The sequence below is a fragment of the Methylorubrum thiocyanatum genome (assembly GCA_014138645.1).
Taxonomy (GTDB): domain Bacteria; phylum Pseudomonadota; class Alphaproteobacteria; order Rhizobiales; family Beijerinckiaceae; genus Methylobacterium; species Methylobacterium thiocyanatum.
On sequence record JACJIB010000011.1, the window covers coordinates 1 to 165,271 of the forward strand.

Sequence of the window (165,271 nt, forward strand, 5' to 3'; positions counted from 1 at the left end):
GTGGCGCCCGATCCGCGAGGGCCGCTATTCCGGCGAGCGCCTCGGCCTCGCGCAAAAGAGCGCGTGAGCCTGATGGATATCCTGATCCTCGGCGGCGCCGGGCAGGTCGGCACGGAGCTTCAGGCCTTCCCCTGGCCCGAAGGCGTGCGGGTGCACGCGCCCGACCGCCAGAGCCTCGACATCACCGACGAGGCGGCCGTCGCCGCCGCACTTGACGCCCGTCGCTACGCGGCGGTGATCAACTCGGCCGCCTACACTGCGGTGGACCGGGCCGAGAGTGAGGTCGCGGCGGCGTGGCGGCTCAACGCGCTGGCCCCGGCGATCCTCGCCGCCGAGACGCGCAAGCGGACCATCCCCCTCGTCCACGTCTCGACCGACTACGTGTTCGACGGCTCGGGCGAGTGCTTCTACGCCCCCGATGCGCCGGTGAACCCGCAAAGCGTCTACGGCGCCAGCAAGGCGGCGGGCGAGATGGCGGTGCGCAGCGCCAACCCGCGCCACGTCATCGTCCGCACCGCCTGGGTGGTGAGCCCGCACCGGGGCAATTTCGTCAAGACGATGCTGCGGTTGGCAAACGAGCGGGAGCGGCTCACCGTGGTGGACGACCAGCACGGCTGCCCGACCTCGGCCGCCGACCTCGCGGGCGCGCTTGCCGCCATCGCCCTGCGGATGGCGGGTGACGAGGCGGCGCCGACCGGCACCGTCCACTGCGTCAACGACGGCGCGACCACGTGGTGCGACTTCGCCCGCGCCATCGTCGCGGGCGCGGCCCGGCGCGGCGGGCGCAGCGTTCCGGTCGAGGGCATCCCAACGTCGGCCTACCCGACGCCGGCCCGGCGCCCGGCCAATTCCCGCCTCTCGACCCAGAGCCTGACCGACGCCTACGGCCTCGCGCCGCGCGGCTGGGAGGCGGCGCTCGACGACATCCTCGACCGGCTGGTCGGGCCGGTCCGCTCCCACTGATCAGGACGTGTTTGCCATGAAGGGCATCGTGCTCGCCGGCGGCTCCGGCACAAGGCTGCACCCGGCCACGCTCGCGATCAACAAGCAGCTGCTGCCGGTCTACGACAAGCCGATGATCTACTATCCGATCTCGGTGCTGATGCTGGCGGGCATCCGCGAGATCCTGATCATCTCGAGCCCGGAGCATCTCGGCAACTACCAGCGCCTGCTCGGCACCGGCGAGCAGTTCGGCCTGACCTTCTCCTACGCGGTGCAGCCGCGCCCCGAGGGTCTGGCCCAGGCCTTCCTCATCGGCCGCGACTTCGTCGGCGCCGACGACGTGGCGCTGGTGCTGGGCGACAACCTGTTCTTCGGCAACGGCATGAGCGAACTGCTCGCCAGGGCACGCGCCCGCACGAGCGGGGCGACGGTGTTCGCCTACCACGTCGATCATCCCGAGGCCTACGGCGTCGTCACCCTCGACGAGGCCGGCCGCCCGCTGCGGCTGGTGGAGAAGCCGAAGACGCCGGAGAGCCCCTGGGCGGTGACGGGGCTGTACTTCTACGACAATCAGGTGCTCGACATCGCCGCCGCCGTGACGCCCTCCGACCGGGGCGAACTCGAGATCACGAGCGTCAACCAAGCCTATCTCGAGCGCGGCGAGCTTCATGTCGAGCGGATGAGCCGCGGCTACGCGTGGCTCGATACCGGCACGCATGACAGCCTCTTGGAAGCCGCCGAGTTCGTGCGGGTGCTGCAGCACCGGCAGGGGCTCCAGGTCGCCTGCCTGGAGGAGATCGCCTACCTTCAGGGCTTCATCGGCCGCGCGCAGTTGCAGGCGCGCGGCGAGCTATTCGCCAAGACCCATTACGGCCAGAACCTGCTGCGGCTCGCCCGCGAAGGCCGCCGGCCCGATCAGGACTTCTAACGGACGAACCCTGGCCCGCGCCGGTCAGCGCTCGCCCTGAAGCAGGACGGCGCCGGTATAGGTCTCGGCGACCTCGCAGAACGGCACGCCGCCGGCTGTGAGCACCGCCTCGACCGAGAACAGCGGCTCGGCCGGTCCCGGCATTCCGGCCCGCTCGGGCCGCCACAGCATCGTCAGCGACCGGTTGCGCCGGCTCGGATCGAGCGGGCGCACGACACGGCCGAAGGGCGCCTGCGTGCCGTCGAGCGCCGCGTTCATCGCGGGCGTCAGGCGGCTCGGGACGTACCAGTTGTCGGCTTCCGACAGGACGTGGGTGCCGCAGGTCAGCCGCACCCGGCGATATCGCACGGGCTCGTCCGGCCCCACGGCCAGCCGCTCGCGCCGCGCCGCGCCGGGGGGCTTGTCCGGGCCGGGGACGCGCACGGCGACGATCCGCGGATCGGGGCTGAGCCCGCGTTCGGCGCACCACGCTTCGAGGACGGCGGTGGCGCTCGGCGCGGCCAGCAGCCGGGCGCTCAGCGTTTCGATCAAGGCGCGCGCCTCGGACCCATCCTGCGCCTCCCGGCTCGTATCGGCGGCCGCATCAGCGGCTTGCGCCCGCGCGGTGCCGGAATCGGCCGGCGGCACCGCCGCGCCGAGCGCCGCGAGCCCCATCGTCAGCATCCGTGTGGCTGTCGGCTCCATCGTGCAGCGCAATACGTCGCCGGCCCGGAAAGGTCCATCGCGGACCGGGAATGGTCCCCTACTTGGCGTCGGGCGGCACGGCGGTCGCGAGCGGGCCGGCGGGGGCAAGCGGGAAGGCGACCTTGCAGCGCTGCCCGCCCGGCAGCTTGAAATCCGGGTTCGGCAATTCGAGGCGCACGCCGAAGGTGCCGCTCGCCGCGTCGAACACCTGATCGACCACGCTGACCTTCGCCGCGTAGGCGCCGCCGATCGGCTGGTCGAGTTCGACGGTCGCGGTCATGCCGAGCGCGATTTCCTTCCAGCGCGCGACCGGCAGATAGGCCTCGACGTAGAGCGGATCGAGCTGAACCAGGGTGAAGATCGCGCTGTCCTGGCGCACGAACTCGCCCGCCGACATCAACCGCTCGGTGACGATGCCGCGGATCGGGCTGCGGATCATCCGCAGTTCGAGCTGCGCCTCAGCGCGCTGAAGCTCGATGCCGTTGAGCTTGTGCTTCAGGATCTCGGTCTGGAGGTCGCGCCGGCCGATCTCGTAATCGGCCTCGACCTGATCGAGCTTCTCCTGGGTGACGATGCCCTTCGAGAGCTGGTTCTGGCGGTCGAGGCGCCGCTTGTAGAGTTCGACGCGGGTCTGCTGCGCCTCGATGCCGGCCCGCGATTCCGACTGCGCCCGCGACAGGGCGACGTTGGCCTCCTCCACGCTCGAATCGAGCCGGGCGATGATGTCGCCGGCATTCACCGTGGCGCCGCGATTGACCGGAACGCTCTTGAGGATGCCGAGGGTGGCGGAGCCGATCTTCAGCTTCTGCGCCGGCTCGACGACGCAATCGACGCGGGCCTCGAGGCGGGCCTCCTGGGCCTGCGCCGCGGTGGCGGTGAGGCAGAGGGCCGCAAGGGCCGCACGGATCCCGGCTCGTCGCGTTCCGGCCTGAAGCGTCATTGCGAACAATCCTTACTCAGCGTGGCCGGCAAAAGCCAAAATGCGGTCCTGCATCTGGTCGGAATGCAGGAGGTCGGCGCGCATGCGCCCGTGCAGGTGTTCGGTGCGCCGTTGCGCGTGGCGCAGCAGGCGGCGGCCGAAGGCTTGGCCGTGCTTCGGGCCGAGCAGCACCATGATGCGCCGGGCGAGCCCGCGGCCGATGAGCCCGCTCTCCATCAGCGGATCATCGAGGGAGAGGATCGCCTGGAAGCAGCCCGGCTCACCCTGGCGGCCGCTGCGGCCGGCGAGCTGGTCGTCGATGCGCCGCGCATCCTGCCGCTCGACCATGATGACGTGCAGGCCGCCGCGTTCGGCAATGCCGGGGCCGAGCTTGATGTCGGTGCCGCGCCCGGCCATGTTCGTCGCCACCGTGATGCGGCCGTGCTGCCCGGCTTGCCCGACGATGGCGGCCTCCTGGCCGTCCTGGGCCGCGCTCAGCACCGTGTGCGGCAGGCCGGCTTCGGTGAGATAGGCGCTCGCCCGCGCGGAGGCGCCGACCGATCGGGTGCCGACGAGGACGGGGCAGCCGCGCGCGTGCAGTTCGGCGATGCGCGCCGTCACCCGCCGCCACTTCGCCGCCTCGTCCGGCAGCACCTCGTCGGGGAGGTGGCGCCGCTGCACCGGCCGATGCGTCGGGATGCGCACAACCGGCAGGCGGTAGACGGTCCAGAACTCGGCGGCGACGCCGCGAGTCGTGCCGGTCATGCCCGAGAGCCGGGGATAGCGGCGGAAGAAGCGCTGATAGGTCATCCGCGCCAGCGTCGAGCGGGCGCCCGACAGGTCGCAGCCCTCCTTGTGCTCGACCATCTGGTGCAGGCCGTCGCTCCAGCTCCGGTCCGGCATCACCCGGCCCGTATTGGCATCGACGATCACCACCTTGCCGTCGCGCAGGATGTAGTGCTCGTCGCGGTGGAACAGGTGCAGCGCCGAGAGCGCCTGACGCACCAGTCCCTCGCGGGTGACGCGCCCGCGCCAGGCGGAATCCTGGCCGGGGGCCTCGCTCTCGGCCAAGTCGGCGATCCGCTCGCGGCCGGGATCGGTGAGGACGATCCGGTGCTCGGCCGCCTCGATCCGATAGTCTTCGGGGCTCGACAGCGCGCCTGCGATCTCCATGGCGCGGGCGAGCACCTCGGTGCCGAATTGCGAGCCGGCCGGGGCCGAGATGATGAGCGGCGTGCGCGCCTCGTCGATCAGCACGCTGTCGGCCTCGTCGACGATGGCGAAGTGCAGGCCGCGCAGGCGGAGCTGCGCGAGGCGGCTCGCGCGCGCGTGCATGTTCTCGAGCTTCAGCCGCACGTCGCTGGCGCGCTGGCCCAGAGCGATGCGGTCGCGCAGATAGTCGAAGGCGAGATCCTTGTTGGTGCAGTAGGTGATGTGGCAGGCATAGGCCTGCGCCCGCTCCGGCTGCTCCTGCTTCTCCTTGATCACGCCGACGGTGAGCCCGAGGGCGGCGTAGAGGGGGCGCATCTCCTCGGCGTCGCGCTCGGCGAGGTAGTCGTTGACGGTGACGACGTGAACGGACAGGCCGGCCAGAGCCGCCGCGCCCGCGGCCAGCGTCGCCGTCAGCGTCTTACCCTCGCCTGTGGCCATCTGGGCGATGCGGCCGTCGAGGAGGGCGGCGGCGCCCATCATCTGCACGCCGTAATGGCGCTGGCCCTTCACCCGGCCCGACATCTCGCGGATCAGGGCGAAGGCCTCGGCGATGTCGGCATCGCGAAAGGTTTTTCGCGCCCGCAGGGCCGCGGTGATCGCCTGGATGCGGAGATGCAGCGCCGCCTCGGAGAGTGCCGCGATCTCCTCGGACCGTGCCAGGGCGTTGCGGGCGATCCGCGCGTAGCGGCGCGCGGCCCAGCCGGCGAGTCCGACCCGGACGCGGCCGACGACCTTCGCTGCGGCCTGATCGAGGCGGCTCGCCTTGAGCGGCTTGCGCTCGGAATAGGCGCGGACCGGCGGCAGGCGGAAGGCGGCCCCGGTGGGGGCGAGATCCCCTGCGGGTGCCAGACCGGAGGCAAGGGCGAGGGGATCAGACACGGAACTGACTCAGGAACACTTGGCGCAGGCTGCGCAGCGCCCGCCACGCGATCGGCTCCGCCCCGTGATCGAACCGGACATAGACCCGCTCGCCGAGCACGTTGAAGGGCAGGCCGCCGGCAAGCTGCACGTCGAAGACGAAGATGCTCTGGAGCGCCACCGGCTTCTGCGGGTTGCTGGCATCGACCGCGATGGTGCCGCCGCCCTGCGTCGCGAGGGCGAGGCTCGGGATCTCCTGCTGCGCGCCCGGCACTTCCCGCAGGATCGATCCGGCGCGCACCGCCTCGGGCCGCTCGGCGAGCCGCGCGGCGACGCCCTGCGTGCGGCTGCGGATCAGGTCCACATCGGTCTGCGGCACCACCACCCGCACCACGGGATCGTCGGCGGTGAGCACGTAGCCGATGCGCTCGCCCCGGCGCAGGTAGCGCCCCGGCAGATCGACGGCGCCCGGCACGATCAGCCGGCCGCCTTGCGCCGCCCGCACGGTGAGGGCCGCCTGCCGCTCGCGGTAGACCCGCAGGATCTCCTGCGTGCTGCCGATCTGCTCCTGGAGGATCTGCGCCTGAACCCGGTCGCCGAGACGGGCGGCGTCGTAGCGCAGGCGCAGTTCGACGAGCTGCGCCTCCAGCACGGCGACGCGACTGTCGAGGCTCGGATCCTCCAGCTTCGCAAGCGCCTCGCCGGCCTGCGCGTCGCGGCCGGGCTCCACCAGCAGCGTGGTGAGAATGCCGTCGGTGCCGGTGCGGATCTGCGTGTCGTCGGGAGCCCAGACGACGCCCTGCGCCATGGTCGTGTAGGGCAGGGGGACCACGAACAGCAGCGCGAAGGCCGCCCCCGCCGCCGCGCTCGTGAGCAGGACCGCCCGGCCGCGGCGCCGGTGCAGCTTCGGATCGGTCAGGATGAACTTGAGGCCCTTCACCAGCGGCGAGACCACGGTGCCGAACAGCGCGAGGAGAGCCAGCAGCACGCCGAAGACGAAGTACTGCGTGGCGATGAAGCTCGCGATCGCGATCGAGACCGTGGTGCGGTAGACGAAGGCGGCCACCGCGTAGACGAACAGCCAGGGCCGCTCGCCGGCCGCCGTGACCGGACTCGTGGCGCCCTCGATTGTCAGCACATAGCGCTCGATCAGGTAGAAGACGTAGCGGTTGGCGCGCGAGCCGAGATTGGGGATCTCGATCAGGTCGGCGAAGATGTAGTAGCCGTCGAAGCGCAGGAGCGGATTGCCGTTGAACAGCAGCGTGGAGACGCTGCCGATCACCATCACGTTGAAGGCCGCCGCCCGCACGAGACCGGGCTCGGCCGTGGCCCAGACGATGGCGGCCAAGCCCGCCAGGAACAGCTCGACGAAGATGCCGGCCGCCGCCACCATCATCCGCTGCCACTTGCTGGGGAAGGCGGCCGAGGTCGAGGCGTCGACGTAGGGGGCGGGGAACAGCACGAGCAGCATGACGCCGACCTCGTGCACCTCGCCGCCCCAGGCCTTGGCGGCGCAGGCGTGCCCCGCCTCGTGCAGGGCCTTGATGACGGGGTAGAGGGCCATCATCAGCGCGACGTTCTGCGCCGAGAGCATCTGGCCGGCGACGTCGCCGGTCAGCTCGCCCGCATGCAGGGCGGCCACGACGAGGCCGGTGACCACGACGGCGAGCCAGACCGCGAAGCCCCAGATCGAGAAGAGCGGCCGGAAGAGCGGTGCGAGCCGGTCGAGGACCGGATCGGGATCGAACAGCGGGAAGCGCAGGGCCAGCGGGTTCTTGACCCGGGCGATCAGGGTGCGGCGCGCGGTGGATTCCGAGCGCTCGGCGAGTTCGGCGAGATCCGGCGGCAGGTCGCCCTGGAGCAGGTCCGAGCCGTGGAGCTGCGAAATCAGGCGGATCGTGTCGTCCTGGGTCGGCGGGTCGTCCTCGTTGCGCCGGGCGGCGGCCTCCCACACCTCCTGCAGGGTGCGGCGCCCGTCCATCAGGCAGAGGATCAAATTGGCGGCGGGCGAGAGGCGGTGGAAACGCCCGGTCTGGTGATCCTGCAGGACGTACCAGACCTCACCGCGAAAACTCTGCCGGTGGATCTCGGCGTGGCGGCGCAGCCGCGGGCGCAGGGGCGCGACGCGGTACCACGATTGGCTGAACAGGGACTGGGACATGCCTCAATCCCTCACGGCCACCAGTGCCAGAGGGCGAGGCGCGCCCAGTCGACGATGGGGCGTGCCCAGATCCAGGCGAGCAGGCGCCGGTCGACATCAACCTTGGCGATGCCCTCCATGCCCGGCCGAAGCCGCGTGGCGCCGTCGGCGATCCGGCCCTCGACGCGGAACAGGTTGCGGCCGTTCTTGGCCTCGGCCACGGGGGTGATGGTCTGGATCATCAGCGCCTGGGGCTGGTCGGGCAGGGAGGTCGCGAGCATGTGCCCGGTCTGGCCCTCGTGCAGGTCGGCGATGACGCGCTCGTCGACGCTCAGGACGACGCGATAGCTGTCCAGCGGCGCGATCTCGAACAGCACCTGACCGCGGCTGACGGCGCCGCCGATGGATTGCGAGAGGTCGCCGGAGACGATCAGACCGTCGAAGGGGGCGGTGAACTTCGAGCGCGCGATCTGCTCGTCGAGGAGGCGGATCTGCGCCTCGGCCTGATCGATCTGGCTCTTCACCACGTTGATCGTGGCGGGTTGGCGCGTGGCGAGGGCCTTGTCGTACTCGTAGGTGCGCTGCTGGCGTTCCGTGACCCAGCGCAGGCGTTCCAGGGCGAGATCCCGGTCCTCCAGGGCGGCGAGGAGGTCGCCCTTGCGCACCGTGTCGCCGGCCCGGTGCCCGGCGGTCTTCAGGTAGCCGTCGTAGGAGGCGACGACGGAGCGGCGCACGAGCCCCTCGACGCGGGCGTCGGCGGTGACGCGGTAATCGGTCTGGATCACCGAGAGCGCCAGGACGAGGGCGAGCGCGGCGGCCAGCCCGAGCTTGAGCCCGGTGCGGTTCGGGCCGAACACCAGCCGCGCGCCGTTCATCACCGCGTCGGCGGCCTTGAGGACGAGCCAGCGGTCGTTCTGCCGCTTGTCCTCCAGCACCGGGCCGATGGCGGCGGCGCAGGCGCTCACCTGCTCGACCGTCTCCAGGCTGAACGGCTGGTCGGCGGGCCGCTCCAGGGTGATCGCGCCGACGAAGCGGTCATCGACCAGCATCGGCACGGTCAGCACCCGGCCGCCATATTGCAGGCGCGCGAGATCGGCATGCGCCGTCGTGACGGTGGCCTCGGTCTCGGGCGCCGGGAACAGGATCAGGCTGCGCTGGTCGATCGCCTCGTTCATGCAGGCGCCGAGCCGGCGCACGAGGTTCATCTCGCGGCCGAACTGGGCCGAATGCGAGATCGCCGTGATCCGCGCGCTGCCACGCCGCACGAAGCCGATCGCCGCCCGCTGGCAGGAGAAGGCGATGGCGAGGTCCGTCACCGCGGCGGTGCAGGCGGCGGAGAAGCGCGACTGCTCCAAGACCCCCGCGAGCAGGTCGAGGACGGAGCGCGAGCGCGACAGCGTCCGGCGCTCGTCCCGCCCGATCAGCTCGGCCTGTTTGGCGACGAGCCAGGCGCTGCCCCACTGCACCTGACGGATCGCACCGCGCAGCTCGTCCTTGTCGAGGCTGTCGAGGGCGAAGGCGGTGACGGCAAAGCAGGCGTCGTCGAGCGCCAGCGGCAGCGCGATCCAGGCGCCGGAGCCCTGCGGCGTGCCCGGAAGCGGCCCGTTCTCCGCCATCGCCTGCACGACCGGCCGGTTCTCCCGCAGGGCGGCTTCCGCCGTCTCGCGCAGGCCGCCCTCGCACTCGGTCTGGGCCGGAAACACCGCGAGCGGTGCGAGGCCCACCGAGGTGCCCGGCAGCAGGACGCAGGCCCGCTTCGCACCGAGCATCGGCGCCTGGAGCGTGAGCCACGCCTCCGCCGCCGCCTGGAGTGTCGGTGAGGTCCGGAGAACCTGCCATAGGGCCGGCTCCAGCAGGGACAGGCGTGCGGCCGGGCCCGGTGCGGACGCGCCCTCCACCGCCAAACGCTCGCTCATGGCCCCCGGATTCCTTGACTGACCCTGCTCGGGGTCTTGCTGCGGTAAGGGCCCGGCCGCCGTGCCGTGACGCGTCGGCGGCGGGGCATCGCGGGTCAGGCGTCGAGGTCGAGCCGCCCGTGCCGGTTCTCGTACTCGGTCAGCACGCCGCCGAGGACCGAGTGGAGGCGCTTGGCCGCGAGCGGGGTGAGGATGACGCGGTTGGAGAGATCCACCACCACGCTCTCGGTCTCGGCGAGGTTCCAGGTCCGGTTGGTGCCGAAGAACAGATCGACCTGCTCGCGGGTGCCCTGCACGTTCACCACGTTGGCGAACTGCGTCGACATGCTGTCCTCGCGCCACTCGATCGCGCGCACCTGATCGGCGCCACCGGCCTTGCTGCTCTCGCTCACGACTGCTCCCCCATCTGCGCGCTGTCTCGCGCGGCGTTGGCCTGATCCTCTCGCGATCACCCCGTGGCCGAAGCCGGAGCGGAGCGCGGAGCCCAAGTCCTCATCAAGACATGACACGAATAAAGCCGCCTTTGAACGACGGCTTGCCTTGCGATCTCAGCGAAACCAAGTCGCCTTGCATTTATGGCACACAGGGCGATAGGAGCTATTGCACGGTTTGTGCGATTCGATCACGAATGGAATGTGGCGGCGACAATGGCCACGAAGAAAATTGCGTTGACCCAGCGTCTCAATTCAAAGCTTCCTTCCCGTTTCAGGTTTCATCGGGCGTTCGTCCGTCGCGTCTGCCCGGCCTTGCGCTGATGTCGGACGAGGCGCGGTCCGAACGACCCGGATCGGATTTCCCGAGGGTGGACCGCTTCCTCGAGAGCGAAGCCGCCGCCCATGCCCTGACCTTCGCCCTCGCCTCGGGATTGATCGACCGGCTCGCGCGCCGCGCGGAGATCGAGGCGGCGGAGCTCGCCGCCGCGCTTCGCCTCGACCCGCCGCAAGCCGCCTGCCTGACCGGCCTCCTCATCGGAGCCGGCATTGCATCCGAGCCCGCGCCCGGCCGGATCGGGCTGAGCCCGGCGTTCCGCGCCGTGCTGCCCTGCCGCGACCTGATCGAGGCGAAGCTCGCCTTCGCCGCCGCCGCCGCGGAGGATCTGCGCCGGCATTTTCCCGCCTTCGTCGCGGACCTGCCGGCCTTCATGGCGGCCTCGCGTACCTTCGAGCTGTTCCGCTACGACCGCTGCTTCGCGGTCACCCCCGAGAACCTCGCCGCGACCCGGCGCTGGGTCGCCTACACCACCTGCCTCACCCGCTACGAGGCCGGGCCCTGCCTCGACCGGATCGAACTGGGGGGCCATCGGCGCCTGCTCGATCTCGGCGGCAACAGCGGCGAGTTCGCTGCCCAGGCCTGTCGACGCGCCCCGGCCCTGACCGCGACGGTGATCGACCTGCCCGTCGTCTGCGCGCTGGGTGCGGAAAACCTCGCCGGCCGGCCGGAAGGCGCGCGCGTCGCGTTCCGGCCCTGCGACATGCGGCGCGATCCCCTGCCCGAGGGACACGACCTCGTGACCTTCAAGTCGGTCCTGCACGACTGGCCGGAGGACGAGGCCCGCGCCCTGATCGCCCGCGCGGCGCAGGTCCTGGCGCCGGGCGGCCGCCTCGTGATCTACGAGCGGGCGCCGATGCGCCTGCACGAGCGCGCGCCCGGCTATATCCAGTCCGCCGACCTCGTGTTCCAGCCCTTCTTCCGCGATGCCGACCTCTATACCGAGACGCTGGCCGCCGCCGGCCTCGTCGAGAGCAGCGTGCGGAGCCTCGATCTCGAGACGCCGTTTCACCTGATCGAGGCGCACAAACCCGGCGGTGCCCCGTGAGCGGGCCCTTCGTCCTCGCCGTGGCCGGGCCGCCGGGCAGCGGGAAATCGACCCTGTCGTACGCCCTGTCGGAGACCTTCGGCGGCGCGCCCGTCCTCGCCTACGACGCCTACGAGGCGGTCACCACCTGGCCGCCGGAACAGGTGGCGGCGTGGCTGGCCCGCGGCGCGCCCTTCGACGCGCTGCCCGTGCCGGGGCTCGCCGAGGATCTCGCGCGGCTGCGTCGCGGCGAGCCGGTGCCGGATCGCGAGCGCGGCGGTACCCTGCGCCCGGCGCGGCGCGGCGCCGGGCGGCCCGTGATTGTCCTCGACACCCTGCTCGGCCGGGCCCATCCCGGCACCGGGAGGCAGATCGACCATCTCGTCTGGCTCGACCTGCCGCTCGACATCGCGCTGGCGCGCAAGCTGCGCAGCTTCACCGAGGGGGCGCGGCGCGAGCCCTCCGCCGCCTCGCGGCTGCTCGGCGCGCTCGACGCCTATCTCGGCCGCTACGACACGCTGCTGCATCCGACCTACGCACTCCAGCGCGACCGGATCCGGCCGGCGGCCGACCAGGTCCTCGGCGCCGGCACGCCCGCCGAGCACGTCGCCGCCATCCGGTCCGCAATCCAACCCATCCTCATGGCCGCCCCGACGCCGACGGCGTATGGGGGCGCGGAGCCCTAGTCCGATGCTCAGGTCCGAACGCTCCGTGCCGCCGCGCCTCGTCATCGCCGGCGGCGGACCCGCCGGCTCGATCGCCGCCGCCTATCTGCGCCGGATCCTGCGCCGGGCGGGCTGGAGCGTGACGCTGGTCGCCCCCGAACCGGCGGCGGGCCCGTCCGTGGCGCTGGCGACCCGCCCGGCCTTCACCCGCTTCCGGCAGGGCTTCGACATCGACGAGGCGATCTTCCTGCGCCGCTGCGCCGGCACCTACCGGCTCGCCAGCCGCTTCGAGGATTGGTTCGCGGGGGGGCGGGGGCATTGGCACCCGTTCGGGGCCTGCGGGCCGCGGATCGCCGGACGCGACCTGTTCCATTACTGGCTGAAGCTGCGCGAGAGCGGCGCCCGCCGGGAGGCGGGCGACTACGCCGACTACGCACCCCAGACCCTGATGGCGGCGGAGGGGCGCGGACCCCGCCCGCAGGCGGGCACCTCCTCGCTGGTCCAGTCGGGCGATTACGGCTACCACCTCGACCGCGCCGGGCTCGTCCGCGTCTTCCGCGAGATCGCGCTGTCCGAGGGCATCCGCGCCGTCCCGGGCCGCGTCCGGGGGATCGAGCGCGACCCCTACGGCGACGTCGCCGCCCTCCTCCTCGACGGGGGGGAGCGGATCGAGGGCGACGTCTTCCTCGACTGCACCGGGGCGGCGGCGCAACTCGTCGGCACGGCCCTGGGTGAACCGTGGATCGCCGAGGGCGGCGCCGGGGACCGCATCGCCTATCTGTCGACGGCGCGCGAACCGGAGCCCGCCCCCTTCACCCTCTATCGCGGCCGTCCGGAGGGCTGGGTCGCCGCGCTGCCGCTCGCCGGACGCTCCGACCACGCCCTCGTCTACGACGGCCGCACCACGCCGCCGGAGACGGCGCAGGCCCTCTTGCGGGCCGCCTCCGGCTGCGAGGACGGCGGCGTCTGCGATGCGGAGCTCCGCCGCGGCCGGCGCCGCGCCCCGTGGCAGCGCAACGTCGTCGCCGTGGGCGCCGCGGCCGGTGCGGTCGAGCCGCTGATGGGCTTCGGCCTCGACCTCGTCCTCGCCGCTCTCGAAGCGTTCGTCGCCTACCTGCCGCGGGGAGGGCGGGCGGCCGAGGTTCTGCGCCGCGCCTACGCCGCGCGGATGAACCGTCTCCACGACGACGCCGAGCAGGCGGTCGCCGCGCATTACGTCCTCGGCCGCCGTCCCGAGCCGTTCTGGGCCGCCGCCCGCGCCGCCGCCGTTCCCGAGCGCCTCGCCGATCGCCTCGACCTCTACGAACTGGCCGGCCATGTCGAGCCGGAGGCCGACGCCGTCTTCGGCGAGGGCGACCACTACCTCCTGTTCGCGGGCGCCGACTTCCTGCCGCGCCGGCCCTTCGCTCCGGTCGATGTCGGCGACGGACGCGAGATCGAGCGGCTTCTCGCGGGGGTCAGGGCCCGCTCGGCCCAGGTCGCGCAGACCATGGCGCCCCATGCCGACCTTCTCGAAGGGCTGCACGGCCGGGCCCCCGCCGGCCCCACGGTTCAGGTGGCGGCGGCGGCTGCCAAGGACAGCGCCGCCCGGCACGGCCCGCAGAGCCTGCGGCGGAGCCCGGAGGGGGCCCGCCTCGCCGACCTCGTCGCCGGCCTCGGCCAGCCTTTCGGCTACGAGCGCTCGGTGAAGGCCACGCCGGCCGGGCTGCAGACCGAACGCTTCCTCGTCAGCCTCCACCGCACCAGTCTCGGCCTCGACCCCGCCAAGACCCTCGATGCCCTGGCCGAAGCGCTCGGGCTGCCCGCACCGGAGCGGGCGGAGGCCGCCGGCCTGATCGTGGGCGCCGACCTGCTCCATCTCGGCTACGAGGCGGGGCCCTCGAGCGCGCTCTACAAGCTCTACGTCGAATGGTCGGCGCGGGCCGACGCGGCGTGGCACGAAACCGACGCGGCAGGCGCCGCGGGCGCGGAGCCAATCCTCGTTCATCGCGCCTACAAGTGGCGGGTGGAGGGATCGGCGCCGCCGGTGGTGACGCTCTACCACTGGCCGCGGGTGCGCACGCCCGGCGAGATCGAGGCGCGGCTCGCACGCCTCGGCGAATCCTGGGACGGCGCGGGCGCATCCCTGCTCGGTACGGCCCGGGACATCCTCCGGCTGGCGCGGGAGCACGGGCACGGCGCGGTCCACTATCTCGAAGCCCGGGAGGAACCGGGGCCGCGCCTCTCCTACGACCTCAACCTCTACGCCTGCGGTCTGACGATGGGCGAGGCGGAGATGGTGATCGGTCAGGCCATCGTCGATCTCGGCGTTCCGCCGCCGGACGCCGCGGCGGTGCTGGCCGAGCGGCGCGGCGAGGCCCTCGGACACGTGGCCGGCGGCGTCGGGCGCGACGGCATCCCCTTTCTCACCGTCTATTCCGGCATGGCGGAGGCATGAGCCCGCTGGATCCCGCCCGTATGGAGATGGCGGCGGTGGGCGACCGCTACGCCGATTACTGCCTGTGGGACTACGAGCCGGTCGGGCCGACGGCGGGGCGCCTGCGGCAGGTGAGCCTGCTCTGGCACTCCCTGGCCTGCGCGGGCGCCGATCCCCGGCTCTTCGCAATCTGCGACGCCCTGCGTAACGGCCTCGGGCCCGGCCGCAGCGTCTGGGGTGCCAAGCGGCGGGACGGCGTCACCACCTGGGAATTCTACTTCTACGACTATGCCCGGCTGGACCGGACCGTCTCGATCGAGCGCGTGCTGGGGATCCTGGCGCCGTTCGTTCCCTGCGGTCTGCGCTATGCGGGAGCGCGGCCGTACTTCATGTTCTCCCTCGACCTCGACGACGCGCTCGCCCGCGGGGAGCGTGGCCTGGAGCGGCTCAACATCTATGTCGGCAATCCGGGCAGCAGCGTCTCGTCGGGCTTGAGCTACGGTTTGACCCGTGACGGGCTCGTCTTCGACAACCTCTACAGTTTCTTCGACGCGGCCCGCGAGCGCGACGCGATCCGGGCCAAGACCGCCTGCTCGGCCCATCTCGACATGCCCGGCCTCGATCTCGACGCGATCCTGTGGCCCGACCTGATGACCTGCGGAGTCGTGGTCGTGGCCAACAAGCGCCTGTGCGACAGCGTCTACTTCTCGCGCATCGGCATCGACGGGTTGATCGCCTTCCTCGACCGGCTCGCCTATCCGCCCGCGATCCGCGACTTCGTGCGGAGCGAGCGGCGGCGCCTGTCGCACCTGCTGTTCGATGTCGGGATCGACTACGCCTTCGTCGACGGCCGGCTGACCGTGACGAAGAGCGCGTATTACGGTCTCCTCTGAAGGGGCGGTGCAACGACATGGGACGCTACGACCACGCGGCTTACGTCTCCCTGACGATGGAGTTCCGCTGCAACCTCAAATGCGTCCACTGCATGATCGAGGGCACGATGGATCGGCTCGCGCCGGAATCCAACGCGCATTTCGAGGAGATCCTCGCCCGCAACGCGCGCGAGCGGCGCTGGACCGGGCTGATCCTGACGGGTTCCGAGATCACCCTGCGGCGCGACCTGCCCGACCTCGCCCGGCGGGCCAGGGCGAGCGGCTTCGCGCATGTCCGCATCCAGACCCACGGCATGCATCTCGGCCAGCCGAGCTTCTGTCGCCGGCTGGTCGAGGCGGGCGTGGACGAGTTCTTCGTCTCCATCGCCGGCAGCGATGCCGCCAGCCACGATGCCCTGACCCTGGTGCCCGGCTCGTTCGACCGGGCTCTGCGCGGCCTCGAGACGCTCGATGCGATCGAGGGCGTCGAAACGCTCACCAACACCGTCGTCACCGAGCGCAGCTACCGCCTCCTGCCCGCGCTCGTCGCGCGGCTCGCCCACCTCAAGCGCCTGACCCAGATGGAGTTCTGGGTCTATTTCCCGATGTCCGAGCGCGACGAGAAGGGCCTCGTGGCGCGTCACGCCGAGGTGCTGCCCTATCTGCGCGAGGCGGTCCTGCGCGCCCGGGCGCTGGGGCGCGCCGTCGAGGTGAAGAACTTCCCGGAATGCCTGCTCGGCGAGATCGGCGACGCCCTCGTCAACGGCCAGCCGGAACTGCACATCGACCCGGATTTCTGGCGCGAATTCGAGCGCAACGGCTTCTATCAGTGCGTACACCGGGACGCGTGCGCCTCTCGCGAATGCCTCGGGCTGAACACGGCCTATATCGAGAAGTTCGGGCTCGAAGCCGAGGCGCTGCGTCCGCTGCAAAGCCCGGTGCGGCGCGCGTGGAGCCGTGCGTCCGCCTGAGTGCCGTCGGGCCCGTCAGCTGCGGGTGCCGAGCCGGGGCCACCAGTCGCGCAGAAGGTCGAGATCGCTCCGCTGGTCCTTCTGGGCCAGGGCCACCTGCTCGGCCCGGAACTCACTCGCGGTGATGCCGAATTGGGCGCGGAAGCTGCGGCTGAAATGGACCTTACCGCGGAACCCGAAATCGGCCGCGAGCCGGGAGAGGCGCCGCGTCTCCAGCGGGTCGCTGAGGGCGGCCCGGACCGCGAGCAGCCGCCGTTCCTGGACCGAGCGCATGATGCCGCCATAGGGGGCGAACATCCGGTAGAGCGTCGCCCGCGACACGCCGATCTCGTTGGCGATCATCTCCGGCGACAGGTCCGGCGAGGCGAGATGGGTGCGGATCGTCTGCTCGGCCAGCGCCAGATGGCTGGTGGCGAGCACCGGCGTCTCGACGATCGCCTCGGCGCGGGACGGGTCGAGGAGCGCACGGAGGAAGTCGAGCGTCTGCGTGACGACCTCCTCGACATCCGCCACTTCGAGGAGCGTGCTGCGCTCGCGCAGCGCGGTCAGATGCGCGGCGAGCAGACGGTTGCGGACCGGATCGAGCCGTGGCGGGAGCGGCGCGCCGGTCACCTCGGGCAGCAGTGCCCGCGGGACGATCAGCGCCACCGTATCCGAGGATGCCGCGAGCGTATCGACCTCCTGGGCAAGATCGATGATCGCGACCTGTGCGGACCAGATCGTGGTCTGATGGCCGCTGATGAGGCCGTTGAAGCCGCCGACATTGTAGAGATGGAAGAGGATATGATCCGGGGTGCGGGCGATCAGATCCCGGTCGCGGCGGTAGCTCTGCGCCCCGAAGACGACCCGTGCCACCATGATGTCGCCGATCACGGCCCCGCTTGCGGAGCCGGTCGGGCTCTGCTGGCCCGGATGGAACGCCCGCGGCTCGAACAGCGGTCCGACGACGCCTTTCCAGATCTCCGCCGCGGCCGCGTGCGGCAGGCCGGTCGTGAGATAATCAAGTCGCAGGAGGGAAGACACAGGAGGATCGATTTCCGAGGAGGTATGGTGCGACTTTTCTTGGCCTTGGAAACCATGAAGTCGGTGACGAATGACACGCAGAACGCTGCGTTGCGCAGTCGGATAACTGAATTCAGGGCGAAAAAATCAGGAGGGCGATAGCATATAACGACACCAGGGGCCGCCGAAAGAATTTCGACTCAGCGTCTCCGCTCTGTCCGTAATGATCAACACTTGTATTTCTCTTATATGGCGTGCTTCTCCGGCGAAATTAAAAACGCGGCAATATGTTTCAAGAGGGTGAGCCCTCCGTTCGGACGGCTCGAACGGCTTCGCATGATCTCCCGTGCACCGATCCTCGTCTTGCAGGAACGACCGGAAAATCCCGAGTGACTGGAATGGCTGACGGATCTGCGAAGGTTCGGGGCAGTGCTGGCCGCCGACGCGGCAGGGCGCGTGTGCAATGTCTTCGCGCGGCTCCTGTCCTGAGACGGCACGACGCGAAACCGTGATTTCATCCTGATGAGCGAATAGTGCCCCGGCTCGATCTTCGAACGGGTCGGCATTTCCGTTCACTGGGAGTGGTTCGAGGTTGCACTTGGTTATAGCGGCGCGGTTCGCCCGCGGGCTCGATGACAAAATCGCGGCCGTGATCTGTCTTTTTTTGCGACGAACTCGCCGACGAGAGTGAATGTGCTGAGCTCGACCGTGCGATCGCCGGCCTCAGAGGTCTCGATTATAATCTACGTAATCGAGCGGCGTGCGTCTGAGACGCTGGATCAATCGAAAAGCCGTGCCGCCACTCCGCAACGAACGACGCGACTGGTATGCAGCGATACGCGAAGATGCGGGAACCGCACGAGCGTCGCAATGTGGGGTCGGAATGAGTAAGCAGCTTCTCATCTATGAGCGCGCCGTGCCGGTGACCCGGCAGCGTCATGGGTCATGGTCGGTCAAGGCCGGCGCATCGTTCGATTTCGCGCGCAGCGTCAATTCGGTGCCGCTGATGGTGGCCGAATTTGCGAACTCGGCGGCGGAATACACCATCGTCTTCGGCGGCGCCGAAGACGAGATCATTCCGGTGGCTCTGCTCGGCATCCGCGACAGTGAGAACCTCTACGTCTCCGATTCCGGTGCCTGGGCCGGCAACTACGTGCCCGCCTTCCTGCGCCGCTACCCGTTCGTGTTCTCCAGCGACAACGCGAACGAAGCCGACGCCACCTTCACGCTCTGCGTCGACGAGGAGTTCTCCGGCTGCAACGACGAGGGGCGCGGCGAGCGCCTGTTCGATGCCGACGGCGAGCGCACCCAGTACCTGCAGAACGTCCTCGGCTTCCTCCAAGCCTATCAGGTGCAGTTCCAGCGCACGAAGCTGTTCGTGAAGCGCCTCCAGGAATTCGGCCTGCTCGAGCCGATGCAGGCGCAGTTCACCCTGCGCAGCGGTCAGCGCTCGACGCTGTCGGGCTTCAGCGTGGTCAACCGGGATCGCCTGAAGGCGCTGTCGCCCGAGCAGCTCTCCGAGCTGATGCAGGCGGACGAGATGGAGCTCGTCTATCTGCACCTCGCCTCCCTGCGGAACCTGACGCCAATCGCCGAGCGGATCGGCGGACCGGTCGATGCCGCACCGGCGACGGACACGGCCCCCGCCTCGCCCGCCGACTTCGAGACCTCGGGCAACGCCTGATCCGACGATCATGCCGGCCTCGAGCGGGGCCGGCATGATGCACAGGAACCGGCGCCCGTTCAGGGGCCGGCTCACCTTTCGAAGACTGATTGCGACTCTCCCGGCCACCTTCCCGTGGGTCGGGCGATGCTGTCTGCTGCGCGCCTGAAGGCGCGCGCGTCCCGTTCTGGAGTGCGCGGCAATGGCTTTTCCGTTCAAGTCGGAAGGCTTCTGGGGCCCCCTGTTCCGCCGTCGCGACCGCGCGCGGACGACGGTGGCACATGTTGAGACGCCGCGCTCCCCGCGGCCGTCGAAGCGCCAGCTCGTGCTTCGCCTCAAGGCGAAGGCCGACCGCCTGTTCAACCGCGATCGGCTGATCTTCGATCCGCTCGAGCCCCGCGTCCTGCTCGACGGAACCGCGGCCTACCAGATCAACGTTCCGCTCGACGCGCAGACGGCGGAGCACAAGGTTCTCGTCGAACTGATCGAGATGAATCAGGCCGCGACGCGGGACGCGGACAGGGTTCAGCAGGTCCAAGTCTTCGACTATACCGGCGGACAGAAAGGTAGTCGCCTCCACACCTTCGGTGATCTCGACGCGACCAACAAGGCGTTCACGATCACTGGGACGAGCGACAAGGATCGCATCGTCGTCGATGTCGCCTCGTTCGAGCGGCTGACCGGCAGCACGAAGCCGATCCTGACCTTCAGTGACGTCACCACCGACAGCGGCGACACGATCGAGCTTCTCAACCGGGCCAAGAGCGCCGACAGTACCGGCGCCACCTTTACGCTCGGAGGCCGGGACACCGGCACGATCACGGCCGGGAAGTTCGAAGGCAATTTCAGCGGCATCGGCAATCTGGTCGGTGCCGCAGGCGCCGACGATACGTTGATCGCCGGATCATCGACCGGCATCCTCAGCGGCGCCTTCGGCGGCGGCAAGCGCAGCCTTCAGATCGATTTCTCCAGCCTCACGTCCGCCATTGATGCGACGCTGAAGCGGGCGGTGGACCCGGACACGTACCTCCTACAGCGGTCGAGCCAAGCAGACAGCGCTGCGGCGACCTTCGCGCCGATCGCCTTCACTGCGCCCTCGACCAATCTGGGCGTCCTGCTCGGCACCGGCGACGACACCCTGCGCCTCGAAACGCTGCCGCCGGGGCCGTCCTTCACCGTCTCGGGCGGTGCGGGCGCCGACGCCATCGTCTTCGATACCGCGCTGGCGGTGGCCACGGGCGATGTTGCCCTCACCTTCGACGGCGGGGAGGGCGACGACAGAATCGACCTGAACAAGGATCTCGAGGCGGTCGCCGGCAGGCTCGCGGTCACGTTCCTGGGTGGCGCCGGAAGCAACGGCCTCAACATCGGCGCGGGGGCCCAGATCAAGGCCAGCGACAGCGTCGTCCTGACGGCGGAGGCCACCGTGGCGCCGACGCTTCCGGCGAGCGGCAGCGATCGAACCGTCGTCAGCGCCGCCCGGATGGGCGTCGTCGTCAATCAGGGCGCGGTGATCAGCGGCACGTCGGTTGCGATCAAGGTCGCAAGTTCGACCAGCATCGCCAACGGCGACACCGATACCAACACGGCGAAGCTCTCCGTCGAGTCGGACACCGCGGCCACGATCAGCCTCGCCGGCCGGATCGAGACCGCGGGCGAGGCCGCGCTCACGACGAACATCACCAATTCCGTGACCCTCACCTCGACCCTCGCCTCGCAGTTGCGGGACGTCTCGGTCAGACAGACGAACCTCTCCACGATCGCCGTCGGCGCCCAGGGCGCGGTGAACGGCGGAACCGTGAAGCTCGCCGCCGACACGAAGGCGAACGTCACCATCAAGGCGATCGGCCTCGTCCTCCCGGGCCTCGAGACGATCACCAACGCGGCCAAGCTGACCGGTGATTCGCTGTCGGCGATCCTGAAGGGCGAGGCCGATCTCGGCGCCGTCCTCAAGTCGACGGACAACGGCCAAGTCGATTCGATCGCCGAACTCGCGGCCAAGGGCTTCATCAAGAAGGCGAAGACCTCGATCCAGAACGAGACGCGCGTCACGGTCGCCGACGGCGGTCAGGTCAAGCAGACGGGCACCGGAACGGTAACCGGCAGCGACGCGGCCCTCCTCATCGCGGCCACCGACGACACCGTGGCGCGCACCCTTCTGGTGGCCACCGACGGCGTGAAGGCGCCGGTGATCGGCGGCACGCTCGATCTGCCGGGGATGCTGAATCCGTTCGCGCTCAGCGCCGAGCAGCAGGTCAAGCGCGTCACCGCCGTCGATGTCGGGGTCGCCTCCGACCAGGTGCTGCCGGGCAGCATCCCGAGCGCTGCGGATGCCAAGATCATCGACGCGGCCGGGGCAGTGGCGCTCCAGGCCGGCAATTCCGGAACGGTGATCTCCCGCGTGCGCGCCGCGACGGTCTCCGTGGACGATCTCGACAATCCGACCAAGACGTCTGCCGGCGACGGCGGCGAGGATTGGGACGGTGAGCCGTCCGACAACTCGCTGCCCGCGCCGATCAAGACCGGCTATGCGGACAACACCGTCGATGACACCGTGCGCGTGGTCCTGCGCGGTGTCTCCGTCTCCGCCGCCGCGCTGCGGGCCGCCGCCGCCAACGTGACGACGGTCGAGGCGCGGGCGATCCAGGCGCAGAACACCCTGAAGGGCAGCACCGCCGCGACCGCCGAGGTCTCGCGGCTGCTGGCGCGCACGGGCGCCCTGTCGCTCACCGCGATCGACGCCGCCAGCGCCATGGCGATCGCCGAACCGGTCGATACCGAGACCCAACAGGACACCACTGACCCGTCGAAGACGCCCGAGCAGCAGAAGGCGCAGGAGGACGCGGAGAAGGCGGCGCGCGAGTTCCTCGGCATCGCCCGCGGTTCGGCCATCAACCTCGCCGAGCGTGACGTGACGGCCGCGCTCACCGGCAGCGAGGCGAACGCCGCGACCGACGTCGCGCTCGTGGCCCAGAACAGCCTGGAACTCGTGGCCGAGGCGCAGGCGACGGGGGTCGCCAGCATCCTCGGCGCGGCGGGCACCATCGCCGTCAACATCGTGCTCGGCAGCACCAACGCCGCCATCGTCGGCGGGAACGTGAAGGCCGCGGCCGGCGACGTCGTGGTCAATGCCGCCGACACCTCCACCATCGACGCCCGCGCCCGGACCACGGTCGATACCGCCTCCCGCGACGGCCAGCTCGGCGTCACGGTCCCGGCCATCGGTGCCGCGGCGGCCTTCAACATCGTCGGCTACGCGCTCGACGGGATGGGCTCCTCGAACATCATCCCGAAGATCCTCAGCGCCTCGGTCGATACCGTCCTCGGCACCGGCCTGCTGACGGCTGCGGCCACGCAGGCGATCCGGGCACGGATCGAGGGGGCGACCGTCGAGGCGGGCGGGCGCGTGCAGGTCACCGCGACGAGCGCGGGCCTCGTCAACTCCACCGTCAGCAACACCGTCGCCAACACCACGCCCGAGCAGACGCTCCTCCAGAATGCGACGGCCGAGGCCAAGCGCACCGCCATCAACCAAGTGAAGGCCACGCTCAGGAAGCCGGGCTCCGGGGCCACGCAGAACAGCCTCGCCACGGCCAAGACCGCCAGTTTCGGCGGCATCATCTCCACGAACCGGATCGCGCGGGCAGCCTCGGCCGAGATCATCGCGCGGGGGACGGGGAGCGGGTCCACCGCGTCCACGGTGACCGGTGGCGGCGCGCTCGACGTCTTCGCCACGGACCGGGCGACCATCAACGCCAACGTGAAGCTCGTCGCGTCCAGCCAGGCCGCGAGCGACGGTGGCCTCGATCCGAACCTGATGCGGACCCCGTCCAGCGACCGGGCCGGCAATGGCCTGGGCGATTCCGCTAAGCAGGGGGCGGGCAATACGTTCACGTCGCTCAAGCAGCGGAGCAAGCAGCTGGTCACCCCGTCCCAGTGGGGCCAGGGCGTGACCAAGCCGGATGCGGCCAACAAGACGGCCGAATTGAAGCTCGGCAAGCGCATCCTCCTCGACTTCCCCGAGGCGCTGAACTCCACCCCGATCGTGACACGGACGCTGAGCGCCGTTCCCCTTGGCCTCGGTGACGCGCTGAACAGCCGGCTGCCGTCCGCCAAGCCCAACACGCAGGTCGTCGCGAAGGACGGGGTGGTGCTCGTCAGTCCCGGCCACCCCTCCGGCAAGGGAGAGGTGAACACCTACTACCGCTACAAGCCACTCACGGCCTCCGCACCGCTCGACCTCAGCAAGGTCGATTTCACCGACACGACGACGTGGGAGAAGATCGGCGAGCGCGGCATCGTCTACGAGTGGATGGGGGCGGACGGAGTCACGCTCGAACTCAAGAGAGCGGTTTACAGTGACCGCGACAACTGGCGTCGCGTCGGTGACGGAGAAACGCAGCCCGGCAAGACGACCGGTTCCGGCGCGACGGCCATGGGCGGCATCGTCTCGCGCAACGACATCCGCGGCGGTGCGACGGCGGTCATTTCCGGAAACGCCGCGATCAATGCCGGCAGCGTCACGGTCACCGCTGAGCGCAACGCGGTGATCACGGCCCGGGCCGACGCGACCGTCGAGGCCATCGCCACCATCCGCGAGCAGCAGGGCCGGACGGCCGACGACAAGCCGGGCACCGGCACGCCGAGCCCGGTCCCGGGCCAGACCTCGCTGTTCGACCGCGGCAAGGCCGACGGGACGCAGAACTCGGCCTCCAACGCCCTCGCAGTCAACGCCGTCATCGCCACCAACGCCATCCTCTCGACGGCAACCGCCCGCATCGACGGCTCGACCGTCACGACGACGACGGCCGGAGACGGCGCCGTCTCGGTGAGCGCGACGACCGGCGGCGCCATCACCTCCACGGTCGACGCGCAGGTGACGGCGGCGGCGAGCGGCCCGGCCGGCTCGGGCGACGCGCCCGCGACGACCGGCACGGCGGCGCCTGCGACGACCACGGCGCGGGCGGCCGGGCTGCAGCTCGCCTTCAACGCCATCGGCTTCGACCTGGGCAATCTCGGCTTCGCGACGCTCGATGCCCTCGTCGGCACCAATCTCGGTCAGGCGGCGGCGCAGCAGGCCGTGGCCGAGATCACGAATTCCACGGTGAGGGCCGCGGGGGCGATCGGCGTGACCGCGCAATCCAGCGGTGTGATCGACGCGACGCTCGGCAATAAGGTGACGGCGTCCGCCCGTGCGGCCAGCGTCGATGCGCTCGCCGTCTCCGGCATCGTCGCGATGAACCGGGTGAGCGGTGCCGCGCGCGCGACGATCGATGCGTCGGGCAAGACGGTGTCGGGCACCGATGTGACGGTCGCGGCCAACGATACGGTCAGGATCAGCAGCACCACCACGGTCGGCGCGTCGGCCTCCGCCGTGAGCACCGGTTCCGTGAGCGGCGTCGACAAGAGCGCCGAGGCGCTGCTCGGTGAGTACAATTACACGACCAAGTCCGGAAAGCGGGCGATCAAGTTCGGCGAGAAGATCCGCCTCAGCGACACCTGGAGCGGCAAGGGCGAGAAGGGCGCCGTGTACCAGTACATGGGCCCCGATTTCACGACCGCCGTCGATCTCGGCGGAATCAAGGGACAGCCGGATAAGGACGGCAAGTTCGAGCCCGTCGATCCGCGGCTCGATTACGGCAATTTCGCCTACTGGAAGAAGCTCGACGCCACCAACGTGGCGCCCGGTACCAGCGGGGCGCAGCCGCGTGTCGGCAAAATCTCCTCGACCGGCCTCGGCGGAATCTTTGCGCGCAACGACGTCTCCGGCAAGGCCGAGGCGTCGATCGTGGATACCGGGCTGACGCCCCGCGGCGACGTCTCGGTCACCGCGACATCGACCGGCGCCATCAAGGCGCTCGACGCGAGCGTGGTTCGCGGCGGGACGGCGGTCAACGGCGTGCTCGTCTCCAACAACGTGCTCAACGGCGCCACCGCCTTCATCAAGGACACGCTGCTCGACGGCGGCAACGTCGATGGGTCGGGCGCGCGCACCAGCAGCGGCGGCTCCGTCACGGTCACCGCCACCAACACCTCCGAGATCGACGCCAGCGCCACGGGTAAGACGGCCGGTGAAGGCAATGTCGCGCTCGGCTTCACCCTGGCGTTCAACACGGTCGGCTTCGCCCAGCAGAACCCGCTCTTCAACATCGTCGACACGATCGTCGGCGATCCGCTGATCGCCACCGCGACGAAATCCGAGCAGCCCGCTGGCGCGACCGCCTTCATCACCGGCGCCCGGGCGATCAAGGCCGGGCGCGACGTCACCGTCGCGGCCGACAGCCGTGCGCAGATCAAGGCGGTGGCCGGCAGCGAGGTGTCGCAGGCCGACAGCGCCTCCACCGTCCACAAGGCGGAGACCGGGGCGCAGGGGATCTCGGCCGGTGCCGTGCTCGCCTCCAACAAGGTCAGCGCCCGGGCGGAGGCCTATATCGGCGCCGAGACGGAAGCCGCGCAGCCTTCCGGCTCCCCGGCCAGCGTGACCTCGACCGGCGGCAGCATCTTCGTCACGGCGACGAACCTGAACGGCATCGACGCGTCGAGCACGGTGATCTCCTCGTCGGCCGTGTCGGGCAGCGTCGCGGAGCTAGCGAAGAAGGCCGTCGCGACCGCGCAGAACATCTACGACTACACGACGAAGTCGGGCGAGCGGGCGCTCAAGACCGGCGACCGTGTCCGGTTGGGCCAGGATTACAGCGGCGGCGCCGGTCCGCAGGGCGAGGATCCTGCGATCAAGGGGCAGGTTTACATCTACATCGGTGCGTCCGGGAAGGTGGATCTCGGTGCCGCCACCACGAACTTCGCCGACGCGAAGAAGTGGTTCGCGGTCTCGGAGGGGGCGACGGTCTCGACGAAGCCGGCCACCGCGACGACGGGCAATACGCCACCGACCGGTAACACGTCTCCGACGGGATCGACGCCTGCGGCGACCCAGGAGTCGGTAACGGTCACCTCGGCTGATGGGAAGACCGCCACCACCGTCACCCGGCTGAAGGCGCGCTACACCACCAACGATTTCAATCCGATCCTGCGCACCGGCGAGACGGTGCTGTTCAAGACGAACAACAAGGGCGCGAAGGGCACCGTCGGGACGATCTATATCTATCGCGGCCCCGACAACACCGAGGTCAACCTCCAGACCGCGGACTACACCAGCGACAACTGGATTCCGGCCGCGGCCAAGTCGGTGATGCCGGCGATCGACAAGGTCTCCGACGTCACGGCGCCGGCCACGAAGACGGGCACCACCGTCACCCCGCCTTCGACGACCCGGACCCCGGCCTCCTCCTCCAAGTCGATCGGCGGCCTCATCGTCTTCAACGAGGTGAATGGCGGCGCCACCGCCCGCATCACCGATGCCACCGTGAAGGCCGATACCGATCTCACGGTCTCGGCCAAGGATGCGGCCAACATCGCCGCCACGCTCATCAGCACGGTGACCGCCTCCGGCGGCGCCTCGTTCACTTCGAAGCCTCCGGCGGGCACCACCGCCGGCACCGCGCCCGGCGACGGAACGGTGATCGCCGCCAATGGTCTGGCCGCGACCAACGTCGTGCGCGGCGGCGCCGCGGCCTCGGTGCTGCGCGCCACGGTCGAGGCGACGCGGGGCGATCTCGCCGTCCGCGCCGAGAACACGGCCGGCATCGACGCGCGGCTGCGCGCCTCGTCCACGACTTCGGGCGGCGGCCAGGGCGGCGTTTCGGCGGCGGTGACGCTCGCCTTCAACTCGGTGGGCTACGAGACGCAGAACCTGCTGTTCAACACCATCGACGCGCTGATCGGCTCGCCGACGCTGTCCGACGCCTTCGGCGCGGAGACCGGCTCGGGCGCCACCGCGACGATCCTCCGGTCGCAGGCCACGGCGGGGGGCGACATCACCGTCGCGGCCGTGTCGGAAACCAAGATCAACGCGACCGTCAGCAACGCCGCCCAGTCCTCGACCGACTCGATGAAGGGTTCGGGCGGCACGGGCTTCGGCGTCGTGCTCGTCTCGAACAAGGTGAGCGGACGCGCGACCGCGCGCATCGACAACACCGGCGACACCGGCAAGACCGTCAGCGCGGATCACGCCGTGACCGTCTCGGCGACGGATGCCGCCTCGATCACTTCCAATGCGCAGATCGTGACGAGTTCCACCGTCGTGAAGACGGATGGCGGCACGCTGACGAATCAGGCCAAGCTCAATAAGTTCCTGCCGTCCGACTTCTCGACCAACCCCAACGAGGTGCAGTCGGCGACGATCCAGTCGAACCTGATCAAGAACCGCGCGGATCTGCTTCCGGCCGAGATTAACAAGCTCGAAGCCGAGATGTGGTCCCAGGTCGCGCGGATCAAGCAGGAGGTGCTCGAACTGCAGGCCCGGCCGAGCCGGATCGCGCAGCAGTTCGACAGCGCCAAGCTGATGCTCAAGAGCCGACCGGACGCGAGCAACTATCTCAAGAGCGTCTACACGACGCTCGCCGACGCGATGGACGCGGCCATTGCCAACGTGCCCGCCAACAACCGGACCGATCTCAAGAAGAATCTTACGGACGCGGTGCGGGAGCTGCGCAAGGAGACGCTGGGCAACGTCCTCGACAACGCCGCCGCCGACGCTGCGCGCGACACGGCCTACAAATTTGCGGCGGAGGCCGCGCGTCTCGGCCTGATCGACGATGCCGCCCTGCGCGCGAGCCCGATCGAGGCCAGCCGGACCGTGGGCGAGATGATCGGCCGCGAGGTCAGCATCATGCGCGCCAACCTCGAGGCGGTGATCCAGATCGAGGCGCTGCGGACCAAGCTCAACGATTATCTCGCCCCGCTCGGTCTCAGCACCGACGTGATCGGCATCCTCGACCTGACCGCGTTCGGTCAGGTGAAGAAGACGGCAAACCCGCAGGACGTGACCTTCGGCGCGCGCGTGCGCATCTCCGCGGATTTTGCGAACAGCGCCAACGCCGCTCCCTACAAGACCAGCGACGGCAAGGAGGTCTCGATCAAGACCGGGGATACGGTCTGGGACGACGGCCTCAACGTGGTCGGGGTCGATTCGGTCTACAAGTATGTCGGCGAGACGACGCTGCTGAAGCAGCAGCCGAGCAAGATCAACTTCAACAGCACGACGAACGGAAAGGCCGATTGGGTCAAGATCGCGTTCAAGCCGGATTCCTTTGCGGCGAACGAGATCTACATCTACATGGGCGAGGCGGCGAACATCGATCTAGCCGCGCAGGATTACAGCGACAAGACGCTGTGGAAGCGCGCGCTCGATTCGAACTTCATCCCCGACAAGTTCGTGATCCCGGGCTCGACCCCTGCCTCGGGTCAGCCGGCCCCGGCGACGACCGACCCGACGACGCCGTTGCCGGCAGGCGATCCGTCGGCGAACAATCCGCAGCCCACCGTCATGCCGCAGAACGCGCCCGCGCTCGCCATCGGCGGCCTCGTGGTGGTCAACAGCGTCCATGGCGGCGCCACCGCGACGATCACCAAGGCCGACATCGCCACCGGCACGGGCGCCGTCATGGTGACGGCGAGCGAGAAGGCGACGATCACCGCGACCGCCGACAGTGCGGCGACGGTGAAGTCCGCGGATTCCTACGCGAAGACGGCGCCGGCCAGCACGGGCACGGGGACCGGCACCGCTCCGACCGCCGCACCCGGCACGCCCGGCGTAGGCACGCAGACCCAGACGAAGAGCCTCGCGCTCGGCGGCATCATCGCCACCAACAGCGTCCTGGGCTCGGCGGCGGCATCGATCGTCGACAGCACGGTGCTCACCGGCAAGAACCTCGCGGCAGGGACGAGCGTGGGCGGCGTGGCGGTGACCGCCTCCAACACCGCGACGATCGATGCCAGCACCAAGACCAGCGCCACGAGCGACGGCGCCGCGCTGGCGCTCACGCTCGCCTTCAACACCGTCGGCTGGAAGGACCAGAACGTCCTGTTCCGTGCAGCGGACACGATCACCGGTCAGCCGCTGATCGCGGGCGCCTTCCAGAACGACACCGATCCGGCCGGCGCCAGCGCACAGATCCTGCGCAGCGCGGTGACGACGGGGACGGACGGCGCGGTCACCGTGGCCGCGGAAGCGAATGCGGGCATCAAGTCGGCCATCCTCAACAAGTCGAGCTCGTCCGAGAACGTCCTCAAGGATGCCAGCGCCTACGCGCTCGGCTTCGTGCTCACCGGCAACATGGTGAACACCCGCGCGCTCGCCACGATCGACAACACCGGTACGGCGAACACGATCGATGCCGGCGGCGCGCTGAGCATCCGAGCCGACAGTGCGGGCACGATCAGTGCGAAGAACGCGCTCTCGGCGCTGGCCAGCCTCACGAAGGCGTCGCTGCTGGAGGACTTCGCCGATAAGATCCTGTCGAACTACGACTATACCCGATCTTCCGGCGAGAAGAACCTCACCTTCGGCGATCTCGTCTACGACTGGGACACTTCGGTCGATCGGGTCTACGGCGTCGATAAGGTCTATGTCTATATCGGCGCGGACGCGCCGGTCGTTCTCAAGGACGCTGACTTCAGCGATACGACGAAGTGGCGTCTCAACAACGCCCGCGAGTTCCTCAAATTCCTGCCACCGGGCGTGCTGAACCTCGGCGAGAGCATGGATCCGGCTTCGTCCGGCAGCCAGCCAGCGACGGGCTCACCGTCCGCCTCCACGACGACGACCGCGAAGCCCTACGCGGTTGCGGTCAGCGGCATCCTCGTCTCGAACGACGTGCGCTCCACGGCCGAGGCGAGCCTCACGAACGCCGACGTCACGCGGGCCGGCGACGTCACGGTCGGGGCGACCCAGACGGGCAAGATCGAGGCTTCGGTCACGAGCAAGGTCCAGTCGAAGCTGAAGCCCGGCACCAAGCCCGGAACGAAGGAAGCTATCGCCGTCGGCGCCGTGATCGCGGCCAACGTCGTGACGGGGTCGAGCACGGCGACCGTCACCGGTTCGAAGCTCGGCGCCGGCAACGGCAAGACCGTGGGCAACGTCACGGTCGAGGCGGCGAACACCGGCACGATCACCGCGACCATCAGCAGCATTGTCGAGTCGTCGAAGACCGCCGTCGGCGTCACGGCCGCCTTCAACAAGATCGGCACGTCGAGCCAGAACGTCCTGTTCGACCTCACCGACGCGATTCTCGGCACCGATCTCGGCACCGTCATCCAGGGGGCCAACGCCTTCGCGGCGACGGCCTCCATTTCGGGCCAGCCGATCAATGCGACCGGTCGGGTCAAGGTCTCCGCCCTGTCGAAGGCGACGATCGCCGCCGACATCAAGAACGCCGTCACCACGGTCGGCGCCGAGGTCACCGGCGTCGGGGCCGTGGTCGGCCTCAATTTCGCGCGCCTGGCCACGTCGGCCACCTTGTCCGGCATGAACAGCGTCACGGCGTCCGGCGTCGCGGTGAGCGCACTGAGCCAGTCGAAGATCGATGCCGTCGTCACCGCGCCGGTGACCTCCGTCGCTTATCGGACACCCTCGACGGATCCGAACGCGCCGCCGTCGGGTGAAGGGCCCAAGGCCGGCCACACGATCTCCGTCGGCATGAGCATCGCCCGCAACACGATCGTCGACACCGCGCTCGTCGCAGGGATCGACGAGGTCGGGACGGTGACCGCGACCGCGGGCGACGTGCGGGTGATCGCCGGCAGCGGCGCCACCATCAACGCGACGGCGACGGCGACCGCGGTCGCCCTGCTGTTCAGCACCGAGGAGAACAAGAACGTCGGCGTCGCCGTCGGCGGCGCGCTCGGCTTCAACACGATCCTCGGCGGCGTCGACGCGCATATCACCAATACCCGGACCGCCCTGATCGAGGCCCGCGGCAACGCCGCGCCGGACGCGAAGGGCGAGGGTGGCCAGGGCAACATCACCGTCTCGGCCACGAACACGTCCAGCATCACGGCCAAGATCGAGGCCGCGGCGGCGGCGGTGATCGTCGGAAAGGGCGCCTCGCAGGCGGTCGCCGTCGGCGTCACCCTCGCCTTCAACATGATCGGCTTCTACGGCAGCGGCCTGCCGACCGGCACGGACTTCAAGAACGGCACCGACCGCTCCCTCAACGTCACCGCGGGCGTCTCCGGCACGCGCCTGAGCGCCCGACGCAAGGTCACGGTCGAGGCGACCTCGGCGAGCACCATCACGGCGACGACGCTCGCCGCCGCGGTCGCGGTCGGCGCGTCGACGGGGGGGAGCAGCGGAACCCAGGACGCCACCATCGCCGGGTCCGGCGGCGGGCTCTATGTCGGCAACAAGATCGTCACGGCGACGAAAGCCGTCATCGACGGCACCAGCAGCACCGACGACGGCGTAAGCGGCGACACGAACGGCATCACCGTCGCCGCCGCCGACCGTTCGATCATCAAGGCGACCTCGGTCGCGCTCGCCGTGTCGGCGAATTTCAGCGGCAAGTCGAGCGGCTCCACCACGCAGCCGAACGTGGCCATCGGCGCGGCGGTCGCCAACAACGAGATCCAGAGCGACGTCACCGCCCGGATCCTGAACGTCGCCGATCTGGCGGGTTCGGGCCCCGTGCAACTCTCCGCGACACGCAGCGCAGACATCTTCGCGCGCACCTTCGCCGCCGCGGTCGGCGCGCAGGTCTCCGGGCAGGGCAGCGGCTTCGGCGTGACCGGGGGCGGCGCGACCGCTCTCAACACGATCGGCGGCTCGACGATCGCCGAACTGTCCGGTTCGGTGGTCGGCAAGGGAACGGGGACGGACCCCAAGGCCGGAAGCCTCGACGTCACGGCGACTGACACCGCCACGATCGCGGCGCTGACCGGAGCCCTAGCGCTCACCGTCAGCGGCTCCGTCGAAGGCAAGGCCAGCGGCGTCGCGGTCGGCGCCTCGGTCGCCAACAACGTAATCGGGTCCGGCGCCGCGGTCCGCGCGACCCTCTCCGGCACGCCCGTGCGGGCAACCGGTGCGGTCACCGTGTCCGCCCGCTCGAACCAGACCGTCAACGCGATCACCGTCGCCACGGCTGTCGGCGTCTCGGCCAGCGGAACCGACAAGACCGTGGCGGTGAGCCTTGGCGGCTCGGCCGCCCGGAATCTCATCGACATCGCCACGACGGCCGAGATTCTCGGTGCCGTCGCCATCCAGGCCGGAAGCCTCTCGGTTCAGGCCGACAACAGCTCGACCATCGCCTCGCTCGTCGGCGCGGCCTCGATCGCCGCCACCTTCGGTTCCACCGACGCCGTTTCGGTCGCGCTCGCGGCGAGCATCGCCCTCAACCGGATCGCCGGCAACGTCAGCGCCAGCGTCACGGACGCCACGGTGACGACGCTCTCGGGCGGCGTCAGCATCGCCGCCACGCGCACGGGAACGATCAGCACCGTCGCGGCGGCGGCGAGCGTCGCCGTGGGGGCCGGCGGCGACAAGGGCGTCGGCGTCTCCGGCGCCGGCGTCGCGGCGGTCAACCAGATCGACAGCAGCACCACGGCCTCGGCCGGAAACGCCACGCTCGACGCCCAGGGCGCGGTGGCCGTCTCGGCCTCGAGCATCGCGACGATCACGGCCGACATCGTCAGCGCGGCCCTCTCCGTCGGCGGCGGTTCCGCCAGCGCGGGCGCCGGCGCCCTCGGCGTGTCCATCGCCTACAACGAGATCGGACGCTGGACCGCCTACGACGAAGCCAACAACCGTCTGAGCGAGAGCCCGGCCCTGGGCGGCCGCGCCAAGGTCTCGGCCACCCTCACGAACAGCACGGTCAAGGCGGCCGGCGAATTGTCGGTGCGGGCCGCGAGCGGCAACACCGTCACCACCAACATCGCCGCGATCGCCGTCGGCGTCACCGCGTCCGGGGACAAGGCCGGGGCGGTGACCCTCGGCGGCACCTTCGCGATGAGCAGCATCGGCCTCGCGACCGAGGCCACCATCGACGGCGACCGGACGGGTTCCGGGCCGGGCCTCGATGCGGCGAGCGCGGTCGTCTCGGCGCAGGACGCCTCGACGATCACGACTCGGGCTCTCTCGGCGAGCCTCGCGCTGGCGGCCGCGGGCAGCACCGCAGTTTCCGTCGCGATCGGCGGCAGCGTCGCACTCAACACCATCGCCAACGACGTTTCGGCGAATGTGAAGAACGTCGATCGCGGCCTGAAGACGGCCAGCGCGATCCTGATCGAGGCGCGATCGAAGGGCGCGCTCACGGCGAACGCGGCCTCGGCGGCGATCAGCCTGTCCGGCTCCGGCTCGAACGCCGTCGCGGTGAGCGCCGCGGTCACCTACGCCCGCAACGTCATCACCACGGGCACCCATGCCCGGGGGACCGACAGCAGCTTCACCACCACCGGCACGGGCGGGGACATCACCGTCACGGCCGAGGCATCGACCCAGATCGATGCGGCGATCCTGGCCGCGGCTTTGGCCGCGGGCGTCAGCGGCAGCAACGGCGTCGGCGTCGGCATCGGTGCCGCGGTCGCCGAGAACCGCATCGGCAACTGGTCGCAGTCGGGCAGCGGCAAGGACACCAGCTTCACGCTGGCCGGCAACGGCGGCACCGCGGTCGAGGCGATCCTGAGCGGCAGCTCCGTCAAGGCGGCGGGGGCGCTCATCGTCGCCGCCAACTCGTCCCAGGCGATCACGGCCAAGGTCGCGGCGGCGTCGGCGGCCATCGGCGGCGGCGGTTCGGCCGGCGTCGGCGTGGCGGCGGCCGGCGTCACCGTCGTCAACGCCATCGCGGTGGCGACCCGCGCCATTATCGACGGCGACGGGGCAACCGGCATCGAGGCCGGCAGCATCCGGGTGAGCGCTGCCGACGCCTCCACCATCGACGCCTTTGCCGGCTCCGCCTCGCTCGCGGGCTCCGGCGGCGGCTCGGCCGGCGTCTCGGTCGCGGTTGGCTTCACCCTGGCACTCAACACCATCGCTGGCGGCGTCGAGGCCGGCATCGCCAATGCGGACACCCTGCTGCGAACGACGGGTGCGGCTTCGGTCAAGGTCAACGACGATCCGCTGAACGGCGACACGGTGAACGGCGTTCTGGTGAGCGCCTCGCGTGCCGGCCGCATCTACGCGGCGGCGGCGGCGGCGGCGATCAGCATCGCGGGCGGCGGCTCGGCCGGCGTCGGCGTCTCGGGGGGCGGCGCCTTCGCCGCGAACCGCATCCTCGGTTCCGTCAACGCGACGGTGGATGCGAGCAAGATCACGACGGCGGCCGGCGGCGGCCTCACGGTGAGTGCGGGCGCCTCCTCCGACATCACGGCGATCATCTCCGCAGCGGCCGCCTCCGCCGGCGGCGGCGGGTCCGCGGGCGTCGGCGTCGCCCTCGGCGCCAGCGGCGCCGAGAACCGGATCGGCACGTGGACGACGAGCGGCACCGACGAGGCGCGCACCGATACGTTCGCCGAGAGCGGGGCCGCGTCCGTTCGGGCGTCGATCAAGGCCTCGACCCTCGACATCGCCGGAGCGCTGAAGGTCGAGGCGACGGCGACCCAGAAGATCTCCGCGACCCTCGTTGCCGCTGCGGCCGCCATCCAGGGCGGCGGCGCGGCGGGCGTTTCGGTGAGCGCCGCCGGCGCGGTGGCCGCCAACGCCATCGGCGTCATCACCGCGGCGACCATCGACGGCGAGCAGAGCGGTTCACGCTCGAACGTGACGGCGGGCAGCGTCACCGTCTCCGCCGCGAACACGGCGCAGATCTCGGCGGTCGTCGGCGCCGCCTCGCTCTCGGGCGCCGGCGGCGGTGCGGCGGGCGTGGGCGTGGCGGTGGGCTTCGCGCTCGCCATCAACAGCATCGCGGGCGGGGTCCAGGCCTCGATCGGCCACGAGCGGGCCGGCACGAGCACGGTGACGACGCGCAGCGGCGGTGTCACCGTCGCGGCGCGCAACGATGCGCGGATCCGGGCCGCCTCGGCGGCAGCGGCCGTCTCGATCGGTGGCGGCGGGGCGGCCGGCGTCTCGGTGAGCGGCGGCGGTGCGGCCGCCTCCAACGTCATCACGCTGAAGACCAGCGCCGCCGTGGCCAACGGCGCGCTCACCGTCCGCGGCGGCAAGTCCGCGGTGACGGCGAGCGCCAGTGGAACGATCGAGGCGCTGATCACGGCCGCCGCCGCGGCGGCCGGCGGCGGTGGCGCGGCCGGTGTCGGCGTCGCGGTCGGCGTCGGCGTGGCGCGCAACGCGATCGGCGCGGGCAACGAGACCCGCGCCACGCTCCGGAACACGAGCGTCGATTCGAACGGCGCGCTCGACGTGACCGCGACCTCGAACCAGACGATCCGGGCGGCGGTGGCGGCAGTGTCCGCCTCGCTCCAGGGGGGTGGTGCGGCCGGTGTCGCCGTCGTCGGAAACGGCGTCGGCGCCTACAACACCATCGCCACCACGACGAGCGCGACCATCGACGGCGCCGGCGCCTCCGGCATCTCGGCGACGCAGATCGCGCTCGCCGCTAAGGACACCTCAAACATCGCGGCGGTCGTCGGCTCGGCCGGCATCGCCGGCAGCGGCGGCGGCGCGGCCAGCGTCGGCGTGACGGTGTCGGTCTCGCAGGCCACCAACACCATCGGCAATACCGTCGAAGCGGCGATCCGCAACGCGGTGAACGGCGTCACCTCGACCTCCGGGGACATCTCGGTCGAGGCCGAGAGCGGCGGCACGATCCAGGCGATCGCGTCGGCGGCCTCCGTCAGCGTCGGCGGCGCGGGCGTCGCCAACGTCCAGGTGGCCGGCGGCGGTGCCGCAGCGCTCAACATCATCACCACGAGCACGCGTGCGGCCATCGAGAAGGCCTTGGGCCAGTCGGCGCTCAACCGGGTCACGAGCGGCGCGGGCCTGCGGGTCGGCGCCAAGAGCAGCCAGGACATCGACGCCGCGGTGGCCGCGCTCTCCGCCGCCGGCGGCGGGGCCGGCATCGCAAGCGTTCCGGTGGCGATCGGCCTGTCGGGTGCGCAGAACATCATCGGCAAGTGGACGACCACCGATGATAAGGGGGACCGGCTCGATCAGCCGACGCTCAAACCCGACGGCAGCGCCAAGGTCGAGGCGGTGATCGCCGACACGGTGGCGGATGCGGCCGGCACCGTTGCGGTGACGGCGACGTCGGCCGGCTCGATCGACGCCACCGTCGCGGCCGCCTCCTTCGTCGCGACCGGCGCCCTGGTCGGCGTCGGCGTGGCCGGCTCGGGAAGCTATTCCGGCAACGCGATCAGCTTCGCCACCCATGCGGCGATCACCGGCGCTTCGACGAGCGTGACCGGTGCCGACGTGTCGGTGCTGGCCGCCAATCGCTCGGCGATCACCGTCGATGTCGGCGCGGCGGCCGTGGCGGCGGCCGGCGGCGTCGTCGGCGTGGCACCGTCGATCGGTGTGGCCACGGCCCTGAACGTGATCAACAACGCGGTGACGGCGCGGATCGACGGCGCCGCGGTGAAGACGCGTACGGCGTCGACGGGTACCGGCACGATCCGGGTGGCGGCGCAGGTTCCTGCGGACGACCCGAGCACCGCCGGCTTCGACGGCGCGAGCATCCGCGCCCGCGTCGCCGCGGCCGCCGTCGCGCTCTCTGGCGGCGGCGTCGCCGTTTCGGTGGCGGGCGGGGGCGCCGTCGCGACCAACATGATCGGCGGCACCACCCGCGCCAGCGTCACCAATGCCCGGCTGACCGCCGTCGGCGACGTCGCGATCGGTGCCGAGAACAACAGCCGGATCGAGGCCGAGGTCGCCGCGCTCGCGGCCGGTGCCAGCATCGGCGGCGTCGCGGTCGGCGCCAGCATCGGCACCGGCGTCGCCGTCAACCTCATCGGCGGCACGATCGACCAGACCGTCGACGGGAAGACGAAGACGACCAGCTCGGCGGACCTCGTCATCGAGGCGCTGTCGCAGGACACGACGATCGACGCCAAGGGCAATCTTTCCGTCACCTCCGTCTCCGGCCAGACGATCCGCGCCACGGTCGCGGCGGGGTCCGTCGCGATCTCCGGGGGCGCCGTCGCCCTCAGCGCCGCCGGCGCGGGGGCCGGCGCGCACAACCGGATCGGCGCGCAGGTCAGCGCGACGATCGAGGGCGCGGGCGGCAAGATCACCGCCGGCGACGTCACGGTTGCGGCGAGCGACGCCTCGACGCTCTCCGTCGAGACCGGTGCGGCCTCGGTCGCGGCCACCTTCGGCGTCTTCGGCAGCGCGTCGTTCTCGCTCGCGGTCTCCGCCGCGAGCAATGCGATCGCCAACACCGTCACCGCCGCGATCAGCGATCTCGGCTCGCCGGGCGGACTCACCGCGCGGGGGGCGGTCAACGTCACCGCGGCCGAGCGCGCGAGCCTGACGAGCCGTTCACGGGCCGCGGCCCTGGCCGTCGACGCCTCCACCTTCGGCATCGCCGTCGCGGGCGGCGGCGCCGGCACCGGCGATACCGTCACCAGCCAGACGAGCGCCGGGATCACCGGCAGCAAGGTGACGGCGGCCGGCGACGTGTCGGTTGGCGCCAGCGACACCACGACCGTCGATTCGCAGGTGCTCGGCATCTCCGTGGCGGGCGGCGTGTTCGCCCTCGCCGCCAGCGGCTCCGTCGCGACCGTCGATGTCAGTCCGAAGGTGACGGCCACGCTCGCCGACAGCACGATCGTCGCCGACGACCTCGTCGTCACGGCGACCGCCACGCCGACCGCCTATGCCCGGGCCACCGGCATCAACGCGGGCACGGCGGCGGTCGGCGCCTCGACGGCGCTCGCCAAGGTCGGTGCGACGGTCTCGGCCTCCACCGCGCGGACCGGCATCACCGCCAATACGGTCACCGTGCTGGCCAACCTCGCCCGCGGCGCGAATCCGACGGTTCAGGCCGAGGCGACGGGCGCGGTCGGCGGCCTGATCGGCATCAACTCCACGGTGACCGACGCGACCAACGCCAGCCGTGTCACCGCGACCTTCGACGCCGGGACCGTGCTCAACGTCGCGCGGGCGGTCTCGCTCGCCGCGTCGGCCGCGACCCAGCAGCGTTCGAACGCCAACAGCGCGAGCCTCGGCCTCGTGGCCGCCGGCGCGACGATCGCGCGAGCGAGTTCCGCCACGCAGACCCAGGCGAACGTCGCCACCACGGACACCATCCGCGCCGGCTCGTTCTCGCTCACGGCGACCGGGTCCGACGACAACATGGCGGTCGCCACCGCCGGCTCCGGCGGCCTCGTCTCGGGCGCCGCTGCCGTCACCACCATCACGACGGGGGGCAGCACCAGCGCGACCCTCGGGGACAATGCCAAGGTCGACCTGATCACCGGCCGCTCGAGCAGCGGCCTGATGTTCCTGAACGCCGACCACACCGCCATCACCAACGGTCAGATCATCACCAACAGCTATGGCGCCCTCGCGGGCAGCGGCGCTGCCTCCACCAACACGATCGACCACGACGTGACGGCGACGGTCGGCGCGGCGGCCCGGATCCTGGCCTACGACATCACCCTCAACGCGCGGAATGCCGTGCTGAAGCCGGCCCTGGCTGATCCGAACATCGACGGCAACACGGGCGGTTTCGCCAGCGCGGCCGGTGCCACCAGCCGGACGGAACTCGATCTGTCCACGGCCGTGAATGTCGGCACCGCTGCCAAGCTCGAAACCACCGGGTTCACGGGCGCCTACGGCAACATCACGCTGGCGGCGCTCAACGACGTCAACGTGACCGACAAGGTCGTTCTGATCACCGCCGGCGCGCTGGCCGGCGCGGGCTCCTTCGCATCCCTTTCCGGCAAAGACGGCGCCGGGCTCAACGCTGCCGTCAACGTCGGCAACGCGGCCGAGATTCTGACGCTCGGCAACCTCACCGCCACCGCCAGCACCCGCGTGACGGCTTCGATCATCGCCAACAGCAAGACCGATGGCGCGGCGACCGTCGCCACCGGCAGCGCCGACATCACGCTGCGGCCCAACAACACGGTGACGCTGGGCGAGAACGTCAAAGCCAAGGCCTACGGCAACCTGACGCTGATGGCCGGCAAGCAGGCCGACCTGCGCGACGACCACTACGACCTCTCCGCGCGCTCCGACACCAATGCGGGCAGCGTGATCCCGATCCAGTCGATCGGCGCCAACATCGAGCTCAAGCAGGCCAACACCATCACCGTCCGCTCCGGCGCCCTGCTGGAGACCGGCGGCGAGGCCATGTTCAACACCAACTGGTTCGGCATGGCCGCCACCGACGCCAAGGCGAAGGGCACGAGCTGGACCACGGCGGTGGCCGGCGGCATCGACAGCCTGCTCGGCGGCAACGCTCAGGCGGTGCAGTCGGGCAATGCCGCGCGCTCCTCGATCGGCCGCGTCATCATGGACGGCACGGTCCGCACCGGCATCATCAGCGATATCCGCATCGTCCTCGACGCGCTCAAGAGCCAGGCGGGCACGCCGACCAGCAGCTACACCGCCAACGGACACACCTACGTCACGGCCAGCACGCCCGGCAAAACCATCCTCACGGGCACGATCTATCTCGGCGGCAAGGCGATCGACGCGAACGGCGCGATCGTCGAGGACGGCACGGCCCCCACGACCTTCACCCTGAGCCAGGATACCGGCGGCGCGGCCGCCCTCCTGACGGCGCCCCGGCTGCCGATCACCATCGCGATGGGCACCGAGTTGCAGCGCTCGGGCCTGATCGAGGCCATGAACGACGCCATGGCCAAGAAGCAGGAGTACAAGCGCGATCCGGGCCTGCAAGCGTTCTACAACAACGAGGTCCTGCGCATCGCGGGCATCCTCAAGGCCCAGAACCTCGCCGATATCTTCTACAATGCTGATGGAACCGTCGCTGGCGTGGGCGCTGTGCGCCAGCAGGTTCAGGTCATCACCGTCGGGGCCTTCACGGCGGGTGCCGGCCGGATCGCCGTCTTCGCGGACGACCTCAGCGGCCGCGGCTCGTTCGAGGCCAAGGAATCGGGCAGCGTCTCGATCGAGAACAATTCGACCGCCTCGCTGCGGATCGGCGGCATCACGATGCCGGAATCCTCGGGCGGTCTCGTCTACAACGGCATCACCATCTCGACGGCTCAGAGCCCCTACGCGAAGATCGCGGAGCTGAACGCGCTCAGCGCCAGGGCGGACGGCTACACGCCGGGCGCCGTCGCCTTCTCCGCGCTGGCTGCGGGCGGAAGCTTCACCAACGCCAAAGACAGCACGATCAACATCGTCAACAACAAGGGCGCCGAGACCGTCACGCCGGATTACCGTATCCCGGCGGGCTCGCTCATCATCGCGGGCGCCATCACGGCGCCGAACGCCATCTACAAGGCGGACAGCAAGGGCGATTACTTCGTCGACGCGGGTGCGCGCATCCTGGTCAAGAAGGACAATTCGATTGCCAAGGGCGTCGCCACGATCGGCGGCCCCGGCCTCGTCAACGACAAGTCCGTCTACGAAGTCGGTGCCTCGCCCTACTCGGAGGTGAAGAGCGCGTTCCAGAACAACGGCTTCAGCGCCTCGAACGTCAACGACATCATCGCGAAGCTGTCGGTGAAGTCGAGCACGCCGAACCTCCAGGCGGCACAGGTTTCGATCAACGCGCAATACGTCAACGTCAACGGCCTCATCCGCAGCGGCGTCTCGGATTACACGCTCACCATCGACGCGGCGGCCATCCAGGAGATCGAGCGGGCGCTCGCCAACAAGACCGGACCGTACATGACGATCGACCGCCTCTCGAAGGAGGGGCTGTTCACGGTCGAGCTCGACACGGTCAACGAGCGGCTCCTCGTGCACGAACTCGTCACCTTCGGCGGCTCCGTGTCGATCACCGGCAACATCCTCAACACCGGCGTCGGCACCGGCCGGATCGAGGCGCTGGCCGGCTACTCCAACATCACCATCGTCAATCAGTCGAAGTACGACGTCGTCATCGAGAAGCTCGACAACAGCAGCCGCGGCGCCGGCAGCGTCGTGCTGAACGACCTCGCCTACGCGGACGACACCGTCCGCTACCGGACGACGATCTATCAGTCGACGAAGAACGCCTCCGGTCAGGATGCGGTCTCGACCGTCGTGCGCACGATCTACAAGAATGGCGACACGGCGCCGACGGCGGTCACCGGTCTCGGCGACAGGACCGATACGGGCCGCACGGCGACCTACACGCCCAAGGACGGCTGGCGCTACGCCTACGCCGTCGGCCAGACCCAGACGCGATACCAGACCACCACGACGGGCACCTCGTCCTGGGCCGGCATCGATGCGCTGGCCAAGGACCCCGCCACCATCACCGGCTTCCGGGACGTCGCCACCGGCGAAGTCAAAATGATGGGCGAGGGGACCTACTACTACATCGACGTCAGCAACGACGCGGCCTATACGTTCCCCACCATCAACAACCCCAAGACGACCAATCTCGACGGCTTCTCGGCACCCGAGAAGGGCAATAGCTGGGTGGACAGCACCTGGTACGGCAAGAAGACGTACTATCAGGAGTGGGTCCGTGAGCAGCCGCAGGAGCGGACGGCCACGGCGAACATCCTCGCCGACCGGCCGATCCAGGTTTCGTTCTACGGTTCGGACACCGGCGACATCAGCATCACCTCGACGGGGGCTGGCCGGGTCCTGATCAAGAACGGGATCGTCAACACCTCCGGCGCGGTTCGGATCGACGCCGTCGGCTCGATCGAGCAGACGACGGCGACGGCCTCGATCTCCGCCGCCTCGGTGACCCTGATCTCGCGGGCGGGCAGCATCGGCACCGGCACGGCCGTGCTGGGCAGCGACACCACCGGTCCGGGCGCCGTCCCGGGGGAGGGCGCGCAGGCGCTGCTCGTCGACGGCGTGTTCAGCACCGACAAGGACGGCAAGCGGACCTACACGGCGCCGGTCGTCCTCACGGCTTCGGCCGCGGGTTCGGTCTACATCCAGAACGTCGGCCTGCCGGCGCTGCAGATCGATACCGTCACCGCGACCGGCGGCGACGTCACGCTGGTTTCGGCCCCGGGCATCGTCGTGGCGAACGGCAAGGCCGGCTCGATCAGCGGCGGCGTGATCACGCTGGTGGCCAAGTCCGGCGATATCGGCTCAGGCGACGTCACCGGCGCCTCGATCCTGACCATCAAGGGCGGCCAGACGCAGCGCGACCGGGTCGATATCCTGGCCGGCGGCAACGTGTCGGTCCGCCAGACCACGGGCAACCTGCGCCTCAACAGCCTCACCGCCGGCGGCGACGTCGTCGTGCAGGTCAGCGCGGGCAGCCTGCTCAACGTGAACAATGTCGTCGTGCGCGACGAGCGCAAGGCGGCGGACCTGATCGGCGGCGTGTGGAAGGACCTCGCGCTCACGACCGAGGACGCAAACCGCAAGTTCCAGGAGACGCTGAGCGCCTACGACAGCGTCCGGCAGCGCGATTACAACGCCTATTGGGCCTACCGGAACCAGCAGGCGAACCCGGCGGTCTACGACAGCCAGTTCCAGGTGACGCTCAGCGCGACCAACGGCGAACTCGCCTACTTCCAGGATCTCTACAGGACGCAGGCCAGGAGCGAGGGCGTCACCGACGCCGCCAAGATCGACCAGTACGTCGCCAAGGCGATCACCGCGCTCGAAACGAGCCGGACCGCGCAGTACCATGCATTGCACACGCAGTACGGACAGTACGGCGACGTGCATCACGCCGACCTCGCCAGCGATTACGCGACCTACTGGGCGATCCGCGGGACGCAGGCCAACCGCGCCAGCTTCGATGCCGGCTACACGGTCGGCGCGACGGCCGAGATCCTGGCCAGGATCCAGGTGGCGACGCGCACCGCGCCGATCTCCGGCGATGCGCTGATCGCACGCGTCACCGCGCAGATCGCGCAGATGGAGAGCGATCGCGGCACCCGACTGACCGAAGCTCAGATCGCGCAACTCTACACCACGGCCTTGGAGGCAGAGGCGCGCGGGACCAAGCTCTCGGGCACGGTCTTGACGGATTACGTCTCCGCGCAGATCAAGCAGATTAGCGACTCGAGGAATGTCGATTTCAACAATTTGACGCTGATCTTCGGTGGTTTCGACGCCTCGAAGATCTCGAACTTCAGCACTCAGTACGACCAGTACTGGCAAATGCGCGAAGCGGGTGACGCGACGACGCTGCAGTCGCAGGCCTACAAGGATCTCGATGCCGCCTTCTCGGGCTTCGGCGCCCGCTACGTGGCAAAGCTCGGCACCGCCTACGACCTCTACAGCACGTATCTCGCCAACGGATCGACCCGGATCGGCAGCGCCGAGCTGACCGCCCTGACCAAGCAGTTCACCGAGGATGCCGGTTCGCAGACCCTCGGCGAGGCTGCCCTGCGTCTGGCTACATCCGGCAAGGTCGCGGCGGCGGAAGCCGCGCTCAAGGCGGCCTACGCGGCGCTTCATCTCCGCTTCGGCAGCCTCGGCGACACCTACGACGCGTCGCTGGTCGAGGGTCGGACGGATGCGCAGAAGGCCGATTACGAGACCTACTGGAGCTACCGCAACCAGCAGATCGATCCGAGCGTCTACAACGCCGCCTTCGCGCCGCGTCTGACCGGTCAGGCGCTCCTCGACGCCGTGAGCAAGGCCCGTGCGGCGGCGGAGACGGAGGCTGCGACTTCGCCGGCCATCGACGCCGCCCGCCAAGCGGCGCAGGACCAGCGCGCGGCGGCGCTCACGGCGCAGTACCGGGCGCTCGATACCTTCTTCAACCGCCTGCCGGGATCCCACGGCACGAGCGACCTGACGGCGCAGAAGCAGGCCGCACCGATCTTCTTCGTCGACAAGGACACGGCGAAGGCGATCGACAACAGCATCAAGCGCTGGACCCAGGACGAGCTGCTGAGCGCCGTCGGCCAGGGCCTGCTCAAGGAGGTGCCCAGCACCGTCGTCGATATCCAGAGCCCGATCATCAAGGGCCGCACGATCAAGCTCGTCACGTCGGCCGATGTCGGCTCCAGCACCGGCACCACGCTGATCCAGATCGGATCCGGCGCGCCGGCCATGACCGCCGACCAGCAGATCGACCTCGCGGCGGCCGAGCGCAGCGACCTCGTCTTCCTGACGAAGGATCCGAACATTGCCACCGCCACCGTCACCTTCGCCAACCAGGGCGCCACCGGCACCGTGACCCGCGTCGACGGCGGAAAGTGGGACCTCACCGCCTTCGTGAAGGACGGCAAGCTCATCGATGCCACGCTGTTCATCGGCGGCCTGACGCAGAACGCCACCGCCGAGACAAGGGGCTACTTCAAGATCGTCGCGGTGACGGACACGGTGATCACCGTCGCCTTCTCCGACAACAAGAGCTTCCAGGAGGGCATCGCCCGCAACGTCACCTTCGGCGCAAGCGTCGCGGTCAACAGCGAGGCTCCGCGCACGACGGCGACGCTGTCGGTCGATCGCCTCAAGGCCGGCCCGACCAACCTCGACGTAACCTTCAGCAACGACGCCGCGACCAACCAGGGCGTGCTGACGCTCAAGACCGGCGCATGGGATACCGGCCTCTACAAGGTCGGTGACAGGCTCTTCATCGCGGGCGCGACGACGAACACCACGGCGATCGCCACCAATCTGTTCGAGATCGCCTCGATCAACGGCGGCGTGATCCGTCTCGTGACCGGCCAGCTCTTCGACACGACCGGTGGCCTCAACGGTGTGCTCTCGGCACGCCTCGCCATCGGCGTCCAGGCGACCGCGAGCACCGGCGGCGTCTTCGTGATCAACCGCGCCCTGTCGGACCAGGCCGACAGCTTCGTGACGGACGGCTTCACGCAGGGCATGCGGATCGGCCTCGCCGCCGCGTTCGGCGTGACGACCGGGAACGCCACCGGCGCCGAGACCTATTACGTGGTCGCCAGCGCGGACAAAGCCTTCCTCGTCCTCGACACCGGCAGCCTCGACGCGAACAAGCGCGCGCCGCAGGCCGCGGAAGTCGGGCGCAACCTCGTCGTGTTCCAGTCGGCCAAGGATGCCGGGAATCCGTTCAGCGTCGTCAGCCATCTTCTGATCCAGAAGCGCAAGGCGGTGGTGCTGGAGACGGCGGGCGCGCTCAACGTGAGCGCGGGCGGCCAGATCTTCATCAACACCCCGTCCACGGTGACGTTGGGCCTCGTCACCTCGACGACGGGCCAGGACATCCGTCTCAAGGGCGACGACGGCATCGTGAACGGGCGCGGCGCCACGGACACGAACGTCGTCGGCGGCAACACCATCCTCGAAGGCGGCAAGGGCGGGATCGGCAGCGCGCAGAAGGCGATCGGCGTCAACCTCTCCGGCACCCTCGCGGCCCGGAGCGCGGAGGACATCCACGTCACCGCCCGCGACGGCGATCTGAACCTGGAATCCGCCTTCTCGACCAAGGACGTGTTCCTCATCGCCGACAAGGGCAGCATCCTCGACGGGGTGAGGACCGACACGACCAAGATCTCGGCCGCCAACCTCTACCTGAAGGCCGCGGGCACGATCGGCGAGAGCGCGGATGGAACCCGCAACGCCATCGAGGTGAAGCTCGGCGGCTCGATCCGCGCCAGCGCCACCGGTGCGATCCTGCTGACCGAGACGGCGGGCAACATGAACGTCGTGGCGGTCACCACCGCGGGCGACGTGGTGCTGCGGGCGCAGGCCTCGATTCTCGACGGCGGCGACCTCGTGAACCCGCGCGACATCGACTCGGCGCGCGATCTGTCCGGCAGCGGTCGCGCCAACGTCACCGGGCGCTCGATCACCCTCGAAGCCCTCGACGGTATCGGCGTGAGCGGCGACGAGTTCGAGTTCGACAGCAATGTCGGCGGCACGAGCACCGGACGCGTGACGCTGACGGCGGGCCGCCGCGACATCTATGCCGTGGAGACCAGCGGCGACGTCTGGCTCGCCACGATCGGGGCCGGGGCCGGCAACACCGCCTTCCTCACCGCGCTCGCCGGCGACATCCTGAACGGATCGAGCGACTACAACGAGAGCAACGGCGGCACCTCGAACCTCTCCTCCGGCCAAGCCAAGCTGATCGCCTCGGGCAGCGTCGGCACGGCGACGCGCCGCATCATCGCCAAGCTGGCGACCGCCGACGCCCGGAATCCGTCCGGCGGCATCGAGGTGTCGGCCGGCGGCGACGTCTGGCTCTGGAACGTCGGCGGTCTGCGCGTCGGCGGCGTCACGCCCCTGCTCAAGACCGGCATCCAGGCCGGTGGCGCGATCAACGTGCGCACGTCGAGCCCGGTGACGATCAGCACGGACATGATCTCGAAGAAGTCGATCAACGTCTTCTCGGGCGAGGACATCACCAGCGGCAACGACCTCCTGCTCGTGAAGGGCGGCGTCACCATCTTCTCGACCGAGGGCTCGGTCACGCTGGCCGCCGGTGACGACCTCACCGTCGAGGCCGGCGCGGTGATCAAGGCGAAGGGCGACATCGTCCTCAAGGCCGATACCCGCGTGGTGAAGGATCGCGACGGCAACGACACCGTCGAGGCCTCCAACGAGGCCCCCGCCACGATCGATCTGCAGGGCACCTTCGTCGGCCGCACGATCACGATCGAGGGCAGCAGCCTGGGCGGCACCTACCGGCTCAACGGCGTCTTCATGACCGGCGAGCGCGACATCATCGTCGCCGGCAACAACACGAACGATCCGGACCAGCGGATCACGCTCGCTCAGATCACCGAGACGGCCCTCGTCCGCGGCAACTCCATCACCCTGCGCACCGGGGACGGCCCCAACACGATCACGCTCGGGAAGAACACCTATTCCACCGGTGCAATGAACCTCATCGGCGGCGCGGGTGACGACACCGTGACGCTCGACGGCACCTACACGCTCGATGCTCTGACGATCGATCTCGGCGGAGGCAGCAACAGCCTTACGGCGGCCGGCCTCTACACGGTGGGCGGCGCACTGGCGATCCGCGGCGGGTCGGGCCGCGACACCCTCGACCTTCAGGGCGAGTACGCCGCTCGCTCGATGGAGATCGATGTCGGCGACGGCCAGAACGACATCACCCTGACCGGCACCTACCGCATCGCCAACGCGTTCACGATCCGCGGCGGGTCGGGCAACGACACGCTGCTGGATTTCCGCACGGGCGGGGGCGCCGCGAGCCCGACCAACATCACCGCCGGCTCGCTCTCGATCGACCTGGGCGGCGGCACCAACACCGTGCGGCTCTCGGGCACTTACGCCACGCCGACCGGCGCGATCACGATCCGCACCGGGGCGGGCAACGACACCATCGACCTCCAGGGCAGCTACACCGCGCGCGCCCTGAGCGTCGAGGCCGGTGCCGGCACCAACGATCTGACCCTGACCGGCCGCTACCGGATCACCGAGGCCTTCACGATCACGACCGAGGGCGGCAGCGACACGCTGACCGATCTGCGCGCCGCCAGCGGCGGCGTGGAGACGGCCGACATCCAGGCGCGATCGCTCGCGATCCGTCTGGGCGATGGCAGCAACACGGCGACCCTCGCCGGCACCTACGCGATCGACGAGGCCTTCATCCTGACCGGCGGCGCCGGAGCCGACCACCTCACCGACCACCGGCTCGCGGGCGGCGTCGTCACGAACGCCGTCCAGCTCGTGGCGGCCACGGTGACGATCGCCCTCGGGGACGGCCAGAACCGCGTCGAACTCGCCGGCAGCCACGAGGCGAAGGGAACCTACACCCTGACCACGGGGGCGGGCGACGACACCGTCGTCGATGCCGCGCTCGTCGGCGGCGCTCCCGTCCAGGGCGCGACGATCCGTGCGGCCGACATCGCCGTCCATCTCGGCGCCGGCAACAACGCGCTGACGCTGCTCGGCACCACGATCGCCACCTCGACCCTGGCCCTGACCAGCCTCGGCGGGCGCGACCAGTTCGCCCTGCGCGGCCGGGTCCGTGCGGCCGCGACGACGATCCGTCTGGGCGCGGGCGACGACACCCTCGACCTCGCCGTCCGGGAGATCTCGGGCCAGACCAGCGTCTTCGGCGAGGAGGGAGCGGACACGATCAACGTCGATCGCATGCCCTCGCTCACCAGCACGACCGCCGCGCGCACCGACACGCTCGACATCGACGGCGGTCAGGACACCGACACGATCCGGGTCCAGCTGAACGGCGCGTCGTCCTACCGCATCAACGTCAAGGATTCCGGCAGCCCGGATCGTGGCGTCGATACCCTGACGATTTTCGGCACCGATGCCGCGGACCAGTTCCTGCTGCGCCACAACTTCGTGGCGCTCGTCCACCCGAACGCCGACGGCACCTACCCGGCGGGCGCGGTGGTCGAGCGGATCAACTACGACATGAGCGTCAACGGGCGCGTCGTCGTCGAAGGCGGCAAGGGCGACGACCGTTTCGCGCTCGACGACACCGCGGCGCTGATGACCATCGACGGCGGCGAGGGCAACGACTTCTTCCAAGTCGGCCAAGTCTTCGCGAGCCTGCGCGACACGGCCAATGGCCTGCTCGGCGAGGACGCGTTCGAGTCCACGAAGCTGTCCTTCGGCGGGTACCTGTCCCGCGGCATCTCGCTGCCGGCGGTGATCTACGGCGGCACCGGCGACGACACCTTCCAGGTCTACTCGAACAAGGCGGACCTGCGCCTCGAAGGCGAGGACGGCGACGACACCTTCATCGTGCGCGCCTTCGCGCTGGCCGGATCCAACCCGCAGGACAACAAGATCAAGCTCAATGCCGGCGCCGGCAACGACCGGATCGAGTACAACATCAATGCGCCGCTCGAGATCGACGGCGGTTCGGGCTTCAACAAGATCGTCGCGCTCGGCACCGAGTTCGCCGACACCTTCGTCGTGACGAGCGACGGCATCTACGGTGCCGGCCTGTCGATCCGCTTCAGCAACATCCAGGCGGTGGAGGTCGACGGCCTGGAGGGCGACGACACCTTCTACGTCCTCTCCACGCCTCCGGGCGTCGTCACCACCCTGATCGGCGGCCTGGGCAGCGACACCTTCAACGTCGCCGGCGATGTCAGCGGCGAGGTCGTGGCGCGCGACGCCAAGGGCAACGCGGCGGTCATCAACCACACCGCGGCGAGCTCCGATCCGCGCTACGACGGCCTGTTCGTGCCGGGCATCAACGCCTCCGTCGCAACCGCCGCCGGTGGCAGCGTCAGCGACGCGGGCGGCCTGACCCTGCGCGAGGATTCGGGGATCACGGCGCTCGGCGTCGAGGGCAGCAGCGTCGGCTCCTACACGATCGCGCCGCCGGCCCCGACCCGGACCCAGCTCGGCGCGAGCGACTGGGCGGTCCTCACCGTGTCCGCCGCGCAATCCTCCAGCCAGATGAGGGCGCTGGCCGGAAACGCGGGTACGGTCGAGGTCTCGATCGACGGCATCACGTGGTCGGACGCCCTGACGCTCCGCTTCACCACGGAACTCAAGAACGGCGTCTACGTCTGGAAGCCCGAGCGGACGCAGACGGTCCTCGTCCGCGCCAAGTCGGACACGGCCGCCGAGGGCGAGCAGAGCGTGGCCATTGGCCACTCGGTGATCAGCTCCAACGCGGAGGTCAGCGCCACCTACGTCCGCACGACGCTGGTCAAGGTCATCGACAACGACAAGCCGGGCCTGATCATCGTCGAGAGCGGCGGCGGCACCTCGATCGTCGAGATGAGTGCGGGCCGGGCGCCCCAGGCGCAGAACAGGGACGGCTACACCGTCGTCCTCAACAACCCGCCGCTCGCGGGCGAGACGGTCACCGTGACCCTGAACGTGCCGAGAGACCGGCTGTCGCAGCTCGTCTTCACCGACGCCGCCGGCAACGCCCTGCCCACCGACGCGAACGGCTTCGCCGTCCTCACCTTCGATGCGAGCAACTGGAACAAGCCGCAGACGGTGCTCGTCTCGTCGCCGGCCGACGCGACGCCCGAGAACCGTTACCTGGCGGAGATCACCCACATCGTGAAGAGCACTGTCGCCGGCACCGGCGCGGAGGGTTTCTTCACGGCGGCACTCGTCGGCGAGCCGGTGGTGCGCGTCCAGGTGACGGACGGCAACACGGCGGGCGTCGTCGTGACCCCGGCCGAGGGCGGCGTCGTGGTGACGCCGGGCCAGCCGTCCCACTACGACGTGGTCCTGACGACCGCGCCGCGGGGATCGGTGACCATCACGCTGGCCGATGACGGTCAGACCCTCACCGACAGCGACGATTCGCGCTTCGCGCGGGCGACCGCCACGACACCGGCCACGATTACCTTCGACGCGTCGAACTTCGATCAGGCCGTGCGGGTGAAGGTGCTGAGCAACCCGAACGCCACCAAGGTGACCTCGGACCTCAAGACCTTCTCGCGCCAGACGCACGACCTCAGCCGCATCGAGGGCCCGCTGGTCCTGATCGGCGGCGCCGGCCCCGACAGCCGCTCGCTGACCCCGGCGATCGTCCTGCCCGGCGAGACCAATCGCCCGGTCACGCGCGACATCGACATCGATCCCACCAAGAAGGATTTCGACAAGGTCACGCTGTTCAACGACTCAACCACCGTGGGCGTGGACGGCGTGGTGAGCGCCGACCACATCTCCGGCTTCGGGATGTCGCAGCGGGACATCTCCACCGCCGCGAGCGGCAGCGCCACCAACGTGACCTTCAAGGGCGGCGTCGCCTATCGCGACATGGCCTCGGTCGAGCTCCTGCTCGGCTCGGGCGCCGACCGGGTGACGGTAAAGGGCACCGCGCTCGACACCCTGACCGCGATCCACGGCGGCGGCGGTGCCGATACGATCACCGTCGAGGCGTCGCAGGGCACGCTGGCCCTGTTCGGCGACACCAGCGCCGACCGCAGCCGCTACAGCGCCACGGACAGCGTCCGCACCGGCGGCGCCATCGGCTTCCGCGACGAGGGCGCGGTCGATGTCGACGGCTCCCGCGTCAGCCTCGACGACGTCATCGACGCGTCGGGGGCGACCGGTCTCGTCATCATCGATGGCGGCGCCGGCAACGATCGGATCAAGGGCGGCCAGGGCCGCAATCTCATCGCCGGCGGCACCGGCAACGACCGGATCGAGGGCGGGGCGAGCGCCGACGTCATCCTCGGCGATTCGAGCTTCAACCTCGACGACGTGAAGCGCGTCGTGACGATTGCCGATCCGTTCATCGAGCAGGACCGCGCCAAGGGGGCCGACACGATCGACGCCAAGGGCGGCGACAACGTCATCCTCGGCGATCACGGCCAGATCTATCAGGACGGCTCGGAGACCGCGGGGATCGCGCTCACCGGCAACCATGTCGTCACCCGCGTGGTCTCGACGCATACGGGCGTCGGCGGCGCCGACACGATCATCGCGGCCGACGGCAACAACGTGATCATCGGCGGCTTCGGCGCCGACACGATCACCGCGGGCGCCGGCAACCACGTCATCCTCGGCGACAACGGCGAGGCCGTGTTCGCGGGCGGCGTGCTGGCGAGCCTGCGCAGCACCGCCGGCGCGACCGGCGGCGACGATACGATCATCGCGCGCGACGGCGACACCACCATCATCGGCGGCGCGGGCAAGGACGGCATCGCCGTCGGCGCCGGCACGCACGTGATCCTCGGCGATACCGGCGAGGCGCGCTTCACCCCCGGCACCCGCACGATCGGCGGCGTGAGCGTCCCGGTTCCGGTCCTGATCTCCATCAAGACCGCCGACGACGAGGCGGCGATCGGCGGCGACGACAGCATCGAGACCGGGAACGGCGATGTCACCGTCATCGGCGGTGCCGGCGCCGACCGGATCATTCTCGGCAAGGGCCGGCAGGTCGTGCTCGGCGACAGCGGCTCGGCCACCTTTGTGGACGGCAAGATCGCGACGATCACCGCCCTCGCCACGGCGATCGGCGGCAACGACACGATCACCTCGGTCGAGGGCGACACCACCATCCTCGGCGGCGCGGGCGCGGACACGATCGAGGTCGGCGCGGGCAACCACGTCATCCTCGGCGACAGCGGCCGGGCGCTGTTCGACGCCGGTCGTCTCGCCTCGATCGAGAGCATCGATCCGGGCATCGGCGGCGATGACGTCATCGGGGCCAAGGACGGCAATGCGACCGTCATCGGCGGTGCGGGCGCCGACCGGATCACGCTCGGCAAGGGCATGCAGGTGGTGCTCGGCGACAGCGGCTCGGCGACCTTCGAAAACGGCCGGATCGCCACCGTGACCTCGGTCGCGACCGAGATCGGCGGCGGCGACACGATCACGGCGAGCGACGGCGACACCACCATCCTCGGCGGGGCCGGCGCCGACGGTATCGCGGTCGGCGCGGGCAACCACGTCATCCTCGGCGACAGCGGCAAGGCCGTCTTCAGGGTCGGCCAACTCGTCTCGGTCGAGAGCATCGATCCGGGCATCGGCGGCGATGACGCCATCGAGGCCAAGGACGGCAACGCCACGGTGATCGGCGGCGCGGGCGCCGACCGGATCACGCTCGGCAAGGGCATGCAGGTCGTGCTCGGCGACAGCGGCTCGGCGACCTTCGTCGATGGCGCCATCGCCACGATCCTCTCGGTCGCGACCGAGATCGGCGGCGACGACGCGGTCACGGCGACCGGCGGCGATACCACGATCCTCGGCGGCGCGGGGTCCGACACGATCAAGGTCGGCGCGGGCAACCATGTGATCCTCGGCGACAGCGGCCGGGCGGTGTTCCGCAACGGCCGGGCCCAGCGCATCGAGTCGATCACGCCGGAGGTCGGCGGCGACGACATCATCGAGGCCGAGGACGGCGAGTCCCGGATCATCGGCGGTGCAGGGGCCGACCGGATCGCCACCGGCGCGGGCAACCACGTCATCCTCGGCGACAGCGGCGAGGCCGACTTCACCGTGACGGCGACGGGTGCCGTGACGACGAGCGTGCTCGCGCGCATCGCCACCACCGCGACCGCCATCGGCGGGGCCGACACGATCCGCTTCGGCGCCGGCAGCAACGTCGTGCTCGGTGGCGCGGGCGGCGACACCATCACCGGCGCCGACAGGGGCGCGGTGATCCTGGGCGACAACGGCATCGTCACCTTCGACGCCGCCGGCCGGATCCAGCGTGCGCTCTCGATCGACCCGGCCATCGGCGGCGACGACACGGTCACCGTCGGCAACGGCGACAACGTCGTCCTCGGCGGTACGGGCCGCGACGCGATCACCGTCGGCGACGGCAACAATGTCGTGCTCGGCGACAGCGGCCAGGCCGATTTCGAGGCCGGCATCCTCGTCGAGATCGCGAGCATCAGCCCCGAGGTCGGCGACCGCGACACCATCGCTGTCGGCAGCGGCCGCAACGCGATCCTCGGCGGTGCCGGCGGCGACGCCATCACGGCCGGGATCCGCAACGGCGCGAAGGTCGGCATCGGCACCAACGTGGTTATCGGCGATGCGGGCCACGCCCGCTTCACCGCGACCGGCCTGCCGACCCTGGTCGAGACGACCTACGACAATGTCGGCGGCGACGACACGATCAGCGTCGGCGACGGCGTCGCCGTGATCCTCGGCGGTTCGGGCGGCGACACCATCACCGCCGGCAACGGCCGCAGCACGGTGCTCGGCGACAACGGACAGGCGACCTTCGACGCGCAGGGTCGCGTCCTCCAGGCCGCGACCACCGCCGCCACGGCGGGCCTGCGCGACCTCATCACCCTCGGCGACGGCGGCAGCGTGGTCATCGGCGGCGTCGGCGCGGACGAGATCCGCACCGGCTCCGGCGCGGACGTGATCCTCGGCGACAACGGCAGCGCCGTGTTCGCGGACGGCGTCCTGGTCTCGATCGAGACCACGGACTCGACCTTCGGCGGCGGCGACCGGATCGTGGCGGGCGAGGGCGACAACGTGGTGTTCGGCGGCGTCGGCGCCGACGACATCACCGCGGGTGCCGGGCGCGACGTGATCCTCGGCGACGACGGCCTCGCGACCTTCGCGCAGGGCGTCCTCGTGCGCGCCGCCACTAAGAACGAGAGCGTGGCGGGCGACGACACGATCCGCGCGGGCGACGGCGACAACGTCGTGCTCGGCGGCTCGGGCAACGACACCATCACCACCGGCATCGGTGCCGACATCGTCTTCGGCGACAACGGCGCTATCGACTTCCTGAACGGCGTCCGGCTGGAGGCCCTCAGCGAGCGGGCCGGCGGCGGCGGCGACGTGATCGCCACGGGCGCGGGCGCCGACCTCGTCATCGGCGGCCTCGGCGGCGACCTCATCGATGCGGGCAAGACCGATGCGGACGACGACATCGTCTTCGGCGACAACGGCCACGTCACCTTCGACGCCCTCGGCCGCGTCCGGCTTGCCGAGACGCTCGACCCGACGCTGGGCGGCGACGACGAGATCCAGGCCGGCGCGGGCGCCAACCTGATCCTCGGCGGCGCGGGCTCCGACACCATCATCATGGGGGCCGGCGCGGACATCGTGCTGGGCGACAACGGCAGCGTGACCTTCGCCGGCGGAATCCGCCTCGAGGTGACGAGCAGCCGCGAGGGCGGTGCGGCCGACACCATCACGACCGGCGCGGGCGCCGACGTGGTGCTCGGCGGTCGCGGTGGCGACACCATCGACGCGGGCAAGACCGACGCGGATGCCGACATCGTCTTCGGCGATAACGGCACCGTCCAGTTCGTTGCCCTGGGCCGGGTGAAGCGGGCCGAGAGCCTCGATCCGGGTCTCGGCGACGACGACACCATCGAGGTCGGCGGCGGCGACAACGTCGTCATCGGCGGCGCCGGCTCCGACACGATCACCGCGCTTTCCGGCAACGACGTGGTGATCGGCGACGAAGGACGCGCCACCTTCGAGGCTGATGGCCGTGTGAAGCGGGCCGAGAGCTTCGATCTCGGCTTCGGCGGCAACGACACGATCGACGTTGGCGCGGGCGACAACGTCGTCATCGCGGGCGCGGGCAGCGACGGGGTGACGGCGCTGGGCGGCAACGACGTCATCCTCGGCGATGGCGGCTACGCCGAGTTCGAGGCCGGTCTGCGCGCCCTCGTCGTCTCGACCGACGCGGCCGGAGCCGGCGCCGATCGACTCGCGACGGGCGACGGCGACAACGTCGTGCTCGGCGGTTCGGGCAACGACACGATCATCACCGGCGCTGGTGCCGACATCGTGCTCGGCGACAACGGCCGGATCGCGTTCGCAGGCGGAATCCGTCTGGAGGTCATCACCGACCGCATCGGCGGCGGGGCCGACACCATCACCACGGGTGCGGGCGCGGACCTCGTCCTCGGCGGCCTCGGCGGCGACGTCATCGACGCCGGCCGCGACGACGCGGACGCCGACATTGTCATCGGCGACAACGGTCACGTCACCTTCGACGCGATCGGCCGGGTGATCCGCGCCGAGAGCTTCGATCCCGGCCTCGGCGGCAATGACGACATCCGGGTCGGCGGCGGCGACAACCTCATCATCGGCGGCACCGGTGCAGACACCGTCACGGCGCTGTCCGGCAGCGACGTGATCATCGGCGACAACGGCTATGCGGTCTTCGAGGCCGGCGTGCGGGTCGAGTTCGCAGCGACCGATGTCTCCGATGGCGGCAACGACCGGATCGAGGCGGGCGACGGCGACAACCTCGTCCTCGGCGGCTCGGGTTCCGACACGATCACCACCGGCAAGGGCGCCAACATCGTGCTCGGCGACAACGGCCTCGTCGCCTACGAGCTCGGCATCCGTGCCCGGATCGTCAGCGACCGCAACGGCGGCGCGCGCGACAGCATCGCCACCGGCGCCGGGGCCGACGTGGTGCTCGGCGGCCTCGGCGCCGACACCATCGATGCCGGAAAGACCGACGCGGATGCCGATATCGTGTTCGGCGACAACGGCCAGATCACCTTCGACGCGCAGGGCCGGGTCAAGCGCGCCGAGAGCCTCGATGTCGGCTTCGGTGACGACGACACCATCGAGGTCGGCGGCGGCGACAACTTCGTCCTCGGCGGCGCAGGCAGCGACGTAGTTACGGCGCTTGGCGGCAACGACGTCCTCCTCGGCGACAACGGCTACGCCCTGTTCGAGGCCGGCGTGTGGGTCGAATTCGCTTCGACCGATACGACCGATGCCGGCAACGACCGGATCGAGGCGGGTGACGGCGACAACCTCGTCCTCGGCGGCTCGGGCGGCGACACCCTCGTTACGGGCAAGGGCGCCGACATCGTGCTCGGCGACAACGGCCTCGTCCGCTTCGAACTCGGCCTGCGGGCCCTCGTTCAGAGCAGCCGCGACGGCGGCGCGCGCGACAGCATCACGTCGGGCGCCGGTGCGGACGTGGTCCTCGGCGGTCTCGGCGCCGACACGATCGATGCCGGAAAGACCGACGCGGATGCCGATATCGTGCTGGGCGACAACGGCCGTCTGACCTTCGACGCGCTGGGCCGCCTGAAGCGGGCCGAGAGCCTGGACCCGACCTTCGGCGGCGACGACAGCATCGAGGTCGGCGGCGGCGACAACGTCGTCATCGGCGGCACCGGTTCCGACACGATCACCGCGCTTGCCGGCAACGACGTGATCCTCGGTGACAACGGCTATGCGGTGTTCGAGGGCGGCGTGCGCGCGGCCTTCGCCTCGACCGACCCGGATGACGGCGCACGCGACGTCATCAGCGGCGGCGACGGCGACAATATCGTCATCGCCGCGGGCGGCGCCGACGACATCACCACGGGCGCGGGCGCCGACATCATCCTCGGCGACATGGGGGTCGTCACCTTCGAGAACGGCCGCGTTCAGGAGGTCTACACCACCGACGAGCGCCGCGGCGCGGGCGATGTCGTCCGTGCGGGCGATGGCGACAACATCGTGTTCGGCGGTACGGGCCGCGACGAGATCACGACCGGCAAGGGTGCGGACCTGATCCTCGGCGATTTCGGCGAGGCGAGCTTCACCGCCGGGCGCCTCGTGCGCGTGGCCTCGCTCAACCCGAACCGCGGCGACGACGACACGATCGCGGCGGGCGACGGCGACAACGTCGTGCTCGGCGGCTTCGGCAGCGACACCATCACCGCCGGCAGCGGTGCGGACGTGGTGCTGGGCGATAACGGCCTCGCGACCTTCCGTGCCGACGGCAAGCGGATCCTCGTCCGCACCACGGATGTCGAGATCGGTGCGCCGGACACGATCCGCGCGGGCGACGGCGACAACCTCGTCATCGGCGGCACGGAGGCCGACGCGATCACCACCGGTAATGGCGCCGACGTGATCCTCGGCGATCACGGCAGCGTCAGCTACGACGCCGACGGCCTGCTCAAGCAGATCCTGTCGACCGAGACCGGTCTCGGCGCCAACGACACCATTACTTCCGGTGACGGCAGCGACACCATCCTCGGCGGCTTCGGCTCGGATGCCATCACCGCCGGTGACGGCGCCAAGATCGTGCTCGGCGACAGCGGCCAGCTCGACTACGCCGCCGGTGTGCTGGCTCAGGTGCAGACCCTGACACCGATGATCGGCGCGGCGGACACGATCCGCCTCGGCAACGGCCGCAAGCTCGTCCTCGGCGGTGCCGGCGGCGATACGGTCGAGGGCCAGGCGGGCGACGCCATCGTCCTCGGCGATGCCGGCCTCGTTAGGCTCGCCGACGGCAGCCCGGTTCGGGTCGAGAGCACGGATGTCGAGGTCTCCGGCGACGACACGGTCACGCTGGGCGCCGGCAACGGCATCGTGCTTGGCGGCTCCGGTGCCGACAAGCTGACGCTGGGCGCGGGCCGCTCGGTGGTCCTCGGCGACAACGGCCGCGTCGATCTCGACGCGCAGGCGCGGCCGGTCGAGATCGCCTCGACCGCGCCGGAGGTCGGCGGTCGCGACGTGATCGTGACGGGTGACGGCGGCTCGGTGGTACTCGGCGGCTTCGGCGCCGACAGCATCGTCACGGGCGCGGGCGCGGACATCGTGCTCGGCGACAACGGCGCGGTGACGCTCTCGGCCTTCGTGCCGGTCGTCGTGCGCACGACGAGTGCGGCCGTGGGCGAGGCCGACGAGATCCGCGCGGGTGAGGGCGACAACGTCGTGCTCGGCGGCGTGGGCGGCGACACCATTGTCACCGGCTCGGGCCGCGATACGGTGTTCGGCGATGCCGGCCAGATCCGCTTCGACGCGAAGGGTCTGGTGGAGCGGGCCGAGAGCCTGGACACAGCTATCGGCGGCGACGACGCGATCGAGGCGGGCGCGGGCGACAACCTCGTCGTTGCGGGCGTGGGCGCCGACACGGTGACGACGCTCGGCGGCGCCGACATCGTGCTCGGCGACAACGGCGCGGCGGTGTTTGCCGGCGGCCTGCGGGTGAGTGTGGCCAGCACGACTCCGGCCGACGGCGGCAAGGACACGCTGGTGCTTGGCGACGGCGACAACCTCGTCATCGGCGGCACGGAGGCCGACGCGATCACCACCGGCAGCGGCGCGGACGTGATCCTCGGCGACCACGGCAGCGTCAGCTACGATGCCGACGGCTTGCTCAAGCAGATCCTGTCGACCGACACGGGTCTCGGCGCCAACGACACCATCGCCTCCGGCGACGGCAGCGACACCATCCTCGGCGGCTTCGGCTCGGATGCCATCACCGCCGGTGACGGCGCCAAGACCGTGCTCGGCGACAGCGGCCAGCTCGACTACGCCGCCGGTGTGCTGGCTCAGGTGCAGACCCTGACGCCGGCCATCGGCGCCGCGGACACGATCCGCCTCGGCAACGGCCGCAAGCTCGTCCTCGGCGGTGCCGGCGGCGATATGGTCGAGGGCCAGGCGGGCGACGCCATCGTCCTCGGCGATGCCGGCCTCGTCCGGCTCGCCAACGGCAGCCCGGTTCGGGTCGAGAGTACGGATGTCGATGCCTCCGGCGACGACACGGTCACGCTGGGCGCCGGCAACGGCATCGTGCTTGGCGGCTCCGGTGCCGACAAGCTGACGCTGGGCGCGGGTCGCTCGGTGGTCCTCGGCGACAACGGCCGCGTCGATCTCGACGCGCAGGCGCGGCCGGTCGAGATCGCCTCGACCGCGCCGGAGGTCGGCGGTCGCGACGTGATCGTGACGGGTGACGGCGGCTCGGTGGTACTCGGCGGCTTCGGCGCCGACAGCATCGTCACGGGCGCGGGCGCGGACATCGTGCTCGGCGACAACGGTGCGGTGACGCTTTCGGCCTTCGTGCCGGTCTTCGTGCGCACGACGAGTGCGGCTGTGGGCGAGGCCGACGAGATCCGCGCGGGTGAGGGCGACAACGTCGTGCTCGGCGGCTTCGATGGCGACACCATCGTGACGGGCTCGGGCCGCGATACGGTGTTCGGCGACGCCGGGCAGATCCGCTTCGACGCGAAGGGATTGGTCGAGCGGGCCGAGAGCCTGGACACCGGGATCGGCGGCGACGACACCATCGCGGCGGGCGCAGGCGACAACCTCGTCGTTGCGGGCGTGGGCGCCGACACGGTGACGACGCTCGGCGGCGCCGACATCGTGCTCGGCGACAACGGCGCCGCGGTGTTTGCCGGCGGTGTGCGGGTCAGCGTGACCACTACGGCTCCCACCGACGGCGGCAAGGACACGCTCCTCCTCGGCGACGGCGACAACCTCGCCATCGGCGGCACGGAGGCCGACGCGATCACCACCGGCAACGGCGCCGACGTGATCCTCGGCGACTTCGGCGCGGTGACCTACGATGCGGTCGGTCTGCTCAAGCAGATCCTGTCGACCGAGACCGGTCTGGGCGGTGACGACACCATCGAGGCGGGCGCGGGCGACAACCTCGTCGTCGGCGGCTTCGGCGGCGATACGATCACCACCGGCATCGGCGCGGACGTGATCCTCGGCGACAGCGGCGAAGTGCTGTTCGCGGGTGGTCGTCTAGCCCAGGCGCGCAGCCTGGATGCCGGGATCGGCGGCCGCGACACGATCAAGGCCGGGGAGGGCGCCAACATCGTCATCGGCGGCATGGATGCCGACGTGATCGAGACCGGCGCCGGCCGTAACGTGATCCTGGGTGACAGCGGCCTCGTGCGCCGCGATGCCGGTGGCCTGGCGCAGGCGGTCTCGACCGACACCGCGCTCGGCGGCGACGACACGATCCGTGCGGGCGCGGGCGACAACCTCGTCCTCGGCGGCTTCGGCCGCGATACGATCGACACCGGGGCCGGCGCGGACATCGTGCTGGGCGACAGCGGCGAGGCCCTGTTCGAACGCGGCGTCGTCGCCTTGGTGACGACGCTCGATGCGGTCAACGGCGCGGGCGATACGATCCGCGCGGGCGAGGGCGACAACCTCGTCTTCGGCGGCCTCGGCGGCGACGCCATCACCACCGGCGCGGGCAACGACGCCATTCTCGGCGACCAGGGCCGTGCCGGCTTCTCCGGCGGCGTCCTCGTCGTGCTCGAGACGATCGATCCGAATGCCGGCGGCGACGACCAGATCGTCGCGGGCGACGGCGACAACCTCGTCTTCGGCGGCGTCGGCGCGGACCGCATCGTCACCGGAGCGGGCGCCGACATGATCCTCGGCGACAACGGCCGGGCGGACCTCGCCATGGCCGGCGGCCGGGCGGTGATCCGGCGTGTGGCATCCACCGATCCGCTCGCGGGCGGCGACGACCGCATCGAGGCCGGCGACGGCAACGATTACGCGGCCGGCGGCACCGGTGCCGATGTCATCCTCGGCGGCGGCGGTCACGACGTGCTGTTCGGCGACCACATGCTCTACGACCGGGCCCTGCCGGTGAACCAGCGCGCGGTGTCGATCTTCACGGCGGCGACCGATGGCGGCGGCAACGATACGATCGAGGGCGGCGCGGGCGACGATTTCCTCTACGGCCAGCAGGGCGACGACAGGCTCTATGGCGGCGAGGGCGACGACGACCTCACCGGCGGCCACAACGTGCTCGGCGGGGCCGACGGCAACGACGGCCTCTTCGGCGGGGACGGCGCGGACGTGATCCTCGGCGACAACGGCGTCATCACCCGCAACGTGCTCGTGGACGACGTGAAGGCGGTGGCGTGGCAGCGCAATCCCGGTCCCTTGGCCGACACCGTGATGCGGGACGTGCTGCGCTTCGACCTCATCGACTTCATCGGCGGCAACGACGCCATTGCCGGCGGCGCGGGCGACGACCGGATCTACGGACAGATGGGCGACGACCTCATCTACGGTGAGGAAGGCTCAGACGAGATCGTCGGCGGCCTCGGCCGCGACATCATCGACGGCGGCGCGGGGGTCGATTACCTCCTCGGCGACGAGGGCCGGATCGTTCGCGCCTATGGCCGGGACGGCAGCGCGATCCTCAACAGCGACGGCACGTGGCACCGCGACGTGGTGCTGGAGGAGATCGGCACCGTCACCGCCGCTATCGCCACCGATGCGCAATCGGCTGCGATGCGGACCGCGGAGCTGGCCGAGAAGCTGGCGCAGGCGGATCTGATCCTGGCGGTCGGCGCCCGCGACGGCGCGGGAGCGCGCCTGACCACGGGGGCCGGGAGCACCTGGGCGACCTCCGCGCTCACCCTCTCGCTGGCCCGGGCCGACGACGACGTGATCGCGGGCGGCGAGGGCAACGACGTGCTCTTCGGCCAGCGCGGCAACGACCGGCTGATCGGCGATGGTGGCGACGACCTGATCTACGGCGACCGCGCCTCGAACCTGTCGGAGACCGCCTCCGACCGGCCGACCATCGTGAACGCCATCCGGCTGATCGGTGCCGCGGCGGAGACCGGCCTCGTGCTGCCGTTCGGCGGCGAGGTGGTGGTGCCGGCCCTCAACCTTGTGCCCGGCGCGTTCGGTGCCGGCGCTCCGCGGATCGAGGTCTATCCCTCGATGGCGGGCGTGGTCTCCGACATCGCCGGGTCCGACCCGATCCGGCGCAGCGATGGCGCGAGCCTCACCGTCTACGCCTCGCTGGTTCCGAGCCTCTACGGCACCAACAATGTGCTGGCGGGCAACGACGTCATCGACGGCGGCGCGGGCAACGACACGATCTACGGGGACAGCAGCGAGACCTACACGCTCGACGTGACGGCCTACGCCGCGCTCAACGGCCAGATCGACAAGGTCGCCGCCTCGGCCTCCGATCTGCTCGGGGTGTTCGCCACGCTCAGCCGCGGCGTCGACCTCCTGCAGGGCGGACCGAGCCGGACGATCGCCTACGGCAACGACCACATCCTCGGCGGTGACGGCGACGACGTCATCGTCGGCGATGCCGCCCGCACCATCGTGCAGGGCTCGGGGCCGCTGCGCAGCCTGTCCGTCGAGGCGGCGCTCGCGCTCAGCGACACCCTCTCCGACATGCGCTCGGTCATCACCGACCTCGCCATGACGGGCCGGGTCGCGCAGGCCGCGGTGACGGCGAAGCTGGAGGCGATGGCGCAGCGGCCGCTGAACGAGATCCTCGCCTACGGCCTGCCGCAGGGAATGGGGACGAACCACGTGGTGTCGATCGGCAACGACATCCTCGAAGGCGGCGCGGGCGACGACCTCGTGGTCGGCGATACCCTCGTCCTGTTCCAGCCCGGCGTGGCGCGCGGTCTCGCGGTCCAGGATCCCGCCACGGCGTCCGAGGCGGCCAAGGTCGAGGCGGCCGTGTTCGCCCGCTCCGCCGAGCGGTTCTCCGCGATGCAGCAGCATCTCGCGGTGGACTACCCGGTCGATCTGAAGTCGGTCGCCCTCCACTGGATCGTCTCGATCGCCGCCCGCGGCGACAGCTTCCAGGGCGGGAACGACCGGATCGAGGGCGGCGACGGCAACGATCTGCTGATCGGCGATACCGGCTTCATCCAGCTGCCGGCCGCCAATGCGGCGCAGGGCCGGGGCGCCACCGCCGCGACCCTCGCCGAGGATCGTGCCCAGGTCGAAGCCCGTGTCCTCGGCGCCGGTGCCGCCGGCCTCGACGCGGATCTCGACGCCTGGAACCGCTCGGCCTGGGACGCGCTTGCCGGCAGCGTCATCAGCTGGCGCAACCCGCTCTACGGCGGCTTCACCTGGAGGAGCCCGTTCGGCTTCGCCAGCCAGCAGAGCCTGACGGCCGGCTATCGCGGCTGGATCGGGGCTCCCCGGGACGCCCGGTTCGACCTGCAGAGCGTGCTGTTCGACATCCGCTTCATCATGGGCGTGCCGGACCTCGCGCAGCCGGCCTCCGGTGTCTATGCCGGCCCGATCAAGGCCGGTGAGGACATCATCGCGGGCGGTGCGGGCGAGAACCGGATCTTCGGGGCGAAGGCGATCCTCGTGCCGACGGTCGGGGCCGACGGCCGGATGATCGGACCGAGTTCCTTCACGGTGCTCCTGCCGACCAACCTCGGCATGGTGCAGGGCAGCTTCACCCCGATGATGTTCCCCAACAGCATCGGTGTGATCAACACGGCCGGCGTCGGGACGCAGTTCCTCAACTTCCACTACGGCGTTGCCGTCGCCGGGAAATGGGGAGCCTCGTCGCTGGCGGCCTACGGGCAGACCTACGGCGCCTCCGCGGCGGCACAGTACGGGATTCCGCAAGGGAGCCAGACCGGCGCGGATCAGATCAGCGAAGGCGACAGCGGCCTCAAGGTCCTCGGCTTCTACAAGAAGCGGGCGATCTGGTCGTTCGATGCCGGCCTGACCCTGCCGTCCTTCTCGGCGACGGCCGCCAACACCCTGACGCCGACCGCGGTCGCCGGTCGCCCGGCCGCCATCGAGGCGATCGTCCACAAGCCGCTGCTGCCCAACGAGGTGATCCGCTCCATCGAAGGCGGCGACATCGTCCTGCGCGGTCGGGACCGGCCGGCCCCCGCCCCGACGAAATACGCGACGTGGTTCTTCGACGAGGCCAAGGGCAGCCTCGTGGAGCAGGCCAAGGACGAGGACGACATCCTCTTCCTCGCCAAGCGCTTCGGCGATCCGACGTTGCCTTCGAAGTGATGCCGGCCGGCGGTCTTCGCACCGCCGACGGTTCGACGGCCCGGCTCAAACGCAGCCGCCGCCCCGGTGATCGGGGCGGCGGCTTCGGCGTTCCATGCGTGGACGTGGAAGAGGGGAGGGGCCGCCGCGGCCGGCCGTCACGTCACCTCGAAACTCGTCCACAGCCCGGTATCGAACCGCTCCAGCACGGTCGCGCTCAGGAGCCAGCGGCCGGGATTGTCGGCGACGAAGGCGATCTGGGCGCTGCGCCCCTCCGGAATCTGCACGGTGTCGAGCCAGTAGGGCTCCCAGCCGTCGTCGAGCTGGTGCAGCAGGCGGAAGACGTGGCCGTGCAGGTGCAGGCTCTGGATGAAGCCGGTGTCGTTGCGGATCGCCAGCACCACGACCTGCCCCCGCTTCACCGAGAACAGGGGCGCCGTGCCCGCCGTCCCGCTCGCACCGTTGATCTGCCAGACGCGTGTCGGATCGCCCTGGTAGGGCGTCTCGGCGCCGGGCTTAGTCTTGTCGGGGCGCACGCCGCCGGTCAGCACGAGCTCGCGGCGCAGCGCGCTCTGCAGGCGGATCTCGGCGGGCAGGCGCTTGTTCTCGGGGATCGATCCGATCGCCGCGCGGCCCGTCTGCGCCAGAGGCTCGCCGGATGCGTTCAGGGTCGCCAGCGGAAGGCCCTGACCGATCAGCGCGGTGATCGCGCCGGCCGGTCCGGCCTGCGGGGGAAGGTCGAGGAGCAGGTCGTAGCGCGTGCCCGGCGCGAAGGGGAGCGTCGCCTTCAGCGGCTCGAAGGTGTCGGTCGGCTGCCCGTCCACCGCCGCGACATAGGCCTTCAGCCCGTCGAAGCGGATGCGCAGGCTGCGCGCGTTGCAGGCATTGGCGAGCCGCAGGCGCAGGCGGCTGCCGGGCCGCGCCTGCAGGTCGAGGGGGATCGGCTGTCCGTTGAGCGTCACCACGCTCCCGAGCCGGCCGGCCGCCGCGGCGAAGGCGACCTGCCCGAAGGGCTGGAGCGCACCCGCCTCGTCGAGGCGCCAGTCCTGCAGCAGCAGCGCGATGTCTCGATCGACGGCGGGCGGCGCGGTCTCCTCGACGATCAGCATGCCGGCGAGGCCGCGGCCCGACGGCTCGCTCGACCCGCCGACCACGAGGGGACGGATCAGGAAGCTGCCGGCATCGGGCGGCGTGAACTCGTAGGTGAAGCCTTCGCCCGGCCCGATCGGCGCCTGGGTGACCCCACCGACGCCGTCCATGGCGTTGCGGTTGCGCACCCCGTGCCAGTGCAGCGAGAGCGGCTTGTCGGTCCCGTTCTCGACCCGCAGGCGCACAGGCTCGCCGAGCTTGATCCGCAGGATCGGCGCCGCCTCCTCGCCGAGCCGCCAGACCGCCGTCTCGGGGGCGGGCTCGGGCTTCAGCCGGAGCTTGGCCGGCGCGGCTTTGAGCGGTGTCGGCTCCGGCGCCGCGGCCTTCGCGGCGGGGGCCTGCGCCGCGGCGGCGCGCGGCAACAGGGCGAGCGCGGCGCTGGCGGCGAGCAGGTCGCGCCGCGAGAAGGATCCCGGCTCGGGCTGGGCCGTCGGGTCGGGCTTTCGCATGGCGGCTTGCGTCGTCCTACTGATGGGGCCCGCGTTGTAGACAGGCCGCGCCCGCCCCGCCACCGCGCAGAACCCTCCGTAAGTTTTTTGCTGCGGCTTTGGGCGCGCGTGCTATAGACGCGCGCTTCGACGGCTCGGAATCCCGAGCCCGTGTCGATGGCGCTCGCGGGCGTGGCGGAACTGGTAGACGCGCTGGATTTAGGTTCCAGTGTCGCAAGACGTGGGGGTTCGAGCCCCTCCGCCCGCACCAAGTCCGTATCGGGGTCGGCGCCGGGACCGAATCGGTTCCCGCCAGGGCCTCTCCCATGGCGCATCGGCACGCGAAGACGAGATGCGGTTTTAGAAAAGCGGACGAACGACGATGCAGGTGACCGAGACGACCTCCGAGGGGCTGAAGCGCGAGTTTCAGGTGCTCCTCCCCGCCAACGAGCTTGAGGATCGCCTCAACACCGAGCTCTCGAACATCAAGGGCAAGGTCCAGATCAAGGGCTTCCGCCCCGGCAAGGTGCCGGTGGCGCATCTGCGCAAGGTCTATGGCAAGTCGGTGATGGCCGACGTGCTGCAGAACGCCGTCAACGAGGCCAACCAGCAGATCGTCTCCGACAAGGGCCTGCGCCTCGCGCTGGAGCCGCAGATCGAGTTCCCGAAGGACGAGGAACAGACGATCATCGAGCGCGCCCTCGACGCCAAGGGCGACCTCGCCTTCAAGGTGAAGCTCGAGGTGCTGCCGAGCTTCGAGCTCGCCGACCTCTCCGACGTCTCGATCAAGAAACTCGTGCTCAAGCCCTCCGACGAGGAGGTCAACGAGACCCTCGAGCGCATGGCCAAGGACAGCCGCTCCTTCGAGCCCCGCGAGGAGGGCGCCGAGGCGCAGTCCGGCGACCGCGTCACCATCGACTTCGTCGGCCGCATCGACGGCACCGAATTCGACGGCGGCAAGGGCGAGGATGTGGATCTGGAGCTCGGCTCCAACACCTTCATCCCCGGCTTCGAGGACCAGCTCGTCGGCGTGAAGGTCGGCGACGCGCGCCTTGTGAAGGTGGCGTTCCCGGCCGATTACCAGGCCGAGCAGCTCGCCGGTAAGGACGCCGAGTTCGACGTCACCGTGAAGGCGGTGGCCGCCCCCGGCGAGACCAAGATCGACGACGAGCTCGCCAAGCGCTTCGGCATGGACGACCTGGAGAAGCTCAAGGAGGCCGTCTCCAAGGCCGTCGGCGCCGATTACGAGGCGCAGTCCCGGCGCAAGCTCAAGAAGGAGCTGCTCGACGCGCTCGACGGCAAGTACGCCTTCGACCTGCCCCCGAGCCTCGTCCACCAGGAGTTCGCCGCCGTGTGGGCGCAGGTCGAGCAGGACCTGAAGAACCGCGGCAAGACCTTCGAGGACGAGGGCACCACCGAGGAGGCCTCGCAGGCGGAGTACCGCAAGATCGCCGAGCGGCGCGTCCGCCTCGGCCTGGTGCTTGCGCAAGTCGGCGAGACGGCCGATATCAAGGTCTCGGATGACGAGGTCAACCAGGCCCTGTTCGCTCGGATCCGGCAGTTCCCGGGTCAGGAGAAGCAGGTCTACGACTTCTACCGCAACAATCCGCAGGCGCTCGCCGAGCTTCGCGCGCCGCTGTTCGAGGAGAAGGTCGTCGACCATGTCCTCGGTCAGGTCCAGGTCGTCGAGGAACCCGTCTCCAAGGAGGCGCTCTTCGCCGAAGACGACGAAGCCGACGCGGCTTCGACGGACGGGAAGCCGAGCGAGTCCAGCAACGAGGCGGCGGCCGACAAGGCTGCCGGCTGATCGTCGACCCTCCGGCTCCGCGGCGGGCGGCGGTCTCGAGAGAGATCAGGCGGCGTTAACGCGCGCCATGTTCGCTGTAACCAACCGGCCCCGGGCGATTCGCTCCGGGGCCGGTCTCCGGAGCCGAGGGCTGATATGAGAGATCCGGTCGACTACTTCCACAACTCGCTCGTGCCCATGGTGGTCGAGCAGTCGAGCCGCGGCGAGCGCGCCTTCGACATCTACTCCCGGCTCCTGCGCGAGCGGATCATCTTTCTCACCGGCCCCGTCGAGGACCAGGGCGCGTCGCTGATCGTCGCCCAGCTCCTGTTCCTCGAGGCGGAGAACCCGAAGAAGGAAATCTCCTTCTACATCAACTCGCCCGGCGGCGTGGTGACCTCGGGCCTGTCGATCTACGACACGATGCAGTTCATCCGCTGCCCCGTGACGACGCTCTGCGTCGGCCAGGCCGCCTCGATGGGCTCGCTCCTGCTGGCCGCCGGCGAGGCCGGGCACCGCTTCGCCCTGCCGAACGCCCGGATCATGGTCCACCAACCCTCCGGCGGCTTCCAGGGCCAGGCGACCGACATCCTGATCCATGCCCGCGAGATCGAGGCGCTGAAGAAGCGCCTGAACGAGATCTACGTGAAGCACACGGGCCGCGACTACGAGACGATCCATCAGGCGCTCGAGCGCGACAACTTCATGACCGCCGACGCGGCCAAGGAGTTCGGCCTGATCGACGACATCCTGCACAAGCGCCCCGAGCCGGCCGCCGCCTGACGGGGAACCTGAGGCGCCCGAGGCACGCTATCCCGACCATGTCGGGTCATGCGTCTTTTGGGCGCCCGTCCCGATGCGCTGCCCGGTTGATCCCGAGCCGGCTGCATGATTGCATCGGGCTTCGAGCGCCTCAATCCCGACGCATCCGCCCGGTGTGACTGTTTCTTTAGGCGGATGCGCTTACATCGTATGATCGAAGCGCGTGCCCTCCTGGCTGGGGCCGCGCCCGCGAACCGGAGACCGACATGAGCAAGACAGGCGGCAACGACTCGAAGAGCACGCTGTACTGCTCGTTCTGCGGCAAGAGCCAGCACGAGGTTCGCAAGCTGATTGCGGGCCCGACGGTGTTCATCTGCGACGAGTGCGTCGAGCTGTGCATGGACATCATCCGCGAGGAATCGAAGTCCTCGCTGGTGAAGTCCCGCGACGGGGTGCCGACCCCGAAGGAGATCCGGCGGGTCCTCGACGACTACGTCATCGGGCAGGACTTCGCCAAGAAGGTTCTCTCGGTGGCCGTGCACAACCATTACAAGCGGCTCGCCCACGCGACGAAGCACAACGACGTCGAGCTCGCCAAGTCCAACATCATGCTGATCGGGCCGACGGGCTCGGGCAAGACGCTGCTCGCGCAGACGCTCGCCCGCATCCTCGACGTGCCCTTCACCATGGCGGACGCGACGACGCTGACCGAGGCCGGCTATGTCGGCGAGGACGTCGAGAACATCATCCTCAAGCTGCTCCAGGCCTCCGACTACAACGTCGAGCGGGCGCAGCGCGGCATCGTCTACATCGACGAGATCGACAAGATCTCCCGCAAGTCGGACAACCCCTCGATCACCCGCGACGTCTCGGGCGAGGGCGTGCAGCAGGCGCTCCTGAAGATCATGGAGGGCACCGTCGCCTCCGTGCCTCCGCAGGGCGGCCGCAAGCACCCGCAGCAGGAGTTCCTGCAGGTCGACACCACGAACATCCTGTTCATCTGCGGCGGCGCCTTCGCCGGGCTGGAGCGCATCATCTCCCAGCGCGGCAAGGGCACCTCGATCGGCTTCGGCGCCAGCGTGCAGGCGCCGGACGACCGCCGCACCGGTGAAGTCTTCCGCTCGGTGGAGCCCGAGGATCTGCTGAAGTTCGGCCTCATCCCCGAATTCGTCGGCCGTCTTCCGGTTCTCGCCACGCTGGAGGATCTCGACGAGGAAGCCCTCAAGAAGATCCTGCAGGAGCCGAAGAACGCCCTGGTCAAGCAGTACCAGCGGCTGTTCGAGATGGAGAACGTCGAGCTGACGTTCCAGGACGAGGCGCTCGGCCTCGTCGCCCGCAAGGCCATCGAGCGCAAGACCGGCGCCCGCGGCCTGCGGTCGATCCTGGAGACCATCCTCCTCGACACGATGTACGACCTGCCGGGCCTCGACTCGGTCGAGCAGGTGGTCATCGGACCCGAGGTGGTGGACGGCAAGTCGAAGCCGCTCTTCATCCACGGCGACCGCAACAAGGACGCACCGGCCAGCGTCAGCGCCTGATCGGCAGACCTTGAGGGCCGCCCGGTAATGAGCCGGCGGCCCTTTCTCGTTCCGGGGGAGGAACGCGCTTGAAAGCGCCCCCCGCAACGACCACTTCAGGCTCAACGCTAGGCCCTACGCTTCACTCCCCCGAAAGGTCGGGCCTGCGCCACCAGCCGCAAACTGATTATCCGCTTCCGACCCTTCGCGGCCCGGTCGGCACCTGGCAGGATGCTTGCTCTCGTTGAGGAGCGAATGCCCGGCGTCAACACATAAGGGAAGAACCCATGACCCAGTCGAAATCGCGCCAGCCGGTCGTTCCCGGTTCGACGGGCTCCTACGCCGTCCTGCCGCTGCGCGACATCGTCGTGTTTCCGCATATGATCGTGCCCCTGTTCGTGGGTCGCGAGAAGTCGATCCGCGCGCTTGAGGAGGCGGTGCGTTCGGACCGGCACATCCTGCTCGCGACCCAGATCAATGCCAGCGACGACGATCCGGCCACCGATGCGATCTACACGATCGGTACGCTCGCTTCCGTGCTCCAGCTCCTGAAGCTGCCCGACGGCACCGTGAAGGTGCTGGTCGAGGGTGCCGGCCGCGCGCAGATCGAGTCTTTCGTCCGCTCGGACGAGTATTACGAGGCGCGTGCCCTCACGCTCGACGACGATCTCGGCGACCGCGTCGAGGCCGAGGCGCTCGCCCGCTCGGTGATCTCCGAGTTCGAGAACTACGTGAAGCTCAACAAGAAGATCTCGCCCGAGGTCGTCTCCGCCGTCACGCAGATCGACGAGCCCTCCAAGCTCGCCGACACCGTCGGCTCGCACCTCGCGGTCAAGATCGCCGACAAGCAGGCGATCCTCGAGATCCCCACGGTGGCGCAGCGCCTGGAGCGCGTGCTGTCGCTGATGGAGAGCGAGATCTCCGTGCTGCAGGTGGAGAAGCGCATCCGGACCCGCGTCAAGCGGCAGATGGAGAAGACCCAGCGCGAGTACTACCTCAACGAGCAGATGAAGGCGATCCAGAAGGAGCTGGGCGACTCCGAGGACGGCCGCGACGAGCTGGCCGAGCTGGAAGAGAAGATCGAGAAGACCAAGCTGACGAAGGAGGCCCGCGAGAAGGCCACCGCCGAGCTGAAGAAGCTGCGTCAGATGTCGCCGATGTCGGCCGAGGCCACGGTCGTGCGCAACTACCTCGACTGGATGCTCGGCATCCCGTGGGGCAAGCGCTCCAAAATCAAGAAGGACCTGCTCGGTGCCCAGCAGATCCTCGACTCGGATCACTTCGGCCTCGACAAGGTCAAGGACCGGATCGTCGAGTACCTCGCCGTGCAGCAGCGGGCGAACAAGCTCACCGGCCCGATCCTCTGCCTCGTCGGTCCTCCCGGCGTCGGCAAGACCTCGCTCGGCAAGTCGATCGCCAAGGCCACGGGCCGCGAATTCGTCCGGATGTCGCTCGGCGGCGTGCGTGACGAGGCCGAGATCCGCGGTCACCGCCGGACCTATATCGGCTCGATGCCCGGCAAGATCGTCCAGTCGATGCGCAAGGCCAAGACCTCGAACCCGCTCATCCTGCTCGACGAGATCGACAAAATGGGCATGGACTTCCGCGGTGATCCGTCGGCGGCCCTCCTCGAGGTTCTGGATCCGGAGCAGAACGCGACCTTCAACGACCATTACCTCGAGGTCGATTACGACCTGTCGAACGTGATGTTCGTGACGACCGCGAATACGCTCAATATCCCCGGCCCGCTCATGGACCGCATGGAGGTGATCCGTATCGCCGGTTACACCGAAGAGGAGAAGCTGGAGATCGCGCGTCGCCACCTGATCCCCGAAGCGGTCAAGAAGCACGGGCTCAGCGCCGACGAGTGGTCTATCACCGACGACGGCCTGATGATGCTCATCCGCCGCTACACGCGGGAGGCGGGCGTCCGTAACCTGGAGCGCGAGATCTCCAACCTGATCCGCAAGGCGGTGAAGGAGATCCTGATCACCAAGGTGAAGCAGGTCGAGGCCAACCCCGAGACGCTGCCGGAATTCCTCGGACCGCCGAAGTTCCGCTACGGCGAGATCGACGCGGACGATCAGGTCGGCGTCGTCACGGGTCTGGCCTGGACCGAGGTCGGCGGCGAGTTGCTGACGATCGAGGGCGTCATGATGCCCGGTAAGGGCAAGATGACGGTCACGGGCAACCTGCGCGACGTGATGAAGGAGTCGATCTCGGCGGCGGCCAGCTACGTCCGCTCGCGGGCCATCGACTTCGGCATCGAGCCGCCGCTGTTCGAGCGTCGGGACATCCACGTCCACGTTCCGGAGGGGGCGACCCCGAAGGATGGTCCGTCGGCCGGCATCGCCATGGCCACCGCCATCATCTCGACGCTGACCGGCATCCCGGTGCGCCGCGATGTGGCCATGACCGGCGAGGTGACCCTGCGCGGTCGCGTCCTGCCGATCGGCGGCCTGAAGGAGAAGCTGCTCGCCGCACTCCGCGGCGGCATCAAGACGGTGCTGATCCCGGAGGAGAACGCCAAGGACATCGCCGAGGTGCCCGACAGCGTGAAGAACGGTCTCGAGATCGTGCCCGTCTCCCGGATGGATCAGGTGCTTCAGCACGCCCTCGTGCGTCAGCCCGAGCCCATCGAGTGGGACGAGCCGCTGCCCGCCAAGACGCCGAAGCGCGACGAGGACGGCGCTGCGGTCATCGCCCACTAAACCTGCGGTTCACCGCATGACGAAGCCCCCGGAGCCTCGCTCCGGGGGCTTTTTTCGTGTCCGAGGGGAGGGGAGAGCGGGGCGCGACCTTGCGCAGCCGCGCTGGCTTCCGTAACGCTGCGCGGCGCTGGATCGGGCGGTTAGCTCAGTTGGTAGAGCGTCTCCTTTACACGGAGAGGGTCGGGGGTTCGAGTCCCTCACCGCCCACCAATCGGATCAAGCCCTGCGCGCGTCGCTTCCGTCGCGCTGCACCCTGAAGCCGGGCTCGGTGCCGGAGCCTTGCTTGTCTTGTGCTGACTTGTGACGGCAGGTGGAACGCGCCCTCGAGACCGTGCGCGCGGTGCAACGCGCCGGGATAGGTCAGCCTCCGGTGGCCGGTGGGTTTGCCATCCGGCACTCGGCATCGGCTTCGATGCCGAACTGTGCCCCTCCTTCTTCCATCGCCTTCGCGGAGAACTGAAACGGAAGCGCCCGGTCGCGTTCTCCGTTCAGGCCTGTGGGGAGGACGACATGGAAGGTGGACTGATCTGGCTCGGCATCATCGCCGGGATCCTCGGTCTGAGCGGCGTCGGCTACCTGTTCGCATCCTGGGCGAAGACGCGCCGGGGAAGGCGCTGAGGGGCCAAGCAAGGGCCTCATGATGCTGAGGTCTTATCGCGAAGCGAGGGCTGGTTCCCAGCCGCGCCGCTCGGTCCGGTCCGGCGTGTCCTGCCCGGCCGCATTGTCGTTGTCGCTGAGCGGAGCCAAAGGGGCACTCGCCCGTCCGGTCTTCGTCCGCGCACGAAGCAGCAGGGGGACGAGCCGCGTCGAGCGGCGATAGATCCACGCATCCTGCCGGCTGCGCAGGGGGCGCCCGTACTGGAGGGTCTCTCGTCCATGCATGGTCATGTTCCGCAGCGGAATCCGGCTGATGGGCCGAGCAAGCTAACGGCAGATCGCCCTGCCGAATTGACCGTACGTCCCAAATTTCGCGCAATCGAGTTTTGCCCTGCAACCGAGGCTCTGCCGCAACGCCGCATCCGGTTCGGCAACGTCGTGAAGCCGATCGTTCGATCATCGGAGGCGACCTGTGGGCGCGACTTTTTGCGCCGCCGAAGGATCTCTGCGGATGAACCGCCCATGCTGAGCCGCTCAACCCCTAATGCCCTGTCAGGCGCGTACGCGCCCGCCGAGCGGCAACGACAAGGGCACTCGGGGGCCGGCGCGCCGGAATGGCGGATTTTCTCTTCGTTCACAGCCACTTTCCAGGGCCTTTCGGCTTTCTCGCCGAAGCGCTGATGGGTCGGGGGCATCGGTGTGCGGCCATCGCAGCGGAGGGGGCCCCGGGATTGCCCGGCCTGCCGATCCTGCATTGGCGTCCAGGGCGCAAGGTGACGCCCGGTCTGTATCCGCTCGCCCGCCCCACGGAGACGGCCTTCATCAACGCCACCGCCGCCCTGCGCTGCGCGCTCGACCTGCGCAAGCACGGCTTCGATCCGGCCGTCATCGTCGGCCATCCGGGGCGCGGCGAGACGCTGCTGCTCAACCAGGTTTTTCCGAGGGCGCGGCGGCTCGCCTACGCCCCGTATTACCGGGCGGAGGGGGATGCACTGGGGTTCGATCCCGAATGGACCCGACCGCCCAACCTGGAGGACCGTCTGCGCGACCGCGCCGGGAACGCGGCTCTCGCGATGGTCTATGCCGAGGCCGAGCGGCTCGTATGCCCGACCGAGTTCCAGCGTGGCCTCCTGCCGTCCGGCTTGCGGGCGCAGGCCAGCGTGATTCACGAGGGCATCGATACGGACGAGGTCCGCTACGACCCCGAGGCGGCCCTGCGCTTGCCGAGCGGGCGCGTGCTGACCAAGGCGCGGCCGGTCATCACCTTCATCGCCCGGCAACTGGAGCCCTTGCGCGGTTTCCCGACCTTCATGCGCGCCCTCCCGCGCCTGCTGGAGGAGGTGCCCCAGGCCGAGATCCTGATCGTCGGAGCCGACGGGCGTCGCGATGCCGCCCCGAAGGGATCACAGCCTCAGACGTGGAAGCAGCGCCTGCTGTCCGAGCTGGACGGGCGGCTCGATCTCGGGCGCCTTCATTTCCTGAACCGCCTCACGCATGCGGAGATGCTGGCCGCCCTCTCGGTGGCCACGGCCCACGTCGCCTACACCTATCCGTTCTCGCTCTCGCGGGTGTTCCTGAAGGCGATGGCCTGCGAATGCCTCGTGATCGCCTCGGACACCGCCCCGGTCCGGGAGGTGGTGCGCGACGGCGTGAACGGGATCATCCGCGACTTCTTCGACGCCGACGCGCTGGCGGAAGCGCTCATCACCGCCTGCCGCGCGCCGGAGCGGTCGCGGCCCCTGCGGGAGGCGGCCCGGCGCACGGTGATCGACCGCTACGACCGCCGGCGGCACTGCCTGCCGACTTGGCTCGCGCTCCTCACCTATCTCGCCGACGCGCCGGCCCGGGCTTGAGGCGCACGAGTCTATGGCGCCCGGAACAGGTGCAGGCTGAAGCCGCTGTCGTCATCGACCCAGAGGCGGACCGGCTCCCAGCCCTGCGCGGCCGCCAGCGCGCGGAACAGGTCGGGCGCGTATTTGTGGGAGGTGTCGGTGCGGATGCTCTCGCCGTCGACGAAGCGGATCGTCCGCTCGCCGAGCCGATAGGAAGCGGCCCGGTTCGCGACGAGATGCGCCTCGACCCGGAACGGATCGTCGGCGAGCCGCGCCTCGTGGTGGAAGTTGTCGGGATCGAAATCGCTGCCCAGTTCCCGGTTCATCCGCGCGATGAGGTTGAGGTGCAAAGCCGCCATCAGGCCCCCGGATTCGCCGTAGGCGCGCCGCAGGCGCGCGGGGTCCCGGGTCGGGTCGGCGCCGACCAGGAAATGGCTCGGCCCCAGCGTCTTTCGCGCCCGTCCGAGGAAGCCGCCGGCCTGTTCCGGGGTAAAGTTGCCGATGCTGGTTCCCGGAAAGAAGCCGAGGATCGGCGGTCGCGCGGCGCCCGGCGGCAGCCGGACCGGCTTCGAGTAGTCGGCGCAGACCGGCGTCATCGCCACATTCGGATAATCGGGAGCGAGCCGCGCGATCGCCGCCTCGAGATAGGCCCCGGAGATGTCGAGGGCGAGATAGGCGGCGGGCGCCTCCAACGCATCGAGCAGAGTGCGGATCTTCCGGCTCGCGCCGCTGCCGAACTCCACGACGCTGGCACCGGGGCCGACGAGGGCGGCGACCTCGGATGCGACCCGCGGCAGAAGCGCCATCTCGCGTTTCGTCGGATAGTAGTCGGGATGGGCGCAGATGCGGTCGAACAGGTCGGAGCCGGTCTCGTCCCAAAGATACTTGCCGGGTACGGTCTTCGGCATGCCCGAGAGACCGACGAGCGCGTCCCGCAGGAATTCGGCGCGCCCGTCCGGCGCCTCCGGCCCGCTCACCGCGCGTCCGCCGGACGCGTCGCGGTGAGGATGACGAGCGCGATGCGCTCCGCCGCCGCATAGCCCGGATCGTCGAGTTCCTCGCCGTACTCGTCCGGGTCGAACTCGCGATAGGCGACGTCGAGCCCGGCCCCTGCGCAGATCGCTTCCGCCTCGGCCTTGAAGCCGTCATGGCCGTCGACGATGGCCGAGCCGGTGAACAGGACGAGGCTCCCGCCAAGCGCCAGACGTTCGGCCGCCGCCTCGACCACCTTCAGAGACAATCCGGCGCCGAGCGGCCCGCCGCCGTTGCGGTAGGCCCGCCCGCCGGCATCCACCATGAAGGGCGGGTTCGAGACGATGAGGTCGAACGCGCCCTCCACGCCCTGCAGCATGTCGCTGTGGACCGGATGCACGTTCGGTACGCCCGCGAGCCGGGCATTGATGCGCGCTGCGCGCAGGGCCGCGGGGTTGATGTCGACGAGGACGACCTCGGCCTCGGGCAGCCGCTTGGCAACGAGGATGCCCGTCGCGCCCGAGCCGCAGCCGATATCGACGACCCGCCGCGGGGCCGCCTGGCCCTTGCGTGCCCGCTCTTCGAGATGAGCGAGAACGGCCTCGGCGTAGCGCATGGTATCGGGGCCGAAGAACACGGAATCGGCCGCGAGCGGCGGGTAGGCCGCGTGCAGGAACAGTTCGTCGTCGAGGCTCGATAGACGGACCCGGGCCTTGAGCAGGGGACCGTCCGGCCCGTCTGCGCGGTCGAGCACGCCCGCCCGCTCCATCAGCGCGGTCAGCTCCGCCGGAATCAGGCCCTCGCGGAACGGCCGGCTCCAGCCCAGCACGTCCCGTAGCGAGCGCGCGACGGCATTCTCGGGTCGGGCATTGACGCGGGCATGGGTCGCGGGCGTGACCGTGGTGAAGCGGTAGCCGCTCTCGCGCACCGCCCGGGCCAAGGCGAGGAGCGCATCCTCGCCGCGTCCGTCGCGGGCGCCGGTCTCGGACGATGCAGCAGGGCGGGACAGGACGTCGGCGATGGTCATGCTCAGCCCTCCATCTGTCCGGCGAGGAACGCGCCCGAGCGCAGATCCGCCGCGACCTGCTGCGCGTCCCACTCGGTCGCTCCCTCCCGGCGGCGATAGGGGCAGACCCAATCGTCCGGCACCGCCCGCCCGCTGAACTGACGGGCGGCGGACCGCTCGCCGTGCTGGGCGAGCATCGGGTTGACCGATCCGGCCCAGGCCACGTCCCGCTCGACGATCGAGTCGCGCAGCCGGTCGTAGCGTCCCTCCGCCCGCAGGCGCTCGAACTGGTCGTGCAGATTGAACACCAGCACCGGGTGCTCGAAGCGCCGCGCCTTGCGGCTCGCGCCGGGATGCAGCCCGACGATGAAGAAGCCCTCGCCCCCGAGGCTCATCGAGAAATGCGGGTCGTCCGGATCGGCCGAGACCCGCGAATCCTGGGGGTGGCCGAGCCCGCTGTCGCGGTCGGACAGCGACTGCATCCGCTTCCAGAGGGCGGCCTCGAAAGCCTCCTCGGAGAGCGGACGGGCGTCTTCGAACACCACGGCGAAGCTCTGGAACTGGTCGCGCCGGGCGCGGTAGCGGCAGATGAAGGCCAGGAGCGCCGGGTAGATCCGCGCGTCGTCGACGTCGGAGGCGATGTCGCGGGCGACGAGGACCTTGAGCTGGCCACGGGAGAGAGCGGATTTGGCGCCGACGCAGGGGAAGGGTTGCTGGCGGATGAAGTGCCGGAAGCGCTCGGCGAGCGGATGACCGGTGTCGTCGGTAGGCAGCAGCATGACACCTCGTGTGAAGCGGGCAAGCGAACGTCGCGACCGGGCCTTCCGGCCCGGTTCGGCGAAGAGCGTGGGAGGGAGACCGGACACCGCACCGTCCGTCCGCCCTCAGTGAAGGTGAACTGCGCGGGGAACCTCGGTTCCGGACCATTGTTCCGCGGGGCTTGGGGATAACCCCAGGGCTAGTCCGCACACCTCATCTGCGGATTGTCTTGATGATCCGCGGCATCGTGGCGCAGAGTTTTAATCGCTTGCGAAAAGATCTTGCCGGATCACCTCAAGATTCGATCTCGTAATGGATCGGCTTGAACGAGAAGTTGTTCGACTGCAGCGCCGAGCAGGCCGTCAGCCCGATGACGAGGTCGGTCTCCGCCACGAAGCTCACCCGGTCGCCGGCCCGGCTGAGCGGCGGGCGCACCGCGATCTCGCCGCTCTGCCCATCGACGGTGACGTGCATGAACACGTTGAAGGCGACCGGGATGCGGTCGGGCAGGATGCCGTAGGGCGCAAGTGCCGCGGCGAGGTTGCCGAAGCAGCCCCGGTGCGGATGTTCGTCGCCGTAGATGATGCGGAACGTGTCGGCCGAGCAGGGCGTCAGCAGGAAGTCGTGGCGGCCCACTGTGTCCTCGACGATGCGCAGGAGCACGTTCGAGCGGTTGGAGTAGATCGGGTCGCCCGTCGTCAGGAAGATGCGCGACGCGTAATCGATGGTGCGGCCCGAGGAGATGACCTCGTCGAGGTCGTCCCGGCGGAAGGCGACGAGGTCGGCCACCTGCTCGCCCTGGGGGTCGATCACCGTGAGGCGCTGTCCGCGGTCGAGGGTGAAGGCGGCCCCCGAGCGCGGCGGGATCTCGTGACGCACCGGTCGGCTCATCTGTCTTTCTCTCCTCAGGGCGGGCAGGGCCCGCGGGGTCGCGCCGGACCGTCTTTGGATCGTCGATGAACCATCGACGGGCCGAGCTTGGCGGCAGCTAAGGCGCGAGGGGGGATCAGACGAGGGGCCCGTGAGGTTCCCGAACGATAGCGACGTCCCGAGCCGCGGGGCGGCACCGGAGACGCCTGCCCGTGGACGCACGAACCGACGAACGCTCCCCCATGCCCGCCGATGCGGATCGGGGTGGGACCCGGCATGCCGCCGAGATCACCCTGCGCGGGCTCCTGCTCGGGGCGGTGATCACCGTCGTCTTCATGACCGCCAACCTCTATATGGGGCTGAAGACCGGCGTGACCTTCTCGACCTCGATCCCGGCGGCCATGCTCTCGATGGGGCTGCTGCGCCTGTTCGGCGGCTCGGGCATTCTCGAGAACAACATCGTCCAGACGCAGGGCTCGGCGGCGGGCACCCTGTGCAACGTCATCCTCGTGCTGCCGGGCCTCGTGCTGATCGGCCACTGGCACGGGTTTCCCTTCTGGCAGACCACCGCCGTCTGCCTCATCGGTGGCCTGATCGGCCTCGTCTACTCGATCCCGCTTCGGCGCGCCCTGGTGATGGGCGCCGGGCTGCCCTATCCCGAGGGCACCGCCGCGGCCGAGGTGCTGCACGCCGGCGCGGCGGGCGACCGCGGCGGCCTGCGCATCCTGCTCGGCGCGGCGGGGGCGGGCGGAGCGATCGGGCTCGCCACCACCGGCTTCCGCCTCCTCGCCGACGGTCTCCACACCACGCTGGCCGCGGGGCCGGCCCTGTTCCGGTTCGCCACCGGGTTTTCTCCGGCCCTCGTCGGGGTCGGCTACCTCGTCGGCCTTGGCGCCTGCCTCGCCCTGCTCACGGGCGTCGCCCTGGCCTGGGGCGTCGCGGTGCCGCTGCTCACGGCTTTCGGCAGCGGGGCCGGCGCCGAGGGAGCGGAGGCGGCCGCGCGGGCGGTCTGGTCGGAGAAGGTGCGCCTCATCGGTGCGGGCATCATCGCCGTCGGCGCGATCTGGACCGTGGCCTCCCTCGGTCGCTCGATCCTCGGCAGCATCCGCTCCGCCTTCGGTGCGGCGCAGGGGGGCGGGCATGCCCTGCGCCAACTGCCTCGGCAGGAGCGCGACCTGCCGATCACATGGGTCGCAGGCGCCTCGCTGCTGCTCGCGCTGCCGCTGGCATGGCTGTTCTTCCACTTCAGCGCGGAGGCGGAACTCGGCGGCCTGCGCTTCGCGCTCGTGGCCGCCGCCACCCTGTTCACGGTGGGCTTCGGCTTCCTGATGGCGGCGGCCTGCGGCTATCTCGCCGGCCTGCTCGGCTCGTCCTCCAGCCCGATCTCCGGCATCGGCATCCTGACGACGCTGCTCGCGGCCCTGCTGCTGCCCCTGCTGCTCGGCCGGTCCGCCGGGCCGGAGGGCGAGCGCTTCGTCGTCGCCGCCGTCCTGCTCCTGTCGTCCATCGTCGTGACCACGGCCTCGATCGCCAACGACAACCTGCAGGATCTCAAGACCGGTCAGCTCGTCGACGCCACGCCCTGGCGCCAGCAGGTGGCGCTGGCGGCCGGCGTCGGTGTCGGCGCCCTGGTGATCGCTCCGCTCCTCGATCTTCTCTACAACGCCTACGGCTTCGTCGGCGCCTTGCCGCGGGAGGGCATGGACGAGGCTGCCGCCCTGCCGGCGCCGCAGGCCGCGCTCATGACGCAGATCGCCGGCGGCATCGTCCGCGGCGAGTTGCCCTGGTCGATGGTGGCGGTGGGCGCCGGCCTCGGGGCGCTCCTCGTCGCGCTCGAGGCTCGTCTGCGCCGGAGCGGCCGCTCATTTCCGGCGCTCACCGTCGGGATCGGCATGTACCTGCCGCTGGAGGTCGTGGTGACGATCGCCTTCGGCGGCCTCGTGGGCCGGCTCGCCGAAAGCCGCCTGCGGGCGCAGGGCGATGCGGCCCAGGCCGGCGGACGCCGCCGTGGTGTGTTGCTCGCGTCGGGGTTCCTCGTCGGCGAGAGCGGTGTCGGCGTGCTGCTCGCCGCCGCCGACACGCTGAGCGGCCGCAGCGCCTCCCTCGCCTTCGCGGCCGATGCGCTCGGCGGGGCAGGGCCGTGGCTCGGCCTCCTCGTCTTCCTGCTGGTGCTGGCCGCCTTCTATCGCATCGCGTCGCGCACCGACGAGGCCGGCCGCCGCGACCGCGCCTGACCCGTCCCTGATTTCGTCGCGATTTCCAGCGATCCTAACGGCGCGACCGCCCGTTGCGACGGATTCCATGAACGCCCACGCCTCATCCCTGCCTCGCCGTCAGAGCTATCTCGACGTCTACCTGCGCGTCCTCAGTGCCCTGATGCTGCGCGACATGCGCAGCCGGTTCGGCGGAACCTACTGGGGCTACTTGGTGCAGGTTCTCTGGCCCTGCGCCCACTTGGCCATCATCGTCGGCGCCATGAAGTTCCGCGGCCTCCGATCGCCGATGGGCGACGACACGATGGTGTTCGTCGCCTCGGGAGCGCTTCCCGCCCTCGCGTTCCAGTACATTTCCCGCGAGGTGATGAAGGGTTATCTGGTTCACAAGCCCCTGACGTATTTTCCGCAGGTGAAGCGCTTCGACACCGTCGTCGCACGCGTTCTCGTCGAGATCGTCAGCAGCTTCATGGGGGTCATGCTGGTTTGCGGCGTCCTCCTTTGCTTCGGCTCCGACCCCGTTCCTGCCGACCTGATGATGGCGATCAGCGGCTATCTCGCCGCAATCGGGCTCGGCATCGGTATCGGCACAATCAATGTCGGGATTTGCTCGGTGTTCCCGGGGTGGGCACTCGGATACATTCTCGTGACCCTGACGGTATATTTGACAAGTGGCGTATATTTCATGGCATTCTACATGCCGGATGAGATTTACTATTATATGAAATGGAATCCGATCACGCAGCTCATCGAGTGGGTTCGCCTCGGCTACGACCCGACGATCCCCGTACAGGTCGATTACCTCTATCTCTTCGGTTGGATCTTCGGCAGCCTCACCGTCGGGCTCCTCATGGAGCGCTACGTGGTCCGGGCTCAGCAGTGACAGGATCCGGGCGAGGCTGAATGCGGGCACCCCAGGCGACTCAGCGAGCGGGGTGGGGCGCCGGGCCGGCGGATGATCGGAGAGGATCGAGAGGCCGCTCAAAAAATCGGACAAGCCTCCAAAAAGGGGTTGAGTCCCGCAAATCCTCCGCTTATAGAACCGCTCATCGCCGACGCACTCAGCGCCGCCGGCGACGCCAGAGACCGGAGACGGTCACGGCAACAATGATGGGGCCTTAGCTCAGCTGGGAGAGCGCTTCCATGGCATGGAAGAGGTCATCGGTTCGATCCCGTTAGGCTCCACCATCATATCTTCAGAAAATCGAGAGCGATCTTCGCCGGCACGGTATTGGACCGTGCCTTGTGCGATGTCGTTCGAGCCGAGCGTATCGCTCGATCGTAAAACCTGCCTCGCATGCATGAAACGGCGACCCTCGTCTGGCACTAGCCGCACGGTCGGATTCGCCGTTCGTCCTCAGGCTTCCCGCCGGCTCATCGTCCCTTCGCGGCCCGATGAGGGCTGTTCGCGTCCGCCCGCTTTCACCGGGCCGTCTGCCACGGGTTGATGATGCGGGCCGGTGCCGGGCCGGTTTCCGCGCGGGCTTGACGGTTCAGCGGCTCGACCACCTCCGGCGGCGCGAGGCGACGGGCCTTGGCCAGAACCTTCCGCGCCTCGTCGGCGGGCATCGCGCCGTGCGGCAGCATCATCGCCATGATCTGGCGGCGGGTCTTCGCGCTGATCGTGCGCGCGTGCTTCACATCCTCGAAGTCGCTCATCCGGTGCCGCGCCGCCTTGGCGCCGCGACCGCGGTCGTCACGCCCCGTGAACACTTTCGGACCGCTCGGCATCACCACGATGTCGCCGGGGCGCAAGGTCTCGTCGCGCAGGAGCGCCGCCGTCGGGTTGGCTGCGATCGCCTTCGCGTCCACGGGCTGCTTGCCGCTCACGCCTTCGGTCTTTGGGTCTGCGACCGCCTTGGGCAGGGCGGCGTAGCGTACCTTCGGCCGGCTCCGTTCCGCCGTGCTGCGGTGGCGGCGCCAGCGGTAGCGCTGGTTCACCTCGCCGCCGCCATAGACCGTTACGGGAGCAACGGGAGCGGGCGCGGCTTGCTGGGGCGAGAAGAGCTGCTGAAACAGGCCGCCGAGGCCGCCCTCCTGGGCGTGAACGCCGACGACGGTGGAGAGAACAAGCGCGGACGAGGCCAGGACGAGCGCGAGGCGCCGTCCGGAGCGGGGCAGGGTCGAGCGCATCGACGGCTCCTGAAGCGAGGCGGTCGCGTTCGACCGATGCGCTTTAAACCTTGCCCGAACTTAACGGTTCCGGCGAAAACTTGGCAAGAATGTGGATTTTTGGAGAGCGCTCCGTTCGAATACGCTGCTGCGCAGAAGCCCACGCGCGAAAGCTCACGCCGGTGTGAACCGGCGATCGGCACGCAGAGTTGCCGAGAAGCGCCGCCGATCTTGCGGCGGACGGAGCCGAACCTTCGATGCCTACACCCGACCGTGCCGCTCCCGTCACCGCCGCCGACGCGACCGGCGATGCCCGCTATCCGGCCCTGTGGACCATGGCTCTGGGGGCGGCCCTTCTCGGCATCGTCGCTCTCCCGCGCCGGCCGGCTTCGTCCGCGGAGCACGCCGCCGATCAAGGGCGCCGGGGCGGTACTGCGGCGCCGGATGCGGCGCGCCAGGAATCGCCCTCCCACGAAGGCGCCGACGCTCACCGCGTCGCCCGGACCGAGCATGATCGCGGCCGGTCCGCCGACAAGCCGACCGAGGTGCCGGTGGAGGGATGGAAGGACATCCTCAAGCGGACTTACCGGGATATCGGCGAGAACCGCCTCACCCTCGTCTCGGCGGGCGTGACCTTCTTCGTCCTCCTGGCGATCTTCCCTGCGGTGGCGGCTTTGGTCTCCGTCTACGGGCTCGTGGCCGACGTCGCGACCATCAACCAGCAGATCGAGTCCCTACGCGGCATCCTTCCCTCCGGCGGCGTCGACATCCTCGCCGAGCAGGTCAAGCGATTGACGGAGAAGGGTGACACGACGCTGGGTCTGACGGCCCTGTTCGGCATCGCGCTCTCGGTCTGGAGCGCCAATGGCGGTGTGAAGCACGTCTTCGATGCGCTCAACCTCGTCTATAACGAGCGCGAGCAGCGCGGCTTCTTCAAGCTCAACCTCGTCTCCCTGGCCTTCACCGCGGGGGCGCTGCTCTTCATCGTCATCGCACTCGCCGGTATCGTCGCGGTGCCGGTGGCGATCCAGTTCCTCGGGCTGTCGAGCGACGCGTGGTGGCTGGCGCTGCTGCGCTGGCCGGCCCTCTTTGTCGTCGTCATCCTGATGCTCGCCGTGCTCTACCGCTACGGCCCGAGCCGGGACGCGCCGCGCTGGCGCTGGGTGACGCCGGGCGGCATGTTCGCCGCCTTCCTGTGGCTGGCCGGCTCGCTGCTGTTCTCGTGGTACGTCTCGAATTTCGGCAGTTACGACAAGACCTACGGTTCGCTCGGCGCCGCCATTGGCTTCATGACCTGGATCTGGCTCTCGACCACGATCGTGCTGCTCGGGGCGCAGCTCAATGCCGAACTCGAGCACCAGACCGCCAAGGACACGACGGTGGGCGCGCCGAAACCGCTCGGCGCGCGGGATGCCCGCATGGCGGACACGGTGGGGGCCGCCGCTTGAGGGCGGCCCACTCCATCAGGTCTTCGCCTTGCTCAAAGTTTCGGCGGGATCGGTATCATCCGCGCTGAATGGACCGTTGCCGTTGACCTGAAGGACGGCTAGCGCGCGCGTCGTCCAGAGCGCGTACGGCATCTTTTTTTGGGGAGGAAGACAAAGCCGCCCGCCTTCAGTTCCGCGCCCGTCGATCGGTCGATCTTCGTGCCGTGCGGGTGGAAGCCGGACCCCGACAGGATCGTCAGCGTCTCGTCCGCGGCCTATCCGGAGGGGAGGGGGGAGGTCGCGGCGCCGGCCGGCCTCAGGCCGAGCGCGGCGGCGCTCAGGCGCGCTCCGCGGGTCATCGTCGTCCTCCCACCACGCGCATCGCGGATCAGGCGGCCGGTGGTCTCCGACGTGCCGGCCGCGGCATCCGCGGCGACGAACGTAACGTAACGTCTCGGGCGGTCGCTGCCCGGGGTAGGCGGAAGCACGCAAACGAGAACGGCGAGGCTCGCGCCCCGCCGTCCCAACTCAACGCAGAATGATGATCGACGGCGCTCAGTAGGCCGTGCGGCCGTTGGCCTGATAGGCGGTGTAGCCCGCCGGGCGGCGGACCGAGCCGGTGACGATGTCGCCCGCGGCATCCACGGTGCCGCCGACCACGTTGCCCGCCGCATTCACCGTGCCGCCGACGATGGTGCCGGCCGCGCCGAGCGGGCCGCCGACGATGGTACCCGCCGTGTTGGTCACGCCGCCGACCACGTTGCTGACGCCGCCGAGGAGGCCGCCGCGCTCGCGAGCCGGCTCGATATGCGCGCCCCAGACATTGAGGGTGCCGTCACGATTGTAGCTCGCGCTGTCGGACGGAACGCCCTGAGCGAGGGTCGGAGTCGCGGCGAGACCGAGAGCGATGGTGAGAGCGGCGGTGATCTTGGTGCGGTTCGTCATGATCGATCCTTTGTCTGACTGTGCGGGCCGCTCTTCACAAGACCTGACCTGTATTCCGGTCGGGTCTGGGTGCGGACCGTCTTCGATTAACAGGATCTGGGGTTGTTGATCTCGCAGACAATACCCGTTTTGTCGCAGTGCAGCATCGATATAGTTCAGGGTAGCTGTGTTTCATGAGAAATTTCTTGCCGCGACACCGCGCGCAGGCCGAAAGTCGCAATGTCGTCAACGGGTTTCCGCACTTGCAGCATGGCAGATCTGGCTCGTGCACGAGCGCACATGCAGGCCCGTCGCGAGCGACGTGTGGCGCTTTCTGCCGCTCGATCCATTGAGGGGCCGACGCGGCCGTGGCGATCGCGCCGATCGTACGGGCCTCGCCGATCGCGAGAGAACCGGGGACCTGCGGCATTTCCCGGCGCCGGAACGATGTTCGGAGAGGGCGAAAATGCTCTATGGATCGGCTCGCCTCGCCTTGGGGCCTGTTTGCCGATGGCTGCTCGACCGATGACCGCTGAGACGCAACCGCAACCGGACAAGCCCGTCGGTGCCGACGACCGGGTGATCCTCGTCGACGGCTCGTCCTTCATCTTCCGCGCCTACTTTCAGTCGATCAATCAGGACCAGAAGTACAACACGCGGCCCTCCGACGGCCTGCCCACGGGGGCCGTGCGCCTGTTCTGCACCAAGATCGCGCAGTTCCTTCAGGACGGCGCGGCCGGCGTGAAGCCGACCCATCTCGGTATCGTCTTCGACAAGTCCGAGGGCTCGTTCCGCAAAGAGCTGTTTCCCGACTACAAGGGCCACCGCCCCGACGCGCCCGACGACCTCAAGCGCCAGATGCCGCTGATGCGCGATGCGGTGCGCGCCTTCGGCCTGCACGCGGTGGAGTTGGAGCGCTACGAGGCCGACGACCTGATCGCGACCTATGCGCGCCAAGCCGAGGCGCGGGGCGCCGAGGTCATCATCGTGTCCTCCGACAAGGACCTGATGCAGCTCGTCTCAGATCGGATCCGGTTCTACGATTTCGAATCCGGCGCCAAGGGCAAGCCCGGCTACCGGCCGGAGCGCAACCTCGACCGCGACGCGATCATCGCCAAGTGGGAGGGGCTGACCCCCGAGCAGATCGGCGATGCGCTGGCACTGATCGGCGACACCTCGGACAACGTGCCGGGCGTACCCGGCATCGGCCTGAAGACGGCCGCTGCGCTGATCAAGGAATACGGCAGCCTCGCCCAGCTCCTCGAACGGGCCGCCGAGATCAAGCAGCCCAAGCGCCGGGAGACGCTGCTGGCCAACATCGATCAGGCCAAGCTCTCGCGCCGCCTCGTGGCGCTGGAAGAGAGCGTGCCGGTGCCGGTGCCGCTCGACGAACTCGGCGTGCCGCAGCCCGACCCGCAGAAGCTCGTCGGCTTCCTGAAGGCGATGGAGTTCAATACCTTGACGCGGCGCATCGCGCAGATGCTCCACGTCGATCCCGAGGCGGTGAAGCCCGATCCGGCTTTGCTGCCGGGCGCCCAGCCCCATGCCTACACCAACGCGGCCGGCGGCAGCGATGCGGTGCCGTTCTTCGGCGACGCCGTGCCGGTCGATCCCGAGACCGCCGCCGCCCCGGAGCGGACCGACGGCGCGGCCCCGCCCGAGGCGGGGGAGGCCGATCCCTTCGCCGATCTCGACCTGCCGGATCAGGCGCCGAAGAAGAAGCGCGGTGCCTCCGAGCCGACGCCGGCCAACCTCGTCGCCGCCCGCGCGGCCGAAGCGGTCAAACCGTTCGACACCGCCGCCTACGAGACGGTCTCGACGGTGGAGCAGTTGGAAGCCTGGATCGCCGAGAGCTATGAGGCCGGCGTCATCGCGGTCGATACCGAGACCGACGCCCTCGACGCGGCCAAGGCCGGCCTCGTCGGCGTCTCGCTCGCCACGGCGCCGGGGCGGGCCGCCTACATCCCGCTTGCCCACGTGAAGCCCGAGGTGAAGGGCGGCGACCTGTTCGGCGACGGCGGTGCCGGTGCGGACGCTTCCGACAAGCAGCCCGGCCAGATCGATTTCGACACGGCCCTCAAGCTGTTGAAGCCGCTCTTGGAGGATGCCGGCACCCTCAAGGTCGGGCAGAACCTGAAATACGACCTCTCGGTGCTCCACCGCTACGGCATCGACGTGGCGCCCTTCGACGACACGATGCTGATTTCCTACGTGCTCGATGCCGGCAAGGGCGGGCACGGCATGGACGAACTGGCCCGCCGCCATCTCGGCCACCAGCCGATCACCTTCGCCGATGTTGCCGGCACCGGTCGCAACAAGGTCACCTTCGACCGCGTGGCGATCGACAAGGCCACCGCCTACGCGGCGGAGGACGCGGACGTGACCCTGCGCCTGTGGCGGATGATGAAGCCGCGTCTCGTCGCCGAGCACCGGGTGACCGTCTACGAGACCCTGGAGCGGCCGCTGGTGCCGGTGCTGGCGCGGATGGAGCGGGCCGGCATCGCCATCGACCGCAACATGCTGAGCCGCCTGTCAGGCGATTTCTCGCAGATCCTGGCCCGCCTCGAAGAGGAGATCCAAGAGGACGCGGGCGAAAAATTCCAGGTCTCGTCTCCGAAGCAGATCGGCGACGTTCTGTTCGGCAAGATGGGCCTGCCCGGCGCCAAGAAGACGCCGTCGGGCCAGTGGGCCACGCCCGCGACTTTGCTCGAAGAGCTGGCCCAGGCCGGGCACGACCTGCCGAAGAAGATCCTGAACTGGCGCCAGCTCTCCAAGCTGAAATCGACCTACACCGACTCGCTGCAGGAACATGCCGACCGCGGCACGAACCGGGTCCACACCTCGTTCGCGCTCGCCGCCACGACGACCGGCCGGCTCTCCTCCTCGGACCCGAACCTGCAGAACATCCCGATCCGCACGGAGGAGGGGAGACGCATCCGCCGCGCCTTCGTCGCGCCCGAGGGCAAGAAGCTGATCTCGGCCGATTACAGCCAGATCGAGCTGCGCCTGCTCGCCCACATCGCCGACATCCCGCAGCTGCGCGAGGCGTTCGAGCAAGGGCTCGACATTCACGCGGCCACGGCGTCCGCCATGTTCGGCGTCCCGCTCGACCAGATGACCGGCGACCTGCGGCGACGGGCCAAGACCATCAATTTCGGCATCATCTACGGCATCTCGGCCTTCGGACTCGCCGACCGCCTCGGCATCGGCCGCGAGGAGGCCTCCGCCTTCATCAAGCAGTATTTCGAGCGGTTCCCCGGTATCCGCGACTACATCGACACCACCAAGCGCTCGTGCCGCGAGAAGGGCTATGTCACGACCCTGTTCGGGCGCGTCTGCCACTATCCGCAGATCCGCTCCAACAACCCGTCCGAACGGGCGAGCGTCGAGCGCCAAGCCATCAACGCTCCGATCCAAGGCACCGCCGCCGACATCATCCGCCGTGCCATGACGCGGATGGAGGATGCGCTGGAGGCCCAAAAGCTCACCGCGCGGATGCTGCTTCAGGTGCACGATGAACTCGTGTTCGAGGTGCCTGACGACGAGGTCGAGGCGACGATTCCGGTGATCGCCCACGTGATGGAGGAGGCGCCGGCTCCGGCCCTCACGCTCAGCGTTCCGCTGGTGGTCGAGGCGCGGGCGGCGGGGAACTGGGAAGAGGCGCACTGAGCTCTTCCGATCGATCATTCCGGAGCCGCCGTCCGCCATCCCGGGGCCGCGCAGCGGAGCCCGGGATCCACCCGTGATGCGAGGCAAACGGCCACGTCGAGGCTGGTCATGGATTGCACGCCTCCGGCGCGCCCCTTCGGGTCCGGGTTCGCATGTCAGCGACCCGGAATGACGGCCGTGGGGCTGAACCGAGCGCTCGGCCGGACACCGTATGAATGCCGAGACCTTCCCGGATGCGCCGTCCCGGCAGAAGGTGAGATCGACCGGTTGTGCGTGCTTCGAGGCCGAGCTGACGCTCGGCACCTCGGCATGTGGACCGTTCCGACCGCCGAGATCGTTCGATCAGAAATCTCCGGCCGTCTTGTGCGCGAGGCGGATCGGCTCCGGCAGGCGGTATTTCGGCGAGCAAGCGAGCACCAGTTCGACCGCGCTCGGGATGTCGGCGAGGTGCCCCGGCGAGATGAACAGCGGGTGCGTGGCCGCGCGTGTGCGGACCACGGCGCCGATGGTCTCGCCGCGGTCGATCAGCGGGACATGCGCCCCCTTTTCTTCAGGGAGCGGCGCATTCACCCCGACGAGCCGGGTCTTGCCGACGCCGATGGTCGGGCGCTGCAGCCACAGGCCCATATGGCTGGCGATGCCGATGCGGCGGGGATGGGCCGTGCCCATGCCGTCGAACAGGAAGACGTCCGGCTCCGCCCGCAGGCGGCCGAACGCCTCCTCGAGAACCGGCCCCTCGCGAAAGCTCAGGAGGCCGGGAATGTAGGGGAACGGCGTCGGCCGTTCGGCAACCGCCGTCTCCACCAGCAGAAAGCCCGGAAACGTCACCACCACGACCGCGGCCCGGGAGCGCGCGTTCTTCACGCTGACATCGACGCCGGCCACCAGCCGCACGGCGGCGAGGTCGATCGGTCGATCGGCCACGACCTCATTGCGCAACTGGCGCTGAAGCGTCACCGCCTCGGCCGGCGTCAGGTCCCAGGCATGGCGCGGGTGAAGCTCCATGCCCGGCCCTCGTCAGTTGGCGAAGCGGAAATGCAGCACGTCGCCGTCCTGCACCACGTAGTCCTTGCCCTCCAACCGCAGCTTTCCGGCGTCGCGGGCGCCCGCCTCGCCGTTCAGCGCGGTGTAATCCTTGAAGGCGATGGTCTCGGCCCGGATGAAGCCCTTCTCGAAGTCGGTGTGGATCACGCCCGCCGCCGCCGGGGCGCGCGTCCCCTTGGTGATGGTCCAGGCGCGGGCCTCCTTCGGGCCGACGGTGAAGTAGGTGACGAGGCCGAGCAGGTCGTAGCCGGCGCGGATCACCCGGTTGAGGCCCGGCTCGGTCAGGCCGACGGCTTCCAGGAACTCGGTCTGGTCGGCCGGCGGCATCACCGCGATCTCGCTCTCGATCTTGGCCGAGACGACGACGGCGACCGCGCCCTCCGCCTTGGCCCGGTCGAACACCGCCTGCGACTTGGCATTGCCCTTGTCGGCGTCGCCCTCATCGACGTTGCAGACGTAGAGCACGGGCTTGGCCGTCATCAGCCCGAGCTGCTGGAACAGCCGCTCCTCCTCGGGCTTGCGCTCCACGAGCCGGGCCGGCTTGCCGTCGCGCAGGAGCGGCAGGGCGCGGTTGACGAGGTCCAGGAACTCCTTGGCCTCCTTGTCGGAGCCCTTGGCGCGCTTCTCCAGGGCGACGACGCGCTTCTCCAGGCTGTCGAGATCGGCCAGCATCAGCTCCGTCTCGATCGTCTCGATATCGGCGATCGGATCGACCTTGCCCTCGACATGGGTGACGTCCCCATCCTCGAAGCAGCGCACGACGTGGGCGATGGCATCGACCTCGCGGATGTTGGCGAGGAACTGGTTGCCGAGGCCCTCGCCTTTCGATGCGCCGCGCACGAGGCCGGCGATGTCGACGAAGGTCAGCCGCGTCGGGATGATCTCCTTCGAGGAGGCGATCTTGGCCAGCTCATCGAGGCGCGGATCGGGCACCGCCACCTCGCCGACATTCGGCTCGATGGTGCAGAACGGGTAGTTCGCGGCCTGGGCCGCGGCGGTCTGCGTCAGCGCATTGAAGAGGGTCGACTTGCCGACGTTCGGCAGGCCGACGATGCCGCATTTGAAGCCCATGGCTGGTCCTAGAGGTCCGTTGTGATCGGTCGGGAGCCGCGCCCGGAAGCCCGCTCCATCGGGGTCCGGCGGCCTCGTGTCAATTCGCGTCGCGCGCTTTCGCCTTGCCGGCCTCGGCCGGCGTCTTCACCGCGTCCCAGCCGCGGCCGGCCATGGCGAGATGCACCTTATTCTGGAAGCTCGCATCCTCGCCCGCGGCGAGCAGCGGCGCGTGGTCGGCGGTCGCGCGGCAGAGATCCTCGACCCAGGGCTCCTCCGACTTGGCGAAGTCGTTGAGGACGTAGGCATGCACCAGCGCCTTGTCGCCGGGATGCCCGATGCCGAGGCGGACCCGGCGGTAGTCGTTGCCGCACAGCGCCGTGATCGAGCGCAGGCCGTTATGGCCGGCATTGCCGCCGCCGAGCTTCACCCTGAGCTTGGCGGGCGCCAGATCGAGTTCGTCGTGCAGCACGATCACGTCGCAGAGCGGGATCTTGAAGAAGCGCTGCGCCTCGCCGACCGAGCGGCCGGATTCATTCATGAAGGTCTGGGGCTTGAGCAAGATCGCGCGCTCGGAGCCGAGCATCACCTCGGCCGCCTCGCCCTGGAAGCGGCGGCGGAACGGCGCCGCCCGGTGGACGCGGGCGATCTCGTCCACGGCCATGAAGCCGATGTTGTGGCGGTTGCGCGCGTAGCGCTGTCCAGGATTTCCCAATCCGACGATGAGCCGCATGCGTGCTCCCGATCCGATCCCCGACAAACGAAAAAATGCCCCGGCCGGACGGCCAGGGCATCGAGCGTTGCACGAAGCGGGTGCGCGCGGCACCCGCTGCGGCTTACTCCTCGGTGTCGTTCTTCTCGTTGGTGGCCTCGGCCTCGGCTTCCGCCTTCTCCTCGGCGGCCTCGGCGGACTGCGCCTCGGCGATCGCGGCTTCCTCGGCCTCGACCTCGGCGCCGAGCACCGTCGGCGGCAGGATGTTGGCGACCGTGTCGGTCGGCTCGCCGGTATAGGTGCCGGCCGGCAGGCGCAGGTCGGAGGCGTGGATCACGTCGCCGATCTCGCGGCCGGTGAGGTCGACCTCGATCGCGTCGGGGATCTGGTCGGGCGCCACGTCGAGGGACACCGTGTGCAGCGCGACGTTGAGGGTGCCGCCCTTCTGCTTGATGCCGGGGGCCTTCTCGTCGTTCACGAAGTGAACGGGAACATCGACCGTGACGGTCTGGCCGGAGACGACGCGCAGGAAGTCGACGTGCAGCGGAACGCCGGAGACCGGGTCGAGCTGGTAGTCGCGCGGGATCGCGCGGGTCTTCTTGCCGCCGACGGTGATGTCGAACAGCGTGGTCTTGAAGCCGCCGGCATAGATCAGCGTGCGGGTGCGGATGAGGTCGACGGCGATGGCTTCCGGGGCCTGGTTGCCGCCGTAGATGACAGCGGGAATCTGGCCCTGGCGACGAACGGCCCGGGCGGCCCCCTTGCCGACCCGGTCGCGTGCCACGGCCTCAAGCGTCTTGGTGGCGCTCATGGCGTGATCCTTATGTAGAAATATGGAGCCGGGCCAACGATAAAGGCCGCCCGAAGCGGACGGCCCGACCGTTCCCCAGCGCGCCCGTGCCTCCAAGGGTGTCTCAAGGGCGCGCGCTGCGCTTACACGCAACGGCGCGTCCTTGCAACGGGCGCGGCGAACGGGCTACCGACCCTGGGTCGCCATGGTGCGGCGCTGCTCGGCCTGCTTGCTGGTCTCGTCGAAGTACTTGTTGGCGTCGCCGAGCTGCACCGCGGGCTGGCAGTTCGGCGTGCAGGAATAGGATTCGCGGTCGAGGCCGCGCTGCACCGTGATGATCGAGGCCTGCGCGGCCTGTACGCTGATGGTCGATTCGGCGAGCATCGCGCCCCTGCCGTCGAGCGCGATCAGGTTGGTCGTGCCGAAGCTCTTGCCCGTCAGCACCACGACGCCGTTCTTCTGTAGGGTGATGTCGGCGATCATCGGATTGCCCACCACCACGGTCTGAGTTTTCTCCGGCAGGCGGATCACCTTGGCGTTGTCGACCTGCACCGAGACGGCCCCCTGAGGCGCGGGCTCATTCGCAAGGACAGGCGCGGCGAGCGCCACCCATGCCAGAGCGGCCGGGGCGGCACGAAGCAGAACGGGGTGAGGGCGCAGGCGGGGCATGGAAGGTCGGTCCGATCGCGCGTCGTGTCGGGCAGCGCCCGCTCGCTGAAGCCGTGCCGTGACGTGGGCACGAATCCGGAGCGGCGCTGTCTCTCGTCCGCGAAACGGAACAGGAAACTGATGAAGGAAGCGCTAACCGTGTTGGCCAGTCTGGCGATCACGGCGCCCAGGCCGTTCTTTCTCGGTCTTCTACTAACCGTTTGAGCGATCGTCGAAACGCGTCATTAACTGAGGTTGTCGAAGCACCGGTTCGAGCCTTGGTTACGCGATCGATTTAACGCAAATGCAACGCGTCGGGACTACATCTTGGCCTGTCGCCGATCGGGGCCTATACAGACTTCCGACGGTCGTCCATTCAATTCAAAGCAAGTGGAGATCATCGTGAAGAACATCGCCAAGCGCTTCATCGCTGATGAGTCCGGCGCGACTGCTATCGAATACGGCATGGTTGCTGCCATGGTGGGCGTTGCCATCGTCGGCATCTTCACCCAGTTTGGAAGCAAGCTTAAGGATGCCTTTACGACCCTCGGCACGGGTCTGAACACGCAGACCACGAAGCTCGGCACCGCGAACTGATTCTTCGGCCAGGCGACACTCTGCTGTCAGGGTGTGACGGATACCCTCCGTCACGCCCTGAAAGCGATGAGAGGATCCCGGCCCGTCGCCGCTTTCTGCTCAAGTGCAGGTTGCTGAGGGGGCCGCCATTCTGGCCACACCAAACGCTGCGCGATCTCCGGTGCATCAGCCTGTTTGGCTCGCGTAATTGGTTCAAACCAAGACTAGGCAGAGAAGGAAGACCTCCGTGTCGAGCATGGCGACCTATGTCCTCCTGTGCGTCGTCTTTCCCTTTCTCATGGCCTACGCCGCTGCCAGCGATCTGCTGACAATGCGGATTTCCAACCGCGTAACCAGTCTCGTCTCTCTCGGGTTCGTGCTCTACGCCGTCGCATCCGGCATGGCCTGGGCCGACCTGTCCCGGCACCTCGCTGCCGGAGCGCTGACACTCTTGATCACCTTCTTCTTCTTCGCGCGCGGGTGGATCGGCGGGGGCGATGCCAAGCTGGCCGCAAGTACCGCCCTATGGATCGGCCTAGGCCATCTACTGGATTATCTCCTCATGGCCTCACTGCTCGGTGGGCCTCTGACGCTGACGATCCTGTCCGCGCGCACATACCCGCTTCCGAAGCCGGTGCTGAAACTCCCCTTCGCTGTCCACCTGCACGACGCGAGGACTGGGATTCCCTACGGGATCGCACTAGCCGCCGCCGCGCTGTTGGTATTGCCGAATGCCGTCGGACTGGATCAACTCGCGTTACCTTGATCGAGGATAACGCAACGAAGTAAGGCGACGACGCGAAGAGGCCGCCACTCGCGCGGCCTTTTTTGTTTCGCCCAACTTCAGATGGACCTCTGCCGGGACAGCACTGAAAGCCGCGCGGTCACGCTCGGTTAACCCTAACTTGACGAATCCCGGGCAAGTCTCGGAACCGGACGGCGAACGAGCCGTCGCCACGGTTCCGCACCTGCCATGAAACCAGCCCGTCTCGCCGTTTTGGGGATCGCACTCGTTGCGGGCTGCGGCGCCGCCCTGCTGATGGGGGGAGAGAAGGCGCCCGAGCCGGCTCCCGTCGTGAAGGCCGAGCCCCCGCCGCCCATTCCGATGAGCGAAGTCCTCGTCGCGGCCGCCGAACTGCCCATGGGGCAGACCCTCAAGCCCGAGGACCTACGCTGGATCCCCTGGCCGGAGCAGGCGATCGCGCCCGGTCTGATCGACCGCCGCGCCGCGCCGAAGGGCCTGGAGGACGCGGTCGGCGCGATCATCCGCACCGGCTTCTCGGCCAACGAGCCGATCCGCCCCGAGCGCCTCATCAAGGCCGGCAGCGGCTTCATGTCGGCGATCCTGCCCCCCGGCATGCGGGCGGTGGCGATCACCACCGATACCCGCGGCTCGAGCTCGGCCGGTGGCTTCATCCTGCCGAACGATCACGTCGACATCATCAAGACCAGCAACGAGGGCAGCGATCAGTTCGCCGAGACGCTGCTCACCGACGTGCGTGTGCTCGCCGTCGGCCAGATCGTGCAGGACAAGAACGGCGCCAATGTCGTGACGGCGGAGACCGCCACCGTGGCCCTCACGCCGGCGCAGGCCGAGACCGTCACGCTGGCGCAGAAGGTCGGGCAGCTCTCTCTCGTCCTGCGCAGCATCCAGGATTCCGCTCGGACCGCCGCCCTCTCCGAGGAGGCGGACCTGCCGCCCGAGGGGGCCATGACCGTCGTGCGATTCGGCGTCGCCAAGCAGCAGCGCCGGTGAGGACAGGAACGATGACGACCGCTCGCCGCTTCCGCGGACCTGCCCTTCTCCTGCTCTCAGGCGCCTGTCTGGCCGTGTCCACCCTGTCCGGCCCTGCCTCAGCGCAACCCGGCCTGCCCGGAGCCTCCCCGGTCCTGACGATCGGACCGAACGAGACGGCGGTCTCCCGGAAGGTCGAACTGAGCAAGGGCCGTTCGCTGATCATCGATTTGCCCCGCGATGCCAAGGAGGTGTTCGTCGCCAATCCGGCCGTCGCCAACGCGGTCGTGCGTTCCAGCCGCAAGCTGTTCCTGATCGGCATCGACAACGGCGCCACCTCGATCTTCGTGATGGATGCCGAGGGGCGGCAGATCGCGGCGCTCGATGTCACGATCGCCCGCGACATCAACGTGCTGCGGCAATCGCTGCAGCAGAGCCTGCCCAGCGGCCGGTTCGACGTGAAGGCGGTCGGCGATTCACTCGTCCTCTCCGGCAGTGTGAACTCGGCCTCGGAAGCGCAGCAGGCGCTCGACATCGCCAACGCCTTCGTCGGCATCGCGGCCGGCGGCGGCGTCGCAACCCGCGGCACCGTCATCAACAATCTCACGATCCGCAACAAGGATCAGGTGATGATCCGCGTCACCGTGGTCGAGGTGGCGCGCACCGTTCTGAAGCAGTTCGGCATCAGCACGAGTGGCAATTGGGCCGCCCTGAACCCGCTGGGCGGCAACGTCTTCACGAACAACACCGGCTTCCCGCTGACCGGCTCCCGCTCGCCCGACGCCAACGCCATCACGGCGTCTGTCCAGACCGGCGGATTTTCCTTCCGGGCGACCTTGCGCGCGTTCGAGCAGGCCGGTGTCTCGCGCATCCTGGCCGAGCCGACGCTGACCGCGATCTCCGGTGAATCGGCGAAGTTCACCGCGGGCGGCGAGATCCCGGTGCCGCTGAGCTGCGCCGCTGCCTCGACCGTCTCGATCGGTACGTCGGTGAGCCAGGGCTGCGTCGTCGCCCTGACCTACAAGCCCTACGGCGTGAGCCTGTCGTTCACCCCGGTCGTCATGGCGGAGAACCGGATTTCGGTCCGGATCGCCACCGACGTCGTCGATCTCGATCCGCAGAACAGCTTCACCTACTACCTCAACGACCGTCCGACTCCGGTGCCCGGCACGACCCGGCGCAGCTCCGAGACCACCGTCGAACTCGCCTCCGGCGCGACGATGATGACCGCCGGCCTGATCCAGCAGAAGAACCGCGGGGCGATCTCGGGCCTTCCGGGCTTGATGAACCTGCCGATCCTCGGGGCCCTGTTCCGCTCGCGCGATTACCAGCGCGACGAGACCGAGCTGATGATCATGGTCACCCCCTACATCGCGCAGCCGATGGAAGCGCGGCAGGTGCAGAAGCCGGACGATGGCTACGTCGATGCGCCGGACGGGCAGGCGGTGCTGCTCGGACGTCTGAACAAGATCTACGGCACGGTCGGCGGCGGCACCCTCGGGCCGGCCTATCGCGGCCGGGTCGGCTTCATTGCCGACTGACCCCGTCCAGCAGGATCGAACCGCGATGTCCTCTCCCGCCCGCACCCTTCTCCGCCGCGCCCGCCCGGTCGCTGCCCTTCTTCTCGCCGCCGGGCTCGGCGCCTGTCGCGCGGATCGGGTCGAGACCACCGGCTCGACCTACCCGATCGACGTGCGCACCCGCCATCCGATCGTGCTCGCCGATGCCGACCGCAGCCTCGACGTGTTCCCCACCGGGATCGGCCATATCGATCCGCGCCAGCGCGCCGACATCGAGGCCTTCCTCGTCGAATACCGCCGCTACGGCCGCGGCATCCTCGTCGTCGAGCTGCCCCGCGGGGTGTCGCCGGGGTTGGCCGGGTCGGTGGAGCGGACCGGCGCGGGGATCCGGCGGCTCGCGGCCGAGATGGGCGTTCCGGCCGCGGGCATACGGGTCGCCAACTACCCGGTCGCCAACCCGACGCTGGCCTCGCCCCTGCGCCTCAGCTTCCAGCGGATGCAGGCCAAGGTCGCCGATAAGTGCGGGCTCTGGCCCCGGGATCTCGGCGTGAGCGACCTGCGGGCCAACTGGTCCAACGAGCCGACATGGAACCTCGGCTGCGCGACGCAGGCCAACCTCGCCGCCCAGGTCGCCGACCCGATCGACCTCGTGCGCGGCCGGCCGGAGGGCCGGATCGACACGGTCCTGCGCACCAAGGATCTCGGCCAGCTCCGCGAGGGCAAGGATCCGTCAACGCAATGGCGCCAGGATGGGCAGACCAACGTCGGCAACGACGTGAAAAGCCAATAGCCGCGCCCGCTTCGCAGGCGCCGTCCCCGAGCCCCCGTCTTCCACCGGCCGCTGCCCTCTCGGCTTAAGAACCGGAAACCTCGCATCATGCCGGATACCCACGAGGCCTCAGAGCGGACCATCGCCCCGGTGCCGCGCATCACGATCCAGGCCTTCTGCGAGACGCCGGAGACCGCCGCGATGATCGAGGACATCGCCTCCGATCGCCGGATGCAGAAGGCGCATGTCAAGGTGCAGATGGGCGGGGGCGCCGCCGCCCTCGAAGCCTACCGGCACGCGCCGACGCCCAACGTCATCCTCCTCGAGTTTCTGGGCCTCAAATCGCGGCCGCTCGAATGCCTCGACCAACTGGCCGAGGTCTGCGACGAGGGCACCAAGGTGCTCGTCGTCGGACACGTCAACGACGTGCTGCTCTACCGGCAGTTCATCCAACGGGGGGTGAGCGAGTACCTGATGGCGCCGGTCGAGCCGGTGGACATGATTGCTGCGATCTCCGAGCTGTTCACCGCGCCGGGCGCGAAGCCGGTGGGGCGCACCGTCGCCGTCTACGGCGCGCGCGGCGGCGTCGGCAGCTCGACGATCGCCCATAACCTGGCCTGGACCGTCGCCCGCGAGCACGGCACCGCCACGGTGATCGTCGACCTCGATGTCGCCTTCGGCACGGCCGGTCTCAACTTCAACCAGGACCCGCCCCAGGGCATCGCCGAGGCGGTATTCGCGCCCGAGCGCCTCGACGCCAACCTGCTCGACCGCCTGCTGTCGAAATGCGCCGACAATCTGAGCCTGCTCTCGGCGCCCGCCACCCTCGACCGCACCGTCGACCTCACCGAACCCGCCTTCGACACCCTCACCGATCTCCTGCGGGCGGCCGTGCCCTGCATCGTCCTCGACGTGCCGCATCAATGGTCGGCCTGGACCCGCCGGGTCCTGGTCAGCGCCGACGAGATCCTCATCGTCGCTCCCCCCGATCTCGCGGGGTTGCGCAACGTCAAGAATCTGGTCGCGCTCCTGCACCAGCAGCGTCCCAACGACGCGCGGGCGCGGATCGTTCTCAACGGTGTCGGCGTGCCGAAGCGGCCGGAGATCGCCGCGGCCGAGTTCGCCAAGGCGCTCGACCTGCCGCTCCAGGCGATCCTTCCCTTCGAGCCGGCCCTGTTCGGCACCGCGGCCAATAACGGCCAGATGATCGCCGAGATACAGGCCGGCTCCAAGCCCGCCGAGATCTTCTCCGATCTCGCCGCGGCGGTGACCGGACGGGCCGAGATCCGCCGTGCCCGGGCCAACCTGCTGGAACCGTTGCTGGCCCGCCTGACCCGCAAGAAGGCGTCCTGACGGTGTCCTGCGCTCTCTCCCCTCAAGAAAGCTGAAGGCGCGGCGCCATGTTCGGTCGACGCTCCAACGCCGCATCGGCTCCTGCGCCCGCTGCCTCCGCAGCCGGGGCGGCCAAGGTCGTCCCGCCGGTCCTCCAGCAGGAGGCCGTGCGTGCGCGCCCCGAACCGTCGCCGGTTCCGGCGCCGCAGGCACCGCAGGCGCCTCTGCCGAAATCCGAGGACTACTTCCGCACGAAGAGCATGATCTTCGGCGCGCTGATCGAGGCCATCGATCTCGCTCAGCTCGCTCGGCTCGAAGGCGAGGCGGCGCGGGAGGAGATCCGCGACATCGTCTCGGAGATCATCGGCCTCAAGAACATCGTGCTGTCGATCGCCGAGCAGGAGGAACTGCTCGACGACATCTGCAACGACGTGCTCGGCTACGGTCCGTTGGAGCCGCTGCTCGCCCGCGACGACATCGCCGACGTGATGGTGAACGGCGCCGACCGGACCTTCATCGAGGTCGCCGGCAAGATCCAGCTCACCTCGGTGCGCTTCCGCGACAACCAACAGCTGATGAACATCTGCCAGCGGATCGTCAGCCAAGTGGGGCGCCGCGTGGACGAGGCCTCGCCGATCTGCGACGCACGCCTGCCCGACGGCTCCCGCGTCAACGTCATCGCCCCGCCGCTCGCCATCGACGGGCCGGCGCTGACCATCCGCAAGTTCAAGAAGGACAAGCTTACCCTCGACCAGCTCGTGCGCTTCGGAGCGATCTCGCCGGAGGGCGCGAAGATCCTGCAGATCATCGGCAAGGTCCGCTGCAACGTGGTGATCTCGGGCGGCACCGGCTCGGGCAAGACGACCCTGCTCAACTGCCTCACCGCCTTCATCGAGCACGATGAGCGCGTCATCACCTGTGAGGACGCCGCCGAGCTCCAGCTCCAGCAGCCGCACGTGGTGCGCCTCGAGACCCGGCCCCCGAACTTGGAGGGGCAGGGGCAGGTCACCATGCGCGACCTCGTCAAGAACTGCCTGCGCATGCGGCCCGAGCGCATCATCGTCGGCGAGGTGCGCGGACCGGAAGCCTTCGACCTGCTGCAGGCGATGAACACCGGCCACGACGGTTCGATGGGGACGCTGCACGCCAACTCCCCGCGCGAATGCCTCGCGCGTATCGAGTCGATGATCACCATGGGCGGCTTCTCGCTGCCCTCGCGGACCCTGCGCGAGATGATCACCGGCTCGGTCGACGTGATCATCCAGGCGATGCGCATGCGCGACGGTTCGCGGCGCATCACCCACATCACCGAGGTGATGGGGATGGAGGGCGACGTCATCATCACCCAGGACCTGTTCGTCTACGATGTGCTCGGCGAGGACGCCAACGGGCGCCTGATCGGCCGTCACCGCTCCACCGGGATCGGCCGCCCGCGCTTCTGGGAGCGGGCCCGCTATTACGGCGAGGAGCGGGCGCTGGCCGCCGCCATCGACGCCGCCGCCGACAAGATGGAGGAGGCCCTGTGAGCGCGCTCAACGCGCCCCTCGCGGCCGGACTCGTGGCGGTCGCCTCTGGAGCGCTCGCCTACGTGTTCCTGATGCCGCTCCTGTCGGGCGAGCGGCGGGCCGAGCAGCGCCGAAAGGCGCTGGGCCAGTCGCGCGCCGTGCTTGCCGAGCGCGGTGCGGCCGCCAACCGCCGCGAGCAGGTCGCCAAGAGCCTCAAGGAGCTGGAGGCCAAGAAGGACAAGACCAAGGTCACCCTTGAACTGCGCATCGCCCGCGCCGGACTCGACTGGAGCCGCAGGAAATATCAGGTCGTCTCCGCGGTTACCGCCGTCGGCGTCGCGCTCGCGGCCTTCCTCGTCTCTCATAACGTGATCGTGGCCCTGCTCGGCCTGTTCGCGGGCGGGTTCGGCCTGCCCGCCTGGATGCTCAAGTGGCGGCAGAAGCGGCGCGTCGCGGCCTTCGTCGAAGAGCTGCCCAACGCGATGGATGTGGTGGTGCGTGGCCTGCGCTCCGGCATCCCGCTGGGCGATTGCCTCCGCATGATCTCCCGCGAGGCGAAGGAGCCCCTGCGCAGCGAGTTCCGCGTTGCGATGGAGGCGCAGGCCATGGGCCTGCCGATGTCGGATGCGATCCTGCGCATGTACGAGCGGGTGCCCGTGACCGAGGTGAACTTCTTCTCGATCGTGATCGGCATCCAGCAGAAGGCCGGCGGCAACCTGTCCGAGGCGCTCAGCAACCTGTCGCGGGTGCTGCGCGAGCGCAAGAAGATGGCCGGCAAGATCCAGGCGATGAGCATGGAAGCGAAGGCTTCGGCGGGCATCATCGGTGCCTTGCCGTTCCTCATCGGCGGCGGAACCTACCTGTCGAGCCCGGATTACACGTCGCTTCTGTGGACGACCTCGGTCGGCAAGATTGCGCTGGTGATATCGGGGCTGTGGATGCTGGCGGGCGTCCTGGTGATGAAGAAAATGATCAGTTTCGACGTTTGATCCGGCGGCCGGTCGGTCGTCCCTCGCGACCGGCAGAGAGCGATCGGAGATCGGCTGAGACGTCGCCTTGTCCAACGGTCGCCGGCTTGTGCGAGCGGACGGCGCGGACGGGAATCGGGCGTCCTGGGCCGAGGGGACATGTCGATGGGGGCGGAGCGGCGCGAGTCGTGCCGCGAGAGACGGGCTGGACTGGACTGAGATGCTGGATGAGTTCGTCGCCATCGCTTTGGCTCCGCGCACCGTCGCCGCGGTGCTGACCGGCATCGCTGCGGCCGCCACGGTCTTCACCCTGGTGCAGCCTCTGCTTGAGGGTGACCAGCTCGCCAAGCGGATGAAGCTCGTCAGCGATGAGCGCGAGCAGATCCGTCAGCGCGAGCGAGAGCGGCTCAACAGCCGCGCGAGCCTGCGCGTCGAGCCCAAAGCCTACATGAAGCGGGTCGTCGAGCAGTTCAATCTCAGCCGCTGGCTCGGCACCGAGACCGCCAAAGCGAAGCTGGTCCGCGCGGGGTATCGCGGCGGTGGCGCGGAGACCGCTTTTCTGTTCTTCCGCCTCGTGATGCCGATCGCCGTCACAGCGGTAGCCTTGTTCTACCTGTTCCTGCTGGAAGTGCTCGACCAGCCCCTCATGGTCCGGGCCGGCCTCGTCCTGGCCGCCGGCTTCTTCGGCTTCAAACTGCCGGAGGTGTACCTGTCGAACATGACCACCAAGCGGCAGGCGGAGATCCGCCGCGCTTGGCCCGACGCCCTCGACCTGTGCCTGATCTGCGTCGAGTCCGGTATGTCGGTCGAGAACGCCTTCCGGCGGGTCAGCCTGGAAATCGCGAGCCAGTCGACCGTGCTCGCCGAGGAACTGGCGCTCCTGACGGCCGAGCTGTCCTTCCTGCCCGAGCGGCGCGTGGCCTATGAGAATCTTGCCCTGCGCACGGGCCTCGAGAGCGTCAAATCGCTCACGACGGCGCTGATGCAGGCCGAGCGCTACGGCACGCCGGTGGGGCAGGCTCTGCGCGTGCTGGCGCAGGAGAGCCGGGACTTCCGCATGACCGAGGCCGAGAAGAAGGCGGCCGCCCTCCCGCCGAAGCTGACCGTGCCGATGATCCTGTTCTTCCTGCCGGTGCTGTTCGTGGTGCTCCTGACGCCCGCCGGCATCCAGGCCTACGCGCTGATGCAGTGAGTCTTCGTCGGCGTCGCGGGTCGGCGTCGCACGCACGGGCCGGGCGCATCCCCGGATGCGCTCCGCCGTTCGATGCTGTAGCCACGCGCGGATCTCCACCGCGACGGGGCACCTATGGCTCTGCTTTCCCTCGATGACCTCGCTCCCGGCCAGGAATACACGGCCGGTCCGCTCACGGTGACCCGGGACGAACTCGTCGCCTTCGCCCGCCGGTACGATCCCCAGCCCTTCCACCTCGACGAGGAGGCCGCGAAGCGGACCTTCGTCGGCACGCTAATCGGGTCGGGCTGGCAGACGGCGGCTCTCGGAATGCGCCTGTTCGCGCAGGCGCTGATCACGCACTCGACCTCGATGGGGTCTCCCGGCATCACCGCCCTGCGCTGGCTGCGGCCCGTGCGGCCGGGGGACACTCTGAGCGCCGTCATCCGCGTCGAGGAGGTCCGCCCCTCCTCCTCGAAGCCTGACCGCGGCATGGCGCGGCTGGCGATGACGCTGACGAACGGACGGGGTGAGGCGGTGATGACCCAGGCCTTCGCCGTCCTGTTCGCCCGCGCCGGCGCCGTGCCGGCCCCGCGCCCGGTCGAGCTGGCGGCTGAAACCGGCCCCGTGCCGGAGCCCGACGACGCGATCCCGCTGCCCTACCTCGCGCAAGCCGAGCTTGGCGCCATCCGCGATCTCGGCGCCTACCGCTTCGAGGCGGACGACATCGTCGCCTTCGCCCGCGCCTACGACCCGCAGGTCTTCCACCTCGATGCCGAGGCGGCGCGGGCGACGCATTTCGGCGCGCTCTGCGCCTCGGGCTGGCAGACTGCTTCCGTGTGGATGAAGCGGCTCAATGCGACCTTCGCCCGCGACATCGCCTTCACCGCGCGCTCCGGCCCGGTGCCGCAACTCGGCCCCTCGCCGGGCTTCAAGGATCTGAAATGGCTGCGGCCGGTCTATGCCGGCGATACGATCCGCTACGCCAGCACGCTGATCGACCGGCGCGCCTCCGCCTCGCGCCCCGGCTGGGGCATCGCCACGCACCACAACACCGCGCAGAACCAGCGCGGCGAGCCGGTCTTCGAATTCACCGGCACGGTGTTCTGGCAGTGGGAGCCATCGGCGGCATGAGCCCTCCCTCCGCCCGCCGGATCCTGGTCGCGAGCTTCGTCGGCACCGCGATCGAGTTCTACGACTTCTATATCTACGCCACCGCCGCCGCCCTGGTGATCGGCCCGATCTTCTTTCCCCAGGGCGAGCCCGGGGTGCAGACGCTTCAGGCGTTCGCGACCTTCGCCATCGCCTTCCTGGCGCGGCCGGTCGGGGCGGCGGCCTTCGGGCATTTCGGCGACCGGATCGGGCGCAAGGCGACGCTGGTCGCCTCGCTGATGATCATGGGCGCCTCCACCGTCCTGATCGGCTGCCTGCCGGGTTATGCCAGCATCGGCTGGTGGGCACCGGCCCTGCTCTGCCTGCTGCGGTTCGGCCAGGGCGTCGGCTTCGGCGGGGAATGGGGCGGGGCGGCGCTGCTCGCGGTCGAGAATGCGCCGCCGGGTCGCCGCGCCCTCTACGGCATCTTCCCGCAGCTCGGCGCGCCGATCGGCTTCATCGCCGCCAACCTCCTGTTCCTCGGGCTCAGCGTCTCCCTGACGCCGGCGGATTTCGAGTCCTGGGGCTGGCGGCTGCCCTTCCTCGCCTCTGCGGCCCTGGTCGGCGTCGGGCTCTATGTCCGCCTCAAGCTCACCGAGACGCCGGCCTTCCGCGCGGCGCTGGAACAGGCGGCGCCCGAGCGGGTGCCGCTCGCCACGATCTTCTCCGCGCATCGGCGCGCCACCCTGCTCGGCACGCTGGCGATGGTGGCGGCCTACGCCGTCTTCTATCTCTCGACCGTCTTCGCGCTGAGCTACGGCACCGGAACGCTCGGCTACCCGCGAAAGACCTTCCTGCTGTTCGAGTGCGTGGCGATCCTGTTCATGGCGCTGGCGATCCCGCTCTCGGGCTGGGCCGCCGACCGGTTCGGGCGCAAGCCGGTGATGGTCTCGGGCCTTCTCGTCACCGCCACGCTCGGGGCCGTGCTCGGGCCGATGCTCGGCAGCGGCGAGCCCGCCCTTGTTCTCGGCTTCCTCTGTCTCGCGCTGTTCGCCATGGGCTGGATCTTCGGGCCGATGGGGGCGCTGCTGCCGGAGCTATTCCCGACCCGGGTGCGCTACACGGGCGCCTCCGTCACCTACAATCTCGCCGGCATCGTCGGCGCCTCCGGCGCGCCCTTCGCCGCGCAGTGGCTCGCGGATCGGGGCGGCATCGGCTTCGTCGGGCTCTACCTCGCCGCCGCGGCGGGGATCAGCCTCGCGGCCATCCTCGCCATGCCGGAGACCGGACGGGACGCCTGAGGCCCGCCGTCGGCGGCGCGCGAAACGATTGCGCGCGATTTATATTGTGCGCAATCGAAATGTCGGTTATGCCCGTTCCAAGCCGAACGGATCGGCTCGACCGAAACCGAGCACGAGGACGTATCCCATGACCGTCGATGTGAAGTACCGCACCACCGCCTCCGCCACGGGCGGTCGCGACGGCTCCGCCCGCACCGAGGACGGCAGCTTCCAGGTCCAGCTCTCGACTCCGAAGGAACTCGGCGGCGCGGGCGGTTCCGGCGCCAATCCCGAGCAGCTCTTCGCCGCGGGCTACTCGGCCTGCTTCATCGGCGCCCTGAAGGTCGCCGGCGGTCAGCTCAAGCTGAAGGTTCCGGCCGACGCCACCGTCACCGCGACCGTCGGCATCGGCCCGCGCTCAGAGGGCGGCTTCGGCATCACCGCCGACCTCAAGGTCAGCCTGCCGGGTCTCGAACGGGCCGACGCCGAGCGCCTCGTCGAGGCGGCCCACCAGATCTGCCCGTATTCGAATGCGACGCGCGGCAATGTCGATGTCGGGCTGACGCTGGCCTGAGCTGCCCCTTTCGATCCTATGAACCCCTCATCCTGAGGCGCCGCTTCGCTGCGCATCTCAGGACGAGGGAGAGATGGGGAGGTTACGGTCCCTCGATCGTCCGCTTCTGCACCCCGCCCTTGGCCATCACCGGCTTCTTCGCGCTGAGGATGCGGGAATTCACGCCCGTCCAGCCGATCTCGCCGGAGAGCCGGCCGTACTCGATCTTCGGGCAGCGGTTCATGATCACCGTCACGCCCGCTTCTTCCGCCCGCGCGGCTGCCGCGTCGTCGCGCACGCCGAGCTGCATCCAGATCACCTTCGGCGGTACCGGCAGCGCCAGCGCCTCATCGACCAGCGGCCCCGCCGCGGCGGAGTTGCGGAAGATCTCGACCATGTCGACCGGCCCGGTCAGCTCGGAGAGCCGGGCGATGACCGGACGGCCGAGCAGGCTCTGGCCCGCCAGCCCCGGATTGACCGGCGTCACCGTATAGCCGCGCTCGGAGAGATACTTGAAGACGATGTAGCTCGGCCGCGCCGGGTTGGCCGAGGCGCCGACCAGGGCGATGGAGTGCGTCGCCTTGAGGACGGCGCGGATCTGCGCATCGGGATAGCGGTCGTGCCGGGTGGCGATGCCGTCCGGTGCGTTGTCGATCGTCGGGATCATGCCGCCCTTGTCCGCCATGCGCGGGCATGCTGCAAGGCTTGGGCATGAGCGAGACCGTGATGAGCCTGGAGGAGACCGCCGCCTTCCTCGAGCGGGATTTTCCGCAGATGAACGCGGGCGGGCGCCACTTCCATCTGGAGGCGGTGGGGCCGCTCTCCGCGCGGATGCGCCTCGACTATCACGAGCGCCACCTGCGTCCCGGCGGCACGGTCTCCGGCCCGTCGATGATGGCGCTGGCCGATTACGCGCTCTACGCGGCGATCCTCGCGAATATCGGCCCGGTGGCGCTTGCCGTGACGACGAGCCTGAACGTCAACTTCCTGCGCCGGCCCGGCCCCGCTGCCCTCGTTGCCGAGTGCCGCCTCATGAAGCTCGGGCGGCGTCTCGCGGTGGGCGAGGTCGCGATCCGGTCCGCCGGCGCCGAGGCGCTCGTCGCCCACGCCACCGGCACCTACTCGATCCCGCCGGAGCGGTGAGGCCGCGCGCTTGCGCGGCGCGGCCTACTCGGCCGGCGCGACCAGCGTCGAGGGCGTTCTGGGCGGCACATCCGTCGAGCGCGGCTCGTAGGCGAAGGTCTCGGGCATGAACAGCAGGTAGAGCGCGAAGCCCGCCGCCGCGATCGCCGCGAGCACGAGGAAGGCCGCCGAGTAGCCCGCTCCGACGATGACCACGCCCGCAAGCGTCGCGCTCAGGGCCGCGCCGAGACCCTGCGCCGTCGCCACCGCGCCCTGCGCGACGTTGAACCGGCCGGTGCCGCGGGTGAGGTCGGCCACGACGATCGGGAACAGCGCGCCGTAGATGCCGGCGCCGACGCCGTCCAGGCATTGCACCGCCACGAGGTAGAACGGGTTGTCGGAGAAGGTGTAGAGCACGCCGCGCAGGGCCAACACCCCGAAGGCCACGAGGAAGATCGGCTTGCGGCCGAAGCTGTCGGCCTTGGCGCCGACCAGGATCGCCATCGGCACCATCACGCATTGGGCGGCGACGATGCAGACGGCGATCAGCGACGTCGCGTTGTCCTTGCCCACGACCTTGGTGAGCAATTGCCCGACGGAGGGCAGCATCGCCGCGTTGGCGAGGTGGAAGGCGGCGCAGAGCAGCGCGAACAGCAGAAGGTGGCGGTTGCGCAGGAGCAGGCTCAGGCCAGAGGGCTGCTCGCAGGTCTGGTCGGCGGCGCAGTCGAGGCCGCGGGCGAGGTCGTCGTCGATGGCGTCGGCCGGCACCATCAGCATCGCGGCGATGGAGCAGGCGGCGAGGATGCCCATCAGCCAGAACACGACGATGGGGCCGAAGAGATAGGCGAGCCCGCCTGCGAGCATCGCCGAGACCGCATTGCCGGCATGGTTGAAGCCCTCGTTGCGGCCGATGCGCTTCGAGAACAGCCTCGGGCCGACGATGCCGAGGGTGATGCCGGTCAGCGCCGGCGCGAAGACCGAGCCGGCCATGCTCGCCAGCGCCTGCGTGCCGGCGACGAGGTAGAAATTCGAGATCCACGGCAGGACGAGGCAGCTCACCGTGACGACGACCGCCGCGGCGATGACGACGCTGCGCTTGGCGTTGGTGCGGTCGATCAGGGCGCCGGCCGGTGTCTGGGCGAGCAGGCCGGCGATGCCGGCGATCGTCATCACGAGGCCGATGGTCGCCTCGTTCCAGCCCTGGTCGGGGCCACGCACGGCCAGCAGGTAGATGGCGAGATAGGGGCCGAGGCCGTCGCGGACATCGGCGAGGGTGAGGTTGAGCAGGTCGAGCCCGTGCAGGGCGCGCCGGGACGGCGTCCGCGATACCGGAGTGGGGGAGGGCTGGGCGTCGATAGGCATCGGCGTGTTCCAGGCGCGTGCAACGCCCCGGAAGGCGACGGCCAGCCTCCGGATAAGGCGATGCATGATCGAGTGTTTCGACCGTCGAAGGGTACGAAGCGTCCCAGAAATGCGTCGGGGATCGGTTCGATCCCGGCGCTAAGGCTCGGGCGCAGGCTTCGTTCCGACGGTCGAATGATTTAATCCATCGGCGACCATCAAGTCTTCGTGTTGCCGGGGCGTCCGGAATTGGCGGCGGCCGTCCACGGCAGGCGGTAACGCCGTCTTAGTCATGGCGGCGACCGGCGCCCGGTCTCGCGTTTCCGAGGAAAGGTTTGCTTAGAGCCGAGCGCCGATAGAGGGCGCCCGCCACGTTTCGAACGAGTCCGATGCGCAGCTCCGATGGCGAGAAGAACCAGGCGGACGGGGCCCCGTCGGTCGCGCTCCGGCGCGGACCGGCCCGGCACCTTCGCTCGGCCCGGAGCTGGATCGCCCTCGGTGTCCTCGCGCCGCTCGGCATGCTGGCTCTCTCGGCGGTGATGCTGTTCGATCTCAGGCGAGATGCCTGGGAGAAGGCCGAGCAGACCTCGAAGAATCTGCTCCAGGTGATCGAGCGCGACATCGCCCGTAACGTCGAGATCATCGACCTATCGCTTCAAGGCATCGTCGACACTCTGAAGATGCCGGGTTTGGCCGACATGGATCCGCGCCTGCGCCAGCTCGCACTGTTCGATCGCGCTACGACGGCACGCGACATGGGGGTCATGCTCGTCGTCGACGAGAACGGAGACACGATCTTCGACGCGAAGACGGTCCCGGCCCGTCGGGTCAACAATGCGGATCGCGAATACTTCCAGCTCCACAAGGCACGGCCCGATCACGGGCTGCAGATCAGCCCGCCCCTGATCTCGCGCCTCCTGGGCGAGCCGGTGACCGTGCTGAGCCGCCGCATCGACAAGCCTGACGGGTCCTTCGGCGGCGTGGTGCAGGCCAGCCTCAAGCTCGCCTATTTCAGCGCCCTGTTCGACCGGATCGGCCTCGGTCAGGACGGCGCAATCAACCTCTACCTGCGCGACGGCACCCGCCTGATGCGCTACCCCGCCGTGGAGGCCGATATCGGGGCGAACATCGCCGGAGCCCCGACCTTCCAACGCTTCCTCGCGGAGCGCAGCGGCAGCTTCACGGGCACCTCGGTTCGCGACGGGATCGAGCGTTACTACGCCTTCACCCAAGTCGGCGACCTGCCGCTCGTCCTCAATGTCGCGCTCGGGACGCGGGAGATCGAGGCCGAGTGGCAGAGCAAGGCCGTGGGCATCGGCCTCGCCATCCTCGTCCTGTGCGGATTGACAATTCTGCTCTCGCTGCTGTTCGGGCGGGAACTGCGCCGCAGCGCCGCCATGCAGGCCGAACTGGCCCGGCTCGCGGGGACCGACCTCCTGACCGGGCTGCCGAACCGGCGCCGCTTCGAGGAAGCCTTCGAACAGGCTGCGAAAGCGTCGCGGCGCGCGGACCGGCCGCTCGCGCTCCTCGTGATCGATGCCGACCACTTCAAGCGCTACAACGACCGTCACGGGCACGCCGTCGGCGACGCGGTGCTTAAAAGCCTCGCGAGGAGTTTGACGGAGAGCCTTGGCCGGCCGAACGACCTCGCCGCCCGGGTCGGTGGGGAGGAGTTCGCCGTCCTGCTCCCCGATACGGATCGGGCCGGCGCCGCGCGCATCGCCGAAGCGATCCACGCGGCCGTTGCCGGCCTCGCCGTCCCCGCCGCCGGGATCGGCCCCGGGTCGATCACCGTGAGCATCGGCCTCGCCGTGACCGCGGGCGACCGGGCGACGGAGGATCTCTACCGGCGCGCCGATGCCGCCCTCTACGAGGCCAAGGAGAGCGGGCGCAACCGCACCTGCTGCGCCCCCGGCGCCGCGGAAGAGGCGCCCGACCGGCCGCCGACGCGCCTCACTGCTGCACCGCAGCGGCGCGTCGCGCGCTGAGGCCGGGGCCGCTCCGGCGAGCCCGCTCGCGCGATGGCCTTACGGGCAGGGATGGCGGGCGCCGTCGTTGCCGAGATAGGTTCCGCTCCGGGCGTCGTAGGAACGGAACCGGCGGGCGCAGGCCGCCACGGCCTCCGGATCGGCGCCGCCCTGCACCACGACGGGGGCGGCCTGGGCCTGCGAATTGGCGATGGCGCCGCCGAGGATGGCCCCGGCCGCGAGGCCCGCCACGCCCGCGCCGACCGCGGCGCCAACGCCCGGGCCACGGCGATAGCCGCGGCCATAGCCGTAGCGGCGATGCCCGTAATGGCGGTGTCCGTAGCGGCGGAACTGGACGTAGCCGGTCGGCAGATCGCCTCGGATCAGGGCTTCCACCGGGCTCTGTGCCGCGGGCGCGGCCGAAGCCGAGACGGGGGCGCCGACGAGGAGAGCCGCAACGGCAGCGAAGGCGAAGGACGATTTCATCAGTCTGGCAACTCCATGATGCAGATCGAGCCTCGGCTCGAAACGGGACGCCGACCGGTTCGACCGGCCGGCGTCTCAAGGACAACGTGCGAAGCGGGAGCCCGCATCCGGCGTCGTGATGTCGCCGGATGCGGGGCGTGAATCCCGTCCCGGTCGCGAACTCAGTCGCGAGCGGTCGGGTAGATCGGCTTCGGCGCGGCGAGCAGCCCGCCGAGGAAGGCGGCGATGGCGCCGAGGATCAGGGCGATCGAGGCGTAGAGGGCGCCCTGGGTCGCGAGCGACTTCGCGGTCTTGGCTGCTTCTTCCGCCTGCTTCTTGGCGCTGGCGACCGCCTGCTCGTACTGCTTCTGGTAATCCTGCACCTGCTGGCGGGCTTGGTCGACCGGGATGTTCTGCGCCTTGGCGAGCGCGTCGGCGGCGCGGGTCTCCGCCTGCTGCTTGTCCGCGGCGTCGCCCGAGAGCAGGGCCCGCATGGCCGAGACGGCGGCGTCGCGGGCGGCCTGCGGATCCTGGCCGGCGGCCTGATCCTTCACCCGCTGCTCGATCCGCTCGAGGGGGTTCGGAATCTTGGTCAGCGAGGGGGCGGCAGCCTGCGCTGCGGTCTGAACCGTTCCGCCGACGAGGTTGCCGGCTCCGCCGAGCGCCGAGCCCACGGTGCTGACGGCGCTGCCGACGAGGCCGCTCGCGGCGGAGGTCAGCAGGTAGAGGACGACGAGGGTGGTGGCGACCCAGGAGACGAAGCCGTGCAGCCCGGCGACGCCGCGCGCGGGCTTGCCGGCAAGGCGCCCGGCGATCAGGCCGCCGATGAGGGATGCGATGATGCCCGAGGCGACGAACCACGCGCCCGCACCGAGCGAGAAGTTCGATGCGCTCGGGTTCTCAGCCGCGGTCTCGACGCTGACCGAGGCGAGGCCGGCAGCCACGCCCACGAGGTTGATGACGACCTGCGTCACCAATGCCGTCGCGGCACCGGCGAAGACGGCGCCCCAGGAGACTTGGTTGAGGGCCACGGTCTCGCGGGCAAGGGTCCGCGTCCCGTCGACGGGGGTCGGTTGAAAGCCGGAAGGATAGGTCACTCTGGTACTCCAAGTCTGGCAGCGAGGCCCGGGGGCGTTAGTTCGGGCGCTCGGAAGAAGGGGCAGCGGTCAGTTGCGTCCGCGCACGAGCAGTCCGAGGCCGAAGCCGATCAGGCCGGCGACGATCAGGGAGGCGTGCGGCCACTCGACCGAGCGCTCGTGACCCTCATGCAGGGTCCGGCGGCCGCGATCGTAGAGGTCCTCGGCGGTGTCGTAGGCTTCGTCCGCGGCGTGACGCACGGCGTCCTTGGCCTGACCGTACACGCTCTCGGCCCGGCCCGAGGCCTCGCGCAGGCGGCCCTCGGCGGAATCGCGGCGCGAGTCGGTCAAATCGCCGAAGGCGCCCTGTACCTTGCCGCCCAACTCCCGGGCGGCACCCGTGATCCTGTTCGTATCGACCATGGTCGCGATCCTCGCTCTCGATGTTTTGGTCCGCCGCCTTCGAGGGCGGGACTTCGTTCGATTCCGGCCGTCAGCTTGGCCGGGCAGCGGAGCACGAACGGATTGTGGACAATCTGGTTCCGGTGCCGTGAGGCGGATCCACAGTCACAATCGCGCCAGGACTTCGCGTAGGTTTGAGACTTCGCGCAGGCTCGAGACTTAAAGCCGGTTCAAGACTTCGCCCAGGTCCAACGGGCGGAGTGGCCTGCGGTGCCCGTACCGGTCTGCATTCGCGTTCAACGACGGTTCAATCGGCGCGCCCTACTTGACGGAGGCCGGCGCGGCGCCCCGCCGCCCGAAATGTCGGGAGATCGACATGCGTTCTTCTCTTCTGCGCACCTTCACCGTTCTGATCGGGCTCGCCGCCGCCCCGGCGCTGGCGCAGGCGCCGAGCCCCGCCACACCCCCCGCCGCAACGAAGCCGCCGGCGAGCGCGCCGTCCGCGCCCAGTGCCGCTCCATCGGCCGCGCCGTCCAAGATGGACGCCAAGATGGACGCCAAGACGAATCCCAAGACAGAGACGAAGGCGGAGCTGATCGACATCAACTCGGCCACGGCCGAGGAACTGAGCCGGCTCAAGGGGATCGGCGAGGCGCGCTCGGCCGCCATCGTCAAGGGCCGCCCCTACCGGGGCAAGGATGAGCTGGTTCGCAAGAAGATCCTGCCGGAATCGGTCTATGCCGGCATCAAGGACCAGATCATCGCCAAGCAGAAATAGACTTTCATCCGCCGGTTCGTCGGCGGCCCTATCGGGACGGCGCGCGCGGTGCTACGCGCCGCCGGACCCGCACTTCGCAGACGCCCGAACCGCCCATGTCCGCCGCCAGCTCCCGGATCCGCCTCCATCGCGGCGACCTGCCGCCCGATTTCGCGCCCGGCGCGGCGATCGCCATCGACACCGAGACGCTGGGGCTCAATCCGCACCGCGACCGGCTCTGCGTCGTGCAGATCTCCCGCGGCGACGGCAGCGCCGACGTGGTGCAGATCCGGCCCGGCGACCCGGCGCCGGAGCGGCTCAAGGCGGTCCTGGCCGACGCGCAGGTCGTCAAGATCTTCCACTTCGCCCGGTTCGACCTCGCGGTGCTGTTCAAGGCGTTCGGCGTGATGCCGATGCCGGTCTACTGCACCAAGGTCGCTTCAAAGCTCGCCCGGACCTACACCGACCGGCACGGCCTGAAGGACGTGGTGCGCGAACTCGTGGGCGTCGATCTCTCCAAGCAGCAGCAATCCTCCGACTGGGGCGCCGAGGCCTTGAGCCAGGCGCAGATCGACTACGCCGCCTCCGACGTGCTGCACCTGCATGCAGCCCGCGAACGCCTCGACGCGATGCTCGCCCGCGAGGGGCGCACCGAGATGGCGCAGGCCTGTTTCGATTTCCTGCCGACGCGGGCCAAGCTCGATCTCGCCGGCTGGCCGGAGATGGATATCTTCGCCCACACATGAGCCGGAGACCACGCCCGAGGCGATGCCGGCCGGCAACGCTTCCCGCGGAAGAGTGCCGAGGCGCCGCGTTTCGCACTGCTTCCGGTGCGGGGGCGCACGCGGGCGCCGTTGATCATCTCTGGCTGACGAGGCCATAACTTCGCCACCGCACCGGGGCATCCGGCCGGCAGGGCGCGACCGCACGCGCCGACCCTTCAGGAACGCGATGCAGGCGGCCGACACCATCCAGACGGAGACGGATCTCCTCGCGCTCGCCGCGAACGAGAACGCGCGTCGCAGGCGGGCGCACGGGCGGGCGCGCCGCCACAGCGCGCAGGTGCGCACGCTGCGCCGGGTGATCCCCTTCGCCGCCGGCTTCGCCGTGCTGGGGCTGGCGGGCATCGTGCTGTGGAGCCCGTTCTCGGGCAGCATCCCCAACGTCTCGATCGGTCCGATCAGCGTCTCGGGCACCAAGGTCACCATGGAGAGCCCGCGCCTGTCCGGCTTCCGCAAGGGCGAGCGCGGTTACGAAGTGGTCGCCGAGGCCGCGCAGCAGGATGTGCGCAAGCCCAGCATCATCGAGTTGCAGGCCATGAAGGGCCACGTCGCCACCGACGACAAGGGCGGCCGCGCCTATCTCCAGGCGCGGGGTGGCGTCTTCGACTCGACCCGTGAATCGCTCAACCTCGAGAATGACATCCGCCTCTGGACCGACAAGGGCGAGGAGGTCCGCCTCTCGGTCGCCGCCGTCGATTTCAAGACCGGCAGCCTGCGCTCGTCGAAGGCCGTGACCGTGACGGTGCCTTCGGGTTCCATCGTCGCCGACAGCCTCGATGTGGTCGAGAACGGCCGGGTCATCTCCTTCGTCGGCCGGGTCCATGCCGTGTTCCACGGCGACGAGGCCGATTCCGGGGGCGCTGCCGCCAAGGTCGCCCTGCGGTCGGATTCGGAGCGCATCCACACCTCCGCGGCGGAACCCACGCGATGACGCGGCGTCTCGGCCCGGCCCTGGCCGCCGGAATTGCCCTGCTCCTGGCCCTGCCGGCCGCTGCCGCTCCTCCCAAGGAGTCTGCCAAGGACACGAAGGAGAAGTCCGCGCCGCTCGGCACCGTCGGCGGCGGCAAGGGGCCGATCAAGATCGACGCCGACCGTCTCGACGTGTTCGACAAGGAGAACAAGGCGATCTTCGCCGGCAACGTCGTGGCGGTTCAGGGCGAGAGCACGATCCGCTGCTCGGCCATGACGGTCCATTACAAGCGCGACAAGGACAAGGATCCGGGCAAGGACGCCGCGAAGGGTGATCCGAAGACCGAGGCTCAGGCGGCCGAGGACGCGAAGGCCAAGGCGGCGATGGGCGGCAGCGGCATCCGCAAGGTCGAGTGCGCCGGCCCCGTCACCGTGGCGCAGAAGGATCAGATCGCCACCGGCGACAATGCGGTGTTCGATCAGGAGGCCAAGCGCATCGTGCTGACGGGCAACGTCGTGCTCAGCCAGTGCCAGAACGTCACCCGCGGCTCGCGGCTCGTCTACGACATGGCGACCGGCCGCGCGAACATGGACCCGGTGGCGGGCGGGCGCGTCTCGGCGATGTTCGTGCCGGGCGAGGGCGCCGAGGCCAAGGGGGGGCAGCCGAAGGGCTGCACCCAGCCGGCCGTCGCGGCCAAACCCGGCGGCAAGGCTGCCGAGAAGCCAGCCGCGAAGACGCGGGCGCAGGCGAACTGACCATGGCGGGAGCCGGGATGCCTGCGGGCGTGCCGCGTCACGCGGTCGCCCAGCCGAGGCCGATGAGCCACGGCCGTAAGGCCTCGTGGTTCGGCCGCCTGTTCGGGCGCGACGGGCCGGCACCGCAGGCGGCGTCCGATGCCGCCCTGGCCGAGGGCGGCGGTCCGGGCGTCCTTCACGTGCGGGGCCTGCGCAAGAGCTACGGCGCGCGCACCGTCGTCCACGAGGCCGGGCTCACCGTGCATAACGGCGAGGCGGTGGGGCTGCTCGGGCCGAACGGCGCCGGCAAGACGACGATCTTCTACATGATCACCGGCCTCGTACCGGCCGACCGCGGCTTCATCAGCCTCGACGGGATGGAGATCACCCACCTGCCGATGTACCAGCGCGCCCGCCTCGGCATCGGCTATCTGCCGCAGGAAGCCTCGATCTTCCGCGGGCTGTCGGTCGAGGACAACATCCGCGCCGTGCTGGAAGTGGCCGAGCCCGACCGCAAGACCCGGGAGCGCAAGCTCGACTCGCTGCTCGAGGAGTTCGACATCGCTCGCTTGCGCAAGTCGCCCTCGATCGCCCTATCGGGCGGCGAGCGTCGACGCTGCGAGATCGCCCGGGCGCTCGCCTCCTCGCCGACCTTCATGCTCCTTGACGAGCCCTTCGCCGGCATCGACCCGATCGCAGTGGGCGACATCCAGGATCTGGTGAAGCACCTGAAGCAGCGCGGCATCGGCGTGCTCATCACCGACCACAATGTCCGCGAGACGCTGGGCCTGATCGACCGCGCCTACATCGCCCATTCCGGCCGCATCCTCACCGAGGGCACGCCCGAGCAGATCGTGGCGAACGAGGATGCCCGTCGGCTCTATCTCGGCGAGGATTTCCGCCTGTAGGCGGACCGCCGACCTTCCCGAGACGGTCACCCGATCCGGTCACGGCTCCTGAACCACGGTTGCCGATCGCCCCCGTGCGGGCAAGGCTTTCTTGGTTCCCACCATGCGACCCGCGAGCGTCGCGCCTTCCGCTGCACGGGAGCGGCCGTGGCCGGCCTGTCCCGCTGCGCCTGTTGCAGGTCTGCAGGTTTATCTGGATTTCGCTGGCGCGGCGCCAATCAGACTTTGACGTCCGCGTTCGATGTGGTTAGACCTAAACAAAGGAGAAGCAAAGAACGTGCCGGATTGGGGGCGGCTCTCGCTCGGGCTGCGTTTTCGCAATGATTTCTGAGGGTTGGGCGTCGCGATGAGTCTGCTGCAACGGCTCGAAATGCGCCAGGGTCAGTCCCTGGTGATGACTCCGCAGCTGCTGCAGGCGATCAAGCTTCTCCAACTCTCGCAGCTCGATCTCGCAGCCTATGTCGATGCCGAGCTGGAGCGCAATCCGCTGCTGGAGCGCACCGAGGGCGAGCCGGCCCCCGAGCGCGAGGCGCCGGAGGCGTCGGGCGACGGCGACTACGAGGGCGGCGACGGGCCGGAGCCCGAGGGATGGCTCGCCTCCGACATGACGCCGAGCCGCAGCGAGATCGAGGGCGACCTCGACACGCGCCTCGACAACGTCTTTGCCGACGAGAACCCCGCCCCGCGCGAGACCGCGGCCGGCGACATGCTTTCTCTGACGCCCGCACCCTACGGCAATACCGGCGGCAGCTTCGACGGGGAGCTTCCCGATTTCGAAGCGTCGCTGACCGCCGAGACGAGCCTGCGCGAGCACCTTGCCGCCCAGCTCGACCTCGCGACCCAGAACCCGTCCGACCGATTGATCGGCAGCTTCCTCATCGACGCGGTGGACGATGCCGGCTACCTGCGCGAGGACATCGATGGCGTGGCCGAACGGCTCGGCGCCTCGCTCGACGACGTCGCCCGCATCCTGAAGCTCGTCCAGACCTTCGACCCGCCGGGCGTGGCTGCCCGCGACCTCGCCGAATGCCTCGCGATCCAGCTCCGCGAGCAGGATCGGTTCGATCCGGCGATGCAGGCCCTGGTTTCGCGCCTCGACCTCGTGGCGAAGCGCGACTTTCCCGCCCTGCGCCGCCTGTGCGGCGTGGACGACGAGGATCTCGTCGAGATGCTGGCCGAGATCCGCCGGCTCGATCCGAAGCCCGGCCGCGCCTTCGGGGCGCACGCCGTCGAGGTGCTGGTCCCCGACGTGTTCGTTCGCCCGGCACCGGACGGCTCCTGGCTGATCGAGCTGAATTCCGAGACGCTGCCGCGGGTGCTGGTCAACCAGAGTTACTATGCCCGCGTCTCCAAGGGGGCGGTGGCGGACGGCGACAAGGCCTTCCTGTCCGAATGCCTGCAGACCGCCAACTGGCTCACCCGCAGCCTGGAGCAGCGGGCACGCACGATCCTGAAGGTCGCCACCGAGATCGTGCGCCAGCAGGATGCCTTCTTCCTGCACGGCGTCGCCCATCTGCGCCCGCTGAACCTCAAGACCGTCGCCGAGGCGATCGGCATGCACGAATCGACCGTCTCTCGGGTGACCTCCAACAAGTCGATCGGCACCAGCCGCGGCACCCTGGAGATGAAGTACTTCTTCACCGCCGCGATCCCCGGCGCGGCCGGTGCGGCGGCCCATTCCTCGGAGGCCGTGCGCCACCGCATCAAGCAGCTCGTGGACGCGGAAGCCGCCGACGTTCTGTCCGACGACGCGCTGGTGCAGCGGCTGCGCGACGAGGGCGTCGACATCGCGCGGCGCACCGTCGCCAAGTACCGGGAGTCGCTGCGCATCCCCTCCTCGATCGATCGCCGCCGGGCGAAGATGGCCGGTGCCACCCGCTGACCGATGAGGGCGGTGCCGTCACGCGAAAGCCTTGCGCCGGCTCGCCTTCGCGTTGACTCTTCGCGTTGACTTGCCCCGCCCCCCTTTCTAACTCTCGAAGCCCTCGGGAGGAAAAGCGGAGACGTCGATGGCAGGTTTGCGGGTCACGGGGCATGGCCTCGATCTCGGTACGGCCCTTCGAGGCCGGGTCGAAGACCGCATGGCGGCGACGCTTTCGAAGTACCTCGATCCGCATATGAGCGGTTCCTGCACAGGGCACGTGACGCTGCGGCGCGACGGGACCGCCTACCGCACCGACTGCGTGCTGCATCTCGTCACCGGCCTGACGCTGGAAGCCTCGGGTGCGGCGCACGACGTGCATGCGAGCTTCGAGCAGACCGCCGACAAGCTCGAGAAGCGCCTGCGCCGCTACAAGCACAAGCTCAAGACCCACGGCGCGCCGAGCCATAACGGGGCGGATATCGAGGCGGCCTACGCCGTCTTCGCCGCCCCCGATGAGGATGTCGACGACGAGCCGGCCGAGGCGGAGGAGGGCGACCACCCGCCGGTCGTGGCCGAGAGCACCCGCACCCTCAAGCGCCAGTCGGTGAGCGAGGCCGTGACCGCCCTCGACATGACCGGCGCCCCCGTCGTCGTTTTCGTTCACGCTGGCACCGGGCGCATCAACGTCGTATATCGGCGCAGTGACGGCGCCATCGGGTGGGTCGATCCGCCCGGCGACCGAGGTTGAGGCAAGGGCCCGTTTCGGGCCATCTCGGGCAGGGGCTCGGGCGTCCCTTACGAAGCTCCGGCCGCGCCGTTGCGGACGGGCGATGGACTTCCGGTTCCTGGAAGGCCGCGTGAGGCGCTCCATGCCGGGGCTATCCGGCCCCGGAAGCCGTGCATGAGAACGCGGGACCGCCCACATGCCGGATGGATCCCGCCCACGAGGCGTTTAGTTTTCATGCCGATGCTCGAATTCCTGAACCCGGACTCGGTCGTCTCCACCCTGCGCGTGCGCGACAAGAAGCACGTGCTGCAGGAGCTGGCCGCCCACGCCGCCCGCCGCCTGCCCGGCCTGTCCGACCGCGACATCTTCGAGACTCTGCTCCAGCGCGAGCGCCTGGGCTCCACCGGCATCGGCGACGGCGTCGCGATCCCCCACGGCAAGCTGGCGCAGCTCGACCGGCTGTTCGGTCTCGTCGCCCGCCTCGAAAAGCCTGTGGATTTCGACGCTCTCGACGGCCAGCCCGTCGATGTCGCCTTCCTGCTGCTGGCGCCGGAGACCGCCGGAGCCGACCACCTCAAGGCCCTCGCTCAGGTCGCCCGGCTCTTGCGCGAACCCGGCATGCTGGAGCGCATCCGCAGCGCCCGCGACGCGACCGCCCTCTACGCGCTCCTGGCCAACGGCCCGACGACGCAGGCCGCCTGAGCATGATCCTGTTCCACCCGCGCACCGCCCTCGTTCTGGCGGTGCTCCTCGCGCCCGGCAGCCTCCAAGCACAGGGCGAGGCCGCCTGCGCCCGTGATGTGCTCGTGGCGGGTTCGATGCAGCGGCAGGCGATCGATCAGCTCGAAGGCGGGGGCGACGACGAGGCGAGCCTGTGCCGCGTCTGGCGCCGCCATGTCGAGACCATGCGCCGGATCGCCGGCGTCTACGGCCGCTGCCTGTCCGGCCCCGAGCGCACCGAGCGCCTGTCCCAGGTCCAGGCCTCGGAGAAGGAATTTTCAGGGCTTCTGCGCAGCCGCTGCCGCGGGATGTGAGGGCGAGCGCGGCTGTTCGCGCCACGCGTTTCGTGCATGATCGCTGCAACCGCCCGCGAGCCTCGTCCGGGCCTTCCGGCTACGGATGCGGAGTGAGCGTGCCTCCCTTTCCCTTCACCGCCATCGTTGCCCAGGAGGAGATGAAGCGAGCGCTGCTGATCGCGGCCGTCGATCCCTCCGTCGGCGGCGTCCTCGTCTTCGGTGACCGGGGCACCGGCAAGTCCACCGCCGTGCGGGCGCTGGCGGCGCTGCTGCCGAGGATCCGGGCGGTAGCGGGCTGTCCCTATTCCTGTTCGCCCGAAAGCCCGGCCCAAGCCTGCCCGCATTGTTCCCAGGGGAGAGGCAAGAGCCATCAGATCCCGGTGCCGGTGGTCGACCTGCCCCTCGGCGCGACCGAGGATCGGGTGGTCGGCGCCCTCGATCTCGAGCGGGCGCTGACGAAGGGCGAGAAGGCGTTCGAGCCGGGCCTGCTGGCGCGGGCCAACCGCGGCTTCCTCTATATCGACGAGGTGAACCTCCTGGAGGACCATCTCGTGGACCTCCTGCTCGACGTGGCGGCCTCCGGGGTCAACACGGTGGAGCGCGAGGGCCTGTCCCTGCGCCACCCGGCGCGCTTCGTCCTCGTCGGCAGCGGCAATCCGGAGGAGGGGGAACTGCGCCCGCAGCTTCTCGACCGCTTCGGCCTCGCCTGCGAGGTCGCGACGCCGACCGACATCGCCACGCGAATCGAGGTGGTGCGCCGCCGCGATGCCTACGAGCGCGACGGGGAGGCGTTCTGTGCCGCCCAAGCCAAGGCGGAGAAGGCGCTGCAGAAGACGATCCTGTCCGCCCGCGAGCGGCTCGGCGGCGTCGGCGTTCCCGACGCGGTGCTCGAGAGCGCAGCCCGGCTCTGCCTCGCGCTCGGCACCGACGGCCTGCGCGGCGAACTCACGCTGATGCGCACCGCCCGGGCGCTCGCTGCCCTCGAAGGGGCCGACGTCGTCTCAGTGGCGCATCTGCGGCAGGTGGCGCCGAGCGCGCTGCGCCACCGCCTGCGCCGCAACCCCCTCGACGAGTCGGGCTCCACGGCGCGCGTGGCGCGAGCCGTGGCAGAGGTGCTGGAACCGGCCTGAAGCCTCGTCCCGAGCCTCAATTGTCCTGGTCGATGTCCTTGTCGAGGACCGTCTTCGATTCGACCGTGGTGTCGGCCTTGAGCCGGTAGACCAGCGGGATGCCGGTGGCGATCTCGAGGCTCGCGATGGTCTTGGTGGTCATGCCGTCGAGCACCATCACCAGCGCCCGCAGCGAGTTGCCGTGGGCGGCCACCAGCACCCGCTCGCCCGACATCACGCGCGGCAGGATCGTCTGGATGTAATAGGGCAGCACCCGCGCGGCGGTGTCCTTGAGGCTCTCGCCGCCGGGCGGCGGCACGTCGTAGGAGCGGCGCCACTCGTGGACCTGGGCATCGCCCCAGCGCTCGCGGGCGTCGTCCTTGTTGAGGCCGGAGAGGTCGCCGTAATCGCGCTCGTTGAGCGCCTCGTTGCGGATCGTCTCCAGGCCGGCCTGGCCCATCTCCTCGAGGATCAGCGCGCAGGTGTTCTGGGCGCGCCGCAGGTTCGAGGTGAAGGCGACGTCGAACTGCGTGCCTTGGCTCTTGAGCCAGCGCCCGGCCCGGCGGGCCTCGTCGATCCCGAGCTCCGTGAGCTCCGGATCGCGCCAGCCGGTGAACAGCTTCTTCAGGTTCCACTCGCTCTGGCCGTGCCGAGCGAGGACGAGCAGGCGCTCCATGGGATGGGTCTCTCCGGAGAAGGGCAGGCGGGGCCGCCGCGGCACGGCACCCCGGAAGTATGGGCGGGCCTCTACCAGAGGCCACGCCGCCCCCCAAGCCCAAGCCTGACGTTCCGCCGAATTCGTTATTCGGAGATAAGTCTAATCCCGCAGTCCGAGCACGTCGTCCATGCCGTAGAGCCCCGGCGGCTTGTCGAAGGCCCATTGCGCCGCCCGCACGGCGCCGCGGGCGAAGATCGCCCGGTCCTCGGCGTGGTGGGAGAGGGTGATGCGCTCGGAGGGCCCGGCGAAGATCACGCTGTGATCGCCGACCACCGAACCCCCGCGCAGGGTGGCGAAGCCGATATCGCCGGGCCGGCGCGCCCCGGTATGCCCGTCCCGGGTCGAGACGCGGGTCTCGGCCAGCGCCACGCGGCGGCCCTCCGCCGCCGCCTCGCCGAGCAGCAAGGCGGTGCCCGAGGGGGCATCGACCTTCATGCGGTGGTGCATCTCCAGCACCTCGATGTCGAACTCCTCGCCGAGCGTCGCGGCGACCTTGCGCACGAGACCGGCGAGGAGGTTGACGCCGAGCGACATGTTGCCCGAGCGCACGATGCGGGCGTGGTAGCTCGCCGCCTCCAGCCGCTTCAGGTCGTCCGCGGACAGTCCCGTGGTGCCGACGACGTGGACGATACGGGCCTGCGCGGCGAGTTCGGCGAAGGCGACCGTCGCGGCCGGCGCCGTGAAGTCGAGCACGCCGTCGGCGGCGACGAAGCGTGACAACGGGTCGTCGCTCACCGGTACGCCGAGATCGCCGATCCCCGCGAGGCGCCCGGCATCCTGTCCCAGGGCGGGAGAGCCGGGGCGCTCGATGGCCCCGTGCAGCGTGCAGCCCTCGGCCTCCGCGACCGCCCGGATCAGCATCCGCCCCATGCGCCCCTCGGCGCCGACAACGACGAGCTTCATGATGATCGACTTCCCGCTTCGATGGATGGCCGGCTCACCCGTCGGGTGTCGCGCCGATGGGCCTTTGAAGCTCTATACACGCTGCGAGGCGATCAGCGGGCCGAGCACATCCGACACGCCGCTGACGGTGATCTGCGTGCCGACGCACAGCAGCAGGAAGGCCGAGAGGCGCCCGAGCACGCGGGCCCGCACCGGACCGATCAGGGTCACCACCCGGTCCGCCGAGCCGTAGGCGAGACGGATCACGCCGGCGATGGCCACAGCCGCCAGGGAAGCGCCGAGGAAGAAACCGGCGAGGTCACCCGGTTCGGACGGACGATTGGCCCCGAGCGCGATGGCGACGGCGATGGTGCCGGGCCCGGTGGTGAAGGGCAGGGTGAGCGGAAAGAAGGCGACCTCGGCGAGATTCTCGCCGGCCTCCGGCTCGGCCTCGGCATGTTTGCGGGCCTCCCGCGCCTCGGGCGCGTTGAGCAGGGTCCAGGCGAAGGCCGCCACGAACAGGCCGCCGGCGATGCGCAGGGCCGCCAGCGACACGCCGAAGAAATTGAGGATCGGGGCGCCGGCCCAGAGGGCGGACAGCATCACCAGGGCTGCGTAGAAGCCGATCCGCCGCGACAGCTCCGCCCGCTCCGCCTGCGAGCGGTCGGCGGTGATCTGCGCGAACATCAGCGCCGAGCCGACCGGGTTCACGATCGAGAACAGGCTGGACAGCGCGAGCAGGAAGCTCGGCAGCACGGTCTCGAATCCGATGGATGCCAGCATGCTTGCCCGGCTCGACGGTGGGGAGAAAACGGGCCGGCTTTAGCCCGGCTGCCCCGCCGGCACCAGCACCCGTGCCGGCACCCGGCTCTCCAGGCGGCGCACCTGCCGCACCGCAACCGGGCGGTAGAGCTGTTTCGTGGCATCCACCACGTGCAGGCCCGCGAACGGCATGGCGAGGCCGGTGCCGAACCGCTCCCAGGCCGCGGCCGTGCGCAGCCAGAACCGGCTGCGGATCGGCGGCATATAGAGCGTCTCGGCCCAGCCCTCCGGCGAGAACAGCGTGTCGCGCATCAGCCGCGAGAGCTGCGAGCGGCTGTAGGGCTGGCCGTGGCCGAAGGGCGTCGCGTCCCGCCGTGCCCAGACGCCGGTGCGGTTGGGCACGACGAGGATCAGGCGCCCGCCCGGCGTCAGCACCCGCCAGACCTCGGCCAGCAATTCGCTCGGGCTCTCCACGGCTTCGAGGCCGTGGACGAGGATGACGCGATCGACCGCGGCCTCGGGCAGGGGCAGCATCGTCAGGTCGGCGAGCGCCGTCACCGAGCGTCCGCTGGAGGGCCAGTTCACCACGCCCTGGGTCGCGGGCATGAAGGCCAGCGTACGCTCGGCGATGACGTGGACCGGGCCGAGATAGGGCGTGACGTAGCCGAGCCCCAGCACGCGCAACCCCGAGACCGAGCCGAGGAACCCGTGGATCGTCCGGCCGACGACACGGTGCGTGACGACGCCGAGCGGACTGGCGTAGAAGGCGCGCAGGTCCGTGACGTCGAGGCGCATCGGATGGGGTGCCGGCACGGCCGGTGATCCTCCACGAGACGGTTTCCGCAAGGCGGATGCCGCATCAATGGGGATCGCGGGCGCGTCCGGCAAGCGGGTTGGGCGAAGGTGCTGGTGGAGGGCTCGACCCGCCGCGGCGTAAGCGCGGCTGCGCCTCCGATTCCGGAACCGCCGCCAGCGCGCACAGGTTCCTCGCCCGGCACCGGCCGGCCGACAGGCTCCCGCCGGCATCCGGGCGTGAGCGTCCTTCTTGGCGAAAGGGTCTTCGATGACGAGAGCGGCTCCCGAACTCCGCACCTTCCTGTGCCGGAGCGACAATATCGGCGTGCTGATCCGCGATCCCGCCAGCGGCGCCTGTGCCGCCATCGACGTGCCGGAGGCAGGTCCCGTGCTCGCCGCCCTCGACGCGGAGGGCTGGACGCTCACCGACATCCTCGTCACCCATCGCCACGGCGACCACATCGAGGGCATTCCGGAGGTGGTCGAGCGCACGGGCGCGCGCGTGACCGCGCCGGAGAAGGCGCGCGCGGCGGTGCCGGGGGCCGCCCGCTACGTCAAGGAAGGCGACACGGTCACCGTCGGCGGTCTTTCGGCCCAGGTCTGGGAGACGCCGGGCCACTGCGCCGACCACGTGACCTACCATTTCGCCGATGCCGGCGTGGCGTTCGCGGGCGACACGCTGTTCACCCTCGGCTGCGGCCGGGTGATGGAGGCCGAGCCCGCCACCCTCTGGCGCTCGCTCAAACGCTTCCTCGCTCTGCCCGATGCGACCGCGGTCTATAGCGGACACGATTACGTGCTCTCCAACGGCCGGTTCGCGCTGGCCGCCGATCCGGACAATGCCGACTTGAAGGAGCGGGTGGCGCAGGCCGAGCGCCTCGCGCAGGAGGGCCGCTTCCTGATCCCGTCGACCATCGGCGAGGAGAAGGCGACGAACCCGTTCCTGCGCGTGTCCGAGCCGGCACTCGCCCGCTCGGCCGGGCTGGAGCCCGGCTCGGACCCGGAGGCGGTGTTCACGGCGCTGCGGGCCTGGAAGAACCGCTTCTAAGAGGGGGGACGGGCGGGCCGGCCTTCCATTACCGTGCCGCATGTGTCCGGCGAGATCTTGCCTTCGGCCCGATCCCGTGTGATCGAAGCCCACGGTTTGCGCATCGCAACACGACCCGCTCGTCCGCGTATCCTCGGCGAAAGGCCGGTTCCCTTGCCCACCCTGTTCCGTTTCCTCGCCACGATCGCGATCCTCGCGGGCCTCGTCTTCGCGGGCATGTTCGCGCTGGCGACCTTCGTTCAGCCGACCCCGCGGGAGATCAGCGTCACCATTCCGCCCGCGAAGCTCCAGCCGGGCAATCGATGAGCGCGGACGGGTCCGTGCTCCCGGGTGGGGCGGAGGATCCGGGCCAGCTCTTCCTCGACATGCTCGCCGCCGAGCGCGGCGCGGCGGCCAACACCCTGGCTGCCTACCGGCGCGATCTCGACGATTACCTCGGCTATCTGGCGCAGCAGGGGATCGACCCCGAAGAGGCGCAGGCCGATCAGGTGCGGGCCTATATCGCCTCCCTGGAGCCGCGCGGGCTGAAGGCCTCCTCGGCCGCCCGGCGCCTCTCCTGCATCCGCGGCTTCCATCGCTTCCTCTACGCCGAAGGCTATTGCGAGACCGATCCGACCGCGCCGGTCGCCGCTCCGCGCCGGGCCAAGGGCCTGCCGAAGATCCTGTCCGTGGCAGAGGTCGACCGCCTGCTCGCTACGGCGCGCGACCGCGTCGAGGCGGCCGGCGACGACCGCACGGAGGCCCGTTCCGCGGCGCGGATGCTCTGTCTGCTCGAACTCCTCTACGCCACCGGCCTGCGCGTCTCGGAACTCGTCGCCCTGCCGCGCTCGGCCGCCAGCGCCCGTGAGCGCTACCTCGTGGTCAAGGGCAAGGGCGGACGCGAGCGCCTCGTGCCCCTCACCGAACTCGCCCGCGAGGCGATGCGCGCCCACGTCGCGCATCTGACCGCCGACGGGGCCTGGCTGTTTCCCGCCGACAGCGAGAGCGGCCATCTCACCCGGCAGGCCTTCGCCCGCGACCTCAAGGTCGCCGCGGCTGCGGCTGGCCTGCGGACCGACCGGGTGAGCCCGCACGTCCTGCGCCACGCCTTCGCGAGCCACCTGCTCCAGAACGGCGCGGATCTGCGCATCGTCCAGGAATTGCTGGGGCACGCCGACATCTCGACGACGCAGATCTACACCCATGTGCTCGATGAGCGGTTGAAGGGTATGGTGCGAGATCTGCATCCGCTGAATGATCAGAGCGATCACATCGGCGCGGGCAATGTTTCCTCTGAAGAACCGTATTCGACCGCACAATAAAGCGGCTTTTAAATAGGCTGTGCGGAGAAAATTTGCCGATCGACGGTCGCTATGCCAAGCAATCTTATTGACATCTTGATCGTGACCTGACCATTTCAGGAACGACCACGATGAGGGGAGGCGGCGCGACAGCCTGAACGGGCCCGTGCCACGGATACGATGCGCCTCGACCTCACGACGCTTTTCCTGATGACGGTCGCCGTCACCTTCACGGCGGGCGTGCTGTTCCTGCTGTCGTGGAGCCAGACCCGCCGCGAGCGCTCCCTGGCGGTCTGGGGCATCGCCCACCTCGTCGGCAGCCTCGCCTCGCTGATGCTGGCCTTGCGCGACCAGATCCCGGACAGCCTGTCCATCGGCCTCGCCAACGCGCTGATGATCGGCGCCTACGGGCTGATCTGGAGCGGGGTGCGTGCCTTCGAGGGACGCCGGCTGCGTCTCGGCTGGGCGCTGGCCGGCGGAACAGTCTGGCTCGCGGCCTGTCTCATCCCCGCCTTCTACGGTTCGCTCGTCGCCCGCGTCGTTCTCGCCTCGACGCTGGCCGGATTCTACTGCGCCTCCGGCGGGCTCATGATCTGGCGCGGTCGCGGAGAGCCGCTGGTCTCGCGCTACCCCGCCCTCGTTCTGCTGGCGAGCTATGCCGTCCTCTACTGGATCCGCGTGCCGCTGGCCTTCGCCTTGCCGCTGCCGGCCTCCGTCGCGATCGCCTCGCCGTGGTTCGCCATTCTCTGCTTCACCGGCACGCTCTACTCGGTCGCCATCGCCTTCGTCTTCATGGCGCTGACGAAGGAGCGGGCCGAGCGCGAGCAGCGGCTCGCCGCCGAGACCGACGCGCTCACGGGCATCGCCAATCGCCGCGCCCTGGTCGCGGGCGCCGAGCGCCACCTCGCCGTCGCGCCGGCCGCGCTTCTCCTGTTCGACCTCGATCGCTTCAAGGCGATCAACGACCGCTACGGCCACAGCGTCGGCGACGCGGTGCTGGCCGCCTTCTGCACCATCGCGGCGCCGCTGCTGCCGCCCGAAGCCGTGTTCGGGCGGATGGGCGGCGAGGAGTTCGCCTGCCTCCTGCCCCGTCTCGACGAGCGGGCAGCGGCGCGCGTGGGCGAGCGGGTTCGGGCTGCCGTCGCCGGCTTCGATCATCCGGACTACCCGGATCTCGCGATGCGGGTGAGCGTCGGCGTGGCGGCCGAGAGCCAGATCGGCGGCAGCCTGGATTATCTTCTCCGCCGGGCCGACGACGCTCTCTATCGGGCCAAGCATGCCGGGCGCGACCGGGTCGTCACTGCCGGGGACGACCCGCTTCTCCGCGCCGAGGCGGAGCCGGACGCGGTCGCCGTGAGCACCGTCCACACCGTTCGGTCCGCCACCCGCTGAAGCCCGCCCGGGGGCCATCGACGGCGCGCCCCTTCCTGAGGCATCGTCGCGACCCGTGAGAGGGCGGCGGCGACCGCTCCGGCGAGAGGGCGACGATGCGGCGGCTGGCTCTGGGGATCGTGCGGGGCCTCGCCTGGGCGGTTCTCACCCTCGGCGCGGCCCGCGCGTCCGAACCGCTCGAGGGGCGGATCGAGGCGCTCCTGTCGCGCATGACGCTGGAGGAAAAGGCCGGCCAGCTCAATCTGATCTCGCACGAGCCGATCCTCGACCTCGACAGCCTGCGCCGCGGCGAGGTCGGGGCCGTCATCAACTTCAACAATGCCGGTCTCGTGGCCCAGGCCGATCGGCTCGCCCGCTCGTCACGCCTCGGCATCCCGCTGCTCGTCGGGCTCGACATCGTTCACGGCTACCGCACCATCTTCCCGCTGCCGCTCGCCCTGGCCGCGAGCTTCGATGCCGGCCTCGTCCGCCGCGCGGCCGCCGCCCAGGGGCGCGAGTCGGCGGTCATCGGCTTGAACTGGACCTTCTCGCCGATGGCCGATGTCGCCCGCGACCTGCGATGGGGCCGGGTGGTGGAGGGTCTGGGCGAGGATCCCTGGCTCACCGGGCGGCTCACCGCCGCGCAGGTCGAGGGGTTCCGCGACGGCGGTCTCGCAAGCACGCTCAAGCACTTCGCGGGCTACAGCGCGGTGCTGGGCGGGCGTGACTACGACGCGACCTTCCTCGCTCCGACCGAACTCCACGATCTCCATCTGCCGCCGTTCCGCGACGGGATCCGGGCCGGCGCCGATGCGGTGATGACGGCGCTGACCGCGCTCAACGGCCTGCCGACCACCGCCGATTCCGCCCTCATGACCGGCCTGCTGCGGCGGCAGATGGGATTCTCCGGCCTCGTCGTGGCCGACTGGCAGGCGGTCGCGAGCCTCGTGAAGCACGGCGTCGCCCGCGACGGAGCCGAGGCGGCGCGCAAGGCGCTGCTGGCGGGCGTCGACATGGATATGACGAGCGGGCTGTTCCTGCGCCATCTGCCCGCCGAGGTGCGCGCCGGTCGCGTCCCGGAAGGCGCGGTCGATGCGGCCGTGCGCCGGGTGCTGCGGCTGAAGTTCGGGCTCGGCCTGTTCGAGCGCCCGGTGATCGACCCGGAGGGCGCGGAGGAGAAACTCCTGCGGCCCGAGACCCGGCGCCTGGCCCGTGAGACGGCGCGCGCGAGCCTCGTCCTGCTCCAGAACCACGGCGATCTGCTGCCGATCGATCCGGCCAGGGTGCGCCGCATCGCCGTGATCGGCCCCTTCGCCGATTCCGCCTGGGATCAGGTTGGACCGCACGAAGGCGCGGGCCAGGAATGGGATGCGGTGACGATCCTGGCGGGCCTGCGCGAGCGTGCCGCCGCCTCCGGCATCGCCGTCGACTTCGCGCCAGGCTGTCCGCGGGTCTGCGACAGCCGCGCGGGTTTTTCCGAAGCCGTCGCAGCGGCGGCCGGTGCCGACCTCGTCGTGGCGGTGATGGGCGAGCCGCGGGACCGCTCTGGGGAGGGCTCGTCGAGCGCGTCTCTGTCCTGGCCGGGCCTGCAGCACGATCTGCTCGCGGCGGTCGCCGAGGCGGGCAAGCCGGTCGCGCTCGTCGTGGTCGGCGGGCGTCCGACCATCCTCGGTGAGGCGCTCGGGCAGGCGCAGGCGGTGCTGATGGCGTGGATCGCCGGCACCGAGGGCGGGCCGGCGGTGGCCGAGACGCTGTTCGGCGACGCCAACCCCTCGGGCAAGTTGCCGGTCTCCTGGCCACGCACGGTCGGGCAATTGCCGCTGACCTACGACGCCCTGCCGGGCGGGCGCCCGCACATCCCCGGCTCGCGCTGGACCATGGGCTATGCCGACGAATCGCCGCTGCCGCTGTTCCCGTTCGGCTACGGCCTCTCCTACACCCGCTTCGCCTACGGCGAGCCGGAAATCGTGACCCCGAATGTCGGCGTCGGAGACCGCTACGACGCCGTGCTGGAGGTACGCACGCCCGTCACCAACTACGGCACGCGGGCCGGCCGAGCGGTGGCGCAGCTCTATGTCGGTCAGCCGGTGGCCGGCCGAAGCCGGCCCAAGCGCCTGCTCAAGGGCGTCGCGCTCCTCGATCTCGCCTCGGGCGAGACCGGCACCGCGACCTTCCGCGTGCCCGCGCGCGACCTCGGCTATCATGAGCCCGACGGCACGCTCGTGGTGGAGGCCGGCGCCTATCTCGCCCATGTCGGCGGCGACTCGCTCGCCACCCGCAGCGCCGGCTTCACGGTCGAGACCGGGTGGCGCGGACCTCCGGGCAGCGACGAGGCGCGGCGCTGACCTGTCTCAGCCGAAGGTCTTTCTCGGATCGAACGCGTCGCGCACCGCTTCGCCGGCGAAGACGAGCAGGCTCAGCATCGTCGCCACCACGAAGAAGCCGGTGAGGCCGAGCCAGGGCGCGTTGATGTTATCCTTGCCCTGCGCCAGCAACTCACCGAGCGAGGGGGAGCCCGGCGGCAGTCCGAAGCCGAGATAGTCGAGGGAGGTGAGCGTGGTCACCGAGCCGTTCAGGATGAACGGCAGGAAGGTCAGGGTCGCGACCATGGCGTTGGGCAGGAGGTGGCGCGTCATGATGCGCACGTTCGACAGACCCAGCGCACGCGCCGCGCGCACGTATTCGAAATTGCGGGCGCGCAGGAATTCGGCGCGCACCACGCCGACGAGCGCGGTCCACGAGAACAGGGTCAGGATGCCGAGCAGGGTGAAGAAGCTCGGCACGAGGAAGGCCGACATGATGATGATGAGATAGAGGGTGGGGATCGCGCCCCAGATTTCGATGACCCGCTGGAAGGTGAGATCGGTCCAGCCGCCGAAATAGCCCTGCACCGCCCCCGCGATCACGCCGATGACCGAGGAGATGCCGGCGAGCACGAGGCCGAACAGGATCGAGATGCGGAAGCCGTAGATCACCCGCGCCAGCACGTCCCGCGTCGCGTTGTCGGTGCCGAGCCAGTGCCACTCGATGTCGCGGCAGCCGAGTTCGCGCCCCTCGGCCTTGACGCCGGCCCGCTCGGCCACCGGGCGGCATTCGGCATCGCTCAGCATCCACGTCGGCGGCGAGGGGGCCGGGGTCGGCAGATCCCGCATGAAGGTGTTGTCGGCATACGGAATCGGCGGCCACAGCGCCCAGCCGTTCTCCTCGATCTCCTTGCGCGTCTCGGGCGCACGGTAATCGGTCTGAGCGAGGAAGCCGCCGAACTTCTCATCCGGATAGTCAATCAGGACGGGGAACAGCCACTCGCCCTTGTACTGCATCACGATCGGGCGATCGTTGGCGATGAGTTCGGCGAACAGGCTCAGCACGAACAGGACGGTGAAGATCACCGCCGACCAATAGCCCCGGCGATTGGCCCGGAAATTTGCCAGCCGCCGCCGGTTGAGCGGCGACAGGCCGCGGCGGGTGGCGGTCGGCAGGGCTCGCATCTGCGGCGCGTTGCCCGGCGCGGTGACGGGCACCGCATCGAGTTCGGGTCGCAGGTGCTCGTTCATCGGCTCGAACCCTCAACTCGCCCTCAACTCGGGCGGCCGAGGCCGGCTCAGTCGAGCCGAACCGCGGTGCCCTCGATCTCGCTCGGCCGCAAGGTGCCCTTGCGCTCCAGATGGCGACGCAGCAGGCGCACGTTGCGGCGGTTCGCCTTGAAGGCCGCGTCGAGCAGGTCGCCGGCCAGCGGCACCGAGCCCACCGCGCCGTCGAGGGCGACGTTGGCCATCATGCGCCAAACCAGCCAGCGCGGCGCGCCGAGCCGTTTCGCCTCGTAGACGATGTACGAGGCGATCGCCATGCCCGCGATGTCGCCGAGGACGGGGACGAGACCGATCACCGCGTCGAGGCCGACGCGGCGGTTGATGCCCGGCAGGAGGAAGGCCGAGTCCATCAGATGGGCGAGCTGCTCCAGCCGCTGGAGGCTCGCCTCCGTGCCGGTATCGGTGAGGCGGCGCAGCTGCGCCGCTCCGGCGGACTCGCGATAGGCCATGCTGGGAGTGTGGGCGGAGAGGGTCATGGCGGAGGATGTGGCCCCGCCCCGACCGCTGCACAAGGAAGCGGACCGCTGTGTCCGCTCAAGCCGCGCGAAATAATCCCGCCAACCGCTCGACCGCCGCGTCGAGGGTGTCGTCCGCTTTGGCGAAGCAGAAGCGGGCGAGGCTTTTGACGCTTCCCTGCGCGTAGAAGGCGCTGACGGGAATGGCGGCCACGCCGTGCTCGGCCACGATCCGCTGGCAGAAGGCGACGTCGTCGTCGGCGAGCCCCGCGAGATCGACCGTGAGAAAGTAGGTGCCCGCGCTCGGCAGCACGGTGAAGCCGATCCGAGACAGGCCGGCCGCCAGCCGGTCGCGGGAGCGGGCGAGGTCCGCGCGCATCCCCTCGAAATACGCGTCGTCCTTGCCGAGCCCGTAGGCCACGGCCTCCTGAAGGTTCGGCGGGGTGGTGAAGGTGAGGAACTGGTGCGCCCGCGACAGGACCCGCATCAGCGGTTCGGCCGCCATGACGAACCCGACCTTCCAGCCGGTGAGACTGAAGATCTTGCCCGCCGAGCCGATCTTCACCGTGCGCTCGCGCATGCCGGGCAGAGCCATCAGCGGCAGGTGGCGCCGGCCATCGAAGATCACATGCTCCCACACCTCGTCGCAGATCGCGATCGCCTCGAAGCGCCGGCAGAACGCGGCGAGAAGCCCGAGGTCGTCCGCGCCGAACACGGTGGCACTCGGGTTGAGCGGGTTGTTGAGGAGGACGAGGCGGGTCCGCTCGGAGAACACCGCGGCGAGCGCCGCTTCCTCGATCCGGAAATGCGGAGGCTTGAGCGTGACGAAGCGCGGCACGCCGCCCGCGCGCCGCACCAGCGGCAGGTAGGCGTCGTACATCGGCTCGAACAGCACCACCTCGTCGCCCGGCCGCACCAGCGCCATCAACGCGCCGGCCAGTGCCTCGGTGGCGCCCGAGGTCACCATCACCTCGCGCTCGGGATCGAGGTCGAGACCCTGATGGCGCCGGTAATGCGCGGCGATGGCCGTGCGCAGCGAGGGCAGCCCCATCATCGGCGGGTACTGGTTGCTGACGCTCTCCAGCGCCCGCGCCGCAGCGGCGCGCACGTCGTCCGGTCCCTGCCCGTCGGGAAAGCCCTGGCCGAGATTGATCGCCCCGTGCTGCCGCGCCAGCCGCGACATCGATTCGAACACGGTTTCCGGCAGGTCGGTGAAGACGGGATGTCCGGCGAGGGGAGGGGTGCGATTCGCGGCGAGACTCATGGGCGATGTCTTCGCAGAGCGGCCGCGCCGCTCCAAGCACCTTCGCGAAAGACGCAACCGGAGAAAGAACTTGGCTGCTCGTGGTCTCGTCGATCGCGAAGACAAGAGGCATCGCGCAGGATCTTGGCGAGAACGTCGCGCTTCATCCGGCGGGACGTGCGTTCACGCACATGAGCTTGCGAATTACCCGCCCGAGCCGGCTTTTACGACGCGTCGCAGGGGTGACGAATGTTGACGATCATCAGTCGTAAGCGCATGTTCACCCCACGGTCGGACCGGCCGCCGCGCTGAAGGGACTTCGCCCCCTCGTTTCTTGAGTGTGGCAGGCCGGTCCGGTCGTCCTCATGAAAAAGGCCGCCGCTCGACACGGCGGCCTTTTTCATGTCCGATCGGGGGCGCGCATCCGCGCGTGGCGACCCTCTCCTCATCGGCGGCTCATGCGTCTGGGAACCTGTCTGCTGCTGGCCGTCGTTTCAGCGGGTCTGGGCCTGGGGCTGCGCCTCGCTGTGCCGGTGACGCCGGTCGATGCGTCGTTTCGCGAGGTGATGCGCCTCTATCAGTCGCAGGGCGGCGCGGAGGGCAGCAACATGGCGGAAACGTCGTCGCCGTAGGAACACCGCATTGCCCGGCGAGGCTCGCCGGCCCGGCCGCAACGGGCCGGATCTCCGGCCGACCGAAACGTTCCGCGGACCGGCCCGCGTCCCATGGCCGTGGTTTACGTCGACGAGTGTGTGAGGGATGAACGAGAGTTCGCCGATACGCAGGGAGACCGCCCGGGAAGTCCGGACCGCGGATCCGGTGCCGACCGCCCCGGTCCGCCGGCGGAGGAAGTTCGGCCGCTGGATGCTCGCGCTGCTGATCCTCGGCGGGGCCGGTGCGGTCGCCCATCGGACCTATGACGCCCGGCAGAAGCCGGCCGAGGAGACGGCGCAGGCGCCGGGCCCCGGCGGCCATGGCCGCGGCGGGCGGCCGGCCGAGATGAAGCAGGCGGTCGGCATCGCGCCGGTGGTGGCCGGCGACATGCCGGTGGTGCTCCAGGGCCTCGGCACGGTGACGCCGCTCGCCACGGTCTCGATCCGGTCGCAGATCAGCGGCTACCTCACCAAGATCGGGTTCCGCGAGGGTCAGATGGTGAAGGAGGGCGATTTCCTCGCCCAGATCGACCCGCGGCCCTACGAGGCACTGCTCGCCCAGTACCAGGGCCAACTCGCCCGCGATCAGGCCCTGCTGCAGAATTCCAAGCTCGACCTCCAGCGCTACCAGACGCTGAACCGGCAGGATTCGATCGCGAAGCAGAACGTCGACACCCAGGCCGCCCTGGTGAAGCAGAACGAGGGCACGGTCGCCGCCGACCAGGCGCTGGTCGATCAGCAGAAGCTGAATCTCACCTATGCCCGCATCGTCTCGCCGGTGGAGGGCCGGGTCGGCCTGCGGCAGGTCGATCTCGGCAACTACATCACCGCCGGCTCGACCAACATCGTCGTCGTCACGCAGCTGCGTCCGATCTCGGTGGTGTTCGTGCTGCCGGAGGACGACGTCGCGCGGGTGATGCGCCGCGTGCGCGAGGGCGCTAAGCTCACCGTGCGCGCCTTCGACCGCAGCGACCAGCACGAGATCGCCACCGGCCGCCTCGATACCGTGGACAACCAGATCGACACCACGACCGGCACGGTGAAGCTGCGGGCGATGTTCGAGAACGAGGACGAGACCCTGTTCCCGAACCAGTTCGTCAACGCGCGGCTGACCGTCGAGACGATCCGGAATGCCCCGTTGGTGCCCAACGCCGCGATCCTGCGCGGCACGCCGGGCACCTACGTCTACCTGATGGACGGCGACGAGAAGGTCACGGTCCGCCCGATCAAGACCGGCGAGACCGACGGCGTGAACACGGTGGTGCTTTCGGGCCTTCAGCCCGGCGACCGCGTCGTCACCGACGGCACCGACCGCCTGCGCGAGGGTGCGCCCGTGCGGGTCGTCGGTCAGGCCACTGGTCCCCAAGCCACCGGGCCGGCGGCGGGCGCGCCCGGTGCGACGCTTCCCGCGACGCCCGCGGCCGGCGCGCCGGCCGATACCGGCTCGACCCAGGGCGGTCAGGAGCGCCGGGGACGCCGGCGCCCGGCACAGTGACGGGATGCGGCCATGAACCCGTCCCGCCTCTTCATCCTGCGACCGGTCGCCACGACGCTGTCGATGCTGGCGATCCTGATCGTCGGCGCCGTGTCCTACCTGAACCTGCCGGTCTCGGCCCTGCCCGCCGTCGATTACCCGACAATCCAGGTGCAGACCTTCTATCCCGGCGCCAGCCCGGAGGTGATGACGTCGGCCGTGACCGCGCCGCTGGAGCGGCAGTTCGGCCAGATGGCCAACCTCAACCAGATGTCCTCGCAGAGTTCGGCGGGGGCCTCGGTCATCACCCTTCAGTTCAACCTCGACATCCCCCTCGATATCGCCGAGCAATCGGTCCAGGCGGCGATCAACGCGGCCGGCAACCTGCTGCCGACCGACCTGCCGGCGCCGCCGGTCTACGCCAAGGTCAATCCGGCCGACGCGCCGGTGCTGACGCTGGCGCTGACCTCCGCGACGATGCCGCTGACGCAGGTTCGTGACCTCGCCGAGACCCGCCTCGCCCAGAAGATCAGCCAGATCGCCGGCGTCGGCCTCGTCAGCATGGGCGGCGGCCAGCGCCCGGCGGTGCGGGTGCGCTTCAATTCCCTGGCGATGGCGGCCTACGGCCTCAACATCGACGACCTGCGCACGACGATCGCCAATCTCAACGTCAACACGCCCAAGGGCAATATCGACGGCCCGACCCAGTCCTACGCCATCAACGCCAACGATCAGGTCCGCGACCCGGCGGTCTACGCCAGTGCGATCATCGCCTATCGCAACGGCGCCCCGGTCCGCCTGACCGACGTGGCCGAAGTGGTGGACGGGGCCGAGAACACCCGTCTCGGCGCCTGGGCCGACCGCACGCCCGCGGTGATCCTCAACATCCAGCGCCAGCCCGGCGCCAACGTCATCGACACGGTGGACCGCATCAAGCGGCTGCTGCCGCAGCTCGAAGCGACCATGCCGGCCTCGGTCTCGGTGGCGACGCTCACCGACCGCACGACGACGATCCGCGCGTCCGTCCACGACGTGCAGTTCGAACTGATGCTCGCCATCGCGCTGGTCGTGATGGTGATCTTCCTGTTCCTGCGCAGTTTCTCCGCCACGCTGATCCCGAGCCTGTCGGTGCCGCTCTCGCTGATCGGTGCGCTCGCGGCGATGGACGCCTGGGGCTTCTCCCTCGACAACCTCTCGCTGATGGCGCTGACCATCGCCACCGGCTTCGTCGTGGACGACGCCATCGTCGTCATCGAGAACATCGCCCGCCACGTCGAGGAGGGCGATAGCCCGTTCGAGGCGGCGCTGAAGGGCAGCCGCGAGATCGGCTTCACCATCATCTCGCTCACCGTCTCGCTGATCGCGGTGCTGATCCCGCTCCTGTTCATGGGCGACGTGGTCGGCCGCCTGTTCCGCGAATTCGCGATCACGCTGGCGGCAACCATCGTCATCTCGGCGGTGGTCTCGCTGACCCTCGTGCCGATGCTCTGCGCGCGCCTGCTCAAGCCCGTCGCGCACGGCGCCGACACGCCGGCCGCCCGCCGCGAGGGGCCGATCGCGCGCTTCGGCCGGCGGCTCAACGACGGCGTCATCGCCCTCTACGGCCGGGCGCTTCGCGTCGTTCTGGCCAATCAGGGGCTGACGCTGATCGTCACGCTCGGCACGGTGGCGCTCACCGCCTACCTGTTCGTGGTGATCCCGAAGGGCTTCTTTCCCGTGCAGGACACGGGCGTGATCCAGGGCATCTCACAGGCCGACCAGAGCGTGTCCTACGAGGCCATGGCGGAGCGCCAGCAGGCGCTGGCCGACAGGGTGCTGAAGGACCCGGACGTGGCGAGCCTGTCCTCGTTCATCGGCGTCGATGGCCAGAACGTCACCCTCAATTCCGGCCGCTTCCTCATCAACCTGAAGCCCCGCGAGGCGCGCCAGTCGGATGCCAGCGCGATCATCCGCCGCCTCAACGCGGCGACGAGCACGGTGCCCGGCGTGCGGCTCTACATGCAGCCGGTGCAGGATCTGACGATCGACACCGCGGTCTCGGCGACGCAGTACCAAGTCATCCTCGAAAACCCGAACCTCGGTGACTTCGAGACCTGGGTGCCGCGCTACGTCGAGGCGTTGCGCCGTTCGCCGCTGCTGGCCGACGTCACCAGCGACTACCAGGGCAACGGGCTCGCTGCCTACGTCACCATCGATCGCGCCACGGCGGGCCGCTACGGCATCACGCCGGCCACGATCGACAACGTGCTCTACGACGCCTTCGGCCAGCGCATCGTCTCGACCATCTTCACCCAGTCGAACCAGTACCGGGTGATTTTGGAGGCGAACCCGAAGCTGCACACCACGCTCGCCTCCCTCGACAACCTCTACCTGCCGTCCTCCACCGCGCCGTCGGGGCAGGTGCCGCTCTCGGCGGTGGCGAAGGTGGAGGAGCGCCGCGCGCCGCTCCTGATCGGTCATCTCGGCCAGTTCCCGGCCACCACGGTCTCGTTCAACCTCGCCCCGGGCGTCGCCCTCGGGCAGGCGGTGGACGCGTTGGAGACCGCGCGGAAGGAGATCAACCTGCCGGCGAGCTTCAACGTGGTGCCGCAGGGCTCGGTCTTCGCCTTCGAGTCGGCGCTCTCGAACGAACTGTTCCTCGTCTGTGCCGCGATCGTCACCGTCTACATCGTGCTGGGCGTGCTCTACGAGAGCTTCATCCACCCGATCACCATCCTCTCCACCCTGCCCTCGGCCGGCATCGGCGCGCTGCTCGGGCTGATGTGGTTCGGGCTCTCGCTCGACATCATCGCGATCATCGGCATCGTCCTGCTGATCGGCATCGTGAAGAAGAACGCGATCATGATGATTGACTTCGCGCTCCAGGCCGAGCGCGAGGAGGGCAAGGCGCCGCGCGACGCGATCTACGAGGCCTGCCTGCTGCGCTTCCGCCCGATCCTGATGACGACGCTGGCCGCCCTGTTCGCGGCGGTGCCGATGATCATCGGCTCGGGCGTCGGCTCGGAGTTGCGCCAGCCGCTCGGCATCGTCATCGCCGGCGGCCTCATCGTCAGCCAGGTGCTGACGCTGTTCACGACGCCAGTGATCTATCTCGCCTTCGACCGGCTGGAGCGGCGCATCACCCGGCGGCGGGAGCGGGACGGGCTGGCTCCGGACGGGGCGGTGCCTTGAACCTCTCCGAACCCTTCATCCGCCGCCCGGTCGCGACGACGCTCCTGACCGTCGGCCTGATGCTCGCCGGCCTGTTCGCCTATGTGCGGCTGCCGGTGGCGCCGCTGCCGCAGGTCGATTTCCCCGTCATCCTCGTCCAGGCGCAGATGGCCGGGGCCTCGCCGGAGACCATGGCGACGACGGTGGCCGCGCCGCTGGAGCGGCGGCTCGGGGCGATCGCCGACGTCAACGAGATGACCTCGACGAGTTCCACCGGCACGGTGCGGATCGTCCTGCTGTTCGGCCTCAACCGCGACATCGACGGCGCCGCCCGCGACGTCCAGGCGGCGATCAACGCCGCCCGCGCCGACCTGCCGACGGCGCTGCGCACCAATCCGACCTACCGCAAGTTCAACCCGGCCGACTCGCCGATCCTCATCCTCGGCCTGACCTCGGACACCCTGACGCCGGGCCAGCTCTACGATTCCGCCGCGACCATCGTGCAGCAGCGGATGAGTCAGGTCGAGGGTGTCGGCAACGTCGATATCGGCGGCTCGTCGCTGCCGGCGGTGCGGGTGGAACTCGATCCCACCGCCCTGTTCCACTACGGCATCGGCCTGGAGGGCATTCGCGCGGGGCTCGCCTCGGCCAATGCCAACTCGCCCAAGGGCGACATCGTCGCGGGCGACCGCCGTTACCAGCTCTACGCCAACGACCAGGGCCGGCAGGCCTCGGACTATCGCGACATCGTCGTGGCCTACCGCAACGGCGCCGCCGTGCGGCTGGCCGATGTCGGCGAGGTGGTCGACTCGGTCGAGGACAAGCGCAACCTCGGTCTCGTCGACGGCAAGCCGGGCGTGATCCTGTTCATCTACAAGCAGCCGGGCTCCAACGTCGTCGAGACGGTGGAGCGGGTGCGCGCGGCGATCCCGCAGGTGCAGGCGGCGTTGCCGGGCGACATCGACCTCGCCATCTCCGGCGACCGTTCCGCCACGATTCGCGCCTCGCTGGCGAGCACCGAGGAGACGCTGATCATCGCGGTGATCCTCGTCGTCTTCGTCACGTACATCTTCCTGCGCTCGTGGCGGGCGACGCTGATCCCGGCGGTGGCGGTGCCGATTTCGATCATCGGCACCTTCGCCGCGATGTGGCTGCTCGATTACTCCCTCGACATCCTGTCGCTGATGGCGCTCATCATCGCGACCGGCTTCGTCGTGGACGACGCCATCGTCGTCTTGGAGAACATCCAGCGCCACATTGAGGCGGGCAAGCCGCGGGTCGAGGCCGCCCTGCTCGGCGCCCGCGAGGTCGGCTTCACCGTCGTCTCGATGAGCCTGTCGCTCATCGCCGTGTTCCTGCCGATCCTGCTGATGGGCGGCATCGTCGGCCGCCTGTTCCGGGAATTCGCGGTCACCCTGTCGATGGCGATCCTCGTCTCGCTCGTGCTGTCGCTCACGACGACGCCGATGATGTGCGCGCTGCTCCTCAAGCCGGAAGCGGAGATGCATGCGGGCAAGCGCCCCAACCTCCTCTTGCGGATGCTGGAGGGCGGCTTCGACGCGCTGCTGCGGGGCTACGAGCGCAGCCTTGGCTTCGCGCTGCGCCACCGCCGCCTGACGGCGCTCAGCGTGTTCATCGCGATCGGGCTGACGGTCTACGGCTACATCATCGTGCCGAAGGGCTTCTTCCCCGATCAGGATACCGGCCAGCTCATGGGCGGCATCCAGGCCGACCAGCGCATCTCGTTCCAGTCGATGAAGGACAAGCTGGAGCGGGCGAGTGCCATCGTGCAGGCGGACCCGGCGGTGGAGAGCATCGTCGGCTTCACCGGCGGGCGCGGCACCAACTCCGCCAACGTCTTCGTCGGGCTCAAGCCCCTGGGCCAGCGCGATCCCATCGAAAAGGTGATGAACCGGCTGCGGCCCAAGCTCGCCCAGGTCGCGGGCGCGCGGCTGTTCCTGTTCCCGCGTCAGGACCTGAGGATGGGTGGGCGCCAGAGCTTCGCCCAGTACCAGTACACGCTCCAGGGCGACACCGCGGCCGAGCTCTACGCCGCGTCGCCCAAGCTCCTGCAGGCGCTGCAGAAGCGCACCGACATCTTCGCCGACGTGACCTCCGACCAGCAGGAAGGCGGCCTGGAAAGCCGCCTCGTGATCGACCGGCCGACCGCCTTCCGCTACGGCATCACGCCGGACCAGATCGACAACACCCTCTACGACGCCTTCGGCCAGCGGCAGGTCTCGACGATCTACAACCCGCTCAACCAGTACCACGTGGTGATGGAGATCGCGCCGCGTTACCTGCAGAACCCGGAAGTGCTGAAGACGATCTACGTCTCGACCACCGGCGGACGGGCGCGGGGCTCGGCCACCACCAATGCGGTTGCCGGCACGGTGGAGGGGGGCGGCACGACCACCGCCTCACAGGCCTCGACCTCCGGCACCTCCACCACCGACACCGCCGCGACCATCGCCGCCGATTCCGCGCGCAACGCCGCCTCCAACGCCATCGCCGCGAGCCGCGGCAGCGCCTCGTCGAGCGCGCCGGTGTCGAGCGCCAAGGAGACGATGGTGCCGCTCTCGGCCTTCGCGCATTTCGAGACCGGCAACGCCCCGGTCCAGGTGGCGCATCAGGGCCTGTTCGTCGCGACGACGATCTCGTTCAACCTCGTGCCCGGCAAGAGCCTGGGCGAGGCCACCGCCGTGATCAACCAGACCATGCTCGACCTGCAATTGCCGCAGACGATCCACGGCGAGTTCGCGGGCGCGGCCAAGAGCTATCAGGAATCGTCCTCGCGCCAGCCGCTGCTGATCCTGGCGGCGCTGCTGGCCGTCTACGCCGTGCTCGGAATCCTCTACGAGAGCTACGTGCACCCGCTGACGATTCTCTCGACGCTGCCCTCGGCCGGCATCGGCGCCATCGTCGCCCTGCTCTCCACCGGCACCGAGTTCACCATCATCGCCCTGATCGCGGTGTTCCTGCTGATTGGCATCGTGAAGAAGAACGCCATCCTGATGATCGACTTCGCCATCGATGCGGAACGCCGCCGCGGCCTGACGCCGGCCGAGGCGATCCACGAGGCCTGCCTCCTGCGCTTCCGCCCGATCATGATGACGACGCTCGCCGCCCTGCTCGGCGCGGCCCCGCTCATCATCGCCGGCGGCGAGGGCGCGGAGCTGCGCCGGCCCCTCGGGATCGCGATCGTCGGTGGACTCATCGTCAGCCAGATCCTGACCCTCTACACGACCCCGGTCGTCTACCTGTATCTCGACCGTCTCCGGCTCTGGGTGAAGCGTCGCCGGGGCGGACCCGCGACGGTGCCGGCCGAGTGAGGATGGTTGTTTCGTGATCCGTGACTTGCGCGAAAGCCGCCCGCCGCGCGCGGGAGCGGGAGGGTGTGCGGCCCTGCTGCGTCTCGCGGGCGCCGCCGCGCTGGCGGCGACCACCTCCGGCTGTCTCGTCGGCCCCGACTATTCGCGCCCCTCCGTCGAGACACCGCTCGGCTTCAAGCAGGGCGGCATGCGCGAGGACAGCCTCGCCTACGTCCAGGCGCAGAAGGGCTGGCGACCGGCGGTGCCGAACGACGCGGCCGCGCGCGGCGACTGGTGGCGCGTCTTCAACGATCCGACGCTCGACCGGCTGATCCGCTCCATCGACGTCGACAACCAGAACCTCCGCGCCCAGGTCGCGGTCTACGATCAGGCCCGTGCCCTGGTCGCGCAGGCCCGCGCCGCGCTGTTCCCCACGGTGATCGGCGCGCCGGGCATCACCCGTTCGCGGGCGCTCGGGGCCGAGCGGACCACCGTCTCGCTCCAGGGGCAGGCGAGCTGGGAGCTCGATCTGTTCGGCGGCATCCGCCGCCAGATCGAGAGCGACGTGGCCTCCGCCCAGGCCTCGGCCGCCGACCTCGCCCTGGTGCGCCTCAGCCTCCAGGCGGAACTGGCGACCAACTACCTTCAACTGCGCTACCAGGATTCGCTCAAGCGCGTGCTGGAGGAGAATGTCGAAGGGTTCAAGCGCAGCCTCAGTATCGCCGAGAACCAGTACAACGCCGGCGTCGCCGCCCGTTCCGACGTCATCACTGCGCAGACGCAGCTCCAGACGACGCAGGCCTCGCTGATCGCCGTCGATCTTCAGCGCGCGACCTTCGAGCACGCGGTGGCGATCCTCACCGGGCGACCGCCCTCCGAGGTCAAGCTGCCGTTCGCGCCCCTGCCGGTCCGTCCGCCCGCGGTGCCGGTCGGCATCCCCTCGGATCTCCTCGAGCGCCGGCCCGACATCGCCGGGGCCGAGCGGCTGGTGCAGGCGCAGAGCGAGCAGATCGGCGTGGCGGTCTCCGCCTTCTTCCCCACGGTGACGCTCTCCGCCTCGGGCGGCATCTCGGGCGCGACCAGCAACGGCGTGTTCTCGGCGGCCAACAGGGTCTGGTCGATCGCCGCCAACGGCAGCCAAGTGTTCTTCGACGGCGGCGCGCGCGCGGCGGTGCTGCAGACGGCGCGCGCCGCCTACGAGGCGGCGGTGGCCAATTACCGCCAGACGGTGCTGACCGCCTTCGGCGAGGTCGAGAACGGGCTGGCCGGTGTGCGGATCCTCGGCCGGCAGCAGGCCAAGCAGGACGAGGCGGTCGCCTCGGCCCGGCGCGCGGTCGAGATCACGCTCAACGAGTACCGGGCCGGCACGCAGAACTACACCACCGTGGTCACCGCGCAGGCGCTCCTCATCAACAACGAGGTCACCGCGCTCCAGATTCGCCTGAACCGCTTCACCACCGCCGTGGCGCTGATCCGGGCGCTGGGCGGCGGCTGGGATGCCCGCTCGCTGCCGACCGGCGAGGAGCTGAAGGGCGTGCGCCTGCCGATCGACGGCGGCTCGGCCGTCCGCACCGACGAGTAGGACCGGCGAGGGGGCCGGCGGTCCGAGCAGGGCAGCTCAGCCGGAACATGGACAGCCCGGCTCTGTTGAAACGGGGATTTTCGCGGCCGGCCCGCCGCCGGCCGGCAGCCCCGGATGGTCCATGCCCGACGCCTGCGTTCACGACACGCCCGACACGCCGCAGGCTCCGCCCTGCACCCTCGTGATCTTCGGGGCCGGCGGCGACCTCACCAAACGCCTGCTGATGCCCGCCCTCTACAATCTCGCGGGCGGCGGGCTGCTCGACGAGAGATTCTCCGTCCTCGGCGTCGATCACAACCCGCTCACCGACGACGGTTGGCGCGACGATCTCACGAAGACGATGGACTCCTTCACCAAGGATCCCTCCGCCGAGTTCCATGCCGAGCGGATCGATCCGCGGCCCTGGGGCTTCGTCCGCGACCGCCTGCACGTGATGCAGGGCGATTTTTCCGACGAGGCGACCTTCAAGGATCTCGCCGGGCGCCTCACCGGCAACGTCGTGTTCTACCTCGCGGTCTCCGCCCGCTTCTTCGGACCGGTGGTCGAGGGCCTCGGCAAGGCGGGCCTGCTCAAGCAGACCGACGATGCCTTCCGCCGCGTCATCATCGAGAAGCCGTTCGGCTCGGATCTCGCCTCGGCGAAGGCGCTTAACCAGACGATCCTGGCGCAGGGCGAGGAGGGCCAGTTCTATCGGATCGACCATTTCCTCGGGAAGGAGACGGTGCAGAGCCTTCTGGCGATCCGCTTCGCCAACGCGATGCTGGAGCCGATCTGGCGGCGCGACTATGTCGATCACGTCGAGATCACCGCCGCCGAGACGATCGGCGTCGAGGAGCGCGGCCGCTTCTACGAGCCCACGGGCGCGCTGCGGGACATGGTGCCCAACCACCTGTTCCAGCTCCTCACCATGGTGGCGATGGAGCCTCCGGGCTCGTTCGACGCCGAGGCCGTGCGCGACGAGAAGACGAGGCTGGTCACCGCGATCCGCCCGGTTGCGCCGGAGAACGCGGTGCGCGGCCAGTACGCGGCGGGACGCGAGGCGGGCAAGGATGTCCCGGCCTACCGCAATGAGCCGGACGTGGCCGAGGATTCGCGGACCGAGACCTACGTGGCTCTCAAGCTCGAAATCGAGAACGAGCGCTGGTCCGGCGTGCCGTTCTTCCTGCGGACCGGCAAGCGGTTGGCGGACCGGCGCACCGAGATCGCGGTGCATTTCAAGCCGGCGCCGTTCACGCTGTTCCGTGGGACGGATGGCAGCGACCTCGCCCCCAACGTCATGCGGTTGCGCATCGACCCGAAGCCTGGCTCGGCCACGCATCTCAACGTGAAGCGGCCCGGGCCGCAGATGCACCTCGCCGTCATCGAGACGGGCTTCTGCTACGGCGACTTCTTCGATCCGGCACCGACCGTCGGCTACGAGACGCTGATCTACGACTGCATGATGGGCGATCCGACCCTGTTCCAGCGCGCCGACACCATCGAGGCGAGCTGGGCCGCCGTCGACCCGCTGATCCAGGCCTGGAAGGACGCGCCGGTCTGCTTCTATCCGGCGGGGGCGCCCGGGCCGAAGGAGGCGGACGATCTGCTCGCCCGGGACGGGCGGTCATGGCTGCCGCTGGGGGATGCCAAAACGGAAGACGTCTGAACGAGCGACGTTCCCTCTCCCCGCGCGGGGAGAGGGAGCGCGGATCGTACGGGAACGGCCCTCAGCCGGCCTGCGTCTCCAGCTCGCGCAGGATCGCGTCGCCCATCTCGGCGGTGCTGATCGGGGTCTGGCCCTCGCCGACGATGTCGCGGGTGCGGGCGCCCGCGGCGAGCGCGCGGGTGATCGCGCCCTCGACGAGGTCGGCGGCCTCCCCCAGACCGAAGGAGTAGCGCAGGCACATGGCGAGCGAGCCGATCATCGCGATCGGGTTCGCAAAACCCTTTCCGGCGATGTCGGGCGCCGAGCCGTGCACCGGCTCGTAGAGCGCCTTGCGGGTTCCGCGGGCGTCGGTCGCGCCGAGCGAGGCCGAGGGCAGCATGCCGAGCGAGCCGGTGAGCATCGCCGCGACGTCCGAGAGCACGTCGCCGAACAGGTTGTCGGTCACGAGAACGTCGAACTGCTTGGGGCGCCGCACGAGCTGCATGGCGCAGTTGTCGGCGAGCACGTGCTCCAGCTCCACCTCGGCGTAGTGCTCGGCATGGACCTTCGTCACGACGTCCTTCCACAGGACGCCGGTCTTCATCACGTTGTTCTTCTCGGCCGAGGCGACCCGGCCCGAGCGCTTGCGGGCGAGGTCGAAGGCCACATGCGCGATCCGCTCGATCTCGGCGGTGGTGTAGACCTGCGTATCGACCGCCCGCTTCGAGCCGTCCTCAAGGGTGGTGATCTCCTTCGGCTCGCCGAAATAGACGCCGCCCGTGAGTTCGCGCACGATCATGATGTCGAGACCCTCGACCAGCTCGCGCTTCAGCGCCGAGGCGTCGGCGAGCGCCGGGTAGCAGATCGCCGGGCGCAGGTTGGCGAACAGGCCCAGATCCTTGCGCAGGCGCAGCAGCCCGGCCTCGGGGCGGATGTCGTAGGCGACACCGTTCCACTTCGGCCCGCCGACCGCGCCGAGCAGGATCGCATCCGCCGCGTCGGCACGGGCGAGCGTCTCGTCGGCGAGGGGCTTGCCGTGGACGTCGATCGCCGCGCCGCCGACGAGGTCGCGCTCGGTCTCGAAATCGGCGAGGCCGGCGCGCTTGAGCCAGCCGACGACCTTCTCGACCTCGGCCATCACCTCGGGGCCGATGCCGTCGCCGGGCAGGAGCAGAAGCTTGTAAGTGGTCATGGGGCGGGCTCCGGGCTGTTCGCGCGGCGCCCCGCGCAGGGGCGCATCGTGCCCGGGGGCTCTATCGGCGCGGCTTGGCGGCCGCAAGTCCACGGCAAGCCCGCCGCGCGGCTCCCTCGAGACCCCGGCGCCGTCAGCCCGCCCGTCAGCCCGCCCGCTTGGCCGAGCGGAACGGGCGCAGCATCCAGGCCATGCGCCCGACCTCGTCCTCCTCGCGCCGACGGCTCGCCCGATCCGGGGCGGAGGTGCCGATCTCGTGCACGATCTGCCCGAGCAGCGGCGGCAGTTCCTGGCCGTACTCGTCCAGCAGCACCGCGGCGTCGAGCAGGGCCTGGATCTGATCGTCGGGGATCGGACGGCTCATGATCTGCGCATCGAGCGCTTGGTCGGCCAGGAGCGTCGCGAGGCGCGAGACCTCCGACAGGCCGGCGGGTGGTGCGGAAAGACCGCTGCTCATCGATGGAGGCCCTCTCGAACGATCGGAGGCACAGGATAATCCGGTTTTGGTGAGCCAATCGTTTCACTGGATCGTTTGGTTCCGTCCAAGCCGGCGCCCCGACTGGGCTGTGCATCGGCGCATGCGCCGGTCTCCCCTCGGGACGCCGATGTTCTAAGGTACGGCCGTGATTAGACGACACTTCCTCCCCTTCGACCCATCCCGCCGAGCGGCCCGCCGCCCCTGCAGATCCGTTTCCGGAATGGCGCTGCCGCCGATGGCGGCGCTGATCCTCGCCGCCGCGCTGCCGGCGCAGGCCGGCGCGACCCGCGGCGGCAACAGCGCCTGCTACGTCACGGGCGGCAATGCCCTGGAGATCTGCCGCTCGGCGGACGAGGCCGAGGGCGTCTATGCCGTCCCGCCGCCCTGCCGCTTCGTCCACGACGTGCAGATCCTGCGCCTGAAGGATACCGGCCCGCCGGGCCCGCTTCAGGTGATCTACCGGGCCGAGCCGCCGCGTCAGGCGAGCCGTCCGGGCGCGCGCCGCGGCGAGGAGGCCTGTCCGGCCGACCTGCGCGCCGCCGATCCGGCGGTCGGCGGCGCGGTGCGCATCGGCCGGCAGATCGAGACGCTGGCAACGATCCTGCCGCCGACCGATCCGCGCTTCTGGAGCGAGGGGCTCGAGGGTGCCGGTCCGGCGCGGGCCGAGCCGCCGCGGCGCCGCAGCCGGGCAAGCCGGCAGGCGCGGCGGGAGGCCCGCCGGGCGGCGCGCGAGGCCGGGCAAGGGGACACGTCGCAGGAGAAGATGACCTTCCGCGCCCAGGCGCCCGCGCCGGAGGACGATCCGTCGGGCAATGCCATGATGGTGGCCGGGCGCGATTGGGCGGGGGACCCGTACTACGCCATCCTCGCCACCGCGACCGAGCCGTCGGGAGAGGGCCGCCGCCGGGTGCTGGTCCAGGCGCGCACCTACGATTTCCAGGGGCTCGACCTGCGCGTGGAGGCCGATCCCGGCACCGAGTGGCGGCCGTTCGGGGCGCCCCCGGCTGAGGAGAGGGGCCGGCGGCGCGGCCGCGGCCGGCCGGCGGCGATGCGACCGGCCCCGGTGCTCGACGAGACCGGCAAGCCGATCGTCGGCAACTGCGCCGCGCCGGGCTTCGAGGCCCGCGGCCTGACCGGCTCGATCAGCGTGGTCGATCGGGTCTACCACTACTTCTACACCGACGTGGTGCCGAGCGATTGCGACGCGCCGCGAGCCAAGCGGCGTATGGCGCTCTACATGCGCACCAGCCGCGACCCGCTGGCGGAGCGCACGTGGTCGCCGCCGGTGACGCTGATCGAGAGCCTGCCCGCCGAGACCGAAATGCGCGTCGCCAAGGCGCGGGGCATGGACCGCTGGGCCGTCGCCTATTCCTGCTCGCGGCCGGTCACGGTCTCGGGCGGGCCGGTGGCCGACATCTGCCTGCACTACACCGCCGACCTCTCGCCGGGCAGCATCACCGCCCTGACGCTCTATTCCGACCCCGTCGCCGCCGGCCATTCCACCGCCTATCTCGGCCTGCGTTCCGGGGGCGATGCGCTCGGGCGCTTCACCCGTGACGGCTTCGGCTGGATGACCGACCGCTACGGCAATCTCGACACGCCCGCGATCTACCCCGACAAGGGCGGCTTCCTGACCTGGCTCGATCGCCGGGCGCCGCGGATCGACGGCAGCGACGCCTCCTCCCTCTACGGGCGGCCGGTCTACTGGGCGACGTGGACGGTGCGGCCGCGCGCTGCCGCTCCCTGAGCCTCTGACCGTGGCCTTGGCCCCCGACCCCTGACGATTCCTGGCGTTCGATTCCTGCCGGTCGCTTCCTGGCGGTCGTTCGACAGAGGGATGGATGTCCCCGGTCCCGCCGTCGATCCTACGAGCCTCGCGCTCAGCGGCGGGCCGGGGATCGCTCCGGCGCGGGCGGTACGCGTTGGTTCCAGGGGTTCGGACGCGCGTTAGGAGGAGACCATGACGGTCACGACACTCGACTCCCTGGCCGGGCGGCGCGGCGCCGACGTGCTGGTGGAGGTGCTGCGCAGCCAGGGGGTGCGCTACGTCTTCGGCAATCCGGGCACGACCGAGCTGCCCCTGATCGACGCCCTGACGGACGCACCCGACATCGCCTACGTCCTGGCGCTGCAGGAGGCGAGCGCGGTCGCCATGGCCGACGGCTATGCCCAGGCGGCGCGACGGCCCGGATTTCTCAACCTGCACACCGCCGGCGGTCTCGGCCACGGCATGGGCAACCTGCTCAACGCCCAGATCTCCGGCACGCCGCTGGTGGTGACGGCGGGCCAGCAGGATTCGCGGCACGTCCTCACCGATCCGCTGCTGTTCGGCGACCTGACGACGATCGCGGGCCCGACGGTGAAATGGGCGCGGGAGGTCACCCACGCCAACCAGCTCTCGATCCTCCTGCGCCGCGCCTTCAACGACTGCATGGCCGCCCCGTCCGGTCCGGTCTTCCTGTCCCTGCCCATGGACGTGATGGAGGCGATGACCGACGCGCCGCTCGGCGAGATCTCGACCATCGACCACCGCGCCGTGGCCGGATCCCTCGACCGGCTCGCGGACCGGTTGGCCGCCTTCGCCCCCGGGCGGCTGGCCCTGATCGCCGGCGACGAGGTCGATGCGAGCGACGCGTCGGAGCAGGCGGTGCGGCTCGCCGACATCCTGGCGGCACCGGTCTACGGCGCCTCCTGGCCGGCGCACATCCCGTTCCCCACCGCCCATCCGCTCTGGATGGGCAATCTGCCGACCAAGGCGAGCGGCATCGCCGAGATCCTCGGCCAGTACGACGCCGTGTTCGCGCTCGGCGGCAAGTCCCTGATCACCGTGCTCTATACGGAGGGGTCGGCGGTGCCGCCCGGCACCGAGGTGTTCCAGCTCTCGGCCGATGCGCGCGACCTCGGGCGCACCTATGCGACGCATCTCTCGACCGTCGGCAATGTCGGGGCCTCCCTCGACGTACTGCTGCCGCTGCTGGAGGCGCGGGTGGCGCCGCGGGCGGAGGCCTATGCGCGTCGGCGCGAGGCGGCGGTGGTGGCCTACGACGCCCGGCGCGCGGCTCTGGCGGCCAAGGTGGAAGCGGCCTTTGCCGATCCGGTGATCCATCCCCTCGTCGCCGCTTCGGAGATCGCCCGCGCCGTCGGCTCCGACGTCGCCATCGTCGATGAGGCGCCCGCGACCCTCGGGCATCTGCGCACGTTTCTGCACAGCACCTGGACGCGGCAATATTCATCGATCCGCGGCGGCGTGCTGGGCTGGGGCATGCCGGCCTCGGTCGGCTACTCCCTCGGGCTCGACCGGGCGCCGGTGGTCTGCATCGTCGGCGACGGCGCGGCGATGTACTCGCCCCAGGCGCTGTGGACCGCCGCGCATGAGGGGCTGCCGGTGACCTTCGTGGTGATTAACAACGCCGAGTACAACATCCTGAAGCAGTTCATGAAATCGCAGACGCACTACGCCTCGGTGCGGGCGAACCGCTTCATCGCCATGGACCTGACCGAGCCGCGCATCGATTTCCTGGCGCTCGCCGCATCGATGGGCGTGCCGTCGCGGCGGATCGAGCGGGCCGGCGACATCGCCGGGGCGGTCGAGGCGGGGATCCGTTCGGGGCGGCCGAACCTCGTGGAAGTGGTGGTCAGCGCGGCGTGACGGATTCGCCGCCGACTCTCGTCTTCGACACGGATTGCGTGCTCTGTGCCGGAACGGTGCGGTTCGTGCTGGCGCATGAGCGCGAGGCGAGCCTGCACTTCATGGGCGCGTGGTCCGCCGAGGGGCTTGCGCTGGCTGCGCGTCACGGCTTCACCGCCGCGGATCTGAACGGCACCGCCCTGCTGGTCGAGGGCGGCCGGGCGCTGACCCGCTCGGATGCCGCGCTCGCCGTGGCGCGGCATCTCAAGGCGCCGTGGCGCTGGGTCAGGCTGTTCGGGATCGTGCCGAAGCCGCTGCGCGACCGCCTCTACGGCCTTGTCGCGCGCAACCGCAGCCGCCTGTTCGGGCGGCGCGCGGATTGCGCCCGGGTGCCGCCGGAGCAGCGGCACCGTTTCCATGGCGTCAAGCCGGCGGACACGCCGCTCCCGCCATAGGAGCGATCACGCCTTGCGGGCGACCGTGAAGCGGGCCGCGTCCTTGAGCACCTGTGCCCGCGCGCCCCAGGGGGCGACGGCCTCCTCGCACAGCGCCACCAGCCGGTCGCATTCGGCCCGCGCGCCGTCGAGGCCGAGGCGGTCGACCAGGGTCGCCTTGCCGGCATCCTTGTCCTTGCCGGTGGCCTTGCCCATGGCTTCCGGCGAGGCCTCGCGGTCGAGGATGTCGTCGGCGACCTGGAAGGCCTGGCCGAGCGCCTTGCCGTAGCGCAGCAGCGCGGCCCGCTCCTCCGCGCCCGCGCCGCCGACCAGCGCCCCGGCCTCGACGGAGAAGGCGAGGATCGCGCCGGTCTTCATCGCCTGCATCCGCAGGGTGTCGTCGATGTCCATGTCGGCCGGGCCGAAGCGCCCTTCTGCCGAGAGATCGAGGAGCTGGCCGCCGACCATGCCGCCGAGGCCGGAGGCGCGGGCGAGCCCGAGCACCAGCTCCGCCCGGATCATGGGATCGGGCTGCCAGCGCGGATCGGCGGTGACCTCGAAGGCCAGCGTCTGGAGGGCGTCGCCGACGAGGATCGCGGTTGCCTCGTCGTAGGCCTTGTGGACGGTGGGCTTGCCGCGGCGCAGGTCGTCGTCGTCCATGGCCGGCAGGTCGTCGTGGACGAGGCTGTAGCAGTGGACGAGTTCGACGCCGGCACCGGCCGCGAGCGCCGCATCCTCGGCCCCGCCGAGCATCCGTGCGGTCTCGATGGCGAGGAAGGGCCGCAGGCGCTTGCCGCCGCCGAGCACGGCGTGGCGCATCGCCTCCATCAGCCGGGGCGGCCGGGCGATCTCGCCCGTCTGCAGGGTCGGGCCGAGCAGATCGACGAGGAAGGTCTCGACGGTGTCGGCGACCCCCGCCAGCCTGTGGGTAAAGTCACCCGTATAGGCGTCCGCCTTGACCGAGGGGTGGGAAGCCTGCGTTGAGGTCATCGGAAGGGGCCTGGATCGGGGAGGGGCGGACGCGAGGTGGCGGTGCCGGAGGAGAGCGAGGCGGAACGGCACGGGCGCGACCCGCGACGGATTCCGGCGCCGAGGCCTCTCGCGAGGGCCTCCGCGGCGCGGACGCCCGCTCCGAGGCGTCGAACCGGGCTGCGGCGCGCCGCGACCCTGATCACCCTCGCTCCCATTGCCATTCTTGCCTTCACGCTCACGCTCGCGCTCGTCTATAGCGTGGTGACCCCGCCCTCAACCCTGATGCTCGGTCGATGGTTGACGCTTCAGGGGGCGCAGCGGAACAGCGTGCCCCTGGAGGCGATCGCCCCGGCCCTCGTCCAGGCGGTGATGGCGTCCGAGGACCAGCGCTTCTGCCTGCATAACGGCGTCGATTGGGGCGCGTTGCGCGAGGTGGTGGACGACGAGGAGGGCCCGAGCCGCGGCGCCTCCACCATCACCATGCAGACGGTCAAGAACGTCTTCCTCTGGCCCGGCCGCTCCTACATCCGGAAAGGTCTGGAAATCCCGCTGGCGGTGCTGGCCGATGCGGTCTGGGGCAAGCGCCGGACGATGGAGATCTATCTCAACGTCGCCGAATGGGGGGAGGGGATCTTCGGTGTCGAGGCCGCCGCCCGCCATTGGTTCCGCAAGAGCGCCCGCGACCTGTCCCGGGGCGAGGCCGCGCTCCTCGCCGCGGTCCTGCCGAACCCGATCCTGCGCAGCGCCGGCAAGCCGACCCGCGGCGTGAGGGCGATCGCCGGCCGCATCCAGAGCCGGATGGGGCAGGTGGACGGGTTGATGGGGTGTTTGAAGCGCTGAGCCTCAGCCCGTCTCCGCCGCGCAGAGCCGCGTCACCGCCTGCTCGTAAGCTTTCGCATCGAACTTCCGGAGCGAATTTTCGCTCTGATAGCGCACGCTTCCAAAGATCGGGCGGGTCTGCCAGGGGCGGTCGTGCAGACCGAAGATCCAGGCGACGTTGGTGAAGGAGTTCGCGTCGCGCCCGTCGAGGAAGTAGCGGTTGTTGAGCCGCAGCGTCCGGGCGAAGGCCTCCTCCGGCGAGGGCGACCATTCGAGGATCTTCTTGCCCCAATACATGCGCAGCTGGTTGTGCATGTAGCCGGTCTCGCGCATCTCGCGCATGGCGACGTTCCAGTAATGGTCGTGGGTCTTGCCCTCCGCCAACGCCTCTTCCGAATAGAGCTTGGGACGCGCGTCGTCGGCGTGTTCGGCCAGCGTCTTGCGCGCCCATTCGGGCACGGCGCGGGCGTAGTCGTCGTAGCCCTCGGTGTGGAAGACGTGGTTCATCGCCAGCTCGCGGCGGACGATCAGCTCTTCGAGATAGGCCGAGCGGTCGTCGCGGTCGGCACCCTCGGCGGCGCGGATCGCCAGCGCGATCTCGACCGGCGAGATGTGACCGAAATGCAGGTAGGGGCTCATATGCGAGGCCGCTCCGGCCTCGGGCTTGTTACGGCCGGCGCCGTAGCCGGCGAACGCGTCCTTCAGGAAGCTGTTGAGGCGTTCGGCCGCCTCGGTATGGCCGCCGCGGAAGCGCTTCACCGGGCCGACCGTGGTGTCGAGCTTCAGTTTCGCGAGGAGCTTGTCCGGGTCCGAGACGTCGAGCCCGTCCTTCAGCTTCAGCCTCTCGATCAGCTCCTTGGCGGGATGATCGACCGCTCGCGGCTCCAGCGGTTCGAGATAATCGTCCCACAGCTTCTGGAGCTTCGGGCGCAGGGTGCGCGCGGCGTATTCGTGCTTGGCCGAGGCGGTTTCGACCGGCACCACCACGTCGCCTTCCACTTGGACGACCCGGCATTTCGCCTCGCGCTCGATCGCGCCGTACCAGTCCTTCTGGATCGCGAGATAGCCGCGATCGAGCACCAGCAGGGCGGCCTTCTCCGAGAGGTCGATGGCGACCTGCGCCGGCGTCCCCCGGCGCACGAGGAAGGCGATGCCGCGCCTTTCGAGGGCGGCCGCCGCGTCGGCGAGCCCCTGCAGCAAGAAGGCGTAGTGCCGGGCATTGGCCTCGGGAAAGCCGTTGGCGCCGTCGAGCAGGCCGAAGCAGACGAGGAGCGGAAGCTTGAGGCGGTTGGCTTCCTCGATCGCCAGTTCCAGGGCCGGGTTGAACGGAACACGCATCGCCTGCTGCATCAGGTACAGCACGATGTCGGCATCCTCGCGCGGCGGCTCGTCGTTCAGAACCCGGATGCGGGCCGGTTGAATCGCCATCGGTCGAATACGCCCCCGTTTCGGCCCATCCCGGCCGGCGCCACCGGGGCTGCCCGGCGCGTCGATCCCGGCAGGCTGATTCGGGGCTGGCCCGTTGGCGGGGCGGGGCGGACAGCCCATCGGGGCAGGGAATGCGCCAGGGCGGCAAACGTTGCATGCTGTTGCATCGCCATGGCCCGGCAGCCCCCCGCTGTGCCGTCCGCCGGATCAGAAATTGCAAGTGGTTTCAAGGATGTGACACGTACGAAGACCAGATTGCGCGCGTCCGTCTATTGCGACAATCGCCGCGATCACTGCAATCGAGCCGCCACGGCGCCTGCGGCATTTCAGTGACAGACATCGAGCGACGTGTGCCTGCACACGCGCGAGAGGCCTCATAGCCGGCCAAGCGGCTTGCAAAATTCCGGGCAAGGATCATTTTGTGCATTGCGGGAACGCGGACGGCGTCCGCCTCCCGCTGCCCTCCTTGGGCGTTTCCTCCCTAGACTTCGGGCCGCTCTTCACGGGCGGCTTTTTTTTGTCCCGAAGCTCGCGCAGGTCATCCGCGGGCGCGGGCGCGGATCATGAAGTTGTCGTAGGTGTATTCCGCGACCTGGAACCAGAGGTACTCCTCGTTCCGGAAGGTCTTCATCGCGTCGTAGATCCGCTTGAAATCCGGGTTCTTGGCCGAGAGGTCGGCATAGACCTCGTTCGAGGCCTTCAAGGCAGCTTCCATCAGGTCCTGCGGGAAGGGACGGAGTTGCGCCCCGCCCGAAACGAGCCGGCGCAGGGCCTGGGGATTGCGCGCATCGTAGCGAGCCTGGACCTCGGCGTTCACCTGGGCCGCCGCGCCCTGGAGGATGGCGCGGTAAGTCTTCGGCAAAGCCTTCCAGGCCTCGGCATTGATCCAGAAATGCAGGAGCGCGCCACCCTCCCAGAAGCCGGGATAGTGGTAGATCGGCGCCACCTTCTGGAGGCCGAGCTTCTCGTCGTCGTGCGGGCCGATCCACTCGGCCGCGTCGAGCGCCTTGCTTTCCAGCGCGGCGTAGATCTCCGGCCCCGGCGTCGCCTGCACCGAGGCGCCGAGCTTGGCCAGCACCGTGGCACCGAGCCCACCGACGCGCAGCTTGAGCCCCTGGAGGTCGGCGACCGTCTTGATCTCCTTGCGGAACCAGCCGCCCATCTGCGCCCCGGTATTGCCGCCGGGCAGCGCCACCAACCCGTTCTTCGCGAAGATCTCGGCGAACAGCTCGGCCGCACCGCCCTGAAGCCACCATGCGTTCTGGCCTCGGGCGTTGAGCCCGAACGGCAGGGCGGTCGCCAGGGCGAAGGCCGGGTTCTTGGCCATGCCGAAGCTGGCCGGGGCGTGGCCCATCTCGGACTTGCCGCCCCCCACCGCGTCGAGCAGTCCGTCGGCGGGGATCGACTCGCCCGCGGCCGAAACCTGGATCTGGAAGCGCCCGTCGGTCGCCTCGGCCACCGCCTTCGCGAGGCTCTCCGAGGCGCCGAACAGGATATCGAGGCTGCGCGCATAGCCCGAGGTCAGGCGCCAGCGCAGCTCGGGCGCGGCCTGCTGAGCCCGGGCGGGGCTCGCGAGCCCCCCGGCGGCGCCGAGTCCGGCGCCGAGGCCGGCGGTCAGCACGGCGCGGCGTGGCAGGGTGTTTGACATGGATCTCCCGGGTCGTCCCGATACGCTGGCCGACCGTTGCCATACACGTGAAGGCGGTCATCGGGAAACTGGGGCAGGCCCCGTCGCCTCCCGCGCGCCGCCGTGCTAGCAGGCTCGGCGTGAACACCGAGAAGCTCAGCCTCCACACCGTCTGCGGCCTCGACGAGCTCGTCGAGCATCAGGCTCGCGGCGTCAGCCACGTCCTGTCGATCCTCGATCCGGACCGGGCGGATCCGGAGGCGTTCGGCGCCTACGGCACGCACCGTCGTACCATCCTTCGCTTCCACGACGCCATCGAGCCGGCGCCGGGCGTCGTCCTGCCGGAGCGCGAGGATATCGAGAAGATCCTGGCCTTCGGCCGGGACGCCATCGCCGATGGCGGCGAGATCCACATCCTCGTCCACTGCCATGTCGGCATCTCGCGCTCGACCGCGGCGCTGGCGACGCTGTTCGCCGAGGCCGAGCCGGAGACGCCGGCCGAGGATCTCATCGCCCGCCTCCACGCCCAGCGCGAAAAGGCATGGCCGAACGCGCGGATGATCGCGTTTGCCGACGAGATGCTGGGGCGGGGGGGCAGCCTCAACGAGGCGGTACGCCGCCTGCACGGCCTGCAACTGCGCAAGCGCCCGCATCTCGATCAGGTGATGCGCGACCTCGGCCGCGGCGCCGAGGTGGAGGCGGCCCTGCGCGACTGAACCTCGGTTCAGTTCGATTTGGCCGGGGTGAAATTGCCGTCGCGCCAGACGTAGAGCACGTAGCCCTGGGCGGTGATGTCGCCCTTGGCATCGAAGCCGACGGGGCCGAGCACCAGATCGAAGCGCTCGCCGTGCAGGGCCTTGGCGATCGGCCCGGGCTCCGTGCTGCGGGCGAAGTTGCCGGCCTCCACCAGCGCCTGGAGCGCGGCGTAGCCGTAGATCATCGACCCGTCCGCCTCGATCCCCTGCGCCTTGAAGGCGGCCACCACCCCCTGCGCCTCGGGCTTGCGGCTCGGATCGAGATAGAAGGTCATCAGCACGCCGTTGCTCGCCGGTCCGGCGATCTTGGCGAAATCCGGCGTGGCGATGGCCGAGGTGCCGAACCATTGCGGGCGAAAGCCCCGCTCGGCCGCGATGCGGACCAAGCGGCCCATCTCCTGCGCGTCGCCGCCGTAATAGACGACGTCGATCCCCGCCGCCTTCAGCCGGTCGGCGAGCGCCGCATCGTCCGCATCGGTCGGTTGGAAGGCGGTGGACATCGCCTCGTTCACGCCGATGCGGTTGAGGTTGTCCTTGGTCGCCGCCGCAAGCGTGCGCGAAGCCGGCGACAGGTCGCTGAGGATGGCGATCCTCCGGTCGCGGAAGCGCTCGGCGAGGATCGCGGCGGAGAGCTTGGCTTGGTCGTCGTCCCGGCCGCAGACCCGGAAGATCGTCGGCAGGCCGCGATCGGTCAGCTTGGCGGCGACGGAGGCCGCGGTGATCATCACGATCCCGTTGGCGGCGTAGACGTCGGAGGCGGCGAGCGAGGCGTTCGAGCAGACGTGGCCCACAACGAGCCGCACGCCCGAATTCACGTAGTGGTTGGCGACGGCGACTGCCTGATTCGAATCGCAGGAATCGTCCTGCACGTCGAGCACGATGGGCTCGCCGTTGATGCCGCCCCGGGCGTTGGCGTCCTTGGCCGCCGCCTCGACGCCGCGCAGAACCTGCTCGCCGACGGTCACGTAGGGCCCCGTGCGCGGCACTGCGACGCCGACCTTGACCTCCGCTGCGGCCGGGGCGGCCGAGAGGAGCCCGGCCAGCAGCGCGAGAGAGGCCGAAGCGAGGGCGAGGGGGCGTCGGACCGTCATGGCGCCTCTTTCCCAGCCCGCTGCCCTGTTGCCAAGGTCTGCCGGTCCGGACCGTTGTCGTGCGTCAGGACCACCGTCCTGCGTCGGCTCCCCCTTCGGGACCGGCACGACCGCGCATCCGACATCGCATTCGCTGCATGGAATGACGCGGGCTGGGCCTTTGGCAAGTCGAGATCTCGATGAAACAGGGCGGACTTTCGCGGGGGGAGGGGGCGGGCGCGGTGCGCCCGCACCCGCGCACCGCCCGGACGATCGTCCTATCGCGTGACGGTGTAGAGTGAGGCGCCCGCGGTGACCGGGGCGGTCACAGTCGAAAACACGCCGAGCACCTTGCCCAGTTCCGCAAACGGCGAACTCGACACGTAGACGAGGTCGCGGTTGCGCATCCGGAAGCTCTGGGTGAGGAACAGCCCCTGCGCGTCACGCAGGTTCACCCGGTACACCACCGGCACCTGCGGCGAGGCGAGCAGCGGCGAGTTCGGCCGCAGCCGCCGCACCACCGCCGACGGCTCGTAGCGGAACACGAACACGCCGGCCGGATCGGCCTGGAAGTCGCGCAGGCCGGCGGCGCGGGCGAGCGCCTGCGACAGCGTCAGGCCCTCGGCCGAGAACGGCACCTCGGTGGTGCTGCCGAGCGCGCCCACCGACAGGAAGGTCTGCGGATCGCGCACCAGCGTCAGCGTGTCGTCGGGGCGCACGAAGATGTTTTCGCGCGGATTGGCGACCACGGTGCTCATCGGCACGGTGACGGTGCGGTTGCCGCGCGAGAGCCGCACGAAGGTCTCGGCCACCGGCGTGCGCACGCCGCCGGCCTGGGCGATGACGTCGAGCAGCCGGTCGCCGCGCCCCGACAGCGGCACGCGCTTGCCGGTCGCCGCCTCGCCGGTGACCGTGACCGATTGCGAGACCGGCTTGGTGACGGAGACGAGCACCTGCGGCTGGATCGCCTTGCCGGCGAGTTCGGTCTCGATCAGCGCCTGGACGTCCTGGGTACGGCGGCCGACGACCTTGATGCGGCCGGCATAGGGCACGGTGATGCCGCCGTCGGGCCCGACCACCTGTTCGGGAATCAGGGCGGACTTGGAGCCGGCGGAGAACCGGTCGGCGACGAGCGGGCCGGAGAACAGGCCGCCGGAGCCGGCCTCCCACACCTGCACCGCCACCGAGTCGCCGACGCCGATCACCGGCTCGACGGAGGGGCGATGATCGCCGAAGGTGACGAGGAGGCTGTCGAGGGGGCGGGTGCGCAGGGCCTCGACGATGGCGGGGGTGACGTCGATGATCTCGTAGCGGGCGAACAGGCCCTCGGCGGTGGCGACGTCGGCGCCGTTCTCGATCGCCGAGGTGGTCGGGCCCGCGGCCGGCAGGAGCGAGCACCCCGATACGGCCAGGGAGGCCGCCAGGATCGCCAGAACCGCATTGCGCTTCACGGAAAACTCCACTCGAGCCGGGCCGGACGGTGCCGTCCCGTCCGCTCCCTTCCGGATAGCCGCGCAATCACTGCGATCCATTGAACACTGGCCCCGGCCTGATTCTTGATTGACGCACACGATGCGCCGATGGCCGGCGAGGGCTCACGCAGCAATGCGTCACCACCGTGGCACGGCCACGCTTATCCACCCAATCCCGTTCGATTCGGGGACACGGCGGCCCGCAAGACACAGCCGAGCTGGGCTGCGGTGAGATCGACCCGCCCCGGTGCCGCGCCGCCATCCCGGCCGAAGCGGAACAGCGCGTAGTCGGTCGCGGCCGGGCCGGAGGCCTGCGGGGGGAGGTCCGGCAGCGAGGGGGCGTGATCGCCGAACACGCAGAGTGTCGCCCGCCGCCCGGCGAGCCCGTCGATCAGCCGCTCGATCGCCGCGCCCGTGTTGGCGACGTGGTGGAGGTACTGCGCCAGAGGCGCGTCGATCCCGGCGAGCCGGCCAGGCTTCCAGGGGCCGTGATTCTCCATGGTGACGGAGAACAGGAAGGTCCGCCCCGCACCCGATGCGACCTCCGCCAGGATGCGCTCGGCGACGGCGACGTCGCCGACATACGGGCCGACCCGGGGCGCATCGGAAAAATCCTCCTCCATGACGAGGCGGTCGAAGCCGAGCCTGCCGAACACCCGCGCCCGGTCGAAGAAATCGCGGTGAAAGGGGTGCACGAACACCGTCGCGAACCCGGCCGCGCGGGCGAGCCGGGCCAGACTCGTCGGCTCCTCACCCTTGCGGGCGAGGTAGGGATCGTACCGGCCGAAACCGAGGGCGTCGGGATCGAGACCGGTGAGAACGGCGTGCTCGGAGCGCATGGTGTAGGCGCCGTGGGCGGGCACCGCGAGGCGACCGTACTGCGCCGCCTCCGCCCGGATCCGTGCCATCGCCGGGAGGTCCGGCCCTCCGAGACGGGCGGGATCGAGGAAGGATTCGAGTTGGACGACGACGACGACCTCGTCGTCGGCCACACCTTCGGGGCTTGTCGTTGCACCCGGCCGTGGCTCCGCAGCGTCCTCGCCGAGGCGGCGCAGGGCGTAGCCCATCATCGTCGCGACAAGCCCGAAGCGGGCGACATCGCGGGTCAGGTCGGGATAGGGGAAGAGGCGGCGCAGACCCCCCTGGCCCCATGGCGTCAGGGCCGAGAAGGCCAGGGCTGTGAGCGCCGCCGGCAGGGCGAGGATCGCGAGGATGGACGCGCCCGCCGTCTCGGGGAGCGCCGTCGGTTCGAGGACGTACCACGCGACGATGGCGGCGAGACCGAGGAGGAGCGGCCCGGCCATCCGCGGATCGCTGAGCGGCAGGGTGTAGTAGAGCTGCGGGTGGCGCGGCACCTGGGCCAGCAGGGCGAGGTCGCTGAACACCACCGGCTCGCCGATCACGCGGCGCTTCAGCCGGTCCACCACCGAGAGGATGGCGAGGGTCAACAGGCAGGACGCGGCGGCGAGCCAGGGCCGCCACGAGAATTGGAACCAGAACAGGGCGATGAGTGCGTAGCCCGCCGCCCGGATCGCCAGATCGCCCGCTCGCAGGCTCGGTCGCTGCGGCGAGGCCGCCGCCTCGATGGCGAAGGCGCCGACGAGCGCGACCGCCAGCGGCACGAGAAGGGTCGCGAGACTCATGCGTGGTCAGCGGCCGGATTCGCTGCGCACGCCGCGGCGGGCGCGCAGACGGCGCAGGATCGGATTGATCAGCGCATAGCGCAGCCGCATCGTCGCGTGGCGGGCCGCGCCCAGGGCGAGACGCGAGGGCGGCGCGGCGGCCCGGGCCTCGCTGAGCCGGTCGAGCAGGTGCTCGGGCGTACAGGGCTTCATCGCCACCGGGTCGAGATAGAGCGGGTAGAGGATCAGCGCGCCCGCCACCAGTTCGTCGAGGGATAGCGTGCGGCCGCGGTCGGCGCCGGGGGCCAGATCCTCGGTCAGCCCCCAGCCGGCATAGAACGGGCGGCCATGGACGGCGACGGTGAGGCCGCGGATCAGCGCCTCGAACCCTGCCAGCGAGGTCATGGTCTCGACGTGGTGGCAGCGGTCGAGCAGATCGACGATCGAGAGACCGCCGACGACGCGGTCGGCGAGGCGCCGAGCCTCGTTTTCGGGAATCGCGCCGGGCCGGAACCCCGCCTCGACATCGGGGTGCGGCTTGTAGAGCAGGAACGCGTCCGGGTTGCGGGCGCGGGCCGCGCGCAGCAGGGCGAGGTTGCCGCGCACCTGCGGCGAGCCGGTGAGCACCGAGGCGTCGTCCTCGACCTGGCCCGGGACAAGGACGATCCGCCGGTCCGAGGGCCATTCCTCGCCGACGCCTTCGAGGCCGACATTGTACTTGCTCAGGCGCCGCGCCACGATCGATTCCCGCAGGGCACCGGCGCGAGCAGCCAGTCCGGCCGGGAACTCGGCCTCCTTCAGCGTGCGGGCGAGCCGGCTCTCGACCCGCGGGTCGTAGTAGATGCCGAGGTCGTCCACGACGATGGAGGCGCCCGGCCGAAGGCTCGCGCCGAGCCCGACCGAGCGCAGAAAGCCGTCCTCGATCCGTGCGAAGGGGATGCCGGCCTCCGCGCAGAGGCGCGGCAACGGCTCCGGGCAGCGTGTCGCCCAGGCCTGGACCCGTCCGCCGTGACGGCGCGCGAGCGTCACCGCCTCCTCCGCCGTCATGGTGTGGAGCGGCGCGCCCGCGGGGCCGGTGGCGAAGACGTCGAGGGCCGCGCGCTTCCAGCCGGAAACGCCGACGAGGACGACGCGGCGGTCGTTGCCGAGGAAGCGGTCGCGCAGCCACGCTACCCGCTCCACCGCCTCCGCAAGCGGGATCGGCCGACCCGTCCAGGGATCGAAGCCGTGAACCCCCGCGCCGTAGCGCAGGGCGAGAAAGGCCGCCGCATCCGCCGGGCGTGGACCCGCCGTGGGATCGGAGCAATGGGGCTCGAAACCCGCCAGCACCGCGTCGCCGCCCGCCGCCCAATGCGCCACGTGGATGCAGGCCGCACGCGGGAACAGGAGCCGGGGATCGACCGGGCCTGCAATCACGGTGAGCCGCGGATCGGCGGGCGCCCCGTCCGGCGGGCAGCCCTCGGAGCCGGCGGCGACGAAGCGCGTCCCCGGATTCTCGGTCAGAAGCCGCGTCAGGAACGCTCGGACGGACGCGCGTGATGCCGCGGTGTCCGGATCGATCAGGGCGAGGGCCGGTTGCGTCGGCCCGGCGAAGAGGTCAGCGGCCGTCTCCGGCAGGGAACGGGCGAAGCGGTTGGAGCCGGTGAGCCCGCGTGCCCGCAAGACATCGCCGAGATCCGGGGAGGGGGGTTCACCCCCGACCGGGCAACCGGCATAGCGCAGCCGCAGGCTGGAAAGGCCCCTCTCGGGCGAATCGTAGGGGCTGAGAAGGGGACCGGGTGCAACGCGCAGAACCGGCTTGCCGTCGGCCTCGCCCGTCGGCGACCAGAGCGCCGGGGGAGCCGGTGTGCGGAAGCTCAGCGAGGCCCCGGTGGCCGCCTCGATCTGCGCGCGCAGATGCCGGACCGGCCTGCCGAGCGGCAGGTAGGTGCGGGGCAGCCCGGTTTCTCCGTGCGGCTCGATGTGGCGCAGGTCGATCATGCCGTGTCGATCATGGCGAGGCCCGCTCCATAGACCATGCCTCGACGGCGGCCCAGGCCGGTTCGAGCATGGGCCGCGTCCCGGCCCCGATGAGGCCGCTGCCTCGGACCGCGGCGGAATGCTTTTTCCCGGGGATGAGTTTCCGCCCGACACACCGGAGCCGTAATCTGGCGCGAGAGGTGCTTCGGCCGATCGTCGCAGGGGCTGCGTGATGGATCGGCAACGGAGGTCACGAATTCGCCCGGCCGTCTCGCGCAGTGGTTGCCGTCGGCCGGTGGACCGTGAGAGGCGTCCAGACGGACGACGGAACGCGCATCGCTTCACGACTAGGGATTGAGCGCCTGGGAATGTCGCAGCCTCGTGCCAATGCCATAGGCCCCCGCGCCGCCACTTTCCTGTTCCTGCAGGGGATCGCCTCCCCGTTCTTCTCGGTGCTCGGCAGCGCCCTGCGCGAGCGCGGCCACGGCGTGCGGCGCATCAACTTCTCGGCGGGCGATTGGCTGTTCTGGCCCCACGCGGCGGATCACTATCGCGGCAAGCGCGACGGCTGGGAGGCCTATCTCGAGGCCTATCTCCGCGAGCATGCCGTCACCGACATCGTCCTGTTCGGCGATTGCCGGCCCTACCATCAGGCGGCGGTCCTGGTCGCCAAGCCGATGGGCGTGCGCATCCACGTGTTCGAGGAGGGCTATGTCCGGCCCTACTGGATCACCTGCGAGGCCGGCGGGGTGAACGGGAACTCGACCCTGCCCAAGCGCGCCGACGAGATCCGCGAGATTGCCCGCAAGCTGCCGCAACCGGGCCGCGCCATGCCGCTGACCGGGGACATGGCCCGGCGCAGTCTTTGGGATATCGGCTTCAACATCGCCAATATCGGCTTTCCCTACCTCTATCCCGGCTTTCGCACCCACCGGCCGAATCACATCGCGGCCGAATATGCCGGCTGGATTCGGAAGTTCGTGCGCCGCCGCCGCACCCGCCGCGAGGCGGCGCGGGTCAACGAGATCTACCACGCGATCAACGCCGACTACTTCCTGCTGCCGCTCCAGCTCGACAGCGACTACCAGATCCGCGTCCACTCGCCGTTCCTCGGCGTCGAGGGCTTCATGGACCGGGTGATCGCCTCGTTCGCCAAGCACTCGGAGGCGCCGACGCGGCTCCTCGTGAAGCTGCACCCGCTCGACAGCGGCATCATGAACTGGCGCAAGCGCGCCCGGCAATCGGCCAAGCGCCACGGCTGCAACGACCGGCTCGACTTCATCGACGGCGGTGACCTGCCCAAGCTCATCGACGGCAGCCGCGGCGTCGTGCTGGTAAATTCCACCGTCGGGATGCTCGCCCTCGAACGCGGGCGGCCGACATTGGCCTTCGGTTCCGCTGTCTACAACATGCCGGGGCTGACGCATCAGGGCGACATCGACACCTTCTGGCGCGCGCCGCAGGCGCCCGACAGGGCTTTGGTGGAGGATTTCTTCCGCGTCGTCATGCACCGGACCCAGATCAACGGCGGTTACTTCTCCCGTCCGGCCATCGAGCGGGCGGTGGCCGGGGCCGTGCCGCGCCTCGAAGCGGCGCTGCCGCCCGCCTCCCTCGCCGCCGCCCGCGACGCCCTGGAACAGGCGGGTCGCGACGCGAGCCTCTCGCCGGCCTATTGACCGCCGGCCTTCGAAGCGGACCCAGTCGGCTTCGGCCGCGCTCCGGCTCCCTGCGGAAAGACACCGATCCTTGCCCGTCATCCTCATCACCGGCGCCTCCAGCGGCATCGGCGCGGCCCTCGCGCGCTTCTACGCGGCGACGGGCGCGAGCCTCGTGCTCACGGGCCGCGACCGGGAGCGGCTGGAGGCGGTGGCGCAGGGCTGCCGAGGGCAGGGGGCCGAGGTCCGCACCCGGCTGATCGACGTGCGCGAGCGGGAGGCGGTCGGCGCCTGGATCCGCGAGACCGACGCGGCGACGCCCCTCGACCTCGTCATCGTCAACGCCGCGGTGAATGGCGGGCACCCCTCCGGCGGGCTGGAGACCGAGGCGACGGCGTTCGAGACGGCCGACATCAACTTCACCGGGGCGCTCAACGTGATGTTGCCCTGCGTGAGCCTGATGAGCACACGCGGCCGGGGGCAGATCGCGCTGATCTCCTCGCTCGCGGCCTACGCACCCCTGCCCGATGCACCGGCCTATAGCGGCGCCAAGGCCGCGCTCCTCGCTCACGGCCTCGCCTTGCGCCAGAAGCTCAAGCCCCTGGGTGTGCGCCTCAGCGTGGTGACGCCGGGCTACGTCAAGACACCGATGGGCGGGGTCATCAAGGGCTGGCGTCCGCTCGAAATGAGCGCCGACGAGGCCGCCACCCGCATCGCCCGCGGGCTGGAGCAGGACCGGGACGTGATCGCCTTTCCGGCGATTCTCGCCGCGCTCGCCCGCGGCGCCTTGCTGGTGCCGGAATGGGTACGCAGCGCCGGCCTGCACGGCTTCCGCTTCCGCAACCGGCGGCGGCGCTGATGGTGTGGTCGCCCCGGATCGCCCTGTTCGCGCTGGAAGCGCTGCCGAACGCCCGCGCCGTGCGCCGCTTCCTGGCGGATCATGCGGACAAGATCGCCTTCGTCGGGCTCTCCAACGCCGAGCGGCCGGCGAGCGGCGGGATGATCGGTCAGGTCCGGCGCCATCTCGTCCGGTCCGGCCCCGGCTTCCTGCCCTATCTCGGCGTCAATTTCGGGCTGCCCGACCTGCTGCGCCCGCTCGCGCCGCTGACCCAGCGCCTTGCCGGCAGCGCCGGGATGCCCGAGGCGACGCCGCTCGCCGCGCTGTGCCGCCGCCTCGGCATTCCGACCCTGCGCGTCGATGACGTCAACGATGCGGAGGTGGCCCACGCCTTCGCGACGCACGCGCCCGACCTGATCGTCGCCTTTCACTTCGACCAGATTTTTTCCGAAGCGACGCTCGGGCGGGCGCGGCTCGGCGGAATCAACCTCCATCCGAGCCTGCTGCCGCTCCATCGCGGCCCGGTGCCGACGCTTCACGCCCTGGCGGATGGGCAGGGGGAGTTCGGTGTGACGGTCCACCGCCTCGCGCCCGCGATCGATGCCGGCGCGATCCTGGCGCAGGAGGCGGTCGCGCTGCCCGCCGATACGACGGCCACCCGCGCGGCCGTGCGCCTGCACGAGCACGGCCGGACCCTGCTCGATCGCGTGCTCGGCGATATCGCCGCCGAAGGCGCGATTCCGCCGGGCCGAACCGCTCCGGTGCTGCCCTATCGCGGTTTTCCCGACCGGGCGCTGCTGGCGCGGATGCGCCGGGATGGTCGGCTCCTCACCGACGCGCAGGATCTGCGGGACGCGCTGACGCTGTCCCGCAGGGCCTAGCGCATCGTGCTGGATATCGGATCCAGCACGATGCGCTAGGCTTTTGTTTTTGCATCATCTTTTTCCGAAAGCCGCAAACCACCTTTCGGGATGATGCTCTAGGGTCGAGACTCAATCAGCACCAGAAGGCAATGACGGCGGCAAGGGCGAGTGCTGAGGCGAAGTTTCGGGCGAGTTTGTCGTAGCGTGTGGC

102 protein-coding genes and 3 tRNA genes are annotated in these 165,271 nt (G+C 69.9%); 64 read left to right on the forward strand and 41 right to left on the reverse strand.

Features of this window, described 5'->3' with window-relative positions; translation table 11 throughout:
• Positions 1-72: 72 nt before the first annotated feature.
• Together rfbD and rfbA are read left to right on the forward strand one after the other, a co-directional pair.
• Entirely contained in the window at positions 73-963 is an 891-nt protein-coding gene (rfbD, locus tag HNR51_RS24115; protein ID WP_182556630.1) for a dTDP-4-dehydrorhamnose reductase, read from the forward strand.
• A gap of 16 nt (positions 964-979) precedes the next feature.
• A complete protein-coding gene (rfbA, locus tag HNR51_RS24120; RefSeq protein WP_182556631.1) occupies positions 980-1,870 on the forward strand; it encodes a glucose-1-phosphate thymidylyltransferase RfbA in 891 nt (296 codons plus the stop codon).
• Between the two features lie 24 nt (positions 1,871-1,894).
• Here the strand turns inward: rfbA and HNR51_RS24125 are convergent, their stop codons facing one another.
• The 6 genes from HNR51_RS24125 to HNR51_RS24150 all read right to left on the reverse strand — a co-directional run bounded on the left by HNR51_RS24125 (position 1,895) and on the right by HNR51_RS24150 (position 9,991).
• Complete coding sequence (locus HNR51_RS24125; RefSeq protein WP_182556632.1) at positions 1,895-2,554, reverse strand: hypothetical protein; 660 nt, start codon at positions 2,552-2,554, stop codon at positions 1,895-1,897.
• 58 nt (positions 2,555-2,612) lie between these two features.
• The gene (locus HNR51_RS24130) at positions 2,613-3,494 is read right to left on the reverse strand and encodes an efflux RND transporter periplasmic adaptor subunit (RefSeq protein WP_182556633.1); all 882 of its coding nucleotides are present in this window, start codon (positions 3,492-3,494) and stop codon (positions 2,613-2,615) included.
• A gap of 12 nt (positions 3,495-3,506) precedes the next feature.
• Positions 3,507-5,564 (reverse strand): preprotein translocase subunit SecA, encoded by a 2,058-nt coding sequence (locus tag HNR51_RS24135; RefSeq protein ID WP_182556634.1) that lies wholly within the window; start codon positions 5,562-5,564, stop codon positions 3,507-3,509.
• Complete coding sequence (locus tag HNR51_RS24140) at positions 5,557-7,704, reverse strand: PqqD family peptide modification chaperone (RefSeq protein ID WP_182556635.1); 2,148 nt, start codon at positions 7,702-7,704, stop codon at positions 5,557-5,559. Before HNR51_RS24140 ends, HNR51_RS24135 begins: the two co-directional genes overlap by 8 nt.
• Positions 7,705-7,715: 11 nt before the next feature.
• The gene (locus HNR51_RS24145) at positions 7,716-9,599 is read right to left on the reverse strand and encodes a GAF domain-containing protein (RefSeq protein WP_182556636.1); all 1,884 of its coding nucleotides are present in this window, start codon (positions 9,597-9,599) and stop codon (positions 7,716-7,718) included.
• A gap of 95 nt (positions 9,600-9,694) precedes the next feature.
• Positions 9,695-9,991, reverse strand: coding sequence for a DUF3467 domain-containing protein (locus HNR51_RS24150; RefSeq protein WP_012454254.1), 297 nt, complete (start codon positions 9,989-9,991; stop codon positions 9,695-9,697).
• 410 nt (positions 9,992-10,401) lie between these two features.
• On the opposite strand from HNR51_RS24150, the gene HNR51_RS24155 reads away from it, so the two are divergent.
• From HNR51_RS24155 to HNR51_RS24175, 5 genes are read left to right on the forward strand one after another with little or no spacing between them, the layout of a single operon-like run.
• Positions 10,402-11,415, forward strand: a complete 1,014-nt coding sequence (locus HNR51_RS24155; protein WP_239681661.1) for a methyltransferase — start codon at positions 10,402-10,404, stop codon at positions 11,413-11,415.
• The gene (locus HNR51_RS24160) at positions 11,412-12,080 is read left to right on the forward strand and encodes a nucleoside/nucleotide kinase family protein (RefSeq protein WP_182556638.1); all 669 of its coding nucleotides are present in this window, start codon (positions 11,412-11,414) and stop codon (positions 12,078-12,080) included. Before HNR51_RS24155 ends, HNR51_RS24160 begins: the two co-directional genes overlap by 4 nt.
• Positions 12,081-12,084: 4 nt before the next feature.
• Complete coding sequence (locus tag HNR51_RS24165; RefSeq protein WP_182556639.1) at positions 12,085-14,496, forward strand: tryptophan 7-halogenase; 2,412 nt, start codon at positions 12,085-12,087, stop codon at positions 14,494-14,496.
• Positions 14,493-15,368 (forward strand): hypothetical protein, encoded by an 876-nt coding sequence (locus HNR51_RS24170; RefSeq protein ID WP_012454258.1) that lies wholly within the window; start codon positions 14,493-14,495, stop codon positions 15,366-15,368. The genes HNR51_RS24165 and HNR51_RS24170 overlap by 4 nt, the downstream gene beginning before the upstream one ends.
• Before the next feature lie 17 nt (positions 15,369-15,385).
• Positions 15,386-16,318, forward strand: coding sequence for a radical SAM protein (locus HNR51_RS24175; protein ID WP_182556640.1), 933 nt, complete (start codon positions 15,386-15,388; stop codon positions 16,316-16,318).
• Between the two features lie 15 nt (positions 16,319-16,333).
• On the opposite strand, the gene HNR51_RS24180 is transcribed toward HNR51_RS24175, so the two are convergent.
• Complete coding sequence (locus HNR51_RS24180; protein WP_012454260.1) at positions 16,334-17,341, reverse strand: helix-turn-helix domain-containing protein; 1,008 nt, start codon at positions 17,339-17,341, stop codon at positions 16,334-16,336.
• Positions 17,342-18,203: 862 nt separating this feature from the next.
• Between HNR51_RS24180 and HNR51_RS24185 the strand changes: the two genes are divergently transcribed.
• Both HNR51_RS24185 and HNR51_RS24190 read left to right on the forward strand, forming a co-directional pair.
• The gene (locus HNR51_RS24185; RefSeq protein WP_182556641.1) at positions 18,204-19,004 is read left to right on the forward strand and encodes a SapC family protein; all 801 of its coding nucleotides are present in this window, start codon (positions 18,204-18,206) and stop codon (positions 19,002-19,004) included.
• A gap of 181 nt (positions 19,005-19,185) precedes the next feature.
• Positions 19,186-63,672 carry a calcium-binding protein gene (locus HNR51_RS24190; protein ID WP_182556642.1) on the forward strand — a complete coding sequence of 14,829 codons (44,487 nt, stop codon included), beginning with the start codon at positions 19,186-19,188 and terminating at the stop codon, positions 63,670-63,672.
• 137 nt (positions 63,673-63,809) lie between these two features.
• On the opposite strand, the gene HNR51_RS24195 is transcribed toward HNR51_RS24190, so the two are convergent.
• A complete protein-coding gene (locus HNR51_RS24195) occupies positions 63,810-65,249 on the reverse strand; it encodes a multicopper oxidase family protein (protein ID WP_182556643.1) in 1,440 nt (479 codons plus the stop codon).
• 165 nt (positions 65,250-65,414) lie between these two features.
• Between HNR51_RS24195 and HNR51_RS24200 the strand changes: the two genes are divergently transcribed.
• The 6 genes from HNR51_RS24200 to HNR51_RS24225 all read left to right on the forward strand — a co-directional run bounded on the left by HNR51_RS24200 (position 65,415) and on the right by HNR51_RS24225 (position 72,214).
• A tRNA-Leu gene (locus HNR51_RS24200) sits at positions 65,415-65,499 on the forward strand.
• Between the two features lie 111 nt (positions 65,500-65,610).
• Positions 65,611-67,035: a trigger factor gene (tig, locus tag HNR51_RS24205; RefSeq protein ID WP_182556644.1), complete on the forward strand. Its 1,425-nt coding sequence runs from the start codon at positions 65,611-65,613 to the stop codon at positions 67,033-67,035.
• Positions 67,036-67,170: 135 nt separating this feature from the next.
• The gene (locus tag HNR51_RS24210) at positions 67,171-67,797 is read left to right on the forward strand and encodes an ATP-dependent Clp protease proteolytic subunit (protein WP_012454265.1); all 627 of its coding nucleotides are present in this window, start codon (positions 67,171-67,173) and stop codon (positions 67,795-67,797) included.
• Between the two features lie 245 nt (positions 67,798-68,042).
• Positions 68,043-69,314: an ATP-dependent Clp protease ATP-binding subunit ClpX gene (clpX, locus tag HNR51_RS24215; protein ID WP_012454266.1), complete on the forward strand. Its 1,272-nt coding sequence runs from the start codon at positions 68,043-68,045 to the stop codon at positions 69,312-69,314.
• Between the two features lie 266 nt (positions 69,315-69,580).
• Positions 69,581-72,004 carry an endopeptidase La gene (lon, locus tag HNR51_RS24220; RefSeq protein ID WP_012454267.1) on the forward strand — a complete coding sequence of 808 codons (2,424 nt, stop codon included), beginning with the start codon at positions 69,581-69,583 and terminating at the stop codon, positions 72,002-72,004.
• Positions 72,005-72,138: 134 nt separating this feature from the next.
• Positions 72,139-72,214 (forward strand) — tRNA-Val (locus HNR51_RS24225).
• Positions 72,215-72,655: 441 nt separating this feature from the next.
• Here the strand turns inward: HNR51_RS24225 and HNR51_RS24230 are convergent.
• The gene (locus HNR51_RS24230; protein WP_239681660.1) at positions 72,656-72,886 is read right to left on the reverse strand and encodes a hypothetical protein; all 231 of its coding nucleotides are present in this window, start codon (positions 72,884-72,886) and stop codon (positions 72,656-72,658) included.
• Between the two features lie 395 nt (positions 72,887-73,281).
• On the opposite strand from HNR51_RS24230, the gene HNR51_RS24235 reads away from it, so the two are divergent.
• The gene (locus HNR51_RS24235; RefSeq protein ID WP_301549804.1) at positions 73,282-74,454 is read left to right on the forward strand and encodes a glycosyltransferase; all 1,173 of its coding nucleotides are present in this window, start codon (positions 73,282-73,284) and stop codon (positions 74,452-74,454) included.
• Between the two features lie 11 nt (positions 74,455-74,465).
• Here HNR51_RS24235 and egtD read toward each other — a convergent pair whose 3' ends face one another.
• The 4 genes from egtD to HNR51_RS24255 form a co-directional block, all read right to left on the reverse strand.
• Complete coding sequence (egtD, locus tag HNR51_RS24240; protein WP_182556646.1) at positions 74,466-75,410, reverse strand: L-histidine N(alpha)-methyltransferase; 945 nt, start codon at positions 75,408-75,410, stop codon at positions 74,466-74,468.
• Positions 75,407-76,432, reverse strand: a complete 1,026-nt coding sequence (locus HNR51_RS24245; protein ID WP_182556647.1) for a methyltransferase — start codon at positions 76,430-76,432, stop codon at positions 75,407-75,409. The genes egtD and HNR51_RS24245 overlap by 4 nt, the downstream gene beginning before the upstream one ends.
• 2 nt (positions 76,433-76,434) lie before the next feature.
• On the reverse strand, positions 76,435-77,190 hold the full coding sequence (gntA, locus tag HNR51_RS24250) for a guanitoxin biosynthesis heme-dependent pre-guanitoxin N-hydroxylase GntA (protein WP_152277104.1): 756 nt from the start codon (positions 77,188-77,190) through the stop codon (positions 76,435-76,437).
• A gap of 274 nt (positions 77,191-77,464) precedes the next feature.
• Complete coding sequence (locus HNR51_RS24255) at positions 77,465-78,061, reverse strand: DUF1989 domain-containing protein (protein WP_012454274.1); 597 nt, start codon at positions 78,059-78,061, stop codon at positions 77,465-77,467.
• 191 nt (positions 78,062-78,252) lie between these two features.
• On the opposite strand from HNR51_RS24255, the gene HNR51_RS24260 reads away from it, so the two are divergent.
• The 3 genes from HNR51_RS24260 (at position 78,253) to HNR51_RS24270 (ending at position 81,441) form a co-directional block, all read left to right on the forward strand.
• The gene (locus HNR51_RS24260) at positions 78,253-80,274 is read left to right on the forward strand and encodes an OPT family oligopeptide transporter (RefSeq protein WP_182556648.1); all 2,022 of its coding nucleotides are present in this window, start codon (positions 78,253-78,255) and stop codon (positions 80,272-80,274) included.
• Positions 80,275-80,341: 67 nt separating this feature from the next.
• Positions 80,342-81,136, forward strand: a complete 795-nt coding sequence (locus HNR51_RS24265; protein ID WP_182556649.1) for an ABC transporter permease — start codon at positions 80,342-80,344, stop codon at positions 81,134-81,136.
• Between the two features lie 229 nt (positions 81,137-81,365).
• A tRNA-Ala gene (locus HNR51_RS24270) sits at positions 81,366-81,441 on the forward strand.
• A gap of 234 nt (positions 81,442-81,675) precedes the next feature.
• Here HNR51_RS24270 and HNR51_RS24275 read toward each other — a convergent pair.
• Entirely contained in the window at positions 81,676-82,386 is a 711-nt protein-coding gene (locus HNR51_RS24275) for a hypothetical protein (RefSeq protein WP_012454289.1), read from the reverse strand.
• Between the two features lie 236 nt (positions 82,387-82,622).
• On the opposite strand from HNR51_RS24275, the gene HNR51_RS24280 reads away from it, so the two are divergent.
• The gene (locus HNR51_RS24280; RefSeq protein ID WP_182556650.1) at positions 82,623-83,813 is read left to right on the forward strand and encodes a YihY/virulence factor BrkB family protein; all 1,191 of its coding nucleotides are present in this window, start codon (positions 82,623-82,625) and stop codon (positions 83,811-83,813) included.
• A 534-nt stretch (positions 83,814-84,347) separates the two neighbouring features.
• Here the strand turns inward: HNR51_RS24280 and HNR51_RS24285 are convergent.
• Positions 84,348-84,737, reverse strand: a complete 390-nt coding sequence (locus tag HNR51_RS24285; protein ID WP_182556651.1) for a hypothetical protein — start codon at positions 84,735-84,737, stop codon at positions 84,348-84,350.
• Between the two features lie 504 nt (positions 84,738-85,241).
• On the opposite strand from HNR51_RS24285, the gene polA reads away from it, so the two are divergent.
• Complete coding sequence (polA, locus tag HNR51_RS24290; RefSeq protein WP_182556652.1) at positions 85,242-88,385, forward strand: DNA polymerase I; 3,144 nt, start codon at positions 85,242-85,244, stop codon at positions 88,383-88,385.
• A 342-nt stretch (positions 88,386-88,727) separates the two neighbouring features.
• Here the strand turns inward: polA and nfi are convergent, their stop codons facing one another.
• The 5 genes from nfi to HNR51_RS24315 form a co-directional block, all read right to left on the reverse strand.
• On the reverse strand, positions 88,728-89,390 hold the full coding sequence (nfi, locus tag HNR51_RS24295) for a deoxyribonuclease V (RefSeq protein ID WP_182556653.1): 663 nt from the start codon (positions 89,388-89,390) through the stop codon (positions 88,728-88,730).
• Positions 89,391-89,402: 12 nt separating this feature from the next.
• Positions 89,403-90,500, reverse strand: a complete 1,098-nt coding sequence (gene ychF / locus HNR51_RS24300; protein ID WP_012454294.1) for a redox-regulated ATPase YchF — start codon at positions 90,498-90,500, stop codon at positions 89,403-89,405.
• A 79-nt stretch (positions 90,501-90,579) separates the two neighbouring features.
• On the reverse strand, positions 90,580-91,212 hold the full coding sequence (pth, locus tag HNR51_RS24305; RefSeq protein ID WP_152277112.1) for an aminoacyl-tRNA hydrolase: 633 nt from the start codon (positions 91,210-91,212) through the stop codon (positions 90,580-90,582).
• Between the two features lie 103 nt (positions 91,213-91,315).
• Positions 91,316-92,002, reverse strand: a complete 687-nt coding sequence (locus tag HNR51_RS24310) for a 50S ribosomal protein L25/general stress protein Ctc (RefSeq protein WP_012454296.1) — start codon at positions 92,000-92,002, stop codon at positions 91,316-91,318.
• Between the two features lie 165 nt (positions 92,003-92,167).
• Positions 92,168-92,650 (reverse strand): pilus assembly protein N-terminal domain-containing protein, encoded by a 483-nt coding sequence (locus HNR51_RS24315; RefSeq protein WP_141951494.1) that lies wholly within the window; start codon positions 92,648-92,650, stop codon positions 92,168-92,170.
• A gap of 381 nt (positions 92,651-93,031) precedes the next feature.
• Between HNR51_RS24315 and HNR51_RS24320 the strand changes: the two genes are divergently transcribed.
• From HNR51_RS24320 to HNR51_RS24375, 12 genes are all read left to right on the forward strand, one after another.
• Complete coding sequence (locus tag HNR51_RS24320) at positions 93,032-93,226, forward strand: Flp family type IVb pilin (protein WP_012454298.1); 195 nt, start codon at positions 93,032-93,034, stop codon at positions 93,224-93,226.
• A gap of 235 nt (positions 93,227-93,461) precedes the next feature.
• A complete protein-coding gene (locus HNR51_RS24325) occupies positions 93,462-93,971 on the forward strand; it encodes an A24 family peptidase (RefSeq protein WP_041371337.1) in 510 nt (169 codons plus the stop codon).
• A 207-nt stretch (positions 93,972-94,178) separates the two neighbouring features.
• On the forward strand, positions 94,179-94,961 hold the full coding sequence (cpaB, locus tag HNR51_RS24330) for a Flp pilus assembly protein CpaB (protein WP_182556655.1): 783 nt from the start codon (positions 94,179-94,181) through the stop codon (positions 94,959-94,961).
• Between the two features lie 11 nt (positions 94,962-94,972).
• A complete protein-coding gene (locus HNR51_RS24335) occupies positions 94,973-96,481 on the forward strand; it encodes a type II and III secretion system protein family protein (protein ID WP_141951498.1) in 1,509 nt (502 codons plus the stop codon).
• Positions 96,482-96,506: 25 nt separating this feature from the next.
• A complete protein-coding gene (locus tag HNR51_RS24340) occupies positions 96,507-97,250 on the forward strand; it encodes a CpaD family pilus assembly protein (RefSeq protein ID WP_152277117.1) in 744 nt (247 codons plus the stop codon).
• Positions 97,251-97,337: 87 nt separating this feature from the next.
• Positions 97,338-98,582 (forward strand): CpaE/TadZ family protein, encoded by a 1,245-nt coding sequence (locus tag HNR51_RS24345; RefSeq protein WP_182556656.1) that lies wholly within the window; start codon positions 97,338-97,340, stop codon positions 98,580-98,582.
• Between the two features lie 47 nt (positions 98,583-98,629).
• A complete protein-coding gene (locus HNR51_RS24350) occupies positions 98,630-100,087 on the forward strand; it encodes a TadA family conjugal transfer-associated ATPase (RefSeq protein ID WP_182556657.1) in 1,458 nt (485 codons plus the stop codon).
• Positions 100,084-101,055 carry a type II secretion system F family protein gene (locus HNR51_RS24355; protein WP_182556658.1) on the forward strand — a complete coding sequence of 324 codons (972 nt, stop codon included), beginning with the start codon at positions 100,084-100,086 and terminating at the stop codon, positions 101,053-101,055. The genes HNR51_RS24350 and HNR51_RS24355 overlap by 4 nt, the downstream gene beginning before the upstream one ends.
• Positions 101,056-101,254: 199 nt before the next feature.
• Positions 101,255-102,226, forward strand: a complete 972-nt coding sequence (locus HNR51_RS24360) for a type II secretion system F family protein (protein ID WP_012454306.1) — start codon at positions 101,255-101,257, stop codon at positions 102,224-102,226.
• A 114-nt stretch (positions 102,227-102,340) separates the two neighbouring features.
• Positions 102,341-103,339 carry a MaoC family dehydratase gene (locus HNR51_RS24365; RefSeq protein ID WP_182556659.1) on the forward strand — a complete coding sequence of 333 codons (999 nt, stop codon included), beginning with the start codon at positions 102,341-102,343 and terminating at the stop codon, positions 103,337-103,339.
• Positions 103,336-104,598, forward strand: coding sequence for an MFS transporter (locus tag HNR51_RS24370; RefSeq protein WP_182556660.1), 1,263 nt, complete (start codon positions 103,336-103,338; stop codon positions 104,596-104,598). Before HNR51_RS24365 ends, HNR51_RS24370 begins: the two co-directional genes overlap by 4 nt.
• A gap of 127 nt (positions 104,599-104,725) precedes the next feature.
• Positions 104,726-105,151, forward strand: a complete 426-nt coding sequence (locus HNR51_RS24375) for an organic hydroperoxide resistance protein (protein WP_182556661.1) — start codon at positions 104,726-104,728, stop codon at positions 105,149-105,151.
• A gap of 82 nt (positions 105,152-105,233) precedes the next feature.
• Here HNR51_RS24375 and HNR51_RS24380 read toward each other — a convergent pair whose 3' ends face one another.
• Positions 105,234-105,797 (reverse strand): CoA-binding protein, encoded by a 564-nt coding sequence (locus tag HNR51_RS24380; protein ID WP_182556662.1) that lies wholly within the window; start codon positions 105,795-105,797, stop codon positions 105,234-105,236.
• A gap of 44 nt (positions 105,798-105,841) precedes the next feature.
• On the opposite strand from HNR51_RS24380, the gene HNR51_RS24385 reads away from it, so the two are divergent.
• Positions 105,842-106,273 carry a PaaI family thioesterase gene (locus HNR51_RS24385; protein WP_152277124.1) on the forward strand — a complete coding sequence of 144 codons (432 nt, stop codon included), beginning with the start codon at positions 105,842-105,844 and terminating at the stop codon, positions 106,271-106,273.
• A 24-nt stretch (positions 106,274-106,297) separates the two neighbouring features.
• On the opposite strand, the gene HNR51_RS24390 is transcribed toward HNR51_RS24385, so the two are convergent.
• Positions 106,298-107,614 (reverse strand): MFS transporter, encoded by a 1,317-nt coding sequence (locus HNR51_RS24390; RefSeq protein ID WP_182556663.1) that lies wholly within the window; start codon positions 107,612-107,614, stop codon positions 106,298-106,300.
• Positions 107,615-107,982: 368 nt separating this feature from the next.
• Here HNR51_RS24390 and HNR51_RS24395 point away from each other — a divergent pair, with 368 nt between their 5' ends.
• Positions 107,983-109,581 carry a sensor domain-containing diguanylate cyclase gene (locus HNR51_RS24395; protein ID WP_182556664.1) on the forward strand — a complete coding sequence of 533 codons (1,599 nt, stop codon included), beginning with the start codon at positions 107,983-107,985 and terminating at the stop codon, positions 109,579-109,581.
• Between the two features lie 39 nt (positions 109,582-109,620).
• Here the strand turns inward: HNR51_RS24395 and HNR51_RS24400 are convergent, their stop codons facing one another.
• The 3 genes from HNR51_RS24400 to HNR51_RS24410 form a co-directional block, all read right to left on the reverse strand.
• Positions 109,621-110,046, reverse strand: coding sequence for a BA14K family protein (locus HNR51_RS24400; RefSeq protein ID WP_141951511.1), 426 nt, complete (start codon positions 110,044-110,046; stop codon positions 109,621-109,623).
• A 161-nt stretch (positions 110,047-110,207) separates the two neighbouring features.
• Positions 110,208-111,122 carry a PhnA-like protein gene (locus HNR51_RS24405; RefSeq protein ID WP_152277128.1) on the reverse strand — a complete coding sequence of 305 codons (915 nt, stop codon included), beginning with the start codon at positions 111,120-111,122 and terminating at the stop codon, positions 110,208-110,210.
• Positions 111,123-111,191: 69 nt separating this feature from the next.
• Positions 111,192-111,524 (reverse strand): CsbD family protein, encoded by a 333-nt coding sequence (locus HNR51_RS24410; RefSeq protein WP_012454316.1) that lies wholly within the window; start codon positions 111,522-111,524, stop codon positions 111,192-111,194.
• A gap of 355 nt (positions 111,525-111,879) precedes the next feature.
• Between HNR51_RS24410 and HNR51_RS24415 the strand changes: the two genes are divergently transcribed.
• From HNR51_RS24415 to bchI, 10 genes are all read left to right on the forward strand, one after another.
• Positions 111,880-112,281: a ComEA family DNA-binding protein gene (locus tag HNR51_RS24415; protein ID WP_182556665.1), complete on the forward strand. Its 402-nt coding sequence runs from the start codon at positions 111,880-111,882 to the stop codon at positions 112,279-112,281.
• A gap of 95 nt (positions 112,282-112,376) precedes the next feature.
• Entirely contained in the window at positions 112,377-113,006 is a 630-nt protein-coding gene (locus HNR51_RS24420) for a ribonuclease D (protein ID WP_182556666.1), read from the forward strand.
• A gap of 205 nt (positions 113,007-113,211) precedes the next feature.
• On the forward strand, positions 113,212-113,973 hold the full coding sequence (locus HNR51_RS24425) for a lipopolysaccharide-assembly, LptC-related protein (protein ID WP_141951516.1): 762 nt from the start codon (positions 113,212-113,214) through the stop codon (positions 113,971-113,973).
• Entirely contained in the window at positions 113,970-114,707 is a 738-nt protein-coding gene (locus HNR51_RS24430; RefSeq protein WP_182556667.1) for an LptA/OstA family protein, read from the forward strand. Before HNR51_RS24425 ends, HNR51_RS24430 begins: the two co-directional genes overlap by 4 nt.
• A gap of 17 nt (positions 114,708-114,724) precedes the next feature.
• Positions 114,725-115,594 carry an LPS export ABC transporter ATP-binding protein gene (lptB, locus tag HNR51_RS24435; RefSeq protein ID WP_012454321.1) on the forward strand — a complete coding sequence of 290 codons (870 nt, stop codon included), beginning with the start codon at positions 114,725-114,727 and terminating at the stop codon, positions 115,592-115,594.
• A 346-nt stretch (positions 115,595-115,940) separates the two neighbouring features.
• Complete coding sequence (gene rpoN / locus HNR51_RS24440) at positions 115,941-117,476, forward strand: RNA polymerase factor sigma-54 (protein WP_182556668.1); 1,536 nt, start codon at positions 115,941-115,943, stop codon at positions 117,474-117,476.
• A gap of 127 nt (positions 117,477-117,603) precedes the next feature.
• Positions 117,604-118,206: a ribosome hibernation-promoting factor, HPF/YfiA family gene (gene hpf, locus HNR51_RS24445; protein ID WP_152277133.1), complete on the forward strand. Its 603-nt coding sequence runs from the start codon at positions 117,604-117,606 to the stop codon at positions 118,204-118,206.
• Between the two features lie 213 nt (positions 118,207-118,419).
• Positions 118,420-118,887, forward strand: coding sequence for a PTS IIA-like nitrogen regulatory protein PtsN (gene ptsN, locus HNR51_RS24450; protein WP_012454324.1), 468 nt, complete (start codon positions 118,420-118,422; stop codon positions 118,885-118,887).
• A 2-nt stretch (positions 118,888-118,889) separates the two neighbouring features.
• Positions 118,890-119,219 carry a hypothetical protein gene (locus tag HNR51_RS24455; protein ID WP_182556669.1) on the forward strand — a complete coding sequence of 110 codons (330 nt, stop codon included), beginning with the start codon at positions 118,890-118,892 and terminating at the stop codon, positions 119,217-119,219.
• A 98-nt stretch (positions 119,220-119,317) separates the two neighbouring features.
• A complete protein-coding gene (bchI, locus tag HNR51_RS24460) occupies positions 119,318-120,331 on the forward strand; it encodes a magnesium chelatase ATPase subunit I (protein ID WP_182556689.1) in 1,014 nt (337 codons plus the stop codon).
• Between the two features lie 16 nt (positions 120,332-120,347).
• On the opposite strand, the gene HNR51_RS24465 is transcribed toward bchI, so the two are convergent.
• The 4 genes from HNR51_RS24465 to HNR51_RS24480 all read right to left on the reverse strand — a co-directional run bounded on the left by HNR51_RS24465 (position 120,348) and on the right by HNR51_RS24480 (position 123,467).
• On the reverse strand, positions 120,348-120,986 hold the full coding sequence (locus tag HNR51_RS24465) for a 2,3-bisphosphoglycerate-dependent phosphoglycerate mutase (RefSeq protein ID WP_012454327.1): 639 nt from the start codon (positions 120,984-120,986) through the stop codon (positions 120,348-120,350).
• 141 nt (positions 120,987-121,127) lie between these two features.
• The gene (gene dapB, locus HNR51_RS24470) at positions 121,128-121,931 is read right to left on the reverse strand and encodes a 4-hydroxy-tetrahydrodipicolinate reductase (protein ID WP_141951520.1); all 804 of its coding nucleotides are present in this window, start codon (positions 121,929-121,931) and stop codon (positions 121,128-121,130) included.
• A 72-nt stretch (positions 121,932-122,003) separates the two neighbouring features.
• Positions 122,004-122,693 (reverse strand): MarC family protein, encoded by a 690-nt coding sequence (locus HNR51_RS24475; RefSeq protein WP_012454329.1) that lies wholly within the window; start codon positions 122,691-122,693, stop codon positions 122,004-122,006.
• A gap of 39 nt (positions 122,694-122,732) precedes the next feature.
• Positions 122,733-123,467 (reverse strand): class I SAM-dependent methyltransferase, encoded by a 735-nt coding sequence (locus HNR51_RS24480; protein WP_041371342.1) that lies wholly within the window; start codon positions 123,465-123,467, stop codon positions 122,733-122,735.
• A 268-nt stretch (positions 123,468-123,735) separates the two neighbouring features.
• Here HNR51_RS24480 and gloB point away from each other — a divergent pair, with 268 nt between their 5' ends.
• The 5 genes from gloB to HNR51_RS24505 all read left to right on the forward strand — a co-directional run bounded on the left by gloB (position 123,736) and on the right by HNR51_RS24505 (position 129,511).
• Complete coding sequence (gene gloB / locus HNR51_RS24485; RefSeq protein WP_012454331.1) at positions 123,736-124,515, forward strand: hydroxyacylglutathione hydrolase; 780 nt, start codon at positions 123,736-123,738, stop codon at positions 124,513-124,515.
• 153 nt (positions 124,516-124,668) lie between these two features.
• Positions 124,669-124,821 (forward strand): hypothetical protein, encoded by a 153-nt coding sequence (locus HNR51_RS24490; protein WP_012454332.1) that lies wholly within the window; start codon positions 124,669-124,671, stop codon positions 124,819-124,821.
• Positions 124,818-125,816: a site-specific tyrosine recombinase XerD gene (locus HNR51_RS24495; protein ID WP_182556670.1), complete on the forward strand. Its 999-nt coding sequence runs from the start codon at positions 124,818-124,820 to the stop codon at positions 125,814-125,816. The genes HNR51_RS24490 and HNR51_RS24495 overlap by 4 nt, the downstream gene beginning before the upstream one ends.
• Positions 125,817-125,975: 159 nt before the next feature.
• Positions 125,976-127,187, forward strand: a complete 1,212-nt coding sequence (locus HNR51_RS24500) for a GGDEF domain-containing protein (RefSeq protein ID WP_182556671.1) — start codon at positions 125,976-125,978, stop codon at positions 127,185-127,187.
• Positions 127,188-127,282: 95 nt separating this feature from the next.
• On the forward strand, positions 127,283-129,511 hold the full coding sequence (locus HNR51_RS24505) for a glycoside hydrolase family 3 N-terminal domain-containing protein (RefSeq protein WP_182556672.1): 2,229 nt from the start codon (positions 127,283-127,285) through the stop codon (positions 129,509-129,511).
• 6 nt (positions 129,512-129,517) lie between these two features.
• Here HNR51_RS24505 and HNR51_RS24510 read toward each other — a convergent pair whose 3' ends face one another.
• The 3 genes from HNR51_RS24510 to HNR51_RS24520 all read right to left on the reverse strand — a co-directional run bounded on the left by HNR51_RS24510 (position 129,518) and on the right by HNR51_RS24520 (position 132,475).
• Positions 129,518-130,720, reverse strand: a complete 1,203-nt coding sequence (locus tag HNR51_RS24510; RefSeq protein WP_182556673.1) for an ABC transporter permease — start codon at positions 130,718-130,720, stop codon at positions 129,518-129,520.
• A 47-nt stretch (positions 130,721-130,767) separates the two neighbouring features.
• Positions 130,768-131,205 (reverse strand): DUF4112 domain-containing protein, encoded by a 438-nt coding sequence (locus tag HNR51_RS24515; RefSeq protein WP_239681663.1) that lies wholly within the window; start codon positions 131,203-131,205, stop codon positions 130,768-130,770.
• Positions 131,206-131,290: 85 nt separating this feature from the next.
• On the reverse strand, positions 131,291-132,475 hold the full coding sequence (locus HNR51_RS24520; protein WP_182556675.1) for an aminotransferase: 1,185 nt from the start codon (positions 132,473-132,475) through the stop codon (positions 131,291-131,293).
• Between the two features lie 437 nt (positions 132,476-132,912).
• Here HNR51_RS24520 and HNR51_RS24525 point away from each other — a divergent pair, with 437 nt between their 5' ends.
• From HNR51_RS24525 to zwf, 6 genes are all read left to right on the forward strand, one after another.
• The gene (locus HNR51_RS24525) at positions 132,913-133,086 is read left to right on the forward strand and encodes a hypothetical protein (protein ID WP_182556676.1); all 174 of its coding nucleotides are present in this window, start codon (positions 132,913-132,915) and stop codon (positions 133,084-133,086) included.
• 127 nt (positions 133,087-133,213) lie between these two features.
• Entirely contained in the window at positions 133,214-134,602 is a 1,389-nt protein-coding gene (locus tag HNR51_RS24530) for an MdtA/MuxA family multidrug efflux RND transporter periplasmic adaptor subunit (protein WP_012454340.1), read from the forward strand.
• A 12-nt stretch (positions 134,603-134,614) separates the two neighbouring features.
• A complete protein-coding gene (locus HNR51_RS24535) occupies positions 134,615-137,752 on the forward strand; it encodes an MdtB/MuxB family multidrug efflux RND transporter permease subunit (RefSeq protein ID WP_152277142.1) in 3,138 nt (1,045 codons plus the stop codon).
• Positions 137,749-141,063 carry an efflux RND transporter permease subunit gene (locus tag HNR51_RS24540; RefSeq protein WP_182556677.1) on the forward strand — a complete coding sequence of 1,105 codons (3,315 nt, stop codon included), beginning with the start codon at positions 137,749-137,751 and terminating at the stop codon, positions 141,061-141,063. The genes HNR51_RS24535 and HNR51_RS24540 overlap by 4 nt, the downstream gene beginning before the upstream one ends.
• Positions 141,064-141,136: 73 nt before the next feature.
• The gene (locus HNR51_RS24545) at positions 141,137-142,624 is read left to right on the forward strand and encodes an efflux transporter outer membrane subunit (RefSeq protein ID WP_052300114.1); all 1,488 of its coding nucleotides are present in this window, start codon (positions 141,137-141,139) and stop codon (positions 142,622-142,624) included.
• A gap of 121 nt (positions 142,625-142,745) precedes the next feature.
• On the forward strand, positions 142,746-144,269 hold the full coding sequence (zwf, locus tag HNR51_RS24550) for a glucose-6-phosphate dehydrogenase (protein ID WP_182556678.1): 1,524 nt from the start codon (positions 142,746-142,748) through the stop codon (positions 144,267-144,269).
• A 61-nt stretch (positions 144,270-144,330) separates the two neighbouring features.
• On the opposite strand, the gene leuB is transcribed toward zwf, so the two are convergent.
• Both leuB and HNR51_RS24560 read right to left on the reverse strand, forming a co-directional pair.
• Complete coding sequence (gene leuB, locus HNR51_RS24555; RefSeq protein WP_012454345.1) at positions 144,331-145,440, reverse strand: 3-isopropylmalate dehydrogenase; 1,110 nt, start codon at positions 145,438-145,440, stop codon at positions 144,331-144,333.
• A 145-nt stretch (positions 145,441-145,585) separates the two neighbouring features.
• Positions 145,586-145,897 carry a hypothetical protein gene (locus tag HNR51_RS24560; protein WP_012454346.1) on the reverse strand — a complete coding sequence of 104 codons (312 nt, stop codon included), beginning with the start codon at positions 145,895-145,897 and terminating at the stop codon, positions 145,586-145,588.
• A 241-nt stretch (positions 145,898-146,138) separates the two neighbouring features.
• Here HNR51_RS24560 and HNR51_RS24565 point away from each other — a divergent pair, with 241 nt between their 5' ends.
• From HNR51_RS24565 to HNR51_RS24575, 3 genes are all read left to right on the forward strand, one after another.
• Positions 146,139-147,665, forward strand: a complete 1,527-nt coding sequence (locus HNR51_RS24565; RefSeq protein WP_182556679.1) for a hypothetical protein — start codon at positions 146,139-146,141, stop codon at positions 147,663-147,665.
• A gap of 213 nt (positions 147,666-147,878) precedes the next feature.
• On the forward strand, positions 147,879-149,567 hold the full coding sequence (locus HNR51_RS24570; protein ID WP_012454348.1) for a thiamine pyrophosphate-binding protein: 1,689 nt from the start codon (positions 147,879-147,881) through the stop codon (positions 149,565-149,567).
• Positions 149,564-150,001 carry a thiol-disulfide oxidoreductase DCC family protein gene (locus HNR51_RS24575; RefSeq protein ID WP_182556680.1) on the forward strand — a complete coding sequence of 146 codons (438 nt, stop codon included), beginning with the start codon at positions 149,564-149,566 and terminating at the stop codon, positions 149,999-150,001. The genes HNR51_RS24570 and HNR51_RS24575 overlap by 4 nt, the downstream gene beginning before the upstream one ends.
• 6 nt (positions 150,002-150,007) lie before the next feature.
• Here HNR51_RS24575 and HNR51_RS24580 read toward each other — a convergent pair whose 3' ends face one another.
• Complete coding sequence (locus HNR51_RS24580; protein ID WP_012454350.1) at positions 150,008-150,970, reverse strand: polyprenyl synthetase family protein; 963 nt, start codon at positions 150,968-150,970, stop codon at positions 150,008-150,010.
• Between the two features lie 36 nt (positions 150,971-151,006).
• Between HNR51_RS24580 and mtgA the strand changes: the two genes are divergently transcribed.
• A complete protein-coding gene (gene mtgA, locus HNR51_RS24585; RefSeq protein ID WP_182556681.1) occupies positions 151,007-151,792 on the forward strand; it encodes a monofunctional biosynthetic peptidoglycan transglycosylase in 786 nt (261 codons plus the stop codon).
• A gap of 3 nt (positions 151,793-151,795) precedes the next feature.
• Here mtgA and HNR51_RS24590 read toward each other — a convergent pair whose 3' ends face one another.
• Together HNR51_RS24590 and HNR51_RS24595 are read right to left on the reverse strand one after the other, a co-directional pair.
• Positions 151,796-153,199, reverse strand: a complete 1,404-nt coding sequence (locus HNR51_RS24590) for a deoxyribodipyrimidine photo-lyase (RefSeq protein WP_182556682.1) — start codon at positions 153,197-153,199, stop codon at positions 151,796-151,798.
• 538 nt (positions 153,200-153,737) lie between these two features.
• Entirely contained in the window at positions 153,738-154,847 is a 1,110-nt protein-coding gene (locus HNR51_RS24595; RefSeq protein WP_182556683.1) for a TRAP transporter substrate-binding protein, read from the reverse strand.
• A gap of 119 nt (positions 154,848-154,966) precedes the next feature.
• Here HNR51_RS24595 and HNR51_RS24600 point away from each other — a divergent pair, with 119 nt between their 5' ends.
• Positions 154,967-155,542, forward strand: a complete 576-nt coding sequence (locus HNR51_RS24600) for a tyrosine phosphatase family protein (protein WP_012454354.1) — start codon at positions 154,967-154,969, stop codon at positions 155,540-155,542.
• An 8-nt stretch (positions 155,543-155,550) separates the two neighbouring features.
• Here HNR51_RS24600 and HNR51_RS24605 read toward each other — a convergent pair whose 3' ends face one another.
• The 4 genes from HNR51_RS24605 to HNR51_RS24620 all read right to left on the reverse strand — a co-directional run bounded on the left by HNR51_RS24605 (position 155,551) and on the right by HNR51_RS24620 (position 161,725).
• The gene (locus tag HNR51_RS24605; protein ID WP_152277152.1) at positions 155,551-156,672 is read right to left on the reverse strand and encodes a branched-chain amino acid ABC transporter substrate-binding protein; all 1,122 of its coding nucleotides are present in this window, start codon (positions 156,670-156,672) and stop codon (positions 155,551-155,553) included.
• A 257-nt stretch (positions 156,673-156,929) separates the two neighbouring features.
• Complete coding sequence (locus tag HNR51_RS24610) at positions 156,930-158,102, reverse strand: polysaccharide biosynthesis/export family protein (protein WP_182556684.1); 1,173 nt, start codon at positions 158,100-158,102, stop codon at positions 156,930-156,932.
• 182 nt (positions 158,103-158,284) lie between these two features.
• Positions 158,285-159,766, reverse strand: a complete 1,482-nt coding sequence (locus tag HNR51_RS24615; RefSeq protein WP_182556685.1) for an LTA synthase family protein — start codon at positions 159,764-159,766, stop codon at positions 158,285-158,287.
• A 6-nt stretch (positions 159,767-159,772) separates the two neighbouring features.
• Complete coding sequence (locus HNR51_RS24620) at positions 159,773-161,725, reverse strand: capsular polysaccharide export protein, LipB/KpsS family (RefSeq protein WP_182556686.1); 1,953 nt, start codon at positions 161,723-161,725, stop codon at positions 159,773-159,775.
• A 347-nt stretch (positions 161,726-162,072) separates the two neighbouring features.
• Here HNR51_RS24620 and HNR51_RS24625 point away from each other — a divergent pair, with 347 nt between their 5' ends.
• From HNR51_RS24625 to HNR51_RS24635, 3 genes are all read left to right on the forward strand, one after another.
• The gene (locus HNR51_RS24625; RefSeq protein WP_152277155.1) at positions 162,073-163,380 is read left to right on the forward strand and encodes a capsule polysaccharide biogenesis protein; all 1,308 of its coding nucleotides are present in this window, start codon (positions 162,073-162,075) and stop codon (positions 163,378-163,380) included.
• A gap of 70 nt (positions 163,381-163,450) precedes the next feature.
• On the forward strand, positions 163,451-164,218 hold the full coding sequence (locus HNR51_RS24630) for an SDR family NAD(P)-dependent oxidoreductase (protein ID WP_182556687.1): 768 nt from the start codon (positions 163,451-163,453) through the stop codon (positions 164,216-164,218).
• Positions 164,218-165,078, forward strand: coding sequence for a methionyl-tRNA formyltransferase (locus tag HNR51_RS24635; protein ID WP_182556688.1), 861 nt, complete (start codon positions 164,218-164,220; stop codon positions 165,076-165,078). The genes HNR51_RS24630 and HNR51_RS24635 overlap by 1 nt, the downstream gene beginning before the upstream one ends.
• Positions 165,079-165,271 lie beyond the last annotated feature (193 nt).

What these genes read in the sequence shown, in the direction of transcription:
- rfbD (WP_182556630.1), top strand. Translation starts at nt 73, where the DNA reads ATGGATATCCTGATCCTCGGCGGCGCCGGGCAGGTCGGCACGGAGCTT.
- rfbA (WP_182556631.1), top strand. Translation starts at nt 980, where the DNA reads ATGAAGGGCATCGTGCTCGCCGGCGGCTCCGGCACAAGGCTGCACCCG.
- HNR51_RS24125 (WP_182556632.1), bottom strand. Translation starts at nt 2,554, where the DNA reads ATGGAGCCGACAGCCACACGGATGCTGACGATGGGGCTCGCGGCGCTC.
- HNR51_RS24130 (WP_182556633.1), bottom strand. Translation starts at nt 3,494, where the DNA reads ATGACGCTTCAGGCCGGAACGCGACGAGCCGGGATCCGTGCGGCCCTT.
- HNR51_RS24140 (WP_182556635.1), bottom strand. Translation starts at nt 7,704, where the DNA reads ATGTCCCAGTCCCTGTTCAGCCAATCGTGGTACCGCGTCGCGCCCCTG.
- HNR51_RS24145 (WP_182556636.1), bottom strand. Translation starts at nt 9,599, where the DNA reads ATGAGCGAGCGTTTGGCGGTGGAGGGCGCGTCCGCACCGGGCCCGGCC.
- HNR51_RS24165 (WP_182556639.1), top strand. Translation starts at nt 12,085, where the DNA reads ATGCTCAGGTCCGAACGCTCCGTGCCGCCGCGCCTCGTCATCGCCGGC.
- HNR51_RS24170 (WP_012454258.1), top strand. Translation starts at nt 14,493, where the DNA reads ATGAGCCCGCTGGATCCCGCCCGTATGGAGATGGCGGCGGTGGGCGAC.
- HNR51_RS24175 (WP_182556640.1), top strand. Translation starts at nt 15,386, where the DNA reads ATGGGACGCTACGACCACGCGGCTTACGTCTCCCTGACGATGGAGTTC.
- HNR51_RS24185 (WP_182556641.1), top strand. Translation starts at nt 18,204, where the DNA reads ATGAGTAAGCAGCTTCTCATCTATGAGCGCGCCGTGCCGGTGACCCGG.
- HNR51_RS24190 (WP_182556642.1), top strand. Translation starts at nt 19,186, where the DNA reads ATGGCTTTTCCGTTCAAGTCGGAAGGCTTCTGGGGCCCCCTGTTCCGC.
- HNR51_RS24195 (WP_182556643.1), bottom strand. Translation starts at nt 65,249, where the DNA reads ATGCGAAAGCCCGACCCGACGGCCCAGCCCGAGCCGGGATCCTTCTCG.
- tig (WP_182556644.1), top strand. Translation starts at nt 65,611, where the DNA reads ATGCAGGTGACCGAGACGACCTCCGAGGGGCTGAAGCGCGAGTTTCAG.
- HNR51_RS24210 (WP_012454265.1), top strand. Translation starts at nt 67,171, where the DNA reads ATGAGAGATCCGGTCGACTACTTCCACAACTCGCTCGTGCCCATGGTG.
- clpX (WP_012454266.1), top strand. Translation starts at nt 68,043, where the DNA reads ATGAGCAAGACAGGCGGCAACGACTCGAAGAGCACGCTGTACTGCTCG.
- lon (WP_012454267.1), top strand. Translation starts at nt 69,581, where the DNA reads ATGACCCAGTCGAAATCGCGCCAGCCGGTCGTTCCCGGTTCGACGGGC.
- HNR51_RS24230 (WP_239681660.1), bottom strand. Translation starts at nt 72,886, where the DNA reads ATGCATGGACGAGAGACCCTCCAGTACGGGCGCCCCCTGCGCAGCCGG.
- HNR51_RS24235 (WP_301549804.1), top strand. Translation starts at nt 73,282, where the DNA reads ATGGGTCGGGGGCATCGGTGTGCGGCCATCGCAGCGGAGGGGGCCCCG.
- HNR51_RS24245 (WP_182556647.1), bottom strand. Translation starts at nt 76,432, where the DNA reads ATGACCATCGCCGACGTCCTGTCCCGCCCTGCTGCATCGTCCGAGACC.
- gntA (WP_152277104.1), bottom strand. Translation starts at nt 77,190, where the DNA reads ATGCTGCTGCCTACCGACGACACCGGTCATCCGCTCGCCGAGCGCTTC.
- HNR51_RS24255 (WP_012454274.1), bottom strand. Translation starts at nt 78,061, where the DNA reads ATGAGCCGACCGGTGCGTCACGAGATCCCGCCGCGCTCGGGGGCCGCC.
- HNR51_RS24265 (WP_182556649.1), top strand. Translation starts at nt 80,342, where the DNA reads ATGAACGCCCACGCCTCATCCCTGCCTCGCCGTCAGAGCTATCTCGAC.
- HNR51_RS24275 (WP_012454289.1), bottom strand. Translation starts at nt 82,386, where the DNA reads ATGCGCTCGACCCTGCCCCGCTCCGGACGGCGCCTCGCGCTCGTCCTG.
- HNR51_RS24280 (WP_182556650.1), top strand. Translation starts at nt 82,623, where the DNA reads ATGCCTACACCCGACCGTGCCGCTCCCGTCACCGCCGCCGACGCGACC.
- HNR51_RS24285 (WP_182556651.1), bottom strand. Translation starts at nt 84,737, where the DNA reads ATGACGAACCGCACCAAGATCACCGCCGCTCTCACCATCGCTCTCGGT.
- polA (WP_182556652.1), top strand. Translation starts at nt 85,242, where the DNA reads ATGACCGCTGAGACGCAACCGCAACCGGACAAGCCCGTCGGTGCCGAC.
- nfi (WP_182556653.1), bottom strand. Translation starts at nt 89,390, where the DNA reads ATGGAGCTTCACCCGCGCCATGCCTGGGACCTGACGCCGGCCGAGGCG.
- ychF (WP_012454294.1), bottom strand. Translation starts at nt 90,500, where the DNA reads ATGGGCTTCAAATGCGGCATCGTCGGCCTGCCGAACGTCGGCAAGTCG.
- pth (WP_152277112.1), bottom strand. Translation starts at nt 91,212, where the DNA reads ATGCGGCTCATCGTCGGATTGGGAAATCCTGGACAGCGCTACGCGCGC.
- HNR51_RS24310 (WP_012454296.1), bottom strand. Translation starts at nt 92,002, where the DNA reads ATGAGCGCCACCAAGACGCTTGAGGCCGTGGCACGCGACCGGGTCGGC.
- HNR51_RS24315 (WP_141951494.1), bottom strand. Translation starts at nt 92,650, where the DNA reads ATGCCCCGCCTGCGCCCTCACCCCGTTCTGCTTCGTGCCGCCCCGGCC.
- HNR51_RS24325 (WP_041371337.1), top strand. Translation starts at nt 93,462, where the DNA reads ATGGCGACCTATGTCCTCCTGTGCGTCGTCTTTCCCTTTCTCATGGCC.
- cpaB (WP_182556655.1), top strand. Translation starts at nt 94,179, where the DNA reads ATGAAACCAGCCCGTCTCGCCGTTTTGGGGATCGCACTCGTTGCGGGC.
- HNR51_RS24335 (WP_141951498.1), top strand. Translation starts at nt 94,973, where the DNA reads ATGACGACCGCTCGCCGCTTCCGCGGACCTGCCCTTCTCCTGCTCTCA.
- HNR51_RS24340 (WP_152277117.1), top strand. Translation starts at nt 96,507, where the DNA reads ATGTCCTCTCCCGCCCGCACCCTTCTCCGCCGCGCCCGCCCGGTCGCT.
- HNR51_RS24345 (WP_182556656.1), top strand. Translation starts at nt 97,338, where the DNA reads ATGCCGGATACCCACGAGGCCTCAGAGCGGACCATCGCCCCGGTGCCG.
- HNR51_RS24350 (WP_182556657.1), top strand. Translation starts at nt 98,630, where the DNA reads ATGTTCGGTCGACGCTCCAACGCCGCATCGGCTCCTGCGCCCGCTGCC.
- HNR51_RS24360 (WP_012454306.1), top strand. Translation starts at nt 101,255, where the DNA reads ATGCTGGATGAGTTCGTCGCCATCGCTTTGGCTCCGCGCACCGTCGCC.
- HNR51_RS24365 (WP_182556659.1), top strand. Translation starts at nt 102,341, where the DNA reads ATGGCTCTGCTTTCCCTCGATGACCTCGCTCCCGGCCAGGAATACACG.
- HNR51_RS24370 (WP_182556660.1), top strand. Translation starts at nt 103,336, where the DNA reads ATGAGCCCTCCCTCCGCCCGCCGGATCCTGGTCGCGAGCTTCGTCGGC.
- HNR51_RS24375 (WP_182556661.1), top strand. Translation starts at nt 104,726, where the DNA reads ATGACCGTCGATGTGAAGTACCGCACCACCGCCTCCGCCACGGGCGGT.
- HNR51_RS24380 (WP_182556662.1), bottom strand. Translation starts at nt 105,797, where the DNA reads ATGATCCCGACGATCGACAACGCACCGGACGGCATCGCCACCCGGCAC.
- HNR51_RS24385 (WP_152277124.1), top strand. Translation starts at nt 105,842, where the DNA reads ATGAGCGAGACCGTGATGAGCCTGGAGGAGACCGCCGCCTTCCTCGAG.
- HNR51_RS24390 (WP_182556663.1), bottom strand. Translation starts at nt 107,614, where the DNA reads ATGCCTATCGACGCCCAGCCCTCCCCCACTCCGGTATCGCGGACGCCG.
- HNR51_RS24395 (WP_182556664.1), top strand. Translation starts at nt 107,983, where the DNA reads ATGCGCAGCTCCGATGGCGAGAAGAACCAGGCGGACGGGGCCCCGTCG.
- HNR51_RS24400 (WP_141951511.1), bottom strand. Translation starts at nt 110,046, where the DNA reads ATGAAATCGTCCTTCGCCTTCGCTGCCGTTGCGGCTCTCCTCGTCGGC.
- HNR51_RS24410 (WP_012454316.1), bottom strand. Translation starts at nt 111,524, where the DNA reads ATGGTCGATACGAACAGGATCACGGGTGCCGCCCGGGAGTTGGGCGGC.
- HNR51_RS24415 (WP_182556665.1), top strand. Translation starts at nt 111,880, where the DNA reads ATGCGTTCTTCTCTTCTGCGCACCTTCACCGTTCTGATCGGGCTCGCC.
- HNR51_RS24420 (WP_182556666.1), top strand. Translation starts at nt 112,377, where the DNA reads ATGTCCGCCGCCAGCTCCCGGATCCGCCTCCATCGCGGCGACCTGCCG.
- HNR51_RS24425 (WP_141951516.1), top strand. Translation starts at nt 113,212, where the DNA reads ATGCAGGCGGCCGACACCATCCAGACGGAGACGGATCTCCTCGCGCTC.
- HNR51_RS24430 (WP_182556667.1), top strand. Translation starts at nt 113,970, where the DNA reads ATGACGCGGCGTCTCGGCCCGGCCCTGGCCGCCGGAATTGCCCTGCTC.
- lptB (WP_012454321.1), top strand. Translation starts at nt 114,725, where the DNA reads ATGCCTGCGGGCGTGCCGCGTCACGCGGTCGCCCAGCCGAGGCCGATG.
- rpoN (WP_182556668.1), top strand. Translation starts at nt 115,941, where the DNA reads ATGAGTCTGCTGCAACGGCTCGAAATGCGCCAGGGTCAGTCCCTGGTG.
- hpf (WP_152277133.1), top strand. Translation starts at nt 117,604, where the DNA reads ATGGCAGGTTTGCGGGTCACGGGGCATGGCCTCGATCTCGGTACGGCC.
- ptsN (WP_012454324.1), top strand. Translation starts at nt 118,420, where the DNA reads ATGCCGATGCTCGAATTCCTGAACCCGGACTCGGTCGTCTCCACCCTG.
- HNR51_RS24455 (WP_182556669.1), top strand. Translation starts at nt 118,890, where the DNA reads ATGATCCTGTTCCACCCGCGCACCGCCCTCGTTCTGGCGGTGCTCCTC.
- HNR51_RS24465 (WP_012454327.1), bottom strand. Translation starts at nt 120,986, where the DNA reads ATGGAGCGCCTGCTCGTCCTCGCTCGGCACGGCCAGAGCGAGTGGAAC.
- dapB (WP_141951520.1), bottom strand. Translation starts at nt 121,931, where the DNA reads ATGAAGCTCGTCGTTGTCGGCGCCGAGGGGCGCATGGGGCGGATGCTG.
- HNR51_RS24475 (WP_012454329.1), bottom strand. Translation starts at nt 122,693, where the DNA reads ATGCTGGCATCCATCGGATTCGAGACCGTGCTGCCGAGCTTCCTGCTC.
- HNR51_RS24480 (WP_041371342.1), bottom strand. Translation starts at nt 123,467, where the DNA reads ATGCGCCTCGACGTCACGGACCTGCGCGCCTTCTACGCCAGTCCGCTC.
- gloB (WP_012454331.1), top strand. Translation starts at nt 123,736, where the DNA reads ATGACGAGAGCGGCTCCCGAACTCCGCACCTTCCTGTGCCGGAGCGAC.
- HNR51_RS24495 (WP_182556670.1), top strand. Translation starts at nt 124,818, where the DNA reads ATGAGCGCGGACGGGTCCGTGCTCCCGGGTGGGGCGGAGGATCCGGGC.
- HNR51_RS24500 (WP_182556671.1), top strand. Translation starts at nt 125,976, where the DNA reads ATGCGCCTCGACCTCACGACGCTTTTCCTGATGACGGTCGCCGTCACC.
- HNR51_RS24505 (WP_182556672.1), top strand. Translation starts at nt 127,283, where the DNA reads ATGCGGCGGCTGGCTCTGGGGATCGTGCGGGGCCTCGCCTGGGCGGTT.
- HNR51_RS24510 (WP_182556673.1), bottom strand. Translation starts at nt 130,720, where the DNA reads ATGAACGAGCACCTGCGACCCGAACTCGATGCGGTGCCCGTCACCGCG.
- HNR51_RS24515 (WP_239681663.1), bottom strand. Translation starts at nt 131,205, where the DNA reads ATGGCCTATCGCGAGTCCGCCGGAGCGGCGCAGCTGCGCCGCCTCACC.
- HNR51_RS24520 (WP_182556675.1), bottom strand. Translation starts at nt 132,475, where the DNA reads ATGAGTCTCGCCGCGAATCGCACCCCTCCCCTCGCCGGACATCCCGTC.
- HNR51_RS24525 (WP_182556676.1), top strand. Translation starts at nt 132,913, where the DNA reads ATGCGTCTGGGAACCTGTCTGCTGCTGGCCGTCGTTTCAGCGGGTCTG.
- HNR51_RS24530 (WP_012454340.1), top strand. Translation starts at nt 133,214, where the DNA reads ATGAACGAGAGTTCGCCGATACGCAGGGAGACCGCCCGGGAAGTCCGG.
- HNR51_RS24535 (WP_152277142.1), top strand. Translation starts at nt 134,615, where the DNA reads ATGAACCCGTCCCGCCTCTTCATCCTGCGACCGGTCGCCACGACGCTG.
- zwf (WP_182556678.1), top strand. Translation starts at nt 142,746, where the DNA reads ATGCCCGACGCCTGCGTTCACGACACGCCCGACACGCCGCAGGCTCCG.
- leuB (WP_012454345.1), bottom strand. Translation starts at nt 145,440, where the DNA reads ATGACCACTTACAAGCTTCTGCTCCTGCCCGGCGACGGCATCGGCCCC.
- HNR51_RS24560 (WP_012454346.1), bottom strand. Translation starts at nt 145,897, where the DNA reads ATGAGCAGCGGTCTTTCCGCACCACCCGCCGGCCTGTCGGAGGTCTCG.
- HNR51_RS24565 (WP_182556679.1), top strand. Translation starts at nt 146,139, where the DNA reads ATGGCGCTGCCGCCGATGGCGGCGCTGATCCTCGCCGCCGCGCTGCCG.
- HNR51_RS24570 (WP_012454348.1), top strand. Translation starts at nt 147,879, where the DNA reads ATGACGGTCACGACACTCGACTCCCTGGCCGGGCGGCGCGGCGCCGAC.
- HNR51_RS24580 (WP_012454350.1), bottom strand. Translation starts at nt 150,970, where the DNA reads ATGACCTCAACGCAGGCTTCCCACCCCTCGGTCAAGGCGGACGCCTAT.
- HNR51_RS24590 (WP_182556682.1), bottom strand. Translation starts at nt 153,199, where the DNA reads ATGGCGATTCAACCGGCCCGCATCCGGGTTCTGAACGACGAGCCGCCG.
- HNR51_RS24595 (WP_182556683.1), bottom strand. Translation starts at nt 154,847, where the DNA reads ATGTCAAACACCCTGCCACGCCGCGCCGTGCTGACCGCCGGCCTCGGC.
- HNR51_RS24605 (WP_152277152.1), bottom strand. Translation starts at nt 156,672, where the DNA reads ATGACGGTCCGACGCCCCCTCGCCCTCGCTTCGGCCTCTCTCGCGCTG.
- HNR51_RS24615 (WP_182556685.1), bottom strand. Translation starts at nt 159,766, where the DNA reads ATGAGTCTCGCGACCCTTCTCGTGCCGCTGGCGGTCGCGCTCGTCGGC.
- HNR51_RS24620 (WP_182556686.1), bottom strand. Translation starts at nt 161,725, where the DNA reads ATGATCGACCTGCGCCACATCGAGCCGCACGGAGAAACCGGGCTGCCC.
- HNR51_RS24625 (WP_152277155.1), top strand. Translation starts at nt 162,073, where the DNA reads ATGTCGCAGCCTCGTGCCAATGCCATAGGCCCCCGCGCCGCCACTTTC.
- HNR51_RS24635 (WP_182556688.1), top strand. Translation starts at nt 164,218, where the DNA reads ATGGTGTGGTCGCCCCGGATCGCCCTGTTCGCGCTGGAAGCGCTGCCG.